The organism is Amycolatopsis sp. NPDC114503, assembly GCF_055633655.1.
In genome coordinates, this window is sequence record NZ_JBVKDT010000001.1 from 1212095 (window position 1) to 1435597 (window position 223503).

A 223503-nucleotide genomic window follows, 5' to 3' on the forward strand; every position below is an offset into this window, starting at 1 on the left:
GCACACGAGCCGCAGGCCGCAGGATTTGGTGCAGTACTTCGAGCAGACCGTCCAGCCTGGCGAGTAAACCTCAGTGCAGTGTCCCGGCCGACGTCGTGACGTCCTCGTGCACGGTCAACGCGGTGCCCGCCACGATCTCGAGCGCTCGCGCGGTCGAGTCCAGCGACAGCCGGGATTCCTCCGGCACATGCACGAAACCGCCGCGCAGTCCGGGGAATTCCGTCGCGATCAGGTGCATCAGGCCGTAGAAGACTTGATTGCACACATACGTCCCGGCGGTGTACGAAACGGCCGCGGGCAGTCCCGCCGACTCGATCGCCGCGACCGCCGCTTTCACCGGCAGCGTGGTGAAGTACGCGGACGGCCCGCCCGCGACCACCGGCACGTCGACCGGTTGCGCGCCGGCGTTGTCCGGGATCCGGGCGTCGATCAGGTTGATCGCCACTCGTTCCGGCGTGACGTGCTCGCGTCCGCCGGCCAGCCCGGCGCAGACGACCAGTTCCGGCCGGTGCGCCAGGATCGCGGCCCGCAGCGCCGGCAGCGACGCGTCGAACTCGCACGGCAGCTCTACCGCCACCGTGTCCGTCCGCCGCGCCGCTGCCAGCGAAGCTGCCTGCCAAGAAGGGTTCGTCGCCGCTCCGGCGAAGGGCGCGAACCCCGTCAGCAGAATTGTCACCTGGCGGCCGGCTTCAGGTCGCCCGGGTAAAGGAACTCGTCCGACGGCTTGCCGTTGCCGTAGATCCACGCGTCGAAGAAGCCCTGCAGGTCCATGCCGGACACCTTCTCACAGTACTTCTGGAACTCCTGCGTGCTCGCGTTCCCGTTGTGGTGCACGGTGTTCCAGGTCTTCAGCACCTGGTCGAACGCGTCCTGTCCCATGTACTTGCTGAGCGCGTGCAGCATGACCGGGCCCTTGGAGTACACGTAGGTGAACTCGTGGCCGGGTCCCATGTCGTACAGCTTGCCGTTCCAGAACGCGTCGCTGGCCGACGCGACCTCGTTGAGGTAGGTGGCGTCGAGGTCCTCGCCGTTCTTCTGTGCCCACAGCCAGGTCGCGTAGGACGCGAAGCATTCGTTGAGGCAGACGTCCTTCCAATGGTCGACGGCGACGGTGTCGCCCCACCACTGGTGCGCGTTCTCGTGCACGATCGTATTGATGTTGCCCGCGCGGCCGGAGTAGATCGGCCGGCTCATCGTCTCGAGCGAGAACCCGATCGGCTCAGTCAGGTAGATGCCGCCCGCGGCGTCCACCGGGTACTTGCCGAACTTCGATTCGAGGAAGTCGATGACCTCCGGCAGCTGGGCGTCGGCCTGCTTCGTGGCGTCCGAGGTGCCCGGGGCGTACGCGCTGACGATCGGGGTGCCGTCCTCGCGCTTGCGCTTGTTGAAGGTCCACTTGTCGATCGCGACCGTGGTCATGTACGACGCGGTCGGGGTGTCCTCCGCCCAGACGTGCGTAGTGCCCGCGCGCGTCCGGAAGGAGCCGACCTCGCGGCCGTTGGCGATCACGCCCCATTCGCTCGGGACCGTGATCGACAGCCGGAACCGGGCCTTGTTGCGCGGGGTGTCGTTGACCGGGTACCAGGTGGTGGCCGATTTCGGCTCGCCTGCCGCGAACGCGCCGCCGGACTTGGTGAACTGCCAGCCGTTCTTGCCGAGGTTCGGGTCGTCGATCGCCACCGGGACACCGTGATAGGCGACCTCCGCGACGAACGGCATGCCTTTCCAGAGCGGCGACTTCGGCGTGATCACGAGTTCGTGGTCGCCGGTGCGGGCGAACTTGGCCGGCATGCCGTTGACCCGGACGGAGTCGACGGTGAGGCCCCGCAGGTCCAGGTCGAACGAGCTGAGCGACTGGGTCGCCTTCGCGTGGACCGTCTGGACGCCGGCGAGCTGATGGGTGTCCGGGGCGTAGTTGACCTTGAGGTCGTAGTCGGAGACCTCGTACCCGCCGTTGCCGTCCTGCGGGTAATAGCTGTCTCCGGCGCCGTCCGAACCGGGGGTCGGCCGGTCCCAGCCGTCCTGTCCGGCCGACGCGATTCCAGTGCCGAGCGTCAATGCGGTGAGGGTGGCTGCGACGGTCACTGCCGGGCGACGCCAGCGGTGCAGTGCTCTCATGGGCGCTCCTGTGTCTGCGTGTGAATCCTCCGCAACGTAGCGCCGAGAAGGCATGGAGTAACCGCAAGGTGGGCAGATTGTCTCGAAAGTCCACACTTACGTCGGGCCCCGGCACGACGTCGCCGTCGTCTGGAAAGCTGGACCTCATGCGCCTCGCGCTGCTGGGCCCGCTGCGAGCGGAGGGGGAGGACGGCACGCCGATCGACATCGGCGGAGCCCGCCTTCGCATGCTCCTTTCGCGGCTCGCGCTGGACGCCGGGCGCTCGGTTTCCGCCGAGGCGCTGATCGACGGTCTGTGGGGCGCCGAACCCCCGGCTGACGCGGCCAACGCGCTCCAGTCGCTCGTCTCGCGGCTGCGTCGCGCGCTGCGGCCCGCGGGGGCCGAACTGGAGTCCGTCAACGGCGGTTACCGGCTCGCGGTGCCGCCGGAAGCGGTGGATCTTCACCGGTTCGAGCAGTTGTCCGCCGAGGGGCGCCGGGAGCTTGCCGCTGGCCGGGACGGCACCGCCGCCGAATCGCTCGCCGCCGCGCTCGCGTTGTGGCGCGGGGCGGCGCTCGCGGATGTGCTGGACGCGCCTTTCGCCGCCGCGCCCGCGACTCGGCTGGAGGAGCGGCGAACGGAGACCACTGAGGACTGGTTCGAAGTCGAACTGCGGCTGGGGCGGCACGCGGACGTGCTCGCGGAACTCACCGCGGCCGCGCAGGCGCATCCGTTGCGGGAACGGTTGGCTGGCTTGCGAATCCGTGCGCTTTCCGCGGCCGGACGCCAGGCTGACGCGCTCGCCGCGTATTCCGCGATCCGTACGACGCTGGCCGACGAACTGGGCGTCGACCCGTCGGCGGAACTCCAGGAAGTGCAGCTGCGCGCGCTGCGCGGCGAGTACACGCCGGTCGCCGCGGTCGTCGACCGGTTGCCGCAGCGGCTGACCAGCTTCATCGGCCGCACCGATGAGCTGAAGCTGCTGGCCGAGTTGCTCGAAGGATCCCGACTGGTCACGCTCGTCGGCCCCGGCGGTGCCGGCAAGACCCGGCTCGCGACGGAAGCGGCTTCACGGCACCCGGCGCATTCGCGCGGCTTGGTGTGGTTCGTGCCGCTGGCTGGCGTGCGGGACGCCGAGGACGTGCTGGCCGCGCTGCTCAACGCGTTGGAGGTCCGCGATCTCCGGACGACGGAGACCGACGCCCGGCGGCGGCAGGTCGATCCCTTCGAGCACGCGGTGGAAGCGCTCAGCGGCGCGGAAGCGTTGCTGGTGCTGGACAACTGCGAACACGTCGTGGACACTGCCGCGGAGCTGGCCGAGAATCTGCTGCGGCGGCTGCCCGCGTTGCGGGTGCTCGCGACGAGCCGTGAACCGCTCGCGATCACCGGGGAAGCGTTGTGTCCGCTCGGCCCGCTGCCGGTTCCGGACGAGGCCGCGCCGCCCGCGGACGTCGGCACGCTCGATTCCGTCCGGCTGTTCCTCGACCGCGCGATGGCGGTGCGCCCTGGTTTCCGGCTCGATGAGTCCACAGTGGACGCGGTGCGGCAAATCTGCCGCCGGCTCGACGGAATGCCGCTGGCGCTCGAACTGGCCGCCGCGCGGTTGCGGTCGATGACCGCCGAGCAGATCGCCGAACGCCTCGACGACCGGTTCCGGCTGCTCACCTCCGGCAGCCGGACGGCGTTGCCGCGTCAGCGCACCCTGCGCGCCGTGGTGGAGTGGAGCTGGGATCTGCTGAGCGACGCGGAGATCCGGCTCGCGCGCAGGCTCGCGGTGTTCGCGGCGAGCTTCTCCGAGGAAGCAGTGGAAAACGTCTGCGCGGACGACGAACTGCCCGCGGACGACATCGTCTACGTGCTGGGTTCGCTGGTGGAGAAGTCCATTGTGGACGTAGTGGGCATGCGGTACCGCATGCTGGAAACCTTGCGCGCCTACGCGACCGAGCGGCTCGCCGAGTCCGGCGAGAAGGAGCGGCTGCGGGCGGCGATGGTCTCGTACTACACGGAATTGGCCGACCGCAACGAACCTTTGCTGCGCGCACGGGATCAGCTCCAGGCTATCGACGTGTACGAGCACGAAAGCGACAACTTCACCGCCGCGCTGCGGGCGGCGATCGAGTCGGGCTCCGCGGAATCGGCGGCCCGGCTGTTGTTCGGGTTGTTCTGGTATCTCAATATCATCGGCCAGAACGAGCGGGCCGCGCTGTTCGTGGACGAGGTGCTCGAACTGGACGGCGAGCTGTCGCCGGGCATGGCGGCGAGCCTGCGGTTGATCCAGGTGCTGATGCGGGTCATGGCCGGTCCGCACGAGAAGGTGGACGTCCCCGAACTGATCGAGGAATGCGTGCGGACCGGTGCGGCGGACCAGAATCCGTGGCTCTGGGTCGGGTTGCCGATAGTGGCTTACCTCAACGGCGAACGCGACCTGGCGAAGCGCGAGATCCGCCGGGCTGTCGAAAGGGACGACGTCTGGAGCCGCGCCGCCGGGCACTGGGCGGAGAGCTTCGTCCTCGGCGACACCGGCGATCTCAAGAGCGCGGACCGGGCGCGAGAGCTTGCGCACCTTGGCTTCGCCGAGGTCGGCGACCGCTGGGGCCTCGGCATGACGCACGGGTTCCGGGCCGCGGCGCAATCGCAGTCCGGCGACCACGAAGGGGCGATCGCCGGGTACGCCGAGGGCTTGCGGCTGATGATGGAACTGCGGTCGCGGGACGACATCGTGCAGCAGTGGTGGCGGCTGGCGATCGAACGTTCGCGCGCCGGTGACCAAGAAGGCGCGTGGCGGGACATGGAAGCCGCCGAACGCTACGCGGCTTCCGGCGGGAACAACGGATTGCGGCTGATCGTGTTGCTTGGCCGTGCCGAGTTGCTGATCCGCGAGGGCAACGTCGGCGAGGCGCGCGAGGTGTTCCGGGAAATGAAGTCGGCGCGCGCGGAGTGGCCGAGGCCGGAGGGTTTCGAGACGGAATGGCTCGGCACCGTCGAGGCTGGTCTGCTGCTCGCCGAAGGCCGCCCGGACGAGGCGGAACCGGCGGTGTTCGCGGTGGTCGAGCAGGCCGCCCGGCGATTCGACATGCCGGACCTGGCCAGCATGGTCGAGCTGCTGGCGCGGATCCGGTACGCGCAGGGCCGGTTGGAGTCGTCCGCGCGGGTGCTGGCGCTGAGCGCGGTGGTGCGCGGGCGTTTCGACCTGGGGAGCCCGGAGGTCCGGGAACTGATCGCCAGCCTGACCGAGGAGCTGGGCGCGGACCGGTACGAGGCGATCGTGGCCGAGACGTCGCGGATGGAACGGGCCGACGCGATCGAAGCGGTCTGGGCGGAGCGGTCTCCCGACTAGGATGTTATCGGTGATAACCAAGTTTTGCTTCCACTGATGTTTCCAGTGATACGCTGACCTGAGTATCACTGGAAACGCCAAGGAGCTGTCATGCGGATCGTCGCACTGGAAGAACACGTGGTCCTGCCCGTCCTGCGCGACGCGTGGGCGAAGGCGGGGGTCCAGCCGCACGTCTATCCCGAGGACCACCCGGTCACGCGACGCTTGCGCGACGTCGGCGAAGGACGGCTCGCCGACATGGACGAGCAGGGCATCGACGTCGCGGTGTTATCGCTGTCCACCCCCGGCGTCCAGAACCTTCCGGCCGCCGACGCGGTGCCCGTCGCGCGGGAGGCCAACGACGCGCTCGCCGAAATCGTCGCCGCGAACCCCACGCGATTCCAGGCCTTCGCCACCCTCCCGACGTCCTCGCCCGAAGCCGCCGCCGAGGAGCTGGAACGCGCGGTCGCCCTGGGCTTCCGCGGCGCGATGCTGTATGGCCGCACCGGCGACAAGCTGGCCGACGCACCGGAGTTCGACGACCTCTACGGAACCGCCGAGCGACTCCGTGTCCCGCTGCACTTCCACCCGCAAGCTCCGGCGCGCGCGGTGCAGGAGGCGTACTACTCGGGCCTGCCGGGCGGCGTCGGGCCGGCGTTGGCGACCGCCGGGCTCGGCTGGTACTACGACCTCGGCGTGCAATACCTGCGGATGATCTTCTCCGGAGTATTCGACCGCCATCCCGAACTGCAGGTGATCGCCGGGCACTGGGGCGAGGTCGTGCTGTTCTACCTCGACCACGTCGGCTTCCTGCGGGAAATGGCCGGGTTGCGGCAGCCGCTGGCCGACTACTTCCGCCAGAACTTCTGGATCGCGGGCAGCGGCACGGTCAGCGAACGCTACCTGCGCTGGGCCGCGGAGGTGGTGGGGACTGAGCGGATGCTGTATTCGACCGACTATCCGTACACCTTCGGCACCCGGCCCGGCGGTTTTCCTTACCTGGACACGAGCGGCGGTGTCGCGCGGTCGTTTCTGGAGAAGGCTCCCTTCAGCGAGGAAGAGAAGGCGGCCATTGGCTCCGGGAACTGGGAGCGGCTGACTGGCCATCTCGCGGCCAGCCGCCAGGCTGCGCGATAACCTGCGCATCCGGCACAGCGCGAAGGAGCCCCGGCGTGTGGTCAGCAGCTCACCAAGCAGTCGAACTCGAAGACCTGCCGCGCTTGCGGGACATTCTCGACTCCGGTCACGACGTCGAGGACGACATAGGGGACGGCTGGACTCTGCTGCGGCACGCGATAGACGCCGAAGTCGACAGCCACATCCAAACCGGCAAGCCGCTGCACGCCGACGTCACCGCTTTCCTTCTCGCCCGCGGAGCCGATCCGCTCCGTCGTCATGAGGGTGTACCGGTCGTCGAGGAGGCGGAGGAACGAGGTCATTGGCTGGCTGTCGAAATCATGCGCGGTTTCATCAGCCGAAATCGGCAGCCCTGGACCCGGCCGACAAAAAAGTGAGTGTCTGTGCCCGGCTGTGGAACCCGGACACAGACACTCACTCACAGCGTCCGCACCCCCGTGCAGGACGCCCTCAGACCCGCTTGCGGTAAGCCCACGTCGCGAGCGGGAAGAACACCACGACCGCACCGGCCATCCACGCCAGTGCGCCCAGCAGGGAGCCGCCGTAGGCGACGCCGCCGTTGAGCAGGCCGCGCATCACGTCGGACAGCAGGCTCACCGGGCTGATGTCCGCCCATGCCTTGAGCCAGCCCGGCATCGTGGCCGTCGGGAGGAACACGTTGCTGCCGAACGTCAGCGGCATGATGAAGACGAACATCAGGCCCTGCGCCGCGCCCGGGGACTTCATCAGCATTCCGACGAACACCGAACCCCAGCAGAAGCACAGGCCGAACGCGACCGCCAGCAGAATCGCGAGGGCGAACTCCCCGAGACCGGTCTGCACCCGGAAGCCCATCACGGTCGCCACGATCAGCAGGACCGTCAGGCACACCACGTATCGCACGAGGTCGGCCAGCACCGCGCCCACCAGTGGCGCCGAACGGGCGATCGGCATGGAGCGGAAGCGGTCGAAGACGCCCTTGGTGATGTCGGTGTTGAGCTGTGTGCCGACCGTCAGCGACGCCTGCAGGATGTTCATCACGATCAGGCCCGGCACAAGCGCCTGCAGGTAGTTCTCGATCGAACCGCTCAGCGCGTTGCCGAACAGGTAGGTGAACATCAGCAGGAAGATGATCGGCATCAGCGTGACGTCGGCCAGCTGTTCCGGATTCTTGCGGATCTTCAGGATTCCCCGCCAGGCAAGCGAAAACGCGTGCTTCGCACCCTGGACGGGGCTGATGTGCCGGGGCGGGGCCGCCACGGCGGTTGCGGTGGTCACGACCGGCTCCCTTCGAGTTCGCGGTCCGGCTTCGGTTCCTCGGCGGCGTGCCCGGTCAGCGCCAGGAACACCTCGTCGAGGCTGGGCAGCCGCAGTGCCAGTTCGTCGGAGGTGATGCCCGCCGAGTCGAGGCGGCGCACCAGTGTGGACAGCAGCACCGGGTCGGACACCGGCGCGGTCAGCAGTCCGGTCGCGTTGTCGCGGACCGGCCGCGCGCCGGTGAGTTCGGCCAGGATGCGGTCGACCTCGTCGAGGTCGCTCAGCGACGTCGGCCGCACCTGCAGCGTCTGCCCGCCGACCCGCCGCTTCAGCTCGTCGGCGCGGCCGTCGGCGACCACGTGGCCGTGGTCGAACACGGTGATCCGGTCGGCCAGCTGGTCGGCCTCCTCCAGGTACTGCGTGGTGAGCAGCACCGTCGCGCCGTCGGCGACGAGGCTGCGGACCACCGCCCACACCTCGTTGCGGGCGTGCGGATCGAGTCCGGTGGTCGGCTCGTCCAGGTACAGCACGGCGGGACGGCCGACGAGGCTCGCCGCAAGGTCGAGCCTGCGCCGCATGCCGCCGGAATACGTCCGGATCGGCCGCTTGGCCGCGTCGGTCAGCTCGAACCGCTCCAGCAGTTCGGCCGCCCGTGCCCGGGCGTCGGCCCGGGACAGATTCAGCAGCTTGCCGATCAGCACCAGGTTCTCGGTGCCGCTCAGGTCCTCGTCCACCGACGCGTACTGCCCGGTGAGCCCGATCAGCCCGCGCACCCGGACCGGGTCGCGGACCACGTCGTAACCCCCGACCGTGGCCCGCCCCGCGTCCGGTTTCAGCAGGGTCGCCAGAATGCGGACCGCGGTCGTCTTGCCCGCGCCGTTCGGCCCGAGCACCCCGACCACCTTCCCGAACGGGACCTCGAGGTCCACCCCGTCCAGCGCCTTCGTCTCCCCGAAATGCTTGACCAGGCCCTCGGCCTGGATCGCGTGCGACATGACGCCTCCTCCTGTGTCGCTCCAGCACACAGTGGACCCAGGCGCTGGCAAGCCGCGCACACGGCGCTGACACGGACCTGTCAGCGGGTGCCCGGCATACTCGGGATCATGGTGATGGAGGCGCGGAGGCGCAGCCGGCTGGTCACGAGCCTGCTCGTGCTGGTCGGGCTGCCGCTGCTGGCGGTGGCCGTGCTGCGCACGATCGGCTGGGACGGCAGCGGCTGGTACCTGACCGCGCTGCTGGCGCTGACGCCGTACTTCGTCATCTACGGCGTCCTGCTCGCCGCACTCGCGCTGATGCTGCGGCGATGGTGGGTCGGCGTTGTCGCGCTGGCGTTGTCCGTGCTGCTGGCGGTGTACGTCGCGCCGCGGGTGATCTCCGACGACCAGCCCGCGGCGCACGGGAAGACAGTGCGGGTGCTGGCGGCGAACCTCTACCTTGGCCAGGCCGACCCGGCGGCGCTCGTGCGGCTGGTCCGGGAGCATCGGATCGACGTGCTGAACCTGGTGGAGATGACGCCCGCCGCGATGTCCGGGCTGGAAAAGGCCGGGCTGTTCCAGACGTTGCCGTACCGCGTCCTGCATCCGGCGTCCGGTGTGGACGGTTCCGGCATTCTGTCGCGATATCCGCTTGCCGAGGAGGATTACACTGGTGATTCAGTGCAGAATCAGCCTGGTGCGGCAGCGGATCTCGGCGGCGGAACGACGTTGGAGATCGTGGCGGCACATCCGCGTTCGCCGGATTCCGGGTATTACCAGTGGGAGCAGCAGATGCGGGACCTGTCGCGCGCCATCGGCGAGCACGGGCTGCGCGTGGTAGCGGGCGATTTCAACGCGACCCTCGACCATGCCGCGCTGCGGACGGTGCTGTCCCGCGGATATGTCGACGCGGCCGAGGCACGCGGCGACGGCTTGGTCCCGACCTGGTCGACGTCGACGGTCCCGCTCGTGCCGCTGGACCACGTGCTGGTGGACCGCCGGGTCGCGATCCGGGATTACCAGGTGTTCGATGTGCCCGGAAGCGATCACCGGGCGGTTTACGCGGAGGTGCAACTGCCATGACGACCTTGCGGCCAAGCAGCGGGGAAGCCGAATACCCGCGGCTGCTGGAGATCTGGCGCAGCGCCGTCGAGGCGACCCACGACTTCCTGGCACCGGCGGATGTCGAGTACTACGCCACGCGCGTCCCGCTCTACTTCTCGGAAGTGGAGCTGACCGTGGCGGAGGTCGACGGAATCGCCGCGGGCTTCTCCGGAATCGCCGAGGGAAAGCTGGAAATGCTCTTCGTGCACGACGATTTCCGCGGTCGCGGCATCGGGACGGCGTTGCTGCGCGCGGCGCTGGACCGCTACCCGGGCCTCACCCTGGACGTGAACGAGCAGAACCCGCAGGCGGTCGGTTTCTATCTGCACCACGGGTTCGAGGTCGTCGGCAGGCAGGAGACCGATCCGGACGGCCGTCCGTTCCCCTTGCTGGAGCTCAAACGAGCTTGACCAGCGTCTCCAGCGCGCCGGCGGCGATCGAAACCCCGCGCCCGTGCCGGATTTGCGGCTCGCGCGGATTGATCCGGACTAACGCACCCGTCGCCGCGCTGGCGAGTTCGGAATACCGCCGCACCGTCGGAACCGCTTGTCCGGCACCGATTTCGACCACTGTCACGTCGCGATGCGCGCGTCGCCAGGCGGTCAGTTCGTCCAGCTGTTCCTGACTGCGGTCGGGAATCCAGTCGAAATCGCCGAACATCAGGATGTTCGGACGGGCCAGACCGCCGCAGCGCGGACAGGACGGCAACGGCGGCCGGGCGCGCATCGTCGCCTCGTCGATTTCGACCGTGACGTCCGCCGCCGGCCAGATCTCCCGCGAGCACCCGGCAAGGCACTGCAGATGATGGATCGACCCGTGCGCCTCGGCGACGTGCGGAAATCCCGCCGCTTGGAATTGTCCGTCCACATTGGACGTGAAAACGCGCACGCCGCCAGGCTTGGCCAGTCCTCGTTCGAGAAGCAGACTGAACCCGCGATGCGGCGCCGTTTTCCGGTACAGCTCGAGCCGGTGCCCGTAGAAACCCCACGCCAGCTCCGGATCCGAGGCGAAATGCCGCGGGTCGGCCAGCTCCTCGAACCGCAACCCGAGCCCGGCGTACGGCGGATACGCCCGCCAAAACCCTTCCCCGCCACGGAAATCGGGCAGGCCGGAGTCGACGCCCATCCCGGCGCCGGCGCACACGAGCAGCGCGCCGGCGCCCGAGATCAGCTCGGCGGCGCGGGAGAGTTCGTCACTCACCCGGCTTCGATGCCTGCACGACCTCGAATTCCAGCAGGTTCGCGCCGGTCGACACCGGGTTCTTGCGCTCGCCAGCGTGCGCCTCGCGCGCCGGACCGCCCGCCCAGGCCTGGTAGTGCTCCTCGGTTTCCCACTTCGTGTACACGAAGTAGCGCTTCTCGCCCGCGATCGGGCGAAGCAGCTCGAAGCCGAGGAACCCCTCCTGGTTGTCGACGGAGTGCAGCCGCGCTGCGAAGCGCTTCTCCAGCTCCGGGCCGGCGCCTTCAGGGACTTCGATTGCGTTGATCTTGACCACTGCCATAGACCCAGCGTACTAACGGCTGGCCCGGTTTCGCGGTTCGTGCCACTCTGCTCACATGGGGGACGACGAAGTCTTTGGCACAGAATTGGCCCGCAACCTGCAGCGTCTCGTGAAAGCGGCGGCGGAGTCGGCCGGTTCGGGCAACGGGAATGCGCTGATCGAGCGAGTCACCGTGCATCTCGGCGTGCCGCTCGCGCAGGCGCTGGTGGTCACGCGCAACTTCGAGGACTGGGAGCACGCGACCATCCAGGCCGGGCTCGACGCGTACCTCGCCGAGCACGGGATCGGCACCGACTGGTTCGGCATCGCCGGTGGTTTGCGCGGCCATGAGGACCTGGTCGGCATGCTGGTCACGGCCAAACAGCACGGCCACTACGAGCTGGGCGCGGTGGACTACGCGACCGTCGCGATCGGCCCAGACGAAGCGGCGGACGTCGTCCAGCTCGGGCTGGTCGGCACGGTCGCCCCGGACGGCTCCCAAGTGCTGGTCGGCGTGCGCGGCGCCGCGCCGCAGTACGGACAGGTGAACTGTCGGCTCGAGGTGATCGCCGAGGACCGACGAGCGGCCACTGAAACCCGGGACCGCATCGAAGCGCTGATGACCGAGCACGACGTCCTGCGCGGCCAGGTGATCGCATTCGGCCTAAGCGAGCACCGCAACAACGAGCTGGTCACCTTCCTGCCGCGGCCGGAGCTGAACAAGGAGGACGTGGTCCTGCCGGACGGCGTCCTCGAATCGATCGAGCGGCACACCATCGGCATCGCCGAACACGGCGCGCGCCTGGCCGCGGCGGGCCAGCATTTGAAGCGCGGCCTGCTGCTGCACGGCGCACCGGGCACCGGAAAAACGCACACCGTGCGCTACCTGATGGGCCAGCTCCCGGACTGCACGGTCGTCATCCTCACCGGCACTGCGATGCGGTTCATCTCGAAAGCCGCTTCGCTGGCGCGCCGGCTGCAGCCGAGCATCATGGTGCTGGAGGACGTCGACCTGATCGCCGAGGACCGCGACCTCGTGCACGGCCCGACGCCGCTGCTGTTCAGCCTGCTCGACGCGATGGACGGCGTCGGCGGCGACGCGGACGTCACCTTCCTGCTCACCACCAACCGGGCGAGCAGCCTGGAGAAAGCGCTGGCCGACCGTCCTGGCCGAGTCGACTTGGCGGTGGAGGTGCCGTTGCCGGACGCGGCGGGCCGGGAAGCCTTGCTGCGGCTGTATTCCCGCGGCCTGGGGCTGACGGCTGATCTAGCGCCGGTGGTCGAGGCGACGGACGGTGTCACGGCGTCGTTCATGAAGGAACTGCTTCGCCGAGCATCGCTGCGCGCGCTGGTGCTGAGGCCCGACGAGCCGGTGCGGGTCGGCGACACCGAACTCGGCGAGGCGCTGGCCGAGATGAACGACGCTCGCAGCAGCCTGACCAGGTCGTTGCTCGGCAGTCAGGGCCGCAACGCGCCCGGGTAAAGATCGGCGTCGGACGGCACCTTCGCTCCGTGGAACCAGTCGTTGAGGAACCCGCTCACATCGTGTCCGGCGACCTTCGACACGAGCTTCTCGAAGTCCGCCCACGTCGCGTTGCTGTTGCGGTGCTGGCCCACCCATTCGTGCAGCACCTTCTCGAACCCCGGCTCGCCCAGCTCCCGGCGCAGCGCGTGCACAGCCAGAATTCCCTTGTCGTACGCGCCCTCGAACAGGTGCTCCGGCCCCATGTCGACAAGCTTCTGTCCCCAGAAATCTGTGCTGCCCTTGGTGATTTCGACGGCCGCGCGGTAACGGTCGTCCAGGTTCTGGCCCTCGCGTTCGCCCCACATCCACTGCGCGTACGACGCGAAGCATTCGTTCAGGCAGATGTCCGCCCACGAGTTGAGCGACACCGAATCGCCGAACCACTGGTGCGCGTTCTCGTGCACCATGGTCAGGATTTCCGCCCATTTCGCATAAGTGGGACGGGTTTGCGTTTCCAGGGAGAAATGGATGTCCTCGTCGAGATAGATCCCGCCGGCCGCGCTCTGCGGGTATTTGCCGAACTTGCTCTCCAGGAACGAGATCACCTCCGGCAGCCGGTCGCCGGTGGCCTCGCGGGGTTCGGCACCGGGCGCGTAGCCGGAAACGATCGGTGTGCCGTCCGGCAGCGTGGACCGCTGCACGGTGAACTTGTCGATCGCGATCGTGGTCAGGTAGCTGGCCACCGGGTTCGGATCGGCCCACGTCGTGGTGGTTTTGCCGTCCTTGGCGCTGGTGCCCTGTTCCCGGCCGTTGGACAGCACCGTCCAGCCGGTGGGCACGTGCGCGGTCAGCGTGAAGGTCGCCTTGTCGCGCGGGGTTTCGTTGACCGGATACCAGAATGACGCGGAATGCGGCTCGCCGACCAGGTACGCGCCGCCGTCCTCGGAGCGGGCCCAGCCGTTCTCCGACCCGCCGTCGTGCGGAGTTTTCGCCGGAACACCCGAATAGTGCACGCGCGTCCGGAACGTCGAACCCGACCGCAGCGGTTCGGCCGGAGTCACGACCAGCTTGTTCTTCTCCCGGCTGTATTTCGCCGGTTTCCCGTCGATCTCCACCGCGGCGACGTCCAGCCCGCGCAGGTCGAGGTCGAAGCGGCTGAGGTCTTGGGTGGCTTTCGCGGAGACCGTCGTGTCGCCGTCGAGCCGGCCGCTCGGCGGGTCGTAACTGACGTCGACGTGGTAGTCGAGCGCGTCGTATCCGCCGTTGCCGTCGTCGGGGAAGTACGGGTCGCCCGCGCTGTTCGCGCCCGGCGCCGGATGCAACGGCGGCGGAGGAGGAGAAGCGGGTTCGGCGGGGCTGCACGCGGACAGCGCAAGCACGCCGATGAGGGCGAGGACGGCGGTCGGGCGGCTGCGCATTCCTTCACCCTAGGCGCAGGTTTGTGATGAAGTAGCCGTGAAAACCCAGGAGGACTAATGCGACCAGGCCTGATCGACTTCGGCGGCGACGAACGCCCCGGCGTGTCGATCCTGCTGCTGCACGGGCTGATGGGCCGCGCCCGCACCTGGTGGCCGGTCGCGCAATGGCTGAAGCGGTACGGCCGGGTGCACGCCCTCGACGCCCGCGGCCACGGGCGCGCGCCGCACACCGGGCCGTGGACCACCGAACAGTTCGCGGAGGACGTCGCGGACGTGCTGGCCGACCTCGGTCCGTCCGTGCTGATCGGGCATTCGATGGGCGGGCTGCACGCGTGGGCGACGGCGGCGAAATACCCGGAGCTGGTGCGCGCGGTCGTCAGCGAGGATTTCGCTCCGGACCAGCGCGGACGCACCGTCGAGACCTGGCGCGGCTACTTCGAGAGCTGGCCGGTGCCGTTCGAATCACTGGCGCACGTGCGCGAGTTCTTCGGCGCCGCGGGCGACTACTTCACCGAATGCGTAGAGGAACGCGAAGGCGGCTATCACCTGATCGCCGACCTGGAGAACCTGTACGAGATCGCCGCCGAATGGGGCCGCCGGGACTATTGGTCCATTGTGGACGGTATCCGCTGTCCGCTGCTGCTGGTCGAGGGCGAGCACACCGCGATGCCGGTCGGCCAACAAGCCGAGGTCGCGGCGCGGGTGCCCGGCGCGAAGCACCTGATCGTGTCTGGTTCGGCGCATCTGCCGCACGCCGAGGCTCCGGAGACGTATCGCGGCGCGGTGGAGGCCTTCCTGTCCGGCCTGTGACGCCTCACGTGTGCCGCCCTCGCTGGCACGCGTGAGGCGTCCCCGGTCAGCGGGCCAGCTCGGTGCGCCACGCGGCGGTCGAGCGGTCCGCCGGCACGATCAGCGGCCAGACGTCCGAGCCGAGGTAGGCGGACTCGTCGCTGGCCCGAGCCGCGGTGCAGCTGTCGCGGGAAAGCCCGTGCGCGACGGCCAGCGCGGACACCGCGTCCGCGGTCGCCTTGCCGAACACGCCGTCGGTGGGTACGCCGAACCCGGCCGCGCGCAGGAACCGTTGCGCGGTCCTCACCCGCGGCCCGGTGTCGCCCGGCTTGAGCAGCGGCCACTCCGGCGCGTCGAGCCGGGCGACAGACAGGCCGAGTTGCTGGCCGACTGCCTTGCGCAGCTCCGGGAGCCGGTCGTAGAGCACCTGGCCGCAACACTCGGTCGAGTTGAAATCGCGGTGGCCCTTGATGAATTCGGGCGTGATGCCGTATTGGTGCGCGATGTAGGCGATCAGCTGCACGAGTGAATCCCACAGCGCGACCGGCACGTCGACCGTGCTGTAGAGGCCCTCGTTCTCGATGCCGAGGCATTCGCTGTTGTGGTTGGCCACGTTCGCGCCCTGCACGTGCTGCGTCCCGCCGCGCAGGATTTCGAGGCTGCGGTGCCGCCCCTCGGTGACGAAGCCGCCGCGGCTGTTCGTGAACTGCTGGCCGGTGTCGATCCAGCCGCGGGTGTCCATGTGGAAGTTCTGGATGTCCCGCGAGATCTGCAGCGCGTGCGCCAGCGAGTAGTCGGTGTTGTTGCCGGGGTCGACGGTGTGGTGCACGACGATGTAGGTCGGCTTGTGGTTCTCCACCACGATCGCGCCCGAGGCGGGCCGGGCGTTCCACTCGGCCGTCGAATGGATGACCGGAGTGGTGACGGCGGCCGCGGATCTCGCTGTGGCGAACCCCAAAGCGCCCACGGCGGTGACGGTGAGGCCGCCCTTCAAGACGGCACGACGCGTTGCTTCCCCCATGCGGAACTCCTCAGCCCGGAAGTGCGACGGGGGAAAGCTAACCCGGCGCCCCGGAGGGGACAACTTTTTGCCGACTTTCGTCGTAGTGCGTCAGTGTTCCCCGGGGAGCGAGAAGAGCCCGTCGGGGGTTTGCTCCAGCAGACCGTCCACGAGCAGCGAATCCAGGCACCGGTCGCGCTGGCCGGACTCGTGCCACACGAGGTCCAGCCGCGCTTTCTCGACCGGCCCCTCGCTGCCGCGCAGGACGTCCAGCAGCAGCCCGCGCACCTGCCGGTCGGTGCCGGCGAACTTCTGCACCGGCTTGGCCGGACCGGCGTATTCGGGACGGCCGTTGTGCTGCCAGGCGCATTCGGCGTAAATCGGGCAGTCCGCGCACTTCGGCGACCGGGCGGTGCAGATCAGCGCGCCCAGTTCCATCAGCGCAGCGGACAGCTTCGCCGCAGGCGCGTCTTCGGCGGGAAGCAACGCCTCGACGTCCGCCATGTCGCGGGTATTCGACGCCGGACCAGCGTCTCCCGCGCCATGAACGGCACGCGCGACCACTCGCCGGACGTTCGTATCCACCACCGGCGCACGCTTGCCGTACGCGAACGCCGCCACCGCGCGCGCCGTGTACGCGCCGATGCCGGGCAACGCGAGCAATGTGTCCACATCGGACGGAACGACGTCGCCGTGCTCCTGAGCGATGACGGTGGCGGCGGCATGCAGCCGAAGCGCGCGACGCGGGTAGCCGAGCTTGCCCCACGCGCGCACGACCTCGCCGGTGGTCTCGGCGGCCAGCGCTGAGGGCACCGGCCAACGGGCCATCCACTCCAGCCAGATCGGCTGAACGCGCGAAACAGGCGTCTGCTGCAGCATGATTTCGCTGACCAGCACGCCCCACGCCGAGCAGTCCGGTTCCCGCCACGGCAGGTCCCGGCCGACGTCGGCGAACCAATCGATCAGAACATCGGTGTCTACTGCCACCCCGCCATTGAATACGACGGCTGCTACTTGACTTCGGTCAGGCTCCCGGCCTTCACGTCGTAGACGAATCCGCGCACGTTGTCGTTGTGCAGGAGGAAGTCGCTGCGCCGGGCGCGCTCCATCGAGGTGCGCACGCTGTCCTCGACCTTGCGGAACGCCTCGACGGCCCAGGTCGGCCGCAGCCCGGTGGCGGACTCCAGCTCGTCCTTGAACTCGTCTTCGGTGACCGTGGAGAGGCCGCAGTCGGTGTGCTGGACGATCAGCACCTCGCGGGTGCCGAGCTTGCGCTGGCTGAGCGCGAGCGACCGGATCATGTCGTCGGTGACCACGCCGCCCGCGTTGCGCAGCACGTGTGCCTCGCCCTGGAGCAGGCCGAAGATCTCGAACACCCGGATCCGCGCGTCCATGCAGGTCAGGATCGACACCTGCAGCGACGGCTTGGGGGAGGACCGGTCGCCGGGAACGATGTCGCCGATTTCCCGATTACGCTTGAGCAGCACGTCGATGGAGGTCATGGGGCACCTTTCGGCCTGCGCTTCCCCGCGGGACGCGGGCGGTTCTTCCCATGGAACCGGCCCAGGCCCGCGCACACAATGCGGTGGGCGGGAAATCACGGCAAAGGCTGGGGGTGCTCGTGCGTGTTCATGCCGGTTCTAACCGGCGTAGCCACTCACGACCTCAGCCGCCGAACCAGGGCTCCTCGACCGTCCGCGGCGGCGCCGAGGTGCGGCCGACCCGCAGTTCGGTCGGCAGCGTGATGACCTTGGGCCCGACCCGCTCGGCCGAGCTGAGCAGCAGCCGTCCGGCCACCTTGCCCTTCTCCAGCACCGGCTGATGCACCGTCGTGAGCCCGGAACGCTCCGCCTCGGAGATGCCGTCGAAACCAGTCACCGTGAGGTCGAGCGGCACCCGCAGACCGCGCCGCGCGGCCTCGGCCAGCGCACCGAGCGCGAGGATGTCCGAGGTGCAGACCAGTGCGGTGACCTGCGGATACGCGTCGAGCAGCTGGCGGGCGGCAGAAGCGCCGTCGTCCACCGTGTGGTCGAAGCGCTCGACCACGGGGACGGTCGCCCAGTCGACGCCAGCCGAGGAGAACGCCGTCGCCAGCGCCTCCAGCCGGGTCCGCTGCACGTGGAAGTGCGCGCCGCTCTGGCGTTCGGAAGTCACGAAGTCGTCGTTGCGCTCGCGGCCGAGCCGCATGCACAGGACACCGATCTGGCGATGGCCGAGCGCCACCAGATGGTCCGCGAGCTGAGTGACCGCGGCCGCGTCGTCCGGGCCGACCCGGTCGACGCCCTCGATACGGGGCTGGTCGATGATCACCGTCGGCACCGGTCGTTCCAGGACGGCCGCGAGATGCGGATCGTCGTCCGGCACGGAGTACACGACGAACCCGTCCACGCCCGCGCGGTGCACCGCGGCGAGGTCCTCGCGACCGGGGCTGGCCGGTACGAGATGCAAGCCGACACCCGCGTCCTCGCAGGCCAGCGCGAGTCCTTCGAGCACGCCGACGGCGGCCGGGTCGCGGAAGGCGTAAGAGAGGTTCTCGGTCAGCAGCAGCCCGACCGCTCCCGCCTTGCGGGTGCGCAGCGAGCGCGCGACCGGGTCCGGGCCGGGGTAGCCGAGCCGCCGAGCGGTCTCGAGCACGCGACGGCGCAGTTCGGGAGACAGCTGATCCGGGCGGTTGTAGGCGTTGGACACGGTGGTCCTGGACACCCCGAGTTCCGCCGCGAGCGACGCCAATGTCGCCTGCCTCCGGGTGCGAATAGGACGGCCCATCCGCAAACCGTAACGGTTCAGATCGTTTTCCAGAAGCGACACCCCTGTGGTGAGTGTCTCGATCCTCTCGGTGATCAAGAGCGGGTACGGCCACCCGGTGGAGTGAGGCTCGCCGTTCGGATGGGGTAAAGTGAATCTGACAACGATTTCCATTAGCAGTTCGACCCAGGAGTGCCCGATGACTTCCCGCCGCACCACGAGCGTTCTCGCCGCCGCGTCGGCCTTGGCTGTGTTCGCGCTCGGCGCGTGCTCCAGCACGTCCTCGACCGGTTCCGGGGCGGGAGGGGGAACGGGCGACCAGGTGAAGGTCGTCGCCTCCACCGACGTCTGGGGCAGCGTCGCGTCCGCCATCGGCGGCGACAAAGTGCAGGTCACGTCGATCATTCACGATCCGTCCGCCGACCCGCACTCGTACGAATCCACCGCCGACGACGCGCTCGCCGCCAAGAAGGCGCAGCTGACGCTGGCCAACGGCGGCGGGTACGACGAGTTCTTCACCAAGCTCTCCGGCGAGGCGGCTTCGGCGAAGAAACTGGTCGCCTACGACATCGCCAAGCCCGGCGAGGAGAACGAGCACGTCTGGTACGACCTGCCGGGCGTCGGGAAGGTCGCCGACCAGGTCGCGGCCGCGCTCGGCGAGATCCAGCCCGCCTCGAAGCAGAAGTTCGAGGACAACGCCAAGAACTTCAAGGGCCAGCTCGACGGCCTGATCAAGAAGGCGGGTGCGCTCGGCACCGCGCACCCGAATACGAAGGTCGTCGTCACCGAACCGGTCGCGCACTATCTGCTCAAGACCGCGAACATCGGCGACGCCACCCCGAAGGCCTTCTCCGACGCGATCGAGAACGAGACCGACGTGCCCGCCGCGGCGGTGTCCGAGTTCACCAAGCTGATCAAGGAGAAGCAGGTGAAGGCGCTGGTCAACAATGTGCAGACGGTCACCCCGCTGACCAAGCAGGCAGTCGCCGACGCGAAGGCGTCCGGGGTCGCGGTGGTCGACGTATCCGAGACGCTCCCGGCGAACGTCACGGGCTACATTGACTGGATGACCAAGGATGTGGACGCGCTGTCGGGGGCTCTGAACAGCTGATGTCCGTCCAGCTTCCCGATGCCGGCCCCGCGGTCCGCGTGCGCGGGGCCGGGCTCGCCTTCGGCGACCGCACCCTCTGGTCCGGTTTGGACTTGGACGTCGAGCCGGGCGAATTCCTGGCGGTCCTCGGCCCGAACGGTTCCGGCAAAAGCAGCTTCCTCAAGGCGTTGCTGGGCATGCAGTCGCTGTCGGCGGGCACGGTGGAAATCGCCGGCGGCCGTCCGGGCGGCGCGAACCGCAAGGTCGGCTACATCCCGCAGCAGCGAGCGATCGACGATTCGCTCACGCTGCGCGGCGTCGACCTGGTCGGTTTAGGACTGGACGGCCACCGCTGGGGACCGGGTCTGGCTGGAATGCGCGCGCGGAAACGCCGCGTGGCGTCGGTGATCGAATCCGTCGGCGGCACGCGCTACGCGAAGCAGCCGGTCGGCCGGCTGTCCGGCGGCGAGCAGCAACGGCTCCGGGTAGCGCAGGCGCTGGTCGGCGACCCGACGGTGCTGTTGTGCGACGAACCGCTGCTGTCGCTGGACCTCGCGCACCAGCGTGCGGTCAGCGAACTGATCGACGCGCGACGCCGCGATGCCGGGTCCGCGGTGCTGTTCGTGACGCATGAGATCAACCCGGTGCTGCAGTTCGTCGACCGCGTGCTGTACCTGGTGAACGGCCAGTTCCGGATCGGCAAGCCGGACGAGGTGATGACCTCGGAGACGCTGTCGGATCTGTACGGAACGAAGATCGAGGTGCTGCGCGTCGGCGGGCAGATCCACATCGCCGGTGCGCAGAGCGCGTTGTGCGAGGACCAACCGCATCACCACGAGCAGGAAGCAGTGGGCTGAGCCTTGGACGGCATGTTCGACTTCGCCAAGACGTGGGAGCTGATCGCGGAACTGGACAGCGTCCGGATCGCGCTGATCGCCGCCGCGGTGCTGGGCTTGCTGGCCGGGGTGCTCGGCCCGCTGATCGTGATGCGCCGCATGTCCTTCGCGGTGCACGGCACGTCAGAACTGGCCTTCACCGGCGCGGCCGGCGCGCTGTTGCTGGGCGTCGGGGTGGAATACGGCGCACTGGCCGGAGCGGTGGCTGCCGCGCTGCTGCTGGGAATCCTGGGAATCCGCGACTCGGACCGAGATTCGGTCATCGGCGTGATCCTGTCCTTCGGGCTGGGCATGGGCGTCCTGCTGCTGTCGTTCTACAAAGGACGGTCGGCGAACAAATTCGGGATTCTGACCGGTCAGATCATCACCGTGGACAGCACGAACCTGACCGCGCTGGTGATCTCGGCCGCGGCGGTGCTGGCGGTGCTGTCGCTGATCTACCGGCCGCTGCTGTTCGCGAGCGTCGACCGCGCGGTCGCCGAGGCGCGCGGGGTGCCGGTCAAGTCGTTGACGGTGCTGTTTTCCCTGCTGGTCGGAGTCGCGACGGCGCTGAGCGTGCAGGTGGTCGGGTCGCTGCTGGTGGTCGCTCTGATGGTGACTCCCGCGGCGGCTGCCGCCCGGGTGACGGCTAGTCCGCTGCGCGCGACGGTGTTGTCGGTGGTGTTCGCGGAGGTCGCCGCGCTGGGCGGGATCGTGCTGTCGCTGGCGCCGGGGTTGCCGGTGAGTGCGTTCGTGACGTCGATTTCGTTCTTGATCTATCTGGTGTGCCGGGTGCTCGCGTGGGTCCGCGACCGGCGGCGCGGGGTGCGGACCAGCCCGGTGGAAGTGGCTGCGGTTCCGGTCGGCTAGCGGTACACGGACACCTGCCGGCGCGACAATGTCGGTTGATCGATCTGGTCGAGGACGGCTGTCGCCAGATCCGCGTAGGACAAGGGGATTGACGCTGCTTGGGCGTCGAGCACGTCGCCCGCGAGCCGGTATTCGCCGGTCGCTGGTGCTTCGAGCGACAACTCGGGCGGCGGCGTGACGACCAGCCAGTCCACCGCCGGGGGTTGTTCCCGCCAGGCGGCCAGGCCCTGCATCCGGGCTTCGGCGAAGGGACGCAAGAAAGCGGGAAAGGCCGCGGGGTCCTCGAACATTCGGCCGCTGCCGGTACGAAGAGTCGCGGCGAGACCGATTTCGATCACCCGGGATCCCCGCGCGGCCTGAACTAGGTTCCCGACCAAACCCACGAAGTAGCCGGGGTCGAAGCCTTCGAACGACTCCGGCGGTCCGGTAATCGGCGTCACCGCATTCACCAATGCCGCGACCTCGTCAGGCAACACGGTCGCGACGCTGTCCGAGTCAGTCAGATCGCCCGCGACCACCTCGAGGACATCCCCGAGGGCGGACAATCCGGAGTGCCGGGCAGGGTCGCGAACCACCCCGAGCACTGGGCGTCCGCGCCGCAGCGCCTCGGCGACGATGGCGCGCCCGGCCCGCCCTCCAGCACCGAAAACCACGATCGGACCGTTTCGCTCATCTGGCACCATGCGCGCGACGCTAGCTTCGGAAAACTGGTTACTTCAACGAAACCGGAGGCCACCGGAGATGTCTGCCGATGCCCAGCTCAGCGCCCGGATGGATCCGGCGTGCCCGATGGCTGCCTTCCCCTTCCACGTCGGCGGGAAGTGGACCGGAATGGTCGTCGTCGCGTTGCTGGACGGCCCGCGGCGCTTCAGCCACCTCCGCCAAATCCTGGGCGTCAGCAGCGCCAAAGTCCTGACCGAAACCCTGCGCGACATGGCCCGCGACGGTCTCCTCACCCGCACCGACCACCAGGCCAATCCGCCCCACGTCACCTACGAGCTGACCGACCTCGGCCGCAGCCTCCTGCCGGTCATCGACGCCATGCGCGAGTGGAGCGATCAGCACCTGGCCGACCTGCTGGCCCACCGCCACCACGCACCGGCTACCGGATCGGATGCTGCGCCAACGCCGTCTTCACCGCCGAAATAAACCCCTCGTCGGTAAACGGCACCAACCCGCCCGCGACATTCCGCTCCACCGCCTGCAAAACCACCACGTGCGAGTTCACGAACTGGTCCACCGCCTGCGATTGCGGCGTCTTGTCCGTCGAATACGCCAGGTACGTGAGATTCGTGAACGCCGCCTCCAGATACCGCGACGACGCGAGGCTGAACGAGTCGCCGTAGACGAGGGTCGGCTGGTCGATCGTGCCGACGATCGGCGGGGCCGAGCGGTGCACCGGCTGGTCGATGCTCCCGACGAATTCTCCCGCGCGGTCGGTGACGCCGTCCGGGCGCAGGTTGTACCGGGTGTTCGTCTTGACGCCGGTTTGGCCGAGCAGCAGCGGCAGGTCCGCGACCGCGTCGTACTGGCCGTCCGGGGCGCTCAGCCAGCTGTTCGTCGCACCCGGCTTGAGGGTGTCGGCGAGCGCGCGGGTCAGCACGAGGCCGCCTTCGTCGCGCCAGTGCGTGTCGTTGGGGGCGTAGATCGGGTGCCCGACCCGGGCTGCTTCGGCGGCGAGCTGCGGGCGCAGATCGAGCGAGTGGCCTTCGGTGGTGATCTTGTACCAGTCGTTCGGCGAGGCGGCCTGCGAGCACTCCTTGCCCGGGTAGCTCGCGGGCAGGAACTGCGGCACCATCGTCGTCTTGTCCGGTGTCACCACGAACACGAACTTCCGGCCGGACGCCTCGACCGCCGCGCGCAGTTCGTCGATCCGCTTCATCGTGGTGTCGATGTCCTGGGTCGGCGTGCACTTCGCCTCGGAGTCGTAGCCGTAGTACAGCCAGCCGTCCGCACCCTGAACGACCTTGCGGTATCCGGCCTGGCTGGAACCCGGTCCGCTCGGCACGGTCGGACCTGTGTTCGGCGCGCCCGGCTGCTGCAGCGGCGGCGCCGGGATGGGGCCGTTGCTCGACGCCGAACCCTGGTCGAGCGGCGCGGCCTCGCCGAAGACGCCCTCGCTGATCCCGTTCGCCGCGTTGATCGCGCCGGCCCGGAACGACAGCTGATCCGTCGCCCATTTGGGGAGATTGGTGAAGAACCCGAACCCTTCGCCGAGGTTGGGGAATCCGGCGAGTTTGTGGTTTTCGATCTCGCTCGGCCGGACTCCGACGACCCACAGCAGGGTCGGCGTCACGAAGAACAACAGGGCGCTGACCAGCGCGGTCAGCTGCCGCTTGCCGTGCCGCGGGCGATGCAGCGCGTGCTCGCGGGGCAGGTAGGCCTCGTGGACTGCGGGCAGCTGCGGTGGCTCGGACACGCCCTCACGTTAGTCATATCGAGTGAGCCCGGCGCGAACAACCGCCGAAAACTCAGCCGAGCATGAGGAGGACTTGCAGCTCGCCGACGAGGAACCCGATCACGCCGCCGACCGCGATCAGCTTCCATTCGTCCTGCCGGAACGCCGGTCGCAGCAGGCCCTCGAACTCCAGTGGCGTCAGCGCGAGCATCCGCTGCTCCACCATCTTCGCCACGTCCATCGCCTCGGTCAGGTACCCCTCGGCGTAGCGCGCGGTCAGCGGCATCTCGGCCAGCGCCCGCTGCGCCGCGGCGTGCTTCATCTCCTGTAGCCGCTGTGCCCCGACGGCAAGCGCGACCACCGGTTTCGCGGCGCTGACCTGCGCGTCCACCGCGTGTCCGACGGCGCGTTCGACCATCGCCACGAGCCGGTCCGACTTCGGGCCGCGCAGCAGGGCGTCGAGCAGATTCGGGACGGTCAGCACCTCGTTGGCGACCAGTTCGCCGTACTGCCGGGCCACTTCGGCACGTCGCCGCTGGAACTTGCCCTGCAGGATCACCCGGCCCAGCCGGACCGGTTCGCGCGGCAGGAAGATCATCTTGATCGCCAGCCAGTCGGTGAACAGCCCGATCGCGCCGCCGAAGATCGGCAGCACCAGCGGCTGTCGCGTCAGTGCCCAGACCAAGGCCTGGACGAGACCGAGCACGAAGCCGAAGACGATCCCGGCGCGCGCGATGAACGTCATCTCCGGGCGGGACGTTTCGCGGATCAGCCGGACCAGCAGCGCGCGGTCGCGGGTGAGCCGTTCGACCGTCATGTGCCGGACGTCGAGGACCTGGTCGAGGTTGTCGCGGACCTCGTCCAGGAACTCCCGCACCAGCTGCGGAGTGCTGGCCTGCACCTGTTTGATCAGCAGTTCCTGCGCGATCGTGGGCATGACCTCCCACAGCCGCGGATGGTGCTGTTCGAGCACGTCGCGGGCGATCCCGTCGACCGCGCGCAGCAGCGGCTGTTCGAGTTCGCGGGTGATGATCACCGGGTCGACGCGCGCGAAGACCTCGTCGATGTCGAGCAGGTTCGCGGTGAGCAGGTCGGTCGCGATCGCGGCCATCCGCCCGCCGTGCTTCGGCACCACGCCCTGCCAGCCGAGGAACGGCCGGATGCCGACGAATTCGAGCGGACGGAACATCATTTCGATCGCGACGCGTTTGGTGACGTAGCCGATCAGCGCGGCGACGAACGGCATCGAGACGTACACCGGCCAGTGCCGCGCGAAGTCGTCCAGCACCGCGTCCACCGGGTCTCCCTCCCCGCTCCGGAAGGAAACCGTATCGCGTGCGCGTCCTAGCCGAGGAGCAGCAACGCCTGCAGCTCGCCGACCAGTCCGCCGATCACCGCGCCGACCGCGATCAGCTTCCATTCGTCCTGCCGGAACGCGGGCCGCAGCAGCTGTTCGAACTCGAGCGGGCTGAGCTGGCGCATCCGGTCCACGATGGTGTTGCGGACGTCGAGCGCGTTGATCGCGTACGTCTCCGCGTGCCGGATGGTGTCCGGCACGCGCTCGGCGGCTTTCGCGGCGGCGACTTGCTTCATCTCCTGGAACCGCTTCGTGCCCACCGCGATCGCGACGAACGGCTTCACGACGCTCGCCTGTGCGTCGATCGTCTTCTGCACCTCGCGGCTGATCAGCGAGAACAGCCGGTCGGATTTCGGTCCGCGCAGCACGGCTTCCAGCAGATTCGGCACGGTGATGATCTCGCGCGCGATCATGTCGCCGTAGTCGGCGGCGACCTCGTCGCGGCGCTTCTGGAACACGCCCTGCCAGTTGTAAAAGCCGAAGAACCGTTTCGGCTCGCGCGGCAGGAAGATCATTTTGAGCGCGAGCCAGTCGGTCAGCCAGCCGATCGCGAGGCCGAACAGCGGAAGCACGATCGGCGAGCGCGTCAGCGTCCACACGAGCAGCTGCACGCAGCCGAGAATGAACCCGAACCAGATGCCCGACCGCGCGATGAACCGCATTTCCGGCCGCGAGATGTCGCGGATCAGCCGGTTGAGCAAAGCCTTGTCGCGCACCAGGTTCGTGACGACCATGTGCTTGAGGTCGAGCACGTCCTCAATGTTCTGGGAAATCTCGCGCATGATCTTCGTGATCGCCCGCGGCGCCTCCGCCTGCACGCGTTTCAGCAGCAGCTGTTGCGCGCCGGACGGCAGCATTTCCCACAGCCGCGGCTGGTAGGTCTCCATCACCTCGCGGGTGACGTCCTCGACCACGCGCAGCAGCGGCTGTTCGATCTCCTTCGCGACCTGCGCCGGGTCGAGCCGGGCGAAGATCTCCCGCGGGTCGACGAGGTTGGTGGTGAGCATTTCGGTCGCGGTGGTCGCCATCCGCTCGGCGTTCGCGGGCAGCACGCCCTGCCAGCCGAGGAACGGCCGCAGGCCGACGAATTCGAGCGGCCGGAACATCATCTCGATGGCGACGCGCTTGGTGACGTAACCGATCAGCGCCGCGATGAACGGCATGGAGACGTACACCGGCCAGTGCTCGGCGAATGTGTGCACGCGCGTCCCCTCCGTGTTGCCTACGGAACGGTAACCCGCGCGCTATTCCGCATCCTCCCCACCACCACCCTCAACGGACGGCAGAGCCGCGGATTATCCCAAGAAGAGCAGCACCTGCAGTTCGCCGACGAGCCCGCCGATCACCGCGCCGACCGCGATCAGCTTCCATTCGTCCTGTTTGAACGCCGGCCGGAGAATGCCCTCGAACTCCAAGGGCGTCAGCTGCTGCATCTTCTCGACGATGGTGTTGCGGACGTCGAGCGCGTCAGTCGCGTAACTCTCGACGTGCTTGACGGTCTCCGGCAGATACGCGATGGCCTTCTCCGCGGCGGCCTGCTTCATCTGCTGGTACTCGCGCCCGCCGACAGCCAGCGCGACCAGCGGTTTCGCCAGCCCGGCCTGTGCGTCGACGGTTCGTTGGACCTCCCGCGTGACGAGCGCGAACAGCTTGTCCGCACGCGGCCCGGTCAGCACGGCTTCGAGCACATTGCCCGCGGTGAGGACTTCCTCCGCGATCAACGCGCCGTAATCCGCGGCGACCTGCGCGCGGCGTTTCTGGAACATTCCCTGCCAGGTGAAGAACAGGAACCGGCGGGGCTGACGCGGGTAGAAGATCATTTTGAGCGCGAGCCAGTCCGTGACGAAGCCCGTGACGAAACCGAAGATCGGCATGATCACCGGTTGTTTCGTGAGCGCCCAGGCGATGAGCTGGACGAGCCCGATCACGAATCCGAAGCCGATCCCGCTGCGCGCGATGAACCGGAATTCGGGTGCCGCGACCTCGCGGATCAACCGGCAGGTGAGCGATTTGTCCCGGACCATCGCGTTGATCAGCATGTCGTTGACGTCGAGAACTTCGTCCACATTGGCCGACACTTCCCGCATCAGCCGCTTCACGACCACGGGCGCCTGCGCGCGGACGCGGTCCACCAGCAGTTGCTGAGCGCGGGCGGGCAGCATTTCCCACAGCCGCGGCTGATAGGTCTCGAACACCTCGCGGGTGACCTCGTCGACCGCCTTCAGCAGCGGTTCTTCCAGCTGCGCGACCATTTCCTCGGGATCGAGCCGGGCGAAGACCTCGCGCGGGTCGAGGAGGTTCTTGGTCAGGAGGTCGACGGCGGTGGTGGCCATCCGCCGGGAGTTGGCCGGGATGACGCCCTGCCAGCCGAGGAAGGGCCGGATGCCGCGGAACTCGAGCGGCCGGAACATCATCTCGATGGCGACGCGTTTGGTCAGGTAGCCGATGAGCGCCGCGATGAACGGCATGGTCGCGTACACGTGCCAGTGCGCGGCCAGGTCGGCGGCGATGGCTGAAAGGTCCATGCGTCTGCCCCGTTCGCCCGCGCGGTAGGTCGAGGGGACAGGATGCCATGCGTGACGTCGGGTTCCGCGTTTCGTAATGCAGCCGTTTGGCGGTACATGCCGCAGGTGCCCCGCTCACTAAGGTAGCCCGATGGTCGCGCCCGAAAAGCCGCAGCACCCCGCCTTTGCTGTTACCCGCAAGGGTTACGACCCCCACCAGGTCGACGCCCGCATCGCCCAGCTGACCAGCGAACTGAGCACGACCTCCCACGGCCGCGACGAGGCGGTGGCCACCGCGGGCGAGCTCACGAAGGCACTGACGACAGCCCAGTCGGAGTTGTCCGAGGCGAAGGCCGCGCTAGTCCGAGTCACCTCGAGCCCGGCCGGCGCCGGCGCGATCTCCGAGCGCGTGCGGATGATGGTGCAGCTGGCCGAGGAGGAAATCGCCGACCTCCGCCGCTCGGCGGAAGCAGACGCGACCTCGACGCGCGCCGAAGCGGACCGCTACGCCCACGAAACCCAACGGGCAACGGACAAAGCGGCTAAGGAAGCGGAAGCGGAACGCCAGCGCTTGCTGACGGAGACCCACGCCGACCTCGCCGCGCGATCGGAAGCCCTGGACGCCCGGGTCGCGGCGGCGGAGAAGGACTTGGCCGCGCGACAGGCGGAACTGGAATCCCGGATTGCGGCTGCGGAAGCGGATATCGCTTCTCGCACTGCCGCGGCGGACGAGGAGATCGCGACCCGCCTGGCGGATCTGGAGGCACGGCTTAAGGCGGGCAACGAGGACATCGCCACCCGTACTGCGGCGGCTGATGCGGACATCGCCGCCCGCACGGCCGCGGCTGATTCGGATATCGCCACCCGCCTGGCAGCGGCTGACGAGGACATCTCCACACGCACGGCGGCGGCTAATTCTGATATCGCCACGCGTACGGCTGCGGCTGATACGGATATCGCCACCCGTACTGCGGCAGCCAATGAGGACATCACTTCCCGCACTGCCGCGGCCGACGCCGAGATCGCATCCCGCACCGAGGCCGCCGACCGCGCCCGCGTCGAAGCCGACGAAGCAGCCGCCCGGACTCGTGCCGAGGCCGACCAGGCCTCCGCAGCGGCCCGCGCCGAAGCAGACCAGACGGCGCTAGCTGCCCGCACCCAGGCCGACGAAGCCGCAGCCGAAGCCCGAGCCAAGGCGGACGCCGAATCCCAGCACGCCCGCCTAGCCGCGGACGCCGAAGCCCGCCGCATCCGCGACGAGAAGGACGCGGAAGCCCTCCGCGTCCGCACCGAAGCCGACGAAGCAGCCGCCCAAGCTCGCGCCGAGGCAGACGCCGCAGCCGAAGCCGCCCGTCTCGCCGCCGCCGAAGAGTCGGCCCGCGTCCGCGCCGAAACCGACGCCGCCGCCGAAGCCGAGGCCGCCAAACTCCGAGCCGAAGCCGACCGTCGGGCGTCGGAAGAGATCGCGATCAAGAAGGCGCAGGCCGAAACCGCCCTCGCCGACGCCCTCCAAAAGCAAACCGAAGCCACCGAATCGCGCACCCTGGCCCTGGACCTGCGTACCAAAGTCGCCGACCGGATCGCCGCCACCAACGAGGCCGTCCAGGAGGCATTGCGCTTTCTCGGTACGCAGGAAGAGGAAGCCGCCACTGCGGAGCCCTCGCAGGCTTCAGCCGACGCACCTTCGCCGACTGACTCTCCCGCCCTGCCCCAGCCGACCCCGCGCGCAGCCGCCTCCGCGACTCCGGACGCACCAGCGGCCGACGACTCGCAGCAAACCGCCAAAGACCCGCCAACCCCTCGGACCGGCAACGGCAACGGTCGCCGCCCCGGTCGCCCTCGCGCAGGCCGTTCCTGATCTGGTCCGCTCGCCCTGATTCCTGCGACGCTCCTGGCGCGCCTAGCACTGCGTGGCCGCAGTTTGGCCCGCGACAGCACCAGAAATGATGGCGTCCGTGCGTCGGATGGACGTCGGCGGCGGATCAGGGCTGGCCACGGTCTAGCCATTCTCGCGTGCGCCATGGCTCGGCCATTCTCTCGAGCGACCTTCTCCGGCCGCCTCTCAAGATCATGCTGGCCCTTGGGAAAAGCGAATTCCCTGGCCGGATCGGGATAGTCGGGCGGATCGTGCCGAGGGCTGGGAGGCTGCTCCCGGCGTACTCCTCCTTAGGCCGCCGCCTCCAGCCAAGATCGACCGACCACGGCACCGAGGCTTAACCTCGCAACGGTGCGTTCACCAGCCGCATCACCCCGCCGCCACCGTGAACAGTTCCTCGTCAATCCAGCCGCGATCCCGCAGCTCCCGGCAAAACCGTTGGTACGAAGCCACCATCGCCGCTGCCTCACGAGGATTCGGCTCGACGAGCGACCCCACCGGCATTTCCTCGCACGCCGCACTGAGCCCGCCCGGCGTGCACCCCGCCGCCGCGAGGAGTGCTGCGCCATATCCGGTTTCCGCCTGCGGTGCCACCTGCAGTCCAAGCCCGCTCACCGTAGCCCGGATCTGAGTCCACAAAGGACTCTTGCTGCCGCCGCCCGCCGCGAGGAGCGGTTCGCGGACTGGAACGCCCAGCCGTCGCAGATGATCCAATGCGAGTCGTTCCAGGAAGGCGACTCCTTCCAGCCGCGCCCGGTGCAGTTCGATCTCGTCAGCTGGGGTGCCGAGGACGAAGCCTTCCGCGTCGCCGTGCGCGAAGGGAAACCGCTCTCCCTTGTGCCGCAACGGGAACGCCACCACCTCGGCTGGACCACGTGCTGCAGCGGCGGCGTCCAGCTCCGCCAATCGCGGACTGTCCGAAACGGACTCGCCACCGGTATTCGACGCGCCGCCTGGCAGCCACCAGCCGTCTGGATGCCGGTGGCTGTACATGACTCCCGTGGGATCGGGCACCAGCGATTCCGTGACGCCCTTCAGGACATACGTGGTCCCCAGAATCCCCACGAACCGCCCCGGTTCGACCGCGCCTGCGGCCAGCTGTCCCGCGCACCCGTCCGTCATGCCCGCCACCACAAGGCATCCGGCGGGCAACCCGGCCGTCGGCACCGAAACCTCGCCGAGCACGCTTGTCGGAGCGACCACCGGCGGCAGCATCCCGTCCGGCACGCCCAACCCGGCGAACACCTCGGACGGCCATTCCTCGGCCAGCGGGTCGTAGCCGCTCTTGAGCGCGTGCGACCAATCCGCCGCGACCGGATGCCCGGTCAGTTTCGCCGCGATCATCTCCGGCGTGTGCCGGACGGCCACTGCCTCGGTGTGCTCGGCCAGCCACGCGATCCGGCCGAGCGCCGCGGTCGGCGAGACTCCTGAACCCAGCGCCCGCCACCGGCTGGCACCGAGTTCCACGGCTTTCGCGTTGTAGTCCGCGCCGCGCCGATCGTCGTACATCAACGCGGGCGTAACCGGTTCTCCTGCGGCATCGACTCCGACGATCGTCCCGGACGTCGCCGCGATCGCCACCGCCGAGACCTCCGCGCCGCGTCCGGGCAGCGCGGCAGTGACCTCGGTCAGCACCGAACAGACCGCGGGCCACCACGCCGACGGATCCTGTTCACTGCGGCCACCGCCCGCGCGCACCGGCACCGGCAGCGACGCCGATGCGGTGGCGAGGACCGAGCCGCCGCGCACCGCGAAGGCGCGAACCCCCGCGGTGGCGACGTCAATGCCGACCGAGACCTGCTCGTTCACGCCGTGCTGACCCTTTCTTCGACGTCCTGCAGGCTGCCGTCGCTCGCGAGTGCTTTCTCGGTTTCCTCAGGCAGTTTCAGGAATCGCACCAGCACCGCGGCCACCAGATACAGCGCGGCGAAGATGATGACCACCCCGGCGGCACCGGCCGGCCCGAGAAACAGCGACACAATCGCCGGCCCGACGAACGCCGCCGCACCCGCGCCGAGGTTCAGCAGAGCCATCGCGCCGCCCTTGTGCTCCGGGGCCAGCGACGGCAGCAGCGCGGAGATCGGCACGAACCCGGCGAGCGTCGCGCCGTAGAGCGCGCCGACGATCAGCGCGAGCCAGTAATACTGCGCGCCCATCGCGACCGGCACGAAGTACAGCAGCAGGATCGAGATCGCGCAGCCGATCGCGCCGAACCAGAAAATCGTGGTGCGCCAGCCGATCCGGTCGCTCAGCACGCCGAAGATCAGGTTGAAGAAGATGTTCGTCCCGTAGATCACCGACACCAGCAGCAGCCAGCGGCTCTCCCCGAACCCGATCTGGGAGATGAAGATCGTCGGGAAGAACACCAGCATGCCGAATTCGGGCGCGGTGTTGATGACCCGCACGATCATGCCGACGCCGACCCGAGGCTTCTTCCATGCGATCGACACGCTGGAAACCAGGCTCTGCACCGGTTTCACGTCGGGCGGCGCGAGCCTGCGGTAGCCGGTGCGCTGCCGGACCCCGAGCACAGCCACGAGTCCGCCGATGCCGAGCAGCACGACCGCCACCCACAGCGTGCCGTAGTGGCCGAACAGCGGGTTGGTGAAGCTCGCGACGAGCGCGCCGAGCGTGGGCAGGCCGCCGGTGAAGGCGAAGTAGAACCAGCCGACTGCCGCGCCGAGCCGGGCGACCGGAGCCACCGCGGTGATCCACACCAGGAATCCGAACGCGAACATCGGATAGCCGAATCCGCGGATGCCGTAGCAGATCAGCATCGCCGCGTAGTTTCCGCTGGCCAGGCCGAGCGTCAGGAACAGCGCGTCGAACACCAGCCAGATGACCAGGCCGATGATCATCACCCGCCGCGGCCCCCATAGTTCGGACAGCGCGCCCGACAGCCATGACGCCAGCATCACGGCGACGCCGTACACGGTGATCACATACGACGCTTTGATTTCCGTGCCCGCGCCGTTGTCCGCCATGTACGGCGCGATGAAGCCGGACTCCACTCCGTCGCCGATCATGAACAGGAGCAGTCCGACATACCCGAGGAACAGGGGCGCGGGCAGCCCCCATTTCGTGAGCAAGCGCCCGAAGCCCGACTTGGGCAACTCCGCTGTTGCCGACTCGTTCATACACGCCTCCATGACGTCGAGATCAAACGTATCATGGACTGTGTGAACTTCGCACGCAAGAGTGTTATGAAGTCGATCAGTTGTCGGGATGTTCGGCGACCTGCACCTCGACCCGGCTGCGCAGCTCGTCGACGTAGTGCGGATCGGCCTCCTCGTCCACGATCAGCAGGTCGTAGTCGTCCAGCGGGGCGAGCCGGTGCAGCGCCGTGCGCTTCATCTTGCTGTGGTCCATCAGCAGCACCTTGTGCCGCGCGGCGGCCAGCATGGCCCGCTTGATCATCACGATCTCGGGCTCCTGGTGGAAGCTCATCGACGTGCTCATCGCCGACGTCGACACGAACGCGATGTCCACCGAGAGCCGCTCGATCGACTCGATGCTCTGCATGCCGAGGAACGAATCGTGGGTGGGCGAGTAGTCGCCGCCGATGCAGATCAGCCGCAGCTCGTGCACGTTCTTGAGGACGTCGATCGCGGCGAGGTAGTTCGTGGCCACGGTCAGCGGCGTCACGTCGACCAGCAGCCTGGCCAGCGCGAGCGCGCTCGTGGAATCGTCGAGCAGCACCGACATGCCGGGCTCGACCTGCTCCACCGCGTGCATCGCGATCAGCCGTTTGGCGTCTACGTGCGCGTTCATCCGGTATTCGGCATTGCTCTCGAACACCGTCGACGGCATCGCCGAGACGCCGCCGCGGTACTTCCGGACCAGGCCGCGCCGGGACAGCTCGTCGATGTCCCGGTGCACCGTCATCATGCTGACGCCGAGCAGGTCGACGAGCTCGCCGATGGTCGCCGAACCCTGCCGGAACACGTGCTCGGTCAGCTTCTGCTGACGGTTCTCGCGGGGATGGGCGGCAGGCTTTTCGCTCGACATGCCGTGATTATCGCGGTTCCACTGGGAGGTTGAAGCGCACCAGGGCAGTTCGGTCACCGCTCACCTCCAGTTCGGTGACGGCCGCGTTGTCCAGGCGCGGAAACACGCCGCGGTAGCGGGACAACGGGATGCCGAGCAGCTGGCAAAGCGTGAGCCGCAGCAGCGTGTTGTGCGCGACGACCAGTGCGGTTCCGCTGGTCGCGGCGGCAATCGCCCGGATCGCGCTGGCTCCGCGTTCGGCCGCTTTCACCGGATCGTCGGCACCCGGGAACGCGCCGGCGACGGGGTCGGCGAGGAAGCGTTCGACTGCCTCGGGATCGGTCTCGCGCACCTCGTCGCGAGTGCGGCCTTCCGCGATCCCGAAGTAGGTTTCCCGCAGGTCGGGGACGATTTCCGGGACCAGATCAAGTGCCTGCGCCGCCGGTTCGATCGTGCGCCGGGCACGTCGTTGCGGCGAGCAGAACAGCCCGTCCGGTTTCACCCGGCGGGCGTACGCGGCCAGCGCGTCGGCCTGGCGGATCCCCTCCTCGGTCAGCGCTACCTCGCTGGTGCCCGCGTAGCGGTTCTCCGCGTGCCATTCGGTCTGCCCGTGCCTGGCCAGCAGCAGCCGTGCTCCCACTCGTGCCCTCCTTGCGTGTGAACACCCTTGCGAACTTCTCAATGTCGCTGTTAACTTAACATTGCTCGTGTGAAACGGGCTCGCTCTCTGAAGGGATCTGGTGGATGACGCTCGACGCGGTGGTGTTCGACCTCGACGGTGTCCTGGTGGAAAGTGAACACCTCTGGGAGGAGAACTGGGTCGCTTTCGCCGCTCGCCACCAAGTCGAGTGGACGGCGGAGGACACGGCCTCGGTGCAAGGCATGAGCGCGCCCGAATGGGCCGGTTATCTCGCGCGGCGGTGCGGGGTGCCGGACCAGGCGGACGAGGTGGAACGCGCGGTGGTCGACGGCATGATCGCCTCGATCGACGCGGGAGAAGCGCCGTTGCTTCCCGGCGCGGGCGCGATGGTGCGCGAAGTCAGCGAGCGGGTCCCGGTCGCGCTCGCGTCGTCGGCCGCCCGCCGGGTGATCGACGCGGTGCTGGAGAAACACCAGCTCACCGGCGAGTTCACCGCGACAGTGTCCAGCGCCGAGGTCGCGCGGGGCAAGCCGAATCCGGACGTGTACCTGGAGGCGGCGGCCCGGCTCGGCAAATCGGGAAGCGAATGCCTCGGGGTCGAGGACTCCAGCAACGGCATCCGGGCGGCGGCCGCGGCCGGGCTCACCGTGATCGCGCTGCCCAACCCGACGTACCCGCCGAAGCCGGACGCGCTGGAGCTGGCCAGCGCGGTGGCCGCGAGCAATGACGACGTCCGACTGAAGCTCCTGGCCTATCTGGCCGGCGAGCCGGTGGCTGCGAAGGACTGAACCATGACCACCTTGGGTTCCCCGGACACGTTCAAGCGGCAGTGGCTGGACGGGTTCGTCACCGCGTACGGCCGCACAGTCCAGAAGGTGCCGGACGCTTACGGCGTCGTCCGCCGCGAGGCTCCGGCGAGCCCGAAGGTCGCGGTCGTGATCGGCGGCGGATGCGGGCACTACCCGGCGTTCGCCGGGCTCGTCGGCCCTGGCCTGGCGGACGGCGCGGTGGTCGGAGACGTGTTCACGAGCCCGAGTGCCGAGCAGGTCTACCGCACGGCGCGGGCGGCGGACAACGGCGCCGGCGTCCTCTTCGGCTTCGGCAATTACCAAGGCGACGTGCTCCACTTCGGACTCGCCGCCCGCAGGCTGGCGGCGGAGGGCATCCCGAGCCGCACCATCCTGGTCACCGACGACATCGCGAGCGGCCCGGCGACTGAACCGGAGCGCCGTCGCGGCGTCGCGGGCGATTTCCTGGTCTTCAAGATCGCGGGCGCGGCGGCGGAACGCGGCTACAGCCTCGACGCGGTGCACGAGGTCGCGGCGAAGGCGAACGCTCGCACGCGGACGTTCGGCGTCGCGTTCGGCGGCTGCACGCTGCCCGGTGCGGACGCGCCCCTGTTCACTGTCGCGGACCAGGAAATGGAGCTGGGCCTCGGAATCCACGGCGAACCGGGCGTGCGCACGGTCGGTCGGTTGTCCGCGGCGGAGCTGGCGGACGAACTGGTCGACGGCCTCCTGCCGGAGCTTCCTGACGGCGACGGCCGGGTGGTCGTGCTGGTGAACGGGCTCGGCCGCACCAAATACGAGGAAATGTTCGTCACCTACACCCGCGTGCACGAACGGCTCGCCCAGGCCGGGCTCAGTCCGGTGCACTCCGAGGTCGGGGAGTTCGTGACGTCGCTCGACATGGCCGGGGTTTCGCTGTCGATCCTGGTGCTGGACGACGAATTGGCCGAGTTGTACTCCGCGCCGTGCGACACTCCGGGCTATCGCACCAAGGGCGCCGAGCTGACCACGGTCGAGCTTGAGTCCACAGTGGACGAACTGCTGACCGCGGAGGCTCCGGGAACCAGTGTCGTCGACCGGGTGCTCACCGCGGCTTTGCGCAGCATCGAGGAGAACGAAGCCGAGCTGGGCAGGCTCGACGCAGTGGCCGCGGACGGAGACCACGGGCTCGGCATGACCCGCGGAATGCGCGCCGCGGTCGCTGCCGCGCGACGCGAGCCGGACACGGTCTCCGGTGCGCTGCTGGCCGCTGGCACCGCGTTCGCCGATGCGGCTGGCGGTGCCTCGGGCGCGTTGTACGGCGTGCTGCTGGCGGAAACCGGAGCCGGTCTCAGCGGCGTAGCTGCCGACGACATCACCACGGCAATGCTCGCCGACGCGGTCGACGGCGCGGTTCGGGCGTTCTGCGAGCTGGGCAAGGCCGAACCAGGTGACAAGACAATGCTCGACGCGATCGAGCCGTTCCGGGCCACGCTGCGAGAGCAGGTGGGCTCGGAGGTAGTGCAGGCGTGGCGGAAAGCCGCCGGAGCGGCTGTCGTAGCCGCGCAGGAGACCGCGCATTTGCGTCCGGCGAAGGGGCGCGCGGCGCGGCTCGCGCAACGGAGCGAGGGTCATTCGGATCCAGGCGCGGTGTCGTTCTCGCTGCTGGTCACGGCTGTCGGCGAGGAGCTGGAAAGGAGCGCGGACTGATGCGCATCGTGGTGGCGGCGGACAACGCCGGGGTAGAACTGAAGAATCAGCTGCGCGACCTGCTTCAAGCCGACGAACGAGTCACCGAGGTGACCGACCTCGGGGTGACGGACGCGGCGGACGACCGGGCGTACCCGTTGCTCGGGCTGGCCGCGGCGGAAGCGATCGCCCGCGGCGACGCAGACCGTGGCGTCCTCGTTTGCGGCACCGGCATCGGCATGGCGATTTCGGCGAACAAGGTGCCCGGCGTACGGGCGACGGTCGCGCACGATTCGTACTCCGCCGAGCGGTCGATCAAATCGAACGACTGCCAGGTGATCACCTTCGGAGCGCGCGCGATCGGCCCTGAGGTGGCGAAGAAGATCGTGGCCGAATGGGTCGGGTACCGCTTCGACCCCGCGTCGGCCAGCGCGACCAAGGTCGCGCACATCACCGAATACGAGAACGCCCACTGACCAAGGCGTCCGTCGTGGCGCACAATCGGCACAGAGCGAGTGAGGGAGCAGAGTTGCACATTCTCGCTGCGGGAGACCACTTCGTCAGCCCCGGCCTGCTGGCCGGAGCCGTCCGCACGGAACTCGGCGGCGACCACGAGGTCGCCGGGCTGACGCTGCCGTGGCCGGTCGAGCCGTTCGGGCCGGTCGGCAACGTGCTGGAGGCCAGCGGTACCGAAGACCAGGTGATCGAGGCACTCGCCGGTGCCGAGGCCGTCGTCACGCAGATGGCTCCGTTCACCAAGAAGGTCTTCGCCGCCGCGCCGGCGCTCAAGCTCGTGTCGGTGTGCCGGGGCGGGCCGGTGAACGTCGACCTCACGGCCGCCACTGAGGCAGGCGTCGCCGTCACCTACGCGCCAGGACGCAACGCGGGCGCGGCGGCCGAGTTCGCGGTCGGCATGATCCTCGCCGCGATGCGGCGGATCTCGACGTCCTCGGCCGAGCTGCTCGCCGGCACCTGGCGCGGCGATTACTACGCCTACGACCAGGCCGGGCTCGAACTGGGCGGCACCACTGTCGGCCTCGTCGGATACGGCGCGATCGGATCCCGGGTCACCAAGGTGCTGGTCGCGTTCGGGGCGAACGTCCTGGTGGCCGACCCCTACGCCGACCGGGCCGCGGTAGCGGCCGATGGCGCACAGCTTGTCGAGCTTGACGACCTGCTCCGGCAGAGCCGAGTCGTGAGCCTGCACGCACGGCTCACCGAGGAAACCCGGCACCTCATCAACGCGAGCAAACTCGCTCTCCTGCCGGAGGGCGCGGTCCTCGTGAACACCGCCCGCGGTGGTCTGCTCGACTACGCGCCGCTGCCCGAAGCCCTGCGCTCCGGTCGGCTCGGCGCGCTCGCGCTGGACGTTTACGACGTCGAGCCGCCGCCGGCGGCCTGGGCGCTGCGCGATGCGCCGAACGTGGTCGCGACCCCGCATCTCGCCGGTGCCAGCAAGCAGACGGCTGAACGGGCGGCCGCGATCGTCGCGGCGGAGGTCGGCCGGTACGCGCGCGGCGAGCAGCTCGCCAACCTCGCGAATCCCGAGGTGCTGGAGCGACGGCCGTGATAGTCGGGGTCGACATCGGGACGTCGCTCACCAAGGCCGTGGTGTTCGACGAGGACGGCAGCTCCATCGCGAGCGCGTGCACGCCGTCCGAGGTGCACCACCTTCCAGGCGGCCGGGTCGAGCAGGACCTCGACCAGGTCGTCGGCACGGTCGCGAAGGTGGTGCGCGAGGTCGCGGCCGTGCTGCCCGAGCCGGTGTCCGCGTTGGCATTGACCGGACAGGGCGACGGCCTCTGGCTCCGCGACGAGGCAGGTGCCGCGGTGCACCCGGCCATCTCGTGGCTCGACGGCCGGGCGAACACGGTGCTCGCGAAATGGCAGGCCGACGGCGTGACCGCGGAAGTCTTCCGCCGCACCGGTTCCGGCATGTTCCCCGGCTGCACCGCGGCCATCATGTCCTATTTGGACACCCATGAGCCCGAGGTGCTCGACCGCGCCGCGGTGGCCGGCTACTGCGTAGATGCGGTGTTGCAGCGGCTCACCGGCGAGATCACGGTCGACGTCTCGGATGCGTCGCTGCCGTTCCTGAACCCGGCCACCCGCAGCTACGACGACGGCGCGATCGAGGCCTGCGGGCTGGGACATCGCCGTTCGTTGTTCGCGAAACCAGCTCCGGCGAAGTCGGTGTTCCGGCTCGACCGGCGCGGTGCCGAGCTTCTCGGGCTGCCGGTGGGTTTGCCCGTCACCGCGGGGCCTTTCGACCTGCCAGCGAGCGCAATCGGTGCTGGCGTAAGGAAACCGGGCGACGGAATCCTCACCGCCGGGACCACGCTCGCCTGCCAGGTGCTCACCTCCGACCCCGCTTTCGACCCCGAAGCGGAACCGGCGGGCATGTTCTTGTGCACGCCCGACGAAAACGAGTACCTGCACGCGATGCCCGCTATGGTCGGCACGGCCGGGATTGACTGGGCCTGCGAGTTGCTGGGCATCAGCGTCGAAGAAATCGACCCGCTACTGGCAAGCAGCAAACCGGGTGCTCGCGGAGTACGCGCGCTGCCGTTCCTCTCGGTCTCCGGCGAACGCGCGCCATTCGTCGACGCTGGAGCTCGCGCCCAATTCTCTGGGCTGAGCCTGGAAGCCGGCCGAGCCGACCTGGTCCGGGCGCTGTGTGAGTCGATCGCTTACGCCGCGCGGCATTGCTTTGAAGCGGCCGGGCTGTCGGGTCAGCTCTACGCCTGCGGCGGAGGAGTCCGCTCGCCCGAATGGCTGCAGATTTTCGCCGATGTGCTCGGCCGTCCGGTCGTGATCCCGAGCGATCCTGGCGTCGGCGCCCGCGGTGCTGTGCTCACCGCCGCGGATGCGCTGGGAAGGCCGTACGATCGGGATCGCTGGGCCGCGAACTCGCGAACGGTCGAGGCCCAGCCCGAAAATGTGGCTGATTACGAGCGCGGTTACGCCGACTACCAGGCTTCCCTGTCTGCCGCGCGCGGACTGTGGAGGCTGTGAATGATCCTGGAGAACGAGCGTGCCGCAGTGTGCGAGTACGCCCGCCGCCTGACCACCGACGGCCTGGTCGTCGGCACGTCAGGCAACGTGTCCGCGCGGGCAGGCGACCTGGTCGCCGTAACCCCGACCGGCGTCGACTACGCCGCCCTCACACCCGCCGACATCCCCGTGGTTGACCTCGACGGCACCCTCGCCGATGGTTCTCTGAAGCCGACCAGCGAACTCCCGATGCACTTGGCCGTGTACACCCGAGCCGCCGATCCGGAATCCGCTCCGGTGAATGCGGTGGTGCACACGCATTCGGTGCACGCCACCGCAGTGTCCACTTTGGTCACCGAGGTCCCGCCGATCCACTACATGCTCGCGGCCATCGGTCCCACGGCGAGGGTGGCCCCCTACTCGACCTACGGCACCACCGAGCTTGCCGACGCGATGCTGCAAGCCTTGGACGATCGCCGAGGCTGCCTCCTGGCAAACCACGGGACGATTACCTATGGCGACTCGTTGTCGAGTGCGTATAGCCGCGCTCAGCAATTGGAATGGGTCTGCCAGGTGTGGCTGCTGGCCCGCTCCGCCGGTACGCCGAATCTGTTGCCGCCAGCGGAAATCGAGCATGTGGTGGAGAAACTGAAGGGATACGGCCAACGCTGAATGATTAGTGCGAGGGCGGCGGCCCGCCTTGCTGCCCGCCCTGGCCCGGCTGATACCCGGGCTGTTGCGGATACCCAGTCTGCGGCGGATAGCCGGGCTGGGGCGGAGAGGGTTGCGCCGAGTAGCCGTTCTGGGGCAAGGGATTCCCCGGCCCGGGCGGGGCCGGGTACCCAGTCTGGGACGGAGCACCGGGTTGTGGCGGGAATCCGGGTTGTGCGGGAGTCCCGGCCTGTGGCGGAAATCCTGGCTGCGCGGGAAATCCGGGCTGTGGCGGGAATCCAGGTTGCGCGGGAACCCCGGACTGCAGCGGAACCCCGGGTTGTCCCGGGTACGCTGCGCCCGGCTGAGGCGCGTACCCGGCTTGCGGAACCTGTCCGGCGTATCCCTGCGGCGTGAACTGCGCGCCCGGTGTCGTCCAGGCCGCCGGACCGTAGCCCGCTCCGGCAGGCTGCGTGCCCGGAAGCATCTTGGCGACCGGAGGCAGCAGCATCGCGATCGCCGTCAGCCCGGCGACAATGGTCGCAATCGCCGTCTGAAGTTCCACGACGGCAAGCACGTGCCGCGAGAGCACGCGCGACAACGAAACAATTGCCACCACCGCTTGCACAACCGCAGGTACGACGAGAAAACGCGCCGGGCGCAGACCGCGTGTCGCGAGTAATGCCGCTCCGGGCAGCACCGCGATACCCAGCACGGCCAGCAGCGGATGCACGTAACTGCCGCTGTCCCAACCGTGGTTGATCATGGTTGCGGCTTCGGCCCACAGCACGACTATCTCGCTGAGTCCGAGCGCTCCCGCGAGCACCAGGGCAAGGTTCCGTGCCTGGGTAGTTGGTCCGGGCGTGCCTGGATAGCCCATAATTTCCCCCCTCCGTGGTGCTCCTACGGTAGCGGGACTAGCGCCCCCATGCCCGCCCGTGCGAACTGGGTCGCCAGCCGTTGCGGCAACGGATTCGGGTACAAAATGATCGACGCGAACGGCGACGGCGTGTAACCCGCCCCGCCGTTGCTCTGCAGGTGCACGCTGACATGCACGTTGCGGTCAGCGGGAATCTCGAACGACACCGCACCCCAGGAAACGACGTACTGCCGACCGTCGATCCCCGCGAACGGGATGTACGCGCCGGCGTGGAAAATATGCGTGGAAATGTCGATCGTGAGCAATCGGCGAGGCCCGTCGTGCGGGTCGACGTACGGGATCACGTTCGGAGTGGAAGCCAAATCCGGTGGCTCGGTCGAGTCGGTCATCGTTCCGGGCCTTCCGTCAGGGCGATGAGTGAAGCTTACCCGCGACGGATCAGTCGTCAGGCGCCGAAGACCGGAGAGTCGCGCGCATCCGGGCGATGCGGCGCAAGATCCGCTCGCGGTTCTTCGCGGCCTTCAGCCAGGCGGGCAGCGTGGCGAGCATGGTCATGAGGGGTAGACCCCCGCCGTCAGCAGGCAACTGCTGCTCCCGAAGCCGAGCGGCGACATAGGCTTCGAGGTAGTCCAGGTGTCGTTCGTTGTAGGCCCACAGCACATGCTCGTCGAAGTCGGCTTGCAGCCACAACGGGCGCTGCAGGAAAGGATCACGCGCGTTCCCCGGCGGAGCTGGCGCGGGCTGAACGCGGTTTCGCGCATCCTGGGCGTGACCACAACGACCGCACACCAGCCGCCGAGGGGCGAACAGAGGTTTCTCGGTCATCGGCGTGCCTGGTACTACGACGACTTTCGCGCAGTGCGCACAACGAGGACAACGAACCAGCACGTCATCGGCGGTGAAATCCCACGCCCACAGCTGCTGGTCCCGAAACCGCTCCGCGCCGTCGTGCCCCATCCAGGAATCCTGACGTTCGCCTGTCCGAGACGGCAACCGGAATAAGCAGTTCTGCGATCAGAACTGGTAGTACAGGAACGGGCTGAAAGTCCCGGTAGCCACCAAGATCGCCGCGTAGACCAGCCCCACCGTCATGACCCCGATCCGCAGCGCCGTCGCTCCGCGGCTTCGGGACGATTCCAGCAGCGGGCCGGTCACCGGGTGCGCCGGGAGGATGAACACGATCAGCGCCAGCAGCAGGATCACCAGCCGCTGGTTCGTGAGCGCGCTTTCCACGACGTCGCCCAATCCGCCGAAGTCGGGGATCAGCATGTGGCCGATCATCGACAACGCGTGGCCGAGGTCGGCTGAGCGGAAGAAAACCCAGCCGAACACCACGAGGATCAGCGTCAGCACTCGGCGGGCGATGCGGGCCACCGGGCCGGTCGGGGAGTCGCCGAGGCGGAAGCGGCGTTCGATGACCAAGAGCGCGCCGTGGTAGCAGCCCCAGATCAGGAACGTCCATTGCGCGCCGTGCCAGAAACCCGTCAGCACGAAGACGATCGACAGGTTCCGGTACGTCTTTCCGGCACCTGAACGGTTCCCGCCCAGCGGGATGTAGACGTAGTCGCGGAACCAGCGCGACAGCGACATGTGCCAGCGGCGCCAGAACTCCGTGATCGTCACCGACGAGTACGGGCGGGCGAAGTTCTCCGGCAGCCGGAAGCCGAGCATGCGGCCGAGGCCGATCGCCATGTCCGAATAACCGGAGAAGTCGAAGAACAACTGCAGGGTGTAGCCGATCGCGCCGAGCCAGGCCGTCGTGAACGTCATCTGGTTCGCCGGGGTCGAGAAGCAGGCTTCGACCATCGGGCTGAGCGAGTCGGCGATGATCGACTTCTTGCACAGGCCCAGCGCGAACCTCGGGAAGCCCGCGGCGATGTCGTCCAGACGGTGCGAACGCCGCTGCGGAAGCTGGTCGGCGATCTCGCGGTACCGCACGATGGGACCCGCCACGAGTTGCGGGAACATCGCGATGTAGGCGGCGAACGACACCGGGTTGCGCAGTGCGTGCCGCTCGCCTCGGTAGATGTCCACCACGTACGAGATGTGGTGGAAGGTGTAGAAGGAAATGCCGATCGGCACCACGATGTTCGCGACGCCCAGGTCGCCGCCGAACCAGTGCGCGACGGCCGCGATCTGCTGCGTCGCGAAACCGGCGTACTTCCAGATGACGAGCACGAGCACGTCGAGCGTGATGACGCCGATCAGGATCCGCTTCCGGCGCTTCCCCCGGACGTCCCACGGGCTGGGTTCCAGCGCCGGGCCGGCGAGGAAGTTCACCGCCATGCAGAGCAGCAGCAGGAAGAGGTACGGGCCGGCGCCGATCGTGTAGAACAGCAGGCTCGCGACCGCGACGATGCCGTTGCGCCAGCTGCGCGGGCACGCCAGGACCGCGATCAGCACCGCGGGCATGAAGTACCACAAGAACAGCGGCGAAACGAACGACATCGGTGACGGACCCCCTCGGTTCCGGAGGAGACCTTAGCCCGAGCGGGTGGCTCCGCGGGGCGATGCCCGACGGATCACAGCACGAATCACTGAGGGTGACGGATTTGGGTGGATTGCGCCCCTCGCGGTGGGGAAGTGGGCGGCCGGTGAAGGTGCGCCGGGGCCGGGGGAATCCCATGGGCGGGTGGCGACCAGGGGCGGCGGCTGGGTGGAAGGGCGGCGGTGGGCGCGCGATATGGCAGTGCGCGGGGCTGTGGTTGGGGCAGCGGAGCGGAAGAGTGATGGGCGTGCGAGGCGCTAGTGCGCGGAGCTGCGGTTGGGGCAGCGGAGCGGGAGAGTGATGGGCGTGCGAGGCGCCAGCGCGAGGGCAGCGGTTGCGGCAGCTGAGCGAAAGGGCGGTGGCCGTGCAGATACGGCGGCGGTCCGGGCGGCTGAGCGATAGCAACACGAGAGTCCCGCCGGGGTGAGCCAGAAGAGATGCTCCGGCGGGCTCAGTCGGTGATCCGCCCCAACCACTCGCCCATCAACGCCTTCTCCGCCTCGCTCAACCCCGACACCTGCGGCAACACCGCCCGCAACGCCATCGCCGCCGCAGTTGGCCCAGGAGCACGGGACACCGGCCGATCCGTGCTGATCGCGGCGATCACCGCTTCCCGGGCCGCGGCCGATACCGCCAGGTCGCGGGACTCCGGCGGAGTGGTGATCAGGCTCAACGTCGCCCCGGACCCGGCGGCGTGGATCAAGGCCGCCGCCAGGGGTTCCGGCACCCGGAGCCGTCCGGCTTCGGCGATGCGGCTGACTCGCGCCGAGAGGACCTCCAGCGACTTCTCCAAAGCCGGGGAGGGGCCAGGGCGGGTGGTCATCAGCAGGTACAGCGCCGGATTGGCCAGGCCGAACTCCAGATGCTGGTCCCAGCCCCGCCGCAAGTCCTCAAGCGGATCGTCTGCGGGGGGCTGGGCCGTTTTCGCTTCCAGATAGTCGGCGTAGCCCTGGACGGTGATGGCGTCCAGCAGGCCGTCCTTGTCGCCGAACAGCCGATAAATCGTCGGCGGCTGGACGCCTGCCGCGGAGCTCACCGCGCGGGTCGACACCGCGTCCGGGCCGCCGCTGGACAGCAGGTCCAGAGCGGCCTTGATGATGCGGGCGCGGGCGTCGTCGGGCATGTTATCGACGATAACAGGCCCGTGATTCCAGTGAAATCAGACGCGTCCGGCGATCCGGCGGCGGCGGGCGACCTCGGCCAGCAGAACGCCGGCGGCGACCGAGGCGTTCAGCGATTCCACGCCGGCCGCCATCGGGATCGACACCGTCGCGTCGCAGGTCTCGCGGACCAGCCGGGAAAGGCCGCGGCCCTCCGAGCCGAGCACGATGACCAGCGGGTCCGCCGCCAGGTCGAGGGCGTCGATGTCGACCGTGCCGTCGGCGTCGAGGCCGACGACCATCAGGCCCTTCGACGCCCACGCACGCAGCTGGCGCGTGAGGTTCGTGGCGACCGCGATCGGCAGCTTCGCCGCGGTGCCGGCGCTCGTGCGCCATGCGACCGCGGTCATTCCGGCGCTGCGGCGTTCCGGCAACAGGACGCCCTGCGCACCGAACGCCGCGGCCGACCGGATCACCGCGCCCAGGTTGCGCGGGTCGGTGACGCCGTCGAGCGCGACGAACAGCGGGGTGTTGCCCGAGTCGCGCGCGGCCTGCATCAGGTCGTCGGGGTGCGCGTACTCGAACGGCGGCACCTGCAGGCCGAGGCCCTGGTGCATCGCCCGGTTGGTCTTGCGGTCCAGCTCCTCGCGCGGGATCTCCAGGATCGAGATGCCCTTGTCGCCCGCGAGCCGGACGGCCTCGTTGACCCGGTCGTCGATGTCGATGTTGAGCGCGACGTACAGCGCCGTGCCCGGCACGTCCGCGCGCAGCGCCTCGACGACCGGGTTGCGGCCGGCGATCAGCTCCGGCCGGTCGGCCTTCTTCTGCCGGGCCTGGTCACGCTTGGTGGCGGCGTTGGCAGCGCGATACGCCTTGTGCCCTGGCCGGTCCTCGGCCTTCGGCGTCGGGCCCTTGCCCTCGAGCGCCTTGCGCCGCTGCCCGCCCGAACCGACGACGGCGCCCTTCTTGGTGCCGGTCTTGCGGATGGCACCTTTGCGCTGTGAGTTGCCTGCCATGAATCCTCAATCTCTGCTGCCGCGAGGAAGTCAGGAGTTCCTGACTGTCCATTGCGGACCGTTCGGGGTGTCTTCCACCGCGATCCCCGCCGCCACGAGACGGTCGCGGGCGGCGTCCGCGCGGGCGAAGTCCTTCGCCGCACGGGCCTCCTGGCGTTCGGCCAGGAGGGCTTCCACGAGCGTGCCCAGCGCGTCGCGGACGGGAGTGTCCGAGCCGCCGTCCGCCCAGTCCGGCGACAGCGGGTCGATGCCGAGCACGGCGGTCATCCCGCGGACCGTGCCGGCCAATTCGAGTGCCTTCGTGGTGTCGCCGCCGTCGAGGGAGGCGTTACCGTCGCGGACCGTGTTGTGCACCACGGCGAACGCGGCCGGCGTCGCCAGGTCGTCGTCCATCGCCGCGGCGAATTCCGGGGAGACCGGGCCGACGTCCACCGAACCGGCCGACTCCGCCCGGCGCAGGAACGCCTCGATCCGCCGGTAGCCCTGCGCGGCTTCGGAAACCGCGCCTTCGGAGTACTCGACAGTGGACCGGTAGTGCGGCTGCACCAGGTAATAGCGCAGCTCGGGCGCACGGTAGCGCTCCAGCATCGCCGGGATCGCGACCGTGTTGCCCAGCGACTTCGACATCTTCTCGCCGGACATGGTCACCCACGCGTTGTGCAGCCAGTAGCGGGCGAATCCGTCGCCCGCCGCGTTCGACTGCGCGCGCTCGTTCTCGTGGTGCGGGAACACCAGGTCGACGCCGCCGCCGTGGATGTCGAACTCGGCGCCGAGGTAGTTGGTCGCCATCGCCGAGCACTCCAGGTGCCAGCCCGGCCGCCCGTCGCCCCACGGCGTCGGCCACGACGGCTCGCCCGGCTTCGCGCTCTTCCACAGCGTGAAGTCGCGCGAATCACGCTTGCCGCGGGTGGGCGTCTCGCCCTGCTGGACCTCGTCGAGCTGCTGGCCCGACAGCGTGCCGTACTCCGGGAACGACTTCACCGAGAAGTACACGTCGCCGTCGACGGCGTACGCGTGCCCGGCTTCGATCAGCCGCTCCATCAGCTGGACCATCTGCGTGACGTGCCCGGTCGCGCGCGGCGTGACCGACGGCGGAAGGCAGCCGAGATCCTCGTACGCCTTCTCGAACGCACGCTCGTGCGTCGCCGCCCATTCCCACCACGGCCGTCCGGCGTCGGCGGCCTTGGCGAGGATCTTGTCGTCGATGTCGGTGACGTTGCGGACCAGCAGCACGTCCAGTCCACTGTGGAGCAGCCAGCGGCGGAGCACGTCGTAATTCAGCATGCCCCGGACGTGCCCGATATGCGGTACTCCCTGCACGGTGGCCCCGCACACGTAGATCGACGCCGTTCCGCTGCGGACGGGAGAGAACTCCCGAGGGGCACGGGTCGCGGTGTCGTACAGGTGCAAAGCCACGAGGTAAAGGGTACCGGGAGCACTGTGGGAGACGTCGCAGGACGTCAGAGCACGCCGTGCTCCCGCAACACGCCTAGCAGCGCGTCCGGCCGTTCCGCCGTGGGCAGCGGGTCGACCAGGGCGAACTGGCAGCCCAGCGCACGGGCGCCGCCGTCGGCCTCTTCGCTGTCGCCGACCATCAGCGTCTCCTCGGCGCGCACGCCGAGCCGCTCGACGGCCGTCTGGAAGATCTCCGGCTCCGGCTTCACGGCTCCGACCTCGAAGGACAGGGTGAACTCGGCGACGTGCGAGTCCCAGCCGCGCTGGCCGAACGCGGGCCGGATGTCGAACGCGATGTTGCTCAGCACGCCCGCCTTGCGCCCGCTGCTCGCGACGGCCTTGAGCGCGGCCTCGGTGTCTGGGTACGGCGTCCACTGGTCGGGGGCGATGAGCTGTGCGTACAGCGCCTCGGCCTGGTCGCGCCGGGGGACGCCGGACAGCCGCAGGACCTCCAGGTACACCTTCCGGTGCAGCTCCGGGTCGCGGTCGCGGTTGTGCCAGGCGTGCAGGTGCTCGTCGTCCAGTTCGACGGATTGCTCGACCGGCGCGGTCATCCGCCGCATCAGCTCGGTCTGGGCTTCGACGTCCAGCGCCGAACCGTCGTCGTCGCGGACGTCGGAGAGCCAGCCGTCCTGCTGCTCAAGGCGGAAAAGAGTGCCGGAGAAGTCGAACAACACCGCGTTGATGGCCACACGACAACCTTATCCGGCATTCCGGGTGCGCCGCCGCCCGTTTGTGGTCCCCGGCTCACCTCCGCGCCTTTCCTGGTGCTGGGGCGAGCGTGGTCTGATGACTGACGTGCGTCTGGACAATCTGGCCGGCACGACCGAGACGGCAGTGATCGTGCCGGTACCGGCTGCGGACGCGGTCGTGGACAGCTACCGGCAAGTCCTGGACCACTCGGCCTGGTGGGGTGTTCCGGCGCACGTCACGGTCGTTTACCCGTTCCTCCCGCCGGACCGGATCACCGAGGCTGTGGTCGAAGACTTGCGAGAGGCGCTGACGACGGTCGGCTCGTTCGAGTGCGCGTTCTCGAGGGTTGGCTGGTTCGGGAAGGAGGTGGCGTGGCTGGCTCCTGACCCGGCTGAGCCCTTCCGGACGTTGACCGAGCTGGTGTGGCACAGGTTCCCCGAGCGTCCTCCGTATGGCGGTGCCCATGCCGAGCTGATCCCGCACCTCACTGTCGGGAGCACCCGCCTTGGCGATCATTCCGCGCTCCGGCGGGCAGCCGTCGAGGTGCAGTCGAAGCTGCCGATCCGGGATGAGATCAACCGGGTGCGCTTGATCGCTGGCAACGCGGGGGCGAGGTCGTGGCGAACGGTGATCGAGTTCGCGTTGCGGGATTCGTAGGCGCGTGGCGATTCGAGACCGACACTCAACCGGCCGAGACGTACAGCTCCACGAACTCCGGCGTCGCGTCGAGCCGGACCTTCAGGATCGGCACCGCCTTGTTCACCGGGTCGCCGCGGTCGTCGAACGAGATCATGCCGCTCGCTCCCGGCACCGCGGACTGTCCGTGCAACCGGTTCCTGGCCTGCAGCACGTCCTGCGCGGTGACCTGCTCCGGCGACACCCGCGGGATGCCCCGGATGGCCCAGACCACGGTCAGCACCGCGTCGTGCGCCAGGATCGCGATGCCGTCGTCCAGCCGTTCCCTCGGGAAGACCGCGGTGAAACAGCCGTCGCACGCCGGTTCCTCGAAGCTCGCGACGGCCGCCTTGTTGAACGACTCCGGGTGGTCGCGCCAGGCCTGCGGATGCGCGAGCCCGGGCGCGAGGACGGTGACATTCGCCTGGAGGCCGCGGCGCATTTCCGGGCCGGGCGGGCCGACCTGGGCGAGGTCGCCGGTCAGCACGGTCAGGTGTTTCTCGAGGCACGGCCGCTGGGCGAGCTGCGCTACGAACGACTTCAGGTGGTCCTCGCGGCCGGCGAAGTAGACGACGTCCGGGTTGTCGCCGCAGATGTTGGGCATCATTTGCAGGAACGTGTTCTCGATCCCGGGCAGGCTGGAGTCGTAGGACTCGGTGCGCCCGACGATCCGGTGCGTGGCGTCGGCGAACGTCTTGGTGAACGCCGTGGCCAGCGTCTTCGGGTACAGATCGCCGGGGTTCTGGTCCTGCACGACGGTGGCGGTGCGCGCGGTCGGCTTCACGTAGCCCGCCATCGAACTGCCGTAGGTCGAACTGGTCGGGGACACCCGCAGGAACCCGGGGATCTGCGAGAACTCGTCGGCGGCCAGATGCGAGGCGACGACCGGGACGCGGTGGTCGGACAGCTTCTGGATGGCGCTGCGCGCGGTGTCGAGGCTCAGCCCGATCCCGGTCACGCCCACGATCCGGTCGGCTCCGGTCCGGCCGATCAGGTCGTCGACCACCGGCTCCCACTGTTTGAGCTGGCTGCCGGGGTTCGCGAGCAGCAGCCGGACGAGCGGCACGCTGCCCCACGACTGCGTTTTGTTGGCCCGGTGCTGCGCGACATACGCCCCTTCGAGCTGATGCCGCACCCATTCGTGGGAGAGAATGTCGTGGTCGGTGAGCGTCATCGGCAGCAGCACCGCGATGGTCACGTACGGTTTCCCGGAGCCGACGGTTTCGGTGTTTTCCTGATGAATTCTGTTTTCCACATCCGCGAGGTCGGGCGAGAACACGAATTCGCCGTCAGTCGTGCCGATGCATTCGGAATTCTCACCGCGCTCCTCGACGCCGGTGCCGCACGTGCGGTTCGCCTCGCTGATCGCCGGGACGACGACGAACGCCGCCACGACGATGACCACGACCAGCAGCGCCGCGCCGCCGCCCCACAGCCACTTCGCCCAGGTCGGCCGCGGCGGCTTGATCCGTTGCGTCATCGGTAGCGCTCCGCTCGCTCGTGCAGCAGCATCGATCCTCGTCCCCGGCCCTGGGCCAGATGGTGGAATCCGCTCTCGATCGTGGCGTTGAGGGTGCCGCCCGGGTCGCCGAGCGGATCACGCGCCAGCCACAGCGAAACGACCAGCCACGCCACGGTGGTCTCCAGTTCGCCTTCCCATTCCCCGACGCGCTGCTGCACCTGCGTGTACGGATCCGCGTTCTCGACAAGGCGGTTGGGCGCGGCGGTGATCGTGTCCAGTTCGGCGAGCCACGCTTCGGCGGTCGGCACGTCGAATTCGGCGTGCGCGGCGGAGAGCGGTTTGCACAGATGCGTCACCACCGCGTCGACGTTTTCGAGCGCCAGATCGTGGTAGCGGGCAGCGGCGACCCGGCCGTTCTTCTCGTAGAAATCGCGGCAGCGCGTGTGCACCTTCTCCCAGTTCAACGGGTGGTCGTCGGCACGCGTGGCCAGCTTCCGCAGCAGCAACCGGCGCAGCCACGGGTGCAGGACGTAGCGCGACGGATCGTCCGGATCCGCCCGCAGCCACAGCTGATCGGCGAGCTGCTTGAACAGCGGTCCCTCGCCCATCGGATTGCGCAGATCGAGAATTTCCTTGTGGAACAGCATTTCCACGTCGACCGCGGCGCTCGCGGTGACGAGTTCCTGGCGGCTCGCGGTCGAAAAGTCCTGCAGCAGGTAGTCGCACATCTGCGCGAGCAAAGTGGAATCACTGCCGTCTTCCATGATTACCTTGGTGTACAAGGCTTCCCGCAACGTGTTCGGGTTGGCCGGATCGTAGCGCGCGGCGACAGTGTGCAGCACCTCCCGCACCGCGCCGGGATGTCCGTCGGTGAGCCGGGACAGGAACCGCGGCAGCCGCGACGTCGGGTGCACGTCGTGCGCGGCGGCGACATCGACGACGTCGCCGCTGGAAAGCGTGCCGAGTTCCAGCAGATACCACGGGGACCAGCGGTTGTCCGGCTGTCCGGGGATCCAATCGGTCTCCACGTGCGCGGGCAGCCGCGGCACCGGCCATTCGAGACCGCTCGTCCGATGCTCCGGGTTCCGGCGGATTTCCCGGTCGCTGCCGGGATGCGCGGTGACCATCGACCAGCTTTCGCCCCAGTCCGGATTCCACGTCCGGCTCGTCGCGATCACCACCAGCGGATCGGCCTCGTCCGGCGTGTGCCTGCGCGACTCGGCGAGCGTGCGCAGGAAGTCCTGTCCGCCCTTGGTGTGCGCGTTGTCCAGCAATACCAGGCAATTCATCGTCCGGCGGGTGCCGGAGAGGCCGGAGTACGCGCGGCGCAGGTCGGCGAGGAACGCGTCGCAGATGATCGCGTCGACCGCCGCCCGGTCTTCCTCGTCGCCATGCGCGTGCTTGGCGATCTCGATCAGGAAGTCCTGGTGATTGCCGTGCCCGGTCGGCATGGCCTTGACCTTGCCCATCAGCCGCCGCCGGTCGTACCAGCTGAGCCCGCGCAGCAGCAGTTCGGTCGCCTCGTTCCAGCCGGGAAGGCTGTTGCCGGACGTGACGCCGCCGACGAGCTTGACGACGTCCACGATCGCGTCGCGATTGCGTTCCAGCGGCTGGTTTTTCGCGATCAGGTCCCGGAGCTTGCGCAGCGCGGCCCTGCGGTCGCCGAGTTCGACCGGCGCGCTGAGCACGAGCATGCATAGCCACAGCCGGGGAAACGCGATACGGCCGAATTGCCGCCATTGCCTGCCGAGGTCGAAAGCCAAGTGGCCCAGCAGTTCCCGCGGCTGAATCTGCTCCCAGTCGCGCCGCTCGAAATCGACGAGCGCGTGCGGGATGTCCTCGCATCGGGTGCGCAATTCCTCCAGCAGCGCCGACTTCCCCGAGCCGCGCACGCCGAGCGCGACCGCGATCGGCAGCGGTCTGCTCTGTCCTCCCGGACGGCTCAGCAGTTCTTCGACCAGCCTTCCGGTGATCGAACGTACTCCGGACAACCGATGCGCATCGACGGGCATCGTCCCCCTTTGGCCCGGGCGGCCCCGCTCCCTGCCGCCGCAAACGTCGCGGAATAACTATAATGAGCCGCGGGTACCCGCGCAGAAGTTGGCGGAGATCGGCGAAGATCGTTTTCCGATGACCATGCGGTTAGCGCTGGTCAGGTATCGCGAAGAATGGAATATTACGATTCCGGGCGAGCGAATTTAACTCAGCCGCGCACCAGCAGCGCGGTCGCGACCGCCGCGATGCCCTCGCCCCGGCCGGTGAGGCCCAGCCCGTCGGACGTCGTCCCCGAGACACTCACCGGTCCGCCGATCGCGTCGCTCAGCACCTGCTGCGCCTCGTCGCGCCGCTTCCCGATCCGCGGGTGGTTCCCGATGACCTGCACGGTCGCGTTGGCTACCAGCCAGCCTTCGGCCCGCAGCAACGCCCGCACCTCGACGAGCATGTCGGTGCCGTGTGCGCCGTCCATGCGCGGATCGCCGGTGCCGAACACCGCGCCGAGGTCGCCGAGGCCGGCGGCGGACAGCAGGGCGTCGCACAGGGCGTGTGCCGCGACGTCGCCGTCGGAGTGGCCCGCACAGCCGTCCACTCCCGGCCAGTGCAGCCCGGCCATCCAGCATTCCCGGCCCGGCTCGACCGGATGGACGTCGACGCCGTTGCCTACCCGCAGATCGGTCACAGGGGATCCTCTCGGTCCCCGCCTGCGACGAGCGCCTGGGCGAGGGTGAGTTCGAAGGCGCTCGCGACGCGCATCGCGTCCGGATCGCCGGGGACGACGGCGGCGCCCGCGGTGTCGGCGAGACCGGGGTCAGCGGAATCGGCGAGCGCGGAGCGGAATGCGGAAAGGGAAAAACCAACTGGGGTTTGTGCGCTGCGGAGACCGTCGCGATCCACCGTGGCGGTGACAATTCCGGATTCGTCGGTGGTTTTCACCGTGTCGGACATCGGCAGCACCGGCACCGCGACAGGTGCGCCTTCCCGGACCGCGGCCAGCACCTGCCGGACCGTCCGTTGTGGAGTGAACGCCCGCAGCGCGTCGTGCACCAGCACGACGGCGTCCGGGGAAAGAATGGGCTTGACGGAGGCGAACACCTGCCGGAGCGAAGCACCGGGAACGACCCGGCACTCGAGGCCGTGCAAAGCCTCGGAAAACGACTTCGCACACCGCTCGGGGGCTGCGGCGACCACCAGATCGATCTCCGGTGTGCCGAGCAGCCCCCGCACGGTGTGCGTGAGTAGTGCTGCACCGCCGACCGCCGTGAGCGCGAACTCGGGATCGGCCGGACGGTGCGCGACAGTCACGAACGCGACACTGAGCACCTGTGGGTTCATCAGGTCGTGATCGTAGGGAACCGGTTGCCTCGGCGGCGAACCGGAGGACCCGGGGTCAGACCGTCGCGGTCTCTAGAACCTCGTCGAGGAGCGTTTCCGCCTTGCCCTCGTCGGTGCCCTCCGCGAGCGCGAGCTCGCTGACCAGGATTTGCCGTGCCTTCGCCAGCATGCGTTTCTCGCCGGCTGAAAGTCCGCGGTCCTTTTCTCGCCGCCAGAGGTCGCGCACCACTTCGGCCACCTTGTTCACATCGCCCGAGGCGAGCTTCTCCAGGTTGGCCTTGTACCGACGAGACCAGTTCGTGGGCTCTTCGGTGTGCGGAGCACGCAGAACATCGAAGACCTTGTCCAGTCCTTCTTGCCCGACGACATCGCGTACGCCGACGATCTCGGCGTTGTCAGCGGGCACGCGAACCGTAAGATCCCCTTGCGCGACTTTGAGGACGAGGTACTTCTTTTCCTCGCCCTTGATCACGCGGGTCTCGATGGCTTCGATGAGTGCGGCACCGTGGTGCGGGTAGACGACGGTCTCTCCGACCTTGAAAACCATGTGTCCTCTGCCCCTTTCGCTGAGGTCCATCCTATCACGGCTGTTCGTGGGCCACCTAGCGACCCGGGATCGTCGTCGCAGGTCAGCGGCCTGGGCAGGGCTTGACAAACCCGTTTTCGCCGTGCTCATGCAGGTGAGCCGACAGCGCCCCGACCGGCACCGTGGGATCCTTTGTGGACAGTCGATCGCCCGGGAACGCACACCGGTTCCGCGCGCGGAGAAGCGCCCGGCTAGTCTTCGGGAAGGACGAGGCCGTGAAAGGGAAGGACTCTGACGTGAGGCTGCAGAATCGCCGCGTGCTCGGCGCAGGCGTGTCGGCGCTCGGCGCCGCACTCGTGCTCGCCGGTTGCGGAGCCGGTCAGATCACTCAGACCGACACCCAGCAGCCCGCCGTCAACGGCACCTACGCCCAGGTGAAGACGCTCGTGCTGCGCAACGCCGCGGTGCAGTACCCGGCGCAGGGCCCCGGCTACGCGGCCGGTTCGCCCGCCCCGCTCACGCTCACCGTCATCAACCAGGGCCAGAAGGACGACAAGCTCGTCTCGGTGACGTCCGACGGCGCTTCCGGCCCCGCGCAGATCTCCGGGGACTCGGCGATCGTCGCCGGCCACTCGCTCGTGATCGGCCCGGCCGACGCGGTCGAGCAGGGCGCTCCGGCGCAGCCGGAATCGGCCAACAGCACCCCGGCCTCCGAGACCAACTCGGCCGCCAACGGCGCGCCCAGCTCGGCTCCGAACAGCTCGTCGAACGCCGCCCCCAACTCGGCGTCGAACACACCGCAGGCGGGCGAGAACGGCGGCGCGGCGACCCAGCTCGGCACCGGCAAGGTCGTGCTGCAGGGGCTCAAGCAGCCGCTGTGGCCGGGCGCGACGATCAAGGTCACCTTCACTTTCCAGAACGCGGGCCCGATCGTGGTCGAGCTGCCGGTCGCCGCGCCGGCGCACCCGCGCTCCTGATCGCCGCCGCGTTTCTGTCGGTGCCCGCCGATAGCCTCGCGGCGTGGTGAAGAAGAGCAACACCGTCCACCGGTGCGCGGAATGCGGGTACGAAACGGCGAAGTGGCTCGGCCGCTGCCCGGAATGCCAGGCGTGGGGCACGCTCGAGGAGCGCGGTTCCGCGAAACCGGCGATCGCGCGGGTGGCCGCCGGAGCGCCGAGCGCGCCCGCGAGGCCGATCGCCGAGGTCGACGTCGAGGCGGCCCGGGCGAAGGCCACCGGTGTGCCGGAGTTGGACCGTGTGCTTGGCGGTGGGCTCGTCCCCGGCGCGGTCGTGCTGCTGGCGGGCGAACCCGGGGTCGGCAAATCCACGCTGCTGCTCGAAGTCGCCTATCAATGGGCCGCCACGGCCGGGCGTTCGCTGTATGTCACGGGCGAGGAATCCGCGGGGCAGGTCCGGCTGCGCGCCGAGCGCACCGGCAACGTGCACGGTGAGATGTTCCTCGCGGCGGAGAGCGATCTGTCCGCGATCCTCGGGCACGTCGACGCGGTGAAGCCGGGCGTGCTGATCGTCGATTCGGTCCAGACCATGGCATCGCCGCAGGCGGAGGGCTCGCCGGGCGGGGTGACGCAGGTCCGCGCGGTCACCTCCGGGCTCGTCGCGCTGGCCAAGGAACGCGGGCTGCCGGTCTTGCTCGTGGGACATGTCACGAAGGACGGTTCGGTCGCCGGTCCGCGCGTGCTGGAGCACCTGGTGGACGTGGTGCTGCAATTCGAGGGCGACAAGCATTCGACGCTGCGGATGGTGCGCGGCATCAAGAACCGGTTCGGCGCGGCGGACGAGATCGGCTGTTTCGAGCTCACCGAGGGAGGCATCGTCGGGGTGCCGGACCCGTCCGGCCTGTTCCTGAGCCGGACGGCGGAACCGGTGCCGGGCACCGCGGTCACCGTCGCGGTCGAAGGGAAGCGGCCGCTGCTGGGCGAGGTGCAGGCGCTGGTGTCGAGCAGCGGCATGCCGCAGCCGCGGCGCGCGGTGAGCGGCCTCGATTCGGCACGGATCGCCATGGTGCTCGCCGTGATGGAGAAACGCGGCCGGATGAAGCTGGGCGACAAGGACGTCTATGTCGCGACGGTCGGCGGCATGAAGATCACCGAGCCGGCGATCGACCTGGCGCTGGTGCTCGCGCTGACCTCGTCGCTGCACGACGTGGCGCTGTCGCCGCGGCTGGTGGCGGTGGGCGAGGTCGGGCTGGCGGGCGAGATCCGGCGGGTGCCGAACGTCGCCCGCCGGCTGGCCGAGGCGGCGCGGCTGGGCTTCACGCACGCGTTGGTGCCGCCGGATTCCGGCAAGCTCCCGGACGGGATCCGGGTGCTGGAGGTGCCCGACGTGGCGAGCGCGCTCAACGCGGCCAATCACGCGAAATGATCAGCCTCCCGCCCGGTCGGTGGTCTCGGAGGAGAACTGGACGGAGCTGACCAAGCTGCCGGGCGAGAGCCCGACCGCGGGGGTCTTGGCGATCAACTGGATATCGGTCAGCTGAACCTGCGACCGGTTGACCGAGACGAGCAGCTTGTACAGGCCGGTGGACGCCGAGTACTGCGAGATGTCCGGGCTGATCTGTATCAGGTGGAAGCCGAGGGCCGGATTCTCCATCACTTTCAGGAAGGCGCTCCGCAGATCTCTCGAGGCGTACCCGGAAACGAGGACGTTCAGGATCATCTCGGTCGCCGCCGGATAGCTGATGCCGCTGGGGAACTGCTGAGTGCCGCTGTAGGTCAGCGGCAACGGCAGCGGCCCCTCGCCCTTGGGCGGCAGTTGCGGAGGGGGCGGCGACTGCGGAGGGTTGAGGTCCGTGAGGAGGAGAGCGGCCAGCTTGTCGGGTGTGGTCGGCAGGCTCGCGACGAATTCCGGGGTCGGGCGATTCCAGCCCGGCGGGGTAGCCTCGGACCAGCGGTCCGCGCGGGGGAATTTCTTGCTGAAGTGTCCGCCGGGTGCGGATTCCTCGAACTGCACCGGCCCGGGAAGCTCCGTGCTGTCCTGTGCCTTCCCGGTGATCAGCTCCGGCGGCGAGGACCGGGTCCAGCGGCCTTTCCAGATCCCGGCCGGGTCTGCCGGGATCCACAGGTCCAGCTGTTCCCGGACGGTGAACGCACTCCTGCCCTCCACCCACGCGGTGCGGCTGTACTTGGTCACGACGTGGTTGAACGGCGCGCCCGCCTCGCGGCCGTCCGTAGCGGAGCCCGGGCCCGCGGGAGCCAGCGTCGTCGGCGCGCTGGCGAGTTCCCGGACGACGACCACGCCGCCGGTCAGCAGCGCGACCGCGGCGGCCACGGCGATCCATCGCCACGCGCCGGAGCGCTGTTTCCGTTGCGGGACAACGGGTTCGTCCGTTTCGCTCACTGCCGCGGCGGCCCGCATCATGCTCGCGCGGGCCCGGCCGAGTTCGGCGCGGTCGGTGGTCGCCTCGTGCGGGTGCAGCGCGGCGAGAGCCTCGTCGAGTTCGGCGTTGGACCACAGATGCCGCACGGTGTCGTCGTTCACTGTTCCTTCGCCTCCTCGCGGCTCGATGCGGTGGGATTGGTGCGCAGCCATCTGCGGATCCGGTGCAGCCTTGAACGCACGGTGCCCGGCGGGATGCCGAGCGCCTCGGCGACTTCGACCGGTTCCAGCCCGGCCCACGAGACCAGCAGCAGCGTGTCGCGGTCGGCGACGCTCAGCTTCGCGAGCGCGCCGGCCAGCTGGGCCGTGCGGGCCTGGGCGTCCACCTGCTCGGCGACCCGGGTGTCGTGCCCGCCGTGCCCGCGGTCGCTGGAATTCGCGAGCCGCGCGGTGGCTCTCAGCGCCCGGGTTTCGCTGCGGACGTGGTGGCGCAGCAGGTTCGTCGCGATCCCGTACAGCCACGAGCGCGCGGTGCCCAGGTCCGGTCGATAAGACTCCCGCCGGCGCAGCGCGACGAGGAAGGTCTCGGCGACGAGATCGTGCGCGGTATCCGGGCCGACGCGGCGTGCGAGGTAGCGGTGCATGGTCGCCGCGTGCGCGTCGAACAGCCGCCCGAAGGCCGGGGCTGGATCGGGCCCGCCCAGGTCGGGGCGGTCCTGCGGGCCGGTCGCCACCGGCTCGGGACCGTCATGGGTCACCTGCATGCCTGTTCTTGCCCGCATGGCGGGCGGGCGTTCACGGCCTCACCAGATGGGATGGTCGCTGAACTTCTCCAGCGTGCTCACCGACGGCCGGACGAACCAGAGCCCGGCGCTGTAGCCGATCAGGCCGATGGCGAAATTCGCGAAGGTCGCGAGCAGTTCGGTGAAGCCGAGCTTGGCGTGGTTGCCCCAGAGATCCACCAGCGCGGACACCCCGAGCGCGATCAGGCAGCTGACCGACAGCACGGTGAAACAGGCGGCCAGCGTCGCGCGGGTGCTGCGGGCCCGGGCAGTCACCAGGTAGTCGCCTTGCAGGCAGCGGCGCGCGGACAGCACCACCACGGCGATGGCGAGCACGGACAGCATCGGCAGCAGCAGGGCGGCGAGACCGAGCAGGCCGCTCGGCAGGCTGTGCCCGTGCAGCGGACGGTTCACGAGCGCGGTGATGCCGAAAACGAGCAGCGTGCCGATCGCCAGCGAAACCCCGATGACCACGGACGCGACGCGCACCCGGGCGGCGAACAACGGCGGCAGCGGAGCGTACTCCGCGGACTGCTGCCCGTAGTACTGCTTCACCGCATCACCTCCGCGCCGGCAACCCGAACGAATGTGCAAATGCTCGTGAAGACCACCTTAACGGAATGCGATTCCGGCAAGGCGGCCTTCACGGCACTTGTCACTGAGGCGTGCTAACTGGCTTGCCTGATCAAGCCTTCTCTGCCAGCAGATTCGCGCACCGGATCAGGCCGATGTGCGAGTACGCCTGCGGGTGGTTGCCGAGCGAGCGCTCCGCGACCGGGTCGAACTGCTCCGGCAGCAGCCCGGTCGGGCCCGCCGCGTCGACGATCTGCGCGAACAGCTCCTCGGCCTCGTTGCGCCGCCCGGTGCACAGGTACGCCTCGATCAGCCAGGCCGCGCAGATGTGGAAGCCGCCTTCGCCGCCGGGAAGGCCGTCGTCGCGCCGGTAGCGGTACACCGTGGAACCGCTGCGCAGCTCGGCCTCGATCGCCGTCACGGTCTTCTGGAACCGGTCGTCCGCCGGGTCGATGAGGCCGGTCAGGCCCACGAACAGGGACGCCGCGTCGAGGTCGGTGCCGTCGTAGGCGGTGGTGAACGCCTGCACCTCTTCGTTCCAGCCGTGCTCGAGCACGTCGGCCTTGATCTGGTCGCGCAGCTTGGGCCAGGCTCCCGGGACGTCACGGCCGTACTCGTCGCCGAGCCGCACCGCGCGGTCGATGGTCACCCAGCACATCACCCGCGAGTACACCCGGTGCCGCGGCACGTGCCGCTCTTCCCAGATGCCGTGGTCCGGTTCGTTCCAGCGCCGCGTGACGGCCTCGGCCATCGCGCGCACCATCTGCCAGTCCTCGTCGCGCAGTTCGCCGCGGACCTGCGCCAGCGTGGCGACCAGCTCCACGACCGGGCCGAACACGTCGAGCTGCACCTGGTGGTTGGCCAGGTTGCCGACGCGCACCGGCCGCGAACCGGCGTACCCGGGCAGCGATTCGATGACCGCCTCCGCGCCGATGACGCTGCCGGCCAGCGTGTACAGCGGGTGCAGCCGCTCCGGGCCGGCCAGCGTGGCGAGCACGCCGTGCAGCCACTTCAGGTAGCCCTCGGCTTCCTCGTGCGAACCGAGGTGCACCAGCTCGCGCACGGTCATCGCGGCGTCGCGGATCCAGCAGTAGCGGTAGTCCCAGTTGCGGACCCCGCCGATTTCCTCCGGCAGCGACGACGTCGCGGCGGCCAGCACGCCGCCGGTGTCAGTGTTCACCAGCCCGCGCAGGGTCAGCGCGGAACGGCGCACCAGCTCGGTCTGGACGGTCGGCAGCTTGAGCTTCGCCGCCCAGTCGCTCCAGTACCGGCCCGCCCGGTCGCGACGGTCCACTTCGGACAGTTCGTGGGCGGTGAAATCCGTGGTGCCGCACCGAAGTTCGAGCACCACCGGCTGCTCCGGCGTCGGCTGGACGAGCGCGGTCGCGGTGTCCTGAAGGCCGTCGGAGGTGATCGACCATTCGACACCCGGCGAGCGCAGCACGAACGGCTCCGACGTGCCCAGCACGCGCAGGCCTTCGGCCTCGGCGACCAACCGCACCGGCACGCCGCCGAATTCCGGCCGCGGCGCGAACACGACCTGCGCCACCGCCTCGCCGGAGATCACGCGCACGAGGTCGGTGCGGTGCCCGGGGCTTTCCGGTTCGAGATAGTCCGTGACGAGCAGCCGCGACCAGCGCGTTTCGACCGTCATCGTGTTCGGCAGGTACCGCTGGCCGAGCGGGAGCCCGTTGCGGTGCGGTTTGATCGAGAAGTGGCCCGCCCCGGGACCGCCGAGCAGATCGGCGAACACCGCGGGGGCGTCCGGACCGGGGTGGCACAGCCAGGTCAGCTTCGCGTCCGGCGTCACCAGCGCGACCGAGCGCTCGTTGGCCAGCAGCGACAGCCGCTCGATCGGCGTCGCGGACTCGCCGTAGAGCCAGTTGCGCCGCTCTTCCAGCAGGAACGCGAGCACCATCGCGACGTCGACGGTGTCGGGCACGTGGTACTCGGCGAGCGATTCGCCGTCGCCGACCTTGATGCCGAGGTCCGGCCCGGCCAGCCGGGCGAACGCCTTCTCGTCGGTGACGTCGTCGCCGAGGAACACCGCCGCGGTGGCCCCGACCTGGTGGCGAAGGGTGTCGAGGGCATTGCCCTTGTCGGTTTTCACGACCGCGAGTTCGACGACTTCCTTGCCGTCGGTGGTCGTGACGCCTTCCCACTTCGACGGGCCTTCGTGCACGTCCGAGAGGACGCGCCGGCCCGCGTTGTGCTCGGCGCGGCGCACGTGCACCGCGATGCTCGCCGGCTTGACCTCGAGCGACACCCCGGGCACGTCGAGCACCAGCTGTTCCAGCTCGTGTTCGAGCCGCCGGTGCAGCGCCTTCGCGTCCTCGTCGAGCGCGTGGATGAAGCCGATGTCGAACTCGGATCCGTGGCTGCCGACCAGGTTGACCTCGGACGGCAGCCGCGACAGCGTCGCGAGATCCCGAAGCGCCCGGCCGGAAATCACGGCGGTGGTCGTTTCGTGCAGGCCGGCGAGAGATCTCAACGCGCCCACGGACTCGGGCAGCGGCCGCGCCTCGTCGGGGTTCGCCGTGATGGGGGCCAATGTGCCGTCGTAGTCGCAGGCGACCAGCAGGCGCGGGGTACGGGCGATCTGCACGATCGCGCGCCGTAGTTCCGCGGGCAACGCCTCGGCGGTCAACACTCCTCCTCAGGAGGTCCAGCGCGGTACGGGGGAGGGGGTCAGTCGGCCGGTTCGGCACCCAGCGCCTGGAGGAACGAACGCGCCCACCGGTCGACGTCGTGGGTGAGGACCTGGCGACGCATGGCGCGCATCCTGCGTCGGCCCTCGGCGGGGTCGAGCGTAATGGCAGCCTCCAACGCGTTCTTCACCCCGTCCAGATCGTGCGGGTTGACGAGGAAAGCGCTGGTCAATTCCGCCGCCGCGCCGGCGAACTCGCTCAACACCAGCGCGCCGCCCAGATCCGGCCTGCACGCGACGTACTCCTTGCAGACGAGATTCATCCCGTCGCGCAGCGGAGTCACCACCATGACGTCGGCCGCGGAGAAGAAGGCGGCCAGCTCGGTGCGGTTCACGGATTGGTGCAAATAGTGCACGACCGGGTGGCCGACGCGGGCGAACTCGCCGTTGATCCGGCCGACCATCTGCTCGATCTCGCCGCGCATCCGCTGGTAGTGCTCGACGCGTTCGCGGCTCGGGGTGGCCAGCTGCACGAACGTGACGTCGCCGGGTTCGAGGCGGCCCTCGTGCAGCAGCTCGTGCAGCGCCTGCAGCCGCAGGTCGATGCCCTTGGTGTAGTCGAGCCGGTCGACGCCGAGCAGCACCGCTTTGGGGTTGCCGAGGTCGCGGCGGATCTGCTTGGCGCGCTCGCCGACGCCCTTGCTGCGGGCGAGCGAGTCGAGGCCGGCCGCGTCGATGGAGATCGGGAACGCGCCGACGCGCACGGTGCGGTCGCCGACCTGCACCATGCCCGGCCGGGACCGGACGCCGACCGCGCCTCGGGTGGGCTCGAGGCCGACCAGCTGCCGGGCCAGCCACAGGAAGTTCTGCGCGCCGCCGGGCCGGTGGAAGCCGATCAGGTCCGCGCCGATCAGGCCGCGCACGATCTCCGCGCGCCACGGGAGCTGCATGAAGAGCTCGACCGGCGGGAACGGGATGTGCAGGAAGAACCCGATGCGCAGGTCGGGCCGCAGCTCGCGGAGCATCCGGGGCACCAGCTGCAGCTGGTAGTCCTGGATCCACACGGTCGCCCCGTGCGCGGCGACGCTGGCGCTGGCCTCGGCGAAGCGCTGGTTGACCTTCACGTAGCTGTCCCACCACGACCGGTCGAAAACCGGCCGTTCGACGACGTCGTGGTAGAGCGGCCAGAGGGTGGCGTTGGAGAAGCCCTCGTAGTAGTCGCGGACCTCGGCCGAGGTGAGCGAGACCGGATGCAGGACGAGGCCGTCGTCGTCGAACTCGTCCACGTCGACGTCCGGCACGCCCGGCCAGCCGACCCACGCGCCCTTGCGGGACCGGAGGAACGGTTCGAGCGCGGAGACCAGTCCGCCGGGACTGGCGGTCCAGCGCTGCTGTCCGTCCGCGGTCCGTTCGAGGTCGACGGGCAGCCGGTTGGCCACCACGACGAAATCCGCGGACGGTGCGCTCTTCTCCTCGGCGATCGCGTCAGTCACTCCAGCTGCTCCCTCGTCATCGGCGGGTCGCGGCCCCACTGGAAACCCTAGCGCGCGCGGAGTGACCGGCCGGTGACCAACTGGTTACTCCAAACGCCGTTCGGTCGGTTCCATCGGCCCGGCCAGCCGGGGCCCGGAGAGCTTGCGCTCGAGCCTGCCGAGCCCGGTGCGGACCGGCTGGGCGAGGTATTCGCCCAGTACAACGCCCGCCGCGAGAGCGAGCCCGATGGCGACCGCGGTCATCAGGGTGGAGATGTTGCCGCCTGGCGACACCGCTAATTGGTATAGACCACGATAGGTCGAGAGGCCGGGGAGCAGCGGAGTGATCCCGGACACGGCCACCACGAGTGGCGTAACTTTCAGCCGCCGCGCCATCACGCCGCCGCAGAACCCGACGAGCGTCGCCGCGATCGCCGACGCGCTCACCGCGTCGAGCGTCGCGAGGATCAGCGCGCCGTAGACGATCGCGCCGATCCCGCCTGCCGCCGCGGCGACGAGCATCGCGCGCAGTTTCGAGTACGAGGCGAGCGCGAAGCAGGCGGCCGCGCCTGCCCCGCCGACGACGATGATCGGCAGGTGCTGCGCGGTCGAGACGGGGACGTCGGGCAACGGGGTGCGCGGCAGTTCGAGCATCACCGCGAGCCGAAGCGCGAGCACGACCCCGGCGATCAGCCCGGCACTCATCAACGCGGTTTCCATCGTGCGGCCGGACGCGGTGACGTAGTACCCGGTGATCCCGTCCTGCACCGCGGAAACCGTCGACAGCCCCGACAGCAGCACGGTGACCGCCGCGGCGACCACGAGCGTCGGCCGGTCGGTGGTCAGGATGTTGCTGCTGACTATCACCATCGCCGACAGCGTCGCGAACAACCCGCCGACCACCTGCTGGAAGAAGAACGGCAGGTTGAACTTGTTGAGCAGCCTGCCGATCCGGTCCACCGCGGCGGAGATGACCATCGCGACGAGCGCGATGTCGAGACCCCCGCCGAGCAACAGCGTGATGAACCCGGCCAGCCCGCCCCAGGCGGCGGTCGCGGTCCAGCGCGCGTACGGGTGCGGCGCGGAGGTGATCCGGTCCAGCTCGGTGACCGCTTCCTCGGCCCCGGTGCGGCCGCGGACGATCTGGCGCACGAGCGCCTCGGTCTCGGTCAGCCGGGTGTAGTCGAGACTGCGCGAACGAACCACTCGCAACGCGGTGACCGGCGCGAGGTCGGTCCCGCGGTGACAGGTGACGGTGATCGACGTGAAGATGACGTCGACCTCGCAGTGCGGCAGCCCGAGTGCGGAGGTGAGCGCGAGAATGGTCGCGGTGACGTCGGAAGCCCCGGCGCCGCTGGCCATCTGCACTTCGCCGATCCGCAACGTGAGATCCAGAACGAAGTTGACGGTCGCGTCGTCGGGCGGCTTGGGCCCGATCGCCTCCTCGGACTCGACCGCGGGCTGTTCCGCCGTCGGAGCCTCGAGAATGTGCCAGGCGCGTCGGCGCAGCAAATTCGGCCGATGCCGCTGGCTGGACCGCGGGTGCGGAGGCTCGAGAATCGGCCACCGTCTGCGCGCGACCCCCTGGCCGGCACGCTCGTTGATCTTCATGATCGATCCCCACCTCCTCGTTCGTTCCCGGGGACCATCGGCCGTACCGCCCCAGCTGTTGCAGTGGTGTCCGCCACACCCGTCGTCGATCGTGCCGCATCGGGTTGGATCTTGTCGATTTTCGCGGCTGACCTGGGGCTTAGGGCGGGTTGTCCGGGTGCGCCGGGAGCGGCCCGATATACTTTTGGCGCGCCCGTCGCCGGGTGCGTGCCGGTATAGCTCAGTTGGTAGAGCATCTGTCTTGTAAACAGAAGGTCAGGGGTTCGAACCCCCTTGCCGGCTCCGGGAACGCGGGCTTCGGTCCGCTGCTTCGTTGCTCGAGCGGCCTGGCCCCAGGCTATCTCTTCGCCCGTGTGAGACCGGTCTGCTGAAGGATGGCGAGCACAGGTCTGCTCAGCCGCCTTGTCGGCGCGGATTCAGAGCTTGGATCAGGCAGGCCTCTGCTGAGGTTTCGAGTTCCGCTGGCTCGCTGCGCGGTCGCGGCTCAGGCGGCGGACAGCGGGAGGCCTGCGACCGGGAGGTCGATCGCGGCGCGGCCGCTGTCGGTGAGGAGCGCGGGAACGCGCTCGCCGTGCCGTCCCGCGCGCAGCGGGACGACGAGGGCCAGCCGCACGAGGCGGTGGGCGGTGAACTGGTCGCAGCAGGCGATGCCGTCGATGTAGAGATCGGGTTCGCAGCTGCAGGTCATCTCGGCGCGACCGCGACCGACGGCCGTGAGGGTGGCGCGTTCGCGGTGGTTCAGGTGGAGGATCTGGGCCGACATGGGTGCCTCGCGGGTTCCGAGTTGCCTGGTGCTTCCTGTCACTGTCCGCGCGTTGTCTGGTGCCAGCCAGATCCAGATCAGCGGCTGTTTCGGGGTACCAGTTGGCTCGGTCGTCAGGGGTGGCTGACCGCGCTGGCGGGCACGCGAAACATGCTCCGGCCAGCGCGATCTGTGACGCCGTGGTCCAGGACGACGACCGCTGCCACGCCGTCTGGCTCTGTTCTCACCACCCGGCACGAGATGCGTAACCGCGCTGGATACCGCGATTCGGTCGTGAGGTCGTTGTCGAGCACTGGCAGCTTTTCCACGAGAGTGACTTCGGTGCCGTCCGCTTCCGAGAATTGGACTTCGACCCAGCCGGGGAACGCATCGTCCACCACTCTCGTGGCAATGCCGTTGAAATAAGCCATGGCTCAAGAATGCCGTTTCCGGCAAGAAGCGCCGGGGTCTGGGGCGCTCGGAATCAGAAGCCGTCGCAGGAGGCGGTTGCGAAGTTGCCCGACGCCTTTGCCGTCTTGGTTTCCTTGCCGTCCACAGTGACCTTGCAAGTCACCTCTCCGCCTTCGGTGCCGGTCGTCACCACGAGGGAGCCGCCCTTGACGAGGCCCTTCGTGGAGATGTCTTTCGACCACGGCAGGGACTTCGGCTGTTCCTGGTTGGTGGAAGAGCTGCCGTCGCCGAAGGTGGTGTACGTGATCGAGGCGTCCTTCGCGGTGCCGCTGACCTCGTAGTGGACTGTCGCCGAGCGGTTTGCTTCGTTGTTGATGTCGTTGACTGCCTTGGTGACCGTCGCGGCCCAGATGATGCAGAGCACCAGGCCGATCACCGAAAGCACCAGACCGGCGATCGACAGGCCCTTGTTCGTGGCCTTTCCGGACCGCGACCGGGCGAAGCCGAGTGCGGAGAAGATGATCCCGAGGATCACCAGCGGCCACGCGACGAGCCCGATGACCGGGATGAACGAGAAAATCAGGCCGACCAGGCCGAGCACGAACCCGGCAGTGCCGAGGCCGTTCTTCGGCGGGATCTGGTGGACCGGAGGGGCCGCCTGGGGTGCGGGCGGCGGAGGATAGTCAGGGGCGGACATGCGAACCTTTCGTGATCGAACGTGCACAACCAGGTCGCACTAATCGCCCCGAGTGTTACGTCTTGTCCGGAATCAGTCCGGGCGCGGCTCCACGTGCACCCGTTCCCCCTGCAGTCCGAAGAGGATCAGCAGTTCCACCGCGCCTCCGTCGGCCGAGCCGAGCCAGTGCGGTTCTGTCGTGTCGAACTCCGCCGCCTCGCCGGGCGGGACCGTCAGCTCCTTCGCGCCCACGATCAGGCGGAGGCGGCCATTGAGGACGTACAGCCATTCGTAACCGCTGTGTGTTTTCAGCGCGGGTTCCGCGAAGCGGCCGGGGATCAGCATTTTGTACGCGTGCACCCCGCCTGGTCGCCGGGTGAGCGGCACGTAGGTCATCCCGTGCTGGTGGATCGGGCGCAGGTGGACGCGCGGGTCGCCGGCGCGGGGCGCGCCCACCAGGTCGTCGATCGGCACGTCGTAGGCGCGCGACAGCGGCAGGAGCAGCTCCAGGTTCGCCCGGCGCTGGCCGTTTTCCAGGCGGGACAGGGTGCTTTCCGAGATGCCGGTCTCGGCCGACAGGTCGGCCAGGGTGATGCCGCGCCGGGTGCGCAGGGTTCGCAGCCTCGGGCCGACCGCGTCCAGGACTTCGTCGAGATCAGACATGGCGCCCAGTTTGCCGAACTCGTGAGCGGCGATGCCGGTTAGAACCGGCATCGCCGCTCACGAGTGCGCATCAGCCGACCAGTTCGGGAGCCGGTTTCGCGGCGCGGCGCGCGGGGGCCGTTTCCGGGAGGATCAGCAGGCAGACCAGGCTCAGCACGAGCAGCGCGGCCAGGTAGTAGCCGACCGCGAGGGCGTCGCCGGTCGCGGCGACGATCCGGTTGGCGATCATCGGCGACAGGCCGCCGCCCAGCACCGCGCCGACGTGGTAGCCCACGCCGAGGCCGGACTGGCGCTGTTCTCGCGGGAACAGCTCGGCGAACCAGGTGTACATCGGTCCGAAAAGGATTCCGGTGGCGGTGAAACCCAAGAGCAGCGCGACGAAGACCGAGCTGACGGTGCCCGCCGACGCGATCGGGAACATCACGAGCGCGGCGGCGATCGACAGGACCGAGCCGGTCAGCATCACCGGCTTGCGGCCGATCCGGTCGGACAGCCAGGCGGCTCCGACGTTCGCGGCGGCGTGGCACAGCAGGGTGATCGTCGAAATGGTGACGATCGGGCCGCGCGGGAGGCCGAGACCTTCCGGGGCGGCGGCGGTCGCGTACGACAGCATGAACGTGACCAGCGCGAAAGTGCAGGCGGTGAGGCCGAGGTTCGCGCCGGCGATCAGCAGCAGACGCCGCCAATTCGAGCGGAGGACGTCGGCTAGCGGCTTTTTCGCGCGCGTTTCCGCGGCGGCCATTTTCTCGAATTCCGGGCTTTCCGAAACGCCGCGGCGGATCCAGATCCCAATCGCCAGCACGATGCCGCCGGCGAGGAACGGGAGACGCCAGCCCCAGCTCATGATGTCGTCGTTGGGCAGCAGGAGAACCAGCGCGAAAGCCAGGTTCGCCAGCACGACGCCGATCGGCGAACCGAGCGCGACAAAGGAACCGTAGAGGCCACGCCGTTTTTCCGGCGCGTGCTCAACGGCGAACACGGCCGCTCCGGCGCTTTCCCCGCCACGGGCGGCGCCGTGCAGCAGGCGCAATCCGACCAGCAGCAGCGGCGCGGCGATGCCGATCACCGCGTACGGCGGGAGAACACCCATGCCCAGCGTCGCGAAACCCATCAGCAGAAACGCGGCGTACAGCGCGGTGCGGCGGCCGCGACGGTCGCCGATCCAGCCGAAAAGCGCCGCGCCGAGCGGGGCCATCACGAAACCGATGGCGAAGGTCGCGAGGCTCATGAAGGTGCCGAACCAGGCGTTGCCGGTTTTGAAGAACACCGACCCGAACACCAGCGCCGCCGCGGTGCCGTAGATCGAGAAATCGTACATTTCCAGGGAAGTGCCGACTCCGGCGGCGAATCCGAGCCGCAGCACGCCGGGAGAGTGCGCTTCGTCGCGCTTGGCCATGGCAGGCCTTTCGTCGTCTCGCGCGAGAATGCGCGGAGTGTCCGGTGGTGGGAAACGGTGGACACAGCTTAGGGAAAGCGTGACGAAGGAGGCAAAGTCCGATTTGCGGCGGATTGATAAATAAAATCTATCAATTAATAGACAAGACGGCCGGAATCGCGAGGATTCCGGCCGTCTGAGTCAGTACAGCTCGATCACCAGTTTTTCCGAGCGGGCGCGCGACACGCACAGCGCCATCTGGTCGCCGGAAGCCTTGTCGCTGGCCGAAAGGCACTGGTCCCGGTGCTCCGGCGTGCCCTCCAGCACCCCGGAAACGCACGAGCCGCAGATGCCTTCCTCGCACGATTTGAACACCTCGATCCCGTTGTCGGTCAGCACCGAGAGGATCGACTTCTCGGCCGGGATCTCGAACACCTCGCCGGTGTCGAGTTCGACGGTGAACGGCTGATCGCCGCTCGTGTCGACCTCGGCCGCGGTGAAATGTTCGACGTGCACCTGCGCTTCGCCGACCACCGGAGCGAACACGCCGGTGACCTGCTCCATGAACCCTTCCGGACCGCAGGTGTAGACGTGCCCGGCGGATCCGAGCCCGGTCGCCACCTCCGTCAGCACGGCGGGCTGTTCGTCGCGCGGAACGCCGAAATACAGCAGCACTCGATCCCGGAATTCAGCCTGTTCTTCAAGCAGGGAAACAAAAGCCGCCGACTCCCGGTCGCGTGCGAAGTAGTGCAGTTCGAATTCCGCACCGTCCGCGTGCAGCTGGTAAGCCAGGCTCAGCAACGGAGTGATGCCGATGCCGCCCGCGATCAGCACGTGCCGGTCCGCGTCCGGAGCCAGCGACAGCAGGTTCCGGCACTCGCCGACCTCGAGCTTGTCGTTCTCCGCGACCGCGTGCAGCGCCTCGGATCCGCCGCGCGAATCCGGCTCCCGTTTCACCGCGATCAGCAGCGACGACGTGTCGTCCGGCCGTCCGCACAGCGAGTACTGGCGCAGGATCCCGGTCGGGCCGGTGACGTCGACGTGCGCACCGGCGGGGTGCGGGTCGAACGGCAGACCGTCGGCGCGGACGAGGCGGAGCGCCCGGATCCCAGGCGCTTCCTCGACGACCTCGGCCACGCGGACCACGGTGTTCGGCATCGGCTCTCCGTTTCAGGGCAAGGGAGTTCAGCGCAGGTAAAGGCCGCCGTTGGCGTCCCAGCAGGCCCCGGTGACCGAGGCCGCGCCGGGCGAGGCGAGCAGCGACACCATCCGCCCGATGAACGCCGGGTCGCCGAGCCGTCCGACGGGGATGTTCTTCGTGAAGGCTTCGAGGTTGTCCTCGCCGACGATCGAATGCACCATCGGGCTGTCCAGCGGCCCCGGGGACACGGAGTTCACCGTGACCCCGCGCGAGGCGAGTTCGCGGGCGAACACCTTCGTCGCGGACATGATCGCGCCCTTGGACGACGCGTAGTGCCCGCCGGTCGCCGTGCCGCCGTTCTGGCCGGCCAGCGACGCCATGTTCACGATCCGCCCGTAACCCTGCTCGACGAAGTACGCGCCGAAGATCTGGCAGGCGGTGAACGTGCCGGTGAAGTTGACCGCGAGGACCGCGTCGAGGTCTTCCGGCGTGATCTCCATCAACGGTGCCGCCTGTGTGCGGGCCGCGTTGTTGACCAGCACCTGGACGCTGCCGAAATCGCGGACGACGTCGTCCTTCAGCTGCGCGAGCGCCGCTCGATCCTGCACGTCGACCAGGTAACCGCGGCAGTTGCCAAGGGACGCAGCCAGTTTCTCGGCCGCTTCGCCGTTGACGTCCGCGATCGCGACGCGGTAGCCCTCGGCGTGCAGTTGCCGCACGATCGCTTCTCCGAGACCGCTCGCGCCACCGGTGACAACGGCGACGTGCGGCTCAGCTGGCGCGCTCACAGCAGGAATCCCGCGGCAGGAACGGCCTCGTCGCTGTTGACCAGCCGGACGACCTTCAATGCGATCCGGTCGCCTTCGGGACCTTCGGGCGACAACTGGATGCGGTGGACCAGATCCGCCGCCCACAGGTCGTGATTGCCCCGCTTGTAGGCGACCAGAATCTGCGCCGAACGCAGCACGACTTCGTTGTCCGAAACGGATTCCGGCACGAATCGCGACACCGTGCGCACGGTGCGGGCGGAATCGACGGCCGCGAGCGCGTAGCCCTCGGTCATCCGCGCGATGCGCATCTGCCGCATTCGCGCGTCGTCGTAGACCATGTTCAGCGAGCCGGCGAAATCGTCGGTTTCCCGGTCGATCGGGATGACGTAAATGCCGTCTTCGGTGAACAGCTTTTCCCACGCGTGGTATTCCGTGCGGTCCAGGTGTTCCGCCTCGCGGTTGACGAGTTCGACGGCGCGCGCGAGGCGAGGGTCAGTGACGGGGATGGTCTCAGTCATCGCCCATCATCTCCTTCCACTGGGCGTACGCGGCGCGCATGCCGGTTTCGTCGGTGACGTGCGAGGTGGGCCAGCCTTCGGGGCTCGCCTTTTCCCGCGCCAGTCCGCGGTTGACCAGGATCGGCAGGTCCGGGCCGCCGTGCGCACCGCGCTGCACGCGGTCCCAGCCCTCGGCGTCGTCCGGCGTGCCGAACCCGAACGGGCCCTGGAAGTGTTCGTGGATGCGCAGCCGTTCGCGATTCACGATGTCCAGTTCCGGCGGTCCGTCCGGGCCGATCGCGACGTGCTCGATCAGCGTCTCGTTGACCGAAATCGGCCGCAGCACCCGGAAAAACGCCGCGGACATCGAGACGTTCGGGAACAGGTTGAGGTTGAATCCGGTGCCGTGCATGGCCCGGACGACCTTGCGCACCTGCGCCTCGTCCAGTGTCTTCGACAGTTCGGCCACCACGTGGTCGAAGCGGCCCTGCAACGGTTCGGTGCCGTCGTCGACGTCCAGATCGGAGTGTTCCGGCACCATCTGCATGACGCTGTGCCCGTTGCCGAGCGAATGCGTGATCGCCGACGGATCGGTCATGAACGACATCATGTCGGCGGTTTCCGCGTCCACCGAAGCCATCCACGACCGGTGCACGATCGGGAAGTGATAGCCGTCCGTGGTGTTTTCCAGCTGGATCTTCCAGTTGCCGCGAAACTTGAACTGGTGCTTGCCGAGCACCTTGATCGGGTAACCGCCGCCCTGCTTCATGAAGCGGTCGATCCACAGTTTCGCGTCGCCGAGGAAGTCCTCAAGGGACTCGCTGTCCTCGTCGAAGGTCGCGAAAACCATGCCGCCGTACGACTCGGTGCGCAGCTTCTTCAGTGACAGCTCGCCCTTTTCCAGCACGCCTTCGTAGCCGTCGGGATAAGGGATGCCGCGCAGCTTGCCGTCGAGGCCGTAGCTCCAGGCGTGGTACGGGCAGGTGAAGCCGTTGGCCTTGCCGCTCGGCTTCTCGCACAGGCTCGCGCCACGGTGACGGCAGCGGTTGAGCATCGTGTGCAGCGTGCCCTTGCGGTCTCGCGTCACGATTACCGGCTGGCGGCCGACGTAAGTGGATTTGAAGTTCCCCGGCTGGGCCAATTCGCTTTCATGCGCGACCCACACCCACGAACGCTCGAAGATCTGCGTCATCTCGCGTTCGAAGATTTCCGGGTCGGTGTAAAGCCGGGCGGCGACGCGGTCGCTTTCCGCGAAGTCGGCGGGAACTTTCGCGTTCTCAGTCATGAGGTCTCCGGTTCAGTCGGGCAGTTCGACGTCTTCGCGGACGGTCAGCGGACGGCCGATCCGGGCTTCGATCTTGGCGAAGCGCCACAGCTTGACGCCATTGCTGCCGACCTCTGTGGTGCGCAGCAGGTTGCAACCGGCCTTGACGGTTTCCTGGCTGTCGGCGTCGGCGAGGATGTAGCAGGTCCACGGCCAGCCGTCGGACGGGCCGACCATGTGCGCGTCATCGTCGATGTCGCCGATGAAAGTGATGCCCGGCAACGCTTTCAGCTGGTCCATCATGGACACGAAGGACTGCCAGACGTCGCCGATGGTGATGCCGTCGGCGGGCAGGTCGAAGAAGTTCTGGTTGATGCCGATGCAGAAAAGCACCCGCAGGGGCTGCGTGCTCACAGTCGGAGACTCCTCGTCGTGGTGGTGGCTGGTCAGCGGAAGCCGGGGCTGGTCGGCGGCTGTCCCATGAGAACCGCTCCGGCGGCGTCGTGGATGGCCGGGCCCAGGAACGCATGCTGCTTGGGTACCAGTGCGTCGCCCTGAAGTCCACGCAACGGGTGCGTCGAGTAGATCGGCGCGGTGCCGGAGATCTCGACGAGCTTCGAGACCACCTCGGACGACGTCTTGGCCAGGTGCGCGGACGAAAGCCGCAGCTGGGCGTTCTGCTCGTCGGTGGCCTCGTCGCCGGAAACGACGGTGTCCCAGACCTCGTGGCTGACCTCGTAGAACCAGGCGCGCGCGGACCGCAGCGCGGCCTCGGCGTCGGCGTACCCGGTGCGGTAGTAGCCGCGGTCGGCGAGCTTCGGCGCACCGGTGACGCCGGTGTAGCCAGCGCCGACTTCACGGGCGTGGTCGAGCGCAGCCCGCGCGACGCCCGCGCCGACGATGGCGAGAACCTGTGCGGCGTAAGCGATTGTGGGGTAGCGGTAGAGCGGTTCGTCCACAGTGGGCGCGCCGCCGCGGATGAACGTCCACTCGCGCGGGACCTCGACGTCGCGCACGACCAGGTCGAACGAACCGGTGCCGCGCATGCCGACGACGTCCCATTCCTGCACGATCTCGACCTGCTCGGGCCGCAGCAGCGCGGTGCGCGGTTTCCCGCCGGTCGATTCGTCGCCGGGGATGCCGACGCCGAGGATGTCCGCGCCCATGCAGCCGCTGGCGAACTTCCAGCGACCGTCCACGCGGAAGCCGGTTTCGGTCGCCGGGGCGGGCTGGACCGGGAAGAGACCGCCGGCGAACGCGACGTCCGGACCGTTTTTGTACAGCTCGGCCTGCGTGTCGAGCGGGAGCGCGGCGAGGTAGATCAGCGACGAGCCGAAGCTGGCGACCCAGCCGGTCGAACCGTCCACTGTGGAAATACGCTCGATCAGGCGGAGGAACTCGGCTGGCGGGAGCGGGTTGCCGCCGAACTTCGCCGGCGTGCTGGCCCGGTAGACGCCAACCTGCTTGAGCCGGTCGATGAAGTCGCGCGACACGTAGCGCTGCTGCTGGAACTCGTCCTTGCGCTTGGCGAGCTCGGCGAGCACCTCCTCCATGGTGACTTCGCTCATCGCTGCTCCTCAGAATGCCGGTGCGGTCGCTGCAGACGGTACGAACCACGGCGGCGCGCGGGAATTGGTAGTGCCTGAGCGGGCGTAGGGGATTTCTTCAGTGCGAGCCGCCAGCCAGGGGCTTTACGCTGAGCCGATGGAGGCAGACCCGCGCGCGCCCGAGCTGACGACGCACGATTTCGTCGCGATGCTCAACGCCAGCCGTACGTGCGTGCTCGTGCACGACGGCGCGACGAAGAACATCCTGTGGGCCAACCCGGCCGCGTGCGAGATGCTCGAATGGAGCGTCACCGAGCTGCGGCCGTTGAAGGCGAACCACATGAGCAGCTCCGCGCAGCAGTACGACCGGGTGATCGGGCGGGCGTGGCTGCAGGAGGCCGTCGACAAGGGCGTCAGCCGGATCGAATGGCACTACCGCACCAAATCCGGCCGGGTGATTCCGACGGACGCGGTGGCGACCCGAGTTGAACTGGCGCAAGGCCCGGCGGTGATGGTGCAGTTCCGCGACATCGAACGCGAGCAGGAAATCGAGCGTGAGCTGCGGTTGACCACGTCCTGGGTGGACGCGCTGGCCCGGCAGACGTCGGCGGTCGCGTTGATGCTCGACGGCTCGGGCGAGCTGCGGTTCGCCACGGATTCCGCGGTCGCGCTGTTCGGCGCGACACCGGACGAACCGCTCGGCCGCCTGGCCGACTACGCCGGTCTGCGCCTCGACGACCGTCCGGCCACTTGGGACGAGGTCCGCGAACGCGCCGTGCCAGCCACTCAAGTTCGGCTGGAAATTCAGGGTCGCGTGTGGCTGGAGGGGAGCGTCGAACGGCTTCGCGAGCCTGGTGGAGACGCGTTTCTGATGCTGCTCCACGACGTCTCCGAACGCATCCGCGGTGAGGTCCGGCGGGAGCGGGAGCTGCACCGGGAGAACTACCTGGCGCGCTACACCGCGATGGGCGACATGGCGATGGCGATCGCGCACGAGCTGAGTCAGCCGCTCGCCGCCGCGGGCAATTTCCTGGCCGGGGTGCGATCGCGGACGCTCGATGCCGCGCCCGTTGTGTACGGCATCGACAGCGCGGTCCGGCAGATCGAACGGGCAAGCCAGATCGTGTCGTCCGTGCGGGCGTTCGTTGGGCATCTGGAGCACGTGGAGCAGGTGGCCGACCTCAACGAGATCGTCGAGGAATGCCTGTATTTCGTGCGGTTGCGCGCCGAACCGGCCGCGATCGAGGTGAGGTTCGACCGGTCCGCTGACGCCGTGCCCGTGCACTGCGAACGCGTGCTGACCGGCCAGGTCGTGCTGAACCTGTGCTTCAACGCGATCGAGGAAATGGCCCAGTGCCCGCAGCAGCGGCGCAGCCTGGTGCTGACCACGCGCCGCGACGGCGACACCGGCGTGGTCACCGTGGACGATCGCGGCCGCGGCTTCCCGCGCAACCCGTTCGACGAGTCGTTCACCGCGAAGGAGCGCGGCAGCGGCATCGGATTGGCGCTGAGCCACCGCATCATCACCCGTCAGCACGGGACGATCTGGGCGGAACACCGCGCCGGCGGCGGTTCGCGGTTCGGCTTCGCACTGCCCGCGACCGGCCCGGGTTAGGAATTCTTCAGCTGTGCCGGGGAAGTTCTCGATATCCCGCGACCGGTGCGGCTTTGTACGGTCAGAGGAGTCCCGGCCCCAGTCCTAGGAGGCACCGTGTCCGAGCTGACCCGGACCCAGCGCGAATTCCGCACCGCGATGGCCAACCTCTCCGCGGCCGTCAATGTCGTCACCACCGCGGGCGCGCACGGCCTCGCCGGCATGACGGTGAGCGCCGCCTGCTCGGTCACCGACAGCCCGCCGACCGTGCTCGTGTGCGTCAACCGGTCGAGCCGGTCGCACGCGATCCTCGTCGGCAACGGCCAGGTGTGCGTCAACGTCCTCGGTCCCGGCCAGGAAGACCTGGCCATGCACTTCGCCGGCGCGACGAAGGTGCCGACCGCCGACCGCTTCAGCGAGGACTGCTGGGACCTCGACAGCGAGGACGCCCCGGTCCTGCGCGGCGCGGCGGCCTCGCTGGTCGGCCGGATCGTCGCCGAACAGGAGCACGGGTCGCATTCGGTGCTGTTCGTCGAGATCGAAAAGGTGCTGACCGCCCCGGACAGCGGAGCTTTGGTGTACTTCCAGCGCCGCTTCCACCGGCTTGCCGCACTCAGCGCCTGATCGAGGAGATCCCGTGGACCGGATGACCCTGACCTGCTACAACGACACGCACGGCTACGGCTGGCGGCACGTCGACCTCTTCGTGCACGACGAGCACGGCCGCGAGCTGGACTGGGTGCACTGGCAGGTCCCGGCCGACGGCCCGGACGCTGCCGACGAGGCCACCGCCCGCGTCGAACCGCTGCTGCGCCGGACGTCCGACTGGCGGCATTCGGTCAGCGCGAGCGGCATGGACTACTGGACCGCCGACGCCGCCTGGACCCAGCCGTGACCGCCCCGTGGTCGCTGCGCGCCCTGGTCGCCGATCTGGCCGCTGGCCGGACGACGCCGGAAGCTGCTGTCGCGGAGGCTCGTTCGCGGATCGCCGCGGCTTCTTTCGATGCCTGGGTTTCGTCGGCTTACGTGCCTGTTTCGACAGGACCATTGGGCGGAATTCCGTTGGGCGTCAAGGACATCATCGACCTGGCCGGACTCCCGACTCGCTGCGGCTCCGTCCTGCGCGCGGACGCTCCACCGGCCACTGTGGACGCTTCGATCGTGTCCGAATGGCGTCGTGCCGGAGCGGTGCCGATCGGCAAGACGGTCACCACGGAATTCGCTTTCTTCGCACCTGGTCCGACGGATAACCCCGCTGCTCCCGGCCACACGCCCGGCGGTTCCTCCAGCGGTTCCGCCGCTGCCGTCGCCGCCGGACACGTCCCGCTGGCGCTGGGGTCCCAAACCGCTGGCTCGGTCACGCGCCCAGCCGCGTTCTGCGGAGTCGCTTCGCTGGTCATGACCCGGGGCCGGTTCCCGGTCGACGGCGTCACCGGTCTGAGCCCGAGCCTCGACAGCCACGGCATGTTCACCGCGACGGTTTCCGACCTGGCCTTGGCCTGGTCAGCGTTGTCGGGGGAGCCGGAGGCTGGTGTTTTTTCGGCTCCGCGATTGCTGGTGTGGTCGTCCGAGGACGCGACTCCAGCGATGCAGACCGCGCTTCGCTCCGCGGTTGTTGCGCTGCGAGCCGCCGGTGCCGTGGTCGACGAATTCCCAGACCCGGTTTTGGTCCCCGCGTTGACCGCCGCGCACCCCGTGGTGATGGCCTACGAGGCGGCGCGGGAACGTTCCGTTGAGCTTGCTTCCGCCGACCGGCTCAGCGCCCCCCTGGCGCAACTGCTGCGTACCGGTGCGGAGATGCCGCTCGCGGAATACGAAGCGGCTTTGGACGTCGTCGCTTCCGGTGCTTCGCGACTCGCCGAGATCGTGGCTGGCTATGACGCCGTCCTCGCCCCTGCCGCGCTCGGTTCTGCCCCCTCGGGACTGGCCGCGACCGGTGACCCTGTGCTCAGCCGTCCTTGGCAAGCGCTGGGCCTGCCGGTCATCGCCGTGCCCGGACTGCGCGACGACGCCGGGCTGCCGTTGGGATTGCAGCTAGTCGGCAGTTCTCTGCACGAGACTGCTTTGCTGGCCGCCGGGCGCTGGGCGGAGGCCGCGCTTAAACGGTGACGCGATGGGTGAGGATGTCGCGGACCAGCGTCCCCAGGCTGTCCGCCGACGTCTTCGCCTTGATCCGCGCCCGATGCACGTCGACGGTTTTGACGCTGGTGCCCAGCCGGTGCGCGATCGCCTGGCTGGGCATCCCGTCGACCACCAGCCGCAGCACCTCGCGCTCGCGCTGGGTCAGCGTGTCGAGCCGCGCCCGGACCGCCTGCCGTTCCGCATGCTCCGCGAACCGGCGGCGAGCCTCGATGAGCTGGGTCTGGACCACCTCGACCATGCGCTGGGCCTGGTAAGGCTTCTCCAGGAAATCGACCGCGCCCGCGGTGAGCGCCCGGACCGACATCGGAATGTCGCCGTGCGCGGAACAGAAGATCAGCGGTGCCGGACAGTCGATTTCCGCGAGCTTTTCCTGCAGTTGAAAACCGCTGATCGCGGGCATGCGCACATCGACGATCACGACCGCGGGCTCGGCCGGGTCGAACTCGTCCAGAAAGGTCTGGGCGTCCGGGTACGTCAGCGCTTGCACGCCGACGCTCTCCAGCAGGAATACCAGGGACTGCCGGAGGTCCTCGTCGTCGTCCACCACGTGCACGACCGGGTCGTCGCTCATGGCTTCATCAGCACCGACGCCGAGGGATAGTCGCTGGCCCAGCCCTCCGGAAGCGGGGCGATGAAGACATTTTCGGTGCGGGTGCGGGTGATCCGCCAGGTGTCGCCGACGCGGCGGAACGCGTTGTTCAACCGGCTGGACCGAAGGAGCGCCTTCCCGTCGGAGAACAGCCACGGTTGCATGTGGATCCATTGCCCGGTGGCTTCGTCGCCGTCCACGTGGATTTGCTCGGAGGTGAGGTAATGCGCGTTCAGCAGAAGTTCGGGGTCTTTCTTTTCGCCCCAGAACTGCTGAAAATGCGCGCGGATAGCGTCGGCCCCTTCGGCTCGCCCGAATTGCCCGTCGTAGTACTCGCCGACGCCCTCCCAGACGGCATCCTCGGTGTAGAGCGCCATGATGAGGTCGATCCGCTCACTGTCGTCGGCGACGCCGAACTCCGGGCAGGGAGTGTCGCAGAGGAACATGTAGCGCGCCTGCACCCGGCGGATCTCCGCCTCGGCCTCGAGCGTCCCGACCCGCCTGACCAGCCCCGCGACTGCCTCCTCCAGCGCGGCAACCCGCCGGTCCTGGCTGTCGGCGGCCGGGTTGGCGGGTGCGGGGTGGTCGAGAGACATCGTTTTCCTCACCAGAGAAGTCGTGACGGTTGGCGCTTCGGTGCCCGGGGTCGGCCTTTCGGTGCGGTTTTCGGCTCGTTGACAGGGTAACCGGACCGGACCGCGCCGGGCGTTGGCAGCTTGTGACCAGCCTCTGCCGGGTCCGGAAGGGTTGTCAATCGAATCGGGGAGTTATGCGGGGCGTGTTTCAAACCGGGGGTGGTGGTTATGAATGGCGGGGTTGCTGGATAACGCCTTGGGGAGTCGCGTCTGGTACGCCGCCGAACGGCCCGTATGCGCTCCTCGACGGGTGGAGATGTGTTTGTTAGCTCCGCTGACCTCTGGGCCCGCTTCTGGGCTGCTGCGGGGGTGGTGAGGCGAAGATGCGGGCAGATCGGCCGGTGTGGGCACGGCGGGGTGGGAATTGCCGAGTCTTGAGCGGACCGGGAGGTGTGGACGCGGCGGGGTGGGAACGTTGCCGAGTCGTGGACCGGGCGGTGTTGGCACGGCGGGGTGGGAATGTTGCCGAGTCTTGGGCGGAGCGGCCGGTGTGGACATGGCCGGACAGGAACATTGCCGAGTCTTGGGCGGACCGGGCTGTGTGGACATGGCCGGACAGGAACGTTGCTGATTCTTGAAGGGACCGGGCGGTGTGGGCATGGCCGGGCGGGAGCGTTGCCGATTCTTGGGTCGGCGGCGTTGGTCGCCCAGGCGGCCGCCAGCACCGGGCCGCGCGCGGATTATGCGGCACTCGGCCGGTCCGCGATAACGTTGAGGCATGTGCGTTTCCACTGGTGCCGGGCGTCGGCGATGAGTGCGGCTCAGCGGGCCGACGCTCGGGAGAACCGGGAGCGGATCGTCGAGATCGCTCGCGAGGCGATCGCCGGTTCGGGGGAGTTGCGGCTGAACGCGGTGGCCAAATCGGCTGGTGTCGGGCAGGGGACGCTCTACCGGCACTTTCCTACGCGCGAGGACCTGCTTGCCGAGGTGTACCGGCAGGAGGTGGAGGAGCTGGTCGCGCTGGCTCCGGAATTGCTGTCCGCGCAGGGGCCGGTCGAGGCGTTGTCTCGGTGGTTCGACCGGATCGCCGAATACGCGCGAGTCAAGCGCGGCGTCTTCGCGGCGCTGGAAACCGCGGTGTGGAAAGGCTTGTCGGAGGAAAGCCATGGTCCGCTTGGTGACGCCATCACCCTGTTGCTCGATGCTGGAAAAGCCGAGGGAACCATCCGTCCCGACATCGATGCCCGCGACCTGTTCATCTTGTCGGGCTACCTGACCCGCCTGGACGAGGACGAGTGGGATTCTCGCGCTCGGCATCTCTTGGACGTGCTGTTGCAGGGAGTTCTTTCCCGCTGACCGGTCTGCGGAGAGGGTTGAGGCAGGGGCGGGCAGGCGTTATGTACAGCCGGGAGAGCGGCGTGGATGAGACCTGCTTGCAGGGCAACGGATTCACGCGCGACTGGCGACGATCGCGACGTGGTTGCCGAGGTGCGATGAGCGCGATGGGTGGGCTTGTGCCGCAACGCGCTGCGCAGTTGGGTGGTGCGGTGCGTGGCGCAGTTGGGTGGTGTGGCGTGCTGCGGCGCGCCGCGGCGTGATGTGGGTGCCGCGGTGCGTGGCGCAAGGCGCGTGATGTGCGTGGCGCAGTTTCGTGATGTGGGTGCCGCGGTGCGTGGCGCAAGGTGCGTGATGTCGTGTGGCGCAGTTGCGTGATGTGATGTGGCGCGGGTGCGTTGCCTGGTGTGCTGCGGTGCGTGCCGCGCAGGAGCGTGAGGTGCTGCGGTGCGTGGCGCAGCTGCGTGATGTAGCAGGCACCGAGTGGCGAACGCAGAAGCGGTGAGCCTCACTGGAAAGCTACCGAAATTCAGCGCCCGAGTCGGCAGACGGCCGCGGCGTTGGATGTGGTGTCCATATTGGACGGGCCGCTCGCGGGGTGCGGCCGGCCCGGCCCCCAGAATTCCCCAGTGGTGGTGCTGTTGGTGTTGCGGTTCAGGAGGCGACGGCCAGGCGGACCCGGCGGTCGCGGGCGTACGAGACCAGTTCGCGGACCTCGTCGGTGGTGATGATGCGGACGGCGTCTTCCAGGATCTCGGCCGTGGCCACCTGCAGCGGCCAGGAACGCAGGCCGGGAGCGGGTTCGTGCCAGAACCACTGGCCTTGGGCGAGATCTTCGGCGGCGACGGTGGGTGCCTCGGTGTTCATGCCTGCAGCCTAACTGGCACCACCGACAGAAAATCGCTCTACCGGACATCCCGGGACAACCCCGTCGGAAGCGCAAGAAGTGAATGCGGGTTCGGTGATGGTTCCTGCTGGTCGAGAGGACGCGGACGGGTTGCCGGGTGGTGTGGGTCACGCGGTCTTGCCGGCTAGGGCGGTGACCTGGTCCCTCGCAGGGCCGGGTTCAGGTGGATTTTGCACGGCCGGGCGGCCTGCCCTAGGCTTCGCCGGTCACCGCGCACACACCGGGGGGTTTCCGGGACGAGAGGAACGGTGCGAATGGCTTTGCGCGACCCCGAGGCGTACCGCGATATCGACCTGCCGGCGATTCTCCGGATGGAGCGCCGGCTTCCCTGGTACGGCTGGCCGCACCTGCCGTTGGGGCTGCTGGTCTGCGTGGCCGCGATTCTCGCCGCCTACCGGGTTCCGGTTTCGTATCACCTGACTACCGCGCTGGTCGCGGGCAGCGGGGTGGTCGGCGGGTTTTCCGGTTACGGCTGCGGGCTGGTCATGGTCAGCACGCCGGGCCTGGTCCAGACCGGGTACCTGAACTGGCGGCGCACCCGGGTGTTGCGGGCGTTGCTCATCGTGCTCGGCGGGTTGTCCGCGGCGTCGATGGGGGTCGTGGTCGCGTGCCATATTTCGTTGCTGGCGGGGGCTTCCGACCAGCATCCGTTCCAGCTTTCGGTGCAAGCCGGGCTGTACTTGGCGCTCGTGGTGGCCAACACCGTCCTCGCGGGGCTTGAGGCGTGGCAGCTGTCGAAGATCCTGCGCGCACCCGTGGCCGAGGCCGCCGCGGAACCGGTCGGGCCCGTGCGGGTTCGGCTTGGCTGACTGTCTACATCGGACTAAGTCAGCGCCTGCGCAGCAGTACTTCCTGAGTCACTGAAGCAACCAGCCGTCCGTCGGTGGTGAAGAATTCGCCGTGGGTCAGGCCTCGGGTGCTTGCGTAGCTTGGGCTTTCCATGTCGAACAGCAGCCATTCGTCCGCGCGGAACGGGCGGTGGAACCACACGGCGTGGTCCAGCGACGTCAGCTGCGGCTCGCCCGGGTCGTCCCGGTGGGGCAGCAGGGCGGTGCCCGCCAGGCGGATGTCGGAAATGTAGGTGAGCGCGCAGACGTGCGCCAGCGGGGCGTCCGGCAGTGCGTCTTTCGCCCGCACCCAGATTCGCTGACGCGGACCGCGGCCGGTGTCGGGCAGGCCGGTTTCCGGGCTGCTGACGAAGCGGACTTCGATGGCGGACAGGACGATCGGCGAGCGGTCCTGCTCGACGACGCCTGCCTCGTCCGGGGCCGGCACGTCCGGCATCCGAGCCTGGTGCGCACTGCTTTCCGCCTCGGTCTGGAACGACGCGGACAGGCTGAAGATGCTCTCGCCGTTCTGGATCGCGACGACACGGCGCGTGGTGAACGAACCGCCGTCACGGGTGCGTTCGACCTCGTAGATGATCGGCATGTCGGTACGCCCGCCGCGGATGAAATAGCCGTGCAGCGAGTGCACGTGCCGCGCGGTGGGCACGGTCGCGCCGGCCGCGGTGAGCGCCTGCGCCGCGACCTGACCGCCGAACGCCCGCTGCGGCGAACCCTGGTGGCACCAGCCGCGGAACAGGTTCAGCTCGAGCGGTTCGAGCTTCAGCAGCTGGTCTAGCCCGGTCCGGGCCGGATCGATCGTCGTCACCCGGCCAGTCTAAGCGCTTGCTCAGCTGCTCCGCGGTGTGAGCAGCGCCGCCACCGCGGCTGGATCCTCGACGTGCGCGTTGTGCCCGAGCCCGGACAGGACCACTGCCTCGGGAACGAGGGCGCGCAGTTGTTCAGGGCGGCACATCGGATCGTTTTCGCCGGTGGCGAGCACCACAGGGCAACGCGCGGCCGCCAGCAGGCCCGGCAGGTCCGGGCTGCCGACGCCGAAGGCGGGCGGGTCCAGGACCAGCCGCCAGCCGTCCGCGGTTTTGGTGACGCCGTCCGGGTCGGCCGGAGTCAGGCCGGTCAGCCCGGCGATCTTCAGATAGGCGGTTTCGGCCTCCTCTCGGGTTTTGAACAGCCGGGGCGGACGGGCAGCCATCGCAGCGGCGCGGGCGAGGTCGTCTTCGCTCCACTCGACTTTGATGCCCACCGCCAGCACGCTGCTGACGTCGAGGCCGTAGCGGCCGCTCGCCAGCTCGAGAGCGACGACACCGCCGAGCGAATGGCCGACGACGGCGACTGAGCCGGGCTCGTCGAGAGCGTCGGCGACTGCCTCCGCGAGCGTCTCGAACGTGTACTCGGGCAGCCGCGGCGAGCCGCCGTGGCCGGGCAGGTCCGGCACGAGCAGCCGCCGGTCGAGCAGGCCGGTGAGGCCGTCCCAGACCGCGCCGGTGGCGCCGAGTCCGTGCAGGAGCAGGACCGGTGGTTCGCCGTGTCCGGTGACGCGCAGCTTCAGCTTTTCCACCAGACGGATCTTTCCGCAGGCGGCGGTCTCGGGGCTAGGGTCGGAACGTGTCGAGTGCTGTCATCGCCGACCCGGACACTTACGTCACGGGCGTGCCTTACGACCTGCTTGCCCGCCTGCGCCGCGAAACGCCGGTGACGCGGATCGGCGACTTCTGGGCCGTGCTGCGCCATTCCGACGTGCGGCATGTGCTCCGTACCCCGGCGGTGTTTTCGTCGCAGCTCGGCGGCACCCAGATCCGCGATCCTGCCAGCGCCGAGGACCTGCGGTACGTGCGGCGGATGATGCTCAACATGGACCCGCCCGAGCACGGCAGGCTGCGCGGGCTGCTCACGAAAGCGTTCACCCCGCGCGCGGTCGGCCGGATCGCGGAACGGATCGAGGGCTGGGCGCGTGATCTCGTCGCGGCGGTGGCCGATCGCGGCGAATGCGATTTCGCCAAGGACATCGCCGCCGATCTGCCGCTGCTCACGCTCGCCGAGGTGTTCGGCGTGCCCGAGAGGGACCGCAGGCTGATGTTCGACTGGAGCAACCGCGTGATCGGCTTCCAGGACGCCGAATACGCGGTGAGCGCGACCGTCAAAGCCGACGACGTCACCGACCTCGCCCGCGCCGCGCTGGCCGTGCGCCCGGAACCCGGCCCGGACGGCCGGATGCCGGATCCGCGCAGCCGCGCCGGAATGCCTGATCTCTACGCCTATGCGAACGCGCTTGGCGAGCACAAACGCGCGCACCCCGGCGACGACGTGATGAGCAACCTGATGCAGCACGTGGACGACGACGGCGGCCGCGTGTCGATTGAGGAGTTCGAGAACCTCTTCTGGCTGTTTTCCGTGGCAGGCAACGAAACCCTGCGCAACGGCCTGCCCGGCGGGATGGCCGCGTTGCTCGCGCATCCCGAGCAGTACCGCAAATTGCTCGACGACCGGAGCCTTCTTCCCGGCGCGGTTGAAGAGATGCTGCGCTGGCACACACCGGTGATGCACTTCCGCCGTACCGCGACTCAGGACACCCGACTGTCCGATGTGGACATCAAGGCCGGGGACAAGGTCGTGGTGTGGTTTTCCTCGGCCAACCGCGACGAGGCAGTGTTTCCCGATCCTGACGTCTTCGACGTGACGCGCGCGCCGAGCGAACACCTGACGTTCGGCCACGGCCCACACTTCTGCCTTGGTTCGCATCTCGCGCGGATGCAGATGCGCGCGTTGTTCGCGGCGGTGTTCGATCAGCTCGGCGAGGTCCGGCTCGCGGGCGAACCCCGCCGGCTGCGGTCGAACTTCCAGAACGGGCTCAAAAGCCTCCCGATCCGCTGGGACTGACCGGATCAGCCGAAGCCGACGAGCGAAAGCCAGCGGTCGAGGTACACCGTGTCGCCGCTGCGGTGCGCGATCTCCGACGGCAGCCTGCCGTAGACCATCAGCAGCAGGTCGCCCAGCGGCGCGGCCACAGTGACCGCCGCGTTCGCCGGCGGGCCCGGATGCCAGGCCAGCTGATCGCCGGTGAGATCTACCGTCCAGGACGCCGCGTGGTCGGTCGGCGCGAGGTGGATCGCGCGGTCCGGGCCGAGCAGTTCCCGGCGTTCGGGGACGTGCTCCAGCAACTGCGGCAGCGAACCGAGTTCCAGCCATTCCTCCATCGCGTCGTGCGCGACTTCCGGAGTGACGGTGAATTCCCCGCCCGCGGCCAGCGTCGCGTCGGCGCGGTGGATCAGCGTCTCGTTCATGAACCGGCGGGCGTAGAACGCCGCACGCGGCGGCCCGTTCGGAACCGGTGTGAACACCTCCGCGTCCGGACCTGCTTCGCGCAGCGTCGCCGCCAACGTCTTCGCCCCGTCCACGAGCCACGACGCCGGCCTCGGGGTGTCCACCGGGTTCCGGAGTTCGTCGTCCGGCAGCCAATGGTCGGCCCGCGTGCGCACGGTTTCCTCCGCCCACCGGTGACCGGTGCTGACGTGATCGAGCAGTTGCCCGAGATTCCACTCCGGGCACGCCGCTACCCGCACCGTCCGGTCCGCATTCTCGACGGCCGCGGCGAGCAATTCCGTCTGCCGCACGATCTCGGCGCAACGCTCGGGGAAATCCATGAGCTGTCCTCTCCGGTTCAGATCCGTTGACACCGGACAGTCGGAGCCGACGCGGCCATCCACACACCGCGGCCGGAGAAACTGGAGAAGCCGGGCTACTCCACGCTCCAGGCGTCTCCCCATTCCGCGTCGCGAGCGGCGCGGTAGCGCACGCCGTGCCGCTTCGACACGACGGTGCCGGGAGCGAGCCCGTCGACGGTGCAGAGGTCCAGCTGCACGAACCCCTTGTGCTTGCGCGGATGCCGGATGATCCGGGCCGACGGACGGTCGACCGGTGCCGACGTGGCCGCCACATACGAGAACTTCTCGTCCTCGAAGCCCAGTGTGCCGGACTTGATCCGCCGGTGCACCCCGCTTCGGGGCAGCCGGGCGGAGAAGTGGCACCAGTCTTCTCCCGGCTTGATCGGGCAGGCGTCGTCGTGCGGGCAGGGGGCGACGACGGTGCGTTCCATGCCGCGCAGGACGTCGCGAGCCTCTCGGATCCGCTCGAATCCGGCTGGGGTGCCGGGCTCGATGAGTACGACGGTTCCTGCTTTCGCGGCCAGCCACTGGACGACGTCGGCGCGGCTGCGCTCGGGTAGTTCGCCGAGGACGTACGACAGGGTGACCAGGTCGGCTTCCGGTGCGGCCGACGCGGAATCGACCAGCCCGCGCTGCCAGACCGCGGTGCGGACGGCTGGCTCGTCGGCGTTGGCCGCCAGCTTGCGTCCCAGCGCCAGCGCGGCCGCCACCTGCTCCAGGACAGTGCATTTCTCCAGCGACGGCCAGACGTCGGCCGCTGCCCACACTGCCGCTCCGGTGCCGCCGCCGATGTCGACGTGCGTCTTCGGGACGAACCCGGGCGCGGCGGCAGCCACCTCGCCCAGCACCGCGCTGACCGCCGCGTACGTCGCGGGCATCCGGTATCCGGCGTACGCGGCGACGTCCAGCTCCGAAGAGAGGATCGGCGAGCTTGCCGAGTCGCCTTGTCGATAACGCTTGCTGAGCCGGTCCACGGCCTGCGCGAGCCGGGATTCGGGGAACCGGCCGAGCTCTTCGTCGAGGGCGGCGCGGAGACGTTCGGGGAGTACTGCCACGGACAACGATTCTCCCACGCCCGTTTTGTCCACCGAAGTTCGCCTGACCTGCTAGTTTCGCGACCGGGAAAAAATTTTGGGGACGGTGTCGATCCGGCCGCGGCCCGTTCGACGCAGGGGTGAAAGCAAACCGAGAGCGAAGGGGTACCGAAGATGCGATTCATGGTGATCATGAAGGCCAGCGAAGAGAGCGAAGCCGGCCAGATGCCGAGCACCGAACTGCTCGCCGAGATGGGCAAGTTCAACGAGGAACTCGTGCGGGCGGGCGTGATGCTCGCGGGCGAGGGACTGGCTCCCAGCTCCCAGGGGGCCCGGGTGAAGTTCTCCGGCGACAGCGAACCGAGCGTGGTCGACGGTCCGTTCGCCGAGACCAAGGAGCTGATCGCCGGGTTCTGGATCCTCCAGGTGCGTTCGCTCGAGGAGGCGGTGGAGTGGATCAAGCGCGTGCCCAACACCGACGGCGCGCACCACGAGATCGAGATCCGGCGGATCTTCGAGGCCGACGACTTCGGCGACAACCTCACCCCGGAACTGCGGGACGCCGAGGAGAAGCTTCGCGAGCAGGCTGCGCAGAACTGATGCGGTTCATGGTGCTGGTGAAAGCCAGCAAGGACTCCGAAGCGGGAGCCGCGCCCAGCGCCGAATTGATCGAGCAGATGGGCAAGTTCAACACGGAACTCGCCGAATCCGGCCATCTCGTGCAGGCCGCCGGGCTGACGCCCAGCTCGGACGGCGCCCGGCTGCTGTGGTTCGACGGGGAGGCGGAGCCCAGCGTGGTCGACGGCCCGTTCGCCGAGACCAAGGAACTCGTCGCGGGCGTGTGGATTCTGGAGGGGGAGTCGCTCGCCGAGATCGTCGAGTTGATGAAGCGGGCGCCCAACCCGGACCGGCGGGCGGGCACCGTCGAGATCCGCCCGATGTCGGCCGAGCTCTGACTTCGCGCCCGCCCGAGGGTTGCCTCGGGCGGGCCGGGCCGGTCTGATGGGCCGGTGGACACGCGAAGTGCGGTAGAGGCCGTTTGGCGGATCGAGTCGGCGCGGGTGATCGCCGGTCTCGCGCGGATGACCCGCGACGTGGGCCTCGCGGAGGAGCTGGCCCAGGACGCGCTCGTCGCCGCGCTCGAACAGTGGCCGGAGACCGGGGTGCCGCGCAACCCGGGAGCCTGGCTGACGACGATCGCGAAGCGGCGGGCCATCGACCTGTTCCGGCGCAACGAAACCTTCGGCCGCAAGCTCGACGAGATCGGCCGGGAGGCCGAACAGCTCGGCGAGGGCGTGCTGCCCGACTTCGACGCGGTGCTCGACGACGAGCAGATCGAGGACGACCTGCTCCGGCTGGTGTTCACCGCCTGCCACCCGGTGCTGTCCACCCAGGCGCGGGTGGCGCTCACGCTGCGCATGCTCGGCGGGCTCAGCACCGACGAGATCGCCCGCGCCTTCCTGGTGAAGGAATCCGCTGTCGCGCAACGCATCGTGCGGGCGAAGAAGACGCTCGCCGACGCCAAAGTGCCGTTTGAAACGCCGGTGGGCGACGAGCGCGTCGCACGCGTGCCCGCTGTGCTCGAAGTGATCTACCTGATCTTCAACGAGGGCTACTCCGCGACGCGCGGCGACGACTGGATGCGGCCCGCGCTGTGCGAGGACGCGTTGCGCCTCGGCCGGGTGCTGGCCGGCCTGATGCCGGGCGAACCGGAAGTGCACGGGCTGGTGGCGCTGATGGAGATCCAGGCATCGCGCTCGGCGGCGCGCACCGGCCCGAACGGCGAACCGGTGCTGCTGATGGACCAGGACCGCGGCCGCTGGGACCGGCTGCTGATCCAGCGCGGCCTCACCGCGCTCGCCCGGTCCGAACGGCTGGCGGACGGCACGTACGGGCCGTATTCCGCACAGGCGGCGATCGCCGCCTGTCACGCCGTGGCGGTGACGCCGGAAGAGACCGACTGGGCGCGGATCGCGGCGCTGTACGCGGGTCTGGCGCAGCTCACGCCGTCTCCGGTGATCGAGCTGAACCGGGCCGTCGCGGTTTCGATGGCCGAGGGGCCGGAAGCCGGGCTGGCGCTGGTGGACAAATTGCTGACTGAGCCCGCGCTGAAGAACTACCACCTGCTGCCGAGCGTGCGCGGCGACTTTCTGTACAAGCTCGGCCGCCGGGACGAGGCGCGCGCCGAGTTCGAGCGCGCGGCGAAGATGACCGGCAACGAGCGGGAGCGCGCGCTGCTGCTGGAGCGGGCCGAGTCGTGCAGCAAGCTGGGAGTGGGAACGAGGTAGCGGGGCGCGAGTGATCGTCATGCCGGAAACGGTCCACCACCGGCCCGACAATTCCCGGAGCCACCGGCAGCCATCCCCAGGGTTGTCCACAAGTCGACACGGCTGTGGATAACCTGTTTCCCCTGGTAGAAGCCGCGAATCCGAGCCCGAAAACCCGATCCGGTGAAAGACCTCAGCGGTTGCGCACGTACCCCAGCCGCATCGACAACGCCGCCGCGGTTCCGGCCACCGTCGCGCCCAGTTCGTCCGCCCGGCGCATCACCCGCGGAGCCGGCCCGGCGACGCTGATCGCCGCGATCGGACGGCCCGAATGGTCCCGCACGGCCGCCGCGACGCAGCCGACGTCCGGCTCGTTCTCCAGGTCGTCCACGGCCCAGCCGCGCCGCCGGGTGCGCGCCAGCTCGTCCAGCAGCCGGACCGGGTCGTTGATGGTCTTGAGGGCGAGGCTGTCCAGCTTCATCCGGCGCACGCGCTCCACCCGGTCAGCTTCCGGCAACGCGGCCAGCCAGGCTTTGCCCAGCGACGTCGCGTGCTGCGGACGCCGGGTGCCGAGGCGGCAGGAGAGGGTGACCGCGCTGGCACTGCGCTCGGTCGCGACGTAGACCATCGCGTCGTTGTCCGGCACCGCCAGGTACGTCGTTTCTCCGGAACGCTCGGCCAGCGCGGTGAGATACCGCGGCGCGCAGCGGTGCAGGTCGGTCGCCGCCATCGCGCGGGCGCCCAGTTCGACCAGCCGGGTGCCGAGGCGCACGCGTCCGGTGACGGTGTCCGCCTCCAGGTACTCCAGCCGCTTCAGGGTGCCGACGATCCGGTACGCCGCGCTGCGCGACAAACCCAGTTGCCGGGCGAGCGCGTTCGTGGAAATTTCCTGGTGCTGCCCGACGTGTTCGAGCACCGCCAGCCCGCGCTCCAGGGTGCCGCTTTGGTCCAGCCCGCGTGCTGCTGCGTCCACGTTCGCCCTCCGCCTGTCGCTCTGCGTTCCCGGTCACCGGTGCGTGGTGCCATCAAGCGGGGTTGGACGCTAACACCTCCGATGTATAGACGGAAGATCTTGACCAAACTCTGTTATTAGGCAGGTTCAAGGTTGCGCCGAATGGTTCAACCTCCGATCGGTAAGACTGCTTACAAAGGGTAACGGAGACTGGAGTCACCCTCTCAGGGAAATCACAGCGCCCGTGCCGCACGGTTTGGGTGATGTCCACACGTCTGCGCACCCGGGCGTCGGTCGCCGCCGGGCGGCTGACCGCGTGGTTTTCCCGTACCGCCCGGCTGGGCCGCGGCGGGGTGATCGGCGGCCGCGTCACGCTGCGGCTCGACCCCAAGGCGCTGCGCAGGCTCGGCCGCGATCGCACGGTCGTGATCGTCACCGGCACGAACGGCAAAACCACCACGTCGCTGATGCTGACCCGGGCGCTCGAAGCGCTCGCCGAGGTCGCGCACAACGGCGACGGCGCGAACATGCCCGACGGTTTGGTCGCCGCGCTCACCGCCGCCCCGGAAGCGCCGTACGCGGTGCTGGAGGTGGACGAAACCTACGTCCCGTGGGTGGCCGAGCAAGTCCAGCCGGCGGCGCTCGTGCTGCTCAATCTCAGCCGTGACCAGCTCGACCGCGTCGGCGAGGTGCGGATGATGGAGCGCGACCTCCGCGCCGCGTTCGCCGGGTTGTCGCGCACGGTCGTGGTCGCGAACTGCGACGACGTCCTGGTCACGTCGGCGGCCGCGGCGGCGGCCCGCCCGGTGTGGGTCGGCACCGGACGCCGCTGGTCGGGCGACTCCGTCTCCTGCCCCCGCTGCGGCGGCGCGATCACCCATACCGATCGCGAATGGCGTTGCGCGGTCTGCGCTTTCGCCCGCCCGGAGCCGACCTGGACCCTCGACGGCGACCTGGTCCACACCCCCGGCGGCCGGCAGGTAGACCTCGACCTGCGGCTGCCCGGCGAGGCCAACCGGGCCAACGCCGCTCTCGCGCTCGCCGCCGCGCACTGCGTCGGCGTGCCGCCGCACACCGCCGCGGCCCGGCTGCGCACGATCACCGACATCGGCGGGCGCTACCGCACGATTCGCCGCACCCGGCATTCGGTGCGGCTCATGCTTGCGAAAAATCCGGCTGGATGGGCTGAAACGTTGCGTGTGCTCGACGAGGACACCCCGGTCGTCGTCGCGGTCAACGCGCACGAGGCGGACGGCCGCGACCTCTCGTGGCTCTGGGACGTGCACTTCGAGCGCCTGCGCGGCCGTCAGGTCGTCGTCGCCGGGGAGCGGTCGGCGGACCTCGCGGTGCGGCTTTGCTACGCCGAGGTGCCGCACTGGTCGGCCCCGGACCCGGTCAGCGCGATCGACACGCTGCCGCCGGGCGGGGTCGAACTCGTCGCGAACTACACCGCCTTCCGCGACTTGGTCGACCGGTTGCCTGATGTCTGATTCGACCGTCGGCATCGGCCTTCTGCTGCCCGAGGTACTGGGGACGTACGGCGATTCCGGCAACGCACAAGTGCTCTGCAAACGCTTGCAGTGGCGGGGTTACGACGCCGAAGTCGTGCCGGTCTCGCTCGACTCCGAGGTACCGTCCACTTTGGACCTTTACCTGCTCGGCGGCGGCGAGGACATGGCGCAGGTGCTGGCCGCGGACTTCCTGCGCGACTCGGCGGGGCTGCGGAGCGCGGCGGACGCGGGACGGCCGGTGTTCGGGGTATGCGCCGGGCTGCAGATCCTGGGCACGCGCTTCCGCGGCGTCGACGGCGTCGACCACGCCGGCCTGGGACTGCTCGACCTCGTCACCGGGCCGTCGCAGCAGCGTGCGGTGGCTGAGCTGATCGTCGAACCGAACCTGCTCGAGACGCCGTTGACCGGCTTCGAGAACCACCAGGGCTCGAGCGTGCTCGGTCCGGGCAGCGCTCCGCTCGGCCGCGTCGTCCGGGGCACTGGCAACGGCGACGGCACCGAGGGCGCGGTCACCGACCACGTGGTGGGCACCTACCTCCACGGTCCGGCGCTGGCGCGCAATCCCGAGCTGGCTGACCTGCTGTTGTCGTGGGTGCTGGGCCACGCGCTGAAGCCGTTGGACCTGACTGAAGTGGAGACGCTGCGCTCGGAACGGCTGGCCGCACGCCGCGCCCGATGACGTCACTTCGCGCTCGTTACGCTGCGTGCGTGAGAATTCTCGCTGCAGCAGGCGTCCGGATGCGGACAACCGGGGTTGCCGTGCTGGCGCTCGCGCTGGCTATCGCGACCGCGTGCGTCGTCGTGGTGCTCTTGCTGCAGCAATCGCTCGACCGAAGCGTCACCGAAAGCGCGCGCAGCACCGCGCGGCAGGTTGCCGTCCAACTCGTGCGCGCGGGCGCGCGAGACCTGTCGCCAAGCGACGTCGCGAGCACTGGTGACACCGAAGCCGTCACGCAGGTCCTCGGGCCGCGAAGCACGCCGATCGCGAGCGACCCGGCGATCGTCGGCCGTCCGGCTATCACCGCCGCGCGTCCGGCTCCGGGGCAGGAAACCGTCGAGACGCTGCCGCTCGGCTTAGACGGCGACGGCAGCGACTACCGCTTGGTCTCGGAAGGCGTCAACGGGCCGGGAGGACCGTTCACCGTCATCTCGGCACGGTCGCTTGAGCCAGTCACCGAAGCGTCTGCGCGGCTTACGCTGCTGCTAGGGCTGATTTCGCTGCCACTGCTCGGTATCGCCGGCTTCGCGGTGTACCGCTCTGTCGGGTCCGCATTGCGCCCGGTTGAGCGGATGCGGCGCACTGTCGCCGAGATCTCGACGCGCGACCTCGCGTTGCGCGTACCGCTGCCGCCTGGCGGCGACGAGGTGCACCGCCTCGCTGTCACGCTCAACGAGATGCTCGAACGGCTTGGCTCGGCGCAGGCCGCGCAACGCCGCTTCGTCGCCGACGCGAGCCACGAGCTCCGCTCGCCCCTGTCGACCATCAGCACCGCGCTCGACGTTTCAAACCAGCATCCGGAGACCACCGACGAACTGGTACCGGTAATCACTCGCGAGACCGCGCGCCTGCGAGAGCTGGTTGACGACCTCCTGATGCTCGCGCGCACCGACGACGCCACTGACCGGCCCGCGCGCACTGAAGTCGATCTAGACGACATCGTCCGCGCCGAAGCCGAACGCGTACGCGGCGAAGCGGCTGTCGAGATCGAAGTGCGCGCGGGGCCAGCGAAGGTGCGCGGTAGTGAGGCGCAGTTGCGTCGCGCCGTACGCAACCTTGTCGACAACGCGTGCGGGCACGCGCGTCAGCGGATCCGGATTGCGAGTTCGGTGCAAGATGAGATGGTCGTGGTGGAGGTGAGCGACGACGGCCCGGGCGTCGCCGAGGAGGACCGGGAGCGGGTGTTCGAGCGGTTTGTGCGGCTGGACGCGTCACGACGGCGCGGCGGCACCGGACTGGGCCTGTCGATCGTGGCCGGCATCGCGGCCCGGCACGGCGGCCGCGCGCGGTATGTCGACGTGGCCGACCCGAGCTACCCCGGCGCGCACTTCGTGATCGAACTGCCGAGCATCGAACTGCCCCGGATCGAGGAGTACTGAGCATGCGGTTGCTGATCGTGGAGGACGAACTGGAGTTCGCCGAAACCCTTCGCCGCGGCCTGGTCGCCGAGGGGTTCACGGTGAACGTCGCGCACACCGGCCGGGACGGGCTCTGGTCGGCGATGGAGCACGATTACGACGCCGTGGTGCTCGACATCATGCTTCCCGAGCTTTCCGGTTACGAAGTGTTGAAACGCTTGCGGGCAGCGGAGAATTGGACGCCGGTGCTGATGCTCACGGCGAAGGACGGAGAATACGACGAGGCGGACGCATTCGACCTCGGTGCGGACGATTATCTGTCGAAGCCGTTCTCGTTCGTCGTTTTGCTGGCTCGGTTGCGTGCGCTGCTTCGCCGGGGCGCGCCGGCTCGTCCGGCGGTGCTGACCGCAGGGGATCTGCAGCTCGACCCGGCCGCGCGCACTGTCCACAGAGGAGAGACGCGGATCGAGTTGACCGCGCGCGAATTCGGGTTGCTGGAGTTCTTGCTGCGGCGGCAGGGAGCGGCATTGACCAAGAACGAGATCCTCGGCCATGTGTGGGACGCGCATTACGAGGGGGACGAGAACGTGGTCGAGGTTTACGTCGGGTATTTGCGGCGGAAAATCGACGCGCCGTTCGGGACGCGGACGATCGAGACGGTGCGCGGAGTGGGGTATCGGCTCGTCGGATGAGCGGACACGTCATTCGGCGCGGGGCTAGGGGAACGGCAATACCTCATCGCGAAACCGAGCCGTTCCAAGGCATTTCGCAAGGCTAAGCCACTGAAATCCCCGCCACCGCCCGCACGACGGCAGTGCACCGATCCTCGACATACTCCAACCCGCCGTCAGAAGCGATCTGCCGGGCCTCCGCCGAGACAATCCCCTGCTGCAACCACAACGCCTTAGCCCCGATCGCGACGGCGGAACGCGCGATGTCCGGCGCTTCCTCGGCCGGGCGGAAGACATCCACCAGATCCACCGGCTCCGGAATCTCCTCCAGCGACCGGTACGCCTTCTCCCCGAGCAATTCCGTCGCCGACGGGTGCACCGGGATGATCCGAAAACCGTGCGCCTGCAGGGAAGCTGGTACGCCGTGCGCGGCCTTGCCCGGGTCGCGGCTCAGGCCGACCACGGCGATCGTGCGCGCGTTGGCGAGGATCTCTTCAGGCTTCATATTCTCCTCAACATCCCAGCACGGCGAAGGATTCCGCGACGGTCACAACCGCCACAACCGCAGGCCGCGAACGCGGTAGACCGGCCACAGCACCTGCCACGGCGACCGTCGCAGGAACGCGGAACTGCACGCCAGAACATTGCGCGCGACAGTGGACGCGACTTCGTGCCGGTCTGGCCAAGCTTCGCCGCGGGCGCCCAGCGCCAGGCGGAAGACGGTCAGCAGACCGCGTCCCTGCACGTCATAGCGGGCACCGGTGTCGCCCGCGTCGGGGAGGAGGCGGGCGATTTCCACGCGAAATGCCCCAGCGACCGGAGCACCCGGTGGCACGTCAGCCACGCTGCCCACGATCGCACGGCCGTGCAGCCGACGCGCGAATCGCATGAGCAGCCGTCGTTCCCACCAGGGCAGCAAGCGGCGGTGAGCCAGCAGCGCGGCGCACTCTCCATGGCCGAGGGCGAAAACCTCGGCGAGATCGTCGTATCGGCTGATCGCGGTCGGCTCCGCCAGGTGCAGTCGCACCTCGAAGCGGACCTGCGCGATCAGTTCGTCGATCGCTTCCCGCCGGTCGAGCCGTGCCTTCTGCCGCGAAGCCGCCCAGTCGCCCATGGGCCCACACTCTGAACCCGGCGGTGCGCCGAGTCCAGTGGTTCAGCCGATCTTCGACCCGTACATCTCGCCGAGGTCGTCCGCGATCAGTTCGATCCGCGCGCCGTCCGGGTCGGCGAAGTAGATCGACGTACCGCTTTCTTCCTGGTACTTCACGCCGGCGGCGTCGAGCCGGGAGCGCGCGCCCGCCCAGGCTTCCGGGGTGAGCGACAGGGCCAGGTGGTGCAGGCCGCCGAGCACCTCCGCGTACGGGCCGAGGTCGAGGCCGGGCAGGTCGAAGAACGCGACCGCGTTGCCGTTGCCGACGTCGAAGAAGAAGTGGCTCGACCCCGGGTAGTCGCGGTTTTCGATCAGCTCGGTGAGCGGGAAGCCGAGAACGTCCTGGTAGAAGGTGATCGTCCGCTCGACGTCGCTGGACAGCAGCGCGGTGTGGTGGATGCCGCGGCCCACCGTCGCCGGGCGGTCTTCCACGGGGTGCAGATGCTGGTCCCGCAGCCGGTCGCGGGCCTGCGCGAGCTGGGCGACTTCGGTCTCGGTGGGTGCCATTGCGGGTCACGTCCTCTCTGGGAGCCAACGCGGAGAACGATACGCCGACAAACTCTCGCGCGCAAGAGATTAGCGAGCGAGAGAAGTGGCTCGTACCGGTGAATGGAACGAACGGGTTGGCTCAAGCGGTGCGGTCAGGCAAAGTTCGGCCCGTGGAACCCGCTGAGCTGCAGGACGCCGTCGCGCTGCTGACGAGCGCGTACGAGCGCCACGAGCCGATCGATCCGCTCGTGAAGACCTTCCCCGACGGCACCATCGAAGACGCCTACCGCGTGCAGCAGGAGCAAGTCCGCGCGTGGGTGGCGGCGGGCGACGTCGTGCGCGGCCACAAGGTCGGCCTCGCCTCCGCCGCGATGCAGCGCCAGATGGGCGTGAACCAGCCCGACTTCGGGCATCTCACCAGCTCGATGTTCCTGCTCGAACACCAGCCGATCCCGACGACGCGGTTCCTTCAGCCGCGCATCGAACCGGAGATCGCGTTCGTGCTCGGCGCGCCGCTGCGCGGTCCGGGCGTGACCGTCGCCGACGCCGTCCGCGCGGTCGACTTCGTGCTTCCGTCGCTGGAGATCGTCGATTCGCGCGTCCGAGACTGGAAAATCTCGATCTTCGACACCGTCGCGGACAACGCGTCCTCCGGCGGCGTCATCCTCGGCAGCAGCCCGACCAACCTGCGCGACGTCGACCTGCGGCTGGCCGGCTGCACGCTGCACGTCAACGGCCAGCTCGCGGCCACCGGCGCGGGCGGCGCGGTACTGGGTTCGCCGATCAACGCACTCGTGTGGCTGGCCAACACCGTCGGCCCGCTCGGCGTGACGCTGGAACCCGGCCACGTCGTCCTGCCCGGTTCGATGACCGCCGCGCAGACCGTCCGCCCCGGCGACACCGTCGTGGCGACCATGGCCGGCCTGGGCAGCGTGACCGCGGTGTTCGCACCGGAGGAGGACGACAAGTGACCGCCGATATCGTTGCCGCAGCGCAGGAACTGCTCAACCGGACGGAAGAAAGCGCGCAGCTCACCGACACCTGGCCGGACCTCGACCTCGCCACCGCCTACGCGATTCAGGACGAAGCCCTGCGGCTGCGCCAGGCACGCGGCGAGACGCTGATCGGGGTGAAGCTCGGGCTCACGTCGCGGGCGAAGCAGCAGCGGATGGGCGTCGCGGAACCCCTGCTCGCATGGCTGACCGACGCGATGGTGCTGCCCGCGGGCGCGCCGACGCCGCAGCTCATCCACCCGCGTGCGGAGCCGGAGCTGGTGTTCGTGCTCGGCGAGCGGCTCGCCGGTCCGGGCGTCACCGCGGCTACCGCTCTTGGCGCGGTTTCCCAGGTATACGGCGGAATCGAGATCATCGACAGCCGGTACCGCGACTACAAGTTCACGCTCCCGGACGTCGTCGCGGACAACGGCTCGTCCGCGCTGTTCGGGCTCGGCTCGGTCGGCCGCCCACCGTCCTCTTTGGACCTTTCGCTGGAAGCCGCACTGCTCGAAGTGGACGGTCAGATCGTCGACACCGCGACCGGCGCCGCCGTGCAGGGACACCCGGCCGAGGCGTTGGCGTTGGCGGCGAACTCGTTGGCAGCGCGCGGATTGGCGCTGGAAGCGGGTTGGCTCGTGCTGACCGGCGGGATGACCGACGCCGTCGAACTGCGCCCGGGATCCCGCGTCGCCGCGCACTTCTCGAACCTGGGCTCGGTGACGATCAGCGGGTAGCGAGCCGTTTGATCCCGGCGATCACGCGCGGCCACACTTCGCGCGGCAGGTCGTGTCCCATGCCGGGCACGAGATCGAGGTCCGCACCCAGCGCGCGGGCTGTCGCGCGACCGCCGGACACGTGCACGAGCGGGTCGGCCGTACCGTGGATCACCAAGGACGGCAAGGAAAGCCGGCGCAGGTCGGCGGTCCGGTCGCGGGAGGACAGGATCGCGGCGAGCTGCCGGAACACGCCCGCCGGGTTGAGGCCGCGGTCGTACGTGCGTTCCGCGCGCTCGCGGAAATGGTCCTCGTCGAACACGTAACCGGGCGAGCCGATCAGCCTCGACGTGCGCACCAGTTGCATCACGTAGTCCTCGCGCGTGCGCGGTCCCGGGGCGAGCATCGCGAGCGCGGCCCGCGGGCTGGGCAAGCCGACGGTCCGCGCGCCGGTGGTGGACATGATCGAGGTCAGCGTCCGCACGCGCCGCGGGTGCCGGATCGCGAACTCCTGCGCGATCATCCCGCCCATCGACGTGCCGACGACGTGCGCGCGCTCGATGCCGAGGGCGTCGAGCAGCTTGCTCGCGTCGTCGGCCAGATCGCCGAGCGAGTACGGCGCGGACCGCAGGAAGTACGCGAGCGGCAGGCTGGCCCGGCCGGTCCACCACTGCGAGCGCCCGACGTCGCGGTTGTCGAACCGGTGCACGTGGAATCCCGCCTCGGCGAGCTGGGCGCAGAACTCGTCGTCCCACCAGATCATCGGCGCGGCAAGGCCCATCACCAGCAGCAACGGCGGCGCGGACGGATCGCCGAACGATTCGTGGCACAGGGTGATGCCGTCTGCTTCGAGGGTCTGCTCGCTCATGGGGTCAGTCTCGCGCACTCCGGAGGTAGCGGGCACGGAGGAACGGGCGGAAATCGTCGTCGGACCCGAGCCGGACGTCGATTTCGTGGGTGAGGACGTCCCCTTCCGGGGTGATCCGGTGGATCGCGACGCCGCGTTCGGTCTGCTTCTCGAGGTGCAGCGTGCCGTCGCGCCAGCCGCCGCGCGCGGGCAGCCCGGGCGGGAAGCCGTAGCTGTCGAAGCCGAACCACAGGGTGTCGCCATTCGCCGGGTCGACGGTGAAGACGTGATGTCCCAGCATTCGCGAGCCGTCTTCGCGGGTCTGGACGTAGTCCTCCAGCACGGCGAATCCGTCGAGCGCGCTGCGGTAAGTGCAGGTCGCGGTGGCGGTCGCGGCGGGAGCCCAGGGTGCGGCGGCGAGTTCTTCGGTGCCGGACCAGTCTCCGACAAGTGCGGCAAGAGCTTCGTGCGCGGCGCCGACGACGGGCATTTCCATGAGTGTCCCCCTTGATTTCGACAGGTATCTGTCGAAGTGGAACACTAGCACGCATGACCTCGAGGACGCCCCGCGCGGAAAGCCTTACCCAGCTTGTCAACGAGGTCTTCGTGGCCAACGGCGCGCTGCTGGCCGCAGGCGACGCGCTCACTGCCGAGGCCGGGTTGACCGCCGCGCAATGGCAGGTCGTCGGCTTCCTCGAAGACGGCCCCGCGACCGCGGCGGAATTGGCCAGGCGGCGCGGACTGCGGCGGCAAAGCGTGCAGGAGACGGTGAATCGCCTGCTGCGAGACGGAATGCTCTCCCGTGCCGACAATCCGGCGGACGCCCGTGCGCCGCTGCTGCGGCTGACCGCCAAGGCACGGGCTGCGCTGCGCGTCCTGAGCGCCAGGCAGGCCGAATGGGCCGACGCCGTCGCTTCAGGTCTGTCCGAGAAAGACATCGAGACGACCCTGCGCACGCTTCGCGCGTTGCGCGATCTGGTCTGAGGGAAACGCGGGTAGTACGCTCCCGCTAGAGCGATCTATCAAATCGCAAGGGGGCGAGCGGCATGGACGTTCTGCGCGAGAAGGGCCTCGGTCCGCTGCGGGTGATTCTGGCGTTCACCCTGGTCAGCACGGTCCTGCACTACACCCACAACGTCGTGCGCGCGGCGGACTACCCGCAGGTGCCGGGGATCAGCGTGCCGGTCACGCAGGTCGTGGTGGCTGTCAGCTGGGTCGTCTTCACTGTCTTCGGCGCGCTCGGTTATCGCGCTTACGTGCGCGGCCAGTACTGGCGCTCGCTGGCGTTTCTGCTGGTCTACTCGCTGTCCGGGCTGGCGAGCGCCGGGCACTTCCTGGTCGGAGTGCCGCAGGTCCCGGCGTTCTGGTTCGCGACGATCTTCACCGACTCGTTCGCGGCCGTCGCGTTGTGGGTATTCGTCTGCTGGGCGGCGACGCGGCTCAACCGGGTGAGCGTCGCCAGGCAAATGTCTACACAACATTGACGTTCGTTGAAACCATGTAGACAATCGAGGACGTGACCACCACCACACCTGTCACATTCGAGCGGCATCCGGACACCTACCGGCACTGGCGGCTGACCGTCGACGGCGAGGTCGCCTGGCTGGAGATGGACGTCGACGAGCAGGGCGGCCTCGTGCCCGGGTACGAGCTGAAGCTGAACTCGTACGACCTCGGCGTCGACATCGAGTTCTACGACGCCACCCAGCGGCTTCGGTTCGAACATCCGCAGGTGCGAGCGGTGATCGTGACGAGCGCCAAGGACAAGGTGTTCTGCGCCGGGGCCAACATCCGGATGCTCGCCGCCTCGCCGCACGAGTGGAAGGTGAACTTCTGCAAGTTCACCAACGAGACCCGCAACGGCATCGAGGACGCCACCGAGTTCTCCGGCCAGACCTACGTCGCCGCGGTGAACGGCAGCTGCGCGGGCGGCGGCTACGAGATCGCGCTGGCCTGCGAAAAGATCCTGCTGGTCGACGACAACTCGTCGACCGTCGCGCTGCCCGAGGTGCCGCTGCTCGGCGTGCTGCCCGGCACTGGCGGGCTGACTCGAGTGGTCGACAAACGACGCGTCCGCCGGGATCTCGCGGACGTGTTCGCCACGCGGCCGGACGGGGTCAAGGGCCGGACTGCGGTCGACTGGCGGCTGGTGGACGAGCTGGTGCCGCGCGTCGGATTCCGCGAGAAGGTGCTGTCGCGGGCGCACGAACTGGCCGCCGAATCCGACCGGCTGCCCGCCGAGCAGGGGATCGAACTCGCGCCGCTGGAGCCGTCGGTGACTGACGACGGGATCGAGTACCGGCACGTGCGCGTCGCCTATGACCGGTCGAACTCGCTGGTCACGCTCACCGTGCTCGGTCCTGACGGCGAACCGCAGCTCGACGGCTGGTTGTTGCGGCTGACCCGCGAGCTGGACGACGCGATCCTGCGGCTGCGTACGAACGAACCGGATCTCGGCACCTGGGTCTTGAAGACCGAAGGCGACCCGGAGGCGGTGCTCGCGCACGAGGAGGTCGTGCTCAGCGGGAAAGACTGGCTGAGCAACGAAATCCTGCATTACTACAAGCGCACGCTGAAGCGGCTGGACGTCACCAGCCGTACCTTGATCGCGTTGATCGAACCGGGCAGTTGCTTCGCCGGGAGCCTGCTTGAGCTGGCCTTCGCGGCGGACCGGCAGTACCTGCTGGACGGACCTCCGATCGACGACGAAGATTCCCCGGAACGCGCGACGATCACCTTGTCCGAAGCCAATTTCGGCGTCTTCCCGATGGGCAACGGCCTGTCCCGGCTCGAGTCGCGGTTCTACGGCGACGACGACCACCTGACGTGGCTGGCCCGCGAACGCGACCGTGCGCTGAGCGCCGCCGAAGCCGTCGAACTCGGCCTGGTCACCGACGCCCCGGACGACCTCGACTGGGAGGACGAGATCCGGATCGCGCTGGAGGGCCGGGCTTCGCTGTCGCCGGACGCGCTCACCGGGATGGAGGCGAACCACCGGTTCGTCGGCCCGGAAACGATCGAAACCAAGATCTTCGGCAGGCTGACCGCCTGGCAGAACTGGATCTTCACCCGACCGAACGCCTCCGGACCTGAGGGCGCACTGCGTCGCTACGGCACCGGGCAGAAGGCGGTCTTCGACAGGAAGCGGGTCTGAACCGATGCCCGAAAAGATCGACTACGACGCCAAAATCCCGAACAACGTCCACCTCGCCGACGACCGGAGGCTGCAGCGGGCGCTGGAGGGCTGGCAGCCGAAATTCATGAACTGGTGGGGCGAAATGGGCCCCACGCTGGAAACCGAGGGCGTGTACCTGCGCACCGCGGTGAGCGTCGGCCGCGACGGCTGGGCGCACTTCGACCACGTCAACGTGCCGGACTACCGCTGGGGCATCTTCCTCGCCGAGCGGGAACCGGACCGGCGGATCGCGTTCGGCGAGCACGCCGGCGAACCGGTGTGGCAGCAGGTGCCCGGCGAGTACCGCGCCGACCTGCAGCGGCTGATCGTGATCCAGGGCGACACCGAACCGGCGTCGGTCGAGCAGCAGCGGTTGCTGGGGCTCACCGCGCCTTCGCTGTATGACCTGCGCAATCTCTTCCAGGTGAATGTGGAGGAGGGGCGGCATCTGTGGGCGATGGTCTACCTGCTGCACGCGTACTTCGGCCGCGAAGGCCGGGACGAGGCCGAAGGTCTGCTGCTGCGCAACTCCGGCAGTCCGGACGCGCCGCGCATCCTCGGCGCGTTCAACGAGGAGACGGCCGACTGGCTCGCGTTCTACATGTTCACGTACTTCACTGACCGGGATGGGAAATACCAGCTCGGCACGTTGAAGGAGAGCTCGTTCGATCCGCTGTCGCGCACCTGCGAGTTCATGCTCAAAGAGGAGGCGCACCACATGATGGTGGGCACCACCGGCGTCGACCGGGTGGTGCTGCGCAGCGCCGAGCTGATCCGCGAGCACGACACGTACGACATCGCCTCGCACGGCGGGATTCCGCTCGACCTGATCCAGCGGTACCTGAACTTCCACTACACCGTGTCGCTCGACCTGTTCGGCAGCGAGACGTCGACGAACGCGGCGAACTACTACACCGCCGGGCTCAAGGGCCGCTGGCAGGAGACGCGGCGCAAGGACGACCACAAACTCACCGACGACAGCCGTTTGCTGGACCGTCCGCGCGAGGACGGGACCTGGACGTCCGAGGAACTGCAGGCCATCCTGCTGCTGAACCTCGACCTGCGCGGCGAGTACACCGCGGACTGCCAGACCGGCGTGAACCGGTGGAACAAGATCCTCGGCGACGCCGGCATCGACTTCCGGTTCGCGTTGCCGCACCCTGGTTTCAACCGCGAGGTGGGCATAAACTCCGGCCACCACGTCACTCCGGACGGCAGCATCGTCGACGAGGCGACGTGGGAGGCAGCGCGGCACAAGTGGCTGCCGACCGCCGAGGACCTGACGTTCGTCCGGTCGCTCATGCACCCGGTGTACGAGCGCGGGAAGATCGCCAGCTGGGTAGCGCCGCCGAGGCAGGGCATCAACGGAAAACCTTTCGACTACGAGTACGTGTACCTCACCTGAGGGAGCACCGATGACGGTTCCCGCGAACTTCAACGCCGCGGAGTACCTGCTCGGACGCGGCCGTCCGGACGCGCTCGCGGTCGTGTCGCCGCGCCGCACGCTCAGCTACGGCGAACTCACCGCCGAGACCCACCGGGTCGCCTCCGGACTGCGCGCTCTCGGCGTGCGGCCGGAGGAGCGGGTGATGTTCTGCATGGTCGACGACGTCGAATTGCTGAGCGGGATTCTCGGCGCGATGCTCGTCGGCGCGATCGCGGTGCCAGTGTCCACTATGGTCACCGGACTGGAACTGGGCCAGGTGCTCGCCGATTCGCGGGCCCGGGTGCTGTGCGTGTCCGGGGAGTTTTCCGCGCAGGCGGCGGGTGCGCCGACCAGCGCGCCCGAGGTGACCGACGTGGTGCTCGACCGGGCGGATCCGGCGGAGTTTCCGGCTGGGGTGCGGACGCACCGGTGGCCGCTGACCGCCGCCGACGATGTCGTGGCCGCGCCGACCTGGGAGGATTCGCCCGCGCTGTGGCTGTACACCTCGGGCACGACCGGGCAGCCGAAGGGCGCGATGCACCGGCACGGGAGCATCCGCGCGGTGTGCTCGACTTACGCTTCGCAGGTGCTCGGAGTGTCCTCTTCGGACCGGTTTCTGTCCGTGCCCAAATTGTTCTTTGCTTACGGGTTGGGGAATTCCGCGTTCTTCCCGCTCTCTTGTGGAGGGACGACGTTGCTGGAACCGGCGCGTCCGACGCCGGGGGTCATCGCCGCTCGGGCAAGGGCGGACCGGCCGACGTTGTTCTTCGGGGTGCCGACGTTCTACGCGGCGCTGTTGGCCAGCGACGTGCCGGACGACGCGTTTTCCTCAGTGCGGTACGCGGTTTCGGCCGGGGAGCCGTTGCCGTCGGCGTTGTTCACGCGGTTCCGTTCGCGGTTCGGGGTGGAGATTCTGGACGGGATCGGGTCGACCGAGGCGTTGCATATCTTCCTGTCCAACCAGCCGGGTGCGGTGCGGCCGGGCAGCACCGGGGTGGCGGTGCCGGGGTACTCCGTCGAACTCCGAGACGAGCGGGGCGGGGTCATTTCGGAGGCGGACCGGGCAGGCGAGCTGTTCGTGTCCGGGCCGTCTATCGCGACCGGGTACTGGGCGCGATATGAGACTACGAAAGAGGTTTTCCAGGGTCCGTGGCTGCGGACCGGGGACAGCTACGTGCGCAACTCGGACGGCACCTATACGTGTCTCGGCCGGTTCGGCGACATGTTGAAGGCGGGCGGGATCTGGGTGTCTCCGTCCGAAGTGGAGGAACGACTGCTGCAGCATCCGGCCGTGGCCGAGGTGGCGGTGGTCGCCGCGCCGGACGAGGACGGACTGGACAAGCCGGTGGCTTGCGTCGTCGCCGCGCCTTCGGCCACTGTGGACGCCGGCGAGCTGATCGAGTTCTGCCGGGAGGGCCTTGCGGCGTTCAAACGTCCGCGCGGGGTGGTGGAGATGGCCGAGCTGCCGAAGACCGCGACCGGGAAGATCCGGCGGAACGTGATCCGCGAAATGGTGCGCGAGTCGCTGCTCGTGCCGCAGCCGCAATCGTGATCGACTGGCCGGCATGATCGACGAGCACTTCGTGGTGGACGCCCACGTGCACACTCCGCGGCTGCCCACGCTCAAGCCCGCGTGGCTGGACTGGGCGCGAGATTTCGCCGGCGAGTATCCGTGGCGCACGGTGTACGACGCGGACGGCTCGGTGATCCCCGCGGCGATGGACGACCTCATGGCGAGCGAGGGCGTCGACCGGGTGCTGTTGTTTTGCGAATACAGCCCGCGGGCTACCGGCATTCAGGCGATTGAAGACAATCTTCCGTTGGTCGCCTACAACCCGGAGCGGTTTCGTCTGGTGGCGAACGTGAACCCGCACCTGCATCATCCGCTGGTCGACGAGATGGAACGCCAGCTCGCCTTGGGCGCGGTGGCGTTGAAGATCCACCCGGTGCACGGCGCGTTTTCCCCGGCGGACAAGGAGCTGTACCCGGTGTACGCCTTGTGCGCCGAACGCGGGGTGCCGGTGATCCTCCACTCTGGACTGTCGGTTTTCCCTGGCTCGCGCGCTAGTTACGGGGATCCGTCGCTGCTGTCCGATGTAGTCGAAGACTTCCCGTCGGTGAACTTCGTGTTCGCGCACGGCGGCCGAGGCTGGTGGTACGACGTGGCGGCGTTCATGGCCCAGGCGAGGCCGAACGTATGGCTCGACCTCGCCGGGCTGCCGCCGAAGAAACTGCCGGAGTACTACGCGCGCTTCGACCTCGTACGGCTGGCGCGGAAGTGGATCTTCGGTACTGACTGGCCGGGTGTGCCGGGAACCGCGGTGAATGTCCGCGCGGTCGCCGATTTGGGTTTGCCCGCCGACGTACTGGACGGGGTGCTGTCCGGCAACGCGTTACGGCTGATGCCCGGCTTGCGCTGAGCTACTTCCGCCAGAACAGATGATGCACGACTCCGCTGGAGCTGGGGATTTTCTCCAGGTGGTAGCGATCGGTCAGCTCGTCGGGGTTCTCCCAGAGCCGTTCCCCCGCACCGAGTTCGACCGGCGCGACGGCGATGTGCAGCGTGTCGATGAGACCGGCGTCGAGGAATTGCCGCACCGTGTTGACGCCGCCGCCGATCCGCACGTCCTTGTCGCCGGCGGCTTTCTTCGCCTGCGCGAGCGCTTCCTCCGGGGTGGTGTCGAGGAAGTGGAAAGTGGTCTGGCCCAAGGTGATCGAGGGTCGTTCGTGGTGGGTGAGGACGAAGACCGGGGTGCGGAACGGGGGCTCGTCGCCCCACCAGCCCTGCCAGTCGTGGTTCTCCCACGGACCGCGTTGCGGACCGAACTTGTTGCGTCCCATGATTTCCGCGCCGACGTGGCCGCTGCGGTGCATGTCCCGGGTGAAGTAGTCGTCGAGTCCGCGGGTGCCGCCCGGTTCGCCGCGCATGGGCCAGCTGGCGGTGGCCCCGGCCCAGGCGAAGAGCGGTCCCGGATCGGGATGGCCGAACGGCTGCTCGAGAGTTTGGTCCGGGCCGGCACCGTAGCCGTCGGCGGAAACGTTGAAACACTGGACGCGCACCAGCATCAGAGGCCCCCTGGTTGTCTTTTGCAAGCACTATGGCGGAGGTGATGGTAAAGTGCAAGTGGTTACAGGAGGTGTGCGATGCCGGACGGTCCACGCTCGGGATGCCCGATCAACGCCGCGATCGAGGTGATCGGCGACCGGTGGAGCCTGCTGGTCCTGCGCGACATCATGTTCGGCGACCGGCGGCATTTCCGGCAATTGCAGTCGCGGTCCGAGGAGGGCATCGCGTCGAATATCCTCGCCGACCGATTGCGCACGCTGACCGAGGCGGGATTGCTCACGCGCGACTCGGCCGGCCGCGGTCAGCGCGCGACTTACAGTTTGACGGAGCCGGCGATTCAGCTGGTGCCGGTTTTGGTGCAGCTGGGAAGCTGGGGTTTGCGGCATCGGCCGACGACGCCGGAATTGCGCGTGCGCGCGGAACTGCTGGAAGCGGGCGGGCCGCCGCTGTGGGAGGAATTCATGGCGGAACTCCGGGAACGACACCTGGGAATTCCCCGGCCCGGTGGAGACGGGCCGACGGCGACGGAACGGTTGGCGGCGGCTTATGCGGAGGCGCTCGCGCGAAGCTGACCGCGGCCCGAGGCGCTCGCCCGGCCCTGGATACCTCCCGTCGAAGTTGATCACTCGATTCGGCATTCGCCCTGCTGAAACGGATCCGCCGAGCGGTCCGGCTCGTCACCCTTCCCGACTGAGGAAGGGAGCCGGGAATGCCGGACGAGGACGAGGTGCGCCGGTTGTCGACGAGAATGGCCGGGATTGTCGGCGCGAATCCGGGCCTTCGTGACGACACTGACGACGCTTGCCAAACGGCCTGGCTGGAATTCCTGTGCCGCCAGCCGGTTTTGAAGGGTTCGAACAGTCTGGCCGGTTGGCTGACCACCGTCGCGCGCAGGCACGCACTCCGAGCGGTGGAAAAGCGTTCGCAGGTGACATTCGCCGACAATGCGCAACTGGAGACGCATAAGCCGGCGGATTCGCCCGAGAAGCACGCATTGGCCGGTGAGCTGGCGGCCGCGTTGTGGCGAGCGGTGGCGCAGTTCCCGGAGCGCCATCGGCGGATGATGCTTCTGCTGGCGCATTATCCGGAGCTTCGGCATGACCAATTGGCGGCGGAACTGGGTGTCGCCACGTCGAGCGTGAGCAAGATCCGGCAACGTTGTCTGGCGGCGCTTCGGCGGCGGCTCGAGGCGGAGGGATTCAGTTATCCCTGACCTGTCCCTGACCGCCGAAACGGCCGGTCGGAGCCGCGAACCACGGTACGATCCGGTCCGTGATCCGGACGGCGATCAGGGGGGCGCGGTGAGCGGTATCAAGGTGTTGGTGGCGGGGGCGAGCATCGCGGGACCCGCGCTGGCCCACTGGTTGCGCCGGCGGGGAGCCGAGGTGACCGTGGTGGAGCGGGCTCCCGAGTTGCGTCCCGGCGGGCAGGCGGTGGACGCGCGCGGAGTGGCCAAGGACGTCATCGCGCGCATGGGCCTGGACGCGGCGGTGCGCGCGGCGTGCACCGACACCGCGGGCGCGCACACCGTGGACGTGGACGGGCAAGTGCTGGAGACCTTCCACGCCGACGACGACGGCGGCGACGGGTTCATCGCGGACATCGAGATCCTGCGCGGAGACCTGTCGCGGGTGCTTTACGAGGACACCCGCGACGGCGTCGAGTACCTCTTCGGCGACCGGATCGCCGAACTCGCCCAGGACGCGGACGGCGTCGACGTGGTCTTCGCCGGCGGAGACCGACGGCGCTTCGACCTGGTGGTCGGTGCCGACGGGCTGCACTCGTCGTTGCGGTCGATGGTTTTCGGGCCGCACGAGCGGTTCCTTCGGCACCTCGGGCACGTGCTGGCCTTCTACAGCGTGCCCAACGAGTTCGGACTGGACCGCTGGCTGCTCGAATATCAGGATCAGGAGTCCGGACGCACCGCGCTCTTGCGTCCCATTCAGGACGCGACCCGCGCGATGGCGATGTTCTACTTCGCCGCGCCTGATTTCGACGTCGACTACCGAGACGTCGCGGCGCAGAAGCTTCTGCTGCGGGAGCGGATGGCCGGCTTCGGCTGGCGGACCCCGGACATCCTCGCGCACCTCGACGACACCCCGGACTTCTACCTCGACCAGGTCGCCCAGGTGGAGATGGACCGCTGGTCGAGCGGACGCGTGGGGCTGCTCGGGGACGCGGCGTTCAGCTCGTCGCCGATGTCCGGGCAGGGCACCGGGCTGGCACTGGTCGGCGCGTACCTGCTGGCCGGCGACCTGGCCGCCGCCGGATGGGACGCCGACGCCGGGTTCGCCCGCTACGAGGCGCGGATGCGCTCGTTCGTCGAAGCCAACCAGGAGATCGGCAGGCTGAACGCCCGCAGCCGCGACCTCCCCGGACCCGACGCCGGACCGGGCCCCGATTTCGCCAGCGAATCGTTCATGGAGCTGGTCGGGCGCGCGATCAACGGCGTCGAACTGCCCAACTACGCAGAGGTTCCGGACTCCGGACCCGCGCCGGCCAAGCTGTAAGGGGCTCAGCCGTTCACTGAGCGAAGCGTGCGCATCGCCTCCGCTAGTCCCGCAGCATCCGGGCCCAGCGGAGTGAGCACGATGCGCCGCAAGATCTCCGCGCAAGCGGACCTCGCCTTGATCGCCACCTCCAGCCCGTGCTCCGTCAGCGCGGCGAAGGTCACCCGGCGGTCCTCCGGGCTCGGGACGCGGCAGATCAGGTCCGCGGCGACCAGCCGGTCCGCCACCTTCGTGAAGCCGCCGCTCGAAAGGGCGGCTTCGGTGGCGAGGCGGGTCATCGGCATCCGGTGGTCCGGGGACCGCACGAGGCGCACCAGGATGTCGAACGACGCGGGGGCCAGGCCGAATCGTTCGGCGATCTCGCCCATCAGCGCGTTCTGCGTGGCCAGATAGCCCTCGATCACGAGGCCCCACCACGTCACGATCTCGTCGTCGTCCGTCTGCGGATCCGGGGTCATCCGGCGGAGTCTACCCGGAATACATCTTGCGTGCGAGAAGTTACCTGGACAACGAAGGGAGCGCATACTCCTGGAAGCGAAGCCGCCGAACGAGGAGCGACGATGATCCACCAGTACACCGAGGGCGATTCCGATCTTCCGGTGCTTCTTCTCCTGCACGGAACCGGCGGCGGCCCGGACGATCTGCTCGGGCTGGCGAGCGAGTTGAGTCCCGGTTCGGGGACGCTCGCGCCGACCGGGCCGGTATCGGAAAACGGTGCGGCGCGGTGGTTTCGGCGGTTGTCCGAAGGGGTTTTCGACCACGACGACGTCCGCGCGCGAGCGGACGAGCTGGCGGATTTCCTCATCGCGGCACGTGAGAAGTACGGGTTCGGCAGGGTAGTCGCGGTGGGGTTTTCGAACGGGGCCAACATCGCTGCCGCGGTTGCGCTTACGCGGCCGGATGCGCTCAACGAAGCCATTCTCTTCTCGTCGATGTCCCCGTTGCCGGAACCGCCGCAGCTCGATCTCGCAGGCACCCGCGTGTTCCTTTCCAACGGCGAGCAAGACCCGATGGCTCCGCTGCCCGCCAACGACGAACTCGTGCGACAGCTTCGCGAACGGCACGCCGAGGTGGCGACGCACCGCTGGCCGGGAGGGCATCAAGTGACCGTCGAAGGAGTAAGCGCGGCCAGGGCTTGGCTCGCTAGGGTCGAGGCATGACCGAGCTGACCCGCGCGCAAGACCTGCTCGCCACCACGATTCTCGCCGACGGACACAACGACCTGCCCTGGGCACTCCGCGACAAGGCCGGTCCGAACCCGGTCGAAGCGGTGGCAGGCGTGGACCTCACGGTGGCGCAGCCGACGCTGCACACCGATTTCCCCAAACTCGCCGAAGGCAAGCTGGGCCTGCAGTTCTGGTCGGTCTACGTCCCGTGCGAGTTCAAGGGCGACAGCGCGGTCACCGCGGTGCTGGAACAGATCGAGGTGGTTTACCAGCTCGCCGAGCGCTACCCCGAGCGGCTGCGGCTGGTGACCACGGCCGACGAGGCAGAGGCGGCGTTCGCGGACGGACGGATCGCGTCGCTGCTCGGTGCCGAGGGCGGGCACAGCATCGCGGAATCCCTTGGCGTACTGCGGATTCTGCGCCGGCTCGGCGTCCGCTACATGACGCTGACGCACAATTTCAACACCACCTGGGCGGACTCCGGGACCGACGAACCCGAGCACGACGGGCTCACCGAATTCGGCCGCGAGGTCGTGCGCGAGATGAACCGGATCGGCATGCTGGTGGACCTTTCCCACGTCGCGCCGAGCACCATGCGCGCCGCGATCGAGGTGTCCAGCGCGCCGGTGATCTTCAGCCACTCGTCGTGCCGCGCGGTCAACGACCATCCCCGCAACATCCCCGACGACGTCCTCGCCCAGCTGCCCGGCAACGGCGGCGTCGCGATGATCACCTTCGTGCCCGCCTTCATCTCCGCCGCGGTCACCGAATGGGACGACCAGCTCAAGGCCGCGATGACGGCGGCCGGGCAGGAGTTCCTCGACCTCGGCCAGCGCGGCCGGTTCGCCGAGACCTGGGACGCGCCGCCCAAGCCGAAGGCGACGATCGAGGACGTCGTCGCGCACATCGAGCACGCGCGCGAGATCGCCGGCATCGACCACATCGGGCTCGGCGGCGACTACGACGGCGTCGGCGAATTGCCGGTCGGCCTCGAGGACGTGTCGAAGTACCCGGTGCTCATCGCCGCGCTGATGGAACGCGGCTGGAGCGACGAGGACTGCGCGAAACTCGCCGGCCGCAACACGCTGCGGGTGCTGCGCGAGGTCGACGGCAAGAACTGAATTAGCGCATCACGGCGAGTGGGCGGACAATCACGATATGTCCCACGCGCGAAACGACGACCCCACCGGGGCCGCGAAATCGGAAATTCCCGAGGCGCCGGGCACCGAGGTGCCCGGCGCGCTCGACCACGCCGCCCCCGGCACCGCACCGGGAGCCGAACCCGGACCGCGACCGCCCGCCGCGAAACCCGCGGGCCGCAGGGGCAAGGTCAAGTCCACCCGCATCAGCGGCACCTGGATCGCCGTGATCGTGGCGATCGTCGTGCTGGCGTTCCTGCTGGTGTTCATCCTGCAGAACCTGGACACGGCGACCGTCCACTTCCTCGGAGCGTCCGGGAGCATGCCGCTCGCGGTGGCGATGCTCTTCGCCGCGATCGCGGGTGCGGCGCTGGTCGCGCTGATCGGAGGGGCGCGCATCCTGCAGCTGCGGAAACAGGCGCGGCGTCGGCGGTGAGTCTCGTGAGTGCTCAGGCCGGTTCTAACCGGTCGGAACACTCACGAGCCCGAAGGCCCAGCAGGATCTCGCACACCGCGGGATCCCCGCCGAGCTGCACTCGCGCGCGCACTTCCGCCGCTGGCAACGTCCCGCTGCACAGCCGCCAGAACGCGTCCGCGTCGGTCGCCAGAGACGCGAGCGGAGAGCGTGACGTCGCCGCACCCCGGTCGATCGTCCAGCCCACGGCGGTGGCGCGCGCGGTCCACCGCCCAGCCCCCTCCACCGAACAGGCCACCTGACGTCCGGCCCGCGCGGTCACCGGACGCAACGTCTGCGGCAGCGAGCGCAGAAACGTATCCACCACCGGCGTCTGAAACTCCGGCTCGTCGAGCAGCGGAGCCTCCACGGCCTCCCGGATCTGCTGCTGATGCACCCACTGCTCGGCGTAATCGCGAGCTACCGTCAGCCACAACGGGGCCGCGGCCGGTTCGTCCAAGTCCCGGTGTTTCCACAGCTCGGTCAGCTGCGTCGTGCTGTCCACGAACATCGCGAAGAGCACCTCCGGCGACAGCTGCCGGCAGGCGGACACCCAAGACGTCCCCTCGCCCAAGTGGCCGTCCCGGTCCCGAGAGAGCCGCCGGAGCTTCAGCCCGAGGATGTGTGCGGTGAGGTCGTGCACTGTCCATTCGCCGAGCGCGGGCAGGCTCCACTCGGGCGTCCGGAGATCGGAGAGAACTCCGATCAGCGCCTGTTCTTCGCGGACGAGCAGCGGCAGCACGTCGATCGGCGGTCCCCACGGCGCGGTCATGCGCGTCATCCAACACCCACCGGCCCGGCATCACAGGGCCGTTCGGCCTACTCGCAGGTAGCATCAGCGCGAACAGTGAGGGGAGCAGCCCGTGGACTACCAGCGACCGAACGGCCGGGGCACCGCCGAGGACGTGGCCAACCTGGCCCGCCGGGCCGGCCAGCTCGCCGGATGGGCGGCGCGCACCGGCTTCGACCTGACCCGCAAACTCCCCGGGATCGACACCGCCGAACGCGGCCTCAAGCAGGTCGAACGCGGATTGCTGAGCGAGCTGCGCCGCCGCCTCGACGAGGTGGACGATCCTTATCACGCGGCGCTGACCGCGGCGTCCGCGATGAACCGGGCCGACGTCGGCAGCCGGGCGGTCGAAACGACCGTGACGCTGGTGCCCGCGCGCGATCACGTCGAACCGCTGCGCGCGGCGATGGCCGAACTGCTCAACCACTCCATCGGCTTCGGCCGCGAGCGGGCCCGCGAGTATCTGTACGCGATCATCCTCCGCCAGCTCACGCCCGACGAGGCGCGCATCCTCTCCGCGCTGTCGGACGGCTCCCCGTTCCCCGCGATCGACGTCGCCGAGCGCAGCGCCATGGGCGCCACCGGCCGGATCGTGCTGCGCAACGCCTCGACGGTCGGCAAGGCGGCCGGGGTGTCGCTGCCGGACCAGGTGCCCGGCTACGTGACCCGGCTGATCGGCCTCGGGCTGGTCGAACTGGACGAGGAGGTGCCCTCGCTCGAAACGCAGTACGAGATCCTGCTGACCGACGAGTCGGTCCGCGAAGTGGAGAAGCAGGTGAAGCGGATCAAGATCATCCGCCGCACCATCCACGTCTCGCGGCTCGGCGCGCAGTTCTGGCAGGCCTGCGACCCGAGCCTGGGCTGACCCCGATGGGCGAGTTCGTCTCGAGACTCCTCGACGACTTCGTCCGGCACTGGCCGCTGTATGTCTCCATCCCGATCGTCGCCGCGCTGATCGGGTACGGCACGAAGCTGGTCGCGATCCGGATGATGTTCCAGCCGGTCGAGTTCGTCGGTGTGAAACCGTTCCTCGGCTGGCAGGGCATCGTGCCCAAACGGGCCGCGCGGATGGCGAGCATCGCCTGCGACACGATGACCGAGCAGCTGATCAAACCGGCCGAGGTCGTCGCCCGGCTCGACGCGGACCGGATCGCCAAGGAAATCGAGAAACCGCTGCTCGCCGCGGTCGAGGACATCGTGCGCGAGGTGGCCGGGCACTACCAGCCGGGCCTGTGGGAATCGCTGCCGGTCGGCGTGCAGCGGCTGGTGATCCAGCGCGTGCAGGCCGAATCGCCGCACATGGTCAAGGCCGTGCTCGAACTCATCCAGTCCGATGTGGACAGTGTGTTCGACCTCAAGGGCATGGTGGTGACCAGCCTCGTCAAGGACAAACGGCTGCTGAACCGGATCTTCCAGGAGGCCGGCGCGGAGGAGTTCAAGTTCATCGCGCGCTCCGGGCTGGTGTTCGGCGGCCTGATCGGCGTGATCCAGATGGTCGCGTGGGTGCTGTTCAAATTCCCGCCGATCATGCCGTTGTTCGGTCTTTTCACTGGCTGGTTCACCGACTGGCTCGCGCTGCGGATGATTTTCTACCCGCTGGAGCCGAAGAAATACTTCGGCGTCACCTGGCAGGGCCTGTTCCTCAAACGGCGCGCGGAGGTCGCCGAGGCCTACGGCGAGTTGATCGCGAAAGAAATCATCACGCCGCACAACGTCATCGAGGCGGTGCTGCAAGGCCCGCTTTCCGACCGGGTGCTGGCGCTCATCCAGCAGCAGCTCGACCGCGAGCTGGGCCGGGCGGCGAACGTGGCGAAACCGTTGCTGGTCTTCGCCATCGGCAGCCGCCGCTACCAGGACATGAAGCTGGCGATCTCGGAGCAGATCATGACCCGGCTGCCGGAGACTATGCGCTACATCGAGGATTACGCCACCGACGCGATGGACATCCGGAATGTCCTGGTCGGAAAGATGAAGGAATTGTCGCCGGAGGAGTTCGAGCAGCTCCTGCGCCCGGCTTTCCAGCAGGACGAATGGATTCTCATCGCGACCGGCGCGGTGCTCGGATTCGCGGTCGGCGAGGCGCAGGTGCTCGTGCTGGAGCATCTGGCCACCTGAAACCTCCCCCTTGTGGAGGAGCGGGCTGGGCCGGGAGACTGACCCTCATGGGTGAGACGGCGGTGCCGTGGCCGCAGGAAATCCGGATCGCGATGGCCATGGTGGGGGGATCCAGCCTGGCGGTGTGGATGGGGGGAGTCGCTACTGAAACGTCGGCGTTGCTGCACGCTTCGCGCACGCCGGAGGAGAGTAACGGCTATCGGAAACTGCTCGACCTTTTGCACGCTTCAGTACGCCTCGACGTGCTCACCGGCACGAGCGCGGGCGGCATCAACGCCGCGTGCCTCGGTTTGGCGGAGGCGTACCGGTCGACGCCCGCGATCTTGCGCGACACCTGGTTCTCCGCCGGGTCGCTGGAGAATCTGATCCGCGACCCCGGCGAAACGCGGCCGCGTTCGGTGCTGAACGGCGACAAGGTGCTGCTGAGCGGGCTGGTCCAGGCGATGCACGACATCACCGGGTCCGGCGTCGTGCCCACCGAGCCGCCGGACGTGACCGTGCTGCTCACCGGGACCATGATCGACGGCGAGACCACGCAGTACGACGACGCGCTCGGAAACCGCGTGCGGGACACCGAACATCGCATGCTGTTCCGCTTCGACGGTCCATTGTGGAATAACCAGGTGCACGGCCCGCTCGCGCTCGCCGCACGGTCGAGCGCGTCCTTCCCTGGCGCCTTCGAGCTGTCGCGCATGCCGATCGGCCCCGAGGCGGCGGACCGGCTGCATCCGGACATGACCGACTACACCGATCTGGTGCGTTCGCATTGGCTCGCCGACGGCGGCGTGCTGGTGAACAAACCGCTGCGGCCGGCGTTGCGGGAGATCTTCGAACGCTCGTCCTCGACGGATGTGCGGCGGCTGCTGCTGTACGTCGTCCCGAAGACCGACGGCGAAGCCAAGCCGATGGACTGCGACCCGGCCGAACCGCCGATGCTCGGCAGCGCGCTGGCGAAGGTCGCGTCGACGATCATGAGCCAGACCATCAGCGTCGAGCTGGAGGAATTGAGCCGGCACAACTCTTCGGTCACGCGCACCCGGGACACGCGGGTCGCGCTCGCCTCGCTCGGGCTGCGCGGCGGGCAGCTGGTGGACGAACGGGTGCACCGGGCGTACCTCGACCGCCGGGTCGCCCTCGACGCGGCCGACCTGGTGCGGGCGGTCACCCGCCGCTACGAACTGTCCGATGAGGACGGTGGATGGGCGGCCGGGAATTCGGCGCTGCTGCAAGACATCGCCGCTGACGGACTGCGGCGCGGGATCCCGGACACGGTGCCCGGGGACTCGGTCACGGTCGGCGAGATGGTCCGTTACCGCACCTCGACGCTGGAGGACGCGGTCGCCACTGGGATCCAGCTGATCAATGCGGGCTTCCGGATGGGCCCGGATCTCGAGCAGGCGACGCAGCTCAACGAGGCGCGCACGAAGATGCACGCCGCCCGCCGGAGCGCGGCCCGCGACGCCCGGCTCCCCGCGTGGGTGGCGCGCCACGAGCCGCCGAAGCCGGGCACCGCGATGCCGGACTGGATCGGCCAGCTCGCCAGGGAATGGGCGGATCTCGGGGCGTCGGACGCGGTACGCGAGGCGTGGCCGGAGCTGGTCGGCGCGCTGCGGTCGGCGGCTCCGGTGCTGCAAGCGTTGTCGGGCAAGGAAAACCAGTGGTCAGCGGATGCCGCCGACACGGTGACGACGCTGCTGGACTGGTTCGGCCTGGACAACGCGGACGTCGCGGACGGCTTCGCGATGGCGCGTTTCCTGTTGCTGCACATGGCAACGCGCGGGCTGCTGGCCGAAGCGCCGGCGGTGGACCAGCGCGTCGACCTGGTGCAGATGAGCGCGGACAGCCGGACCCTGCTGGATCTGGCGCGACCGCGCGGCCGGGACAAGCTGACCGGCACGCAGGCGAACAACTTCGGCGCTTTCTACAAAGCGTCCTGGCGCGCGAACGACTGGATGTGGGGCCGGATCGACGGCGCTGGCTGGCTGATGCAGTGCCTGCTCGACCCGAAACGCCTGCGGGTGCTGCGCGACATCGTCGGGCCCGAGGAATTCCGGGAGCAGGTAAGGACAACGTTCCTCGCCATCGGCTGGGAGCCGCCTTCTCCGGCGGACAACGGGATGCCCGCGGACCTGCCCGTGCTGCTCGCCCAGCTGGCCGATGAGCTCGCTTTCCTTGGCCTGGACGCGAATCTGGCGCCGGTCGAGTTCGGGAAAGAGGTGCCGACCAGCCTTCCGGTGACGTCGATGGTGCTGGCGAAACCGCGGCAGCTGGCCATCGCGCGGGAGGAATTGCCGGTGCTCGCGCGCCAGGCCGAGCAGGACGCGAAGGAGGGCAACGGAAAAGCGTCGGAGAGTTTCCGGAAGCTGATGGTTTCCCGGCCGCTCGAACAAGAAGCGCGGAAAACCGCCGCCCAGCCGGAAAACTCCGGACAACAGGACGCGGCTCAGCGTGCTTTCCAAGCCTGCCAAGTCTCCGCCGAACGTTTCGAGGGCGAACTCGGCAGTACCCTGCTCGCCAAAACCATCGTCAAAGCCGGAGCCGCCGGGCTCAACGCCGCGTCCACCGCCACGCGCGTCCCGAAAACCCTCCAGCCGCTGGCGAAATTCGCCCAGCTCAGCAGCCGTAGCTCGTGGTGGGTCACGCAAGGCGCGACCCGGCTGGGCCGGCCGTGGAACCTGCTCGCCGCCGCCATCACCGCGATCGCCGGGTTCGTGCTCAGCGGCGAAGGCGGATCCGTCCTGCAGTGGCTCGGCCTGCCGGTCGCCGGTGGTGCGCTGGTGTTCCTCGTGGTGAGCCTGCTGACATTGAGGCGCACGTGGCGAATGGTGCTCACCGTGCTGGGCGTGCTGGTGATAGCCGCGTTGCTGTTCGCGGCCTTCCTGCCGCCGATCGCGCAGCCGTTGTTCGGCTGGCTCGGCGCCGTTGTGGACGGCTGGCGGCGCGGGCAGGCTCCACTGTGGTGGCTCGCCGTCGTCGCGCTGCTCCTGCTGCCCGCGGTCTGGACCCCGCTGTCCGGGCTGGGACGGCGCGGACGGAAGAAGCGGCGGCGGTCCCGTCCGGACAGCCCGCGCTCCAGCCCCAGGTAGAACACGATTTTTCGGCGCTGGAGTTGCGGTAGCGCCGACGAAGGCCCATGGTCTGGTGTCACAGGTCGCATACCGATGGTGTGCGGCCCAGGCGGACGCGTGCCCAGAACCGAGCTTCGCTAAACATGTTTGTGGTCCTCCTCACCGGGGTATCCCTGTCGTCCCTGGTGAGGGCGGTGGACGTGGCATGGATCGCTGGCGGCGCGAAAATTCTCTGTTACGTTTCCAAAGTATGTCCGGAAAGCACTTGATCGAATCCCCGACCAAGGCCGATGGTGCCGCTCTCTGGCGAATCGCGCGCGATTCGCAGAAGCTTGATCTCAACTCGCCGTATGCGTACCTGTTGTGGTGCAAGGATTTCGCGGAGACCTCGGTCGTCGCCCGCGTCGACGGTGAGCCAGTCGGATTCGTGATCGCTTACCGAAGGCCGTCAGCACCGGATGTCGCGCTCGTGTGGCAGGTCGCCGTCGACGCTTCGCAACGCGGAAAAGGCCTGGCCGGGCAGTTGCTGGACAGTCTGTACACGCGTCTGGTCGGCGAGGGCGTGCGGTACCTGGAAACCACGATCACTCCGGACAACCAAGCCTCGATCCGGCTGTTCGAGTCGTTCGCGAAGCGCTGGAACGCGGATCTGGAACACCGCCGGTTGTTCGAAGTCGCTGATTTTCCGCAGGGGGAGGCGCACGAACCCGAGGATCTTTACCGCATCGGGCCGTTGCGCCGCTAATAACCCGTCAATTTCGCCGAGTAGGAGCGAAAGAAAACGTTATGAGCATCTTCGAAGAGCTCGAATCAGAAGTCCGCAGTTACAGCCGGGGATGGCCGGTCGTCTTCGACCGGGCGCAGGGCAGCCGGATCTACAGCGAGGACGGCAAGGCCTACCTCGACTTCTTCGCCGGCGCCGGCGCGCTGAACTACGGGCACAACAACCCGTACCTCAAGAAGGCGCTCGTCGACTACATCCAGCGCGACGGCGTCACGCACGCGCTGGACATGTTCACCGTCGCGAAGCGGGACTTCCTCGAGACCTTCCAGGAGAAGATCCTGGCCCCGCGCGAGCTGGACTACAAGATCGTCTTCCCCGGCCCCGGCGGCGCGAACGCCGTGGAGGCCGCGCTCAAGCTGGCGCGCAAGGTGACCGGCAAGGAATCGGTCATCAACTTCACCAACGCGTTCCACGGCATGACGCTCGGCGCGCTGTCGGTCACCGGCAACTCGATGAAGCGCGGCGGCGCGGGCGTCCCGCTGGTGCACGCCACGCCGATGCCCTACGACAAGTACTTCGACGGCGCGATGCCGGACTTCATGTACTTCGAGAAGCTGCTCGAAGACTCCGGCAGCGGCCTGAACGAGCCCGCCGCGGTGATCGTGGAGGGCGTGCAGGGCGAGGGCGGCATCAACGCCGCGCGCCTGGAGTGGCTCAAGGGCCTCGACGACCTGTGCAAGCGGCACAACATCCTGCTCATCCTCGACGACGTGCAGATGGGCTGCGGCCGCACCGGTCCGTTCTTCAGCTTCGAGGACGCCGGCATCTCGCCGGACATCGTCTGCCTGTCGAAGTCGATCGGCGGCTACGGCCTGCCGATGGCGCTCACGCTGATCAAGCCCGAACTGGACGTCTGGGAGCCGGGCGAGCACAACGGCACCTTCCGCGGCATCAGCCCGGCGTTCGTCACCGCGACCGAGGCGCTGCGCGTCTACTGGAGCGACGACGAGCTGGAGAAGTCCACCAAGGCCAAGGGCGAGCGCATCGCGAGCACCTTCAAGGACCTCGTGGAGAGCTACCCGGAGGCGAACCTCGTCGCGAAGGGCCGCGGTCTGGCGCGCGGTCTCGAATTCGCGAACGGCGACCTCGCGGGAGCGGTCTGCAAGGAGGCTTTCGAGCGCGGCCTGCTGATGGAGACCTCCGGTCCGGACGGCGAGGTGATGAAACTGCTGCCGCCGCTTACCCTCACCGACGAGGAACTGAGCGAAGGCCTCGCGATCATCACCGAGTCCGTCGCCGCCGTTCTCAAGTAACCACCCGAAGAACAAGAAGGAGCTCTTCACTTGCTGGTCCGCACGCTCGACGAGATCACCGACACCGACGCTGACATCAAGACCGAAAACTGGCGCAGCAAGCGCATCATCCTCGCGAAGGAGGGCGTCGGCTTCTCGGTGCACGAGACGACGCTGTACGCGGGCACGGTGAACGACTTCTGGTACGCCAACCACATCGAGGCCGTTTTCATCACTTCCGGTGAAGGCGAGATCGAGGACCTCGCCACCGGCGAGGTGCACCAGCTCAAGCCGGGCACGCTGTACCTGCTGAACGACCACGACAAGCACCAGGTCCGGCCGAAGACCGAGATCAAGTGCGTGTGCGTGTTCAACCCGCCGGTCACCGGTCGCGAGGTGCACGACGAGAACGGGGTCTACCCGCTCGTCACCGAAGAGTCCTGACACTGAGCCGCTCCCACCACCACCCCGAGAAAGAAGAAACGCCAGAAGAACTGGAGGCGAGCCACTGTGACGATCATGGACACCCGGGTCGACGACGGTTACCCGACCCGGATCACCGGTACGCCGGAGCACCTTCCGCGCGTGCACCCCACTGTGTGGGGTACCGAGGCTGACGGCCCGATCGACGCCGCGACCCTGGCGAACCACGACGCCAAGGGCTACACGGTCGTCGACGGACTGCTCTCGCCCGGTGAGGTCCAGACGTACTGGCAGGAGGTCGTCCGGCTGTCGTCGGACGAGACGCTGCGCGACGACGAACGCGTCATCACCGAGGCCAGGACCGGCGAGGTCCGCTCGATCTTCGACGTGCACGAGATCTCCGGCCTGATCGCCGAGCTGATCCGCGATCCCCGCGTGCTCGACCGGGCGCGGCAGATCCTCGGCTCCGAGGTCTACATCCACCAGAGCCGGATCAACTACATGCCGGGCTTCAAGGGCACCGGCTTCTACTGGCATTCCGATTTCGAGACCTGGCACGCGGAGGACGGCATGCCGTCGCCGCGTGCGGTGAGCTGCTCGATCGCGCTCACCGACAACTACCCGTACAACGGCGGGCTCATGGTCATGCCGGGCTCCCAGCGCACGTTCGTGCAGTGCGTCGGCGAGACCCCGGACGCCAACTACAAGAGCTCGCTCAAGGACCAGCGGGTGGGCGTGCCGTCGCCGGACGACATCACGAAGCTCGCCGCCGACTACAGCATCGACCAGTTCACCGGTTCGGCCGGTTCGGCGCTGTGGTTCGACTCGAACATCATGCACGGATCGTCGAACAACATCACGCCGTATCCGCGCTCGAACATCTTCCTGGTGTTCAACAGCGTGGAGAACGCGTTGCAGGAGCCGTTCGCCGCGGGCGAGCGGCGGCCGTCGTTCATCGCGGGCCGCAACCCCGCACCGATCACGCGGTGACCAGCGTTACCTTCGCCAACCGGCGGGTCGCTCGTAACGAACAATGTGCGCCCTGTTACGTTGTCGCCACCTCGCAGCTCGTCTGCCGAGGCATGGTTGTCCGCGGCGGTCCGGGTTCTTGCTCGGGGTGAGCCCCCCGAACCGCGGGCGGACGGCCGCGATGCACGGGTGGACCGCGCCCCCTGGCGGCCCGGCCGACGATCATTGAGTCCGGCCCCGCACCATCAGATCGGGACTGATGGTGCGGGGCCGGACTCGTCTGTTCCGGGGCCGAATTCACGAAAGAGCGGTTTCTGCGGGCTACCGCTGACGGTAAGTTGACCTGTCTGGCTGGGGGTGAGCCTGGGAGGTGCGCGCGAGCATGGCCGATGCCGGCGCGCGGGTCGAACTGCTCGGCCCGGTGCGGCTGCTCGACGGCAGCCGTGCGGTTCCCGTCGGCGGCCCCGGGGTGAGGGGGCTGCTGGCGCTGCTCGCGCTGCGCGTGGGCAAGGTGGTGCCGCTCGAGGAGATCATCGACGCGCTGTGGGGCCACGATCCGCCCGCCACCGCCCGCACCATCGTGCACGGCAACGTGTCGCAGCTGCGCCGTCTGCTGCGGGAGATGGCCGAACCGGTCGCGGTGATCAACACCCGCCCGCCCGGCTACCAGCTTTCCCTCTCCCCGGACCGGATCGACGCGCATCGTGCGCGGGCGCTGCTCGACCAGGCCGCGCTGGAACCGCCGGAGAGCGCGTCGAAACTGCTCGCCGAAGCACTCTCGCTGTGGCAGGGCCCGACGCTGTCCGGCGTGCCCGATTCGGTACGGGCGCCCGAATTGGACGAGCTGCGGCACGCGATCCGCTACGCCCGGGTCAACGCGGATCTCGACCTCGGCCGCTACGACGAGCTGATCGTGGAGCTGAGCCCGATCGTCCGCGCCGACCCGCTCGCCGAACGCATCGCCGGACAGCTGATGCGCGCGCTCTACCACGCCGGGCGGCGCGGTGAGGCGCTCGAGCTGTACCGCACCGTCTCGCGGGCCACGCTCGGCTCGCTCGGCGTCGAACCCGGCGCCGATCTGCGCTCGCTGCACGAGCGGGTGCTCAACGACGATCTCGCCGTGCGGGAGAGCGCGGTGCCGGAGCAGGCCGTCGCGCCGTCTCAGCTGCCGCCCGCGCTGCCGACGCTGGCCGGGCGCGAGGCAGAGGTGGAATGGCTCGACGGGCTCGCCGAACGCGGCGACAGCACCGTGATCGTGTCCGGGACCGCCGGGGTCGGCAAGAGCGCGCTGGTCGTCTGGTGGGCGCATCGCGCGGCCCGGCTGTTCCCGGACGGCGTGCTGTACGCGGCGCTGCAAGGGTTCGACCCGCACCACGCGCCGCTGGAACCGGGCGATCTGCTGTCGCAGTTCCTGCTCGGCCTCGGCGTGCCCGCCGACGAGGTGCCGGAGCGCGTGCACGAACGCGTCGCGCTGTACCGCTCGCTGATCGCCGGACGGCGGATGCTCGTGCTGCTCGACGACGCGCGTTCGGCCGAACAGGTGCGTCCGCTGCTGCCGCCGGGCGCGCGGTCGATGACGGTGGTGACCAGCCGGTCGCGGCTGGAGGCGCTGGCGGTGTCCCACGCGGCGAAGCTGCGCGTGCTCGGCACGCTCGCGCCCGAAGCCGCGGTGAGCGTGATCGAGGAACTGGCCGGGCCCGCGGACTTCGATCTCAACCACGCGCTGGCCCGGCTGTGCGGCTACCTGCCGCTCGCGCTGCGGATCGCCGGGGCGAGGCTCGCCGCCAGTCCACAGTGGACACTCAAGGACCTCGTCGGCGAGCTGGGAAACGAACGCACCCGGCTGGCCGGCCTGGACGTGACCGGAGCCGACGACGGCGTGCGGGCCGCGTTCGACGTCTCGTTCCGCGGCCTGCCGGACAGCCTCGCCAGGACGCTGCTGCGGCTCGGCGCGGTGCCCGCCCGGCACACCGGGCCGCACCTGACGGCGGCCATCGCGGAGATCCCGGTAGCGCAGGCCCGCCGCGAACTCCGCACGCTCGCCGCGCACAACCTGATCGCCGAAACCTCGCGCGACGCGTTCGCCCCGCACGACCTGGTCCGGCTCTATCTGCGCGAGCTGGCGGAAACCGAACTGGACCCGGCGGAACGCGCGGCGGTGCTCGACCGGGCGATCCGCTACCACCAGGCCGCCTCGGACACCGCGCGCCGGAAGATGCTGCGGATCGTCGACCCGCTGGACCTCACCGGCCTCGTGCCGCCGGAAGCGCTGCCGCCGCTGGAAACCTTCGCCCAAGCCCAGGACTGGTTCGCCGCGGAATGGCCGAACCTGCTGGCCGTACTGGACGCCGCACATGCGGACGGCCGCTACGCCGACGTCTGGCGGCTCGCCCGGGTCGCGCACACCTACCGGGTCGTCTGCCCGCTGTACGAGGAATGGATCCGGCTGGTCGACCTCGGCCTTGCCGCCGCCGAGGCCGCGAACGAGCCGCTCGGCCAGTGCTGGATGCTGATCTCCCGCTGCGCCATCGCGCTCACGTTCGAGCTGGCCCACGGCAGCATCGCCGACGCGGAACGTGCCGTCGGCCTGGCCACCCGGCTCGACGGGCGCTCGCTCATCGTCGCCAAAATCCATCTCGGCAGCGTGCTGACCCTGCTCGGCCGCTACGGCGAGGCGATCGAACGGCTGCTGGAGGCGGTCGCGGAGACCGAACGCACCGGGGATCTCGAGCTGCGCGGCCAAGCGCTCAACAACTGCGCCGAGACGGAGAAGCGCGCCGGCCGTCCGGCGGAGGCGATCACCCACCAGTTGGCGTCGCTGAAGATCGACCGGGAACTCGGCGACGACAGCTACGCCGTGGTGTCGCTGAACAACCTCGCCGAACTGCACCTGGACATCGGCGATCTGGAAGCGGCCGAACGCTACGCGAGGGAGGCCGTGTCACTGGCGGTGGCGCGGCAGTTCGAGCTGCAGGAGGGCATCCTGCGGGTGACGCTGGCGCGGATCCTGCGCGGCCAGGAACGGCTGGATCCGGCACGGGAGCAGTACCGGCGGGCGGTCGCGCTGTACGAGCGGATGAATCCCCGGCAGGTCGAGGACTTGCGCAAGGAAGCGGCGGATTTAGGGGATCAGTAGCGGCCGACCTGAAGACAGGCCGCCTGAGCATCAATCGAACATTTCTGCGGCGCTCGGCGGGCGAGGCGGTTCGCCCGGAAGGCCGCGGAGGCCCTCCTCCGGCCGCGACGACCCCAGAAAGGGCGCCGGGCGGGCAAGAAAGCCTCCGCCCCGCAGTGAGCGGGCAGTCGGCGAGCCCGGCTCTTGTACAACGTTCAGCTGTGTTTTCGCAGGTCTGCGTGGTAATAATCGCGTCCGCTTAGCGGATTCTTAGCCATCGGGCGGTCAGCGCGCGTAGGGTCGGCCGCGACGCTGGCGGAGCCCTAGGGGAGGGGCAGGCTGTGAAGCCGGCGACGCGGGACCGCGGCAGTACCGCGCGGACCTGGAAGAGCCGCCAGGAGCGGCTCGGTGGCGGTTGGCCGGCCGAGATGGGGGTAGGCCGGCCGGCCGCCAGGCTCTATTCGACGTTCGACGTGCAGAGCGCGATCGAACTGCCGCTGCTCTCGGCGACCTTCTTCCCGTCGACGAGGATCTGGCAGCTGATCTGGTTGGTCACGCCCGCGTTCGCGGTGTCCGCGGTCAGCGACAGGATCGGCGCGCCTCCGCTGTAGGAGGCGTGGCCGTGCCAGTCGTCGGTGCTCGGCGGGGTGGACGCGGTGCGCTGGTCGTTCAGCGTGCCGTAGCGAACCGTCGCGCCGCCCGCCGAGGTCACCACGAAGTCGACCGAATGCTTCTCGCCCGGCTGCGGCGGGATGTGCAGGTCGCCCGCCCGCGCGGTGCCGAACATCGACGGGTACAGCGCCATCGCGCCGCACAGCAGGACGGCGAGTGCGGAAAGCGTGGTTCCGGTGAGGGCGACACCCAATCCGCGCATTGTGCCTTTGGAGGAAAGTACGATTCCCGCAATTCCGCCGACGAGTCCGACGCCGGCGACCGGCCAGGCGAGGAAACCCCAATCCGGCAGGAACGCGACACCGGCCGCGGCGAGGCCGAGCGTGACTCCGAGGCCGCCGGGCCAGTTCGCCCGCCTCCGGGACGGCGCCTGCTGGGGCGTCCGGGCCGGCGCTTGCGGGGATGGACGGTGCGGACCAGGGCGAGTAGTGGTCCGGCTGTGTCGTGCGGGTGCGGCCGGATACGGCTGCTCGGTCGTCATGCGTGCCTCTTCCGCTGTGTTGGCGAAGACGCTAACGCAGATGTCCGCGTAGTTGGAATAATCGTTATCGAGAGATAATGTCATTCATTTACCGCGTCCGGCCAATCGGGGTCATTTCCCGCCGGATTGCGCGCACTGGCGCCATTTGCTGGCCGAAAAGGGCTTCCGCGATGATTCCGAAGAGCGACCGAGTGCTTACCCGATGGCCCTGACCTGGCGACGCGGTGGCACCCGCGCGCTATTTCACTGATCGAAAAGGTTGACTTCCGGGGTGATCTCGAGAAGTTCGTGCACCGGCCTGCCGCGCCGTCCGTCGATGGTCGTCGTGCGCACTACGCGCAACCGCGCGGTCACCGGGCGGTCGAGATTTTCCTTGATCTGGTCGAGCAGATCCGGGGCGACCGCGCCCTGAATGGTTCCGCCGGATTCCCGCTCCAGATAAAAAATCCGCCGCCGGGTGCGCACGCCGTCGAGGCGTCCGGTCACCGTCTCGTAGCCGACCGCCTCGCGCGATTCGCGCAGGCTGCCCTGCAGCACTCGCGCCTGTTCGGTGGTCATGCTCCGGGTCACCTGCTCGCCCGCGGTGGGTGTGAGCGCCATGCCGATGCCGGCGTGCTTGCTGACCGCGTTGACCACGTCGCTGACCGCGTTGCGCACCGTGTCGCGCTGCAGCAGCACCGCGTCGAGCGCGCCGTCGTCGGAACCGTTGGCGGGAAGGAAATCGCAGAGTTCTTTCACCGCGCGCTCGGACAGCGTTTCGATGCCGTCGTGGATCAACGCGTCGTCGACCGCCGGTTCCGGGAAACCGAAGAAGATCGCGTTGCCCGCCTGTCCTTTTTGGATCAACGGGGCCTTGTCGCGGTCCGCCTGCTGAACGAAGGTGACCTCATTCGACGGATTGCGGATGATGTGGCCGATCTTCGCCGTCGCGTCCTGCAGCGCCCGGCTGATGTCGGAAAAGGTGTACGCGTCGATGTGCGTTTCGCCGATCACCGACACGTGCAGCAGCGGCGCGCGGCAGGTGCGCTCGAACTTCGCGTTCGCCGCCATCGCCGAGGCGCGCGCGAGGTCGTCGAGCCACGTGCCGCCGGGAATCTCGTCGGCGATCCGCCGGAACTCGTTCCTCACCACACCATCTCCGGGATGCCTCTGCCGCCGTCGGCCCACACCGATTCCCACACGTCCTCGTCGCCGGGACGGCACAGGAAGCCGTCGAGCATGCCGCCGACCGGCTGGATCTGGTCGAGGTACATCGCGGGCTGGCCGACGATGATGCCGCGCAGGGTCAGCAGGCCGTACAGCGCGGTGCGGCCGCTGTCGTCAAGCCGCTTCAACGCGCCCCATTCGTCCGGCAGCAGCACGACGTCGAGCCCGCGCGGGGCATGCGCCGTGCGGGTGACGAACGCGCCTCCGAGCCAGGCCCGCCCGGATGTGATCACCCGCTGGGCGACCCCGAGGTAGCTGTTGAGCGCGCTGAAGAGGATCTCGCGCTCGTTCTGGTGCGGCGCGTCGTAGACCAGCCGCTCGTAGACGTCGGCGAGGTCGGCGTGGTGGCGGCCGGGCGGCAGCAGGTTCTGTGGCGTCCAGTGCGGAAGCGCCATCGGACCTCCTGACGTCGTCCGGGGCCCTCGGCGCCCGCTTACCGTGCGTAGCCGAATCTACCAGGTGGGTGTCAGCCACCGCGTCCAGGTCGGCGGGGCGCGGGTTCGTCGTGCGGCCAGTGCGGACTCCGCTGGTCGTCCTCGGGCCAGCTCAGTTCGCCCGACAGCCGCGGCTCGGGATCGGGCAGCGGATGCCCGGCCGGGTCGTGCGTCGCGTGCTGCCCGTTGTACGGCTCGTCCGGATCGACTTCCGGATAGTCGTTGTAGACGCGTTCAGGCGGGTCGTCGTAGTGCGGGTGCGCCGGTTCCTCGTAGTCCTCGTACGGGTTCGCCTGCGGGATGTAGCGGGTCTCCTCGGTCGGTGCCTCCACCGGCGCGACGGCGGGCCGGTACGGCTCTTCCCCGGTGTCGGCTTTCGGCCTCGACGCCCGCGTGAACAGCCACATGACCGCCGCCCCGAGCAGGAACGAGACGAGCAGCCACAGCCAGATCTGCCCGAAGAGCCAGAGCATCCGCCATCACCTCTGTTCCACTGTGATCTCGACCCGCCGGTCGCTGTCGTCCCCGCTGTCGTCCCCGCTGTCCGAGCCGCTCGTGCCGCCCGCGCTCGTGCTGCCCACCGCGAGCAATCGGTCGGGCGGCACGTCCTCGCGGATCAGCAGCCGGATCACGGCCAGCGCCCGGTTGCGGGAAAGTTTCAGCGCGGCGCTGCGCCCGCCCGGACCGTCGACGACCCGGCCGACGAGGCGGTAGCGGAAGTTGTCCGGTGCGTCGCGCAGCAGCGGCGCGAGGTCGCGCGCGGCCTGCTCGCCTTGGTCGGTGAGCTGCGCGGTGTCCGGTTCGAAAGTGATCGGCGCGGCAGCGAGTTTGCGGTCCAGTTCGGCCTGGATTCCGTCGCGGTCGGTCGGCGGCGCGGACGGCGGGGCGGACGAACTCGGCGGCGGGCTGGCCGGCGGCGTCGTCGACGGTTCGGGGGAGGGCGAGGGCGCGGGTTGCACCGGCCCGGCGCCGCCGGAGGCTTGCGCCGATTCGACCCCGTCGACGCCCTGCACGATGCCCAGCGCGCGCCCGGCGTCCTCGGCCGGGAACCCTTCGAGGGTCGCCTGCCGTCCGGAGAACTTCACATCGCCGCCGCGGAGACCGGCCGCGTCAAGCGCGGAGCGTGATCGCGCGGCGAGATCGTCCTGGATTCCGCTGCCTTGCAGCCAAGTGACGATGCCCGCGAGCAGCGCTGTGACCACCACTGCCACGGGGATCAAGCGAAGCCACCCTCGTGCACCGGACATAAAGGGACCTTATGCCGGGCTGCTCCGCTTGGCGACCTGGTGACGGCCGCCGTTCGGGTGGCTCTCGGAGGCGTGCCGGTACCGGTGGTCACCGGTACCGGCACTGTCGAGGGAACGGCGGTCAGGAGGCGGTCGCGTTGCCCCGCACGTCGAGGTTGGCCCGCACGTCGAGATCGAGACCAGCCGGGTCGTTCGGCACGAGCGGAGCCAGCTCCGGCCGCTTCGGCTGCAGGCCGTCGCCCATGGACTCGCCGCGCAGCTGGCGGCGGATCCACGGCAGCAGGTGCATCTTGGTCCACGCGAGGTCCGACCGCCGCGACGTCATCCAGGTGGCGGGCTCGCTGCTCGGCGGGTACGGCTCGCGCCAGTCCTCGTCGACCGGGACGCCGAGCACCTCGGCGGTGAGCAGCGCGATCCGGCGGTGCGCGTCCGGCGTGAAGTGCAGCCGGTCGTCGCTCCAGGCGCGCGGGTCGTGCAGCGGCTCCATGTGCCACATGTCGACCATCTTCGCGTCGTGCCGGGCCGCGATCGCCCACAGATGCGTGTTGTAGATCGCGACCTTGCCGCGCAGCACGCTCATCACCGACAGGTGCTTGGTGTCCGGCCCGTTGAAGATCACCACCGGGATCCCGGCCGCGCGCAGCTTCGCCACCCCCGCCTCGAAGCGCGCCGCGATGGCGTCGACGTCCGCGCCCGGCACGATCACGTCGTTGCCGCCCGCGCACAGCGTGACCAGGTCGGGCTTCAGCTCGAGGGCGATCGGGACCTGCTCGTCCATGATCTCGTCGAGCATCTTGCCGCGCAGCGACAGGTTCGCGTACTGGAAGCCGGGCTCGTCGCCCGCCAGCATCTCGGCGAGCCGGTCGGCCCAGCCCCGGAACGTCCCGTCGCCCCGATGGTCGTTGAGCCCCTCGGTGAAGCTGTCCCCGATGGCTACGTAGCTGTTGATCCCGTACACGCTGGGTTCCCCTTTCCCGCTGGTGCGCGCCTGTTCCCCGTGAAGTCCCGGCTATAGTTGTACACCCCAACTAACAGTCGGATATCCCCATATCCTTCCCGCCGGACACGACTGGTTCGCGACGATGTCACAGTCTCTTACCTTGTCGGGGTCTTGCGCCTCCCTATTACGGCTTTTTCACCGGGACGAACCTCACGATCGGGCTCGTACCGGACGCCGTGTGGGGTAGGTCTCCCGACCTGGGGGTCCGCCGGGAGTTGCGGCAGGCTGGAAGCTGTGACAGACGAGACTGCGAAGGGGCCGGCGCGGGAGTCGCTCACGCAGATCCTCGGCGGGAGGCGCGGCGCGATCGACGCCAGCATCCCGCCCGCCGCGTTCGTCGTCGGCTGGCTCGCGTCCGGCCAGTCGATCGCCTGGGGAGCCGGGGCCGCGATCGGCGTCGCCGTGCTGCTGGGCGCGTACCGGCTGATCCGCGGAGACAAGGCGCGCGCGGTGGTGGTGAGCCTCGCCGCGGTGGTGATCGCCGCGCTGATCGCGATGCACACCGGCCGGGCCGAGGACTTCTTCCTGCTGCAGCTGTTCTCGAACGCGGCGAGCGCGCTGCTGTTCGCGGCGAGCATCGCGGTGCGCTGGCCGTTGCTCGGCGTGATCGTGGGATTGCTCCTCGGGCAGAAGACCCGCTGGCGGCGCGATCCGGCCCTGCTGCGCGCGTACTCGTGGGCGAGCGGCGTGTGGGTGCTGCAGTACTTGCTGCGCGTGGTCGTTTACGGCCTGCTGTGGTGGACCGGGCAGGTGGTGGCGCTCGGAGTGGCGCGCACGGTGCTGTCCTGGCCGCTGGTGGCCGCGACCGTGGCGGTGAGCGGCTGGGCCCTCTACCGAACCCTCCCAGCAGAACACCCGGGCCTTCGCCTGGCGAAAGACCCGGGTGCGGGCGAGTCCGAAAACGGACCCGGAAGTTAAGGCGGCCCCCGGCGAGGGGGGAGGGTCCGGGGGCCGGTTCCTACGGTACCCGGACCGGAGGGGTTGAGTCGACGGTTTCGACTCTTCCGCTCAAGTTTTGGTGGCATTCACCCGTCGGGATGGTCGTGGGGTGTCCTCGCCCCACGCGCCCACCGCCGCGAGCCACGCCGCGCCGAGCACGCCATCGGAGCTGGTCAGAACGTTGAGCCCGGCGAATTCGGTCCGCACCCGAGTCCCGACCGGACTGTTTTCGGCCAGCACGCTGCCCACGAGCACGACCGGAGTTTTTTCTCCCGCCTCGCGCGTGGCGCGAGCCACGCGCACGAGATGCCCGGCGCCCCGCGCGACGATTTCCTCCGCGACGGGCTCTCCGGCTGCGGCCGCGGCACTCACCAGCGGCGCGTACCGGGCGAGCCGGACCGGGGGTTCCGCATTGGAATGGGTCACCAGCTCCCACATGACCGCGGAGCGGTCCGACAAGTCCACTGCGGACGGTCCGAACGCTTCGGCGAGGACCGCCTCGGCCAATCCGCCGAGCGGGCCGTCGCCTTCGAGCGCGGCGAGCGTGGTGCGCACGGCTTCGCGGCCGAGCCAGAATCCGGAGCCTTCGTCGCCGAGCAGCCAGCCGTGCCCGCCCGCGGTGGCGACCATCCGGCGGCCGCGGATGCGCCCGGCGATCGAGCCGGTGCCCGCGACGAGCACGGTGCCGTCCGGCTCGGCCGTCGCGGAGGCGTAGGCCACCTCGGCGTCGCCCGTGACGCGGACGAGGCCGCCGAGTCCGATCCGCTCCCACGCCGCGGCGAACTCCGCGGCGACCGCCGGATCGGACAGCTTGCTTTCGCCTGCCATGCCGACCACGGCGCCGAGCACGTCGGTCCGTCCGTCCAAAGCGGACTCGATGGCTCCGGCGATCCGGGCCGCCGCTTCCGCGGGCGGATGCGAGTTGGGGTTCGCGCCGCCCGCGGCTCCGGTGCCGTGCACGACGCCGGCGGCGTCGATCGCGATCGCTCGCGTCGAGGTGCCGCCGGCGTCCACGCCTACTACGAGGCTCACCGGGTCTTGGTCACCTTCAGCAGACCGCGCGGGTTGTCCGGGTTGCCGCCGCGAGCGAGCGACAGCCCGAGCGCGATCCGCTGGATCGGCAGGATTTCCAGCACTGGAGCCAATTCCTCGACGGTCGGGGCGACCGGGATGCGCAGCGCGGCGGGCACGTCCTGGGCCGCCGAGCCGACCGCGAGCACGTCCGCGCCGCGCTCGCTGACAGCTTCGAGCACCTCGCGCATGGCCTCGCCGCCGCGGCCGAGGCTGGTGGCGGCGAGCACGGCGGTCTCGCCGTCGACCGCCGCGACCGGGCCGTGCAGCAGGTCCGCGCCGCTGTACGCGCGGGCCGCGAGGTAGCTCGTCTCGGCCAGCTTCAGCGACGCTTCGAGCGCGCTGGCGTAGGAGTAACCGCGGCCGGTGGTGAGAACGCGGTCGACAAAGCGATACCGGTCCACCGCGCGCTGTACGCCTTCGACGGAACCGTCGAGCGTCTGCTGGGCCAGTTCGCCGATCTTCTCGGCGTCCTCTCCCTTGCCGCCGCGGATGGCGTCGATGAAGAGATACAGCGCCATGAGCGTCGCGGAGTACGTCTTGGTCGCCGCCACTGCCTTTTCGAGGCCGGCGCCGATGTCGACACCCAGCTCCGAAGCCGCGCGCAGCGGCGAGTCCGGAGTGTTGGTGACCGACACCGTCAGCGCGCCCTGGCGGCGGGCGGCCTCGGTGACCTCGATCAAGTCGGGCGAACCGCCGCTCTGGCTGACCGTGATGAAGAGCACGTCGCGCAGGTCCGGGCGAGCGCCGTAAAGCGTCGCGGTGGACGGCGACACGAGCCCGGCCGGCAGGCCCAGGAGTACCTCGATCAGGTATTTCGCATAGAGCGCGCCGTGGTCGCTCGAACCGCGAGCGGCGAGCAGAGCGAACCGCGGCGGGTTCTGTGAAATCTTTTCCGCAACTTCCGCGATGCCGGACCGCCGCTCGACCAGCCCGGCGAGAACGCTGGGCTGCTCCGAGATTTCCGCGGCCATGTGCTCGCCGGGACGTAGTTGGGTCATCACTTTCCTCTCCGCCGGGACGGGGGTCCCGGTGTGCTGAGCGGCGTCCGGTCAGGTCTAGACCAATGCTAGCCGGGCGGAGCGGGTCGGGAGAAGGGTACGTTTCCTCACGGGGCAGTGGCGCGTTTAATGTGGGAAGACTGAGGGAGCCGGGCATGCTGGAGACACCCCCCGCGAGCGAGGCGGGGACTGCTGCGCGAGGGCAGCGCGAACCCAAGTACTGGGCGCTGAAGCAGCATCTGCTGGACCTGCTCGACGCACTGCCGCCGGGATCGCCGATCCCGACCGAGCGGGCGCTGGCGGGAGAATTCACCGTTTCGCGCACCACCGTGCGCCAGGCGCTGGCGGATCTCACCGCCGAGGGCAGACTGCACCGCGTCCAGGGCAAGGGCACGTTCGCCGCCGAGCCGAAGCTCGCGCAGCGGCTGCAGCTGTCCTCTTATACCGAGGACATGCGCAAGCAGGGCCTGAAGCCGTCGTCCCAGCTGCTGGAGCTCGAAGAGCTGCCGGTCGAGGGCGAGATGACGAAGCTGCTGCAGCTGCGCAACGGCGCGAAGATCCTCCGGCTGCGCCGGCTCCGGCTCGCCGACGGCCAGCCGATGGCGCTCGAGACCACGCACCTGCCGCTCGGCCGGTTCCGCGGGCTGCGCAAGCACATCACCGCGGGCGGTTCGCTGTACGCGGTGCTGCGCGAGCATTACGGCGTCGAGCTGGAACGCGCGGAGGAGACCATCGAGACGTCGCTGGCCGGGCCGCAGGAAGCGGAGATCCTCGGCGCGGACGTCGGCATGCCGGTGATGATGCTGACCCGGCATTCGTTCGCCACCGACGGCAAGCCGGTCGAGTTCGCCCGCGCGGTCTATCGCGGCGACCGGTACAAGTTCGTCACCACGCTGCTTCCCTGACCGCGTGAGCGTCGCGGGAGACACCGGCATCCGCTGGGGCACGCCCGCGGCTCGCGGCGTGCTCTGGACGACCATCCTCGGTTCGGGGATGGCGATGCTCGACGGCACGATCGTGAACGTCGCGCTGCCCCGGATCGGCGAGGAGCTGGGCGCGTCGGTCGCCGGTCTGCAGTGGATTCTCGACGGCTACCTGCTGGCGCTGGCCGCGCTGATCCTGGTCGCCGGCTCGCTCGGCGACCGCTACGGCAGGCGGCGCGTGTACCTGGTCGGCGTCGTGTGGTTCGGGCTCGCGTCCGGGCTGTGCGCGGCGGCGACGTCGACCGAGCTGCTCGTGCTGTTCCGCGTGCTGCAGGGAATCGGCGGGGCGTTGCTGACGCCGGGTTCGCTGGCGATCCTGCAGTCGTCGTTCTCGCACGAGGACCGGGCCCGCGCGATCGGCTCGTGGTCCGGGCTCGGCGGGATCGCCGCGGCGGTCGGGCCGCTGCTCGGCGGACTGCTGGTGCAGGCATGGTCGTGGCGGCTGGCGTTCCTGATCAACCTGCCGCTCGCGGTGGTCGTCGTGCTGATGGCGCGGCGGTTCGTGCCGGAGTCGCGAGACACCGCGGCGACTGGGCATCCGGACTACGTCGCCGCGGCGGTCGGGGCGCTCGGGCTGGCCGGGGTCACCGGGGCGCTGGTCGAGGCACCGGTGCGCGGGATCGGCGATCCGGTCGTGCTGGTCGCGTTGGTGGTCGGGGTTGTTGGGTTGGGTTTGTTTCTTTGGCTCCAGCACCGTGCTGCCGAACCGCTGGTGCCGCCGTCGTTGTTCCGCGACCGGACGTTCACGCTGTCGAACGCGCTGACGTTCGTGGTTTACGCGGCGCTCGGCGGCGTGATGATGTTGCTGGTTCTGCAGCTTCAGGTGTCGCTGGGTTATTCGCCGACGCTCGCCGGGCTGGCCGGATTGCCGATCACGGTGATCATGCTGCTGCTTTCCGGCCGGTCGGGCGCGCTCGCGCAGCGGATCGGGCCGCGGCTGCAGCTGGTGGTCGGGCCGATCGTGGTCGGCGTCGGGATGCTGCTGCTGACACGGGTCGGGCCGGGGTCGTCGTACCTCGGGTCGGTGCTGCCCGCGGTGGCGGTGTTCGGGCTGGGGCTGGCCACTGTGGTCGCTCCGGTGACCGCGACGGTGCTGGCCGCCGCGCCGGACCGGTACGCCGGGGTCGCGTCCGGGGTGAACAATGCCATCGCCCGATCGGGTGGACTTCTGGCGGTGGCGATTTTGCCTGCCGCGGCCGGTTTGACTGGATCCGCCTATCGGGATCCGGTCGCGCTGACCGCCGGATGGCAGACGGCGCTGGTCATCTGCGCGGTGCTCGCGATCGCCGGCGGCCTTATCGCGTTAGGAATTCACAACGGGGTGCTCGGCACCGCCGAGCCGGACGATTCGCCGCATCCCGGGGATTGTCTGCACTGCGGGGTGGAAGGGCCGCCCACGCACGTCCATCCAGGCGGGCGTCGCTGATCTTTCGGTGGGGGAATTGTGCTGGGGTTTGTCGGTGCCGGCGAGCTGACCGCTGCCATCGTGACCGGGCTCGACGGGAGCTTGCCGGTCGTCTTGTCGCCGCGTTCGCGGGAAATCAGCGCGGCGCTGGCTGCTCGGTACCCGGACGTGCGGGTGTGCGCGAGCAATCAGGAAGTGCTTGATCAGGCGGACACGGTGGTGCTGGCGGTGCGGCCGCCGGTGCTGCGGGAAGTGGTGGCTGAGCTGACGTTCCGGCCGGAGCACGTGGTGCTCAGTGCGGTGGCCGGGGTGCGGGTGGAGCGGGTGCGGGAGCTGGTCGCGCCGGCTTCGCGGGTGGTGCGGTCGATTCCGCTGCCGCAGGCGGCGCAGCGGCAGAGCCTGACGGCGATGTATCCGGAGGACGGCGTCGCGCGGGAGCTGTTCGAGCGCGTGGGCGGGGTGGTGGTGCCTCGCGACGAACCGGGTTTGGAAGCGTTCAGCGCGGCGACGTCGACGTTCGCCGCGCACCTGGACTATCTGGCGACTATCGCCGGGTGGATGGGCGCGCAGGGGGTCGAGGCTGAGATGGCTTCGGCGTATGTGACGCACGTGTTCGCGCAGGTCGGAAAGTCCCTGGCGGGTGGCGGTTCGCTGGAGGACCTGACTTCCCGGCATATGACTCCGGGCGGGATCAACGAGCAGTTGCTGACTCGTCTTCGGGCCGAAGGGATGCCGGAGATGGTGCGGCAGGGCCTGGATGCGGTGCTGGCCCGGTTGCGCGGATCAGCCGCGGGATCGGGCGACTAGCCGGGTCTCGATGCTCTGCAACGCCGTGATCAACGTGCTGGCTTCTGTCGGGGAAGTCCCGTCGAGCAGCGCGGACCAGGTGTCGCGCAGCCGCCGCAGGTTTTCCGCCGCCTTTTCGGTGGGGTAGAGGCGGACTCGCCGGGCGTCGTCGGGGTCGGTCTCCCGGCGGAGCAGGCCCTTGTTTTCCAGGCCCCGGACAGCTCTGCTGACGTTGCTGGAGATCATCTGGGTGGCCTCGGCCGCGGCGTTGACCGTGGTTCCCGGATGCCGGTCGACGAACCGCATCACCGCGCCTTCCAGCGGCGTCCCGGACTCGGCGTCGGCTTCCTTGGCGGCATTGATGTGCCGGGCCACCGCGAGGATCAGGTCGGCTAGCTCGAAGAGCTGTTCGTCTTTCACCCGCTCAGCATAGCTATCGTTTGACAGGTATTTCCTTCGCGGCGTAACTTAGCTATCAAATGATAGCTAAGGAGCAGTCATGACCGAAGGCAAGAGCGCGCTGATCATCGGGGCGTCGCGTGGGCTGGGCTACGCGCTGGCCGCCGAGTTCCTCGGCCGTGGCTGGCGGGTCACCGCGACCGAGCGGACGCCCTCCGCGCTGCACGAGCTGGCCGGGCTCACGGTGGAGACCGTCGACATCGCGGTGCCCGAACAGGTCGCGGCGCTGCGCGAGCGGCTCGCCGGATCGGCGTTCGACCTGCTGTTCGTCAACGCCGGAACCAACTACACGACCGACCCCTCGGCCACCTTCGCCGACGTGTCCACCGAGGACTTCGCCCGGGTCATGGTGACCAACGCGCTGAGCCCGATGCGCGTCGTCGAGACCCTGCGGGACCTGGTCCCCGCGACGGGCACTATCGGCGTGATGTCGTCGGGCCAGGGCAGCGTCGCCGACAACACGAAGGGCGGCTTCGAGGTCTACCGGGCGAGCAAGTCCGCGCTGAACCAGCTCATGCGCAGCTTTGCCGCCCGGCACGCCGACGACCCGCGCACCCTGCTGCTCATGGCGCCCGGCTGGGTGAAGACGGACCTGGGCGGGCCGGGTGCCCGGCTGACCGTCGACGAGAGCATTCCCGGGGTCGCCGACACGATCGAAGCTTGGGCGGGCAAGGGTGGGCTGCACTACCTGGACCGCCAGGGGCAGACCGTCAACTGGTGACTGGCCAGGTCTGTGAGGGCCACCTTGAGGGAATCAGATTCCCTCAAGGTGGCCCTCACAGACGTTCGCCTCGCGAACCGCGTTCGTGGGGCGGGGGCAATCCTGCGCCGTCGGGAGCGGGGCGGCTTCGTCAGGCGAGCAGCTCGGCCAGCATCGTCGGGTCGATGTTGCCGCCGGAGACGATCGCGACGGTGCGTCCGCCGGGGAGTTCGTCGGCGTGGTGCAGGTAAGCGGCTGGGGCGGTGGCGCCGCTGGGCTCGGCTACCAGGCGGCCTTGCCGGGCCAGAGCGCGGACGGTGTCGCGGATTTCGTCCTCGGTCACGGTGATCACGCCGTCCAGGACGTGCCGCAGGTGCGCGAACGTCAGCTCAGACGGTTGCGCGCGCAGGCCGTCGGCGATGGTGCGGGCGCGTTCGGCGATGGGCCAGTCCACGATCTCGCCCGCGGCGAGGCTGGCCGCGGTGTCGGCGGCCAGTTCCGGCTCGACGCCGTAAACCTTCGCGTTCGGGCACTTCGCCTTGATCGCGGTGCCGACTCCGGAGGCGAAGCCGCCGCCGCTGATCGGGACCAGCACGGTCTCGACGTCCGGCAGGTCCTCGGCGATTTCCAGGCCGACGGTGCCCTGTCCGGCGATGATGTCCGGGTGGTCGAACGGCGGGATCAGCGTGAGGCCGCGTTCCTCGGCGAGCGCGAGCGCCGCCGATTCCCGTTCCGCGATCGGCACCTCGCGGACTTCCGCGCCCCAGCGAAGGGTGGCTTCGACCTTCAGCCGCGGAGTGACGTCCGGCACCACGATCACCGCGGGAATCCCGAATTCGCGCGCGGCGTAGGCGACCGCTTGCGCATGGTTGCCGCTTGAATACGCGACCACCCCGCGTTTCCGTTCGGTGTCGGTGAGTGCGGCGATCGTGTTGTACGCGCCGCGGATCTTGAACGCGCCGATCGGTTGCAGGCTCTCGGGTTTCACCCAGAATTCGCCGGGAACCCAGAGCTGGCGCAGCAGCGGAGTGTGCACCGCGGTGCCCTTCACCCGCTCGGCCGCGGCTTCGATGTCGGAGATCGTCACGAGGTGCATGAGACGAGTATGTCAGGAAAGTGTGAGCTTTAGTCTATCCATTGTGGACAGTCAACGTGGCGTCCCTCACGCCGGGGCAACGAAGGGAGCACCTCAGACGACTTAACCGTTGAAGAAACAGGGACAACGGCCGGGAACGATCAGATCGGAATCATGAGCGAGGAGCAGAAGGAAACCGCGGAGGACAAGAAGAAACTCCGGATGACCCCGGTGCTCGCCGCGGCGCTGGCGGCGGTCACCGCCGCGTTGCTGGGTTCGACGCTGGGGGTCGCGGGAACAGTCATCGGCGCCGGAGTGGCCAGTGTGGTCAGCACCGTCGGCGGCGAGTTGTACCTGCGTTCTCTGCAGCGGACTCGTGATGCCGCGCGGAAGGCGATGGAGACGGCTGGACGACGCACTCGCGGCGGCGTCGCTCCGGTGCGCGTGCCGGCCGACAAGCCGACCGCTCCCGGCGAGGCTCCCACGGCGTACCTCTCCGTCGACCTGGCGAACATGCCCACGGTCCGGTTGTCCGAACTGAAGCCGACCGAACCCGAGAAATCCGACAGCCTTGGCGAAAAACTCCGCAAGATGCGGTGGCCGTTGATCATCGCTTCGAGCGTGGTGGCATTCGTCGTCGCGCTGGTTGTCTTGCTTGGTCTGGACTGGACGACCAAGGGAAGCGTGTCCACCGGCCTGATCCCTCGGCAGCCGGACACCAGCCAGCAGCGGGACGATCATCCGGACAACACGCCGAGTACCGCACCGCAGACGCCCCCGCCCGGCGAGTCGAAGCAGAACAACCCGACGTCGACTCCGACGACGACGCCCAGTGCTCCGCCGCCTTCGCAGCAGACGCAGCAGAGCCGTCCGCCGTCCACGTCCTCGAAGCCGAGCACGAGTTCGCAGGCGCCCAGCAGCAGTCAGACTCCGACTGCTCCTGCGGTTCCGTCGAACGCGGGCGAGTAGCCCGGGCTCGCGGCTGTACGGCTCGGCTACGAAAGCCGGGCCTTCAGCCCCTCCGCGGCGGCCTTGGGGTCCTCGGCCTCGGTAATCGCCCGGACAACCACCACGCGAGACGCCCCCGCGTCCAGCACCTCCGGCAGCCGGGCCTCGTCGATCCCGCCGATCGCGAACCACGGCCGCTCAGTCCCGAAAGCCGCGGCAGCCCGAACCAGTCCCAGCCCAGGCGCGGACCGGCCAGGCTTGGTCGGCGTAGGCCAGCATGGGCCGGTGCAGAAGTAGTCCACCCCGTCCTCGGCCGCGGCCGCCGCGGCCTGCCCCTCCGAATGGGTGGACCGGCCGATCACCACGTCGTTGCCCAGGACTCGCCGGGCGAGGGCGACCGGGATGTCGTCCTGCCCCAGGTGCAACACATCCGCGCCGACGGCCAGCGCCACATCCGCCCGGTCGTTCACCGACAGCAGCGCCCCATGTCGCGCACAGGCCTCCGCCAGCACCTCCAGCGCCGCGATCTCCTGCTTGGCCTCCAGCGGCGCGCCCCCGGTCTTGTCTCGCAGCTGCACGATGTCGACGCCACCGGCCAACGCGGCGTCAGCGAACTCGGCGAGGTCTCCGCGCGAGGCGCGCGCGTCGGTGCACAAGTACAGCCGGGCGTCGGCGAGACGGGTGCGAATTTGGTCTCCGGTCAAGGCAGGCATGGCGGTGACGTTACCCGCGCGCTACGGTGTGGGAGTCCGCACGGGAGCCCGAGGCACGGGCTGAGAGGGAGCTGCCGCTCCGACCGTGGAACCTGATCCGGGTCATGCCGGCGCAGGGAGCGTGATTCCACTGTGAACACCAGCACCACAACCGTCACTGTCGTCGGCGGCGGCGTCATCGGGCTGTCCGCGGCTTGGCGCGCGGCCGCCCGTGGATGGCGCGTCACGGTCGTCGACCCGGATCCCGTGCGCGGCGGCGCGTCCTGGCTGGCCGGCGGGATGCTCGCCCCGGTCACCGAGGCTTGGCCGGGCGAGGAAGCCGTGCTCAGCCTGGGGGAGGCGTCGCTGCGACGTTGGCCCGGCTTCGCGGGGGAACTCGCCGCCGAAGGGACCGATCCCGGGCTGGCCGAGCACGGCACGATCGTCGTCGGGTTCGACAGCGCAGACGCCGGGCACCTCGACATCCTCGCCGGGTACCTGCGTTCGCTCGGCCGCGACGTCGAGACGCTGACCGGGCGCGAGGCGAAGCGGCTCGCGCCGGGCCTCGGCGCGGTACGCAGCGGGCTGCACGTACCGGGCGATTTAGCCGTGGACAACCGGAAACTGCTTACAGCGCTGAGCGAAGCGGCTACGAAGCGTGGGGTCGAGTTCCGTCGCGAGCGGCTCGAGAGCCTCTCCGAAGTGTCTGGCCCCGTGATCCTCGCGGCCGGTGCGTGGACCGGGCAGCTGCATCCGTTGCTGGAGCACGCTGTACGTCCGCTAAAGGGGGAGATTCTGCGACTGCGTCCGCGTCGGGGCTGTCTGCCGCCTCCGCCGTACACAGTGCGCGCGATGGTCGAAGGACGGCCGATCTATCTGGTACCGCGAGAAGACGGCGAACTGGTCCTTGGCGCGACGCAGTACGAAGCGGGTTTCGATCAGGCCGTCACCGCGCGCGGCGTGCGCGAGCTGCTGGAGAACGCGGAGCGGATTCTTCCCGGCATCACGGAGTACGAGCTGGTGGAAGTCGCCGCCGGGCTGCGTGCCGCGAGCCGTGACGCTTTGCCGTACATCGGCGAAGTGAGCGAAGGCGTGTACGCCGCGACAGGACATCACCGCAACGGTTTGCTGATGGCCCCCGCGACCGCGGACGCCGTGGTCGCGTGGCTGGCCGGGGAAACCCCGCCGCCGGAGGTCGCCGCGGCGATGCCCGCCCGTCTGGTCGAGAAGGAGCGAGTCTGATGGAGATCAAGGTCAACGGCGAGTGGCGGGAATTTCCCGACGACAGCACGGTTTCCGCGGTCCTGGACGCGCTGGGAGCGGAACGCCGCGGCGTGGCCGTCGCGGTCAACGGCGAGGTCGTGCGGCGTGGCGAATGGGAAGAAGCGGTCGTGCCGAAGGGCGCGAACCTCGAAGTGCTGACCGCGGTTCAAGGAGGTTGAGCATGGACGACCTGATCATCGGCGAACACAAGCTGTCGTCGCGATTGATCATCGGCACCGGTGGCGCGGCGAATCTCGAAGTGCTGGAACGCGCGCTGGTCGCGTCGGGCACCCAGCTGACCACCGTGGCCATGCGCCGAGCCGACGCCGAGGGCGGCTCCGGAGTGCTGGAGTTGTTGCGGCGCTTGGACATCGAGCTGCTGCCCAACACCGCGGGCTGCCGGACGGCGGCCGAAGCCGTGCTCACCGCCCAATTGGCCCGCGAGGCGCTGGAAACGAACCTGATCAAACTCGAGGTGCACGCCGACGACCGGACGCTGCTGCCCGATCCGCTGGAGACCCTCGAAGCAGCCGAACGCCTGGTGGCGGACGGATTCACGGTGTTCGCCTACACGAATGACGACCCGGTGCTCGCCCTCCGCCTGGAGGAAGCGGGCTGCGCGGCGGTGATGCCGCTCGGCGCCCCGATCGGCACCGGGCTGGGTATCCGGAACCCGCACAACATCGAGCTGATCGTCTCGCGCGCGTCGGTGCCGATCGTGCTGGACGCGGGGATCGGGACTGCCTCGGACGCCACGTTGGCAATGGAACTCGGCTGCTCGGCGGTGCTTCTGTCGACGGCGGTGACCCGTGCGGCGGACCCGGAACGGATGGCGCTGGCGATGCGGAGCGCGGTGGAGGCCGGGTATCTGGCGCGTGGCGCGGGACGGGTGCCGCAGCGGTTTTGGGCGCAGGCGTCGAGTCCTCCTCGCTAGGACTCTCGTGAGTGTTGATGTCGGTTCTAACCGGCATCAACACTCACGACCACCTTGCCGCGCACCCCGCCACCCTCAAGCGCCCGATGCGCCTCCGCGATATCCGCCAGCGGAAACACCCGGTCCACCAACGGCCGCACCAGTCCGGCATCGACCCACCGGCTCAGGTCGGCGAGCAGATCCGCCTTCGGGTTCCCGCTGAAGGCCCGCACCCATCGCTTCGGGCGCAGCGCGTTCGCCGCCACGTAACCGAGCGAGCGGACCGGACGGTCGAGGTCGAACGCGATCGCGACCATCCGTCCGCTCGGGGTCAACAGCCGTCGGAAGGTCTCGAGGTCGCGGCCGACGGTGTCGAGAATGACGTCAAACTTCCCCAGCTCGCCAGGATCGCGGTAGTCGAGCGCGACATCCGCCCCGAGTTCCCTTGCCAGCTCTAGGTTCTTGGCGCTCGTCAGTCCGGTCACGTGTGCGCCCATGGCTTTGCCGAGCTGCGTCGCCACAAACCCGACTCCGCCGGTCGCGCCGCGGATCAGCAGGCGTTCGCCGGGCTTGAGATGGGCTTTGTCGCGCAGCGCGGTAATCGCGGTGGTGCCCACCGCCAGCGACGCGGCTTGCTCGGGATCGAGCCCAGCGGGTACGTGGTCCAGCCGGTCGGCGGCCATCACGTAGTACTCGGCGGCCGTGCCCATCCGCCGCCCGCCGCCCCAGACGAGGTCGCCGACTGCGAAGCGGCTCGTTCCGGGTTCCGCCACCTCGCCGACCAGGTCGATGCCGATCCGCTTGGGAAAACGCTTGCCGCTGAACGGAAGCAGCTTCCCGGACCGCATGGCGAGTTCGCCGCCGTTGACCGACAGCGCGCGTACCCGGACGAGGACTTCGCCGGGGCCGGGCACCGGAGTCGGAACCGTGGTCTCGCGCAGGACTTCGGGCGGTCCGTAGCGGTCGTAGGCGATGGCGCGCATCGAAGTGGAAGGCATGTTCCACTTCTAGCACGGAAAGTGGAAAGGGTCTTCCGATTCGCGTAAAGTGAGAGAGTGCCGGAAAAACCGACTCGGTTGCGCACCGACGCCGCCCACAATCGCGCGCAGATTCTCGAGGTCGCGAAGCACACCTTCGAGACCGAGGGCCTGGACGTGTCGATGAGCGAACTCGCGCGCCGCGCGGGCCTCGGCGTGGCCACGGTGTACCGCCATTTCCCGACGAAGGCCGATCTGGTCGCCGAAGCCTTCGCCGAGCCGATGGCCGAATGCGCGGGGATGCTCGACGAAGCGCTCGCCGACCCCGATCCGTGGCGTGGGTTTTGCCGGGTGATCGAGGAAGTCTGCGCGATGCAGGCGAGCAACCAAGGTTTCTCCGCCGCGATCGTGACCGCGCTGCCCGATCAGGCTGGTTTCGCGAAGCTGCGGGACCAGGCGTTGCGCGGGTTCACCGAGTTGATCCGCCGGGCGCAAGAAGCCGGTGCGCTGCGGGCCGACTTCGCGGTTTCCGACCTGTCGTTGATCTTGCTGGCGAACGGCGGGCTGCGGTCGGGCGCGGGAGCCGCGGCACCGGCGGCGTCGCGGCGGCTCGCGGGCTATCTGCTGCAGTCGTTCCGGGCGGAGACGGCCGCGCTCCTGCCGCCGCCCGCGGAGCTTCCGCTCGACGGGTCGGTGCTCTAAATGGGCGGCCAAGCTGCACAAATAGCCTGGTAATGGTGATTTCGCCCGCGCTTGACGCGGATTGTGCACGGGTACGCCGTATGGTTGACGGCACCCTTTCCGGCGCACCCAGCGGCGGGCACCAGCGTCAGAAGGAGCCGATCGTGACTCTTTCCTCGGTCCAGGACGTAACGGGCCGGTTGTATCTAGCGGTGGGACGGCTTTCCCGCTCGCTGCGCCAGGCCGGCGCGCCCGGGCCCGGCCACGGGTCGATCTCGGCGCTGGCCACGCTCGTGCACTTCGGCGAGCTGCGTCTCGGCGACCTCGCCGCGAAGGAAGGCGTCGCGGCGGCCACCATGTCGCGGATCGTGGCCACGCTGGTGGAGGCCGGTTACGTCACCCGCGAATCCGACCCGGTCGACCGCCGCGCCTGGCTCGCCCGCGCCACCGAGGAAGGCGAACGCCTCGTCTCCGGCGTGCGCTCCACCCGCGTGCAGGAGCTCAACCGCCGTCTCGACCGGCTCACGCCCGAAGCTCGCGAGTCGATCATCGCCGCGCTTCCCGCGCTGGAAGCCCTGATCTCCGACGAGAGCTAGAGCTCTTCCGGGGCCAGCCGCCAGAACGCCGACACCGGGCCGACTTTCGCGCCCATCGGGTACGAGTGCTCGACGGCCTGAGAGACGAACCACTTGCCGTAACGCGCCGCTTCGACCACCGGCATGCCCTTGGACAGCCCAGCGGTCAGCGCGGACGCCATGGTGTCGCCGGCGCCGTGCGTGTGCGGGGTCTGCCAGCGCGGGCCGGGCAGCTCCACGAACGTCGAACCGTCGAAGAGCAGGTCGACGCACTCCGGGTCGGACTGCAGGTGGCCGCTCTTCACCAGCACGTATTTCGGCCCGAGCCGGTGCAGCACGACGGCCGCGGTGTGCATGCCTTCGCGGTCGGTCACGGTCATGCCGGTGAGCAGCCGCACCTCGTCCAGGTTCGGCGTGAGCACGGTGGCGCGCGGCACGAGTTCGTCGCGCAGCGCGGCGAGGCCGTTGTCGTCGAACAGCGACTGGCCGGTCATCGCCGCGGCCACCGGGTCGACCACGAACGGAATCGAGCCGTCGCGCCCGATCCCGGCTTTGTCGCAGGCCGCCGCGACCGCGTGGATGATCTCCGCGGACGCGAGCATGCCGGTCTTCGCCGCGCCGACGCCCATGTCCTCGGCGACCGCCTCGATCTGCCCGGCCACGATGTGCGGCGGCAGATCGGCGCGGTCGTGCACGCCGAGCGTGTTCTGGACGGTGACCGCGGTGACCGCGACCAGGCCGTGCACCCCGCAGGCGAGGAAGGTCCGCAGGTCCGCCTGCAGCCCGGCGGCCCCGCCGGAATCGGATCCGGCAATGGTGAGCGCGGAGGGCGGGCTCGGGTTCTCAGTCATGTGCGCGTTCCGACTTCTGGTCTGGTCCATTGAGGCAACTGTGCTTCATTCACAGTCCACCACGATGGCACAGTAAGTGTTCGTGCTGGTCCCCGTGACGAAGGAGACATCAGTGAAGCTCGCCGCGGCCGGTCTCCTGCTCCTGTCCACGCTGGCGGTACCGGGGGTCGCCAGCGCGGACAGCCCCAAGCTCTCGCACGTGACCACCGTCGGCGTGCACAACACCTACGACCCGGCCGCGTACCCGTACCTCGCGCAGGCGCTGGACAATGGCTCGTCCCTGCTCGAACTCGACGTCTGGCCGGACTTCTTCACCCACGAGTGGAAGGTCAGCCACTCCAACCCGCTGGGCAACAGCAACAACTGCACCGCCGCGCGAACGGCCGCGGACCTTTACTCCGGCGGGACGAACAAGGACCTCGAATCGTGCCTGGACGACATCCGGATCTGGCTCGGCGCGCATCCTGGTCACTCGCCGCTCACACTGAAGATCGAAATGAAGACGGGGTTTTCCGCGAATACCGGCCTCGGCCCGGCCCAGCTCGATGCCGCATTCCGCGACCATCTCGGCGATGCGGTGTTCAAGCCCGCCGACCTTCTCGGCAGCCACGCCACGCTCGATGAAGCGTCCAAAGCGGACAATTGGCCGACGCTGGACGCGTTGCGGGGCAAGGTGCTCACCGAGATCATCCCGGGCACGGTCGAAGAGGGAAACCCGACCGACACGCTGCACACCGACGTCGAGTACGCCGGCTATCTGCTGGCCCAGAAGGCCGCCGGGAAGCTGGATTCGGTGCAGATCTTCCCGACCGTGCACGGCGCCGCGGGCGGCGACCCGCGCGACAAATACTCCGCGGAGCAGAAACCGTGGTTCGTCGTTTTCGACGGGGACGCCAGCGAATGGCTCGCGAAGGCCGGAATGTCCTGGTACGACGAGAACCACTACTACGTGGTGATGACGGACGGGCAGAACGTCGCACCGGCCATCGACGACCACAACCCGACCGTCGACCAGGCGACCCAGCGCGTGGCGGAGTTGGCCAAGCAGCACGCTTCCGTGGTGACGTCCGATTGGACCGGTCTCACGAGCGTGCTGCCGACGGTGGATTCGCGCGGCTAGAACCGCGGCGGCGGTTTCAGTACTGACATCCGGTATTGGTACACCGCTTGCGCTTCGGCGATCCCCGGTCGCGGCGTGACGCCCGATTTGCGGATTGTTTTGACCGCCGAAGCGGTGCGATGCTCGGTGACCAGGCCGTCGACCTCGTGCTGCACCTCAAGCGGCAGCCTCGCCCACAACGCTTCCGGTGTCTCGCTCATCCGGCCAGTGTCGCATTCACGAGCACCCGGAAGGGGACGAGATCCCTGCTATGGTGCGATGTCCGCTCGAAGCGAGCCGGGGGTGCGGATTCATGGCAATGGTGCCGGTCGAGGTTGTCGTGGGCAATTTGGCGCTGGACGAGGCAACCGTGACAGACATCGTCCGCCTCTCGATCACCGTCCTGCTGGGGGCCAGCGGCGTTGTCGCATGGATCTTTTCGAAACGCGCGCGGGCGCGTTCCTCGCTGGGCCGAATGGGTGTCGACATTTCCGACGCTTCGCTCGCCCGATGCATCGCGGACGGTGACCTCAAAGCCATCGACCTGCTCCTGCGCACGGGAATCCGCGCGGACGCACCGCTCAACGGCCGCACCCCGTTGCAGGCCGCGATCAAAGCCGGTGACGAGCGAGTGATCGGGCTGCTGATCCGCCGCGCTCCGCCGGAAGCGGTCGTCCGGGAATTGCTCCGGGACAGCGTCCCGGAAGCCGCGCCGACCGGTTCGCCCGCGTTCACGGTGCTGCCCGGGGTGCAGGGCGTGCTCGAGCACATTCAGCGCCAGATCATCTCGGCGCTGGATTCCGGGGAACGGACCGAGATGCTGAACCTCGGACTGGACCTCGAGGTCGTGCAGACGTTCCTGCTCTACAAACTGATCTTCCAGAAGAACCTTCGCAATCTCGAATACCAGGGCATGCTGATCGAGAGCGGCGCGGAACGGATCAAACCGGTCATCGACGGGGGCAGTTCCATCCACTCGGGGACCGCGGCCGCGGTGATCGAGAAGATCGGCAACCAGATCGCGGAGAACGCGGCCTTCCTCGAGAGCAACAACATCTCCATCGAGATCCGGTCCTACGACGTGCCGCCGGTGCTCCACGGTTTCCTGGTGGACAACCGGCATCTGTACCTCGGCTTCACCGAGTTCGTCCAGGGAAAACTCCACGGCGGCGAGTTCGGCTACCTCTATCTCGACCGGCTGGCGGCGGATCCCATGACCGCCCATCTCTTCCGGGTGTACCGCTCCTGGTTCGAATTCCAGTGGAATCACGGCACAAAGCTTTGTGCCTCCTGAAAGGTCGGGCATGCTGGTCATCGGACATCGCGGCGCGGCCGGGCACGCGCCGGAGAACACTCTCGCGTCGATCCGGAAAGCGATCGGCCTCGGCGTGGATCTGGTCGAAATCGACGTCCAGGCCACCAGGGACGGGCAGCTCGTCGTGTTCCACGACAAGTTGCTCGACCGGGTCACCGACGCGACGGGTTACCTGTGGGATTTCGACCTGGCGCGCTTGCGGGCCGAGGTGCGCGTCGCCGGCGAGCAGATCCCGTTGCTGAGCGAGGTGTGCGAACTCGTCCGGGACAGTTCTGTCCGGCTGATGGCCGAGATCCTCGACCCCGCCACGGCCAAAGCCGTTCTCGCGACCGTGTCGGAAATCCTGCCCGCCGATCAGTTCCTGGTGGCGTCATTCCATCACGACACCGTGCGCGAACTGGTTGCGCAACACCCGGGCCTCAAGGCGATCGCGCTGGTCGAAGGCGCGCCGGTGGATCCGGTCCGGATGGCTCGGGACTGCGGCGCGCACTACGTGGGGCTCGGATTCGAGTCGATCCAGCAGGAGAAGGTCGCCGCGCTGCAGGAGGCGTCGATCTCGGTTTTCGCCTGGACGGTCAACGATCCGCGGGAAATCGATCGCGCTCGCCGGTTGGGAGTCGACGGAATCATCTCCGACTATCCCGACCGGGTCGCGCGCTGATCGCCCGTTACGACGGATTCGCGAGCCGCCAGAACGGGGAAACCGGGCCGACTCCCGCGCCGAGCGGATACGCCTCCAGGACGCAGCGTTCGATGAACCGCTTCGCCTCCGCGACCGCGGTGGGCACGTCGGCGCCCTTCGCGAGCGACGAGGTGATCGCCGACGCCATGGTGTCGCCGCCGCCGTGGGTGTTTTCCGTGTCGATGCGCGGGCCGCTCAGCTCGATCACCGCCGAGCCGTCGGTGAGCAGGTCGACGCAATCGGCGGCGTCGTAGAGATGGCCGCCCTTGACCAGTACCCACTGGGAACCGAACTCCAGCAACGCTTCCGCGGCTGCGTGCTGGCTCTTCGTGCCGGTGACCGTGACGCCGGTCAGCAGCCGGACCTCGTCGAGGTTCGGCGTGATGAGCGTGGCGCGCGGGAACAATTCCGTCCGGATCGCTTCCAGCGCTTCTTCGCGCAGCAGCGCGTGACCGGTCATCGACGCGGCTACCGGGTCGACCACGAACGGGGTGTCCGTGGTGCGTCCGATGTGGACCTCGTCGAGTGTTTTCGCCACCGCCTGAATGATTTCCGCGGTGGCGAGCATGCCGGTCTTCGCCGCGTTGACGCCCATGTCCTCGGCGACCGCCTTGATCTGGGCGGTGACGACGTCGACCGGGATTTCGGAGAACCCTTGCACGCCAAGCGAATTCTGCACGGTGACCGCGGTGAGCGCGACCAGCCCGTGCACGCCGTTGGCGAAGAACGTGCGCAGGTCCGCCTGCACGCCCGCACCACCGCCGGAATCGGATCCGGCGATGGTGAGGGCAGTGCGAGGGGTGCCTGTCACTGGTTGACCACCGGCAAGTAGACCTTGTTGCCCTGCTCGGAAAACTCCGCGGACTTCTCGGCCATGCCCGCCTCGATCGCCTCCACAGAGGACAGACCGTGCTCCTCGGCGTACTTGCGCACGTCCTGGGTGATCCGCATCGAGCAGAACTTCGGCCCGCACATCGAGCAGAAGTGCGCGGTCTTGGCCGGTTCGGCGGGCAGTGTCTCGTCGTGGAAGGCCCGCGCGGTGTCCGGGTCGAGCGACAGGTTGAACTGGTCGTTCCACCGGAACTCGAAGCGGGCCTTGGACAATTCGTCGTCCCAGTCCTGCGCGTACTGGTGGCCCTTGGCGAGGTCGGCGGCGTGCGCGGCGATCTTGTAGGTGATCACGCCGGTCTTGACGTCGTCGCGGTTGGGCAGTCCGAGGTGCTCCTTCGGCGTGACGTAGCACAGCATCGCCGTGCCGTACCAGCCGATCTGCGCCGCGCCGATCGCCGAGGTGATGTGGTCGTACGCCGGAGCGATGTCCGTGGCGAGCGGGCCGAGCGTGTAGAACGGAGCCTCGCCGGTGAGCTTTTCCTCCAGCTCCACGTTTTCCTTGATCTTGTGCATCGGCACGTGGCCGGGGCCTTCGATCATCACCTGCACGTCGTGCTCGCGGGCGATGTGCGTCAGTTCGCCGAGGGTCTCCAGTTCGGCGAACTGGGCACGGTCGTTGGCGTCCGCGATCGAGCCGGGACGGAGGCCGTCGCCGAGGGAGAACGTGACGTCGTACTCGCGCAGGATCTCGCACAGCTCGGAGAAATGCGTGTACAGGAAGGATTCCTGGTGGTGCGCGAGGCACCAGGCGGCCATGATCGACCCGCCGCGGCTGACGATGCCGGTGACCCGGCGCGCGGTCAGCGGGATGTAGCGCAGCAGCACGCCGGCGTGCACCGTCACGTAGTCGACGCCCTGCTCGCACTGCTCGATGATGGTGTCGCGGTAGATCTCCCAGGTGAGCTTTTCCGGCTCCCCGTTGACCTTTTCCAGTGCCTGATAGATCGGCACGGTGCCGACCGGGACCGGCGAGTTGCGCACGATCCACTCGCGCGTCTCGTGAATCCGCTTGCCGGTGGAGAGGTCCATGATCGTGTCGGCTCCCCAGCGGGTGGCCCACACCATCTTGTCGACCTCTTCCTCCACAGAGGACCAGACGGCCGAATTTCCCATGTTGGCGTTGATCTTCACCAGGAAGTTCTTGCCGATGATCATCGGCTCGGTCTCCGGGTGCTTGCGGTTGGCCGGAATCACCGCGCGGCCGCGGGCGACCTCGTCCCGCACGAACTCGGGCGTACAGCGTTCGCGCGCGGCGATGAACTCCATTTCCCGGGTGATCACCCCGGCTTTCGCCCAGCCGAGCTGGGTGTTGTGCTCCCGCCCGTCGGCCCAGCCGGACCTAAGCGGGTGCAGTCCTTTGTGGACATCGATGTTCGCGTCCGGATCGGTATAGGGCCCCGACGTGTCGTACACGTCGAAGTGCTCCCCGTTCGACAGGTCGATCCGTCGCGCCGGAACCCGCAGTCCGGATTCGGTGCGGTGGTAGACCTTGTGCGAGCCGGTGATCGGCCCGGTGGTGACGGACGGGGCGATGGCACCCTGGTTTTCCAGCGTCGTCAACGACGTTCACTCCCTACGCCGGCATTACCCGGTCAGGTTCATGCGGTCGGTGACGCCGGGTGTCCGCGAGATGGACACCAGTCACCCTCTCAGCCCGCCAAGGCGCGAGCTCCCGCGTTGCATTCGGTTGAGGTTGCTCGTCCGACGATGCCATGCGGTGTCGGTTCGGCACAACCCTGCCGCCCGTCTGGCCGAAACAAAACGGACTCGTCACAGTGCGGGGACGGCGCCTGACAAGCGATGCTGACGCACTTCAAAGTGCCTTTTGTAAGCCCTCTCTCACTCACCCATGATGGTGTTACGCACTACTAGTGAGGTGAGCAAGATGGTTGAACGGCCGACTCGATCCCGGGGGTCACGGGTTGTCCTCGAGGCGTGGGCTGACCGGCTTCAGGCCGCGATCTCGCGGCGTCCGGACGCGGAGCAGTCCGGGTACTCGCTGAACCGCCTGAACGCCAACACATTCGCGGCGGGCCCGCGAGATCCGCGAGTACGCCGACCGAGTGCGCGCGGACCACGACGAGGGGCCGTCACCTCCGACGCCCCCGACGCCACAGGGCGCTGAGCACCACCGACGGCTCAGCCCGCCGACGCGCTGACCGATTTCTTGCCTCGGCCAACTCCGGTCAGTTCCTTGGCGGCCCGGTTGCTGGCGATCTCACCGTGGTGGGCGGCGGCCCAGCCAGCCATCGCCGTCACCGCGCTCAGCAGGGACCGCCCCAGATCCGTTAGCTCGTATTCCACTCGCGGCGGGACCTCGGGGTACGCGGTCCGCGTAAGCAGTCCGTCTCGCTCGAGGTGCTTGAGGGTCTGGGTCAGCATCCGCTGAGAGATTCCCGCGATGCTCGCCTGCAAGTCGGAGTAGCGCAGCGAACCGGCGCTCAGGGTGCTGATGACCAGCACCGTCCACTTGTCACCGATGCGATCGAGCACCTCGCGGATAAAAGCGTTGTCCTCCGGCCAGGTCTGGCACGGACCGCTGATCTGTCGTGCTGACGCCATCCCACTCGCCTCTCATCTGGTGCGTAACCGCACTACCAGTATGTAACACCCACTCGGCGACCACCCGCCACTCGCTCTGGTCGATCACTGGAGCGCGCTCTCACGCCATTGCTGAAAGGGAACACCCGACCATGTCGTACCTGCTTCACATTGATTCCTCCGCGCTCGGCGAAGCCTCGGTCTCCCGCCAGGTCGCACAGTCCTTCCTCGAAAGCTGGGACGGCAAGGTTGTCCACCGCGACCTCGCCGCGGCACCCGTGCCCCATCTCACCGCCGCGGGCATCACCGCCCGCGTCACCGATCCCGCCCAGCGCACCGACGAGCAGGCCGCCGCAGCCGCATTGCAGGACCAGCTCATCGAGGAATTCCTCGGCGCCGGGGCCTACCTGTTCACGGTGCCGATGTACAACCTGTCGATGCCTTCGGTGTTCAAGGCCTGGGTCGACCAGATCATGGTCTTCGGCCGCACCTTCAAGCCGTCCCCGGCTGCCGGACGTCCGGCGGTGCTGATCTCCTCCCGAGGCGGCAGCTACGGTCCCGGCGCGCCCCACCACGGCCTCGACTACGTCGTGCCCACCACTGAGGCGGTGCTCGGACATGAGAGTCAGCTGGCGCTCGATGTCGCCACCGTGGTCCCCGAGATGACCATGGCCCCCCACTCGCCGTCCCTGGCGGAGTTTCTCCCGATGCACGAGGCATCCATGGCCGACGCCCACGACCGTGCTCGTGAGCTCGCCGCGACGATCGCCACCGCGATCGCCGCCTGATGTCCCCGACGAGCAGTCCCGCGCCGTGCCGGGACGCTCGGCTGGAAGAACGAAGGTCTCCCCGGCGAAAACCGGGGAGACCTTCGGGAAAATCGGGAGGCGCGGCGCGGGTCAGGCGTCCGCGGGTTCCTTGGGCGGCAGCCAGGTCAGGCCGGGCACGCCCCACTTGTTCTTCTTCAGCATCTTCTTCGCCGCGCGCGCGTGGCGGCCGACGAGACGGTCCAGATAGATGAACCCGTCGAGGTGGTCGGTCTCATGCTGGAGGCAGCGCGCGAAGTAACCGGTGCCCTCGACCTCGATCGGGTTTCCCTCGACGTCGAAGCCGGTCACCTTGGCCCACGTGGCGCGCCCGGTCGGGTACGACTCGCCGGGGGCGGACAGGCAGCCCTCCCAGTCGTCGTCCGGGTCCGGCATGGTCTCCGGGATCTCCGACGTCTCGAGCTTCGGGTTGACCACCACGCCCTTGTGTTCGATGCCCTCGTCGTCCGGGCAGTCGTATACGAACAGTCGCAGGTCGAGTCCGATCTGGTTGGCCGCGAGGCCCACGCCCTCGGCCGCGTACATGGTCTCGAACATGTCCTCGACGAGGGTGGCCAGCTTGTCGTCGAACTCGGTGATCTCGCGCGTCGGCTGGTGCAGCACGGGTTCGCCGGCGATGCAGATGGGGTGGACGGTCACGGACGCCGAGTTTAGTCGGACCCTTCTGGTACACCTGGATCGGACCGTGACGCGCCGTGTCGGATGCCCATGTCGAGCATGGGTTCCGTGGTTCAATGACGCCCGCGGAAGGACTGCCGACAGCGATTGCGAGGACCGCATGGACGCCGCGGAGTCGATGGCTGGAGACCAGCCGTCGCCGCCGGAGAATGTCGGTGGCCTGACCGAACGCGAACTGGACATTCTCGCGTTCGAGCGGCAGTGGTGGCGCCACGCCGGGGCGAAGGAGAACGCCATCCGGGAGCGCTTCGGACTGTCCTCCACCCGTTACTACCAGTTGTTGAACACGCTGCTGGCCAAGCCGGAGGCCGTCGCGGCCGATCCGATGCTGGTCAAGCGGCTGCGCAAAACGCGCGCCGCCCGTCAGCGCAAACGCGGGGCCCGGCGGTTGGGGATCGAGCTGTCATGAGCGTCTTCTCGGGACTGTCCCGGCCGTTGAAGGCCGCGGGAGTCGCGCTGATCGGGATCGCGGTGGTCGCGGCCGTCATCGGCGGGGTCACCGTGCTCAACACGAGCGGCGACCAGAACGCCGGACCGAGCACGTCCGGCGAGCCCACCGCGCCCGGCGGATCGTCGTCGGCTCCGGAGCAGTCGTCCTCGGCGGCGCCCAGCTCCGCGCCGTCCTCGCCCGCCTCGTCGGCCCCGGCCTCGTCGTCCGCCGCGTCGTCGGCTCCGGCGTCGGGCCAGCCCGGACAGCCCGGCGGCCAGCCGGGCCAGCAGCCAGGGCAGCCGGGCCAGCCGGGCCCGGACCAGCAGGCGTCGAACAAGTGGGTCACCCTGCGCGTCTACAACAACTCGCTGGTCAAGCACCTCGCCGAACAGGCCGCCGCCGATTTCCGCGGTTCGGGCTGGAACGTCGCCGAGGTCGGCAACTACGCGCAGGGCAACATCCCGACGACCACGGCGTACTTCCGGCCGGGCACCGACGAGGAAGCCGCCGCGAAGCAGCTGGCCAAGGAGTTCGGCTTCCAGGCCCAGCCCCGGTTCGACGGCATCCAGAACTCGAGCCCTGGCGTGATAGTGATCATCACGAAGGACTACCAGCCTGGTGGGCACAAGGGGAGCTGAGCTTCCCGAGACCGGTGACAGCCCGCGCTACGGCGCGGGCTTTGTCATGTCCGCACGCGGCACGTCGGACTGACGCGGCGCTCGTGAGTGCGGGTACCGGTTCTCACCGGCACCCGCACTCACCAGCAGCTCAACGCTCCTGCTGCGCCTGCGCGTAAGCCTCCAGCGTCGCCAACTGCGCCGCGTCCAGCGAAGGCCGCACCGCCTCGCGAGCCTTGGCCAGATGCGCCGCGGTCACCTCGCGCGCCTCGAGCGACTCGCGCATCGCCGTCAGCGCCGCCTCCCGGATCAGCGCGGCGCAGTCGGCGGCCGAGTAGCCCTCCAGTGCCTCCGCGGTGGCCGCGAGGTCCACATCGGACGCCAGCGGCGTGTGCTTTGCCGTCGCGGCAAGGATCGCGGCGCGGGATTCGGCGTCCGGCGGCGGCACGTAGATCCGCCGCTCCAGGCGTCCGGGGCGCAGCAAGGCCGGGTCGACCAGTTCGGGCCGGTTCGTCGCGCCCAGCACGACGACCTCGCGCATCGGCTCCACGCCGTCCAGTTCGGTGAGCAGCGCGGCGACCACGCGGTCGGCCACGCCGGAGTCGGACGACTGGCCGCGGCGCGGGGCGAGCGCGTCGATCTCGTCGAGGAAGATCAGCGAGGGGGCGGCGTCCGCGGCCCGGCGGAAGAGGTCGCGCACCGCACGCTCGGATTCGCCGACCCATTTGTCCAGCAGTTCCGCGCCCTTGATCGCGAACACGTTCAACGCGCCGGTGCCGGCGAGCGCCCGGACCAGGAACGTCTTGCCGCCGCCGGGCGGGCCGTACAGCAGCACGCCGCGCGGCGGGTCGATGCCGAGCCGGGCGAACGAGTCCGGGTAGCGCAGCGGCCACAGCACGGTTTCGGTGAGCGCTTCCTTGACCGACGTCATGTTGCCGACGTCGTCCAGGGTCAGGCCGCCGGTGGCCAGATTGTCCGAAGTGGACAGCGAAATCGGCCGGACGGTGGCCAGCGCGTCGAGCAGATCCTGCTGGGAGATCTGGGGTTCCTCGACCTCGCGCTGGCGCAACGCGGCCCGCAACGCCGCGTCCCGGCGAAGGGCGAGCAGGTCGGCGGCGACGAAACCGGGGGTCCGTTCGGCGAGCACGCCCAGGTCGGCCCCGGATTCGACCGGCACGTCGCGCAGCAGGATCCGCAGCAGTTCGACGCGCGTTTTCGCTTCCGGCAGCGGCAGCCCCAGCTCGCGGTCGAGCAGGTCGGCACCGCGCAGCCGCGGATCCGCAGACTCGGCCCGCGCGGTTGTCGCCACCACAGCCAGCCCGTCCTGGCGCAGCGCGGAGCGCAGTTCTTCGAGCACGACGGTGGCCACTGGCGGCGGCTGCGTGGCCGGGAGCAGCGCGTCGATGTCGTTGATCAACAGCACGCCCGGACCGTCGCCATCCGTTGCCCGGTCGATGGCCTCGCGCAGCGAACGGTGTGCCGCATTCGGTTCCAGCACCGCGATATTCGGCGCGGTCACCGACACCACGCGCACCTTCTCCGCAGCGGCGACCGACCGCACCAACGTGGCCTTGCCGACGCCTTCCGGCCCGGACAGCAGCACGCCCAGATGCGCCGAAGTGCCCAGCTTCGCCAACAGTTCCGGCCGGTGGAACGCCAGATCGAACCACTCGGCCAGCTTGCGCGCCGCGCCCTCGGCGCCGACCAGGTCGGCGACCGGCACCGGCTCGTCCAGCTCTTCCTCGCGAGCCTCGGTGACGACCTCTTCGACGATCTCCGCGTCGAGATAGTCCTCGGCCGCGGTGACGGCGGTCGTGCGGACGAGCGCGGTCGCGGTGCGCATCGGCGATTCGTTGGTCGGAGCTCCGGTGCGCGCGCCGTCCCGCCAGCTGACCACAGTGGACGGTCCAACCACGACGACGCCGGCCGGTTCGGTGGCGGTTACGGTCAGCAGTTCGTTGGTCCAGGTCGCGCCGATCACGCGGGACAACTGCCCGCGGACAGCGGCGACGTCCGATCCCGGCGCGGGCGCGAGGTCTTGCGGCAGCAGGGAAACCGCGTCGCCGAGAGTGAGGACCTTGCCCGTGAGCGCGAGCCGCAACGTCTGCGGCGACACCGAAACGGACGCCAGCCGAGACCCGGACACGGTGACCGTGCGGGCCGCGGTGACCTCTGCCGGCGAGACCACGATCTCGCCGCCCTCGGCGACGCCGAGGTTCGACATGGTGACGTCGTCGGTCAGCACGACACCCGGGGTCGCCTCCTCGTCGGCGGGCGCGGCCAAGGCGGCACTGCGCCGCGCGCCGATGAGGTGCACGGCGTCCCAGGCCCGCAGGCCGAGCGCGTCGAGCACTTCCGGGTGCAGCCGGACAACCCCCCGCCGCGCGTCGAGCGCGGACGGCGTGTGCCGGACGGTCAGGGTGATCTGCGGATCGCTCACGCTGCTCACCCTAATGAACCGGCGGTCGGTTGTGCGCGAACGAAAGGCCGCTCAGGCCGTCGCTGACCAGTCGCGGATCGCGGCGACGAACTCCTCGGGCGCGTCGGACTCCACGTAAAGCCCTACGCCGTCAAGACTTACGGTCTGATGGTTCGGGAAGGACGCTTCCAGCCGCTCGCGTTCCCGTGGCCGGAAACCGATTTGAGCGTTGCCCCACACGATCAGCGTCGGCAGGTCGGGAAGGCCTGCCTCGATCTCGGCGAAGAAGGACCGGCTGGCGAGGATCCGGCCGGGAAGCACGCCGGAGGCCTGGCGTCGCTCGGGCGTGTCCATCGCACGGCGGTAGTGGGTCATTTCGGCCTCGGTCGGCTTCCGCTTTCGGTGGCCCATGGGGAGAAACGCCTTGACGACGAGGTTGAGCCGGCGCGCCAGGAAACGCATCGGAGGCCCGCCCGCGATGCGGCCGAACGCCTCGAAGTACGGGTCGCCGTTGACCGGCCAGGCCCAGGCGTTGACGAGCACCAGCCGTGCGAAGACGCCCGGCAGGCGCTGCGCGGCGGCCAAGCCGATCGGGCCGCCCCAGTCTTGTCCGACCAGCGTGACCCCGCTGAGGCCGAGCGCGTCGACGACCCCGGCGACCACCTCGGCGTGTTCCTCGGGCAGGTAGCGATAGCCGGGTTTCGGCGTCGACAATCCGAAGCCCGGGTAGTCGAGGGCGACGCACCGGAAGTCGTCGCGCAGGGCGGTGATCACGTCGCGCCAGAGGAACGACCAGGTCGGATTGCCGTGCAGGAGCAGCAGCGTGGGGCCGGATCCCTCGTCGACGTAATGCACGGTGTGCCCGTCGATGTCGACGAAGCGGCTCTTGAACGGGAACAACTCGTCGTCGACCCAGTCGGGCCGTGCGGTCTCAGCCATGTCGTCCCCCTCGACGCTATGCTTGATTAAGACAAGCGTACTTGAGAATGTCAAGCAGGGGGAGACAATGCGCAGCTACGGCCAGTACTGCGGGCTCGCCCGGTCCCTCGAAATCGTCGGCGAACGGTGGAATCTGCTTATCGTCCGCCAGCTTCTGCTCGGGCCCGCGCGCTACCGGGACCTGATCGACGGCCTCCCGGGCATCGCGACCAACCTGCTCGCCGACCGGCTCCGCGACCTCGAGACCGCGGGGGTCCTCGAACGGCGGCTGGCGGGCAAGGGCAGCGCGGTCGAATACGCCCTCACGCCGTGGGGCGCGGAGTTGCGCGAGCCGATCGAGAGCCTGATCCGCTGGTCGACCCCGTTGATGGTTCGTGGCCCGGAAGGCGACTCGTTCCGTCCGGAGTGGCTCGCTCTCGCGGTTCCCCCGCTGCTCGACGCCCGGGTCAAGGTCACCCGCAGGGCGACGATCGGCATCGAGGTCGGCGGCCCGCCCCTCCAGCTCCGCGCGACGCGCTCCGGCTTCGAGGTCGGCTCGCTGAACGAGGATCTCGACGCCACCGTCCGCGCTGATCCGGCCTGCGTCCTCGGCCTTGCCGCGGGCGCGCTCTCGCTCAAGGACGCCCAAGCCCTCGGGATGATCGAGATCGACGGCGACGAGGCTGTGGTTCGCGCCGTCTTCTCCGCCTGACGAGGCAGAGCTACCGGCGCCGAATGCCGATCCGACGCCAGCTGCGGCGCCGCTGGGTCGGCCCGGACGTGGCCGAGCTGTGGTCCCGCTCCCGCAGGTTCCGGCTCCGCACCAGGTCCGAGTTCGTCCGGCGCACCGCGCGCATCGCCGCACCGGCGACCCGGCCCGAGGCCGGACGCAACCGCAGCCGTCGGTGGCTGCGGGCCCGGCGGATCGCGCGGCGTTCCCGCGGCGGCACTTCCCAGGCCTCCGGGTGCGCGGCGAGCCAGCGGTGCCGGTAGACCGAATACGGAATGTGCAGCAGGTACAGCACCAGCGCGACCGCCAGCGCCGCCAGCGGGAACACGATGATCGCGGCGGCCAGCAGGCCGACGCCCACCAGCAGCGGCGCGATCGCCTTCGCCGGGGCCTTGACCGTCTTGAGCGAGAGCGTCGGGATGCGGCTGATCAGGAGCGCGGCCACCGCGATGGTCCACACCAGCACCACGTACTGCTCGGACCACCAGCCCTCGCCCCACTGCAGCGTGGCGATCAGCGGCAGCATCGCGACCAGGCCGCCGGCCGGCGCGGGCACGCCGACGAAGAACTCGGCGGCGTACGGCGGCTGGTCGGTGTCGTCGAGCAGCGTGTTGAAGCGGGCGAGCCGCAGGATCATGCAGACCGCGAAGATCAACGACGCGACCCAGCCGATGCGGTCGCCGTGCGCCTGCCAGATGTAGAGCACCAGCGCGGGCGCGACGCCGAACGAAATGCCGTCCGACAGGGAGTCGAGCTCGGCGCCCATCTTGGACGTCGCGTCGAGCAGCCGGGCGATGCGGCCGTCGAGGCTGTCGAGGACGGCGGCGATGCCGATCGAGCCGATCGCCATCGCGTAGTTGTTGGTGAGGGCGAACTGCACCGAGGAAAGACCGGCGCAGAGCGCGAGCACGGTGATCGCGTTCGGCAGCAGCCGGACGCCCGGGGTGGTCACGCGGACCATGGTCAGCTTTCTCCCTGCGCAGGAAGTTCGGCGAGCACGGTTTCGCCGCCGACGGTGCGCTGGCCCTTGGCCACCACGACCCGGCTGCCCGGCGGCAGATAAGTGTCGACGCGCGAGCCGAAGCGGATGATGCCGTAGGTCTCGCCCGCGGACACCTTGTCGCCCTCGCGGACGTCGCACCGGATGCGGCGCGCGACCAGACCGGCGATCTGCACGACGACGAGCTCGTGGCCGTCGACCGTGTGCAGCACCAGCGAATTGCGCTCGTTGACCTCGCTCGCCTTGTCGAGGTCCGCGGAAAGGAATTTGCCCGGCTTGTACGCGACCTTCGAGATCACGCCCGCCGCCGGCGTGCGCTGGACGTGCACGTCGTAGACGGAGAGGAACACGCTCACCCGCATCCGCGGCTCGGCGGGCAGGCCGAGCTCGGCGGGAGGAACCGCTTCCTCGATGAGCGAGACGGTGCCGTCGGCGGCCGAGATCGCGACGTTGTCCCGCAGCGGGGGCACGCGCTTCGGCTCGCGGAAGAACGCCGTCATGCCCGCGGTGGCGAGCGCGCCGGCCACGCCGAGGCGCTTGGAGAACCGGCGCGCCACGATCGTCGCGGCCAGACCGCCGAGGAGGAACGGCCGTCCTGCCGGGTGCATCGGCGGGAACGTCTCGCGGGCCAGCTGGACGGCGTGCGCGAGGGGGTTACCGGTGGGCTGGCCGCTCATGGGTCGAGTTCCCCGCTGTTCGTCTCGGTCGGTGTAAGGGTCCGATTTGGGCTTCCCCACGCTACCGCCCGCCTGCGGCGGACCCGGCGGCCCCTGGTCGTAAGGGTTGCCCCGGCGCTGGTGGGCGCGACCACAAACCGGTAACGACGCGTCGAACAATCCGATAACACCGGGTAGTTGACGCCGCTCGGGACCGGTGCCCGGGCCGACCTGGCGAGGGAGACGATGGCGGTACCCGATCTGCTCGCGCAGTTGTTGCGCGCCTGGCGCCGGGATGTGCTTTCGGTGCCAGTTCCCCAGCTCGTCGACCCTGTTCACGCTGCTCGGCTCGTGCGCGACGCGGCCCGGGTGCATGCGTCCCCCGACGAAGCACGCACCCGGGCGCGGAACGAGTCAGTTTAGTCCGCGACCGGGGCGTTCTGACAGATCGTCGGGAAACCGTTACCAACGGTCACGATCGCGACGGCTCGCGGTCGCGGCGCTGACCAGCCGCAACACGAGCAGCAGCACGATCGCGCCGAGGATGGCGACGCCGAAGCTCGGGAAGTCGAACTCGAAGTGTTGCTGCTCACCGGTCGAGAGCCGGTAGATGAAGCCGCCGAGCGCCGCCCCGACCACGCCGACCAGCACGCTGACGAGACAGCCCTGCCGCTGCCGCTCCCGGCCGCCGACCACGAGGTTCGCGATCCAGCCGACCAGCGCGCCGAAGACGATCCACAGGATGATGCCCATGCTCGCGAGGATACCCGCGGGCTATTGCACAAGAGTTGTTGTACAACTACTGTTGTGCAACATGGAGGTCCGCGATTCCCAAGTGCTGGCCGCGATGTCGCATCCGCTGCGCCGCCGCCTGCTGGACATGCTGAAACTCGACGGCCCGGCCACCGCGTCGGTGCTCGCGGAGAAAACCGGGCAGGCGGTGGGCAATGTGAGCCACCACCTGAAGGTGCTTTCCGGGGCCGGGCTGGTGGTCGAAGCGCCGGAACTGGCGCGGGACCGGCGGGAACGCTGGTGGCGGCGTCCTTCCGGCACGTTGTCCTGGGCCACTTCGGATTTCGCCGGGGATCCGGTGGCGGAGGTCGCGGAGACGGTGAGCCTCGATCGGCAGATGACGTTGTCCCGGGAGTGGCTTTCGGAATTGGAGACGGCCCCTTCGGAATGGCGTGACGCGTGGTTCTCGTCTGATGCGTGGATGCGGTTGACGCCTGCGGAATTGGCGGAGCTGAACGAGCGGATGGCTGCGCTGTTCGCGGAATTCGGCGCGAAGGCGGATTCTGATCCTTCGACGGAACGGCAGCCGGTGTTCGTGTTCGGGCGCGGTTTCAGAGCTGAGCCGTGAGGGGTGCCGCGTTCCGTCTCTTGTGGACTGGACAGACGGTCAGCACGGTCGGCAGCGCGGTGGCGAGTGCGTCGGTTCCGTTGGTGGCGTTGCTGGTACTGCATGCCTCGACGTTCGAGGTTGCTTCGCTGACTGCTGCGGCGTGGATTCCCTGGCTCGCGGTTGGTTTGCCTGCCGGGGCTTGGGTCGACCGGTGGCCTAAGCGGCGGGTGATGCTGGTTTGCGACGTCATCCAGATGGCGGCTTTTCTTGTCGTGCCCATTTCGTGGGCCTTGGGGTTTCTCTCTGTCGGCTTACTCTTGGCTGCCGCTTTAGTCGGCGGCTTCGCCAAGGTATTCTTTTCGCTCGCCTACCGGGCTTTCCTTCCGTCCGTTGTGGACGATGCCGATCTGTTGGGAGCCAACGTCCGGCTCCAAGGCGCGGAATCCGCGGCACAAGTCGGCGGCCCTGGCCTGGCCGGGCTGCTGGCGTCGGCGTTCGGGCCGGTCAGCGGCGTGCTCGTGGATGCGTTGAGCTTTGGGTTTTCCGCACTGTGCCTGGGTTTCCTGCGCGCGGATGAACCGCCTCCTCGTTCACGAACGCGCTTGCGCACGGAAATCGCCGAAGGAATGCGAATCGTGGCCCGGGATTCGTATTTGCGGGTGCTGGTCCTGTCCGGCGGGGTCGCGAACCTGGCTCTGAACGGCTTTTACGCGGTGGCAGTGGTGTTTCTGGTCGACGTGCTTGGCCAGGGCCCGGGTGCCGTCGGACTGGTGCTCGCCCTTGGCGAAGTCGGCGGAGTACTAGGCGCGACGCTGGTGAGCCGGGTCGCCCGACGAACCGGTACCGCCTGGGGATTCCTGTGGTGCGAGGCGCTGGTCGTACCGGCGATGCTGCTCGGCCCGCTGGCTCAGCCGGGGTGGGGCCTGACGCTGTTCGTCCTCGCCGGAGCGGGAATCGCGGCGGGCGTGGTCGGGTCGAACGTGCTGGGCGCGACGTTCCGGCAGCGGTATTGCCCGCGCCATCTTTACGGTCGGATCAGCGCGAGCTCGTCGATGGTCAACTACGGCACCATCCCGCTGGGCGCCCTGCTGGGCGGGGCGCTCGGACAGGCGGCTGGGGTGCGGGTGGCGATGTTCGCGATGGTGGTTGTGCAGTTGGCGTCGCTGGGGGTGTTGTTGCTGGGACCTTTGCGGCGGGCTCGGGATTTTCCCCAAGTCGCGCTTGCTGTGGACAACCCGGCTGAAGTGGGTGGGGTTGTCGGTGGGGGCGGATAGGCTGGGCATGGGCCGGTCCCCCGGAGGAGGGCGGGGCTGTGCTCGGCGGGGCTGTGCTCGGTATGCGGGTGGCGTTTGTTCGCGATGGCGGGCGTTCGGCTGATGTCGCTCGTCCTGCCGCTGTTCGGGCCTTTGCGGCGGGTGCGGGATTTTCCCCAAGTCGCGCTTGCTGTGGACAACCCGGCTGAAGTGGGCGGGGTTGTCGGTGGGGGCGGATAGGCTGGGCATGGGCCGTCCCCCAGAGGAGGGCGGGGGTCGCGCTTCCCGCGGTCTGATCGCAGGGAACGCCTGGCGTGCGGAATCCAGCTGCTGCGCGCCGAAACGCGGCAGAACCCCAAAACGTGATGCCAGCCAGCCAGCTCAGGAACGCCAAAGGCCTATCGCCAGCACCGCCCGCCCACCCGCCAAACAGCCCACCCGGCAAGAAAAACCGCCGAACCAGCCAGAACTAAAGCAGCAACACCTCAACCTCATCCCCCTCCGAAGCCGCCGAAACCTCCTCCGGCAACACAATCAAGCAATTAGCCTGCGTAAACGCCGCCAGCAAATGCGACCCGGGCCCGCCCCGAGGCCCGACAACCCCAGTCACCTCACCAAGAACCGGCGTATAAAACCCCCGCCGGAACTGCCGTCGCCCGGCCGGGGACGTCATGTCCTCGGTCAACCGAGCCCGCACGCGCCGCCGATCCACGTCCGAATGGCCCATCGCCGAAAGCACCGCCGGTCGCAAAAACGCCTCGAACGACACCAGCACGCTCACCGGATTCCCCGGCAGCGTCACCACCGGCACGCCGTTCCACCGCCCGCATCCCTGCGGCCCGCCAGGCTGCATCGCGATCTTCTGGAATTCCACGCCCTGCCCGGTCAGCGCGTCCTTCACCACTTCGTACGCCCCGGCCGACACCCCGCCCGACGTGATCAGCAGGTCCACCGACTCCAGTCGCGGCTCGATGATCTTGCGGAATTCCTCCACATCGTCGACCACGCTGCGCACGACCTCGACCTGGCAGCCGAGCCCCTGCAAAGCCGCCGCCAGCATCACGCTGTTCGATTCGTAAATCTGCCCGTGCTGCAACGGGTTCGGGGCTTCCACCAGTTCCGTGCCGGTCGACACCACCAGCACCGACAGCGGCCAGTGCACCTCCAACTCCGCCAAACCGACCGCGGCGGCGAGGCCCAGGTGCGCATGGCTCAGCACAGTGCCCGCGTGCAGCGCGACGGTCCCCTTCGTGACGTCCTCGCCGGTCCGGCGGATGTGGTTGCCGACAGAGGCCGCGCGGGAGATCTGGACTTCCGACGTGCCGCGGTCGGTGTCCTCCACCATCACGATCGCGTCCGCGCCCGGCGGCAGCGGCGCGCCGGTCATGATCCGCTGAGCGGTACCCGGTTCGAGCGGTTCGACGTCTATCCGGCCGGCCGGGATGTCGTCGGCCACCGGCAACGTCACCGGGACCTCGGCGACGTCCGCGGCGCGCACGGCGTATCCGTCCATCGCGGAGTTGTCGAACGGCGGCAGCGCCACGTCGGCGAGCACGTCGCGGGCCAGGACGAGCCCGGCGGCTTCGGCCACCGGAACAGTGCGGACGGGCGCGCGGCCGAGCAGTTCGGTCACGGTCTCGCGGTAGGCGTCGACGGAGATCACGCGGACCATCCTCCCTCTTGCTGCCCGTCGTGCAACACTCTCCCGGCACAAGCCGGGGAACACGGGGAGAGTTCTGATGCAGTTTCGGGTCCGCAACCAGTTCGGGCGCGCCGCGCTCGCGAACCCCCGCTGACATGCGCGTCCACACCAGGCACACGCCGGGGTTCGGCGTCGCCCGCGTGCTGCTCGCTCCCGGCGAAGCGGTGCAGGCCGCCGCGGAATCGTTGCTGGCCAGCAGCTTCAACGTCGCCGAGACGAACCAGAACCGCGGCCGCAAGGGCGGTCCCTCGGTGTTCACCGCGCCACCGGAGGGCGGCTGGGTCGATCTGGCCCCGCTCGGCCCCGGCGACGTCTATCCGCTCGAATTGACCGGTTCCACCGGCTGGTCGGTGCACCGCGAGGGCGTGCTCGCCCGGCCGAGCACGGTCCGCGTCGACCAGAACTGGGCCCCGCTGCAGCAGTTGTTCGGCGCCGATTCCGGGTTCCTCGAGCATTACAGCGGCCGCGGCCCGCTCCTGCTCACCGCGCCCGGTCCGGTGGACTCGTTCGACCTCGGCCGCGGCGAGATCGTGACCGTGCGCCCGGACTATCTGCTCGCCTATCCCGACACCTTGCAATGCCGGTTGCGCGCGCTTGACCCGAGCGGTCCGCAGTCGTTGCGAACCGGCGAAGGACTCGTCCTCGATTTCGCCGGACCGGGAACCGTGCTCGTCCAATCGCGCAACCGGCGAGTGTCGCAGGCGTAAGGGGAATCTGCCGATTACCCCATTGCCGGGGGCGCTGATTCCGGTAGCGTGAACTCCACTTCGCACGCTGATGGACAGCGGATTCTTGTCCCGAGGGAGGGCGCCGTGGCAGTCGGCACCGTCAAGTGGTTCAACTCGGAAAAGGGCTACGGGTTCATCGAATCCCCCGAGGGTCCGGACGTCTTCGTCCACTATTCGGCCATCCAGGCCGACGGATTCCGCACTCTCGACGAGGGCGATCGGGTGGAGTTCGAAGTCCAGTCCGGCCGCGACGGCCGAAGCCAGGCCGCGGACGTCCGCAAGGTCTGACGAGGCAGGTCCGCTGACCGGTTGGGCGAACCGGCAGTGGCAGCGGATACCGGCGCGTTAAGCTGCGCTGCGTGACAGGCGACGTGTCGGGGGACCTCACCGGTCGCCAGCTGGGCCACTACCGCATCGACTCGGTGCTCGGCAAGGGCGGCATGAGCGTGACCTACCAGGCCACGGACACGCGGCTCGGCCGCAAGGTGGCGCTGAAGGTCATCGGCGACCACCTCGGCGCGGACGCCGAGTTCCGCGAACGGTTCGTCGACGAGGCACGCAACACCTCCGCGATCGACCACGCCAACGTCGTCCCGCTGTACGACTTCGGCGAACTCGAAGGCATGCTCTACATCGCCATGCGGATGGTCGACGGCGGCGACCTCGCCGGCCTGATGTCCGCGGGCCCGATCAGCCCGTCCCGCGCGCTCAGCCTGCTCGACCAGGTCGCCGACGCTCTCGACACGCTGCACAACCACGGCCTCGTGCACCTCGACGTCAAACCGGCCAACGTCCTCGTCACCAGCCGCGAGACCTCCCGCGAGCACGTCTACGTCGCCGACTTCGGCCTCACCCGCCGCGGCGCCACCGGCCACCGCACGCGCGGCGGCGACTTCCTCGGCTCGCCCACCTACGCCGCCCCGGAACACCTGCGCGGCGAACCGCTCGACGGCCGCACCGACCAGTACGCCCTCACCTGCGTGCTGTTCGCCTGCCTGACCGGCAACCCGCCGTTCCGCGGCGACGTCCCCACCGTCATCAAGGGCCACCTCGGCGGAGAGCCGCCGTCGGTGGCGAGCGTGGTCGCGCTCCCCGCCGCCGTGGACGACGTGATCCGCAAGGGCATGGCGAAAAGCCCGAACGACCGTTACCCCAACTGCGTCGCGATGATCGCCGCGGCTCGGGTGGCGCTCGGCCCGCTCGCGACCTCGGACACCCCGCCGGGCCCCGCCCGGCCGAACGGACTTCCGGAGGCGGGCATGCAGCAAGGTCCTGGATCTGGCGGACCCGGTGGTCCTGGCGGTCCCGGTGCTAGTGGTCCCGCCGGTGCTGGTGGACCCGGAGCCGCTGGAGCTGGCGGACCTGGTGGCCCCGGTGGACCGGGCGCACAGCCGGGAGGTCCCGGCACCGCGGGGCAGGGCATGCAGGCGGGTGCCCCCGGCGTTGGCGCGCCGGGCGCGGGCGCCCCCGGCGGACAGGCCGTTCCCGGTGCGTGGGCGCAACCCGGCCAGCCCGGATACGCCGCACAGGGCGGCTACGGCGGCCCCGCCGCTTACGGCAACCAGCCCCCGCCCGGTTATCCAGCACAGCCCGGCCAGCCCCAGCCCGGACAACCCGGCCAGCCCCAGCCGGGTCAACCCCAGCCCGGACAACCCGGTCCGCCGCAAGGAGGTCAGCCGCAGCCAGGCCAGCAGGGCTACCCCGGCCAGGCCCCGGCAGGCCCTCCTCCCGGCTACGGCTACCCAGGCCAGCCCGGCCCCGGTCAACCCGGCCAGCAACCTCAGCAGGGCCCCCCGCCCGGCTACGGCTACCCGAACCAGCCCGGCTACCCCGGTCAGCCCAACCAGCCGAACCAGCAGGGCCACCCGACCCAGGCCTTCGGCGACCCGATGCGGCTGCGCCCGCCGTCCCCGGCAGGCGGCGCGGGCGCGTTCGAGAAGCAGTCCAAGAGCGGCGGCCTGAAGTGGCTGTGGATCGCGCTGGGCATCCTCGTCGTGGCCGGACTGGTCGTCGGCGCGATCTTCCTCTTCGGCGGGGACGACAACGGCAACGGCGGCACCGCCCCGACGTCGTCCGCTCCCAACATCCCGGTCGGTCCCGGCGGCTCGAAGTCCGCGGGCCCGTCGTCGCTGCGCCCGCCGCCGTCGTCGATCCACATCCAGCCGAGCCACTGACCCGGCCGACCTGCTCTCCGAAGAGCACCGACGCTGACCTGCGCTCCTTGCACTCGACCCCGGAGAGTGCTAAACACGGCATTGGCACTCGACGCCGTCGAGTGCTAGGCGAGCGGTCACCGACCGCCTGCCTGAAGGTCGGGACGGTGAGGCTGACCCACCGGTCAGTCGTCCGTCGCGGGCACCGAGCCTGGCCGAGGACGTGTCCTGCTGCCGCCGCTGGAGACAGCGCGGCGGTGGCGCCCAATACCGGAGGACCACACCGCAATGGCCAAACTGATCGCGTTCGACGAGGACGCCCGCCGCGGTCTTGAGCGCGGCTTGAACACCCTCGCCGAAGCCGTCAAGGTGACCCTCGGCCCGCGGGGCCGGAACGTCGTGCTCGAAAAGAAGTGGGGCGCGCCGACGATCACCAACGACGGTGTCTCCATCGCCAAGGAGATCGAGCTCGAGGACCCGTGGGAGAAGATCGGGGCCGAGCTCGTCAAGGAAGTTGCCAAGAAGACCGACGACGTCGCGGGCGACGGCACCACCACCGCCACCGTGCTCGCCCAGGCGCTCGTGCGCGAGGGCCTGCGCAACGTCGCGGCCGGCGCCGACCCGATCTCGCTGAAGCGCGGCATCGAGGCGGCCGTCGAGGCCATCACCGAGCAGCTGCACAAGGCCGCCGTCCAGATCGAGACCAAGGAGCAGATCGCTGCTACCGCCTCGATCTCGGCCGCTGACCGCACCATCGGCGAGCTGATCGCCGAGGCGCTGGACAAGGTCGGCAAGGAAGGCGTCGTCACCGTCGAGGAGAGCAACACCTTCGGGCTCGAGCTGGAGCTCACCGAGGGCATGCGCTTCGACAAGGGCTACGTGTCCGGTTACTTCGTGACCGACCCGGAGCGTCAGGAAGCCGAGCTGGAGGACCCGTACGTCCTGCTCTTCGGTTCCAAGATCTCCAACGTCAAGGACGTCCTGCCGCTGCTGGAGAAGGTCATCCAGTCCGGCAAGCCGCTCCTGATCATCGCCGAGGACGTCGAGGGCGAAGCCCTGGCGACCCTGGTCGTCAACAAGATCCGCGGCACCTTCAAGTCCGTCGCCGTCAAGGCCCCGGGCTTCGGCGACCGCCGCAAGGCGATCCTGCAGGACATCGCGATCCTGACCGGCGGCCAGGTCATCTCCGAGGACGTCGGCCTCAAGCTGGAGAACGCGGACCTGTCGCTGCTGGGCCGCGCCCGCAAGGCCGTCATCACCCGTGACGAGACCACCATCGTCGAGGGTGCGGGCGACGCCGACCAGATCCAGGGTCGCGTCAACCAGATCCGCGCGGAGATCGAGAACTCCGACTCGGACTACGACCGCGAGAAGCTGCAGGAGCGGCTCGCGAAGCTGGCCGGCGGCGTGGCCGTCATCAAGGCCGGCGCCGCGACCGAGGTCGAGCTGAAGGAGCGCAAGCACCGCATCGAGGACGCGGTGCGCAACGCCAAGGCCGCCGTGGAAGAGGGCATCGTCGCCGGCGGTGGCGTGGCCCTGATCCAGGCCGCCGAGGCCGCTTTCGCGGGCCTGAAGCTGACCGGTGACGAGGCCACTGGCGCGAACATCGTCAAGGTCGCCGTCGAGGCTCCGCTCAAGCAGATCGCGATCAACGCCGGTCTCGAGGGCGGCGTCGTGGCGGAGAAGGTCAAGTCCCTCCCGCAGGGCCACGGCCTGAACGCCGCCACCGGCGAGTACGAGGACCTGCTCGCGGCCGGCGTGCCGGACCCGACGAAGGTCACCCGCTCCGCGCTGCAGAACGCCGCTTCCATCGCGGCGCTGTTCCTGACCACCGAGGCTGTCGTCGCGGACAAGCCGGAGAAGGCTTCCGCCGCTCCGGCCGACCCGTCCGGCGGCATGGGTGGCATGGACTTCTGAGTTCGGCTGCTTTCCGGCGAAGCCCGGTTCACCCTCGCGGTGGGCCGGGCTTCGCCCGTTTCCGAGCCGGCAACTCAGTCTTCGGGCGTCAGCACGGCCGCGGCGGCGTAGACCGGGAGGATCACCCCGGCGGAGAGCACGGCCCCGGCGACCGCGGCGATGCGCACCATCGAGGGGTCGACGTTGAGGTATTTGGCCCATCCGCCGCACACGCCGGTGAGCATGCGGTCGGAGCGGCTGCGGAAGATCTTCTTGGCCGGTGCGGCCTGCACGTTGTCCGTCATGCCAGCAATACTCCGCGACCGGGGCGCACCGCACATCCGGGATCGCCCCGGAGATAGCCCCGGGGCCGCGACCCTGAAGTCTCCCTTACCCGCTGATCCGGCGGACCCGCTCGAACCGGTCCAGCCATGCCGCCTCGACCTCGGGCGACGCGGCGAATTCGGGGTACCTGTCAGGCTCGGGGGCCTGCCGCAGCACTGGCAGATAACCGTCCACAGGGGACAGACTGTCGGTGCAGACATCCCCGCGCAGCAACGACATCGTGCCGAGTCCGCAGGCGAAGTCCAGCTCCGGCAACGCTCCGGCCAGCGCGAGCCCCGCAGCCAGCCCGACGCTCGTCTCCACCGCCGACGAAACCACGCAGGGCAATCCGCAAGCCTCCGCGACCTCCAACGCGCGGCGCACTCCGCCGAGCGGGGCGACCTTGAGCACGGCGATGTCGGCGGCCCCGGCGACGGCGACCTTCAGCGGATCTTCCGCGCGGCGGATCGATTCGTCGGCCGCGATCCGCACTGATACGCGACGCCGGACGGCGGCCAGGTCGTCGATCGTGGGGCACGGCTGCTCGGCGTACTCCAGTCCACCAGCCGCGCGGTCCAGCTCGCCCAGCGCGTGCACGGCGGTGTCGACATCCCACGCGGTGTTGGCGTCGACCCGGATCGCACCGGACGGACCCAGGGCGTCGCGCACCGCTTCGATGCGCGCACAGTCCTCGGCGAGCGTCGCGCGTTTGTCGGCGACCTTGACCTTCGCCGTGCGGCAGCCGGAGGTATGGACCAGTTCATACGCGCGTTCCGGCGACACAATCGGGACTGTCGTGTTCACCTCAATACGGTCGCGGACTGGCGCGGGCCAGCCTTCTTCGCTCGCTTCGAGCGCGGCGGCGAGCCACGGCGCGCTCTCGATGTCCGAATAGTCAGCGAACGGGCAGAACTCTCCCCAGCCGGCGGGGCCGCGGAGCAACAGTCCTTCACGGACGGTGATGTCCCGGAACCGGGTGTGCAGCGGGAGCGCGTAAACCTGCATGACTGCCGATCATGCCATCGCGGCGGTGAGGGAACCGAGGTGCCGCGGGAGCCGTCTCAACGCCACAATGGAACGTGTGGACGGCCTCGACTTCCGGGTGCTCGGCCCGGCCGAGGTGCTGGCCGGGGACCAGGTGGTGCCGCTGGGCGGCAGCCGCCCGCTGATCGTGCTCGCCGGGCTGCTGCTGCGGGCGAATCGGCTGGTGTCGGTCGACGTGCTCAGCCACTGGCTGTGGGGCGACGACCAGCGGCGGTCGAAGGGTGCGCTGCAGACGTATGTCCTGCGGCTGCGCCGGGCGCTCGGCGACGGCGCGGCGATCCGCACCGAGCGCGGCGGCTATCTGTTGGAAGTCGACGAGAACGCGGTGGACCTCGGCAGGTTCCGGCAGTTCGCGTCCCGCGGCCGCAGCGCGGCGGAGCGAGGCGAACACCGGCGGGCGGCGGGGTACTTCGAGGACGCGCTCGGGCAGTGGCGGGGTTCGGCGCTGCAGAACGTGGAGTCGGACGCGCTGCACCGGGACGAGGTCGGGCAGCTCGCCGAGGAACGCACGCGCGTGCGCGAGCTGTGGGCCGAGACGCTGGTGACTGTTGGCGAGTACGACACTGTCGTGCCCGAGCTGGAGCGTCTGACGCGCGAACATCCGCTGCGCGAACGGCCGCACGAGCAACTGATGTACGCGCTGCTTCGCTCCGGGCGGCAAGCCGAAGCTCTGGACGTCTACCGGCGGATCAGCGGACTGCTCGCCGAGGAACTGGGTTTGGACCCCGGTGCCGGACTGCAGCGCGCGCACCGGCTAGTGCTGGGTGGCGACGAGGGAACCCGATTCCGGACACCTCTGGAACCTCATGTGCCGCACCAGCTTCCGGCCGACCTCGGCGCTTTCGCCGGTCGAGCGGCGGATTTGAAAGCCCTGCGCGCATTGCTTCCGGAAGCTCTGGACGACGGCACTTCCACGCCGATCGCCTCGGTGGAAGGCATGGGCGGACAAGGGAAAACGACCCTGTCCGTCCACTTCGCACACCAGATCGCCGACCGTTTCACCGGCGGTCAGGTATTTCTGGACCTCCGCGGCTACGGCCCGGGCGCTCCGGTGTCGCCGATCGCCGCGCTGGAAACGATGCTCATCGCACTGGGCGTCCCCGCCGACCGCATTCCGTCCGGTTTGGACGAACGCGCGGCTACCTGGCGCACTTACACCACCGGCCGACGTCTGCTGGTGGTGCTGGACAACGCGAACAGCACAGAACAAGTGCGTTCGCTGCTGCCCGGGCCTGGATGCCTGGTCGTAGTGACGAGCCGCTGGCAACTGCGCGGACTGGTGGCGACACACGGAGCCCGCCGGATCGCTCTGTCCGAATTGGACAGCGAAGAGGCGGTGGAACTTCTCGCGTCGGCCATCGGCGTCGAACGAGTGCATGAGGACCCTGCCGCGGCCGGTCGCTTTGTCCAGTATTGCGGCGGACTTCCGCTGGCGATCCGAATCCTCGCCGTGCGCGCGGCCCAGTTCCCCAGGCTGCCGCTGGACGAGTTCGTAGCAGCATTGCCCTCGGACGCCGGCCGGTTGAGCACGTTCGACCTCGGCGACGGCGACGAGACCAACATCCGCACGGTTTTCTCTTATTCCTACCGGGTTCTGTGCCCGGCCGCGGCCCGGCTTCTGCGGTTGCTGGCCCTGTCCGCCGGTCCGGACTTGTCGCTGGGCATGGCGGTCGCGCTCAGCGGGCGGTCCGAAAAGGAGACTCGCGGTGCTCTCGACACCCTCGTCTCCACTCACCTGCTCATCCAGCCGAAGCCGGGCCGGTACCAGTTCCACGACCTGATTCGTGCTTATGCGAACGAATTGTCGGAGCAGGAGGACGACGCCGCCGAGCGCGCGGCAGCCAGCGCGCGGCTGCTCGACTGGTTCATCGCGTCGGCGCGGAACGCGGGTTTGGCGATGCGCCCGAACCAGCTGATGGACGAAATCGGCTCGATCCCGTCGGCTGGCGCGCTGGAATTCTCGGATTTCCATCGTGCGTTAGCCTGGTTCGGCGAAGAACACGGGAACCTGATCTCGGTGATTCAATGGTCGTTCCGGATCGGCCAATACGCGCAATGCTGGCGGCTGGTCTGGTCGCTGTTCACCTATTTCGCCGGACGCGCCAGGGTGGACGAATGGCGGTACGTCTTCGAGATCGGCCTGCGGGCAGCGCGAAATTCCGGAGAACGACACGGCGAAGCGGCGATCCTCAATGGACTCGGGGTGATCGAGGGAGTCGCCCGGAATTACGTGCTGGCGCGCGAATATCTCGAGCAGGCGCTGGCCGTGCAGCTGGAACTGGGCTCGCTGCCTGGGGAGGCGCGGGCGCGCTACAACCTGGCGATGACCGCGCAGAGCATCGAGGATTTCCCGGAGGCGTACCGGCATGGTTTGCGGTCGCTGGAAATCACGCGGGAGCTGGGTTTGACCTCGGTGGAGGCGAACGTATTGCGCGCTTTGGGCGACCTGTGCGCGATGATGGGCGACTACCCGCAGGCACTGTCGCTCGCGGACGAGGCGCTGGCCTTGGTTCCGCCGGACGACCTTCCGCAGGGCCGCTTCTCGCTGGCCGCGCGGGCACGCGCGTTGCTGGGCTTGGGCCGGCATGTGGAGGGAATCGAGTGCCTGTCGGAGGCGGTCGACATGTTCTTCGCGATGGACGAGGAGTATGAGGCCGCGGATGTCCTGTCGGAACTGGGGACGGCGCATTTGCGGTATGGCAGGACCGCGGCGGCGCGAGACTGCTGGCTGCGCGCGGTTCGGTTGCTGACGAGATTGGACCATCCGGACGCGGACCGGGTGCGGGCGCAGTTGGCTGGGTTGGTGCGGGGGTAGTTTCGGTTGTGCCGCTGCTGCGGGGGTGGCTGGTTGCGTGGCTGAATCGCTGGGGTGGGTGGCTGGTGGTGTGGCTGATTTGTTGGGGCGCGGGCGGTTGGTTGCGTGGCTGAGTCGCTGGGGTGTGGGCGGTTGTTGATGCGGCTGGATCATCCGGGTGTGGTTCGGGTGGGGTCGGCTGGTGTGATGCGGCGGAAAGTGCGGCGGCTGGGGCTGCTCGTTGCTTGGCTGAATTGCTGGGATGCGGGCTACCGGTGGCGTGGCTGAATTGTTGGGGTGTGGGTGGCTGTTGATGCGGCTGGATCATCCGGGTGTGGTTGGGGCGGCGTCGGCTGGTCTGATGCGGCGGAAGGTTCGGCGGCTTGGGGTCGCTGGTTGCGAGTAGTCCGGCTGGATCATTCCGGCGCGGACCGGGTTCACGTGCAGTTGGCGGGCTTGCCGAGGACTTGGCGAGGGGTTGGCTTAGTCCGCGCCGCGCCGCGCCGCGCCGCGCCGCGGTGGCGTGGGCTGGGGTGGCGTGGGGCTGGGGTGGCGGGGGCTGCTGACTGTGCGGTTTGGATCGGGCGCGGGGCAGTCGCTTGGCCAGGTGCGGGATTAGCTTCGGCTGTGCCGCTGCGGTGCGGGATTGGTTGAACCAATCCCCAAGCGGGCGGGCACGCAGCCGGTCGACCTCGTGCAGGGATAGCTTCGGCCGTTTGGCGGAACGGTTCCCCTGTTGGACGCGGGAGGGCAGCCGGGCGCGGTGGTCCGCGTGCCGACCCCCAGCGGCAGCACGTAGACCACCGGCGGCCCGGATCACTACCCAACCGAAGTGCGCTCACTGTCCGCTCACTGTGCCTGGTCGGTTTCGGTGGGGAGGCCGAGCAGACGGGTCAGCGTGACGGCATTGTGCGGGGCGGCGGCTTTGCTGTCGTTGTCGAAGTAGACGTGCACGTCTCGGCGGCCGCCGTCGTGCCATTCGGTGATCTTCGCTGCCCAGGCGCGCAGGGCTGAGTCGGAGTAATTGCTGGTGTAGAGGTCTTCCGAGCCGTGCAGGCGGACGTAGCTGAAGTCAGTGGTCTGGTCCTCCCGGTACGGCCACGGCGCGGCGGCGTCGGCGGTGACCAGGGCGACTCGGTGTTTTTTGAGCAGGTCTGTCGCTTCGGTCGCGGTGAAGCTGGGGTGGCGCACTTCGAGCGCGTGCCGCACTGGTCGATCGGGGCCTGATTCCAGGAAGGCTTCGGACTTGAGTTTGTCGTCGTGCTTCGCTCCGAGCGCGGCGGCTTCGCTGGTGGTGCGGGGGAGCTGGCCGAGAAACGTGGAGACTCGATCGGGGTCGAAGACCAGCCTTGGCGGGAGTTGCCAGAGGAACGGGCCCAGTTTGTCGGCGAGCGCGAGGACGCCGGAGGCGTAGAAGTTGGCGAGTGCGGTTTCGACGTCGCGCAACTGCTTGAGATGGGTGATGAACCGGCCGCCCTTGACCGCGAACAGGAATCCGGCCGGGGTTTCGGTGTGCCAGCCGCGGTATCGCTCGGGACGCTGGAGCGAGTAGAAGGAGCCGTTGATCTCGACGGCGTTCGTCCGGCGGGAGAGGTACTCGAGTTCGCGCCGCTGCGGCAGGCCGGAGGGATAAAACGCGCCGCGCCACGGCGGGTATCGCCAGCCGGACGTGCCCACTCGAATCTGGCCGATCTCGCTCACCGCCTTTCGCCGCCGAGGGTTCCCGTGCGGACGGTTGCGGTAAACCCGCCCGCGCGGCCGTTTTCCGGACAGGTGGGCTAAGGATTGGGACATGCGTCCTGAACGGAGGGACGTGGGTCTCATGGGGTTGACTCCGTTGCCTGGCCGTCGGGTCGGGACGCGGAGGGGACGGAGAGACGGCGAATGGGCGGACGGCGGTGATTGCGGTGGAAGGGGAGGGAGATCGCGGGAGGCCGGGGCCGGTGGGACGAAGGTCCCAGGGGCGCGGAAATGCGACGCGAATGGGAGGTGCGACCGAGGCTTGGGGCCGAGGACACGGCCGATGGTCCGGGGGCAGGGGACGGCAGGAGGTTGGCGGGCACCGCTTCTGTCCGTTCGGCGGGCGAATCTTGCCTGCGGCGTGGCTGGTTGAACTTGCCGGACCTGGCTGAGGCAAGTACACGCTCGCCCGCTCGGCCGGGCCCGCCGGAGGCAAGTCACGCTCGTCCCAACTGGTCCGGCTAGCCCTGGTGTGGTCCGACGAAACCTGCCCAGCGCGGGAGGCCGCTCCGCCGAGCCCGACAGGGCCGTCGGGTCCGCCAGATCCGTTAGGCCCGCGAGGCCAGCCGAGTCCGCGAAGCCCGCGAGACCCGCCAGGCCCGCCGTGCCCGATGGATCCGCCGCGCCCGTCAGGCTCGTGAGGCCGGCCGCGCCCGCTGATTCCGCCGCGCCCGTCAGGCTCGCGAGACCTGCCGCACCCGCTGAATCCGCCACACCCGCCGCGGAATCGGCGGAACCTACTCAGCCCCCAGCCCAACCGTCCCGCCCCGCCCGCCCCGCACACCGTCACTCCCTCAGGCCCACGAGAACCTCCATCGGCGGCTCTGCACCAGAGAGCTCGCGTACTCCCGCAAGTTCCCCGGCTGGGCGAGGTACGTCGGGAGGCTGAAGGCGCGGTGCTCGGCGGCCACCGTCAGCGCTCTGGCGTGGGTGCGGGGTGGGGCGGACACCGACAGTTCCAGCGTGTCGAAGCCGAGCGTCACCAGGGTTGCGCCGAAGCGGTCTTCCCAGCTGCGCAAGACTGCCGACAGCTCGGCGACCTGGTCCGTCGACTTGATCATTCCCGTCCAGCCGATGAGAGCGGGAACATCGGCTGGACGGTCGGCTTGCACCAAGCCCAGCCGGTGGGGCGTGCGGGCGGCCAGGATCGAGCCGGTGTTGCCTGCTTCGGCCAGGGGGTCCGAGCGGCGGTGCGAGCGTTTCGCCAAACCGGGGAAGCGGGTGCCGAACGGGCGCAGGCAGGATCCGTCGCAGCAGGAACCGTCCCACCAGCGGGCCAGGACTTCGGCGGGGTCGGCGTTGTCGACGCGGTGGCCGGCGGGCGCGAGGCGGCCCCGGTCGTCCAGCCAGTCTTCTCCGCGGGCGGTGAAGCGCTGGTCGGGCGGGATCAGCACCGGCCACAGCCCGGAACGGTCGAACTCGGCGACACAGCTCAGGTACCGCTGCGGCCGCGTGAGCGGCTCCTCCGACACCCAGATGCGCCCGTGCCAGCGTCCTGGCGGCAAGGTCTGGACCGGCGGTGCCCCGACGCCGGGGCGGAACGGTGCGATCGTCATGAGCTTCCCCTCGAACTGGTGTTCGGTGCCTGCATATCGAACAGTAGTTCGAACCACCGACAATTTCCAGCGCGCCGCTCGCTCATCCGTTCGAGTGAACCTGGAGAAAGCCCAGGTCGAGGGGCGGAAAGAGTCAGCGCCGGGAAACTCGGCGCACCCGGACCGCCACGAACAGGCCGATGGCGATCGCCACCGCGGCCAGCACGGCGTACTGGAACACCGACGCGTACCGGTCCACCAGTGACCAGCTCTCCCCGAGCAGGTAGCCGGCCACGACGAACGCCGTGTTCCACAGCAGGCTTCCCGCCGTCGTGAGCAGCAGGAACCGGCCGAACGGCATTCGTTCGACGCCTGCGGGCAGCGAGATCAGGCTGCGGAAGATCGGCACCATCCGGCCGAGGAACACCGCCTTGCCGCCGTGCCGGGTGAACCACGCTTCGGTCCGGTCGAAGTCGGCGGCGTCCATCAGCGGCAGGCGGCTGAGCAGGGCCCGGCAGCGGTCGCGGCCGAGCAGGGCGCCGAGCCAGTAGACGATCACGGCGCCGGCAAGGGATCCCAGCGTCGTCCAGAAGAGGGCTCCGGCCAGGCTGAACGTGCCGCGGCTCGCGGAGAATCCGGCCAGCGGGAGGACGAGTTCGCTGGGGATCGGCGGGAACAGGTTGTCCAGGCCGACGACGATCGCTGCGCCGATGCCGCCGAGCGAATCCATCAATCCGACGGCCCAGCCCGCGAGTCCGGTGAGGGGTTCGGCGGGGGCGGAGAGCAAGAGGTTCACGAGGGTCCTTTCACTTCGAATGCGACGTTTTCGAAGGTGGAAAGGCAAGGCGCGCAACACATTGCTGTCGGCCACCCGGAGAAATGCGGAAAACCGCAGTACGTCCGGCGCCGCTGGCTGGCTAGCCTGATCAACGTGAACAGACCGCGAGTGCTGCGCCGGACGGCGGGCATCGGCCTAGGTACCCTGACAGCGCTTATCGAGGTGCCATACGTGGTCCTAGCCGCACCGCTCCTCGCCATCCCCAAAGCACGGCCAAGGGTGCTCCGCGGCGCCCGCAGGCTCGCCGAAGTCGAACGCGCCCGCCTGCAACGATTCCTCGATGCCAGGAACGGCGACGATTACGACGGCCGCCGAGCTATGCAGTACCTCCTACCGCGCAGCCTGACCGGGCTTCTCGCGTTGGGCGTGTGGGTGTGCATCGGCGCAGGGGCAGTGGCCGGCGTCCTCTACTTCGTCCAGTTGGTCACCGGGCGAGCACCTGGCGGAGCCCCGGACGGGACTCTGCTGGACTGGCTCCCGGTCCTGGCCCTCGGCGCGATCGCGGTGTTCCTTTGTGGACAGGGCCTGATCGGCGCAGCCGCGCTTGATCGGAGGCTGGCGCGGCGGTTTTTCGGGCCCAGCGGGCAGGAACTGTTGCGGCGCAGGGTATCCGAGCTGGCGACAACCCGGAGCGAAGTGGTCGAGGCGGTCAACGGCGAACGTCGTCGCATCGAGCGGGATTTGCACGACGGGGTACAGCAAAGACTGGTCGCGCTCGGAGTGCTGCTCGGCCGGGCACGCCGGGCGGGGGACGCGGGCCGCGCGGCTGAGCTGGTCCGGCAGGCGCACGAAGAATCGCAGGAAGCGTTGCGCGAGCTGCGAGAGGTGAGCTGGCGCGTGTACCCGATCGCGCTCGACGAAAGTGGTCTTGAGGCCGCGCTTGAGTCTTTGGCCGAGCGCGCCACGATCCCGGTCGACCTTCGTTACGCGCTCGACGAGCCCTCGCCGGAGCTGGCGACAGTCGTCTACTTCGTGGCTTCCGAATCAGTCACCAATGCGGCCAAGCATGCCAGCGCAAACAAAGTCACGATTGACGTCCGCCGTGAAGAAACCAAGCTCGTCGCTGAGATCATTGACGACGGCTGCGGCGGCGCGACCATGAACGAGAACGGCGGACTATCCGGGCTGGCAAGGCGGGTAGCGGCGATGGACGGCGAGTTTTCCTTGCAGAGTCCGGAAAACGGACCGACCACAGTGCGGGTGACGTTGCCGTGCGAGTGATCCTGGCCGAGGACGCGACATTGCTCAGAGAAGGCCTCGTACGGCTACTGGCGGAGGAAGGCCACGAGGTGGTCGCCGCAGTCGGCGACGGCGAGAAACTCCTCGAAGCGACCGCCGAACACCAGCCCGACGTGGTCATCACGGACGTCCGCATGCCGCCGACCCACACCGACGAAGGGCTGCGCGCCGCGCTCGAAATCCGCGAACGTTGGCCCGACACCGGTGTGCTCGTGCTGTCCCAATACGTCGAGAAACGCTACGCCGCCAAGCTCATCGGCGGCGACGGCGGCCGCGTCGGCTACCTGCTCAAAGACCGGGTGGCGCAGGTCGGCGACTTCCTCGACGCGCTGGACCGGGTCGGTGCCGGTGGCGCGGCCTTCGACCCGGAGGTGGTGCGCAGGCTGGTCGCCCGCACGTCGCACGAGGACGCGCTCGCCCGGCTGACCCCGCGCGAGCGCGACGTGCTGGAGAAAATGGCGCAGGGCCACACGAACGCGAGCATCGCGACGCTCCTGTTCGTCTCGCAGAGCGCCGTGGAGAAGCACGTGAACGCGATCTTCGACAAGCTCGATCTGCCGCAAGCGAAGGGGTACAGCCGACGCGTGCTGGCCGTTCTCCGTTACCTCGGCTCGTAACTCACAGCGGTCGGCGCAAATCCTCCGCGTCGACGATGTGGTACGCGTACCCCTGCTCGGCGAGGAACCGCTGCCGATGCGCCGCGTACTCGGTGTCCACTGTGTCCCGCGAGACGATCGAATAGAAGTGCGCCTGCCGTCCGTCGCCCTTCGGGCGCAACAGCCGGCCAAGGCGTTGCGCTTCCTCCTGCCGCGAGCCGAACGTGCCCGACACCTGGATCGCCACCGACGCTTCCGGCAGGTCGATCGAGAAGTTCGCCACCTTCGACACCACCAGCGTGCGCAGTTCGCCGCGGCGGAACTTGTCGAACAGTTCCTCCCGCTCCTTGTTCCGCGTCGCGCCCTGGATCACCGGGGCTTCCAGCTCCGCGCCCAGCATTTCCAGCTGGTCGAGGTACGCGCCGATCACCAGGGTCGGCTCGCCGGCATGTTTGTCCACAATGGACCGGATCACCGGGATCTTCGTCATCGCCGTGGCAGCGAGCTTGTACCGCTCGTCGGAGTCCGCGGTGGCGTACTGCAGGCGTTCGGACTCGGTCAGCGTCACCCGCACCTCGGTGCATTCCGCGGGCGCGATCCAGCCCTGCGCCTCGATGTCGCGCCACGGCACGTCGTACCGCTTCGGGCCGATCAGCGAGAACACGTCGCCCTCTCGGCCGTCCTCGCGCACCAGCGTGGCGGTCAGCCCGAGCCGTCGCCGCGACTGCAGGTCCGCCGTCATCCGGAACACCGGCGCGGGCAGCAGGTGCACCTCGTCGTAGACGACCAGGCCCCAGTCGCGCGAATCGAACAGGTCGAGGTGCCGGTACTCGCCCTTGGTCTTGCGCGTGACCACCTGGTACGTCGCGATGGTGACCGGCCGGATCTCCTTCTTCTCCCCGGAGTACTCGCCGATCTCGTCCTCGGTGAGCGACGTGCGCGCGACCAGTTCGCGCTTCCACTGCCGCCCGGCGACGGTGTTGGTGACCAGGATCAGCGTGGTCGCCTTGGCGTGTGCCATCGCGGCCGCGCCGACCAGCGTCTTGCCCGCACCGCACGGCAGCACGACGACGCCGGAACCGCCCGCCCAGAACGCTTCCGCGGCTTGGCGCTGGTAGTCGCGCAGGTGCCAGTCTTCCTCGGCGAGGTCGATCGGATGCGCTTCGCCGTCCACGTACCCGGCGAGGTCCTCGGCGGGCCAGCCGACCTTCAGCAGCGCCTGTTTGAGCCGCCCGCGTTCGGACGGATGCACGATCACCGTGTCGTCGTCGATCCGCGAGCCCAGCATCGGGCTGATCTTCTTGTTGCGCGAGACCTCTTCCAGCACCGCGCGGTCGGTCGTGGCCATGACCAGGCCGTGCGCGGGGTGGTTGGCGATCTGCAGCCGCCCGAACCGGCCCATCACGTCCACGACGTCGATCAGGAGGGGCTGCGGCACCGGGAACCGCGAGTAGGTGGTGAGCGCGTCCACCACCTGTTCCGCGTCGTGGCCTGCGGCACGCGCGTTCCACAACGCGAGCGGCGTGATCCGGTAGGTGTGCACGTGCTCGGGCGCTCGTTCCAGTTCGGCGAACGGCGCGATGGCGATCCGCGCGTCGCCGGCACGCGGATTGTCGACCTCGAGCAGCACGGTTTTGTCGGACTGGACGATCAGGGGGCCATCAGACACCTCTCCTTTATACGTTCCCTCCCGGCCCGCGGCCCGGGGATGCCAAGATGACGGGACGAAGCCGCGGGAGGGGACCCAGTGACCACACCACCGTTCGGCACGCCGCCGGCCGTGAACCCGTTCCAGCCGCCCCCGTGGCAGCCGGTCCAGGGCGGCCCGAAACGGGTGTCGGGCAAGCAGAAGGCGCTCTTCGCCGGGCTCGTCGTCGCGGCGCTCGGGCTCGGGTCGCTCGCCGCGTTCGGGTTCGCCGCGATCGGGCGTGCGGCGGGACCGCCGGTCGCGGGCAGCTGCCTGTACCTCTCCTCGCTGGGCTCGGAGAGCCAGACCTACACCGGCGCGGACTGCTCCGAGCAAGCCGCCACCTACCGCGTCGACACCGTCGTCAACGGCCGGGCCTCCTGCCGCGGCGAGGACTACGTGCGGTTCGAGCTGTACTCGTCGACCCGCGCCAGCGGCAGGCCGACCGAGACGTTGTGCCTCGCGTTGAACGTCGCGTCCGGCGAGTGCGTGCGCGACGTTTCGGACGAATCGAAGGTCGGCAAGGTCGCCTGCGACGACCCCACGGCGCAGGCGCGCGCGGTCGTGCACGACGGCGAGCGGAAGGCGTCCAGCTGCGGCGACAAGGACGTTTCGCTGGTCTACGCGGGGCCGCCGGTGCGCACGATCTGCCTGCAGCCGACCGGGGCGAGCATCTGACGCCTACAAGGCGTTGGGCAGCATCGCCGCCACGTCCAGCCGGTTGGCCAGCTGCCCGGAGCTGTGCATGAGGTCGGCCACGCGCTGCAGCCGAGTCGCCGACAGCGTGGTCGGGTAACTGCCGAGGGAGATCAGCGCGGCGGTGGTCTGGTCGATGTCGGAGAACGTCGGCAGCGCGTCGCGGACCTTCGCCGAATCGGACGCGGCGAGCTGGGCCTGGGTGAGGACGTTCCGGAACGCCGTCAGCGTGCGCGGGTTCGCGGCGGCGAACTGGCCGGTCGCGGCGTAGCCCGACGCTGGGAAGTCGAGGGTCGCGCCGGTCGAGCCGTCCGCGAGGACCTGCGCGCCCAGCTCTTTCTCCGCGCGGGTGATGTACGGCTCGACCATCAGCGCCGCGTCCGCGTCTCCGGACTGCAGCGCGGCGGGCATCTGCCCGAACGGCCGGGCGACGAATTGGATCTTCGATTTGTCGACGCCCGCCGTGCCGAGGACCGCCCGCGCGGTGAGCGCGCCGATGTCGTCGGGGGAGTCCACGGCGATCGTCGGCGATTTCTTCGCGGTCGGTTCGGTGTAGTCGGAACCGGGCAACGTGACGAGCGCGATAGTCGTGCGGCCGAAGGTGTACGCCTCGCCTTGCAGCTGCAGCGCGGTACCCGATCCCGCGGCGCGGAACAGGGACACGTCGCTGCCGAACGTCACGTCGACCTGTCCGGCCTTCAGTTTTTCGACGCCGTCGCTGTCGCCGAGTTCCACCAGTTGGACATTCAGCCCGGCCTGGCGGAATTTTCCGGCCGCGACCGCGATCCGCAGCGGGGCGGTATCGATCGGGTTGGCGACGCCGACCCGCAGCGTCGCGCGTTCCGGCGGTTGCGCTTGTCCGGAGTCACTGGATCCGAACATGGAGCAGCCGCTGAGTGCGAACAACGTCGCCACCAGCGCAAACCTCAGACCGGTCGCTTTCACTCGCCATCCCCTGCCGGGAGAATCTCTGCCTCGTGCTGGATCGTATGGGCCGCTGCCCATACGATCGCCCGCAGGGCCGTGCCCCCGCCAGGGTGGCTTCCCGATCTTTTCGCCGGGAACTACCAAGCGGTAGTTTCCGGCTAGAGCCCGAGGACGTCCGTGGGCAGAGGTTCCCGCGGCGGAAAAGGAAGCACAGGTGACCCGTCGCGACGACCGTCCCCGTTCGGGTGACGCGACGGATCCGGCTGCCTCGCGCCCGGTCGGCGGCGGGTGGCGGCTGCGGAACTGGCGGCTGCGCACCAAGCTCTTCGTCGTCCTGCTGATCCCCGCGCTCGCCGTGGTCGTGCTCGTCGGCCTGCGGGTCAACAGCGACCTGCGCGACGCCCGCCAGCTCGCCGAGTTCGCCGCCCGCTGCCGGGTCGACACGACCGTCGCCGAGGTCGTGCACCAGCTGCAGCGGGAACGCGACGTCACGGTCCGGTTTGTCGCGGGCGACCGGAAGGGGGCGACCGACGTCCTCGTCGGCCAGCGCACCCGGGTCGACCTGGCGATCGGCGCGTTCGAGCGGTCGCTCGCCGACAGCAAATCGCGGCTCGACGATTCCGCCGCGGGCGATCTGCAGCAGAGCGACGACCGGCTGAGAGTGCTTGGCGGCCTTCGGTATTCGGCCGAGCACTCGGCGTATCCGGCCGACGCGGTGCTGCGTTCCTACAGCGAGCTGATCTCCGGCCTGCTCGACATCAGCGACACCGCCGCGGCCGACGTCACCGAACCCGACCTGGCGCGGCTGCGGCTGGCCGGGAACGCGCTCGCGCGGATCAAGGACCAGATGTCGGTCAAGCGCGCGGTCATGTCCGAGGCGATCGCGCAGGGCACGCTCAACCGCGACCGGACGCGCGCGTTGCTCGGCGCGGAAGCCGAGCTGGCCGCCGCGCGCAGCGACTACCGCACCTTCGCCACTCCGGACGAGCAGCGGATGTACTCGGACACGGTGATCGGCATCGTCGTCGACATCGGCAACGACATGGTCGAGTCGGCGCTCACGCGGACGGAGAACAACCAGCCGCTGTCCGGCCTGGACGCGGACCGGTGGGACACCGCGTCGACGTACACGGTCAATCTCGCCCACCAGGTCCAGCAGGCGCTGCTCGTCCAGCTCCAGGAGAAAACGGACGCGCGCGCCGCCAGCGCCCGCGCGTCGACGATCTGGGACGGCGGAATCGTCATCGGCGTCCTGTTGGTCGCCGGTGTCCTGTCGGTGGTGATCGCGCGCTCGCTGCTGCGGCCGTTGCGGATCCTGCGCCGCACCGCGCTGGAGGTCGCCGACCATCGGCTGCCCGAGGCCGTGCAGCGGCTGCTCACCGAGCCCGATCCGGCTCCGGAAAACCTGCGGCACCGGGCGGCGGTCGCGCCGGTGCCGATCTTCACCCGCGAGGAAGTCGGCCAGGTCGCGCGCGCGTTCGACGCGGTGCACGGCGAGGCGGTCCGGCTGGCCGCCGAGCAGGCGATGCTGCGCGAGAACGTGAACGCGATGTTCGTCAACCTGTCGCAGCGCAGCCAGGACCTGGTGGAGCGGCAGCTGTCCGTGCTCGACCGGATGGAGGCGGGCGAACAGGACCCGGACACCCTCGGCGGGCTGTTCGAACTCGATCACCTCGCCACCCGGATGCGGCGCAACAGCGAGAACCTGCTGGTGCTGTCCGGCACCGATCTGGTGCGCGAGGACACCGGACCGGTGGTGGCCGACGAGATCATCGGGGCCGCACTGTCCGAAGTGGAGGATTACCAGCGGATCGAGCTCGGCCCGGCCCCGGCGCTCGCGGTGCGCGGCGACGCGGTGAACGACCTGGTGCACGTGGTGTCCGAGCTGCTGGAGAACGCCACCCGGTACTCCGGGCCGCAGGCGGCGGTCACCGTCGAGAGCGCGCGGACGCCGGACGGGGCGTGGCGGATCGAGATCACCGACCGCGGCGCGGGCATGCCGCAGGCGGAGATCGACCGCACCAACGCGCGGCTGGCGCATCCGCCGGAGGTCGACGTCGAGGTGTCGCGCCGGATGGGGCTGTTCGTGGTCGCGACGCTGGCCGAACGGCACGCCATCGCGGTGAAGCTGAGCCCGGCCGAGGGGCGCGGCCTCACCGCGACGGTCGTCGTCCCGGCGGCGTTGATCACCGAGGCTCCGCCGCTGCCGCAGCCGCCCGCGCCGGTCGAACCGGAACCCGCGCCGGAGCCGGAGCTGCTGGCCCCGCTCGCGCCGTTGACGCCGGTCGAAGAGCCGGAAGAGCCCGCCGAGCTGGTCGCGCCGACCCTCGACGACGCCGGTCCGCTGCGCCGCGCGCCGGTGGTCGAGGAAGCGCAGTCGTGGCCGGTCGAGTCGGCGCGGTCGCATCTGGAGATCGACGCGCCGACGGACCGGATGCCGGCTTATCGCGACGTGCTGTCGCGCTGGTTCGATCTCTCGGCGCCGGCGGAGGAACCGGTGGCACCGGAGCCGCGCGTGGTCGCGCCGATGCCGGAAGTGCCCTCGTTCGAGCCGGACTACCAGGCAGCCGAGCCGAAGCACGCCTACGAAACGCCGCCGGAGTTCCCGACCGAGGATCCGGACGAGGCGGCCCCGGAGTGGCCGACGCCCGCGCACGCGGAACAACCGGAGTGGCCGTCGCCCGAGTACCTGGAGCAAGAGGACGGGGCCGAGGACACCTGGCCGTTCCTGCGGGTCGCCGACGTGGCGGGCGGCCCCGCAGCGGCCGGCGAGCAGCGGCCGATACTCTCGCTTTCCCCCGACGCGGTGCGCGCCCGGATGACGAGCCTGCAAGGCGGCTTCCGGCGCGGCAGGCACGCCAGGGGGGAAGACACCCCGCCACTGGATCGAAACGGATGAGGCATGAGTTCGAACACCGCCCTGCTGGAAGTGATCGCGCTGGGCGCGCAGGACGCGGAGCGGGCGCAGGAGGGCGGAGCGGACCGGCTCGAACTGGTCGCCGACATGGCCAGCGACGGGCTCACCCCGAGCGAGGCGACGGTGCGCGAGGTGCTCGCGGCCACTGATTTGCCGGTGCGCGTGATGCTGCGCGCGGAGAACACTTTCGACGCCCGCGCGATCGACGAGGTGCGTGCCTCGGCGGCCCGGCTGGTGTCCGCTGGCGCGCAGGAGTTCGTGTTCGGCTTCCTGACCGAGGACGGCGAAGTCGACGTCGACGCGTGCCGCGCGCTGCTGAAGGAGATCGACGGGAAGCCGTGGACGTTCCACCGCGCCATCGACCGTTCGCGCAACCCGATCGCCGCGTACGACGTGCTGGCCGAGCTCGGCTGCGACACCGTGCTGGCGGCCGGGCACACGAACGGTGTCGCGAGTGGACTGTCGGTGCTGCAGCAGCTTGCGCGGCGCACCGACGGCCCGGCGCTGTTGGTCGGCGGCGGTTTGCGGGCACAGCAGGTGCATTTGCTGCGGGCGGGCGGCGTGCGCGGATTCCACGTCGGCGGCGCGGTGCGAACGTCCGGTTGGGACGCTCCGGTGGACCCGGCGGCCGTGCGAGAGTGGGCCGAACTCGTCAAAGGCTGACGCTCTGGTCCATTCGAGAAGGGAACCTCGCCGGGAATTCCAATTCCGGCAAGGTTCCCTTCTTTGCTTGACGACCACAGTGCGGGTATGAGCGCAAGCGGTCCGTATTGTCCGCGGCTTCCGCCTTCCGACGTCCGATGGTTTCCGGATTCGGCGGGACATCGCGGCGTGAATCAGTCATAAATCGTGCAAGTGGAAAACAAACCAACCGAGATAAGGTCAGCCAAAAGTAGGTTTCTTTGTTTCGAGCGGTTTTTTAGGGTCGGTGATACGGGTCGGTACCGCGATTTAGCCGGCCCGGTCCCCGCCTCTCGAGAGGAATTCTCATGCGCTTGCGCAAGCTCGTCGCCGCCGCGGTTCCGCTGCCGGCGTTGCTGTGCCTGTCCGTGGCCGGCGTCGCGAACGCCGATCCGCTGGTCGCCCTTTCCGGCAACGCCGCACCGCTCGCCGCCAGCGCGCGGTCCGGCGATGTTGCCGCTGAGCAGCAGATTCCTGCCGCACTGTCCCTCAAGCTGCACAACCAGCAGGCGCTGGCCCGCTTCCTTTCCGACGTGCAGGACCCGGCCTCGCCGCAGTACCGCCGATTCCTCTCTCCGGAGCAGTTCACTGCTGCATTCGGCCCAACCCAGGCCGAAGCCGATCAGGCGGTGAATTTCCTCAAGCGCAGCGGGGCGCAGGGTATTCAGGTTTCCGGAAACCGTCAGGCGATCACCTTCTCGGCGACCGCAGGACAGCTGGAATCTGCCTTCCATACGCGTCTCGGCAATTACACCGACACCGTCACCGGCCGGAAGTTCTACGCGAACGACTCCGCGCCGGAACTGCCCGCGTCGGTGTCCTCTGTGGTCGATTCGGTCGTCGGCCTCGACAACCACGCGGTGAAGCACCACGCCAAGCCGGCGCAAGCGCCGCGCACGGTGAAGCCGGTGACGCCGGCCATCCTCAAGACCGCGTACGGCACCAGCGGAATGTCCGCCACCGGCGCGGGCGTGAATGTCGGTTTCGTGGAGTTCGACGGCTACAAGAAGTCGGACATCACCGCGTACGACACGAAGTACGGCCTCAAGGGCGGTTCGGTCAGCACCGTTTCGGTCAACGGAGCCAACTACGACTCCAGCCCCGGCGACGGCCAGACCGAGGTCGACCTGGACATCGAGGTCGTGCACGCGCTCGCCGCCCCGGCGAACGACTACGTGTACGAGGCCCCGAACTCCAACGCGGGCGAGCTGGCGATGTACCAGAAGATCGCGTCGGACAAGAAGGTCAGCGTCGTCTCGATCTCGTGGGGCTCCTGCGAGGCGGCGGAAGGCTCGGCCGCGGCCAACAGCGTCGACAAGGCGCTCGCGACCGGCACCGCCGAGGGCATCAGCTACTTCGCCGCCGCGGGCGACGACGGCACCACCGACTGCGCCCGCCAGACCGGCAGCAAGTCCCAGGCCGTTGACTTCCCGGCGTCGAGCCCGAACGTCTCCGGCGTCGGCGGCACGCAGCTGACGGTGAACTCGTCGAACGGCTACAGCAGCGAGACGACGTGGAATGACGGCGCTTCCGGCGGGGCCGGCGGCGGTGGCATTTCGACGATCTTCGCCGCGCCGTCCTGGCAGTCGAAGCAGAGCACGACCAAGCGCAAGGTTCCGGACGTCGCCGGGGACGCCGCGCAGGGTTCGGCGTACACGATCATCTCCGGCGGACAGACCGGGAACGTGTGGGGCACCTCGGGCGCGGCTCCGCTGTGGGCGGGCTTCGCGGCGCTGCAGAACGAGGTCCACAAGGGCGGCCTCGGCAACCTGAACGCGAAGTTCTACGGCATCGGCAACGGTTCGTCGTACGGTTCCGGTTTCCACGACGTGACCACCGGCAACAACACCTTCAACGGCACCACCGGCTTCTCCGCGGGCAAGGGCTACGACCAGACGACCGGCTGGGGCTCGTTCAACGGCTCCGGACTGTCCAAACTGATCGGCTGAGCGAGACTCTCGTGAGTGCCCGTGCCGGTTCTGACCGGCACGGGCACTCACGTGCGTTTGGCTGATTGACCAAGATCCGGGACGCTGTTTTGATGGCCGGGTGCAGCCTCTCCTGACGCCCAAGCAGCAGGCCCTCGTCGACCGCGCCGCCAAGCTCGCGGACATTTTCGCCGAGCGCGCGGCCGAGCACGACCGGGACAACACGTTCCCGCACGAGAACTACGACGACCTGCGCGAGGCGGGTTTCCTCCGGCTGTCGGTCCCGGAAGAACTGGGCGGCTCCGGAGCCGGGCTGCCGGAAATCCTGCCGGTGCTGGAACGGCTGGCGATGGGCGACGGCGCGACCGCGCTGGCGTTCACGATGCACCTGTCGCCGCTGGGACAGTGGGCGAGCGTCTGGCGGCGCACGAAGGCTCCCCGGCTGGCGCAACTGCTGCGCAAAGCGGTGGACGGCGAACTGGTGTGGGCGTCGATCACCAGCGAAACGGGCCTGCGCAACGACATGACGGACGCGAAAACCCGCGCCGTCCGTGTCGAAGGCGGCTTCGAACTGACCGGCCGCAAGAGCTTCGCGACCAACTCGGCGGTCGCCACGCACTGCTCGACCACCGCCCGCTACGAGGACGCCGACGGCGGCCCGCGGCTGCTGCTGTGCCAGATCGCGCTCGACCAGCCCGGCGTCACGATCCATCAGACGTGGAACACCATGGGCATGCGCGGCACTCAGAGCAACGACGTCGAACTGGACAAGGTGTTCGTCGAGGACGCCGCGGTCGTGCATTCGCTGCCGGTGAAACACCTCGACTCGCGGGTGCTGGAAACCGTGTGGGCGTGGGCGATGCCCGCGTTCTCGGCGGTCTACACGGGAATCGCGGCGGGCGCGCTGGACTGGACCGTGCAGACGCTGATCCAGCGCGGCAAGGCGGAGGACCCGGTGCTGCAGGACGTGATCGGCGAATGCCAGATCCTGCTGGAGAGTTCCCGCGCGCTGATCTACCGCCAGGCTGATGAAGTGACGAGCCGCCGTCTGTTCACCGGAGACATCCAGGACGGCGTGGCCCGCAGCGCGGTGGTGAAGTACACGGCGGCGAACAACGCGGTCCAGGTGATGCAGCGGCTGGTCGACGCGCTGGGCGGCATGTCTTACACGAAGGCGCTGCCGTTCGAGCGCATGTGGCGGGACGTGCAGGCGAGCACGTTCATGCCGATGGGGAACCTGGCGACCCGGAAACTGGTCGGGGCCAACGTGCTCGGGGTGCGGACGCTGCCGGAGATCGGTCCGGACGAGACCGGACCGGATTCCCGGGCTAAGGGCTGAATGGGTGAACCCGGGCGGAACCGGGTGAGTTGTCGCTGCTCAGGGGCTACCTTGACCGCTTCGGTCTTGGTGTCCAGGGGAGGGGCAGCGAGTGGCGAAGCAGTTCCGCGAGGGCCCGAATGGCCCGTATCCAGTACCCGATAGCTACGGCACGAAGGTTTTCGTGGCCGGGGTGGCGATAGTCGCTGCCGTCGGAGGCGGAACCGCGGCCGGGATCGGCGGTGCGGCGAGCGTGGAATCCGGGGCGGCGGCGGAGGCCCTGCCCGGAAACCTCGCCGGTGACGTCACGGATTCCTTGCCCGGCCGGAACTTCGAGACCCGCAAAGCCGAGGGCAAGAAGTCCGCGAAGCGCGGCCGCAAGGACGAAACCTTCAGCCGCTTCAAGCTCAAACAGCTCAAGCAAGCGGCGAAACACGAGATCGATTGCCTGCTGAACTCCACCGACCGCGTCCGCGATTACCTCGCGGAACACCGCTGCACCTCATTGGACCGAAACCTCTTCGCCGTCGGCGACGGTCACGGCAACGCGGCGGTGATTTCCGTTGCCCGCGTGGGATTTCCGAAGAAGAGCGACGCCGAAGGCTGCGAGAAGGTCGAGGAGGTGCAGGGCAGCGGGGACATCAAACCCCTTGGCGCTGCCCTGCTCGGCCTCGACGGCGTGAAATTCTCCGGCCACCACTTCCAGTCCAGAGTGGACGGTCGAGCCATGGTGGTCGCCGAAGTGGAAACCGGTGCCGGACAACTGGATTCCGGCACTCTCGACGCCCTCGCCGACGTCTCGGTCTGGTTTCCGAAGCTCTGACTACTTCTTCTCCGAAACGACAGTCTCCGAAGCCTCGGACGCAGCAGCCTCGGCCGCCTCCTGCTCCGCCAAATCCGCCGCCGCCTGAACCGCCGGGCCGTGCAGCAACCGCGCCACTTCACCGCGCAGCGAAACGAACTCCGCCGATTCCCGCGTCGTGATCTGGTCCCGCTGCGCAGGCAGGTCCACCTTCAGATCCGCCACGATCCGAGCGGGCGACTTCGACAGCACCAGCACCCGGTCGCCCAGGTACACGCTTTCGTCGATGTCGTGCGTCACCAGCAAAACCGTCGTGCCCTGTTCGACCTGGACCCGGCGCAGCAGGTCTTCCAGCTCGAACCGCGTCTGGGCGTCCACCGAAGCGAACGGCTCGTCCATCAGCAGCAGCGCCGGACGGCTCGCCAGCGCGCGGGCGATCGACACCCGCTGCTGCATGCCGCCCGAGAGCTGCCACGGGTACTTGTTCACCGCGGCGGACAGCCCGACCGCCTCGAGCGCTTCGGCGGCCCGGGCGCGGCGGGTCGCCTTGTCGAGTTTGCTCCAGCGCAGCGGGAATTCCACGTTCTTCGCGACCGACAGCCACGGGAACAGGGAACGGCTGTAGTCCTGGAACACCACGGCGAGATCGTCCGGCACCGACGTGACGCGGTCGCCGTGCAGGCTCACCGTGCCAGCGGACGGCGGGATCAGGCCGGCGATCGCGCGCAGCAGCGTGGACTTGCCGCAGCCGGACGGGCCGACGATGCACGCCAGCTGCCCGGTCTCGACCGTGAACGACAGTTCGTTGACCGCGACGTGCGCGGATTCGCCGCTGCCGTAGCGGTGGCTGAGGCCGGAGACCTCGAGCATGGTCGACATAACGGGAAAACCTTCCTAGTTCCGGCCGGGCTGCCAGCCGAGCACCCGGCGTTCGATGCCGAGCAGCGCGGCGTTGAACCCGTACCCGAGGATGCCCAGCAGCACGATCCACGCCCACATCTGGTCGAAGTCGTACGAGCGCTGGGCGGCGAGCAGCGCGTAGCCGATGCCGTTGAGCGCCCCCACCAGTTCGGAGATCGCCATCAGGATCAGCGCGATGGAGAGCGACAGGCGAAGCCCGGCGAAGATCTTCGGCAGCGCAGCGGGCAGTACGACCAGCCCGATCCAGTACCGCTTCGGCGTGCGGAACGCGCGCGCCGTCTCCGCCTTGACCTTGTCGACCGAACGCACACCGTCCACTGTGTTCATCAGGACCGGCCACAGCGAACCGAAAATGATCGTCGCGGTCTGCATGCCAGGGCCGATGCCGAACAGGATGATGAACACCGGCACCAGCGCGGGCGGCGGGATGGCGCGGAAGAACGCGAACAGCGGCCCCACGTAGTCCATTCCGGTGCGCGAGCGCCCCAGTGCGGTGCCGAGCGCGACGCCGATCACGACCGCCAGCAGCCAGCCGCCGAGGACCCGGCCGAGGCTCGGCAGGATGTGGTCGAACACCGGGTCGCCGAGGAACAACTGCGAAACCGGGCCGGAGAACCACAGTTTCGCCGCCGCGGTCGCGATCTTCGACGGCGGCGGGAAGAACACGCTCTCGCTCAGCTGCGTCGCGATCTCCCACAGCACCACCAGAATCACGAACAGCAGCCATTTGCGGGCGAACCCGCTGATGCCGCGGCTCATCCGGCGCGTCACGGTGGACGGCTTCTCGACCACGCTCACGCGGCGGCTCCTTCGACGGCGCTGCTCCAGCGGAACAGCCGATGTCCCAGCCGTTCCAGGCCCTCGTTGACGAGGAAGCCGAGGATCCCGGCGATGACCGTTCCGGCGAGTACCAGGTCCATCCGGCCCGGCCCGGAACTGGCCTCGAGCACGAACTGCCCGATGCCGAGTTTCGCGCCGGCCAGGAATTCCGTGCTGATCACCAGGATCAGCGAAATCGCGGCGGAGAGCCGGATTCCGGTGAACACGAACGGCGCGGCGTGCGGCAGCGCGACCGAAGTCAGCACTCGCGAGCGCGGAGTACCGTACGTGCGCGCGGTTTCCAGCAGCAGCGGGTCGATCTCGGCCAGCGCGTAAATGGTGTTGAAGAGGATCGGCCACACCGCCGCGTACACGGCGAGCGTGATCTTCGCTTCCGGGCCGCCGCCGACGACGATCAGCACCAGCGGAATCAGTGCCACGGAAGGGATCGGGCGCAGGAATTCGACGATCGCCTTGGTCGCGTCGCGCAGCCACGGGATGCTGCCGAGCAGCAGACCCGCCGGCACCGCGATGGCGATCGAGATGATCAGCGCGATCATCCACGCGAGCACCGAGGCGATCACGTCGCGGACGAATTCGACGTCGCCGAGAAGTTCGCCGATCCGGGCGAACACGACGGTCGGCGGGGGAAGGTCGTTCTGGTCGATCAGACCGGCCCGCACGACGGCCTCCCAGATCAGGAGGAAGCCGAGCAGGCCGGTCAGGTTCCGGACGAGGCGCACGTCAGGACGCGTTCGCCTGCGGGACGATCATCGACTGCACGTCGATCTTCGACTGGATGGAACCGAACTGCTGCAGCAGGTCCGGCACCCGCTGGATACGCCGCGCGTCCAAAGTGGACTGGAAGGTCAGCAGGTTCGTGATCTTCGCGGTCGCCTCGTCCACCTTCGAGAACTGGATCATCAGCGGCTCGATCTTGGAGCGGTCGGACGCTTCCTTCGTGGCCCGCAGCATCGCGCGCTGGAACGCGGCGACGGTCTTCGGGTTCGCGTCGGTGAACTTGCCGAGCGAGCCGTAACCGGCGGTCGGAAAGTCCTTGGTGCCGCCGGAAGCGGTGTCGATGACCTCGACCGTCCCGTTGACCTTCGCCGACTGCGTGATGAACGGCTCGGTGAGGAAGCCCGCGTCGATGTCACCGCGCTTGACCGCGGGGCCGATGTCCGGGAACCGCAGCGAAACCCACTTCACGTCGTTGAAGTTCACGCCGTTGTCGCGCATGACCGACTTGGTCAGGGTGTCGCAAATCGTGTTGGTGGCGGTGATCCCGATCTTCTTGCCCGCCAGGTCGTGCACGTTCTTGATGTTGCTGTTCGGCATCGCCACGACCTCGGTGCTCTTCGGACCGGCCGAGGAGGCGTCGGCGACGAGCTTGATGTCCGCGGCGCCCTTGCTCTTGGCGATGAAGAACGGCGTGTAGCTCGCGTAGGCGATGTCGACCTCGCCCGACTGCAGCTTCTGCAGCGAGGCGTCACCGCTGGCGGCGTCGACGGCTTCGACCTCGAGGCCCTCGTTCTTGAAGTAGCCGTTCTGGACCGCGAGGTGGAAAGGCACCACGTCGATCGTCGGCATGATCGAGACCTTGATCTTGGCCTTCTCGACTCCGGAGCCGCCCTTCGAGCTGCCCGAATCGTCCGATCCGCCCAACAGGCCGCACCCGCTGGCGGTCAAGGCCACGCCGCCCGCCATCGCGAGCGACAGGAACCCGCGCCTGCCGTAATCGCGCCGGCTGCTCACCGCTTCTTCAAACAAGGTCGCTCCTAGCAAATGGGCCCGCGTCTGGAATGGACGCGGGGGGAAGGTGGCTCATTGTCCGGAGTCACGCGGCTACTGTAGAGAACCAGGACGATCACTCACAATGGGTGTTCATATACGATTCAGAAGTGGTACTGGTCACTCGATCAGGTGATCGAATCCGCTGGTATGCCGGGGTATGTGAACGACCTGTGGGTGCCCGAAGGGCCTTGATCCGCTGCCTGGGTGCTCTCCGGGCAACTTCTGGAGGGTTACAAATCGGCCAGGCGTTCGCTACCCTCTGCTCCTGCAGTGTGAGGTGTGGACCACCGATGTAGTGAGAGCAGGACATGCGAAAAGGCTCTCCGCACACGTCGGCTACTAGCCGGCGGAGGGTGGCCTCGGCCGAACGGACCAAGAGATCGACCACGTGCGGGGACCGAACGTCATGCCAGACCTGAACCGATTCCGCGCCCGAGGCGACGGGCAGCCGCACCGGGAAGTCGATCTTTTCACTCGAAAGGGTGTAACAGTTCGGGCCGCGGTCCAGACCACTCAGGTGGCGGATTACCTGCCGGGAGCGTGCGCGTAGTGGCCACGAGCACGGCAGGTTCGGAATCAACGGGCCCCTCGGGCCCGGACGGTGGTGCGGCGGTGCCGAACGAAGACACCGCGGGGGCAGGGGAGGCCTCCGCTCAGGAGAACGCGGGGACCGCGCAGCAGCGGTCCTGGCTCGCGCTCGGCAACTGGCGGCTGAGGTCCAAGCTCGCGCTCATTCTCCTCATACCCACGATCACCGCGCTGGTGCTCGGTGTCCTGCGCGTGGTCGACGACGTGCGGTCGGCGATCGAGCTCAACCACACCGCCAACCAGGTCGCCTTCGCCGAGAAGGTCACCGCGGTGGTGCACGACCTGCAGCGCGAGCGCGCGCTGGCCGTGGTCCGGATCTCCTCGGCCGACCCGCTGCGCCAGACCGGCCTCGACGCGCAGATGGCGAAGGTCGACCGCGACGTCGACGACCTGCGCAACGCCGCGGTCAACCTCGAGAGCGACGACCAGGCCGCCAGCGACCGGTACGCGCACGGCCTCCAGCGCCTCGACGCGCTGCGCCCGCTGCGCGCGGCGATGACCACGTCGGCCTACTCCGACCGCGCGGTGCTCGACACCTACTCCTCGGTGCTCGACTCGCTGATCCAGCTCGGCCGCGAGGTCTCCACCGCGACCACCGACCGCGACCTGCTCCGCCTCGGCACGAGCACGCAGTCGATCAGCGAGGCGAAGGAGTTCATCCTCCGCGGCGACTCCGCGCTGCAGATCGCCGCGTTCCGCGACAACTTCCCGGGCAACCTGATCGACGAGACCCGGGCCGCCGAGGCCAGCGGCGACGCGTCGATCACCGCCTTCCTCGCCAACGCCACCGGCGACCAGGTCCAGCTCTACAACGACACCTACTCCGGACCCGAGGTCGACGAGCGTCGGCGATTGCAGACACAGGGGTTCTCCTTCGCCCAGCAAGGCCAGCCGCTCAACCTCGACGGCACCAAGCTCGGCCAGGACTCCACCGTCGCCGCCGACAAACTGCGCGCGGTCGAGGTCAATCTGCTGACCCAGCTGCGCGCGCAGGCCGACGAACTGGCCAGCAACGCGGTGCGCTCGGCGTGGGTCGGCGGCGTCATCGTCCTCGCCGCGCTGGTCGCCGCGCTGATGCTGATGCTCGTCATCGCCCGCCTGATGCTGCGCCCGCTGCGGGTGCTGCGGAAGACCGCGCTGGACGTCGCCTACACCCGGCTGCCGGAAACCGTGCAGGCCATCCTGGACGACCCGGACCCCGTCAACGCCTCGAAGAAGGCGGTCGACCCGGTCCCGGTCCTCACCCGCGACGAGATCGGCGAAGTGGCGCGCTCGTTCGACGTGGTGCACGAGCAGGCGGTCAAGATGGCCGCCGAACAGGCATTGCTGCGCGAGAACGTCAACGGCATCTTCGTGAACCTCTCCCGGCGGTCGCAGCGGCTGGTGGAACGCCAGCTCGGCGTGATCGACCGGCTCGAGGCCGACGAGCAGGACCCGGACCATCTCGCGAGCCTGTTCGAACTCGACCACCTGGCCACCCGGTTGCGCCGGAACGGCGAATCGCTGCTGGTGCTTTCGGGCGCGGGCCTCGCGAAGTCGGTGCCGAAGCCGGTGCCGGCGGGCGACGTGATCGGCGCGGCGGTGTCGGAGATCGAGCAGTACGCCCGCATCGAGATCGGCATCGTGCCCGAGGTAGCGGTGCAGGGCCTCGCGATCCACGACCTCGTGCACGTGCTCGCGGAACTGCTCGACAACGCGACGTACTTCTCCGAACCGGAAACCAAGATCACCGTCCGCGCGGTCATCACGCGCAAGAAGGCGCTGGCGATCCAGGTGACCGACCACGGCGTCGGGATGAGCGAGGAGCGTCTCGCCGAGGTCAACGAGCGCCTCGCCGACCCGCCGGACCTGGACGTGTCGGTGACCCGCCGGATGGGTCTGTACGTGGTCGCCCGGCTGGCCCAGCGGCACGGCATCGAGGTGCGGCTGCGCGAGAACGAGGACATCGAGGGCGGCGTGATCGCCCGCGTCGTGGTCCCGGTCGAGCTGCTCACCCAGGTCCGGACGGTTCCGCCGATGATGCGGAACACCCCGCCGCCGCCGAACCGCAACGAGGTTTCGCACCCGAGCCTCCCGCCGCTGAACCGCGACCCGGAGCCGCCGAACCCGCTTCCGCTCGCGCCGCCGCCCGCGGCCGCCGAGCTGACCGAGGCGATGGGTTCGACCGGCGGTGCGTCGGAGAACGGCGGTCTGGTTCCGCTCGACCAGCCGATCAGCCTCGACGACCTCGTCGCGGGCAACCGCGCGGCCGGTCCGTTCCTCAGCCCGGCGACGCCTGCCTCGGAAGCGCCGGCGTGGCCGACCGCGGAGGACCTCGCCCCGCTCACTCGCGAGTCGTACGGCGAGGGCGCGAGCCTGGCGCAGACCGAATTCCCGCCGCTGGTGCTGCCGAAGCGGGAGCCGAAGTACGTCGCGCCGGAAGCGCCGAAGGAACAGCCGTCCGCCGAGTCGGACGGTTCCGCCGCGCTCGAGGACGACGTGCCCACCCGGCGGCTGCCGATCTACCAGTCGGTGCTGTCGCGCTGGTTCAGCGAGGGCGAGGACGGCGAGAACGGCGCGGGAACTCCTCAAACCGCGACGCCGGAACCGGAAGCCGCCGAGACTTCCGCGGCTCCGGAGGCCCCCGCGGCTCCGGCCGAGCCGGAGGAGACCAGGGCCGCCGCCGAGCCCGAGCAGCGGCCCGCGGCGCTCGAATCGACGCCGCTCTACCCCGGTTCCGACGAGCCGGAGGACGACAGCTGGCACAGCGTCTCCGACGAGGGCTGGCAGGCGGCGCAGTCGCTGCTCGAATCCAAGAACGAGGAGATGACGTCCGCCGGGCTGCCCAAGCGCGTGCCCAACGCGTACCTGGTTCCGGGCTCGATCGGCAACGCGCCGGAACCGGCGCAGCAGAACTCGTTCACCGACACGACCGCCGGAATGCCCGGAACGGGTGCGATGGCCCGCTCGGCGACGGCTGCCCGCAGCCGGATGGCAAGCTTCCAGCGTGGGTACAAGTCCGGTAGGCACGCACTGAAGGAGCGGCCGCCGGACGCCCGGCTCGACGACGGAGTTCGCGTCACCGGGGCCGGGTATGTGAGCGACAGCAGTGAGGAGCGAGAGTGACACGGGCGGGAGTGCAGCCGGGAGGCGGCTCGGTGCAGCCGAACGGCAGGCAAGCCGGCGGCGGGGCGAGCAGCTTCGCGTGGCTGATCACGGACTTCGTCCACCGGGTGCCCGGTGCGGCGCACGCGGTGGTCGTCTCGGCCGACGGTCTGCTGCTCGCGTCTTCGCGCGGGCTGCCGAAGGACCGGGCGGACCAGTTGGCGGCCGTCGCCTCGGGGCTGACCAGCCTCGCGCGCGGAGCGGCGAAGGTGTTCGAGGGCGGCCCGGTCGCGCAGACCGTGGTCGAGATGGCGAACGGATTCCTCTTCTTGATGTCGGTGTCCGACGGCTCGTGCCTCGCGGTGCTGGGCTCGCCGGAGAGCGACATCGGCTTGGTGGTGTACGAGATGACTCTGCTGGTCGAACGGGTCGGCCAGCAGCTGACACCGGAGATGCGGGCACAACTGCAGGGCGCTGCGGTCCGTCGCTAGGCGGACCTAGGACTACAGGAGTAAACCGTGGACGACGGGCGCTTGCGCGGCGATGGCCGGCTCGGTGACGAGCACACCGGGGGCTGGGGCGATCGAGACCAGAGCCGGGAGGACTGGAAGTCCTTCCGGGACCGGGTCGACCGCGAATGGCGTTCGAGGGACGTCCAAGCCGCGGATTCCGAGCCGGTGCGCGAACCGCCGAACTGGCTGACCGATTCCAACGCCGGGCAGCAGCCGGGCATCACCGCGGTGCCCGGGTACCGCGAGCGGTTGCTCGGCGGGCCCGGTTCGGAGCTGTTCGGCGGGGCGAGCGGACCGCTGTACGACTCGGCCGAGTTCGCCGCGTTCAGCGCCGAACGGGACGGGTCGCCGGGACCGTCTTCGAACGAGCTGGCCGCCGCGCTGCCGATGCAGGCGGCGGGCGAGTACGTGGACGAGCCCGCCGAGGTGGAGACCTCCGGGCTGGTCCGGCCTTACTTCCGCACCCGCGGTCGCACGAAGCCGACCTACGACCTCGCGATCGAGGCGCTGGTCTCGACGAGCGAGCAGGGCCGGGTGCTTGACCGCGTCCGCGTGCCGGAGCACCGGTCGATCTGCGACCTGTGCCTCGACACCCGGTCGGTCGCCGAGGTGGCCGCGCTGCTGCGGCTGCCGCTCGGCGTGGTGCGGGTGCTGATTGGTGACGTGGCGGGCCTCGGCCTGGTGCTCGTGCACACGAGCAGCAGCACGAATTCGGGCGACCGCCCCAGTATCGAGTTCATGGAAAGGGTGCTCAGTGGGCTTCGGAGAATTTGACTCCGACGCGAACACACCGCATACGGGTCCGACCTCGTCGGCCAAGATCGTGGTCGCGGGTGGGTTCGGTTCGGGCAAGACGACTATGGTCGGGGCGATCTCCGAGATCGACCCGCTGACCACCGAGGCCATGATGACCGAGGCCAGCGTGGGCCACGACGACGTGTCGGCGACGCCGAACAAGTCGACGACCACGGTGGCGATGGACTTCGGCCGGATCTCGCTCGACTCCGACCTGGTGCTGTACGTGTTCGGCACGCCGGGCCAGCACCGGTTCTGGTTCATGTGGGACGACCTCGCCGTCGGCGCGATCGGTGCGGTCGTGCTCGTGGACACGCGGCGGCTCGCGGACGCGTTCCCGTCGATCGACTTCTTCGAGAACCGGAAGCTGCCTTACGTCGTGGCGATCAACTGCTTCGACCGGCTGCTGCACCACCAGATCGAAGACGTGCGGCACGCGCTCACCATCTCGCCGTCGGTGCCGATCATGGCGTGCGACGCGCGGGAGCGGGAATCGGCGAAGCAGGTGCTGATCTCCGTCGTGCAGCACGCGATCGCGCACGACACGGCTTTACGGGCGGGCTAATCCCGCTCGCGGTCCCCGCCGCCGTCTGCGAAGGAGGCGTACGCCGACTCCCAGATTCCCGTTACACCCCGGCTCGGGTGCGGCCGTTGGAGTGAACTCCGCGCGCTTCACCCGCTTCGGGGAGTGGTGCCTCCGAGTGGCGCAGACTGAGTAGTCCTGCCCCCTCGCGGCCGAGGCCGACCGCCCCTGATCGGGGCGTCGGACCGGCGGTGACCTGCACGGACATCCCGCTGCGCACGGTGGCCGCCGCCACCACCGAGTGACCCGCGAATGCGTGGTTGTGCATGCGTTCGCGCGACGTTACATCCGGCAGACACGTACCGTGCCCGGGCACACGCTCGACACGACCGGGTGCGTGAATACGCTGGAACGACGACTTCACCGCGGCCGGGCGAAGATGGCCGGCAGGCGGTGAACGGGCGTCCGGCAGCGTTCGAGGAGCTTGGAGGGGCAGTGACCGATTCCGACCGGCCAGCGGACCAGGGCACGTTCAGCTGGCTGATCTCGGATTTCGTGCGCCGGGTCCCGGGTGCGGCGCACGCGGTGCTGGTGTCGGCGGACGGACTGATGCTCGCGCCTTCGGAAGGGTTGCCGCAGGAGCGCGCCGAACAGCTTTCGGCGGTGGCGTCCGGGCTGATCAGCCTGACCCAGGGCGCGGCGCGGTGCTTCGAGGCGGGCGGCGTGAACCAGACCGTGGTCGAGATGGAACGCGGGTACCTGTTCCTGATGTCGGTCTCGGACGGGTCCTGCCTCGCGGTGCTCGCCGCGCCGACGTGCGACATCGGGACGGTGGCCTACGAGATGACCCTGCTGGTCGAGCGGGTCGGCGAGCAGATCACGCCGGAACTGCGCGCGCAGCTGCAGGGCGGCGGGGTGCTGGGGTAGCCGATGAAGATCTCGGGATTCGGAGACCAGGACACGGGCGCCTGGGACGCCCTCCACAAAGGCACGGAGCGGGAGTCGTTCGACTCGCCGAGCCGGTACGACATGAGTTCGCTGAGCATGCGGTTGCCGCATCGGCAGCCGCGGCCCACGCCTCCGCCGCCTGCCGCTCGGCGGCCGGAGCCCGCGCCTCGTCCGGCTCCCGCGCCGGCACCTGTCCCGCGTCCGGTGCAGCAGGCGGTCGCCCCGCGTCCGGTGGCTCCGCCTCCTCCTCCGGTTCAGGAGGAGAACTGGGACGACGGCTACGAATGGGTCGAGGACGGCGAATCCGGTTATTGGGAGGAGCCCCAGCAGAGCCAGCGCTGGGAAGAGCCGCCGCCCCCGCCTAGCCGCCCCGCGGCGCACGACCCGTACTCGTTCGACGAGTACGCCGGTTCGCCCGGCGCGGAGGACCGCGTGGTGCCGGAAGGCTCGGCGTACCAACGCCACCACGTCGAGCAGGCCACCCGCAGCAGGCACGCGCTGGCCGAAGAGCCCGAGGACCGGTACTCGTACTCCGATCCCGGCCCGGCCTCCGGAGTGTCCGAATTGGACCGGTTCTGGTCCGCCGAGGAGCCCGCGCAGCCTGAACCGGAACCGCCTGCCCAGCCGACGAAATCGCGAGTGCGGCCGTACGCGCGAACCCGCGGCCGGACTCGCTCAGACCACAACCTCGCGCTCGAAGCCCTGGTCTCCACGAGCGACGAGGGCCGCCGCTATCGCGGGGTGCGGTCGATCGAGCACCGGCGGATCTGCGATCTGTGCCTGGACACCCGGTCGGTCGCCGAGATCGCCGCGCACCTGCACCTGCCGCTCGGCGTGGTGAAGGTGCTGGTGGGCGATATGGCCGACATCGGGCTCGTGATGCTGCACCAGACCGATCTGGTACTGGGGGACCGGTCGTCGAGGGAGTTCATGGAGCGGGTGTTGCAGGGGCTTCGCAACCTCTGATTGCTGGCGGGTCAGTCCTCGACCAGCGCGGCAGAAGTGATGCGGTGCAACGGATACCGCTCGTGGTTAGCGCCCTCCAGCACTCCACCGCCGACCCGCAGCGGACGCACCACGCGCTGGCTCGCCGTCCCACGCGAGTCGACGAAACCGATCCACACCTCGCGCTGCTCAAGCGTCGCGCGGGACAGCAGATCCAACGTCGCCGTCGTGTCCGCACCGCCGCCACCGGGCGCGCGCACCGTGGAACCCCGACGCCGCGCCGAAGCCTGGTCTCCCGCGCGCAGATTCGACACGATCCGCGTCGCCTGGTCGTCGGTCAGCACCGCCTGCTCGCCGGGTCGTGCCCGAGCCGCGCGGGCGCGGGCAGGCAGCCGACGTCCGGTGGGCCGCAGGTCGACCACCCGGCCATCCGGGCCCTCCGCCGCAGGCGCGAAACCCGCGCCGCGTAAGGCTTCCAGCACCTCCGCCAAGGGCGCGGAGCTGATCAGCACCGTCGGCGCGATCAGGCGCAGGTCGTATTCCGTGGCCACTGGATGCGCGAGAACCTCGGCGAGCAGCGCCTCGTCGTCGCAGCGCAAGAAGGATCCCGCGGTGCCGCCGCGCAATCGGCCGTGGCGGCGGGCGACGTCGTCGATCAGATACGTGAGGCCTTGCGGCACAGGCGTCGCCGACTTGTTGCGGAACATCGCGTGCAGTTCGTCCGCGGTCCGTCCGGTGTCGAGCGCGCGCCGCACCGACTGCTCGGTGACGCGGTAAACCGTTGCGTGCCCGGCGGATTCGACATCCGCGACCGCGGCCATGTCCGCCGCCAGTTCCGGCTCCAGCGGGCCTGGCGCGACGACCGTCAGGTCTGCCTGCACGAGCACGTGGTCGACCGGGGCGGGCATTGCGTCGTGCATTGCCTCGACCGCACCGGAGCGGTCGTCTTCCAGCAGCAACCGGGTGGCGGTGGTGAGGGCGCCGAGGCCGACGAGACCAAGCGCGGTCGCCTCGGCCATCGTCCAGCGGACGGTCTCGTCGCGGAGCCGGCCACCTCGCCGAGGCGCGCGCCAGGCCAGTACGGCCACCAGCTCGTCAGTGCTTTTCACGCCTGCGCCAGGGTTCAGTGTCGCCAACGCACTGAGCACGCGATGCCGCGAAACCGGTGCCAGCGGTCGTCGCAGCTCCTCGGACAACGGCGCGATCGGCTTGTCTTTCGCGTCCCGGCCACCGGCGAGACCGGGCAGCCGCGGCAATTCCAGCCACGCTTGCGCGAGCGTCATCCACCGCTGCACCGACGGCGACGCGAGCCAGCTGTCGGTGAGCATGGTCGGCACATACTCGGGGGCGGTGTTTTCGCTGTCCGCAACGAGTCCCGCGCCGACGACCAGCTCGGCGAGCAGCGTCGCCCGCGTCTCGTCGACTTCGAGATCCTTGGCGACCTTCTTGAGCTCGCGCACGCCGAGCCCGCCCGCCTTGAGCACCGGCGGCGGGGAATCCGACCACATCCGCAGCAGGGATTCCGTCTGCCGCAACAACTCCATCGCCTCGCCGGCCGCCGTTTGGTCCACAGTGTCCGTCCGATGTGGATGGACGGGCAGCTCCGGCTCGACCAGCGTGTCCGGTTCGAAGGCGAGGCCGCCGCGTAGCAAAAGGCCGAGTTCGCGGGGAAGTTCGACAGTCTGGTCGTCACGGCGCAGCAGCAGGCCGCGCGCGAGGAGTTTCTGCACCGGCGTGGCCGCGTCGGACAGGCTCACGTCGAAGCTCGCGTCGCGGGTGCGGCCGATCGGCGGCCCGGCGGCCAGCGCGGTGAGCACCGCCCGCTCGTCCTCGCCGACTTCCGCGAGCCGCGCGTCGATGTCGGTGGCGGCCAGCGCGGGCGACGGTGCGCCGAGCCCGGCCGGGAACGGACCGAGGGCGTCACGGGCCGCGGGCGGTACCCGCAGCTCGTCGTCGGCGCCCCAGACGAGCGCCCGTGCCCGCAGCCGGGCGAGTGGTTCGCTGACGTCGCGGCCGATCAGCGCCGTCACCGCGGACACCGGCGTCGGCTCGACGTCCGCGCCGGCGACCAGCAGCGCATCGATCACCGCGAGGGTGAATGTGTCGAGGTCTTCGCAGGCGCGAGCGACCGACCCCGGAGTGCCCGCGCGCGTGGCGAGCACCGTGGTGTCGGACGGAGGAGGGGTGGACAAATCGCGACGTGTGCGCAGCAGCTCGGCGAGTGCGTCGTCGGACTCCGCACGCAGCCAGTCCGCCAGAGAGGTCGCGGGCATAGACACCCAGGATACCGGGCGGGTGCGCGCGCATGAGGAGTGTTCGGGCAGACTGTGGTCGAGTTTGCCGGACGAGGGCCTCGGAGGAAGCAGTGGCGAAGGGCGACAAGCAGAGCAAGGGCATCGACCCGACGTGGCCGGGCGAGCCGGGCGAGCACCCGGTCACCGAGCTGTCCTCGGACCGGCAGGGAGCGCTTTCGCCGTTCGGCGACCTGACCTTCCCGCTCGAGCAGGTGCCTTACGTGCACCCGGAGACCGAGATCAACCGCTGACCTGCGGACCGGGTTCGGGAGCGCCGCGAGCCGCGGCGCCCCGGGCCTGAAGTTACTGGTCAGTCACCCGGTTGGGGTGTGGTGGCGCGGGTCACCGGACTAGATTCGAGCCGTCCCAACCCACTCCACCAGCGGGGAGTACGTGTCATGCCGGTTCCCGGTCCCGGGTATTCGATCACCGTCCGGGTCGAGGCCCCGGCCTCGTCCACGGCCGCGGGCGATCTCACCACCGCGGTCGGCCGCGTCGGCGGCGTGCTGACGGCGTTCGACGTCGTCGAGTCGCACGCGGACACCATCGTGATCGACATCAGCGCCAACGCGCTGTCGGAAAACCACGCGCAGGACATCACCGCGGCGCTCGACTCGCTGCCGGGCGTGCGCGTGCGCAAGGTCTCGGACCGGACGTTCCTGATCCACCTCGGCGGCAAGATCGAGGTCAGCCCCAAGGTCGCGCTCCGCAACCGTGACGACCTCTCCCGCGCGTACACCCCGGGCGTCGCGCGCGTGTGCCAGGCGATCGCCGCGAACCCCGAGGACGCGCGCCGGCTGACCATCAAGCGCAACACCGTCGCGGTGCTCACCGACGGTTCCGCGGTGCTCGGCCTCGGCAACATCGGCCCGGCCGCCGCGCTGCCGGTGATGGAGGGCAAGGCGGCGCTGTTCAAGAAGTTCGCCGACGTCGACGCGTGGCCGGTCTGCCTGGACACCCAGGACACCGAAGAGATCATCATGATCGCGAAGGCGCTCGCGCCGGTGTACGCGGGCATCAACCTCGAGGACATCGCCGCGCCGCGCTGCTTCGAGATCGAGAAGCGGCTGCGCGAGCAGCTGGACATCCCGGTCTTCCACGACGACCAGCACGGCACCGCGATCGTCGTGGTCGCCGCGCTGCGCAACGCGCTGCGCGTGGTCGGGAAGAACATCGAGGACTGCAAGATCGTGGTCAGCGGCGTCGGCGCGGCCGGTTCCGCGATCATCCGCCTGCTGCTGCGCAAGAACCCGGGCGACATCGTGGCCGCCGACATCGACGGCATCGTCCACCCCGAGCGCGGCAATCTCGACGACAACCTCACGTGGATCGCCGAGCACACGAACAAGGACCGCCAGTCCGGCACGCTGCACGACGCGCTGGTCGGCGCGGACGTCTTCGTCGGCGTTTCGGCTCCGAACCTCTTCGGCGCGGAGCAGGTCGCCACGATGAACGACGACGCGGTCGTCTTCGCGCTGGCCAACCCGGATCCGGAGATCGACCCGCTGGAGGCGCAGAAGCACGCCGCGGTCGTCGCCACCGGCCGCAGCGACTTCCCGAACCAGATCAACAACGTGCTGGCGTTCCCCGGCGTCTTCCGCGGCCTGCTCGACGCCGCCGCGCACAACATCGACGACAACATGCTGCTGGCCGCCTCCGACGCGATCGCCGACGTGGTGGACAACGGCAAGCTCAACGCGTCGTTCATCGTGCCGAGCGTGTTCGACAGCGCGGTGGCCCCGGCGGTCGCGGAAGCGGTGCGCAACGCGGTGCGGGCGGAACGCGGGCAGTAGCCTCGCGGGCGTGAGTGAACTCAGCCACGTCGACGAATCCGGCGCTGCCCGGATGGTCGATGTTTCCGGCAAGACGGCGTCCGCGCGCACCGCGCTCGCCGGCGGGACCGTCCACACCACGGCGGAGGTCGTCGGCCTGCTTTCGGCCAACGGCCTTCCCAAAGGCGACGCGCTGGCGACCGCGCGGATCGCCGGGATCATGGGCGCCAAACGGGTGCCCGAGCTGATTCCGTTGTGCCACCAGATCGCGCTGTCCGGGGTCAAGGTGGAGTTCGAATTGGACGGTGCCGCCGTCCACATCAGCGCGACGGCCAAAACCAAGGACGTCACCGGCGTCGAGATGGAGGCGCTCACCGCCGTCGCGGTCGCCGGGCTGACGCTGCACGACATGATCAAGGCTGTCGATCCGGCCGCGACGCTCGACAACGTGCGGCTGCTGCGCAAGGACGGCGGCAAGACCGGGACCTGGGAGCGGCCATGACCAAGACCGCCGACGGACTCTCTCCCGCGGAGGCGGCCATGAACACCGCGCGCGTCATCGTCGCGTCCAACCGCGCCGCCCGAGGCGTCTACGAGGACAAGACCGGCCCGGTGCTCGTCGCCTGGCTGGCCGAGCGGGGCTACGACGTGCCGCCACCGGTCGTCGTCGAGGACGGCGACCCGGTGGGCGTCGCGCTGCGGGCCGCGGTGGCCGACGGCGTCCAGGTGATCCTGACGACCGGCGGCACCGGCATCTCGCCGACCGACCGGACCCCGGACGTCACCCGCGCGGTGCTGGATTACGAGCTGCCGGGCGTCGCGGACGCGATCCGCGCGGCCGGGCTGCCGAAGGTGCCCACAGCGGTGCTGTCGCGCGGTGTGGCCGGAGTGGCGGGCCGGACCCTCGTCGTGAACCTTCCGGGGTCGAGCGGCGGCGTGAAGGACGGTCTGCGGGTTCTGGAGGACATCCTCGGCCACGCGGTGGACCAGCTCGCCGGTGGAGACCATCCGCGCGAGGCGGCGAAGGCCGGCCCGGCGGTCCGGATCCTGCGGGCGGACGTGAGCGACCAGCCGCTGTCGGTCGAGGAGCACGCGCAGCTGGTGGAGGACGACGCGGCGGGTGCTGTGGTCACGTTCTCCGGCGTAGTCCGCGACCACGACGGCGGTAAGGGCGTGCGCGATCTGACCTACGAGGGCCATCCGACGGCGGGCGACGTGCTCGCTGAGGTGGTCAACGACCTCGCGGCGCGCTGGAAGGGCGTGCGGGCGGTGGCGGTGAGCCATCGCGTCGGGGCGCTGGCGATCGGTGACGTCGCGCTCGCCTGCGCGGTCGCCGCCGAGCACCGCGGCCAGGCGTTCACCGCCTGTGCGGAACTGGTGGACGAGGTGAAGGCGCGGCTTCCGGTGTGGAAGCACCAGCACTTCACCGACGGCACCGACGAATGGGTCAACTCGCCCTGACACCCCTCGTGAGTGTTCGTGCCGGTTCTGACCGGCACGAACACTCACGAGGCCGGACACGACGAAGGGCCCCACCGCCAGGGGATTTGACGCGGTGGGGCCCTTCGGGCGTTCTGTCACAGCAGAGGCTGCGCCGGAACCTGCCTCACGAGGAGGCCGGGATTCACTTGGTGGCGAGCTTCTGGCCGACCACGATGAAGTTCGCGTTCGACACGTACTTCTTGTTCAGGTCCTGCAGCTTCTGGAAGCCGCCCTGGATGTTGTGCTCCTTGGCGATCTTCGAGAGCGTGTCGCCAGCCTTGACGGTGTAGTCACCGTCCGGGTTGGAGTTCGCCACGAGCGCGGCCACCGGCTGGGTGACCTGCTTCTTCGGGGCGTCGCTCTTCGGGGTCGCCTTCTTGGCGGTGCTCTTCTTCGGGGTCGCCTTGTGCGCGGAGGCCGAGCTGCCGGCCTTCTTGCTGCACACCGGCCACGCGCCGGGGCCCTGGCCCTGCATGACGCGCTCGGCGACAGCGATCTGCTGGTCGCGCGAAGCGCCCTGCGGGCTGCCGGTGCCGCCGTAGGCCTTCCAGGTGCTCTGGGTGAACTGGAGGCCGCCGTAGTAGCCGTTGCCAGTGTTGGTGTTCCAGTTGCCGCCGCTCTCGCACTGTGCGATGGCGTCCCAGTTGGTCGCCGACGCGGGGGTCGCGGCGATCGCGAGGGGGGCGCCAACCGCGATACCCGCGACTGCGACACGGGCGATGGTGCGGGTGGCAGCGGACATCTTGCGGTGCTTGCCTCGGTAAGACATCTGAAAACTTCTCGATTCCTGCGCCTACGAGCTTGATGCTGCGGGTCGGGTTGGGAGCCCGTCCGCCCGTTGCCGGGCGGCTGACGCGGACGTCGCACGACGCGCCGTCTTCGTCCCCTCGTCTCTGTCCGGAAATGCTTTCGCTCGGGGTATGGGTCCGGGGATCCGTTGGACAGAGCTGGGCGCTACGGATTCCCGGTGTTGCTTGGTCGGTCGGGGCCAACCGAAAAGCGACGGTACGTAATTCCGAGCGTGATCGGAAATCATTCGAGGTGTGACCTACGTCACAGTAACGGCACGCAACCTCGCTCGATCCGCCTGTTTTCGCAGGTCAGAGCGCCGTTATCTGGCCGTTTTCTAGCCGAGATATTTCACGGATCGTGAGGCTTGGGTCACGTCGATAACGCGTCAAGGGGCCATTCGCAGCAGATAAGAGCGGGCACTCTAAACCACTCGTCAACCGTCGGCCACTGCCCGCGGAGTGGTTCTTTGAGCTGCGCAAATACGCCGTGAGCGAAACACTTCGGAGCGTAGGGATAAAGAGCAATGACCGCTCAGCGCGCCAGTGCCGCCATTCACCGTGGTCCGGACCAATCGGCCGGGAACGGCGGCTCGGCCGGTCAGTGCGGCGCTCAGCCGGGTGCACGGGGGCTTGCTGGGGGCTCACCCGCCGGCGAACGGCGGGAGGACGTCCAGGTGGGAGCCGTCACTGAGCGCGCGGCCGCGATCGCGGACCGCCACCTCGTTGACCAGGAAGCTCGCCGCGTCGAGAACGCGGGAAAGTTGCCCGGGGTGCAGCTCGCGCAGCGCCTGGACGGCGTCCGCCACCGTCGCGCCTGCCGCCAGCTCCACCTTTTCCTCCTCGGTGCCCGCCGCGGCCCGCGCCGAGGCGAAGTACCGGACCACCGCTGTCACCGGGGAAGGAGAAGGAGAGGTCATGGCTCAGCCGCCGATCGCGCTCATCGGCCGGATCGGCTGCGCGAAGCCGGCCTCGTTGATCTCGTGGCCCGCGAGCTTGCGCCACATCGTGTCGCGCCACGCGTCCGCCACCTCCTCATCGCGCGCGCCCGCGCGCACGAGGGAACGCAGGTCCGTCTCGTTGTTCGAGAACAGGCAGGAGCGGACGGCTCCGTCGGCGGTCAGCCGGGTGCGCTCGCAGGCGGAGCAGAACGGCCTGGTCACCGACGCGATCACGCCCACGTCGCCCGGCCCGCCGTCAACCAGCCAGCGCTCAGCGGGCGCACCGCCGCGGGGAGCGGGGAACGGGCTGAGGGTGAAGGCCTCGCCGAGCATCGCGAGGATCTCCTCGGCGGTGATCATGTCGCGGCGGTTCCAGCCGTGCTGGGCGTCCAGCGGCATCTGCTCGATGAACCGCAGGTGGTAGCCCTCTTCGAGGCAGAACCGCAGCAGCGGGACCGCCTCGTGCTCGTTGTAGCCGCGCATCAGCACCGAGTTGATCTTCACCGGCGACAGCCCGGCGTCGCGGGCGGCGGCGAGGCCGGCCAGCACGTGCGGCAGCCGGTCGCGGCGGGTCAGTTCGGCGAAGCGCTCGCGGTCGATGGTGTCCAGCGAGACGTTGATCCGGTCGAGTCCGGCCGAGACGAGGCCGGGGGCGCGCTTGGCCAGCCCGATCCCGTTGGTGGTCATGGAGACCCGGGGGCGCGGTTCGAGCGCGGTGATCCGCTCGACGATCTGTTCCAGGCCCGGGCGCAGCAGCGGTTCGCCGCCGGTGAGCCGGATGTCGGTGACGCCGAGCATCTCCACCGCGATCCGCATGAGCCGGACCAGCTCGTCGTCGGTGAGGACCTGGTCGCTGGGCATCCAGTCGAGACCCTCGGCCGGCATGCAGTACGTGCAGCGGAGATTGCACCGGTCGGTGAGCGAGACCCGCAGGTCGGTCGCGACACGGCCGAAGGAATCGACAAGGCCGGGGTGCTCGGGCCGGGGCGTGCCGGACGGGCCTCGGTTGCCGGGGACGCGAGGAAACCCGAGATGTACTGCTGTCATTACTCTCAGGATAGCTTGCGGCGTCGGAAAAGGCAGTCTTGCGAAAACCCTGGAAACCACTCTCGGTTCCGATGTGGAGGCACTCGGTGAGCACCGCTGAGACGAATAGTGAGCTGACTCACTTCGCGGCGCTGGCGGCACAGCTGCGTACGCACACCGTCCTCCGGCACGCTCGCGACGCCGCGCTCGAAGGGCTTTCGGCGACCGAACTGCAAGCTCTCGAACTCGCCGGGCAAGCCGCGGATTTCCTTACCCCGGGCCGAATCGGGCAGCTCACCGGCTTGTCGACGGGTGCGGTGACCGGCGTCCTCGACCGGCTGGAGAAGGCCGGTCTGGTGCTGCGCGAACGCGACCGGACCGATCGCCGGAAGGTGCTCGTGGCGATCACCGAGGCCGGTCGCGAACGGCTCGGCGCGATCTCCGGACGGGAGCTGGAGCGTCTCGCCGGGGTGCTCGCGGAGTTCACTTCCGCAGAACGGAAAGTCCTCGGGCGTTATCAGTTCGCAATGCTCGAAGCGTTACGCGAAAATGCGCATCCCGCATAGCTTTTCCGCATCTGCGGGGATAATGTTCCGGCCATGCCGCAATTTCGGTTGTCCGAGGCCGCTCGGCTGCTCGGCGTAAGCGACGACACCGTCCGCCGGTGGGTTCGCGCGGGTCAGTTGACCGCGACGGACGACGCCGCCGGGCGCAAGGTCGTCGACGGCGCTCAGCTCGCCGGGTTCGCGCGGGCCCAAGCGTCCGAGCCGGACGACCCGTCGGCCGTCGGCCGCTCCGCCCGCAACCGCTTCGTCGGGCTTGTCACCGAAGTCATCGCCGACAAGGTGATGGCGCAGGTCGAACTGCAGTGCGGGGCGCACCGAGTGGTGTCACTGATGAGCACCGAGGCGGTCCGCGAACTCGGGCTGCGCCCGGGCGTGCTCGCGGTCGCCGTGGTCAAGGCGACCACCGTCGTGGTGGAAACCCCGGAAGGATCCAGATGAAGAAGCTCGCCCTCGCCGTCGCCGGAACCGCGGCGATCGCGTTGGCCGCCAGTGCCTGCAGCTCTGGCGACCAGCCCAGCTCCAACCCGGGTGCGGGTTCGGCGTCCGCGCCCGCTCCGGGAGGCGGCACGCTGACGGTGTTCGCTGCGGCCTCGCTCACCGAGTCCTTCAACGTGCTCGGCAAGCAGTTCGAGGCCGCGCACCCGGGCGTCAAGGTCACCTTCGACTACGAGGGTTCCTCGGCGCTCGTGCAGAAGCTGGACAACGGGGCCAAGGCGGACGTGTTCGCCTCGGCGGACCAGAAGAACATGGACAAGGCCGTGCAGGACGGCGTGATCGACGGCCAGCCGACCGTCTTCGCCACCAACAAGCTCGCGATCGCCGTGGCCAAGGGGAATCCGAAGGGCATCAAGACCTTCGCTGACTTGACCAAGCCCGGCTTGAACGTGGTCGTGTGCGCGCAGCAGGTGCCGTGCGGCGCGGCCACGCAGAAGGTCGAGCAGAGCACCAAGACCACGCTCAAGCCGGTGAGCGAGGAGACGAACGTCAAGCAGGTGCTGGCCAAGGTCCAGTCGGGCGACGCCGACGCCGGTCTGGTGTACGTCACGGACGCGACGTCGGCCGCGGGCAAAGTGGACAGGGTCGACTTCCCGGAGTCCTCGGGCGCGGTGAACCAGTACCCGATCGCGGTGGTGAAGAACGCCCCGCAGGCGGCGCTGGCGAAGCAGTTCAGCGACTTCATCCTTGGCACTGAGGGTAAGGCCGAACTGGCCAAGATCGGGTTCGGCCCTGGCAAGTAAGGCGGGCGCGGCGGCCGAGACCCGGCCGCCGCACGCCCGGGTGCCCCTGATCCTCTGGTTCCCGGCGGTCGCCGCGCTCGCGCTCGTGGTGCTGCCGGTCGTCGGCCTGCTGGTGCGGTCCGATCTCGCCCGGCTGCCGTCGCTGCTGGTCACGTCCTCTTCGCTGAACGCGCTCCGGCTGTCGCTGGTGACCGCCGCACTGTCCACAGTGGCCTGTGTGCTGCTCGGCGTCCCGCTGGCGATCGTGCTGGCCCGCTCCCGGGTGCCGGGCGTGCGGATGCTGCGGTCGATCGTGCTGCTGCCGCTCGTGCTGCCGCCGGTCGTCGGCGGCCTTGCCCTGCTGTATCTGCTGGGCCGCAAGGGTTTCCTCGGCATCGTGATCAACTGGCTGATCGGCGAGCAGGTGCCGTTCACGACGGCCGCGGTGGTGATCGCGCAGACGTTCGTGGCGATGCCGTTCCTCGTCGTCAGCCTGGAGGGCGCGCTGCGCGGCTCCGGCGACCGCTACGAACAGGTCGCCTCGACGCTCGGCGCGCGCCCGTGGACGGTGTTCCGCCGGGTGACGCTGCCGTTGCTGCTCCCGGCGCTGGGCTCCGGCGTGGTGCTGAGCTTCGCCCGCGCGCTCGGGGAGTTCGGCGCGACCATCACGTTCGCGGGCAGTCTGGAAGGTGTCACCCGGACGCTGCCGCTCGAGGTCTACACGCAGGCCGAAGTGGACATCGACAGCGCGGTCGCGCTCGCGTTGCTGCTCATCGTGGTCGCGGTCCTGGTCATCGCGGTCGCGCGGCCGCGGTCGTGGGAAGGCGGGCTGCGGTGACCCTTTCCGCGAAGCTGGCGCTGACCCGCGGCGAGTTCTCGCTCGACGTCGAGTTCACCGTGCCCGGCGGTTCCGTGCTCGCGCTGCTCGGACCCAACGGCTCCGGGAAGTCCACCGTGCTCGGCAGCCTCGCCGGTCTGCTGCCGGTGACCTCGGCCGACGTCACGCTCGCCGACCGGCGGCTGGCCGGGGACGGGGTCGACCTGCCGCCGCACGAACGGCGGATCGGCCTGCTGTCCCAGGACGCACTGCTGTTCCCGCATCTGTCCGCAGTGGACAACGTCGCGTTCTCGCCGCGCTCGACCGGTACCGGCCGGGCGGAGGCGCGGTCGCTCGCCTGGCGATGGCTGTCCGAAGTGGACGCGGCGGAGTTCGCGAGCCGGCGGCCGAGCCAGCTGTCCGGCGGGCAGCAGCAGCGGGTGGCGATCGCGCGAGCGCTGGCGTCCGCGCCGGACTTGCTGTTGCTGGACGAGCCGTTCGCCGCCCTCGACGTGGACTCGGCGCCGGCGATCCGCGGTCTGCTGCGCCGGGTGTTGCGCGACGGTCCGACCACCGTGCTGGTCACGCACGATCCGCTGGACGCGCTGGCCTTGGCCGACCACGTGGCGGTGATGAACGGCGGCCGGATCGTGGAACGCGGGCCGACGCGGGAGGTGCTCGCCGCGCCGAGAACGCCTTTCACCGCGCGGATCGCCGGGCTGAACCTGGTGTCCGGAGTGGCGGTGGCGGAAGGATTGCGCACGCCCTCAGGCGAGGTGGTGACGGGTTTGCTGACGCCGGACACCGTGGTCGGCGAGGCGGCGGTCGCGGTGTTCGAGCCGAACGCCGTCGCGGTCTATCCGCACGACGGCGAGCACCACGGCAGCCCGCGCAATACGACCGACGCTCTCGTCGGGGCGCTGGAACCGCACGGACCGGTCATCCGCGTCCGGACTGAGGGCGACGGCTGGGCACACGGCCTGACCGCCGACCTCACCCCGGCCGCGGTCGCCGAACTCGCGCTGGAGCCCGGCTCGGCGGTGACGCTGTCGGTGAAGGCCGCGACCGTGGCGGTGCACCCGGCCGCGGCCTCCTGACCTTCGCCGTCCCCATGAGGTTTCTCCGCAGCCGTTGGGTGCGGCCCTGCTCGGACAGAGGTCCGTGAAGGACTCCTTGAGGGAACCAGATTCCCTCAAGGAGTCCTTCACGGACGTCCGCAGTGCCGGGCCTGTCGGTGGAGGCCGCGACCGACCCGGCCGCGGCCTCCTGAGCCGAGCACCCCCCACGTGCGCTCGGCTCCCGGCTCAGCCGCCGTGGTGGTGGCCGCCGCCCGGGTGGACGTGGAACTTCGCCACCTCGGGCGGGTGCACGACGAACGGCCGCATCATTCCCTCGTCCTCGTGGTCGAGGATGTGGCAGTGGTACATGAACTCGCCGGTGCCGCCGCCGAACTGGCCGGCGACGCTCACCCACTGGCCGGGTTCCACGATGATCGTGTCCTTCCAGCCCTCCTCGTACTTCTCCAGCGGGACGTCGGCGAACCCGTCGATCGGCGTGGTGGTGCGTTCCGAAGCCGGGTCGAACGTCGTGGTGAAGCCGCGTCGGAAGAGCGCCTGGAATTCGGTCAGGTGAATGTGGAACGGATGCGCGGGCGTGCTGCCGGCGACGTGCACGATGTTCCACACCGCCCACTTGTCGTGGTCGATGAAGATGCCGGTGGTGTCGTCGAAGATCCGCCCGATCATCCGGAACGTCTTGAGCCCGCCCGCCGGGTCCTTGATCTGGATGATCCCCTTGCCGCCCGGATCGGCGTCGACCTGTTCGAGGTCCCACATCTCCGGATGCCCGTCCGCGTTGAGCAGCAGCGCGACCCAGACGTGGTGGTGGTCCTCCGGCAGCGTCGAACCGTGCTTGATCCGGACGTAGGACGTCGAGAGCTTTTCGGGCAGTTCGAACGAATCGTGCTTCGGTCGGCTGTCCACCCGGAACTCCATGACGTCCGGTTCGACCCCGTCGAGGCGCGGATCGGCGTTGCGCAGCTTGACTTTCTGCCCCTTGAAGCGGCTGAAGTCGATCAGCACGTCGAAGCGCTCGGCGGGCGCGACGGTCAGCCCGCCGGACGGCAGCGGCGCGGGCGCGGGCAGCAACCCGCCGTCGGTGCCGATGAGGCGGACGGCGTCGTTGTGCGGCACGTTGTTCTCGTCGACCAGGTTCAGCGTGAAGAACCGCGAGTTGGCCGAGTTGAGCAGCCGGAAGCGGTACCACCGCGCGGAAACGTCGAGGTGCGGCCAGATCACGCCGTTGACCAGAGTGAACGGGCCGGTGAACGGGATCATCGGCCCGTTCGGCACGTACGGGAACTTGTACAGCAGCTGCCCGGTGAGCTGGCCGGTCGCCGGGTCGACGTCGAGGTTGCGGTCGGTCAGGATGAGCGGGAGCTCGCGATCGCCGCGCGGCAGGTCGAGTCCGTCCTCCTCGTCGTCGCGGATCAGGTACATGCCGGCCAGGCCCGTGTGGACGTTGAAGCGGGTGATCGCCATGGCGTGGTCGTGGTACCAGAGCGGCATGGCCTGCTGCCGGTTCTGGTACTCGGCGAGCTGCGAGGTGCCCCGCAGGCCGGCGTTGTGCGCCCAGCCGTCGTTGCCCGCGTTGGTCCGGGCCCCGTGCAGGTGGACGACGGCCCAGGCGGGCAGGTCCGCGACGCCGTCGACGATCGAGTAGCCGGGCCGGTCGAGCTCGCGGCCGGGGCGGCTGGTCGGCCCGTCGGCCACCGGACCCCGCACGGCGACCAACGGGAACTTGCCTTCTATTTCGTTGGACCACGAAATCCGCAGCTGTTTGCCGCTGCGCACTTCGATTGTCGGACCCGGGAAATGCCCCGCATAAGTCCACAATGTCGTCGGCGGCAATTGCGAATGCAGCTGCTGCTGTTTCGCCACCATCGGAATGGTGATCATGTCCTGTCCCCACCACGGCGGCCGCAGCACCGGGGGCACTGGCAACGGGTCGAGGAACTTGGTCAACCCCCAGGTAGGACCGGTGATCGGCCCCGTGACCGCCGGACGTTCGGCGATTTCGGTCATGTGCTTTCCCCCCTTCAAGACGAGGGGCAGGAAGAATTGCGCAACGGCGATTACACCGGTGCTTGCTGAAAAGATTCCCCCGAACCCCCTCGGTGACCGGGAGCGCGACTCCCCTCGCGTTGCCCGGCAATTCCACTGTAGCTGTTTTCGTCGTATGCCGCAGGTGCCTCGCGCGCGTGATAGGTTTTCGCGCATGAGCGAAGGCCGGTGGACGTATCTCTCCGACATGGACGGTGTGCTGGTCAAGGAGGAACATCTGGTCCCGGGAGCGGACGAGTTCCTCGCCGAACTGCGGAACAACGATATCGACTTTTTAGTGCTCACCAATAACTCGATCTACACCCCGCGCGACTTGCGCGCGCGGTTGTTGCGCACCGGATTGGACATTCCGGAAGAGTCCATCTGGACCTCGGCGCTGGCCACCGCGAAGTTCCTCGCGTCGCAGCGGCCGAACGGCTCGGCGTTCGTGATCGGCGAGGCCGGGCTCACCACGGCGCTGCACGAGGTCGGCTACGTGCTGACCGAACGCGACCCGGACTACGTCGTGCTCGGCGAGACCCGCACGTACAGCTTCAGCGCGATCACGCGCGCGATCCGGCTGATCGAGGGCGGCGCGAAGTTCATCGCGACCAACCCGGACGCGACCGGCCCGAGCGTCGAGGGCTCGATGCCCGCCACCGGGTCCGTCGCGGCGCTGATCGAGAAGGCCACCGGCCGCTCGCCGTATTACGTCGGCAAGCCGAACCCGCTGATGATGCGCTCGGCGCTGCGCCGGCTGGGCGCGCATTCGGAGTCGACGCTCATGATCGGCGACCGGATGGACACCGACGTGCACTCCGGGATCGAGGCCGGGCTGCAGACCATCCTGGTGCTCACCGGCATCTCGAACGAGGAATCGGTGGAGAACTACCCGTACCGGCCGACGAAGGTGATCGGCTCGGTCGCCGACCTGATCGGGCGAACGCTCGACCCGTTCGGCGAAGGCTGACCGCCCACCGCCCGGGATCAGGGCATATCGTCGAACGATGAGCGTCTATGTGGTGGGCGACGTCCACGGGCACCGGGACGCCCTGGTTGACGCACTGCGCGCCGAGGGCCTGGTCGACAGCGACGGCAAGTGGGCTGGCGTCGACGACCGGTTGTGGTTCCTCGGCGACTTCACCGACCGCGGCCCGGACGGCGTCGGGGTGATCGATCTCGTGCGCGAACTGCAGGAGCAGGCGGAGGCCGCGGGCGGTTCGGTGCAGATGCTGCTCGGCAACCACGAGATCCTGCTGCTCGGGATGTACCACTTCGGCGACCGCCCGGTGCCGTCCGACTTCGGGCCGCGCAGTTTCGCGCGCAGCTGGGAGATCAACGGCGGCCTGCTGTCGGACCAGGACCGGCTCACCCCCGAGCACATCGAATGGCTCTCCGAGCGCCCGCTCGTGGCGGTCGACGAGGACCATCTGCTGCTGCACTCGGACACCCTCGAGTACCTCGACTGGGGCGAGGACCTCGAGACGATCAACGCCACCGCGCGCGACATCCTCTCCGGCAGCAACATCGAGGCCTGGTGGGACGTGTGGCGCCGGATGACCACCCGGTACGCCTTCCGCGGCCCGGACGGCGAGGAGAACGCGGACCGGCTCCTCGACGCACTGGGCGGCTCGCGGATCGTCCACGGGCACAGCGTGATCGCCGACCAGCTGGGCATTCACCCGACGCAGATCGAGGGCCCGTACCTCTACGCCGGCGGAAAAGCGCTGGGCATCGACGGCGGGCTGTTCGTCGGCGGGCCGTGCCTCGTGGTGAAGCTGCCCTTCGAACCGGAGGATTAGTCCGCCGGGGCGTACCGCAGTTCGAGAATCCCGGACGGGAAGGCTGTGCTCTTCACCAGTCGCAGCCGCCGGGCCTCGTCCAGTTCGGGGAATAGCGCCGCGCCCTTGCCGGTGACGGCGGGGAGCACCCACAGCCGGTACTCGTCGACCACGCCGAGCTTGATCAGCGAGTGCAGGAATTCGGTGCCGCCCGCGGCGACGAGATCCTTGCCGGGCTCGGCCTTGAGCTTGGCGATCTCCTCGGCGAGGTCGCCGCCGGCGATCCGGGTCTCGGACCAGTCGGCCTTGGCGAGGGTTCTGGAGAACACGACCTTGGGGATCTCGTTCATCGCCTTGGCGGACGGGTGGTCGGAGGTGGGCCAGAAGCCCGCCATGGCCTCGTAAGTGGTGCGGCCCATGAGGAAGGCCCCGGCTTCCCAGAGCTGGTCGACGAAGTATCTCTCCTGCTCAGGGTCGTCGATCGACATCATGACGTCCCGGATGCCGTTGTCGGCGTCGGCGCTCTTGCCGTCGAGCGAGACGTAGAAACCCAGGACCAGCTTGCGCTTCGCGTTTGTCATGCGGCCTAGCCTGCTGCCGATGGTTTGAGTTGTCAAGACAAAATTATTTTTCGGTTGGATGTGCCGCGGCAGCGCTCGGGGTGAACCAGGTCGCGACCCGGTTCACCCCGTGGGCGTCAAGCGGAAGCCGGGATCAGGAGTCCACGATCTCCTTGCCCAGCGGCATCAGCGAGATCGGGATCATCTTGAAGTTGGCCAGTCCCAGCGGGATGCCGATGATCGTGATGCACTGCAGCGCCCCGGTGATCAGGTGGCCGATGCTGAGCCACAGCCCGGCGACCAGGAACCAGATCACGTTGCCCACGAACGAGCCGACCCCGGCCTCGCGCCGGTCGACCACCGTGCGGCCGAACGGCCACAGCGCGTAGTTAGCGATCCGGAACGACGCGATGCCGAACGGGATCGTGACGATCAGGACGCAGCAGATGACTCCGGCCAGCAGGTAGCCCAGCGCCATCCAGAAACCGGCGAGGACGAGCCAGATCACGTTGAGAATCAGTCGCATCAGACGTACAACTCCCCGCTCGCTACGGTGACGGCCTGGCCGCGCAGCAGCACGCGGTCGTCGCGGACTTCGGTGCGCACGGTTCCTCCTCGGGCGGAGATCTGCTGTCCGACGAGAGCGGTTTTGCCCAGCTGCCCGGCCCAGTACGGGGCCAGCGAGCAGTGCGCGGAACCGGTGACGGGATCCTCGTCGACGCCTACGCCGGGGCCGAAGAACCGGCTGACGAAGTCGTCGCCCGCCGCGGTGATGATGAGCCGTCCGGTCCAGGTGGCGCGGAGGGCGTCGAGGTCCGGCTGTGCGTTCTGGACCGCTTCGGCGCTTTCGAGCACCACGAAAAGGTTCTCGCGAGCCCGTCCGGTGAACTTCGCCGGCAGGCCGAGGATGTGGGAGAGGTCTTCGCCGGTCTCGACGGGCGGGTCGGCGGGGAAGTCCATCTCGATCCAGCCGTCAGCCTTGGTGCAGGTCAGCTGGCCGCTGAGAGTGTCGTAAACCTGGTGTCCGCCAAGGACATGCGTGACGGCGACGGTGGCGTGTCCGCAGAGCGAGACCTCGTCGGTCGGCGTGAACCAGCGGAGCGATTTCGCTCCCTCGCCGGTGTTGACGACGAAGGCGGTCTCGGAGTGCTTCATCTCCGCCGCGACCTGCTGCATCCACGTTGCGTCCGCGGGTTGTTCGAGCACGACGACGCCTGCCGGGTTGCCGGCGAAGGCCTGGTCGGTGAAGGCGTCGACTAGGTGGAATTGCATGGATCCGATACTGCCGTGCCGCGCGGGGGCAAGGCATCGGGGATTAGCCCTGAATTCTCAGCGCACGCCCTCTTCGATGGTCTCCAGCAGCCATTTCCGCAGGTGTGTGCCCGTCGAAGGCGTGAAACGCAGCCGGAAGCCGCCGTCGGGCAACGGTTCCGAGAACGTCAGGTACCGCCCGCCTTCGGTGTCCACGAACGTCGCCGTCGAGATCGGGCGCAGCGTGCCTTGTCCTGGCCGCAGCGAAAGTTCGACGGTTCCGTGCCGGTGCAACGGCCACTGCGAGTACCCCGCCAGCGCGTCGCGATCCTGGCGCGAGGGAGCCGGCGCCGGTGCGTTGCGTTTCGGCGGCGGGGCTTGGGTGATCGCCACCGGCGAAACGGGCAGCGCCGGATACGGCGGGAACATGCTCAGCACCAGATCCACCAGCCGCTCCGGCCGGACCTGCCGGAAGCGAAGCCCGTCGTCGACCTGCTCCGAGAAGACGCCGAGACCCTCGCCGATGCACGCGCGATACAACACCGTGTCGGACGGCAGTTCGGCCGCGCGCACGATGATCAGCACGTCCGGCCTCGTCCAGGCGCGCAGGGTCGCTTCGACGTCCCGGTCGAGTTTCTCCGCGTCGGCGAGGCCCCGGCTCCGCAGCGCGTTCCACGCCTGCTCGGCCAGCCGGTTGTGCTCGGTCATCGTCGCGCCCGCGCTGCGGATCTCGAACGGATGCCACGACGCGGGCAGCCCGGTGCGCCGCACCGCCACGTCGGTCTCGGTCCAGCCCAGGGAGAATTCCTCTGGCAACGTCCCAGTCCCCTCGTGCACGAAACAACCCGCACCGAGGGTAGCGGAACGCGCACGACGATCAGCCGCTCGTGCGAGCGCACCCCATAACGAGGGTGGCGGAAAGGTCCGAAATCGAGCTTAAACTCATGCTCGTCGACGAAGACCGCCACGGGAGGCACCCATGCCTGACGCGCCTGCACTGCCGAGTTACGCCTCCGGGACCTCCGACGTCCCCCTGCTCGGCGACACGATCGGGGACAATTTCGACCGCACCGTGGCCGCGTTCGGCGACCGGGACGCGCTCGTCGACCGCGAAGCAGGCGCCCGCTGGACCTACCGCGAACTCGCCGCCGAGGTCGACACCCTCGCGCACGGGCTGCTCGCGTCCGGGATCGGCAAGGGCGACCGGGTCGGCATCTGGTCGCCGAACCGGGCGGAATGGACGTTCCTCCAATACGCGACGGCGAAAATCGGCGCGATCCTGGTCAACATCAACCCGGCCTACCGCTCGCACGAACTGCAGTACGTGCTCAACCAGGCGGGCATCCGGATGCTCGTGGCGGCGGACAAGTTCAAGACCTCCGACTACGCCGCGATGATCGAGGAGGTCCGGCCGAACTGCCCCGGCGTCGAAGCGGTCGTCTTGCTCGGCACCGACTCCTGGACCTCGCTGATGGATTCCGGCCGCGGCGGCGACCCGGCGCGGCTCGCGCAGCTGCAGGCCGCGCTGTCGGCGGACGATCCGATCAACATCCAGTACACGAGCGGCACCACCGGCTTCCCCAAGGGCGCGACGCTCAGCCACCACAACATCCTCAACAACGGCTATTTCGTCGGCGAGCTGTGCAATTACACCGAGGAGGACCGGGTGTGCATCCCGGTGCCCTTCTACCACTGCTTCGGCATGGTGATGGGCAATCTCGCGTGCACCAGCCACGGTTCGTGCATGGTCATCCCGGCCCCGGCGTTCGACCCGAAGGCCACGCTCGCCGCGGTCGCCGCCGAACGCTGCACGTCGCTTTACGGCGTGCCGACGATGTTCATCGCCGAACTGAACCACCCGGAGTTCGAGACGTTCGACCTCGGCTCGCTGCGCACCGGCATCATGGCCGGATCGCCTTGTCCGGTCGAGGTGATGAAGCAGGTCATCGACCGGATGGGGATGACCGAAGTGTCCATTTGCTACGGCATGACCGAGACGTCGCCGGTGTCCACGCAGACCCGCGCCGACGATTCGGTGGAGCGCCGGGTGTCCACCGTGGGCCGGGTCGGCCCGCATCTGGAGTCCAAAGTGGTCGATCCGGAAACCGGGCTGACCGTGCCGCGCGGCACTCCGGGCGAACTGTGCACCCGCGGCTATTCGGTGATGCTCGGCTATTGGGAGGAACCGGAAAAGACCGCCGAGGCGATCGACGCCGCGCGCTGGATGCACACCGGCGACCTCGCGATCATGGACGACGAGGGGTATGTCAACATCACCGGCCGGATCAAGGACATGGTGATCCGCGGCGGCGAGAACATCTACCCGCGCGAGATCGAGGAATTCCTTTACACGCATCCGGATGTGCTGGACGCGCAGGTGATCGGCGTGCCGGACGTCAAGTACGGCGAGGAATTGATGGCCTGGATCCGGATGCGCGAGGGTGCGCAGCCCCTGACCACGGAAGCGGTCCGCGAGTTCTGCCAGGGCAAACTGGCGCATTACAAGATCCCGCGCTACATCCACGTGGTCGAGGAATTCCCGATGACGGTGACCGGAAAGGTGCGCAAGGTCGAAATGCGCCAGCAGTCGGTGACTCTGCTCGGGCTGGAGCAGGCGGCGGCGCAGAAGCACGCGTGAGCCAAACCGGCGGCCGTCCGATGTGGACGGCCGCCGGTTTGCGTCAGGCGGAGGCGGCCGCAGCGGCCTCGGCGAGTGCTTTTTCGTCTTCCTCGCCGAAGGTTTCTTCGAGCTGTTCGGGCGAGTAGTCGAGGTCGATCTGCTCGACCGGCGTGCCCCGCGCGGATTCGATCGCGCCGAGGCGGCGCTGGGCGCGGTCGGCGGCGTACTGGATCAATTCTTCGGGATCGTTGTCGAACGGGACTTCCTCGAACTGGTCCTGCACCCACTGGATCATGCCGAGCGCGTGCGGCAGCAGTTCGCCCATGCGTTCCTGAACGGCGTCCCACATCGCGTCGTCCGCGGCGACGTGCCGGCGGCAGGTGAAAGTGCCCCACGCCATGTGCCGGCGTTCGTCGTCGCCGATGCGGCGCACCAATTCCTGCATTCCCGGCAGGATCTGGTTCTGCGTGCAGATCAGCTGCCACGAGTAATACCCGGTGAGCGCGAGGCTTCCTTCGATCACGTGGTTGTACGTCACGCTCGCGCGAATCTGGTTGAGCGGACTGGGATCGTCCTCCAGCGCGCGCAGCGACTGCGGCAGCTCCTCGTAGAAAAGCTTGCGGTAGTGCGGGTTTTCCGCGACGTAGGAGTGCAGGTCTTCGTCCAGCCCGACGGCGTCCATCCAGCGCCGGAAGACCTCGACGTGCTTGGCCTCCTCGAAACAGAACTGCGTCAGGTACATCTCGTCGCCGAACCGGCCGGTCGACGACATCGCGCGCATGAACGGCTGGATGTCCTCGGTCACCGCCTCCTCGCCCGCGATGAACTGCGCCACGAGGTAGGTGGTGGAACGCTGCTGTTCGGGCGTCAGGCTTTCCCAGCCCGCGCGTTCCTGGCTGAAATCGAGGTCCGCCGGGTTCCAGAACTTCTTGTTGCCCTTGACGAACAGCCGCAACGGGAACGAGTCCCAGTTCAGCCCGCCCTTGCGCAGGGACGAGAATCCGCTGCGCAGCTCCGGAAGCGTCTCGGTCATGACTGGCCCTCTCGTTTCACTCCATTGTGGACGAATTGGTCGATGGCGGGGGCGAGCACCGCGAGGACCGACTCGGCGGCCTCGGACGCGGAATGCGTCGGCAGCACCAGGTGGCTCAGCGACAGCCGGACCACCGTTTCGGCAAGCAGCGCGGCGGCTTCCGGCGTGAGCCGGGGTTCGAGCTCGAGGTACTGCTGGGTCGCGAGTTCGGCCGCCGCGGTGAGGATCGGCTCGCCGCGCGAGGTCAGCAGGGGAAGCAGATCCTCGCCTGCCTCGGTGCCGAGCGCCGCCGCGATCAGCCGGTTCTCCCTGGCGTGTTCGATCGTGTAGACGACCGCGCCGCGGATGCCCGTGAGCAAACTCTCCGCGTCCTCGAACCGGCAGCGGATGCCGTCGAGGAATTCCGCCGCGACGCGCAGCGCGACGGCCTGCGTGAGCGCCGCCTTGCTGCCGAACTCGTTGTAGACCGTCTGCCTGCTGACCCCGGCTTTCGCTGCGACGTCGGCCATTCGGAGGCCCTGATGGCCGCGGTCGGGGAGCAGGTCCGCGGCCGCGTCCAGCAGCGTCTCGCGAAGCGTCGCCTTGGTCCGCTCGGTGAAGCTGGTCACAGTGTCAGCTTGACACAGGAAGAATCTGTGTCAAGAAGGTTTACCTGGATGGTGCACGTGTACAGCAGTCCGCCGGAACTGTCGGTGCGGACGGCTACCGTGTGGGACGTGGGCATCACGGTGGGGTTCGACCTCGACATGACATTGATCGACCCGCGGCCGGGCATGGTCGCGGCGATGAACGCGCTGGGCAAGAAGTCCGGCCTGCCGTTCGACGGAGAGGCGTTCGCGGCGAACCTCGGCCCGCCGCTCGATCAGGCGCTGCGCGAGTTCGGCGCGCCGGAGGACCGGATTCCCGAGCTGATCTGGCAGTTCCGCGAGCTGTACCCGGAGACGGTCGTGCCGAGCACGGTCGCGCTGCCGGGCGCGGCCGAGGCGCTGGAAGCGGTCCGGGCGGCGGGCGGGCGCACGGTCGTGGTCACCGGCAAGTACGCGCCCAACGCGCAGATGCACCTCGACGCGCTGGGAATGAAGGTCGACGACCTGGTGGGCGAGCTGTGGTCCACGCAGAAGGCAGCAGCCCTGCTGGAACACGGGGCGCGAGCGTACGTCGGCGACCACCTCGGCGACGTGCGGGGCGCGCGAGCGGCCAACGCGGTGTCGGTGGGCGTGGCGACCGGGCCGTGCACCCGGGAGGAACTCGCCGCCGAAGGCGCGGACGTGGTGTTCGATTCCCTGGTCGAATTCCCGGAGTGGTTCGCCAGGACGTTCGCGGGGACGGTGGTCTGATCCGGGGGCAAGCCCAGGTCAGCCGTGCTTCCCGGCGCGGGCTTCCTGGACAAGGGCGATCAGCCCGAGCAGCAGGCCGAGCGGGGTGATCACCCCGGCGGCCGCGCTGAGCCACACCGGCAGGTTCTCGAGTCCGAGGGCGAACATCACGAACACCGTCGCCACCGCGAGCATGCCGATGGCGAACAGGCCGATGCCGAGCCGCATGAGGATCGGTTTGCCGGTCTGCTTGGCTGCGTTCTCCATGGGGTGAGAGTAACGGGACTATCCGCTTCTCCCCAGCGCCTGTGGCGAGATACGCTTGTCGGACGCGCGCCTCGAGATCGCTCGGGGCGCGTTCGTCGTGACCTGCACAGCAGAAGGACTGGTGAGGGAAGTGCCGACCGGCAAGGTCAAGTGGTACGACGCGGAGAAGGGGTTCGGCTTCGTCACTCAAGACGGCGGTGCCGACGTCTACATCCGCAAGGCCGCGCTGCCGCAGGGCGTCGAGGGCCTGAAAGCCGGACAGCGGCTCGAGTTCGGCGTGGCCGACGGCAGGCGCGGGCCCCAGGCGCTCTCCGTCCGGCTGCTGGACCCGCCGCCGTCGGTCGCCGAGGCGCGCCGCCGTCCCGCTGAGGAGCTGCACGGCCTCATCGAGGACATGATCAAGCTGCTGGAGCTCAAGGTCCAGCCGGATCTGCGGCGCAACCGGTACCCGGATCGCAAGAACACCAAGCAGATCGCGGAGATCATGCGCGCGGTCGCGCGCGACCTCGACCCGTGATCGGCAGCCCGGGTGTAATCGCTTGAAACGGTGAAGGGCTCCGCGCGGGAATCTGATCCCGATGCGGAGCCCTTCACTGCTTTTCGCTGGCTCAGGCCGGCTGGACCTGCAGGGACCACAGCGCCGTCGTGACGGCTTCCGCGTCGTTCGGGTCGCCGGTGCGGCTGATCACCGAGGCCTGCGCGATTTCGACCACCACGATCTGGTCGTCCTTCGCGGGCGGGGTCGCGGTGTAGGCGTAGCGGTCGCGGGAGGTGATGATCTCCTCCTTGAGCGGCTGCGGCTCGCCCTTGCTGTTCACGTACTGCACGGTGACTTTCCACGGCGTCTCGGCGATTTCCTTCGGCACCGAGATCTGCACCGAACGGCCCGGCCGCACCTTGAGCTTGCCCGTCGCGCCGGGGTTCGCCGCGCAGACGCCGGATTTGATGTCGCAGTTGCCGATCGGGGCGGCGGTGATCGTGTGCCCGTCGGCGTAGAAAGTCACCTCGGCCGGGCCCGGCGCGGAACAGCCGGCCACCGCGAAACCACCGGCCGCGAG

225 protein-coding genes, 1 tRNA gene and 1 riboswitch (2 of these 227 only partly in view) are annotated in these 223503 nt (G+C 69.0%); of the genes, 111 read left to right on the forward strand and 115 right to left on the reverse strand.

Translation table 11 applies throughout. From position 1 onward, the window contains the following. On the forward strand, window positions 1-67 hold the 3' end of the coding sequence (locus ACZ7OI_RS05920; RefSeq protein ID WP_470263017.1) for an Hsp70 family protein. It extends 1814 nt beyond the left edge of the window; the window shows 67 of its 1881 coding nt (coding positions 1815-1881); its start codon lies beyond the left edge, outside the window; it ends in the stop codon at window positions 65-67. A 3-nt stretch (window positions 68-70) separates the two neighbouring features. Here the strand turns inward: ACZ7OI_RS05920 and pcp are convergent, their stop codons facing one another. Both pcp and ACZ7OI_RS05930 read right to left on the reverse strand, forming a co-directional pair. Continuing rightward, window positions 71-676 (reverse strand): pyroglutamyl-peptidase I, encoded by a 606-nt coding sequence (gene pcp / locus ACZ7OI_RS05925; RefSeq protein ID WP_470263018.1) that lies wholly within the window; start codon window positions 674-676, stop codon window positions 71-73. Further along, complete coding sequence (locus tag ACZ7OI_RS05930) at window positions 673-2118, reverse strand: M1 family metallopeptidase (protein WP_470263019.1); 1446 nt, start codon at window positions 2116-2118, stop codon at window positions 673-675. The genes pcp and ACZ7OI_RS05930 overlap by 4 nt, the downstream gene beginning before the upstream one ends. 146 nt (window positions 2119-2264) lie before the next feature. Here ACZ7OI_RS05930 and ACZ7OI_RS05935 point away from each other — a divergent pair, with 146 nt between their 5' ends. Together ACZ7OI_RS05935 and ACZ7OI_RS05940 are read left to right on the forward strand one after the other, a co-directional pair. Next, the gene (locus ACZ7OI_RS05935) at window positions 2265-5435 is read left to right on the forward strand and encodes an AfsR/SARP family transcriptional regulator (RefSeq protein ID WP_470263020.1); all 3171 of its coding nucleotides are present in this window, start codon (window positions 2265-2267) and stop codon (window positions 5433-5435) included. A 90-nt stretch (window positions 5436-5525) separates the two neighbouring features. After that, a complete protein-coding gene (locus tag ACZ7OI_RS05940; protein WP_470263021.1) occupies window positions 5526-6551 on the forward strand; it encodes an amidohydrolase family protein in 1026 nt (341 codons plus the stop codon). A gap of 41 nt (window positions 6552-6592) precedes the next feature. Here the strand turns inward: ACZ7OI_RS05940 and ACZ7OI_RS05945 are convergent, their stop codons facing one another. The 3 genes from ACZ7OI_RS05945 to ACZ7OI_RS05955 form a co-directional block, all read right to left on the reverse strand. Further along, window positions 6593-6853, reverse strand: coding sequence for a hypothetical protein (locus ACZ7OI_RS05945; protein WP_470263022.1), 261 nt, complete (start codon window positions 6851-6853; stop codon window positions 6593-6595). Window positions 6854-7001: 148 nt separating this feature from the next. Continuing rightward, window positions 7002-7808, reverse strand: coding sequence for an ABC transporter permease (locus tag ACZ7OI_RS05950; protein WP_470263023.1), 807 nt, complete (start codon window positions 7806-7808; stop codon window positions 7002-7004). Then, window positions 7805-8782: an ATP-binding cassette domain-containing protein gene (locus ACZ7OI_RS05955; protein ID WP_470263024.1), complete on the reverse strand. Its 978-nt coding sequence runs from the start codon at window positions 8780-8782 to the stop codon at window positions 7805-7807. The genes ACZ7OI_RS05950 and ACZ7OI_RS05955 overlap by 4 nt, the downstream gene beginning before the upstream one ends. A gap of 108 nt (window positions 8783-8890) precedes the next feature. Between ACZ7OI_RS05955 and ACZ7OI_RS05960 the strand changes: the two genes are divergently transcribed. Together ACZ7OI_RS05960 and ACZ7OI_RS05965 are read left to right on the forward strand one after the other, a co-directional pair. Then, entirely contained in the window at window positions 8891-9844 is a 954-nt protein-coding gene (locus tag ACZ7OI_RS05960) for an endonuclease/exonuclease/phosphatase family protein (protein WP_470263025.1), read from the forward strand. Continuing rightward, window positions 9841-10275, forward strand: a complete 435-nt coding sequence (locus ACZ7OI_RS05965; protein WP_470263026.1) for an acetyltransferase — start codon at window positions 9841-9843, stop codon at window positions 10273-10275. The genes ACZ7OI_RS05960 and ACZ7OI_RS05965 overlap by 4 nt, the downstream gene beginning before the upstream one ends. Here ACZ7OI_RS05965 and ACZ7OI_RS05970 read toward each other — a convergent pair. Both ACZ7OI_RS05970 and ACZ7OI_RS05975 read right to left on the reverse strand, forming a co-directional pair. Next, complete coding sequence (locus ACZ7OI_RS05970) at window positions 10262-11065, reverse strand: SIR2 family NAD-dependent protein deacylase (protein ID WP_470263027.1); 804 nt, start codon at window positions 11063-11065, stop codon at window positions 10262-10264. The two genes, ACZ7OI_RS05965 and ACZ7OI_RS05970, sit on opposite strands and share 14 nt — an antisense overlap. After that, window positions 11058-11366, reverse strand: coding sequence for an antibiotic biosynthesis monooxygenase family protein (locus ACZ7OI_RS05975; RefSeq protein WP_116200261.1), 309 nt, complete (start codon window positions 11364-11366; stop codon window positions 11058-11060). Before ACZ7OI_RS05975 ends, ACZ7OI_RS05970 begins: the two co-directional genes overlap by 8 nt. 55 nt (window positions 11367-11421) lie before the next feature. On the opposite strand from ACZ7OI_RS05975, the gene ACZ7OI_RS05980 reads away from it, so the two are divergent. Continuing rightward, window positions 11422-12828: an AAA family ATPase gene (locus tag ACZ7OI_RS05980; RefSeq protein ID WP_470263028.1), complete on the forward strand. Its 1407-nt coding sequence runs from the start codon at window positions 11422-11424 to the stop codon at window positions 12826-12828. Here ACZ7OI_RS05980 and ACZ7OI_RS05985 read toward each other — a convergent pair. Then, a complete protein-coding gene (locus ACZ7OI_RS05985) occupies window positions 12804-14228 on the reverse strand; it encodes a M1 family metallopeptidase (RefSeq protein WP_470263029.1) in 1425 nt (474 codons plus the stop codon). The genes ACZ7OI_RS05980 and ACZ7OI_RS05985 overlap by 25 nt on opposite strands. A gap of 57 nt (window positions 14229-14285) precedes the next feature. Here ACZ7OI_RS05985 and ACZ7OI_RS05990 point away from each other — a divergent pair, with 57 nt between their 5' ends. Continuing rightward, a complete protein-coding gene (locus ACZ7OI_RS05990; protein ID WP_470263030.1) occupies window positions 14286-15038 on the forward strand; it encodes an alpha/beta fold hydrolase in 753 nt (250 codons plus the stop codon). A 46-nt stretch (window positions 15039-15084) separates the two neighbouring features. Here ACZ7OI_RS05990 and ACZ7OI_RS05995 read toward each other — a convergent pair whose 3' ends face one another. The 4 genes from ACZ7OI_RS05995 to ACZ7OI_RS06010 form a co-directional block, all read right to left on the reverse strand. Then, a complete protein-coding gene (locus ACZ7OI_RS05995) occupies window positions 15085-16038 on the reverse strand; it encodes a peptidoglycan recognition protein family protein (RefSeq protein ID WP_470263031.1) in 954 nt (317 codons plus the stop codon). A gap of 90 nt (window positions 16039-16128) precedes the next feature. Continuing rightward, a complete protein-coding gene (locus ACZ7OI_RS06000) occupies window positions 16129-17004 on the reverse strand; it encodes an HhH-GPD family protein (protein WP_470263032.1) in 876 nt (291 codons plus the stop codon). A 23-nt stretch (window positions 17005-17027) separates the two neighbouring features. Beyond that, complete coding sequence (locus ACZ7OI_RS06005) at window positions 17028-17519, reverse strand: beta-class carbonic anhydrase (RefSeq protein ID WP_470263033.1); 492 nt, start codon at window positions 17517-17519, stop codon at window positions 17028-17030. A gap of 163 nt (window positions 17520-17682) precedes the next feature. Further along, on the reverse strand, window positions 17683-18783 hold the full coding sequence (locus ACZ7OI_RS06010; protein ID WP_470263034.1) for a LacI family DNA-binding transcriptional regulator: 1101 nt from the start codon (window positions 18781-18783) through the stop codon (window positions 17683-17685). 178 nt (window positions 18784-18961) lie between these two features. On the opposite strand from ACZ7OI_RS06010, the gene ACZ7OI_RS06015 reads away from it, so the two are divergent. Genes ACZ7OI_RS06015 through ACZ7OI_RS06025 form a run of 3 tightly spaced genes read left to right on the forward strand, consistent with a single transcriptional unit; the run spans window position 18962 to window position 21597 of the window. Continuing rightward, window positions 18962-19873 (forward strand): metal ABC transporter solute-binding protein, Zn/Mn family, encoded by a 912-nt coding sequence (locus tag ACZ7OI_RS06015; RefSeq protein ID WP_470263035.1) that lies wholly within the window; start codon window positions 18962-18964, stop codon window positions 19871-19873. Further along, window positions 19873-20709 (forward strand): metal ABC transporter ATP-binding protein, encoded by an 837-nt coding sequence (locus tag ACZ7OI_RS06020; protein WP_470263036.1) that lies wholly within the window; start codon window positions 19873-19875, stop codon window positions 20707-20709. Before ACZ7OI_RS06015 ends, ACZ7OI_RS06020 begins: the two co-directional genes overlap by 1 nt. Before the next feature lie 3 nt (window positions 20710-20712). Next, a complete protein-coding gene (locus ACZ7OI_RS06025; protein ID WP_470263037.1) occupies window positions 20713-21597 on the forward strand; it encodes a metal ABC transporter permease in 885 nt (294 codons plus the stop codon). On the opposite strand, the gene ACZ7OI_RS06030 is transcribed toward ACZ7OI_RS06025, so the two are convergent. Next, the gene (locus ACZ7OI_RS06030; RefSeq protein WP_470263038.1) at window positions 21594-22280 is read right to left on the reverse strand and encodes an NAD(P)-dependent oxidoreductase; all 687 of its coding nucleotides are present in this window, start codon (window positions 22278-22280) and stop codon (window positions 21594-21596) included. The genes ACZ7OI_RS06025 and ACZ7OI_RS06030 overlap by 4 nt on opposite strands. 58 nt (window positions 22281-22338) lie before the next feature. On the opposite strand from ACZ7OI_RS06030, the gene ACZ7OI_RS06035 reads away from it, so the two are divergent. Then, the gene (locus ACZ7OI_RS06035; RefSeq protein WP_470263039.1) at window positions 22339-22746 is read left to right on the forward strand and encodes a winged helix-turn-helix transcriptional regulator; all 408 of its coding nucleotides are present in this window, start codon (window positions 22339-22341) and stop codon (window positions 22744-22746) included. Here ACZ7OI_RS06035 and ACZ7OI_RS06040 read toward each other — a convergent pair. The 4 genes from ACZ7OI_RS06040 to ACZ7OI_RS06055 all read right to left on the reverse strand — a co-directional run bounded on the left by ACZ7OI_RS06040 (window position 22700) and on the right by ACZ7OI_RS06055 (window position 27877). Then, a complete protein-coding gene (locus tag ACZ7OI_RS06040) occupies window positions 22700-24016 on the reverse strand; it encodes an alginate O-acetyltransferase AlgX-related protein (protein ID WP_470263040.1) in 1317 nt (438 codons plus the stop codon). The two genes, ACZ7OI_RS06035 and ACZ7OI_RS06040, sit on opposite strands and share 47 nt — an antisense overlap. Window positions 24017-24068: 52 nt before the next feature. Beyond that, complete coding sequence (locus tag ACZ7OI_RS06045) at window positions 24069-25292, reverse strand: DUF445 domain-containing protein (RefSeq protein WP_470263041.1); 1224 nt, start codon at window positions 25290-25292, stop codon at window positions 24069-24071. A gap of 47 nt (window positions 25293-25339) precedes the next feature. Further along, window positions 25340-26515: a DUF445 family protein gene (locus ACZ7OI_RS06050; protein WP_470263452.1), complete on the reverse strand. Its 1176-nt coding sequence runs from the start codon at window positions 26513-26515 to the stop codon at window positions 25340-25342. Between the two features lie 132 nt (window positions 26516-26647). Further along, window positions 26648-27877 (reverse strand): DUF445 family protein, encoded by a 1230-nt coding sequence (locus ACZ7OI_RS06055; protein WP_470263042.1) that lies wholly within the window; start codon window positions 27875-27877, stop codon window positions 26648-26650. 130 nt (window positions 27878-28007) lie between these two features. Here ACZ7OI_RS06055 and ACZ7OI_RS06060 point away from each other — a divergent pair, with 130 nt between their 5' ends. Next, complete coding sequence (locus ACZ7OI_RS06060) at window positions 28008-29714, forward strand: coiled-coil domain-containing protein (RefSeq protein WP_470263043.1); 1707 nt, start codon at window positions 28008-28010, stop codon at window positions 29712-29714. 387 nt (window positions 29715-30101) lie between these two features. On the opposite strand, the gene ACZ7OI_RS06065 is transcribed toward ACZ7OI_RS06060, so the two are convergent. From ACZ7OI_RS06065 to ACZ7OI_RS06080, 4 genes are all read right to left on the reverse strand, one after another. Then, window positions 30102-31541: an FGGY-family carbohydrate kinase gene (locus ACZ7OI_RS06065; RefSeq protein WP_470263044.1), complete on the reverse strand. Its 1440-nt coding sequence runs from the start codon at window positions 31539-31541 to the stop codon at window positions 30102-30104. Then, on the reverse strand, window positions 31538-32869 hold the full coding sequence (locus ACZ7OI_RS06070; protein WP_470232498.1) for an MFS transporter: 1332 nt from the start codon (window positions 32867-32869) through the stop codon (window positions 31538-31540). Before ACZ7OI_RS06070 ends, ACZ7OI_RS06065 begins: the two co-directional genes overlap by 4 nt. Window positions 32870-32945: 76 nt before the next feature. Then, on the reverse strand, window positions 32946-33740 hold the full coding sequence (locus tag ACZ7OI_RS06075; protein ID WP_344265361.1) for a DeoR/GlpR family DNA-binding transcription regulator: 795 nt from the start codon (window positions 33738-33740) through the stop codon (window positions 32946-32948). A gap of 7 nt (window positions 33741-33747) precedes the next feature. Next, window positions 33748-34359 carry a histidine phosphatase family protein gene (locus ACZ7OI_RS06080; protein WP_470263045.1) on the reverse strand — a complete coding sequence of 204 codons (612 nt, stop codon included), beginning with the start codon at window positions 34357-34359 and terminating at the stop codon, window positions 33748-33750. A 104-nt stretch (window positions 34360-34463) separates the two neighbouring features. Here ACZ7OI_RS06080 and ACZ7OI_RS06085 point away from each other — a divergent pair, with 104 nt between their 5' ends. From ACZ7OI_RS06085 to ACZ7OI_RS06110, 6 genes are read left to right on the forward strand one after another with little or no spacing between them, the layout of a single operon-like run. Continuing rightward, window positions 34464-35147 (forward strand): HAD family hydrolase, encoded by a 684-nt coding sequence (locus tag ACZ7OI_RS06085; protein WP_470232495.1) that lies wholly within the window; start codon window positions 34464-34466, stop codon window positions 35145-35147. Between the two features lie 3 nt (window positions 35148-35150). Next, window positions 35151-36836: a dihydroxyacetone kinase family protein gene (locus ACZ7OI_RS06090; RefSeq protein ID WP_470263046.1), complete on the forward strand. Its 1686-nt coding sequence runs from the start codon at window positions 35151-35153 to the stop codon at window positions 36834-36836. Next, window positions 36836-37291: a ribose-5-phosphate isomerase gene (locus tag ACZ7OI_RS06095; RefSeq protein ID WP_470263047.1), complete on the forward strand. Its 456-nt coding sequence runs from the start codon at window positions 36836-36838 to the stop codon at window positions 37289-37291. The genes ACZ7OI_RS06090 and ACZ7OI_RS06095 overlap by 1 nt, the downstream gene beginning before the upstream one ends. Before the next feature lie 53 nt (window positions 37292-37344). Next, window positions 37345-38385, forward strand: a complete 1041-nt coding sequence (locus ACZ7OI_RS06100; RefSeq protein ID WP_470263048.1) for a 2-hydroxyacid dehydrogenase — start codon at window positions 37345-37347, stop codon at window positions 38383-38385. Continuing rightward, the gene (locus tag ACZ7OI_RS06105; protein WP_470263049.1) at window positions 38382-39830 is read left to right on the forward strand and encodes an FGGY family carbohydrate kinase; all 1449 of its coding nucleotides are present in this window, start codon (window positions 38382-38384) and stop codon (window positions 39828-39830) included. The genes ACZ7OI_RS06100 and ACZ7OI_RS06105 overlap by 4 nt, the downstream gene beginning before the upstream one ends. Beyond that, entirely contained in the window at window positions 39831-40481 is a 651-nt protein-coding gene (locus ACZ7OI_RS06110) for a class II aldolase/adducin family protein (protein ID WP_470263050.1), read from the forward strand. Window positions 40482-40485: 4 nt separating this feature from the next. Here the strand turns inward: ACZ7OI_RS06110 and ACZ7OI_RS06115 are convergent, their stop codons facing one another. From ACZ7OI_RS06115 to ACZ7OI_RS06150, 8 genes are all read right to left on the reverse strand, one after another. Continuing rightward, entirely contained in the window at window positions 40486-41286 is an 801-nt protein-coding gene (locus ACZ7OI_RS06115) for a hypothetical protein (RefSeq protein WP_470263051.1), read from the reverse strand. Between the two features lie 77 nt (window positions 41287-41363). Next, window positions 41364-41729 carry a hypothetical protein gene (locus tag ACZ7OI_RS06120; protein ID WP_470263052.1) on the reverse strand — a complete coding sequence of 122 codons (366 nt, stop codon included), beginning with the start codon at window positions 41727-41729 and terminating at the stop codon, window positions 41364-41366. Between the two features lie 49 nt (window positions 41730-41778). Next, complete coding sequence (locus ACZ7OI_RS06125) at window positions 41779-42297, reverse strand: TFIIB-type zinc ribbon-containing protein (protein WP_470263053.1); 519 nt, start codon at window positions 42295-42297, stop codon at window positions 41779-41781. A 57-nt stretch (window positions 42298-42354) separates the two neighbouring features. Continuing rightward, entirely contained in the window at window positions 42355-43788 is a 1434-nt protein-coding gene (locus ACZ7OI_RS06130) for an MBOAT family O-acyltransferase (RefSeq protein ID WP_470263054.1), read from the reverse strand. Window positions 43789-44279: 491 nt separating this feature from the next. Next, window positions 44280-44951, reverse strand: a complete 672-nt coding sequence (locus ACZ7OI_RS06135; protein ID WP_470263055.1) for a TetR/AcrR family transcriptional regulator — start codon at window positions 44949-44951, stop codon at window positions 44280-44282. Window positions 44952-44987: 36 nt separating this feature from the next. Next, window positions 44988-45944 carry a 23S rRNA (guanosine(2251)-2'-O)-methyltransferase RlmB gene (gene rlmB / locus ACZ7OI_RS06140; protein ID WP_470263056.1) on the reverse strand — a complete coding sequence of 319 codons (957 nt, stop codon included), beginning with the start codon at window positions 45942-45944 and terminating at the stop codon, window positions 44988-44990. A gap of 30 nt (window positions 45945-45974) precedes the next feature. Beyond that, a complete protein-coding gene (gene cysS, locus ACZ7OI_RS06145; RefSeq protein WP_470263057.1) occupies window positions 45975-47360 on the reverse strand; it encodes a cysteine--tRNA ligase in 1386 nt (461 codons plus the stop codon). A 44-nt stretch (window positions 47361-47404) separates the two neighbouring features. Continuing rightward, window positions 47405-48091 (reverse strand): HAD family hydrolase, encoded by a 687-nt coding sequence (locus tag ACZ7OI_RS06150; RefSeq protein ID WP_470263058.1) that lies wholly within the window; start codon window positions 48089-48091, stop codon window positions 47405-47407. A gap of 97 nt (window positions 48092-48188) precedes the next feature. Between ACZ7OI_RS06150 and ACZ7OI_RS06155 the strand changes: the two genes are divergently transcribed. Next, a complete protein-coding gene (locus tag ACZ7OI_RS06155) occupies window positions 48189-48749 on the forward strand; it encodes a 2'-5' RNA ligase family protein (protein WP_470263059.1) in 561 nt (186 codons plus the stop codon). A gap of 25 nt (window positions 48750-48774) precedes the next feature. Here the strand turns inward: ACZ7OI_RS06155 and ACZ7OI_RS06160 are convergent, their stop codons facing one another. The 5 genes from ACZ7OI_RS06160 to ACZ7OI_RS06180 all read right to left on the reverse strand — a co-directional run bounded on the left by ACZ7OI_RS06160 (window position 48775) and on the right by ACZ7OI_RS06180 (window position 54106). Beyond that, window positions 48775-50247, reverse strand: coding sequence for a type 1 periplasmic-binding domain-containing protein (locus tag ACZ7OI_RS06160; RefSeq protein ID WP_470263060.1), 1473 nt, complete (start codon window positions 50245-50247; stop codon window positions 48775-48777). Further along, window positions 50244-52241, reverse strand: coding sequence for a hypothetical protein (locus ACZ7OI_RS06165; protein WP_470263061.1), 1998 nt, complete (start codon window positions 52239-52241; stop codon window positions 50244-50246). Before ACZ7OI_RS06165 ends, ACZ7OI_RS06160 begins: the two co-directional genes overlap by 4 nt. 191 nt (window positions 52242-52432) lie before the next feature. Beyond that, complete coding sequence (gene ispF, locus ACZ7OI_RS06170; protein WP_470263453.1) at window positions 52433-52897, reverse strand: 2-C-methyl-D-erythritol 2,4-cyclodiphosphate synthase; 465 nt, start codon at window positions 52895-52897, stop codon at window positions 52433-52435. 5 nt (window positions 52898-52902) lie between these two features. Next, window positions 52903-53559 carry an IspD/TarI family cytidylyltransferase gene (locus ACZ7OI_RS06175; RefSeq protein ID WP_470263062.1) on the reverse strand — a complete coding sequence of 219 codons (657 nt, stop codon included), beginning with the start codon at window positions 53557-53559 and terminating at the stop codon, window positions 52903-52905. A 55-nt stretch (window positions 53560-53614) separates the two neighbouring features. Then, window positions 53615-54106: a CarD family transcriptional regulator gene (locus tag ACZ7OI_RS06180; protein ID WP_009084200.1), complete on the reverse strand. Its 492-nt coding sequence runs from the start codon at window positions 54104-54106 to the stop codon at window positions 53615-53617. 275 nt (window positions 54107-54381) lie between these two features. Between ACZ7OI_RS06180 and ACZ7OI_RS06185 the strand changes: the two genes are divergently transcribed. Beyond that, window positions 54382-55062: a copper chaperone PCu(A)C domain-containing protein gene (locus ACZ7OI_RS06185; protein ID WP_470263063.1), complete on the forward strand. Its 681-nt coding sequence runs from the start codon at window positions 54382-54384 to the stop codon at window positions 55060-55062. Between the two features lie 43 nt (window positions 55063-55105). Beyond that, window positions 55106-56467 carry a DNA repair protein RadA gene (gene radA / locus ACZ7OI_RS06190; protein WP_470263064.1) on the forward strand — a complete coding sequence of 454 codons (1362 nt, stop codon included), beginning with the start codon at window positions 55106-55108 and terminating at the stop codon, window positions 56465-56467. Here the strand turns inward: radA and ACZ7OI_RS06195 are convergent, their stop codons facing one another. The 6 genes from ACZ7OI_RS06195 to ACZ7OI_RS06220 form a co-directional block, all read right to left on the reverse strand. Further along, on the reverse strand, window positions 56468-57583 hold the full coding sequence (locus tag ACZ7OI_RS06195; RefSeq protein ID WP_470263065.1) for a hypothetical protein: 1116 nt from the start codon (window positions 57581-57583) through the stop codon (window positions 56468-56470). It abuts the gene before it with no gap. Continuing rightward, window positions 57580-58185: an RNA polymerase sigma factor gene (locus ACZ7OI_RS06200; RefSeq protein WP_470263066.1), complete on the reverse strand. Its 606-nt coding sequence runs from the start codon at window positions 58183-58185 to the stop codon at window positions 57580-57582. Before ACZ7OI_RS06200 ends, ACZ7OI_RS06195 begins: the two co-directional genes overlap by 4 nt. A 39-nt stretch (window positions 58186-58224) precedes the next feature. After that, entirely contained in the window at window positions 58225-58758 is a 534-nt protein-coding gene (locus tag ACZ7OI_RS06205; RefSeq protein ID WP_470263067.1) for a hypothetical protein, read from the reverse strand. 130 nt (window positions 58759-58888) lie between these two features. Continuing rightward, on the reverse strand, window positions 58889-61423 hold the full coding sequence (otsB, locus tag ACZ7OI_RS06210) for a trehalose-phosphatase (RefSeq protein ID WP_470263068.1): 2535 nt from the start codon (window positions 61421-61423) through the stop codon (window positions 58889-58891). A gap of 41 nt (window positions 61424-61464) precedes the next feature. Next, on the reverse strand, window positions 61465-62916 hold the full coding sequence (locus ACZ7OI_RS06215) for an alpha,alpha-trehalose-phosphate synthase (UDP-forming) (protein WP_470263069.1): 1452 nt from the start codon (window positions 62914-62916) through the stop codon (window positions 61465-61467). A gap of 84 nt (window positions 62917-63000) precedes the next feature. After that, a complete protein-coding gene (locus ACZ7OI_RS06220) occupies window positions 63001-64506 on the reverse strand; it encodes a threonine/serine exporter family protein (RefSeq protein WP_470263070.1) in 1506 nt (501 codons plus the stop codon). Between the two features lie 209 nt (window positions 64507-64715). On the opposite strand from ACZ7OI_RS06220, the gene ACZ7OI_RS06225 reads away from it, so the two are divergent. Beyond that, window positions 64716-64788 (forward strand) — tRNA-Thr (locus tag ACZ7OI_RS06225). A gap of 202 nt (window positions 64789-64990) precedes the next feature. Here the strand turns inward: ACZ7OI_RS06225 and ACZ7OI_RS06230 are convergent. The 11 genes from ACZ7OI_RS06230 to ACZ7OI_RS06280 all read right to left on the reverse strand — a co-directional run bounded on the left by ACZ7OI_RS06230 (window position 64991) and on the right by ACZ7OI_RS06280 (window position 73613). Continuing rightward, the gene (locus ACZ7OI_RS06230) at window positions 64991-65269 is read right to left on the reverse strand and encodes a hypothetical protein (protein WP_470263071.1); all 279 of its coding nucleotides are present in this window, start codon (window positions 65267-65269) and stop codon (window positions 64991-64993) included. Window positions 65270-65382: 113 nt separating this feature from the next. Then, a complete protein-coding gene (locus tag ACZ7OI_RS06235) occupies window positions 65383-65679 on the reverse strand; it encodes a hypothetical protein (protein ID WP_470263072.1) in 297 nt (98 codons plus the stop codon). A gap of 53 nt (window positions 65680-65732) precedes the next feature. After that, a complete protein-coding gene (locus tag ACZ7OI_RS06240) occupies window positions 65733-66356 on the reverse strand; it encodes a DUF4190 domain-containing protein (protein WP_470263073.1) in 624 nt (207 codons plus the stop codon). A gap of 72 nt (window positions 66357-66428) precedes the next feature. Next, window positions 66429-66998, reverse strand: coding sequence for a helix-turn-helix domain-containing protein (locus ACZ7OI_RS06245; RefSeq protein WP_470263074.1), 570 nt, complete (start codon window positions 66996-66998; stop codon window positions 66429-66431). 70 nt (window positions 66999-67068) lie between these two features. Then, window positions 67069-68394, reverse strand: a complete 1326-nt coding sequence (locus ACZ7OI_RS06250; RefSeq protein WP_470263075.1) for an MFS transporter — start codon at window positions 68392-68394, stop codon at window positions 67069-67071. 180 nt (window positions 68395-68574) lie between these two features. Further along, the gene (locus ACZ7OI_RS06255) at window positions 68575-69531 is read right to left on the reverse strand and encodes a PDR/VanB family oxidoreductase (RefSeq protein ID WP_470263076.1); all 957 of its coding nucleotides are present in this window, start codon (window positions 69529-69531) and stop codon (window positions 68575-68577) included. Window positions 69532-69558: 27 nt separating this feature from the next. Continuing rightward, window positions 69559-70302 (reverse strand): SDR family NAD(P)-dependent oxidoreductase, encoded by a 744-nt coding sequence (locus ACZ7OI_RS06260; RefSeq protein ID WP_470263077.1) that lies wholly within the window; start codon window positions 70300-70302, stop codon window positions 69559-69561. Beyond that, on the reverse strand, window positions 70299-70802 hold the full coding sequence (locus tag ACZ7OI_RS06265) for an aromatic-ring-hydroxylating dioxygenase subunit beta (protein ID WP_470263078.1): 504 nt from the start codon (window positions 70800-70802) through the stop codon (window positions 70299-70301). Before ACZ7OI_RS06265 ends, ACZ7OI_RS06260 begins: the two co-directional genes overlap by 4 nt. Continuing rightward, window positions 70795-72066: an aromatic ring-hydroxylating oxygenase subunit alpha gene (locus ACZ7OI_RS06270; protein ID WP_470263079.1), complete on the reverse strand. Its 1272-nt coding sequence runs from the start codon at window positions 72064-72066 to the stop codon at window positions 70795-70797. Before ACZ7OI_RS06270 ends, ACZ7OI_RS06265 begins: the two co-directional genes overlap by 8 nt. A 12-nt stretch (window positions 72067-72078) precedes the next feature. Beyond that, on the reverse strand, window positions 72079-72459 hold the full coding sequence (locus tag ACZ7OI_RS06275; RefSeq protein ID WP_116200316.1) for a hypothetical protein: 381 nt from the start codon (window positions 72457-72459) through the stop codon (window positions 72079-72081). 32 nt (window positions 72460-72491) lie between these two features. Next, window positions 72492-73613 carry an acyl-CoA dehydrogenase family protein gene (locus tag ACZ7OI_RS06280; protein ID WP_470263080.1) on the reverse strand — a complete coding sequence of 374 codons (1122 nt, stop codon included), beginning with the start codon at window positions 73611-73613 and terminating at the stop codon, window positions 72492-72494. Window positions 73614-73749: 136 nt separating this feature from the next. Here ACZ7OI_RS06280 and ACZ7OI_RS06285 point away from each other — a divergent pair, with 136 nt between their 5' ends. The 4 genes from ACZ7OI_RS06285 to ACZ7OI_RS06300 all read left to right on the forward strand — a co-directional run bounded on the left by ACZ7OI_RS06285 (window position 73750) and on the right by ACZ7OI_RS06300 (window position 77295). Continuing rightward, window positions 73750-75207 (forward strand): PAS domain-containing sensor histidine kinase, encoded by a 1458-nt coding sequence (locus ACZ7OI_RS06285; protein ID WP_470263081.1) that lies wholly within the window; start codon window positions 73750-73752, stop codon window positions 75205-75207. Window positions 75208-75303: 96 nt separating this feature from the next. Then, entirely contained in the window at window positions 75304-75810 is a 507-nt protein-coding gene (locus ACZ7OI_RS06290) for a flavin reductase (protein WP_470263082.1), read from the forward strand. Between the two features lie 22 nt (window positions 75811-75832). Next, window positions 75833-76081, forward strand: a complete 249-nt coding sequence (locus ACZ7OI_RS06295) for a hypothetical protein (protein ID WP_344266668.1) — start codon at window positions 75833-75835, stop codon at window positions 76079-76081. Continuing rightward, window positions 76078-77295 (forward strand): amidase, encoded by a 1218-nt coding sequence (locus ACZ7OI_RS06300; protein ID WP_470263083.1) that lies wholly within the window; start codon window positions 76078-76080, stop codon window positions 77293-77295. Before ACZ7OI_RS06295 ends, ACZ7OI_RS06300 begins: the two co-directional genes overlap by 4 nt. Here ACZ7OI_RS06300 and ACZ7OI_RS06305 read toward each other — a convergent pair. Beyond that, a complete protein-coding gene (locus tag ACZ7OI_RS06305) occupies window positions 77285-77899 on the reverse strand; it encodes a response regulator transcription factor (protein WP_009084166.1) in 615 nt (204 codons plus the stop codon). The genes ACZ7OI_RS06300 and ACZ7OI_RS06305 overlap by 11 nt on opposite strands. Beyond that, window positions 77896-78513 (reverse strand): nuclear transport factor 2 family protein, encoded by a 618-nt coding sequence (locus ACZ7OI_RS06310; protein WP_470263084.1) that lies wholly within the window; start codon window positions 78511-78513, stop codon window positions 77896-77898. The genes ACZ7OI_RS06305 and ACZ7OI_RS06310 overlap by 4 nt, the downstream gene beginning before the upstream one ends. Before the next feature lie 789 nt (window positions 78514-79302). Between ACZ7OI_RS06310 and ACZ7OI_RS06315 the strand changes: the two genes are divergently transcribed. Continuing rightward, window positions 79303-79848, forward strand: coding sequence for a TetR/AcrR family transcriptional regulator (locus ACZ7OI_RS06315; RefSeq protein WP_470263454.1), 546 nt, complete (start codon window positions 79303-79305; stop codon window positions 79846-79848). A gap of 633 nt (window positions 79849-80481) precedes the next feature. Here the strand turns inward: ACZ7OI_RS06315 and ACZ7OI_RS06320 are convergent. Further along, the gene (locus tag ACZ7OI_RS06320; RefSeq protein ID WP_116200322.1) at window positions 80482-80694 is read right to left on the reverse strand and encodes a hypothetical protein; all 213 of its coding nucleotides are present in this window, start codon (window positions 80692-80694) and stop codon (window positions 80482-80484) included. Between the two features lie 294 nt (window positions 80695-80988). Between ACZ7OI_RS06320 and ACZ7OI_RS06325 the strand changes: the two genes are divergently transcribed. Beyond that, a complete protein-coding gene (locus ACZ7OI_RS06325; protein ID WP_470263085.1) occupies window positions 80989-81543 on the forward strand; it encodes a hypothetical protein in 555 nt (184 codons plus the stop codon). 19 nt (window positions 81544-81562) lie between these two features. On the opposite strand, the gene ACZ7OI_RS06330 is transcribed toward ACZ7OI_RS06325, so the two are convergent. Beyond that, complete coding sequence (locus ACZ7OI_RS06330) at window positions 81563-82387, reverse strand: acyl-CoA thioesterase (protein WP_470263086.1); 825 nt, start codon at window positions 82385-82387, stop codon at window positions 81563-81565. 21 nt (window positions 82388-82408) lie between these two features. Continuing rightward, window positions 82409-83137 (reverse strand): alpha/beta fold hydrolase, encoded by a 729-nt coding sequence (locus ACZ7OI_RS06335; protein ID WP_470263087.1) that lies wholly within the window; start codon window positions 83135-83137, stop codon window positions 82409-82411. A 47-nt stretch (window positions 83138-83184) separates the two neighbouring features. Here ACZ7OI_RS06335 and ACZ7OI_RS06340 point away from each other — a divergent pair, with 47 nt between their 5' ends. Beyond that, complete coding sequence (locus ACZ7OI_RS06340; protein ID WP_470263088.1) at window positions 83185-84456, forward strand: cytochrome P450; 1272 nt, start codon at window positions 83185-83187, stop codon at window positions 84454-84456. Window positions 84457-84461: 5 nt separating this feature from the next. On the opposite strand, the gene ACZ7OI_RS06345 is transcribed toward ACZ7OI_RS06340, so the two are convergent. Both ACZ7OI_RS06345 and ACZ7OI_RS06350 read right to left on the reverse strand, forming a co-directional pair. Further along, window positions 84462-85220: a maleylpyruvate isomerase family mycothiol-dependent enzyme gene (locus tag ACZ7OI_RS06345; RefSeq protein ID WP_470263089.1), complete on the reverse strand. Its 759-nt coding sequence runs from the start codon at window positions 85218-85220 to the stop codon at window positions 84462-84464. A gap of 95 nt (window positions 85221-85315) precedes the next feature. Beyond that, a complete protein-coding gene (locus tag ACZ7OI_RS06350; protein WP_470263090.1) occupies window positions 85316-86296 on the reverse strand; it encodes a small ribosomal subunit Rsm22 family protein in 981 nt (326 codons plus the stop codon). Between the two features lie 153 nt (window positions 86297-86449). Between ACZ7OI_RS06350 and ACZ7OI_RS06355 the strand changes: the two genes are divergently transcribed. The 3 genes from ACZ7OI_RS06355 to ACZ7OI_RS06365 are packed head-to-tail and all read left to right on the forward strand — an operon-like array spanning window position 86450 to window position 88563. Next, window positions 86450-86875, forward strand: a complete 426-nt coding sequence (locus ACZ7OI_RS06355) for a YciI family protein (RefSeq protein ID WP_470232450.1) — start codon at window positions 86450-86452, stop codon at window positions 86873-86875. After that, entirely contained in the window at window positions 86875-87231 is a 357-nt protein-coding gene (locus tag ACZ7OI_RS06360; protein WP_470263091.1) for a YciI family protein, read from the forward strand. Before ACZ7OI_RS06355 ends, ACZ7OI_RS06360 begins: the two co-directional genes overlap by 1 nt. A 54-nt stretch (window positions 87232-87285) precedes the next feature. After that, window positions 87286-88563: an RNA polymerase sigma factor gene (locus ACZ7OI_RS06365; RefSeq protein WP_470263092.1), complete on the forward strand. Its 1278-nt coding sequence runs from the start codon at window positions 87286-87288 to the stop codon at window positions 88561-88563. Between the two features lie 172 nt (window positions 88564-88735). Here ACZ7OI_RS06365 and ACZ7OI_RS06370 read toward each other — a convergent pair whose 3' ends face one another. Continuing rightward, complete coding sequence (locus tag ACZ7OI_RS06370) at window positions 88736-89515, reverse strand: IclR family transcriptional regulator (protein ID WP_470263093.1); 780 nt, start codon at window positions 89513-89515, stop codon at window positions 88736-88738. 242 nt (window positions 89516-89757) lie between these two features. On the opposite strand from ACZ7OI_RS06370, the gene ACZ7OI_RS06375 reads away from it, so the two are divergent. From ACZ7OI_RS06375 to ACZ7OI_RS06390, 4 genes are read left to right on the forward strand one after another with little or no spacing between them, the layout of a single operon-like run. After that, entirely contained in the window at window positions 89758-90984 is a 1227-nt protein-coding gene (locus tag ACZ7OI_RS06375) for a MurT ligase domain-containing protein (RefSeq protein WP_470263094.1), read from the forward strand. Further along, window positions 90977-91684, forward strand: coding sequence for a type 1 glutamine amidotransferase (locus ACZ7OI_RS06380; protein WP_470263095.1), 708 nt, complete (start codon window positions 90977-90979; stop codon window positions 91682-91684). Before ACZ7OI_RS06375 ends, ACZ7OI_RS06380 begins: the two co-directional genes overlap by 8 nt. Window positions 91685-91713: 29 nt before the next feature. Continuing rightward, the gene (locus ACZ7OI_RS06385; RefSeq protein ID WP_470263096.1) at window positions 91714-93102 is read left to right on the forward strand and encodes a HAMP domain-containing sensor histidine kinase; all 1389 of its coding nucleotides are present in this window, start codon (window positions 91714-91716) and stop codon (window positions 93100-93102) included. Window positions 93103-93104: 2 nt separating this feature from the next. Continuing rightward, the gene (locus tag ACZ7OI_RS06390; RefSeq protein WP_009084133.1) at window positions 93105-93773 is read left to right on the forward strand and encodes a response regulator transcription factor; all 669 of its coding nucleotides are present in this window, start codon (window positions 93105-93107) and stop codon (window positions 93771-93773) included. An 82-nt stretch (window positions 93774-93855) separates the two neighbouring features. Here ACZ7OI_RS06390 and ACZ7OI_RS06395 read toward each other — a convergent pair whose 3' ends face one another. The 3 genes from ACZ7OI_RS06395 to ACZ7OI_RS06405 are packed head-to-tail and all read right to left on the reverse strand — an operon-like array spanning window position 93856 to window position 95412. Beyond that, the gene (locus ACZ7OI_RS06395) at window positions 93856-94257 is read right to left on the reverse strand and encodes a CoA-binding protein (RefSeq protein WP_470263097.1); all 402 of its coding nucleotides are present in this window, start codon (window positions 94255-94257) and stop codon (window positions 93856-93858) included. A 42-nt stretch (window positions 94258-94299) separates the two neighbouring features. Then, window positions 94300-94866 carry a hypothetical protein gene (locus ACZ7OI_RS06400; protein WP_470263098.1) on the reverse strand — a complete coding sequence of 189 codons (567 nt, stop codon included), beginning with the start codon at window positions 94864-94866 and terminating at the stop codon, window positions 94300-94302. A gap of 42 nt (window positions 94867-94908) precedes the next feature. After that, window positions 94909-95412 (reverse strand): VOC family protein, encoded by a 504-nt coding sequence (locus tag ACZ7OI_RS06405; protein WP_470263099.1) that lies wholly within the window; start codon window positions 95410-95412, stop codon window positions 94909-94911. A gap of 152 nt (window positions 95413-95564) precedes the next feature. On the opposite strand from ACZ7OI_RS06405, the gene ACZ7OI_RS06410 reads away from it, so the two are divergent. Both ACZ7OI_RS06410 and ACZ7OI_RS06415 read left to right on the forward strand, forming a co-directional pair. After that, complete coding sequence (locus ACZ7OI_RS06410; protein WP_470263100.1) at window positions 95565-96365, forward strand: 2-keto-4-pentenoate hydratase; 801 nt, start codon at window positions 95565-95567, stop codon at window positions 96363-96365. Further along, entirely contained in the window at window positions 96362-97123 is a 762-nt protein-coding gene (locus tag ACZ7OI_RS06415) for a 2-keto-4-pentenoate hydratase (RefSeq protein WP_470263101.1), read from the forward strand. Before ACZ7OI_RS06410 ends, ACZ7OI_RS06415 begins: the two co-directional genes overlap by 4 nt. Here ACZ7OI_RS06415 and ACZ7OI_RS06420 read toward each other — a convergent pair. Both ACZ7OI_RS06420 and ACZ7OI_RS06425 read right to left on the reverse strand, forming a co-directional pair. Beyond that, window positions 97113-97970: an alpha/beta fold hydrolase gene (locus tag ACZ7OI_RS06420; RefSeq protein WP_470263102.1), complete on the reverse strand. Its 858-nt coding sequence runs from the start codon at window positions 97968-97970 to the stop codon at window positions 97113-97115. The two genes, ACZ7OI_RS06415 and ACZ7OI_RS06420, sit on opposite strands and share 11 nt — an antisense overlap. A gap of 4 nt (window positions 97971-97974) precedes the next feature. Then, window positions 97975-98439, reverse strand: a complete 465-nt coding sequence (locus ACZ7OI_RS06425; protein WP_470263103.1) for a DUF1579 family protein — start codon at window positions 98437-98439, stop codon at window positions 97975-97977. A 59-nt stretch (window positions 98440-98498) separates the two neighbouring features. Between ACZ7OI_RS06425 and ACZ7OI_RS06430 the strand changes: the two genes are divergently transcribed. The 6 genes from ACZ7OI_RS06430 (at window position 98499) to ACZ7OI_RS06455 (ending at window position 104970) form a co-directional block, all read left to right on the forward strand. After that, complete coding sequence (locus tag ACZ7OI_RS06430) at window positions 98499-98933, forward strand: MarR family winged helix-turn-helix transcriptional regulator (RefSeq protein ID WP_470263104.1); 435 nt, start codon at window positions 98499-98501, stop codon at window positions 98931-98933. A gap of 62 nt (window positions 98934-98995) precedes the next feature. Beyond that, window positions 98996-99433, forward strand: a complete 438-nt coding sequence (locus tag ACZ7OI_RS06435; protein ID WP_470263105.1) for a hypothetical protein — start codon at window positions 98996-98998, stop codon at window positions 99431-99433. A 32-nt stretch (window positions 99434-99465) separates the two neighbouring features. After that, a complete protein-coding gene (gene boxC, locus ACZ7OI_RS06440) occupies window positions 99466-101103 on the forward strand; it encodes a 2,3-epoxybenzoyl-CoA dihydrolase (RefSeq protein WP_470263106.1) in 1638 nt (545 codons plus the stop codon). Between the two features lie 4 nt (window positions 101104-101107). Next, a complete protein-coding gene (gene boxB, locus ACZ7OI_RS06445; protein WP_470263107.1) occupies window positions 101108-102529 on the forward strand; it encodes a benzoyl-CoA 2,3-epoxidase subunit BoxB in 1422 nt (473 codons plus the stop codon). 10 nt (window positions 102530-102539) lie between these two features. After that, window positions 102540-104102 carry a benzoate-CoA ligase family protein gene (locus tag ACZ7OI_RS06450; RefSeq protein WP_470263108.1) on the forward strand — a complete coding sequence of 521 codons (1563 nt, stop codon included), beginning with the start codon at window positions 102540-102542 and terminating at the stop codon, window positions 104100-104102. A gap of 13 nt (window positions 104103-104115) precedes the next feature. Next, entirely contained in the window at window positions 104116-104970 is an 855-nt protein-coding gene (locus ACZ7OI_RS06455; RefSeq protein WP_470263109.1) for an amidohydrolase family protein, read from the forward strand. A 1-nt stretch (window position 104971) separates the two neighbouring features. Here the strand turns inward: ACZ7OI_RS06455 and ACZ7OI_RS06460 are convergent, their stop codons facing one another. After that, window positions 104972-105616: a dihydrofolate reductase family protein gene (locus ACZ7OI_RS06460; protein ID WP_470263110.1), complete on the reverse strand. Its 645-nt coding sequence runs from the start codon at window positions 105614-105616 to the stop codon at window positions 104972-104974. 78 nt (window positions 105617-105694) lie between these two features. Here ACZ7OI_RS06460 and ACZ7OI_RS06465 point away from each other — a divergent pair, with 78 nt between their 5' ends. The 3 genes from ACZ7OI_RS06465 to ACZ7OI_RS06475 all read left to right on the forward strand — a co-directional run bounded on the left by ACZ7OI_RS06465 (window position 105695) and on the right by ACZ7OI_RS06475 (window position 108127). Further along, complete coding sequence (locus ACZ7OI_RS06465; RefSeq protein WP_470263111.1) at window positions 105695-106189, forward strand: winged helix-turn-helix transcriptional regulator; 495 nt, start codon at window positions 105695-105697, stop codon at window positions 106187-106189. A 137-nt stretch (window positions 106190-106326) separates the two neighbouring features. Further along, window positions 106327-106830 (forward strand): RNA polymerase sigma factor, encoded by a 504-nt coding sequence (locus ACZ7OI_RS06470; protein ID WP_470263112.1) that lies wholly within the window; start codon window positions 106327-106329, stop codon window positions 106828-106830. A gap of 88 nt (window positions 106831-106918) precedes the next feature. Next, window positions 106919-108127 (forward strand): FAD-dependent monooxygenase, encoded by a 1209-nt coding sequence (locus ACZ7OI_RS06475; RefSeq protein ID WP_470263113.1) that lies wholly within the window; start codon window positions 106919-106921, stop codon window positions 108125-108127. A 5-nt stretch (window positions 108128-108132) separates the two neighbouring features. Here the strand turns inward: ACZ7OI_RS06475 and ACZ7OI_RS06480 are convergent, their stop codons facing one another. Continuing rightward, window positions 108133-108585, reverse strand: a complete 453-nt coding sequence (locus tag ACZ7OI_RS06480; RefSeq protein ID WP_470263114.1) for a MarR family winged helix-turn-helix transcriptional regulator — start codon at window positions 108583-108585, stop codon at window positions 108133-108135. Window positions 108586-108687: 102 nt separating this feature from the next. Between ACZ7OI_RS06480 and ACZ7OI_RS06485 the strand changes: the two genes are divergently transcribed. From ACZ7OI_RS06485 to ACZ7OI_RS06495, 3 genes are read left to right on the forward strand one after another with little or no spacing between them, the layout of a single operon-like run. After that, on the forward strand, window positions 108688-109287 hold the full coding sequence (locus ACZ7OI_RS06485; RefSeq protein ID WP_470263115.1) for an alpha/beta hydrolase: 600 nt from the start codon (window positions 108688-108690) through the stop codon (window positions 109285-109287). Then, the gene (locus ACZ7OI_RS06490; protein WP_470263116.1) at window positions 109284-110414 is read left to right on the forward strand and encodes a dipeptidase; all 1131 of its coding nucleotides are present in this window, start codon (window positions 109284-109286) and stop codon (window positions 110412-110414) included. Before ACZ7OI_RS06485 ends, ACZ7OI_RS06490 begins: the two co-directional genes overlap by 4 nt. A gap of 37 nt (window positions 110415-110451) precedes the next feature. Beyond that, the gene (locus ACZ7OI_RS06495; protein ID WP_470263117.1) at window positions 110452-110868 is read left to right on the forward strand and encodes a LapA family protein; all 417 of its coding nucleotides are present in this window, start codon (window positions 110452-110454) and stop codon (window positions 110866-110868) included. A 13-nt stretch (window positions 110869-110881) separates the two neighbouring features. On the opposite strand, the gene ACZ7OI_RS06500 is transcribed toward ACZ7OI_RS06495, so the two are convergent. Beyond that, window positions 110882-111658, reverse strand: coding sequence for a maleylpyruvate isomerase mycothiol-dependent enzyme family protein (locus ACZ7OI_RS06500; protein WP_470263118.1), 777 nt, complete (start codon window positions 111656-111658; stop codon window positions 110882-110884). Between the two features lie 91 nt (window positions 111659-111749). Between ACZ7OI_RS06500 and ACZ7OI_RS06505 the strand changes: the two genes are divergently transcribed. From ACZ7OI_RS06505 to ACZ7OI_RS06540, 8 genes are all read left to right on the forward strand, one after another. Then, window positions 111750-112541, forward strand: coding sequence for an Abi-alpha family protein (locus ACZ7OI_RS06505; protein ID WP_470263119.1), 792 nt, complete (start codon window positions 111750-111752; stop codon window positions 112539-112541). A 5-nt stretch (window positions 112542-112546) separates the two neighbouring features. Further along, window positions 112547-113791, forward strand: a complete 1245-nt coding sequence (locus tag ACZ7OI_RS06510) for a DUF445 domain-containing protein (protein ID WP_470263120.1) — start codon at window positions 112547-112549, stop codon at window positions 113789-113791. 47 nt (window positions 113792-113838) lie between these two features. Further along, window positions 113839-116877 (forward strand): patatin-like protein, encoded by a 3039-nt coding sequence (locus tag ACZ7OI_RS06515; RefSeq protein WP_470263121.1) that lies wholly within the window; start codon window positions 113839-113841, stop codon window positions 116875-116877. Between the two features lie 232 nt (window positions 116878-117109). Beyond that, on the forward strand, window positions 117110-117604 hold the full coding sequence (ectA, locus tag ACZ7OI_RS06520; protein WP_449669101.1) for a diaminobutyrate acetyltransferase: 495 nt from the start codon (window positions 117110-117112) through the stop codon (window positions 117602-117604). A gap of 41 nt (window positions 117605-117645) precedes the next feature. Next, window positions 117646-118896, forward strand: coding sequence for a diaminobutyrate--2-oxoglutarate transaminase (gene ectB, locus ACZ7OI_RS06525; RefSeq protein WP_470263122.1), 1251 nt, complete (start codon window positions 117646-117648; stop codon window positions 118894-118896). 30 nt (window positions 118897-118926) lie between these two features. Then, complete coding sequence (locus ACZ7OI_RS06530) at window positions 118927-119319, forward strand: ectoine synthase (RefSeq protein ID WP_470263123.1); 393 nt, start codon at window positions 118927-118929, stop codon at window positions 119317-119319. A gap of 66 nt (window positions 119320-119385) precedes the next feature. Then, window positions 119386-120288, forward strand: a complete 903-nt coding sequence (thpD, locus tag ACZ7OI_RS06535; protein WP_470263124.1) for an ectoine hydroxylase — start codon at window positions 119386-119388, stop codon at window positions 120286-120288. Window positions 120289-120649: 361 nt separating this feature from the next. Beyond that, window positions 120650-123403: an AfsR/SARP family transcriptional regulator gene (locus tag ACZ7OI_RS06540; protein ID WP_470263125.1), complete on the forward strand. Its 2754-nt coding sequence runs from the start codon at window positions 120650-120652 to the stop codon at window positions 123401-123403. A gap of 436 nt (window positions 123404-123839) precedes the next feature. On the opposite strand, the gene ACZ7OI_RS06545 is transcribed toward ACZ7OI_RS06540, so the two are convergent. The 6 genes from ACZ7OI_RS06545 to ACZ7OI_RS06570 all read right to left on the reverse strand — a co-directional run bounded on the left by ACZ7OI_RS06545 (window position 123840) and on the right by ACZ7OI_RS06570 (window position 128380). After that, complete coding sequence (locus ACZ7OI_RS06545; RefSeq protein ID WP_470263126.1) at window positions 123840-124535, reverse strand: hypothetical protein; 696 nt, start codon at window positions 124533-124535, stop codon at window positions 123840-123842. Between the two features lie 243 nt (window positions 124536-124778). Further along, on the reverse strand, window positions 124779-125663 hold the full coding sequence (locus ACZ7OI_RS06550; RefSeq protein WP_037809292.1) for a hypothetical protein: 885 nt from the start codon (window positions 125661-125663) through the stop codon (window positions 124779-124781). Next, window positions 125660-126136 (reverse strand): DUF6932 family protein, encoded by a 477-nt coding sequence (locus ACZ7OI_RS06555; RefSeq protein ID WP_470263127.1) that lies wholly within the window; start codon window positions 126134-126136, stop codon window positions 125660-125662. The genes ACZ7OI_RS06550 and ACZ7OI_RS06555 overlap by 4 nt, the downstream gene beginning before the upstream one ends. A 71-nt stretch (window positions 126137-126207) precedes the next feature. Further along, window positions 126208-126648 (reverse strand): LapA family protein, encoded by a 441-nt coding sequence (locus ACZ7OI_RS06560; protein ID WP_470263128.1) that lies wholly within the window; start codon window positions 126646-126648, stop codon window positions 126208-126210. 6 nt (window positions 126649-126654) lie between these two features. After that, window positions 126655-127386, reverse strand: coding sequence for an OmpA family protein (locus ACZ7OI_RS06565; RefSeq protein ID WP_470263129.1), 732 nt, complete (start codon window positions 127384-127386; stop codon window positions 126655-126657). Window positions 127387-127543: 157 nt separating this feature from the next. Next, window positions 127544-128380 carry an SGNH/GDSL hydrolase family protein gene (locus tag ACZ7OI_RS06570; RefSeq protein ID WP_470263130.1) on the reverse strand — a complete coding sequence of 279 codons (837 nt, stop codon included), beginning with the start codon at window positions 128378-128380 and terminating at the stop codon, window positions 127544-127546. A 276-nt stretch (window positions 128381-128656) separates the two neighbouring features. Here ACZ7OI_RS06570 and ACZ7OI_RS06575 point away from each other — a divergent pair, with 276 nt between their 5' ends. Further along, on the forward strand, window positions 128657-129340 hold the full coding sequence (locus ACZ7OI_RS06575; RefSeq protein WP_470263131.1) for a DUF3159 domain-containing protein: 684 nt from the start codon (window positions 128657-128659) through the stop codon (window positions 129338-129340). Between the two features lie 90 nt (window positions 129341-129430). On the opposite strand, the gene ACZ7OI_RS06580 is transcribed toward ACZ7OI_RS06575, so the two are convergent. Beyond that, window positions 129431-130393, reverse strand: a complete 963-nt coding sequence (locus tag ACZ7OI_RS06580; protein ID WP_470263132.1) for an N-acetylglucosamine kinase — start codon at window positions 130391-130393, stop codon at window positions 129431-129433. Then, on the reverse strand, window positions 130390-131433 hold the full coding sequence (locus tag ACZ7OI_RS06585; protein WP_470263133.1) for an SIS domain-containing protein: 1044 nt from the start codon (window positions 131431-131433) through the stop codon (window positions 130390-130392). Before ACZ7OI_RS06585 ends, ACZ7OI_RS06580 begins: the two co-directional genes overlap by 4 nt. Before the next feature lie 155 nt (window positions 131434-131588). Here ACZ7OI_RS06585 and ACZ7OI_RS06590 point away from each other — a divergent pair, with 155 nt between their 5' ends. The 3 genes from ACZ7OI_RS06590 to ACZ7OI_RS06600 are packed head-to-tail and all read left to right on the forward strand — an operon-like array spanning window position 131589 to window position 134628. Beyond that, entirely contained in the window at window positions 131589-132338 is a 750-nt protein-coding gene (locus ACZ7OI_RS06590; protein ID WP_009084055.1) for a GntR family transcriptional regulator, read from the forward strand. Window positions 132339-132342: 4 nt separating this feature from the next. Then, the gene (locus ACZ7OI_RS06595) at window positions 132343-133842 is read left to right on the forward strand and encodes an MFS transporter (RefSeq protein ID WP_470263134.1); all 1500 of its coding nucleotides are present in this window, start codon (window positions 132343-132345) and stop codon (window positions 133840-133842) included. An 18-nt stretch (window positions 133843-133860) separates the two neighbouring features. Beyond that, window positions 133861-134628 carry an NAD(P)-binding domain-containing protein gene (locus tag ACZ7OI_RS06600; protein WP_470263135.1) on the forward strand — a complete coding sequence of 256 codons (768 nt, stop codon included), beginning with the start codon at window positions 133861-133863 and terminating at the stop codon, window positions 134626-134628. On the opposite strand, the gene ACZ7OI_RS06605 is transcribed toward ACZ7OI_RS06600, so the two are convergent. After that, a complete protein-coding gene (locus tag ACZ7OI_RS06605; protein WP_470263136.1) occupies window positions 134605-135027 on the reverse strand; it encodes a MarR family winged helix-turn-helix transcriptional regulator in 423 nt (140 codons plus the stop codon). The genes ACZ7OI_RS06600 and ACZ7OI_RS06605 overlap by 24 nt on opposite strands. Window positions 135028-135106: 79 nt before the next feature. Between ACZ7OI_RS06605 and ACZ7OI_RS06610 the strand changes: the two genes are divergently transcribed. After that, entirely contained in the window at window positions 135107-135787 is a 681-nt protein-coding gene (locus ACZ7OI_RS06610) for an SDR family NAD(P)-dependent oxidoreductase (protein WP_470263137.1), read from the forward strand. A 130-nt stretch (window positions 135788-135917) separates the two neighbouring features. On the opposite strand, the gene ACZ7OI_RS06615 is transcribed toward ACZ7OI_RS06610, so the two are convergent. Continuing rightward, window positions 135918-136862: a threonine ammonia-lyase gene (locus ACZ7OI_RS06615; RefSeq protein ID WP_470263138.1), complete on the reverse strand. Its 945-nt coding sequence runs from the start codon at window positions 136860-136862 to the stop codon at window positions 135918-135920. A gap of 153 nt (window positions 136863-137015) precedes the next feature. On the opposite strand from ACZ7OI_RS06615, the gene ACZ7OI_RS06620 reads away from it, so the two are divergent. Next, window positions 137016-137810 carry a hypothetical protein gene (locus ACZ7OI_RS06620; RefSeq protein WP_470263139.1) on the forward strand — a complete coding sequence of 265 codons (795 nt, stop codon included), beginning with the start codon at window positions 137016-137018 and terminating at the stop codon, window positions 137808-137810. A 26-nt stretch (window positions 137811-137836) separates the two neighbouring features. On the opposite strand, the gene thiE is transcribed toward ACZ7OI_RS06620, so the two are convergent. Further along, window positions 137837-138502, reverse strand: coding sequence for a thiamine phosphate synthase (gene thiE, locus ACZ7OI_RS06625; RefSeq protein WP_470263140.1), 666 nt, complete (start codon window positions 138500-138502; stop codon window positions 137837-137839). Window positions 138503-138532: 30 nt separating this feature from the next. Continuing rightward, window positions 138533-138638, forward strand: a riboswitch (TPP riboswitch). Between thiE and thiO the strand changes: the two genes are divergently transcribed. The 3 genes from thiO (at window position 138635) to thiG (ending at window position 140678) form a co-directional block, all read left to right on the forward strand. Next, window positions 138635-139723, forward strand: coding sequence for a glycine oxidase ThiO (gene thiO, locus ACZ7OI_RS06630; protein ID WP_470263141.1), 1089 nt, complete (start codon window positions 138635-138637; stop codon window positions 139721-139723). Its footprint overlaps the riboswitch before it by 4 nt. Continuing rightward, a complete protein-coding gene (gene thiS / locus ACZ7OI_RS06635; protein WP_344265038.1) occupies window positions 139723-139923 on the forward strand; it encodes a sulfur carrier protein ThiS in 201 nt (66 codons plus the stop codon). The genes thiO and thiS overlap by 1 nt, the downstream gene beginning before the upstream one ends. Before the next feature lie 2 nt (window positions 139924-139925). Next, window positions 139926-140678, forward strand: a complete 753-nt coding sequence (gene thiG, locus ACZ7OI_RS06640; protein ID WP_037807946.1) for a thiazole synthase — start codon at window positions 139926-139928, stop codon at window positions 140676-140678. A 26-nt stretch (window positions 140679-140704) separates the two neighbouring features. Here thiG and ACZ7OI_RS06645 read toward each other — a convergent pair whose 3' ends face one another. Then, entirely contained in the window at window positions 140705-141655 is a 951-nt protein-coding gene (locus ACZ7OI_RS06645) for an NAD(P)-dependent alcohol dehydrogenase (protein ID WP_470263142.1), read from the reverse strand. Between the two features lie 57 nt (window positions 141656-141712). On the opposite strand from ACZ7OI_RS06645, the gene ACZ7OI_RS06650 reads away from it, so the two are divergent. Together ACZ7OI_RS06650 and ACZ7OI_RS06655 are read left to right on the forward strand one after the other, a co-directional pair. Further along, complete coding sequence (locus tag ACZ7OI_RS06650; protein WP_470263143.1) at window positions 141713-142336, forward strand: TetR/AcrR family transcriptional regulator; 624 nt, start codon at window positions 141713-141715, stop codon at window positions 142334-142336. 143 nt (window positions 142337-142479) lie between these two features. Continuing rightward, on the forward strand, window positions 142480-142911 hold the full coding sequence (locus ACZ7OI_RS06655; RefSeq protein WP_370933741.1) for a MarR family winged helix-turn-helix transcriptional regulator: 432 nt from the start codon (window positions 142480-142482) through the stop codon (window positions 142909-142911). Here ACZ7OI_RS06655 and thiD (ACZ7OI_RS06660) read toward each other — a convergent pair. After that, on the reverse strand, window positions 142908-143741 hold the full coding sequence (thiD, locus tag ACZ7OI_RS06660; RefSeq protein WP_470263144.1) for a bifunctional hydroxymethylpyrimidine kinase/phosphomethylpyrimidine kinase: 834 nt from the start codon (window positions 143739-143741) through the stop codon (window positions 142908-142910). The genes ACZ7OI_RS06655 and thiD (ACZ7OI_RS06660) overlap by 4 nt on opposite strands. Before the next feature lie 112 nt (window positions 143742-143853). Here thiD (ACZ7OI_RS06660) and ACZ7OI_RS06665 point away from each other — a divergent pair, with 112 nt between their 5' ends. After that, window positions 143854-144861, forward strand: a complete 1008-nt coding sequence (locus ACZ7OI_RS06665; RefSeq protein WP_470263145.1) for a phosphatidylinositol-specific phospholipase C domain-containing protein — start codon at window positions 143854-143856, stop codon at window positions 144859-144861. On the opposite strand, the gene ACZ7OI_RS06670 is transcribed toward ACZ7OI_RS06665, so the two are convergent. Beyond that, window positions 144858-145061, reverse strand: a complete 204-nt coding sequence (locus tag ACZ7OI_RS06670) for a hypothetical protein (RefSeq protein WP_116200384.1) — start codon at window positions 145059-145061, stop codon at window positions 144858-144860. The two genes, ACZ7OI_RS06665 and ACZ7OI_RS06670, sit on opposite strands and share 4 nt — an antisense overlap. 92 nt (window positions 145062-145153) lie before the next feature. Here ACZ7OI_RS06670 and ACZ7OI_RS06675 point away from each other — a divergent pair, with 92 nt between their 5' ends. Beyond that, window positions 145154-146134: a hypothetical protein gene (locus ACZ7OI_RS06675; RefSeq protein ID WP_470263146.1), complete on the forward strand. Its 981-nt coding sequence runs from the start codon at window positions 145154-145156 to the stop codon at window positions 146132-146134. A gap of 10 nt (window positions 146135-146144) precedes the next feature. Then, window positions 146145-146816: a glycerophosphodiester phosphodiesterase gene (locus ACZ7OI_RS06680; protein WP_470263147.1), complete on the forward strand. Its 672-nt coding sequence runs from the start codon at window positions 146145-146147 to the stop codon at window positions 146814-146816. 7 nt (window positions 146817-146823) lie between these two features. On the opposite strand, the gene thiD (ACZ7OI_RS06685) is transcribed toward ACZ7OI_RS06680, so the two are convergent. The 3 genes from thiD (ACZ7OI_RS06685) to ACZ7OI_RS06695 all read right to left on the reverse strand — a co-directional run bounded on the left by thiD (ACZ7OI_RS06685) (window position 146824) and on the right by ACZ7OI_RS06695 (window position 150290). Then, window positions 146824-147648 carry a bifunctional hydroxymethylpyrimidine kinase/phosphomethylpyrimidine kinase gene (gene thiD / locus ACZ7OI_RS06685; protein WP_470263148.1) on the reverse strand — a complete coding sequence of 275 codons (825 nt, stop codon included), beginning with the start codon at window positions 147646-147648 and terminating at the stop codon, window positions 146824-146826. Further along, the gene (gene thiC, locus ACZ7OI_RS06690) at window positions 147645-149288 is read right to left on the reverse strand and encodes a phosphomethylpyrimidine synthase ThiC (RefSeq protein WP_470263149.1); all 1644 of its coding nucleotides are present in this window, start codon (window positions 149286-149288) and stop codon (window positions 147645-147647) included. The genes thiD (ACZ7OI_RS06685) and thiC overlap by 4 nt, the downstream gene beginning before the upstream one ends. 579 nt (window positions 149289-149867) lie before the next feature. Then, window positions 149868-150290: a winged helix-turn-helix transcriptional regulator gene (locus ACZ7OI_RS06695; protein ID WP_470263150.1), complete on the reverse strand. Its 423-nt coding sequence runs from the start codon at window positions 150288-150290 to the stop codon at window positions 149868-149870. A 131-nt stretch (window positions 150291-150421) separates the two neighbouring features. Here ACZ7OI_RS06695 and ACZ7OI_RS06700 point away from each other — a divergent pair, with 131 nt between their 5' ends. Beyond that, window positions 150422-151057 (forward strand): FMN-dependent NADH-azoreductase, encoded by a 636-nt coding sequence (locus tag ACZ7OI_RS06700; RefSeq protein ID WP_470263151.1) that lies wholly within the window; start codon window positions 150422-150424, stop codon window positions 151055-151057. A gap of 111 nt (window positions 151058-151168) precedes the next feature. Here the strand turns inward: ACZ7OI_RS06700 and ACZ7OI_RS06705 are convergent, their stop codons facing one another. Beyond that, window positions 151169-151735 (reverse strand): peptide deformylase, encoded by a 567-nt coding sequence (locus tag ACZ7OI_RS06705; protein WP_470263152.1) that lies wholly within the window; start codon window positions 151733-151735, stop codon window positions 151169-151171. A 139-nt stretch (window positions 151736-151874) separates the two neighbouring features. On the opposite strand from ACZ7OI_RS06705, the gene ACZ7OI_RS06710 reads away from it, so the two are divergent. Continuing rightward, a complete protein-coding gene (locus ACZ7OI_RS06710) occupies window positions 151875-152183 on the forward strand; it encodes a DUF3263 domain-containing protein (protein ID WP_067579729.1) in 309 nt (102 codons plus the stop codon). Next, window positions 152180-152842, forward strand: a complete 663-nt coding sequence (locus tag ACZ7OI_RS06715) for a LytR C-terminal domain-containing protein (protein WP_470263153.1) — start codon at window positions 152180-152182, stop codon at window positions 152840-152842. The genes ACZ7OI_RS06710 and ACZ7OI_RS06715 overlap by 4 nt, the downstream gene beginning before the upstream one ends. Window positions 152843-152972: 130 nt before the next feature. Here the strand turns inward: ACZ7OI_RS06715 and ACZ7OI_RS06720 are convergent, their stop codons facing one another. Beyond that, the gene (locus ACZ7OI_RS06720; RefSeq protein ID WP_470263154.1) at window positions 152973-155261 is read right to left on the reverse strand and encodes an AAA family ATPase; all 2289 of its coding nucleotides are present in this window, start codon (window positions 155259-155261) and stop codon (window positions 152973-152975) included. 51 nt (window positions 155262-155312) lie between these two features. Further along, the gene (locus ACZ7OI_RS06725) at window positions 155313-156179 is read right to left on the reverse strand and encodes an alpha/beta fold hydrolase (protein ID WP_470263155.1); all 867 of its coding nucleotides are present in this window, start codon (window positions 156177-156179) and stop codon (window positions 155313-155315) included. Between the two features lie 67 nt (window positions 156180-156246). Between ACZ7OI_RS06725 and ACZ7OI_RS06730 the strand changes: the two genes are divergently transcribed. Further along, complete coding sequence (locus ACZ7OI_RS06730) at window positions 156247-156870, forward strand: winged helix-turn-helix transcriptional regulator (RefSeq protein WP_470263156.1); 624 nt, start codon at window positions 156247-156249, stop codon at window positions 156868-156870. A 10-nt stretch (window positions 156871-156880) separates the two neighbouring features. Here ACZ7OI_RS06730 and pssA read toward each other — a convergent pair whose 3' ends face one another. The 3 genes from pssA to ACZ7OI_RS06745 all read right to left on the reverse strand — a co-directional run bounded on the left by pssA (window position 156881) and on the right by ACZ7OI_RS06745 (window position 159297). Then, a complete protein-coding gene (gene pssA, locus ACZ7OI_RS06735) occupies window positions 156881-157849 on the reverse strand; it encodes a CDP-diacylglycerol--serine O-phosphatidyltransferase (protein ID WP_470263157.1) in 969 nt (322 codons plus the stop codon). Between the two features lie 2 nt (window positions 157850-157851). Further along, complete coding sequence (locus tag ACZ7OI_RS06740; RefSeq protein WP_470263158.1) at window positions 157852-158565, reverse strand: phosphatidylserine decarboxylase; 714 nt, start codon at window positions 158563-158565, stop codon at window positions 157852-157854. Window positions 158566-159006: 441 nt separating this feature from the next. After that, on the reverse strand, window positions 159007-159297 hold the full coding sequence (locus tag ACZ7OI_RS06745; protein ID WP_470263159.1) for a GlsB/YeaQ/YmgE family stress response membrane protein: 291 nt from the start codon (window positions 159295-159297) through the stop codon (window positions 159007-159009). A 61-nt stretch (window positions 159298-159358) separates the two neighbouring features. On the opposite strand from ACZ7OI_RS06745, the gene ACZ7OI_RS06750 reads away from it, so the two are divergent. Continuing rightward, the gene (locus tag ACZ7OI_RS06750) at window positions 159359-159904 is read left to right on the forward strand and encodes an ArsR/SmtB family transcription factor (RefSeq protein ID WP_470263160.1); all 546 of its coding nucleotides are present in this window, start codon (window positions 159359-159361) and stop codon (window positions 159902-159904) included. Continuing rightward, on the forward strand, window positions 159901-161160 hold the full coding sequence (locus ACZ7OI_RS06755) for an MFS transporter (RefSeq protein ID WP_470263161.1): 1260 nt from the start codon (window positions 159901-159903) through the stop codon (window positions 161158-161160). Before ACZ7OI_RS06750 ends, ACZ7OI_RS06755 begins: the two co-directional genes overlap by 4 nt. 448 nt (window positions 161161-161608) lie before the next feature. Here ACZ7OI_RS06755 and moeA read toward each other — a convergent pair whose 3' ends face one another. After that, window positions 161609-162802 carry a molybdopterin molybdotransferase MoeA gene (gene moeA, locus ACZ7OI_RS06760; RefSeq protein WP_470263162.1) on the reverse strand — a complete coding sequence of 398 codons (1194 nt, stop codon included), beginning with the start codon at window positions 162800-162802 and terminating at the stop codon, window positions 161609-161611. A 134-nt stretch (window positions 162803-162936) separates the two neighbouring features. Here moeA and ACZ7OI_RS06765 point away from each other — a divergent pair, with 134 nt between their 5' ends. The 4 genes from ACZ7OI_RS06765 (at window position 162937) to groL (ending at window position 167639) form a co-directional block, all read left to right on the forward strand. Beyond that, entirely contained in the window at window positions 162937-163548 is a 612-nt protein-coding gene (locus ACZ7OI_RS06765) for an AIM24 family protein (RefSeq protein ID WP_470263163.1), read from the forward strand. 105 nt (window positions 163549-163653) lie between these two features. Beyond that, a complete protein-coding gene (locus tag ACZ7OI_RS06770; RefSeq protein WP_009083993.1) occupies window positions 163654-163857 on the forward strand; it encodes a cold-shock protein in 204 nt (67 codons plus the stop codon). A 71-nt stretch (window positions 163858-163928) separates the two neighbouring features. Further along, window positions 163929-165743: a serine/threonine-protein kinase gene (locus tag ACZ7OI_RS06775; protein ID WP_470263164.1), complete on the forward strand. Its 1815-nt coding sequence runs from the start codon at window positions 163929-163931 to the stop codon at window positions 165741-165743. 267 nt (window positions 165744-166010) lie between these two features. Then, complete coding sequence (groL, locus tag ACZ7OI_RS06780; protein WP_037807888.1) at window positions 166011-167639, forward strand: chaperonin GroEL; 1629 nt, start codon at window positions 166011-166013, stop codon at window positions 167637-167639. 74 nt (window positions 167640-167713) lie between these two features. Here groL and ACZ7OI_RS06785 read toward each other — a convergent pair whose 3' ends face one another. Next, window positions 167714-167923, reverse strand: coding sequence for a PspC domain-containing protein (locus ACZ7OI_RS06785; RefSeq protein ID WP_162834553.1), 210 nt, complete (start codon window positions 167921-167923; stop codon window positions 167714-167716). Between the two features lie 85 nt (window positions 167924-168008). Next, window positions 168009-168947, reverse strand: a complete 939-nt coding sequence (locus ACZ7OI_RS06790) for an o-succinylbenzoate synthase (protein ID WP_470263165.1) — start codon at window positions 168945-168947, stop codon at window positions 168009-168011. Between the two features lie 67 nt (window positions 168948-169014). Between ACZ7OI_RS06790 and ACZ7OI_RS06795 the strand changes: the two genes are divergently transcribed. Further along, window positions 169015-171801, forward strand: coding sequence for an AfsR/SARP family transcriptional regulator (locus ACZ7OI_RS06795; protein ID WP_470263166.1), 2787 nt, complete (start codon window positions 169015-169017; stop codon window positions 171799-171801). An 828-nt stretch (window positions 171802-172629) separates the two neighbouring features. Here the strand turns inward: ACZ7OI_RS06795 and ACZ7OI_RS06800 are convergent. The 3 genes from ACZ7OI_RS06800 to ACZ7OI_RS06810 form a co-directional block, all read right to left on the reverse strand. Continuing rightward, complete coding sequence (locus ACZ7OI_RS06800; protein WP_470263167.1) at window positions 172630-173481, reverse strand: DUF72 domain-containing protein; 852 nt, start codon at window positions 173479-173481, stop codon at window positions 172630-172632. A gap of 833 nt (window positions 173482-174314) precedes the next feature. After that, window positions 174315-175076: a DUF4253 domain-containing protein gene (locus ACZ7OI_RS06805; protein ID WP_470263168.1), complete on the reverse strand. Its 762-nt coding sequence runs from the start codon at window positions 175074-175076 to the stop codon at window positions 174315-174317. Between the two features lie 133 nt (window positions 175077-175209). Next, window positions 175210-175851, reverse strand: coding sequence for a DedA family protein (locus ACZ7OI_RS06810; protein WP_470263169.1), 642 nt, complete (start codon window positions 175849-175851; stop codon window positions 175210-175212). Window positions 175852-175986: 135 nt separating this feature from the next. On the opposite strand from ACZ7OI_RS06810, the gene ACZ7OI_RS06815 reads away from it, so the two are divergent. Next, window positions 175987-177114 (forward strand): sensor histidine kinase, encoded by a 1128-nt coding sequence (locus ACZ7OI_RS06815; protein WP_470263170.1) that lies wholly within the window; start codon window positions 175987-175989, stop codon window positions 177112-177114. Further along, a complete protein-coding gene (locus ACZ7OI_RS06820) occupies window positions 177105-177749 on the forward strand; it encodes a response regulator transcription factor (protein WP_470263171.1) in 645 nt (214 codons plus the stop codon). Before ACZ7OI_RS06815 ends, ACZ7OI_RS06820 begins: the two co-directional genes overlap by 10 nt. Window position 177750: 1 nt before the next feature. Here ACZ7OI_RS06820 and ACZ7OI_RS06825 read toward each other — a convergent pair whose 3' ends face one another. Beyond that, the gene (locus ACZ7OI_RS06825; protein WP_470263172.1) at window positions 177751-179397 is read right to left on the reverse strand and encodes a DNA repair helicase XPB; all 1647 of its coding nucleotides are present in this window, start codon (window positions 179395-179397) and stop codon (window positions 177751-177753) included. 78 nt (window positions 179398-179475) lie between these two features. On the opposite strand from ACZ7OI_RS06825, the gene ACZ7OI_RS06830 reads away from it, so the two are divergent. Continuing rightward, entirely contained in the window at window positions 179476-180093 is a 618-nt protein-coding gene (locus ACZ7OI_RS06830; protein ID WP_470263173.1) for an LppU/SCO3897 family protein, read from the forward strand. 3 nt (window positions 180094-180096) lie between these two features. Here the strand turns inward: ACZ7OI_RS06830 and ACZ7OI_RS06835 are convergent, their stop codons facing one another. After that, window positions 180097-180993 carry an ABC transporter substrate-binding protein gene (locus ACZ7OI_RS06835; RefSeq protein ID WP_470263174.1) on the reverse strand — a complete coding sequence of 299 codons (897 nt, stop codon included), beginning with the start codon at window positions 180991-180993 and terminating at the stop codon, window positions 180097-180099. Window positions 180994-181252: 259 nt separating this feature from the next. Between ACZ7OI_RS06835 and ACZ7OI_RS06840 the strand changes: the two genes are divergently transcribed. The 5 genes from ACZ7OI_RS06840 (at window position 181253) to ACZ7OI_RS06860 (ending at window position 188705) form a co-directional block, all read left to right on the forward strand. After that, window positions 181253-183937, forward strand: coding sequence for a nitrate- and nitrite sensing domain-containing protein (locus ACZ7OI_RS06840; protein ID WP_470263175.1), 2685 nt, complete (start codon window positions 181253-181255; stop codon window positions 183935-183937). A gap of 3 nt (window positions 183938-183940) precedes the next feature. Next, complete coding sequence (locus ACZ7OI_RS06845; RefSeq protein WP_470263176.1) at window positions 183941-184618, forward strand: copper homeostasis protein CutC; 678 nt, start codon at window positions 183941-183943, stop codon at window positions 184616-184618. Between the two features lie 326 nt (window positions 184619-184944). Next, on the forward strand, window positions 184945-186585 hold the full coding sequence (locus ACZ7OI_RS06850; RefSeq protein WP_470263177.1) for a S53 family peptidase: 1641 nt from the start codon (window positions 184945-184947) through the stop codon (window positions 186583-186585). A 100-nt stretch (window positions 186586-186685) separates the two neighbouring features. Further along, window positions 186686-187903: an acyl-CoA dehydrogenase family protein gene (locus ACZ7OI_RS06855; protein ID WP_470263178.1), complete on the forward strand. Its 1218-nt coding sequence runs from the start codon at window positions 186686-186688 to the stop codon at window positions 187901-187903. A gap of 91 nt (window positions 187904-187994) precedes the next feature. Then, window positions 187995-188705, forward strand: a complete 711-nt coding sequence (locus ACZ7OI_RS06860; protein ID WP_470263179.1) for a hypothetical protein — start codon at window positions 187995-187997, stop codon at window positions 188703-188705. On the opposite strand, the gene ACZ7OI_RS06865 is transcribed toward ACZ7OI_RS06860, so the two are convergent. Genes ACZ7OI_RS06865 through ACZ7OI_RS06880 form a run of 4 tightly spaced genes read right to left on the reverse strand, consistent with a single transcriptional unit; the run spans window position 188706 to window position 192131 of the window. Next, on the reverse strand, window positions 188706-189563 hold the full coding sequence (locus ACZ7OI_RS06865; protein ID WP_470263180.1) for an ABC transporter ATP-binding protein: 858 nt from the start codon (window positions 189561-189563) through the stop codon (window positions 188706-188708). A gap of 15 nt (window positions 189564-189578) precedes the next feature. Next, complete coding sequence (locus ACZ7OI_RS06870; protein ID WP_470263181.1) at window positions 189579-190403, reverse strand: ABC transporter permease; 825 nt, start codon at window positions 190401-190403, stop codon at window positions 189579-189581. Next, the gene (locus ACZ7OI_RS06875) at window positions 190400-191167 is read right to left on the reverse strand and encodes an ABC transporter permease (protein ID WP_470263182.1); all 768 of its coding nucleotides are present in this window, start codon (window positions 191165-191167) and stop codon (window positions 190400-190402) included. Before ACZ7OI_RS06875 ends, ACZ7OI_RS06870 begins: the two co-directional genes overlap by 4 nt. A gap of 1 nt (window position 191168) precedes the next feature. Then, window positions 191169-192131: an ABC transporter substrate-binding protein gene (locus ACZ7OI_RS06880; protein ID WP_370940644.1), complete on the reverse strand. Its 963-nt coding sequence runs from the start codon at window positions 192129-192131 to the stop codon at window positions 191169-191171. A 699-nt stretch (window positions 192132-192830) separates the two neighbouring features. Between ACZ7OI_RS06880 and ACZ7OI_RS06885 the strand changes: the two genes are divergently transcribed. The 6 genes from ACZ7OI_RS06885 (at window position 192831) to ACZ7OI_RS06910 (ending at window position 199634) form a co-directional block, all read left to right on the forward strand. Further along, complete coding sequence (locus tag ACZ7OI_RS06885; RefSeq protein WP_470263183.1) at window positions 192831-195911, forward strand: sensor histidine kinase; 3081 nt, start codon at window positions 192831-192833, stop codon at window positions 195909-195911. Continuing rightward, window positions 195908-196381 carry a roadblock/LC7 domain-containing protein gene (locus tag ACZ7OI_RS06890; RefSeq protein WP_377870993.1) on the forward strand — a complete coding sequence of 158 codons (474 nt, stop codon included), beginning with the start codon at window positions 195908-195910 and terminating at the stop codon, window positions 196379-196381. Before ACZ7OI_RS06885 ends, ACZ7OI_RS06890 begins: the two co-directional genes overlap by 4 nt. 27 nt (window positions 196382-196408) lie before the next feature. Then, a complete protein-coding gene (locus ACZ7OI_RS06895; protein WP_116204131.1) occupies window positions 196409-197176 on the forward strand; it encodes a DUF742 domain-containing protein in 768 nt (255 codons plus the stop codon). Then, window positions 197157-197762 carry a GTP-binding protein gene (locus ACZ7OI_RS06900; RefSeq protein WP_116204130.1) on the forward strand — a complete coding sequence of 202 codons (606 nt, stop codon included), beginning with the start codon at window positions 197157-197159 and terminating at the stop codon, window positions 197760-197762. The genes ACZ7OI_RS06895 and ACZ7OI_RS06900 overlap by 20 nt, the downstream gene beginning before the upstream one ends. Before the next feature lie 453 nt (window positions 197763-198215). After that, window positions 198216-198647: a roadblock/LC7 domain-containing protein gene (locus ACZ7OI_RS06905; RefSeq protein ID WP_009083953.1), complete on the forward strand. Its 432-nt coding sequence runs from the start codon at window positions 198216-198218 to the stop codon at window positions 198645-198647. 3 nt (window positions 198648-198650) lie between these two features. Further along, complete coding sequence (locus ACZ7OI_RS06910; protein ID WP_470263184.1) at window positions 198651-199634, forward strand: DUF742 domain-containing protein; 984 nt, start codon at window positions 198651-198653, stop codon at window positions 199632-199634. An 11-nt stretch (window positions 199635-199645) separates the two neighbouring features. Here ACZ7OI_RS06910 and ACZ7OI_RS06915 read toward each other — a convergent pair whose 3' ends face one another. Beyond that, window positions 199646-201886, reverse strand: coding sequence for a helicase-associated domain-containing protein (locus ACZ7OI_RS06915; protein ID WP_470263185.1), 2241 nt, complete (start codon window positions 201884-201886; stop codon window positions 199646-199648). A gap of 92 nt (window positions 201887-201978) precedes the next feature. On the opposite strand from ACZ7OI_RS06915, the gene ACZ7OI_RS06920 reads away from it, so the two are divergent. The 4 genes from ACZ7OI_RS06920 (at window position 201979) to ACZ7OI_RS06935 (ending at window position 205140) form a co-directional block, all read left to right on the forward strand. Continuing rightward, on the forward strand, window positions 201979-202158 hold the full coding sequence (locus ACZ7OI_RS06920) for a hypothetical protein (RefSeq protein ID WP_037361511.1): 180 nt from the start codon (window positions 201979-201981) through the stop codon (window positions 202156-202158). 147 nt (window positions 202159-202305) lie between these two features. Next, entirely contained in the window at window positions 202306-203700 is a 1395-nt protein-coding gene (locus ACZ7OI_RS06925) for an NAD-dependent malic enzyme (protein ID WP_470263186.1), read from the forward strand. A 10-nt stretch (window positions 203701-203710) separates the two neighbouring features. Next, entirely contained in the window at window positions 203711-204181 is a 471-nt protein-coding gene (moaC, locus tag ACZ7OI_RS06930; RefSeq protein ID WP_116203502.1) for a cyclic pyranopterin monophosphate synthase MoaC, read from the forward strand. Then, window positions 204178-205140, forward strand: coding sequence for a molybdenum cofactor biosynthesis protein MoaE (locus tag ACZ7OI_RS06935; RefSeq protein WP_470263187.1), 963 nt, complete (start codon window positions 204178-204180; stop codon window positions 205138-205140). The genes moaC and ACZ7OI_RS06935 overlap by 4 nt, the downstream gene beginning before the upstream one ends. 163 nt (window positions 205141-205303) lie before the next feature. Here the strand turns inward: ACZ7OI_RS06935 and ACZ7OI_RS06940 are convergent, their stop codons facing one another. From ACZ7OI_RS06940 to moaA, 3 genes are all read right to left on the reverse strand, one after another. Continuing rightward, a complete protein-coding gene (locus tag ACZ7OI_RS06940; protein WP_470263188.1) occupies window positions 205304-205930 on the reverse strand; it encodes a transglycosylase family protein in 627 nt (208 codons plus the stop codon). Window positions 205931-206593: 663 nt separating this feature from the next. After that, window positions 206594-206869, reverse strand: a complete 276-nt coding sequence (locus ACZ7OI_RS06945) for a MoaD/ThiS family protein (protein WP_470263189.1) — start codon at window positions 206867-206869, stop codon at window positions 206594-206596. Window positions 206870-206872: 3 nt separating this feature from the next. Then, entirely contained in the window at window positions 206873-207937 is a 1065-nt protein-coding gene (gene moaA, locus ACZ7OI_RS06950; RefSeq protein WP_470263190.1) for a GTP 3',8-cyclase MoaA, read from the reverse strand. A gap of 86 nt (window positions 207938-208023) precedes the next feature. Here moaA and ACZ7OI_RS06955 point away from each other — a divergent pair, with 86 nt between their 5' ends. Genes ACZ7OI_RS06955 through ACZ7OI_RS06975 form a run of 5 tightly spaced genes read left to right on the forward strand, consistent with a single transcriptional unit; the run spans window position 208024 to window position 211613 of the window. Continuing rightward, the gene (locus ACZ7OI_RS06955; protein ID WP_470263191.1) at window positions 208024-208482 is read left to right on the forward strand and encodes a MarR family winged helix-turn-helix transcriptional regulator; all 459 of its coding nucleotides are present in this window, start codon (window positions 208024-208026) and stop codon (window positions 208480-208482) included. Window positions 208483-208515: 33 nt separating this feature from the next. Continuing rightward, window positions 208516-208920 carry a TOBE domain-containing protein gene (locus tag ACZ7OI_RS06960; protein WP_470263192.1) on the forward strand — a complete coding sequence of 135 codons (405 nt, stop codon included), beginning with the start codon at window positions 208516-208518 and terminating at the stop codon, window positions 208918-208920. Beyond that, window positions 208917-209720, forward strand: a complete 804-nt coding sequence (modA, locus tag ACZ7OI_RS06965; protein ID WP_470263193.1) for a molybdate ABC transporter substrate-binding protein — start codon at window positions 208917-208919, stop codon at window positions 209718-209720. The genes ACZ7OI_RS06960 and modA overlap by 4 nt, the downstream gene beginning before the upstream one ends. Window positions 209721-209769: 49 nt before the next feature. Next, a complete protein-coding gene (locus ACZ7OI_RS06970) occupies window positions 209770-210537 on the forward strand; it encodes an ABC transporter permease (protein WP_470263455.1) in 768 nt (255 codons plus the stop codon). After that, window positions 210534-211613, forward strand: coding sequence for a sulfate/molybdate ABC transporter ATP-binding protein (locus tag ACZ7OI_RS06975; protein WP_470263194.1), 1080 nt, complete (start codon window positions 210534-210536; stop codon window positions 211611-211613). The genes ACZ7OI_RS06970 and ACZ7OI_RS06975 overlap by 4 nt, the downstream gene beginning before the upstream one ends. 207 nt (window positions 211614-211820) lie before the next feature. Here the strand turns inward: ACZ7OI_RS06975 and ACZ7OI_RS06980 are convergent, their stop codons facing one another. Next, window positions 211821-213599 carry a multicopper oxidase domain-containing protein gene (locus ACZ7OI_RS06980; protein WP_470263195.1) on the reverse strand — a complete coding sequence of 593 codons (1779 nt, stop codon included), beginning with the start codon at window positions 213597-213599 and terminating at the stop codon, window positions 211821-211823. Between the two features lie 193 nt (window positions 213600-213792). On the opposite strand from ACZ7OI_RS06980, the gene ACZ7OI_RS06985 reads away from it, so the two are divergent. Further along, window positions 213793-214587 carry an HAD-IIA family hydrolase gene (locus ACZ7OI_RS06985; RefSeq protein ID WP_470232349.1) on the forward strand — a complete coding sequence of 265 codons (795 nt, stop codon included), beginning with the start codon at window positions 213793-213795 and terminating at the stop codon, window positions 214585-214587. Window positions 214588-214624: 37 nt separating this feature from the next. Next, window positions 214625-215419: a metallophosphoesterase gene (locus tag ACZ7OI_RS06990; protein WP_470263196.1), complete on the forward strand. Its 795-nt coding sequence runs from the start codon at window positions 214625-214627 to the stop codon at window positions 215417-215419. Here ACZ7OI_RS06990 and ACZ7OI_RS06995 read toward each other — a convergent pair. From ACZ7OI_RS06995 to ACZ7OI_RS07010, 4 genes are all read right to left on the reverse strand, one after another. After that, a complete protein-coding gene (locus tag ACZ7OI_RS06995) occupies window positions 215416-215979 on the reverse strand; it encodes a dihydrofolate reductase family protein (RefSeq protein WP_470263197.1) in 564 nt (187 codons plus the stop codon). The two genes, ACZ7OI_RS06990 and ACZ7OI_RS06995, sit on opposite strands and share 4 nt — an antisense overlap. Before the next feature lie 133 nt (window positions 215980-216112). After that, a complete protein-coding gene (locus tag ACZ7OI_RS07000) occupies window positions 216113-216484 on the reverse strand; it encodes a YccF domain-containing protein (protein WP_470263198.1) in 372 nt (123 codons plus the stop codon). Next, window positions 216484-217230 carry a PhzF family phenazine biosynthesis protein gene (locus tag ACZ7OI_RS07005; protein WP_470263199.1) on the reverse strand — a complete coding sequence of 249 codons (747 nt, stop codon included), beginning with the start codon at window positions 217228-217230 and terminating at the stop codon, window positions 216484-216486. Before ACZ7OI_RS07005 ends, ACZ7OI_RS07000 begins: the two co-directional genes overlap by 1 nt. A 57-nt stretch (window positions 217231-217287) precedes the next feature. Then, entirely contained in the window at window positions 217288-218046 is a 759-nt protein-coding gene (locus ACZ7OI_RS07010; RefSeq protein ID WP_470263200.1) for an ESX secretion-associated protein EspG, read from the reverse strand. A 142-nt stretch (window positions 218047-218188) separates the two neighbouring features. Here ACZ7OI_RS07010 and ACZ7OI_RS07015 point away from each other — a divergent pair, with 142 nt between their 5' ends. Continuing rightward, window positions 218189-219847: an AMP-binding protein gene (locus tag ACZ7OI_RS07015; RefSeq protein WP_470263201.1), complete on the forward strand. Its 1659-nt coding sequence runs from the start codon at window positions 218189-218191 to the stop codon at window positions 219845-219847. A gap of 43 nt (window positions 219848-219890) precedes the next feature. Here the strand turns inward: ACZ7OI_RS07015 and ACZ7OI_RS07020 are convergent, their stop codons facing one another. Continuing rightward, window positions 219891-220862: a R2-like ligand-binding oxidase gene (locus ACZ7OI_RS07020; protein WP_470263202.1), complete on the reverse strand. Its 972-nt coding sequence runs from the start codon at window positions 220860-220862 to the stop codon at window positions 219891-219893. After that, window positions 220859-221470 carry a TetR/AcrR family transcriptional regulator gene (locus tag ACZ7OI_RS07025; RefSeq protein ID WP_470263203.1) on the reverse strand — a complete coding sequence of 204 codons (612 nt, stop codon included), beginning with the start codon at window positions 221468-221470 and terminating at the stop codon, window positions 220859-220861. The genes ACZ7OI_RS07020 and ACZ7OI_RS07025 overlap by 4 nt, the downstream gene beginning before the upstream one ends. A 108-nt stretch (window positions 221471-221578) precedes the next feature. On the opposite strand from ACZ7OI_RS07025, the gene ACZ7OI_RS07030 reads away from it, so the two are divergent. After that, window positions 221579-222199, forward strand: a complete 621-nt coding sequence (locus ACZ7OI_RS07030) for an HAD family hydrolase (protein ID WP_470263456.1) — start codon at window positions 221579-221581, stop codon at window positions 222197-222199. An 18-nt stretch (window positions 222200-222217) separates the two neighbouring features. Here ACZ7OI_RS07030 and ACZ7OI_RS07035 read toward each other — a convergent pair whose 3' ends face one another. Beyond that, complete coding sequence (locus ACZ7OI_RS07035; RefSeq protein ID WP_470263204.1) at window positions 222218-222445, reverse strand: hypothetical protein; 228 nt, start codon at window positions 222443-222445, stop codon at window positions 222218-222220. A 130-nt stretch (window positions 222446-222575) separates the two neighbouring features. On the opposite strand from ACZ7OI_RS07035, the gene ACZ7OI_RS07040 reads away from it, so the two are divergent. Further along, window positions 222576-222962, forward strand: coding sequence for a cold-shock protein (locus tag ACZ7OI_RS07040; protein ID WP_016337551.1), 387 nt, complete (start codon window positions 222576-222578; stop codon window positions 222960-222962). 91 nt (window positions 222963-223053) lie between these two features. On the opposite strand, the gene ACZ7OI_RS07045 is transcribed toward ACZ7OI_RS07040, so the two are convergent. Further along, on the reverse strand, window positions 223054-223503 hold the 3' portion of the coding sequence (locus tag ACZ7OI_RS07045) for a DUF2771 family protein (RefSeq protein ID WP_470263205.1). 27 nt of this gene lie beyond the right edge of the window; the window shows 450 of its 477 coding nt (coding positions 28-477); the start codon falls outside the window, past its right edge — the gene reads right to left on this strand; its stop codon occupies window positions 223054-223056.

Coding starts and splice junctions, on each gene's coding strand:
- ACZ7OI_RS05930 (WP_470263019.1), bottom strand. CDS start 2,118: ATGAGAGCACTGCACCGCTGGCGTCGCCCGGCAGTGACCGTCGCAGCC.
- ACZ7OI_RS05935 (WP_470263020.1), top strand. CDS start 2,265: ATGCGCCTCGCGCTGCTGGGCCCGCTGCGAGCGGAGGGGGAGGACGGC.
- ACZ7OI_RS05940 (WP_470263021.1), top strand. CDS start 5,526: ATGCGGATCGTCGCACTGGAAGAACACGTGGTCCTGCCCGTCCTGCGC.
- ACZ7OI_RS05945 (WP_470263022.1), bottom strand. CDS start 6,853: ATGACCTCGTTCCTCCGCCTCCTCGACGACCGGTACACCCTCATGACG.
- ACZ7OI_RS05955 (WP_470263024.1), bottom strand. CDS start 8,782: ATGTCGCACGCGATCCAGGCCGAGGGCCTGGTCAAGCATTTCGGGGAG.
- ACZ7OI_RS05960 (WP_470263025.1), top strand. CDS start 8,891: ATGGTGATGGAGGCGCGGAGGCGCAGCCGGCTGGTCACGAGCCTGCTC.
- ACZ7OI_RS05965 (WP_470263026.1), top strand. CDS start 9,841: ATGACGACCTTGCGGCCAAGCAGCGGGGAAGCCGAATACCCGCGGCTG.
- ACZ7OI_RS05975 (WP_116200261.1), bottom strand. CDS start 11,366: ATGGCAGTGGTCAAGATCAACGCAATCGAAGTCCCTGAAGGCGCCGGC.
- ACZ7OI_RS05980 (WP_470263028.1), top strand. CDS start 11,422: ATGGGGGACGACGAAGTCTTTGGCACAGAATTGGCCCGCAACCTGCAG.
- ACZ7OI_RS05985 (WP_470263029.1), bottom strand. CDS start 14,228: ATGCGCAGCCGCCCGACCGCCGTCCTCGCCCTCATCGGCGTGCTTGCG.
- ACZ7OI_RS05990 (WP_470263030.1), top strand. CDS start 14,286: ATGCGACCAGGCCTGATCGACTTCGGCGGCGACGAACGCCCCGGCGTG.
- ACZ7OI_RS05995 (WP_470263031.1), bottom strand. CDS start 16,038: ATGGGGGAAGCAACGCGTCGTGCCGTCTTGAAGGGCGGCCTCACCGTC.
- ACZ7OI_RS06005 (WP_470263033.1), bottom strand. CDS start 17,519: ATGACCTCCATCGACGTGCTGCTCAAGCGTAATCGGGAAATCGGCGAC.
- ACZ7OI_RS06010 (WP_470263034.1), bottom strand. CDS start 18,783: ATGGGCCGTCCTATTCGCACCCGGAGGCAGGCGACATTGGCGTCGCTC.
- ACZ7OI_RS06015 (WP_470263035.1), top strand. CDS start 18,962: ATGACTTCCCGCCGCACCACGAGCGTTCTCGCCGCCGCGTCGGCCTTG.
- ACZ7OI_RS06020 (WP_470263036.1), top strand. CDS start 19,873: ATGTCCGTCCAGCTTCCCGATGCCGGCCCCGCGGTCCGCGTGCGCGGG.
- ACZ7OI_RS06030 (WP_470263038.1), bottom strand. CDS start 22,280: ATGGTGCCAGATGAGCGAAACGGTCCGATCGTGGTTTTCGGTGCTGGA.
- ACZ7OI_RS06035 (WP_470263039.1), top strand. CDS start 22,339: ATGTCTGCCGATGCCCAGCTCAGCGCCCGGATGGATCCGGCGTGCCCG.
- ACZ7OI_RS06050 (WP_470263452.1), bottom strand. CDS start 26,515: ATGCCGTTCATCGCGGCGCTGATCGGTTACGTCACCAAGCGCGTCGCC.
- ACZ7OI_RS06055 (WP_470263042.1), bottom strand. CDS start 27,877: ATGGACCTTTCAGCCATCGCCGCCGACCTGGCCGCGCACTGGCACGTG.
- ACZ7OI_RS06060 (WP_470263043.1), top strand. CDS start 28,008: ATGGTCGCGCCCGAAAAGCCGCAGCACCCCGCCTTTGCTGTTACCCGC.
- ACZ7OI_RS06070 (WP_470232498.1), bottom strand. CDS start 32,869: ATGAACGAGTCGGCAACAGCGGAGTTGCCCAAGTCGGGCTTCGGGCGC.
- ACZ7OI_RS06075 (WP_344265361.1), bottom strand. CDS start 33,740: ATGTCGAGCGAAAAGCCTGCCGCCCATCCCCGCGAGAACCGTCAGCAG.
- ACZ7OI_RS06085 (WP_470232495.1), top strand. CDS start 34,464: ATGACGCTCGACGCGGTGGTGTTCGACCTCGACGGTGTCCTGGTGGAA.
- ACZ7OI_RS06090 (WP_470263046.1), top strand. CDS start 35,151: ATGACCACCTTGGGTTCCCCGGACACGTTCAAGCGGCAGTGGCTGGAC.
- ACZ7OI_RS06095 (WP_470263047.1), top strand. CDS start 36,836: ATGCGCATCGTGGTGGCGGCGGACAACGCCGGGGTAGAACTGAAGAAT.
- ACZ7OI_RS06110 (WP_470263050.1), top strand. CDS start 39,831: ATGATCCTGGAGAACGAGCGTGCCGCAGTGTGCGAGTACGCCCGCCGC.
- ACZ7OI_RS06120 (WP_470263052.1), bottom strand. CDS start 41,729: ATGACCGACTCGACCGAGCCACCGGATTTGGCTTCCACTCCGAACGTG.
- ACZ7OI_RS06125 (WP_470263053.1), bottom strand. CDS start 42,297: ATGGGGCACGACGGCGCGGAGCGGTTTCGGGACCAGCAGCTGTGGGCG.
- ACZ7OI_RS06130 (WP_470263054.1), bottom strand. CDS start 43,788: ATGTCGTTCGTTTCGCCGCTGTTCTTGTGGTACTTCATGCCCGCGGTG.
- ACZ7OI_RS06135 (WP_470263055.1), bottom strand. CDS start 44,951: ATGCCCGACGACGCCCGCGCCCGCATCATCAAGGCCGCTCTGGACCTG.
- rlmB (WP_470263056.1), bottom strand. CDS start 45,944: ATGGCAGGCAACTCACAGCGCAAAGGTGCCATCCGCAAGACCGGCACC.
- ACZ7OI_RS06155 (WP_470263059.1), top strand. CDS start 48,189: ATGACTGACGTGCGTCTGGACAATCTGGCCGGCACGACCGAGACGGCA.
- ACZ7OI_RS06160 (WP_470263060.1), bottom strand. CDS start 50,247: ATGACGCAACGGATCAAGCCGCCGCGGCCGACCTGGGCGAAGTGGCTG.
- ACZ7OI_RS06165 (WP_470263061.1), bottom strand. CDS start 52,241: ATGCCCGTCGATGCGCATCGGTTGTCCGGAGTACGTTCGATCACCGGA.
- ACZ7OI_RS06175 (WP_470263062.1), bottom strand. CDS start 53,559: ATGAACCCACAGGTGCTCAGTGTCGCGTTCGTGACTGTCGCGCACCGT.
- ACZ7OI_RS06180 (WP_009084200.1), bottom strand. CDS start 54,106: ATGGTTTTCAAGGTCGGAGAGACCGTCGTCTACCCGCACCACGGTGCC.
- ACZ7OI_RS06200 (WP_470263066.1), bottom strand. CDS start 58,185: ATGCAGGTGACCCATGACGGTCCCGAGCCGGTGGCGACCGGCCCGCAG.
- ACZ7OI_RS06220 (WP_470263070.1), bottom strand. CDS start 64,506: ATGAAGATCAACGAGCGTGCCGGCCAGGGGGTCGCGCGCAGACGGTGG.
- ACZ7OI_RS06230 (WP_470263071.1), bottom strand. CDS start 65,269: ATGTCGGCCCAGATCCTCCACCTGAACCACCGCGAACGCGCCACCCTC.
- ACZ7OI_RS06235 (WP_470263072.1), bottom strand. CDS start 65,679: ATGGCTTATTTCAACGGCATTGCCACGAGAGTGGTGGACGATGCGTTC.
- ACZ7OI_RS06240 (WP_470263073.1), bottom strand. CDS start 66,356: ATGTCCGCCCCTGACTATCCTCCGCCGCCCGCACCCCAGGCGGCCCCT.
- ACZ7OI_RS06245 (WP_470263074.1), bottom strand. CDS start 66,998: ATGTCTGATCTCGACGAAGTCCTGGACGCGGTCGGCCCGAGGCTGCGA.
- ACZ7OI_RS06250 (WP_470263075.1), bottom strand. CDS start 68,394: ATGGCCAAGCGCGACGAAGCGCACTCTCCCGGCGTGCTGCGGCTCGGA.
- ACZ7OI_RS06255 (WP_470263076.1), bottom strand. CDS start 69,531: ATGCCGAACACCGTGGTCCGCGTGGCCGAGGTCGTCGAGGAAGCGCCT.
- ACZ7OI_RS06265 (WP_470263078.1), bottom strand. CDS start 70,802: ATGACTGAGACCATCCCCGTCACTGACCCTCGCCTCGCGCGCGCCGTC.
- ACZ7OI_RS06270 (WP_470263079.1), bottom strand. CDS start 72,066: ATGACTGAGAACGCGAAAGTTCCCGCCGACTTCGCGGAAAGCGACCGC.
- ACZ7OI_RS06280 (WP_470263080.1), bottom strand. CDS start 73,613: ATGAGCGAAGTCACCATGGAGGAGGTGCTCGCCGAGCTCGCCAAGCGC.
- ACZ7OI_RS06285 (WP_470263081.1), top strand. CDS start 73,750: ATGGAGGCAGACCCGCGCGCGCCCGAGCTGACGACGCACGATTTCGTC.
- ACZ7OI_RS06295 (WP_344266668.1), top strand. CDS start 75,833: ATGACCCTGACCTGCTACAACGACACGCACGGCTACGGCTGGCGGCAC.
- ACZ7OI_RS06305 (WP_009084166.1), bottom strand. CDS start 77,899: ATGAGCGACGACCCGGTCGTGCACGTGGTGGACGACGACGAGGACCTC.
- ACZ7OI_RS06310 (WP_470263084.1), bottom strand. CDS start 78,513: ATGTCTCTCGACCACCCCGCACCCGCCAACCCGGCCGCCGACAGCCAG.
- ACZ7OI_RS06315 (WP_470263454.1), top strand. CDS start 79,303: ATGAGTGCGGCTCAGCGGGCCGACGCTCGGGAGAACCGGGAGCGGATC.
- ACZ7OI_RS06320 (WP_116200322.1), bottom strand. CDS start 80,694: ATGAACACCGAGGCACCCACCGTCGCCGCCGAAGATCTCGCCCAAGGC.
- ACZ7OI_RS06325 (WP_470263085.1), top strand. CDS start 80,989: ATGGCTTTGCGCGACCCCGAGGCGTACCGCGATATCGACCTGCCGGCG.
- ACZ7OI_RS06345 (WP_470263089.1), bottom strand. CDS start 85,220: ATGGATTTCCCCGAGCGTTGCGCCGAGATCGTGCGGCAGACGGAATTG.
- ACZ7OI_RS06355 (WP_470232450.1), top strand. CDS start 86,450: ATGCGATTCATGGTGATCATGAAGGCCAGCGAAGAGAGCGAAGCCGGC.
- ACZ7OI_RS06360 (WP_470263091.1), top strand. CDS start 86,875: ATGCGGTTCATGGTGCTGGTGAAAGCCAGCAAGGACTCCGAAGCGGGA.
- ACZ7OI_RS06375 (WP_470263094.1), top strand. CDS start 89,758: ATGTCCACACGTCTGCGCACCCGGGCGTCGGTCGCCGCCGGGCGGCTG.
- ACZ7OI_RS06380 (WP_470263095.1), top strand. CDS start 90,977: ATGTCTGATTCGACCGTCGGCATCGGCCTTCTGCTGCCCGAGGTACTG.
- ACZ7OI_RS06390 (WP_009084133.1), top strand. CDS start 93,105: ATGCGGTTGCTGATCGTGGAGGACGAACTGGAGTTCGCCGAAACCCTT.
- ACZ7OI_RS06395 (WP_470263097.1), bottom strand. CDS start 94,257: ATGAAGCCTGAAGAGATCCTCGCCAACGCGCGCACGATCGCCGTGGTC.
- ACZ7OI_RS06400 (WP_470263098.1), bottom strand. CDS start 94,866: ATGGGCGACTGGGCGGCTTCGCGGCAGAAGGCACGGCTCGACCGGCGG.
- ACZ7OI_RS06405 (WP_470263099.1), bottom strand. CDS start 95,412: ATGGCACCCACCGAGACCGAAGTCGCCCAGCTCGCGCAGGCCCGCGAC.
- ACZ7OI_RS06420 (WP_470263102.1), bottom strand. CDS start 97,970: ATGAGCGAGCAGACCCTCGAAGCAGACGGCATCACCCTGTGCCACGAA.
- ACZ7OI_RS06425 (WP_470263103.1), bottom strand. CDS start 98,439: ATGCCCGTCGTCGGCGCCGCGCACGAAGCTCTTGCCGCACTTGTCGGA.
- ACZ7OI_RS06430 (WP_470263104.1), top strand. CDS start 98,499: ATGACCTCGAGGACGCCCCGCGCGGAAAGCCTTACCCAGCTTGTCAAC.
- ACZ7OI_RS06435 (WP_470263105.1), top strand. CDS start 98,996: ATGGACGTTCTGCGCGAGAAGGGCCTCGGTCCGCTGCGGGTGATTCTG.
- boxB (WP_470263107.1), top strand. CDS start 101,108: ATGCCCGAAAAGATCGACTACGACGCCAAAATCCCGAACAACGTCCAC.
- ACZ7OI_RS06450 (WP_470263108.1), top strand. CDS start 102,540: ATGACGGTTCCCGCGAACTTCAACGCCGCGGAGTACCTGCTCGGACGC.
- ACZ7OI_RS06455 (WP_470263109.1), top strand. CDS start 104,116: ATGATCGACGAGCACTTCGTGGTGGACGCCCACGTGCACACTCCGCGG.
- ACZ7OI_RS06460 (WP_470263110.1), bottom strand. CDS start 105,616: ATGCTGGTGCGCGTCCAGTGTTTCAACGTTTCCGCCGACGGCTACGGT.
- ACZ7OI_RS06465 (WP_470263111.1), top strand. CDS start 105,695: ATGCCGGACGGTCCACGCTCGGGATGCCCGATCAACGCCGCGATCGAG.
- ACZ7OI_RS06470 (WP_470263112.1), top strand. CDS start 106,327: ATGCCGGACGAGGACGAGGTGCGCCGGTTGTCGACGAGAATGGCCGGG.
- ACZ7OI_RS06480 (WP_470263114.1), bottom strand. CDS start 108,585: ATGACCCCGGATCCGCAGACGGACGACGACGAGATCGTGACGTGGTGG.
- ACZ7OI_RS06485 (WP_470263115.1), top strand. CDS start 108,688: ATGATCCACCAGTACACCGAGGGCGATTCCGATCTTCCGGTGCTTCTT.
- ACZ7OI_RS06490 (WP_470263116.1), top strand. CDS start 109,284: ATGACCGAGCTGACCCGCGCGCAAGACCTGCTCGCCACCACGATTCTC.
- ACZ7OI_RS06495 (WP_470263117.1), top strand. CDS start 110,452: ATGTCCCACGCGCGAAACGACGACCCCACCGGGGCCGCGAAATCGGAA.
- ACZ7OI_RS06500 (WP_470263118.1), bottom strand. CDS start 111,658: ATGACCGCGCCGTGGGGACCGCCGATCGACGTGCTGCCGCTGCTCGTC.
- ACZ7OI_RS06510 (WP_470263120.1), top strand. CDS start 112,547: ATGGGCGAGTTCGTCTCGAGACTCCTCGACGACTTCGTCCGGCACTGG.
- ACZ7OI_RS06515 (WP_470263121.1), top strand. CDS start 113,839: ATGGGTGAGACGGCGGTGCCGTGGCCGCAGGAAATCCGGATCGCGATG.
- ectA (WP_449669101.1), top strand. CDS start 117,110: ATGTCCGGAAAGCACTTGATCGAATCCCCGACCAAGGCCGATGGTGCC.
- ectB (WP_470263122.1), top strand. CDS start 117,646: ATGAGCATCTTCGAAGAGCTCGAATCAGAAGTCCGCAGTTACAGCCGG.
- ACZ7OI_RS06540 (WP_470263125.1), top strand. CDS start 120,650: ATGGCCGATGCCGGCGCGCGGGTCGAACTGCTCGGCCCGGTGCGGCTG.
- ACZ7OI_RS06545 (WP_470263126.1), bottom strand. CDS start 124,535: ATGACGACCGAGCAGCCGTATCCGGCCGCACCCGCACGACACAGCCGG.
- ACZ7OI_RS06555 (WP_470263127.1), bottom strand. CDS start 126,136: ATGGCGCTTCCGCACTGGACGCCACAGAACCTGCTGCCGCCCGGCCGC.
- ACZ7OI_RS06560 (WP_470263128.1), bottom strand. CDS start 126,648: ATGCTCTGGCTCTTCGGGCAGATCTGGCTGTGGCTGCTCGTCTCGTTC.
- ACZ7OI_RS06585 (WP_470263133.1), bottom strand. CDS start 131,433: ATGACCCAACTACGTCCCGGCGAGCACATGGCCGCGGAAATCTCGGAG.
- ACZ7OI_RS06590 (WP_009084055.1), top strand. CDS start 131,589: ATGCTGGAGACACCCCCCGCGAGCGAGGCGGGGACTGCTGCGCGAGGG.
- ACZ7OI_RS06610 (WP_470263137.1), top strand. CDS start 135,107: ATGACCGAAGGCAAGAGCGCGCTGATCATCGGGGCGTCGCGTGGGCTG.
- ACZ7OI_RS06615 (WP_470263138.1), bottom strand. CDS start 136,862: ATGCACCTCGTGACGATCTCCGACATCGAAGCCGCGGCCGAGCGGGTG.
- ACZ7OI_RS06620 (WP_470263139.1), top strand. CDS start 137,016: ATGAGCGAGGAGCAGAAGGAAACCGCGGAGGACAAGAAGAAACTCCGG.
- thiE (WP_470263140.1), bottom strand. CDS start 138,502: ATGCCTGCCTTGACCGGAGACCAAATTCGCACCCGTCTCGCCGACGCC.
- thiS (WP_344265038.1), top strand. CDS start 139,723: ATGGAGATCAAGGTCAACGGCGAGTGGCGGGAATTTCCCGACGACAGC.
- thiG (WP_037807946.1), top strand. CDS start 139,926: ATGGACGACCTGATCATCGGCGAACACAAGCTGTCGTCGCGATTGATC.
- ACZ7OI_RS06645 (WP_470263142.1), bottom strand. CDS start 141,655: ATGCCTTCCACTTCGATGCGCGCCATCGCCTACGACCGCTACGGACCG.
- thiD (WP_470263144.1), bottom strand. CDS start 143,741: ATGACTGAGAACCCGAGCCCGCCCTCCGCGCTCACCATTGCCGGATCC.
- ACZ7OI_RS06670 (WP_116200384.1), bottom strand. CDS start 145,061: ATGAGCGAGACACCGGAAGCGTTGTGGGCGAGGCTGCCGCTTGAGGTG.
- ACZ7OI_RS06675 (WP_470263146.1), top strand. CDS start 145,154: ATGGCAATGGTGCCGGTCGAGGTTGTCGTGGGCAATTTGGCGCTGGAC.
- ACZ7OI_RS06680 (WP_470263147.1), top strand. CDS start 146,145: ATGCTGGTCATCGGACATCGCGGCGCGGCCGGGCACGCGCCGGAGAAC.
- ACZ7OI_RS06695 (WP_470263150.1), bottom strand. CDS start 150,290: ATGGCGTCAGCACGACAGATCAGCGGTCCGTGCCAGACCTGGCCGGAG.
- ACZ7OI_RS06700 (WP_470263151.1), top strand. CDS start 150,422: ATGTCGTACCTGCTTCACATTGATTCCTCCGCGCTCGGCGAAGCCTCG.
- ACZ7OI_RS06710 (WP_067579729.1), top strand. CDS start 151,875: ATGGACGCCGCGGAGTCGATGGCTGGAGACCAGCCGTCGCCGCCGGAG.
- ACZ7OI_RS06715 (WP_470263153.1), top strand. CDS start 152,180: ATGAGCGTCTTCTCGGGACTGTCCCGGCCGTTGAAGGCCGCGGGAGTC.
- ACZ7OI_RS06725 (WP_470263155.1), bottom strand. CDS start 156,179: ATGGCTGAGACCGCACGGCCCGACTGGGTCGACGACGAGTTGTTCCCG.
- ACZ7OI_RS06730 (WP_470263156.1), top strand. CDS start 156,247: ATGCGCAGCTACGGCCAGTACTGCGGGCTCGCCCGGTCCCTCGAAATC.
- pssA (WP_470263157.1), bottom strand. CDS start 157,849: ATGGTCCGCGTGACCACCCCGGGCGTCCGGCTGCTGCCGAACGCGATC.
- ACZ7OI_RS06740 (WP_470263158.1), bottom strand. CDS start 158,565: ATGAGCGGCCAGCCCACCGGTAACCCCCTCGCGCACGCCGTCCAGCTG.
- ACZ7OI_RS06745 (WP_470263159.1), bottom strand. CDS start 159,297: ATGGGCATCATCCTGTGGATCGTCTTCGGCGCGCTGGTCGGCTGGATC.
- ACZ7OI_RS06750 (WP_470263160.1), top strand. CDS start 159,359: ATGGAGGTCCGCGATTCCCAAGTGCTGGCCGCGATGTCGCATCCGCTG.
- ACZ7OI_RS06765 (WP_470263163.1), top strand. CDS start 162,937: ATGCGCGTCCACACCAGGCACACGCCGGGGTTCGGCGTCGCCCGCGTG.
- groL (WP_037807888.1), top strand. CDS start 166,011: ATGGCCAAACTGATCGCGTTCGACGAGGACGCCCGCCGCGGTCTTGAG.
- ACZ7OI_RS06785 (WP_162834553.1), bottom strand. CDS start 167,923: ATGACGGACAACGTGCAGGCCGCACCGGCCAAGAAGATCTTCCGCAGC.
- ACZ7OI_RS06790 (WP_470263165.1), bottom strand. CDS start 168,947: ATGCAGGTTTACGCGCTCCCGCTGCACACCCGGTTCCGGGACATCACC.
- ACZ7OI_RS06795 (WP_470263166.1), top strand. CDS start 169,015: ATGGAACGTGTGGACGGCCTCGACTTCCGGGTGCTCGGCCCGGCCGAG.
- ACZ7OI_RS06805 (WP_470263168.1), bottom strand. CDS start 175,076: ATGACGATCGCACCGTTCCGCCCCGGCGTCGGGGCACCGCCGGTCCAG.
- ACZ7OI_RS06835 (WP_470263174.1), bottom strand. CDS start 180,993: ATGTTCGGATCCAGTGACTCCGGACAAGCGCAACCGCCGGAACGCGCG.
- ACZ7OI_RS06845 (WP_470263176.1), top strand. CDS start 183,941: ATGAGTTCGAACACCGCCCTGCTGGAAGTGATCGCGCTGGGCGCGCAG.
- ACZ7OI_RS06850 (WP_470263177.1), top strand. CDS start 184,945: ATGCGCTTGCGCAAGCTCGTCGCCGCCGCGGTTCCGCTGCCGGCGTTG.
- ACZ7OI_RS06865 (WP_470263180.1), bottom strand. CDS start 189,563: ATGTCGACCATGCTCGAGGTCTCCGGCCTCAGCCACCGCTACGGCAGC.
- ACZ7OI_RS06880 (WP_370940644.1), bottom strand. CDS start 192,131: ATGGCGGGCGGCGTGGCCTTGACCGCCAGCGGGTGCGGCCTGTTGGGC.
- ACZ7OI_RS06910 (WP_470263184.1), top strand. CDS start 198,651: ATGAAGATCTCGGGATTCGGAGACCAGGACACGGGCGCCTGGGACGCC.
- ACZ7OI_RS06915 (WP_470263185.1), bottom strand. CDS start 201,886: ATGCCCGCGACCTCTCTGGCGGACTGGCTGCGTGCGGAGTCCGACGAC.
- ACZ7OI_RS06925 (WP_470263186.1), top strand. CDS start 202,306: ATGCCGGTTCCCGGTCCCGGGTATTCGATCACCGTCCGGGTCGAGGCC.
- ACZ7OI_RS06935 (WP_470263187.1), top strand. CDS start 204,178: ATGACCAAGACCGCCGACGGACTCTCTCCCGCGGAGGCGGCCATGAAC.
- ACZ7OI_RS06940 (WP_470263188.1), bottom strand. CDS start 205,930: ATGTCTTACCGAGGCAAGCACCGCAAGATGTCCGCTGCCACCCGCACC.
- ACZ7OI_RS06945 (WP_470263189.1), bottom strand. CDS start 206,869: ATGACCTCTCCTTCTCCTTCCCCGGTGACAGCGGTGGTCCGGTACTTC.
- moaA (WP_470263190.1), bottom strand. CDS start 207,937: ATGACAGCAGTACATCTCGGGTTTCCTCGCGTCCCCGGCAACCGAGGC.
- ACZ7OI_RS06960 (WP_470263192.1), top strand. CDS start 208,516: ATGCCGCAATTTCGGTTGTCCGAGGCCGCTCGGCTGCTCGGCGTAAGC.
- modA (WP_470263193.1), top strand. CDS start 208,917: ATGAAGAAGCTCGCCCTCGCCGTCGCCGGAACCGCGGCGATCGCGTTG.
- ACZ7OI_RS06980 (WP_470263195.1), bottom strand. CDS start 213,599: ATGACCGAAATCGCCGAACGTCCGGCGGTCACGGGGCCGATCACCGGT.
- ACZ7OI_RS06985 (WP_470232349.1), top strand. CDS start 213,793: ATGAGCGAAGGCCGGTGGACGTATCTCTCCGACATGGACGGTGTGCTG.
- ACZ7OI_RS06990 (WP_470263196.1), top strand. CDS start 214,625: ATGAGCGTCTATGTGGTGGGCGACGTCCACGGGCACCGGGACGCCCTG.
- ACZ7OI_RS06995 (WP_470263197.1), bottom strand. CDS start 215,979: ATGACAAACGCGAAGCGCAAGCTGGTCCTGGGTTTCTACGTCTCGCTC.
- ACZ7OI_RS07000 (WP_470263198.1), bottom strand. CDS start 216,484: ATGCGACTGATTCTCAACGTGATCTGGCTCGTCCTCGCCGGTTTCTGG.
- ACZ7OI_RS07005 (WP_470263199.1), bottom strand. CDS start 217,230: ATGCAATTCCACCTAGTCGACGCCTTCACCGACCAGGCCTTCGCCGGC.
- ACZ7OI_RS07015 (WP_470263201.1), top strand. CDS start 218,189: ATGCCTGACGCGCCTGCACTGCCGAGTTACGCCTCCGGGACCTCCGAC.
- ACZ7OI_RS07020 (WP_470263202.1), bottom strand. CDS start 220,862: ATGACCGAGACGCTTCCGGAGCTGCGCAGCGGATTCTCGTCCCTGCGC.
- ACZ7OI_RS07035 (WP_470263204.1), bottom strand. CDS start 222,445: ATGGAGAACGCAGCCAAGCAGACCGGCAAACCGATCCTCATGCGGCTC.